This is a genomic window from Arthrobacter sp. EM1 (genome assembly GCF_029964055.1).
GTDB lineage: Bacteria > Actinomycetota > Actinomycetes > Actinomycetales > Micrococcaceae > Arthrobacter.
Genome location: NZ_CP124836.1, coordinates 3264722 through 3493450, shown reverse-complemented (window position 1 = coordinate 3493450; position 228729 = coordinate 3264722). Strand labels below are relative to the sequence as shown.

The 228729-nt window shown below is 65.2% G+C and carries 204 protein-coding genes, 1 tRNA gene, 6 rRNA genes, 7 pseudogenes and 2 riboswitches (2 of these 220 only partly in view); of the genes and pseudogenes, 131 read left to right on the top strand and 87 right to left on the bottom strand.

What is annotated here, in order from left to right; all coding sequences use genetic code 11:
• Positions 1 to 217 carry the end of a hypothetical protein gene (locus QI450_RS16215; protein ID WP_226775598.1) on the top strand. 740 nt of this gene lie to the left of the window's left edge, so the window shows 217 of its 957 coding nt (coding positions 741–957); its start codon lies beyond the left edge, outside the window; it ends in the stop codon at positions 215 to 217.
• Between the two features lie 41 nt (positions 218 to 258).
• Here the strand turns inward: QI450_RS16215 and QI450_RS16210 are convergent, their stop codons facing one another.
• The 6 genes from QI450_RS16210 to QI450_RS16185 form a co-directional block, all read right to left on the bottom strand.
• Positions 259 to 1482, bottom strand: coding sequence for a glycosyltransferase family 1 protein (locus tag QI450_RS16210; RefSeq protein WP_226775599.1), 1224 nt, complete (start codon positions 1480 to 1482; stop codon positions 259 to 261).
• A complete protein-coding gene (locus tag QI450_RS16205; protein ID WP_226775600.1) occupies positions 1482 to 2387 on the bottom strand; it encodes a DUF6492 family protein in 906 nt (301 codons plus the stop codon). The genes QI450_RS16210 and QI450_RS16205 overlap by 1 nt, the downstream gene beginning before the upstream one ends.
• On the bottom strand, positions 2387 to 3478 hold the full coding sequence (locus QI450_RS16200) for a glycosyltransferase family 2 protein (protein ID WP_226775601.1): 1092 nt from the start codon (positions 3476 to 3478) through the stop codon (positions 2387 to 2389). The genes QI450_RS16205 and QI450_RS16200 overlap by 1 nt, the downstream gene beginning before the upstream one ends.
• Entirely contained in the window at positions 3475 to 4971 is a 1497-nt protein-coding gene (locus tag QI450_RS16195) for a lipopolysaccharide biosynthesis protein (protein ID WP_226775602.1), read from the bottom strand. The genes QI450_RS16200 and QI450_RS16195 overlap by 4 nt, the downstream gene beginning before the upstream one ends.
• Positions 4968 to 6206, bottom strand: a complete 1239-nt coding sequence (locus QI450_RS16190) for a glycosyltransferase family 4 protein (RefSeq protein WP_226775603.1) — start codon at positions 6204 to 6206, stop codon at positions 4968 to 4970. The genes QI450_RS16195 and QI450_RS16190 overlap by 4 nt, the downstream gene beginning before the upstream one ends.
• Positions 6207 to 6498: 292 nt before the next feature.
• Positions 6499 to 7179 (bottom strand): DUF1345 domain-containing protein, encoded by a 681-nt coding sequence (locus QI450_RS16185; RefSeq protein WP_226775604.1) that lies wholly within the window; start codon positions 7177 to 7179, stop codon positions 6499 to 6501.
• 240 nt (positions 7180 to 7419) lie between these two features.
• Here QI450_RS16185 and rpsF point away from each other — a divergent pair, with 240 nt between their 5' ends.
• The 4 genes from rpsF (at position 7420) to rplI (ending at position 9207) form a co-directional block, all read left to right on the top strand.
• Entirely contained in the window at positions 7420 to 7725 is a 306-nt protein-coding gene (gene rpsF, locus QI450_RS16180; protein ID WP_226775605.1) for a 30S ribosomal protein S6, read from the top strand.
• 55 nt (positions 7726 to 7780) lie between these two features.
• Positions 7781 to 8371: a single-stranded DNA-binding protein gene (locus tag QI450_RS16175; protein WP_226775606.1), complete on the top strand. Its 591-nt coding sequence runs from the start codon at positions 7781 to 7783 to the stop codon at positions 8369 to 8371.
• Between the two features lie 126 nt (positions 8372 to 8497).
• Positions 8498 to 8737, top strand: coding sequence for a 30S ribosomal protein S18 (rpsR, locus tag QI450_RS16170; protein WP_003800144.1), 240 nt, complete (start codon positions 8498 to 8500; stop codon positions 8735 to 8737).
• A 17-nt stretch (positions 8738 to 8754) separates the two neighbouring features.
• Positions 8755 to 9207, top strand: coding sequence for a 50S ribosomal protein L9 (rplI, locus tag QI450_RS16165; RefSeq protein WP_226775607.1), 453 nt, complete (start codon positions 8755 to 8757; stop codon positions 9205 to 9207).
• A 261-nt stretch (positions 9208 to 9468) separates the two neighbouring features.
• On the opposite strand, the gene QI450_RS18135 is transcribed toward rplI, so the two are convergent.
• The gene (locus QI450_RS18135) at positions 9469 to 9732 is read right to left on the bottom strand and encodes a hypothetical protein (protein WP_309485700.1); all 264 of its coding nucleotides are present in this window, start codon (positions 9730 to 9732) and stop codon (positions 9469 to 9471) included.
• 36 nt (positions 9733 to 9768) lie between these two features.
• On the opposite strand from QI450_RS18135, the pseudogene QI450_RS16155 reads away from it, so the two are divergent.
• Both QI450_RS16155 and QI450_RS16150 read left to right on the top strand, forming a co-directional pair.
• Positions 9769 to 10425 (top strand): annotated as a pseudogene (locus tag QI450_RS16155) (PhzF family phenazine biosynthesis protein); the annotation flags it as partial.
• Between the two features lie 120 nt (positions 10426 to 10545).
• Entirely contained in the window at positions 10546 to 11172 is a 627-nt protein-coding gene (locus tag QI450_RS16150; RefSeq protein ID WP_226775608.1) for an FMN reductase, read from the top strand.
• A 117-nt stretch (positions 11173 to 11289) separates the two neighbouring features.
• Here the strand turns inward: QI450_RS16150 and QI450_RS16145 are convergent, their stop codons facing one another.
• Positions 11290 to 11865: a hypothetical protein gene (locus tag QI450_RS16145; protein WP_226775609.1), complete on the bottom strand. Its 576-nt coding sequence runs from the start codon at positions 11863 to 11865 to the stop codon at positions 11290 to 11292.
• Between the two features lie 4 nt (positions 11866 to 11869).
• Positions 11870 to 12337, bottom strand: a complete 468-nt coding sequence (locus QI450_RS16140; protein WP_226775610.1) for a hypothetical protein — start codon at positions 12335 to 12337, stop codon at positions 11870 to 11872.
• A gap of 625 nt (positions 12338 to 12962) precedes the next feature.
• Between QI450_RS16140 and dnaB the strand changes: the two genes are divergently transcribed.
• Positions 12963 to 14342: a replicative DNA helicase gene (gene dnaB / locus QI450_RS16135; RefSeq protein WP_226775611.1), complete on the top strand. Its 1380-nt coding sequence runs from the start codon at positions 12963 to 12965 to the stop codon at positions 14340 to 14342.
• 3 nt (positions 14343 to 14345) lie between these two features.
• Here dnaB and QI450_RS16130 read toward each other — a convergent pair whose 3' ends face one another.
• Positions 14346 to 15320 carry an acyl-CoA thioesterase gene (locus QI450_RS16130; protein WP_226775612.1) on the bottom strand — a complete coding sequence of 325 codons (975 nt, stop codon included), beginning with the start codon at positions 15318 to 15320 and terminating at the stop codon, positions 14346 to 14348.
• Positions 15321 to 15514: 194 nt separating this feature from the next.
• On the opposite strand from QI450_RS16130, the gene QI450_RS16125 reads away from it, so the two are divergent.
• The 3 genes from QI450_RS16125 (at position 15515) to QI450_RS16115 (ending at position 17927) form a co-directional block, all read left to right on the top strand.
• Positions 15515 to 16873, top strand: coding sequence for an MATE family efflux transporter (locus QI450_RS16125; RefSeq protein ID WP_226775613.1), 1359 nt, complete (start codon positions 15515 to 15517; stop codon positions 16871 to 16873).
• 9 nt (positions 16874 to 16882) lie between these two features.
• Entirely contained in the window at positions 16883 to 17476 is a 594-nt protein-coding gene (locus tag QI450_RS16120) for a hypothetical protein (protein WP_226775614.1), read from the top strand.
• Between the two features lie 85 nt (positions 17477 to 17561).
• Positions 17562 to 17927, top strand: a complete 366-nt coding sequence (locus QI450_RS16115) for a hypothetical protein (RefSeq protein ID WP_226775615.1) — start codon at positions 17562 to 17564, stop codon at positions 17925 to 17927.
• A 111-nt stretch (positions 17928 to 18038) separates the two neighbouring features.
• On the opposite strand, the gene QI450_RS16110 is transcribed toward QI450_RS16115, so the two are convergent.
• The gene (locus QI450_RS16110; RefSeq protein ID WP_226775616.1) at positions 18039 to 18581 is read right to left on the bottom strand and encodes a CGNR zinc finger domain-containing protein; all 543 of its coding nucleotides are present in this window, start codon (positions 18579 to 18581) and stop codon (positions 18039 to 18041) included.
• Between the two features lie 177 nt (positions 18582 to 18758).
• Here QI450_RS16110 and QI450_RS16105 point away from each other — a divergent pair, with 177 nt between their 5' ends.
• A complete protein-coding gene (locus QI450_RS16105) occupies positions 18759 to 19724 on the top strand; it encodes an EamA family transporter (protein WP_226775673.1) in 966 nt (321 codons plus the stop codon).
• A 67-nt stretch (positions 19725 to 19791) separates the two neighbouring features.
• On the opposite strand, the gene QI450_RS16100 is transcribed toward QI450_RS16105, so the two are convergent.
• Entirely contained in the window at positions 19792 to 20055 is a 264-nt protein-coding gene (locus QI450_RS16100) for a hypothetical protein (RefSeq protein WP_226775617.1), read from the bottom strand.
• A gap of 174 nt (positions 20056 to 20229) precedes the next feature.
• On the opposite strand from QI450_RS16100, the gene QI450_RS16095 reads away from it, so the two are divergent.
• Positions 20230 to 20502 (top strand): DUF2277 domain-containing protein, encoded by a 273-nt coding sequence (locus QI450_RS16095; protein ID WP_226775618.1) that lies wholly within the window; start codon positions 20230 to 20232, stop codon positions 20500 to 20502.
• Positions 20503 to 20522: 20 nt separating this feature from the next.
• Here QI450_RS16095 and QI450_RS16090 read toward each other — a convergent pair whose 3' ends face one another.
• From QI450_RS16090 to QI450_RS16075, 4 genes are all read right to left on the bottom strand, one after another.
• Positions 20523 to 22820: a heavy metal translocating P-type ATPase gene (locus QI450_RS16090; RefSeq protein WP_226775619.1), complete on the bottom strand. Its 2298-nt coding sequence runs from the start codon at positions 22818 to 22820 to the stop codon at positions 20523 to 20525.
• Between the two features lie 52 nt (positions 22821 to 22872).
• A complete protein-coding gene (locus tag QI450_RS16085) occupies positions 22873 to 23103 on the bottom strand; it encodes a cation transporter (RefSeq protein ID WP_226775620.1) in 231 nt (76 codons plus the stop codon).
• Between the two features lie 63 nt (positions 23104 to 23166).
• A complete protein-coding gene (locus QI450_RS16080; protein WP_226775621.1) occupies positions 23167 to 23514 on the bottom strand; it encodes a metal-sensitive transcriptional regulator in 348 nt (115 codons plus the stop codon).
• A 289-nt stretch (positions 23515 to 23803) separates the two neighbouring features.
• Positions 23804 to 24316, bottom strand: a complete 513-nt coding sequence (locus QI450_RS16075; RefSeq protein ID WP_226775622.1) for a universal stress protein — start codon at positions 24314 to 24316, stop codon at positions 23804 to 23806.
• 109 nt (positions 24317 to 24425) lie between these two features.
• Here QI450_RS16075 and QI450_RS16070 point away from each other — a divergent pair, with 109 nt between their 5' ends.
• The 4 genes from QI450_RS16070 (at position 24426) to QI450_RS16055 (ending at position 26555) form a co-directional block, all read left to right on the top strand.
• Positions 24426 to 24776 carry a metalloregulator ArsR/SmtB family transcription factor gene (locus tag QI450_RS16070; RefSeq protein ID WP_226775623.1) on the top strand — a complete coding sequence of 117 codons (351 nt, stop codon included), beginning with the start codon at positions 24426 to 24428 and terminating at the stop codon, positions 24774 to 24776.
• A 76-nt stretch (positions 24777 to 24852) separates the two neighbouring features.
• On the top strand, positions 24853 to 25053 hold the full coding sequence (locus tag QI450_RS16065; RefSeq protein WP_226775674.1) for a hypothetical protein: 201 nt from the start codon (positions 24853 to 24855) through the stop codon (positions 25051 to 25053).
• A 68-nt stretch (positions 25054 to 25121) separates the two neighbouring features.
• Positions 25122 to 26261, top strand: a complete 1140-nt coding sequence (locus tag QI450_RS16060) for an exo-alpha-sialidase (protein WP_226775624.1) — start codon at positions 25122 to 25124, stop codon at positions 26259 to 26261.
• 6 nt (positions 26262 to 26267) lie between these two features.
• The gene (locus QI450_RS16055) at positions 26268 to 26555 is read left to right on the top strand and encodes a MoaD/ThiS family protein (protein WP_226775625.1); all 288 of its coding nucleotides are present in this window, start codon (positions 26268 to 26270) and stop codon (positions 26553 to 26555) included.
• Here QI450_RS16055 and QI450_RS16050 read toward each other — a convergent pair.
• On the bottom strand, positions 26552 to 26797 hold the full coding sequence (locus QI450_RS16050; RefSeq protein ID WP_226775626.1) for a hypothetical protein: 246 nt from the start codon (positions 26795 to 26797) through the stop codon (positions 26552 to 26554). The two genes, QI450_RS16055 and QI450_RS16050, sit on opposite strands and share 4 nt — an antisense overlap.
• Positions 26798 to 26969: 172 nt before the next feature.
• On the opposite strand from QI450_RS16050, the gene QI450_RS16045 reads away from it, so the two are divergent.
• Positions 26970 to 28052: an ATP-dependent DNA ligase gene (locus tag QI450_RS16045; RefSeq protein ID WP_226775627.1), complete on the top strand. Its 1083-nt coding sequence runs from the start codon at positions 26970 to 26972 to the stop codon at positions 28050 to 28052.
• 127 nt (positions 28053 to 28179) lie between these two features.
• Here QI450_RS16045 and QI450_RS16040 read toward each other — a convergent pair.
• Positions 28180 to 28452, bottom strand: a pseudogene (locus QI450_RS16040) (MFS transporter); the annotation flags it as partial.
• Between QI450_RS16040 and QI450_RS16035 the strand changes: the two are divergent.
• A pseudogene (locus tag QI450_RS16035) lies at positions 28447 to 28611 on the top strand (IclR family transcriptional regulator); the annotation flags it as partial. The pseudogenes QI450_RS16040 and QI450_RS16035 sit on opposite strands and share 6 nt — an antisense overlap.
• Before the next feature lie 12 nt (positions 28612 to 28623).
• Here QI450_RS16035 and QI450_RS16030 read toward each other — a convergent pair.
• Positions 28624 to 28863: a hypothetical protein gene (locus QI450_RS16030; protein WP_226775628.1), complete on the bottom strand. Its 240-nt coding sequence runs from the start codon at positions 28861 to 28863 to the stop codon at positions 28624 to 28626.
• A gap of 229 nt (positions 28864 to 29092) precedes the next feature.
• Between QI450_RS16030 and QI450_RS16025 the strand changes: the two genes are divergently transcribed.
• The 9 genes from QI450_RS16025 to QI450_RS15985 all read left to right on the top strand — a co-directional run bounded on the left by QI450_RS16025 (position 29093) and on the right by QI450_RS15985 (position 40332).
• The gene (locus QI450_RS16025; RefSeq protein WP_226775629.1) at positions 29093 to 30031 is read left to right on the top strand and encodes a diacylglycerol kinase family protein; all 939 of its coding nucleotides are present in this window, start codon (positions 29093 to 29095) and stop codon (positions 30029 to 30031) included.
• Positions 30032 to 30371: 340 nt separating this feature from the next.
• Positions 30372 to 32003: a sugar transferase gene (locus QI450_RS16020; RefSeq protein ID WP_226775630.1), complete on the top strand. Its 1632-nt coding sequence runs from the start codon at positions 30372 to 30374 to the stop codon at positions 32001 to 32003.
• 17 nt (positions 32004 to 32020) lie between these two features.
• Positions 32021 to 33133 carry a Gfo/Idh/MocA family oxidoreductase gene (locus QI450_RS16015; RefSeq protein ID WP_226775631.1) on the top strand — a complete coding sequence of 371 codons (1113 nt, stop codon included), beginning with the start codon at positions 32021 to 32023 and terminating at the stop codon, positions 33131 to 33133.
• On the top strand, positions 33130 to 34125 hold the full coding sequence (locus QI450_RS16010) for an NAD-dependent epimerase/dehydratase family protein (protein ID WP_226775632.1): 996 nt from the start codon (positions 33130 to 33132) through the stop codon (positions 34123 to 34125). Before QI450_RS16015 ends, QI450_RS16010 begins: the two co-directional genes overlap by 4 nt.
• A 38-nt stretch (positions 34126 to 34163) precedes the next feature.
• Positions 34164 to 35291 carry a DegT/DnrJ/EryC1/StrS family aminotransferase gene (locus tag QI450_RS16005; protein ID WP_226775675.1) on the top strand — a complete coding sequence of 376 codons (1128 nt, stop codon included), beginning with the start codon at positions 34164 to 34166 and terminating at the stop codon, positions 35289 to 35291.
• The gene (locus QI450_RS16000) at positions 35288 to 35947 is read left to right on the top strand and encodes a NeuD/PglB/VioB family sugar acetyltransferase (protein WP_226775633.1); all 660 of its coding nucleotides are present in this window, start codon (positions 35288 to 35290) and stop codon (positions 35945 to 35947) included. Before QI450_RS16005 ends, QI450_RS16000 begins: the two co-directional genes overlap by 4 nt.
• Positions 35944 to 37077, top strand: a complete 1134-nt coding sequence (locus tag QI450_RS15995; protein ID WP_226775634.1) for a DegT/DnrJ/EryC1/StrS family aminotransferase — start codon at positions 35944 to 35946, stop codon at positions 37075 to 37077. The genes QI450_RS16000 and QI450_RS15995 overlap by 4 nt, the downstream gene beginning before the upstream one ends.
• Before the next feature lie 29 nt (positions 37078 to 37106).
• Positions 37107 to 37694, top strand: coding sequence for an acyltransferase (locus QI450_RS15990; protein ID WP_226775635.1), 588 nt, complete (start codon positions 37107 to 37109; stop codon positions 37692 to 37694).
• A gap of 16 nt (positions 37695 to 37710) precedes the next feature.
• Positions 37711 to 40332, top strand: a complete 2622-nt coding sequence (locus tag QI450_RS15985) for a WecB/TagA/CpsF family glycosyltransferase (protein WP_226775636.1) — start codon at positions 37711 to 37713, stop codon at positions 40330 to 40332.
• Positions 40333 to 40447: 115 nt separating this feature from the next.
• On the opposite strand, the gene mscL is transcribed toward QI450_RS15985, so the two are convergent.
• Entirely contained in the window at positions 40448 to 40915 is a 468-nt protein-coding gene (mscL, locus tag QI450_RS15980; protein ID WP_226775637.1) for a large conductance mechanosensitive channel protein MscL, read from the bottom strand.
• A 205-nt stretch (positions 40916 to 41120) separates the two neighbouring features.
• Here mscL and QI450_RS15975 point away from each other — a divergent pair.
• The 6 genes and pseudogenes from QI450_RS15975 to QI450_RS15950 all read left to right on the top strand — a co-directional run bounded on the left by QI450_RS15975 (position 41121) and on the right by QI450_RS15950 (position 47695).
• Positions 41121 to 42180 (top strand): annotated as a pseudogene (locus QI450_RS15975) (FUSC family protein).
• A gap of 69 nt (positions 42181 to 42249) precedes the next feature.
• Positions 42250 to 43209: an ABC transporter ATP-binding protein gene (locus QI450_RS15970; RefSeq protein WP_226775638.1), complete on the top strand. Its 960-nt coding sequence runs from the start codon at positions 42250 to 42252 to the stop codon at positions 43207 to 43209.
• Between the two features lie 19 nt (positions 43210 to 43228).
• The gene (locus QI450_RS15965; RefSeq protein WP_226775639.1) at positions 43229 to 44383 is read left to right on the top strand and encodes an ABC transporter permease; all 1155 of its coding nucleotides are present in this window, start codon (positions 43229 to 43231) and stop codon (positions 44381 to 44383) included.
• Entirely contained in the window at positions 44380 to 45543 is a 1164-nt protein-coding gene (locus QI450_RS15960; protein WP_226775640.1) for an ABC transporter permease, read from the top strand. The genes QI450_RS15965 and QI450_RS15960 overlap by 4 nt, the downstream gene beginning before the upstream one ends.
• 87 nt (positions 45544 to 45630) lie before the next feature.
• On the top strand, positions 45631 to 46410 hold the full coding sequence (locus QI450_RS15955; RefSeq protein ID WP_226775641.1) for an IclR family transcriptional regulator: 780 nt from the start codon (positions 45631 to 45633) through the stop codon (positions 46408 to 46410).
• 94 nt (positions 46411 to 46504) lie between these two features.
• Positions 46505 to 47695: a 4-hydroxybenzoate 3-monooxygenase gene (locus QI450_RS15950; protein WP_226775642.1), complete on the top strand. Its 1191-nt coding sequence runs from the start codon at positions 46505 to 46507 to the stop codon at positions 47693 to 47695.
• Positions 47696 to 47736: 41 nt separating this feature from the next.
• On the opposite strand, the gene QI450_RS15945 is transcribed toward QI450_RS15950, so the two are convergent.
• The 3 genes from QI450_RS15945 to purB form a co-directional block, all read right to left on the bottom strand.
• Entirely contained in the window at positions 47737 to 48240 is a 504-nt protein-coding gene (locus QI450_RS15945; protein ID WP_226775643.1) for a GNAT family N-acetyltransferase, read from the bottom strand.
• Positions 48241 to 48334: 94 nt separating this feature from the next.
• Positions 48335 to 49006 (bottom strand): histidine phosphatase family protein, encoded by a 672-nt coding sequence (locus QI450_RS15940; RefSeq protein ID WP_226775644.1) that lies wholly within the window; start codon positions 49004 to 49006, stop codon positions 48335 to 48337.
• A complete protein-coding gene (purB, locus tag QI450_RS15935) occupies positions 49003 to 50445 on the bottom strand; it encodes an adenylosuccinate lyase (RefSeq protein WP_226775645.1) in 1443 nt (480 codons plus the stop codon). Before purB ends, QI450_RS15940 begins: the two co-directional genes overlap by 4 nt.
• Before the next feature lie 158 nt (positions 50446 to 50603).
• Here purB and QI450_RS15930 point away from each other — a divergent pair, with 158 nt between their 5' ends.
• On the top strand, positions 50604 to 50945 hold the full coding sequence (locus QI450_RS15930) for a hypothetical protein (RefSeq protein WP_226775646.1): 342 nt from the start codon (positions 50604 to 50606) through the stop codon (positions 50943 to 50945).
• Positions 50945 to 52384, top strand: coding sequence for a hypothetical protein (locus tag QI450_RS15925; protein ID WP_282468049.1), 1440 nt, complete (start codon positions 50945 to 50947; stop codon positions 52382 to 52384). Before QI450_RS15930 ends, QI450_RS15925 begins: the two co-directional genes overlap by 1 nt.
• Before the next feature lie 37 nt (positions 52385 to 52421).
• Here the strand turns inward: QI450_RS15925 and QI450_RS15920 are convergent, their stop codons facing one another.
• Positions 52422 to 52808, bottom strand: a complete 387-nt coding sequence (locus QI450_RS15920) for a phage holin family protein (protein WP_226775647.1) — start codon at positions 52806 to 52808, stop codon at positions 52422 to 52424.
• An 83-nt stretch (positions 52809 to 52891) separates the two neighbouring features.
• On the opposite strand from QI450_RS15920, the gene QI450_RS15915 reads away from it, so the two are divergent.
• The 4 genes from QI450_RS15915 (at position 52892) to QI450_RS15900 (ending at position 57952) form a co-directional block, all read left to right on the top strand.
• Positions 52892 to 54010: a histidinol-phosphate transaminase gene (locus tag QI450_RS15915; protein ID WP_226775648.1), complete on the top strand. Its 1119-nt coding sequence runs from the start codon at positions 52892 to 52894 to the stop codon at positions 54008 to 54010.
• 147 nt (positions 54011 to 54157) lie between these two features.
• Positions 54158 to 55402, top strand: a complete 1245-nt coding sequence (pdhA, locus tag QI450_RS15910; protein WP_226775649.1) for a pyruvate dehydrogenase (acetyl-transferring) E1 component subunit alpha — start codon at positions 54158 to 54160, stop codon at positions 55400 to 55402.
• Positions 55402 to 56382, top strand: a complete 981-nt coding sequence (locus tag QI450_RS15905) for an alpha-ketoacid dehydrogenase subunit beta (protein ID WP_226775650.1) — start codon at positions 55402 to 55404, stop codon at positions 56380 to 56382. The genes pdhA and QI450_RS15905 overlap by 1 nt, the downstream gene beginning before the upstream one ends.
• A 58-nt stretch (positions 56383 to 56440) precedes the next feature.
• A complete protein-coding gene (locus QI450_RS15900) occupies positions 56441 to 57952 on the top strand; it encodes a dihydrolipoamide acetyltransferase family protein (protein WP_282468048.1) in 1512 nt (503 codons plus the stop codon).
• Positions 57953 to 57964: 12 nt separating this feature from the next.
• On the opposite strand, the gene QI450_RS15895 is transcribed toward QI450_RS15900, so the two are convergent.
• A complete protein-coding gene (locus tag QI450_RS15895; RefSeq protein WP_226775652.1) occupies positions 57965 to 58303 on the bottom strand; it encodes a hypothetical protein in 339 nt (112 codons plus the stop codon).
• Between the two features lie 217 nt (positions 58304 to 58520).
• Between QI450_RS15895 and QI450_RS15890 the strand changes: the two genes are divergently transcribed.
• Positions 58521 to 60119, top strand: coding sequence for an AMP-binding protein (locus QI450_RS15890; RefSeq protein ID WP_226775653.1), 1599 nt, complete (start codon positions 58521 to 58523; stop codon positions 60117 to 60119).
• A gap of 29 nt (positions 60120 to 60148) precedes the next feature.
• Here QI450_RS15890 and QI450_RS15885 read toward each other — a convergent pair whose 3' ends face one another.
• The 3 genes from QI450_RS15885 to QI450_RS15875 form a co-directional block, all read right to left on the bottom strand.
• Positions 60149 to 60580, bottom strand: a complete 432-nt coding sequence (locus QI450_RS15885) for a universal stress protein (RefSeq protein WP_226775654.1) — start codon at positions 60578 to 60580, stop codon at positions 60149 to 60151.
• A 53-nt stretch (positions 60581 to 60633) separates the two neighbouring features.
• Entirely contained in the window at positions 60634 to 61923 is a 1290-nt protein-coding gene (locus QI450_RS15880) for a PLP-dependent aminotransferase family protein (RefSeq protein ID WP_226775655.1), read from the bottom strand.
• Between the two features lie 140 nt (positions 61924 to 62063).
• Positions 62064 to 62627, bottom strand: a complete 564-nt coding sequence (locus QI450_RS15875) for an NADPH-dependent FMN reductase (protein ID WP_226775656.1) — start codon at positions 62625 to 62627, stop codon at positions 62064 to 62066.
• 126 nt (positions 62628 to 62753) lie between these two features.
• Between QI450_RS15875 and QI450_RS15870 the strand changes: the two genes are divergently transcribed.
• From QI450_RS15870 to QI450_RS15845, 6 genes are all read left to right on the top strand, one after another.
• Positions 62754 to 63410 (top strand): TetR/AcrR family transcriptional regulator, encoded by a 657-nt coding sequence (locus tag QI450_RS15870; RefSeq protein WP_226775657.1) that lies wholly within the window; start codon positions 62754 to 62756, stop codon positions 63408 to 63410.
• Between the two features lie 303 nt (positions 63411 to 63713).
• Entirely contained in the window at positions 63714 to 64700 is a 987-nt protein-coding gene (locus QI450_RS15865; protein WP_226775658.1) for an ABC transporter permease, read from the top strand.
• 2 nt (positions 64701 to 64702) lie between these two features.
• Positions 64703 to 65665 (top strand): ABC transporter permease, encoded by a 963-nt coding sequence (locus QI450_RS15860; protein WP_226775659.1) that lies wholly within the window; start codon positions 64703 to 64705, stop codon positions 65663 to 65665.
• On the top strand, positions 65662 to 67923 hold the full coding sequence (locus tag QI450_RS15855; protein WP_226775660.1) for an ABC transporter ATP-binding protein: 2262 nt from the start codon (positions 65662 to 65664) through the stop codon (positions 67921 to 67923). The genes QI450_RS15860 and QI450_RS15855 overlap by 4 nt, the downstream gene beginning before the upstream one ends.
• A gap of 51 nt (positions 67924 to 67974) precedes the next feature.
• On the top strand, positions 67975 to 69684 hold the full coding sequence (locus tag QI450_RS15850) for an ABC transporter family substrate-binding protein (protein ID WP_226775661.1): 1710 nt from the start codon (positions 67975 to 67977) through the stop codon (positions 69682 to 69684).
• Positions 69685 to 69822: 138 nt separating this feature from the next.
• The gene (locus tag QI450_RS15845) at positions 69823 to 70881 is read left to right on the top strand and encodes a Gfo/Idh/MocA family oxidoreductase (protein WP_226775662.1); all 1059 of its coding nucleotides are present in this window, start codon (positions 69823 to 69825) and stop codon (positions 70879 to 70881) included.
• 56 nt (positions 70882 to 70937) lie between these two features.
• Here QI450_RS15845 and ald read toward each other — a convergent pair whose 3' ends face one another.
• Positions 70938 to 72056 carry an alanine dehydrogenase gene (gene ald, locus QI450_RS15840; protein WP_226775663.1) on the bottom strand — a complete coding sequence of 373 codons (1119 nt, stop codon included), beginning with the start codon at positions 72054 to 72056 and terminating at the stop codon, positions 70938 to 70940.
• Between the two features lie 256 nt (positions 72057 to 72312).
• Between ald and QI450_RS15835 the strand changes: the two genes are divergently transcribed.
• Positions 72313 to 73533: a helix-turn-helix domain-containing protein gene (locus QI450_RS15835; protein WP_226775664.1), complete on the top strand. Its 1221-nt coding sequence runs from the start codon at positions 72313 to 72315 to the stop codon at positions 73531 to 73533.
• Positions 73534 to 73544: 11 nt separating this feature from the next.
• Here the strand turns inward: QI450_RS15835 and QI450_RS15830 are convergent, their stop codons facing one another.
• The 3 genes from QI450_RS15830 to ptsP all read right to left on the bottom strand — a co-directional run bounded on the left by QI450_RS15830 (position 73545) and on the right by ptsP (position 76058).
• Positions 73545 to 73820: a hypothetical protein gene (locus QI450_RS15830; RefSeq protein WP_226775665.1), complete on the bottom strand. Its 276-nt coding sequence runs from the start codon at positions 73818 to 73820 to the stop codon at positions 73545 to 73547.
• Between the two features lie 74 nt (positions 73821 to 73894).
• Positions 73895 to 74317 (bottom strand): helix-turn-helix domain-containing protein, encoded by a 423-nt coding sequence (locus QI450_RS15825; RefSeq protein ID WP_226775666.1) that lies wholly within the window; start codon positions 74315 to 74317, stop codon positions 73895 to 73897.
• Positions 74318 to 74372: 55 nt separating this feature from the next.
• Positions 74373 to 76058, bottom strand: coding sequence for a phosphoenolpyruvate--protein phosphotransferase (gene ptsP / locus QI450_RS15820; protein ID WP_282468047.1), 1686 nt, complete (start codon positions 76056 to 76058; stop codon positions 74373 to 74375).
• Between the two features lie 160 nt (positions 76059 to 76218).
• On the opposite strand from ptsP, the gene QI450_RS15815 reads away from it, so the two are divergent.
• From QI450_RS15815 to QI450_RS15795, 5 genes are all read left to right on the top strand, one after another.
• Positions 76219 to 76947: a TetR/AcrR family transcriptional regulator gene (locus QI450_RS15815; protein ID WP_226775824.1), complete on the top strand. Its 729-nt coding sequence runs from the start codon at positions 76219 to 76221 to the stop codon at positions 76945 to 76947.
• Positions 76948 to 77003: 56 nt separating this feature from the next.
• Positions 77004 to 78992 carry a PTS mannitol transporter subunit IICBA gene (locus QI450_RS15810; RefSeq protein WP_226775823.1) on the top strand — a complete coding sequence of 663 codons (1989 nt, stop codon included), beginning with the start codon at positions 77004 to 77006 and terminating at the stop codon, positions 78990 to 78992.
• A complete protein-coding gene (locus QI450_RS15805) occupies positions 78992 to 80152 on the top strand; it encodes a mannitol-1-phosphate 5-dehydrogenase (protein WP_226775822.1) in 1161 nt (386 codons plus the stop codon). Before QI450_RS15810 ends, QI450_RS15805 begins: the two co-directional genes overlap by 1 nt.
• A 205-nt stretch (positions 80153 to 80357) precedes the next feature.
• Positions 80358 to 80828, top strand: coding sequence for a MarR family transcriptional regulator (locus tag QI450_RS15800; protein ID WP_226775821.1), 471 nt, complete (start codon positions 80358 to 80360; stop codon positions 80826 to 80828).
• A 40-nt stretch (positions 80829 to 80868) separates the two neighbouring features.
• The gene (locus QI450_RS15795; protein ID WP_226775820.1) at positions 80869 to 82095 is read left to right on the top strand and encodes an MFS transporter; all 1227 of its coding nucleotides are present in this window, start codon (positions 80869 to 80871) and stop codon (positions 82093 to 82095) included.
• Positions 82096 to 82154: 59 nt separating this feature from the next.
• On the opposite strand, the gene QI450_RS15790 is transcribed toward QI450_RS15795, so the two are convergent.
• From QI450_RS15790 to rraA, 3 genes are all read right to left on the bottom strand, one after another.
• Complete coding sequence (locus QI450_RS15790; protein ID WP_226775819.1) at positions 82155 to 83606, bottom strand: sugar porter family MFS transporter; 1452 nt, start codon at positions 83604 to 83606, stop codon at positions 82155 to 82157.
• 147 nt (positions 83607 to 83753) lie between these two features.
• Complete coding sequence (locus QI450_RS15785; RefSeq protein ID WP_226775818.1) at positions 83754 to 85409, bottom strand: MDR family MFS transporter; 1656 nt, start codon at positions 85407 to 85409, stop codon at positions 83754 to 83756.
• Between the two features lie 102 nt (positions 85410 to 85511).
• Positions 85512 to 85988 carry a ribonuclease E activity regulator RraA gene (rraA, locus tag QI450_RS15780; protein WP_226775817.1) on the bottom strand — a complete coding sequence of 159 codons (477 nt, stop codon included), beginning with the start codon at positions 85986 to 85988 and terminating at the stop codon, positions 85512 to 85514.
• Between the two features lie 112 nt (positions 85989 to 86100).
• Here rraA and QI450_RS15775 point away from each other — a divergent pair, with 112 nt between their 5' ends.
• From QI450_RS15775 to QI450_RS15755, 5 genes are all read left to right on the top strand, one after another.
• A complete protein-coding gene (locus tag QI450_RS15775; RefSeq protein ID WP_226775816.1) occupies positions 86101 to 87414 on the top strand; it encodes an MFS transporter in 1314 nt (437 codons plus the stop codon).
• Between the two features lie 137 nt (positions 87415 to 87551).
• Positions 87552 to 88145, top strand: coding sequence for a TetR/AcrR family transcriptional regulator (locus QI450_RS15770; protein WP_282468046.1), 594 nt, complete (start codon positions 87552 to 87554; stop codon positions 88143 to 88145).
• A 300-nt stretch (positions 88146 to 88445) separates the two neighbouring features.
• Entirely contained in the window at positions 88446 to 89657 is a 1212-nt protein-coding gene (locus QI450_RS15765) for an NADP-dependent malic enzyme (protein WP_226775814.1), read from the top strand.
• 23 nt (positions 89658 to 89680) lie between these two features.
• Positions 89681 to 90181: a DUF456 domain-containing protein gene (locus QI450_RS15760; RefSeq protein WP_226775813.1), complete on the top strand. Its 501-nt coding sequence runs from the start codon at positions 89681 to 89683 to the stop codon at positions 90179 to 90181.
• A 46-nt stretch (positions 90182 to 90227) separates the two neighbouring features.
• Positions 90228 to 90584, top strand: coding sequence for a nuclear transport factor 2 family protein (locus tag QI450_RS15755; protein ID WP_226775812.1), 357 nt, complete (start codon positions 90228 to 90230; stop codon positions 90582 to 90584).
• Between the two features lie 182 nt (positions 90585 to 90766).
• Here QI450_RS15755 and QI450_RS15750 read toward each other — a convergent pair whose 3' ends face one another.
• The gene (locus QI450_RS15750) at positions 90767 to 91225 is read right to left on the bottom strand and encodes an Lrp/AsnC family transcriptional regulator (RefSeq protein ID WP_226775829.1); all 459 of its coding nucleotides are present in this window, start codon (positions 91223 to 91225) and stop codon (positions 90767 to 90769) included.
• A gap of 415 nt (positions 91226 to 91640) precedes the next feature.
• On the opposite strand from QI450_RS15750, the gene gluQRS reads away from it, so the two are divergent.
• Genes gluQRS through QI450_RS15735 form a run of 3 tightly spaced genes read left to right on the top strand, consistent with a single transcriptional unit; the run spans position 91641 to position 94233 of the window.
• On the top strand, positions 91641 to 92522 hold the full coding sequence (gene gluQRS, locus QI450_RS15745) for a tRNA glutamyl-Q(34) synthetase GluQRS (protein ID WP_226775811.1): 882 nt from the start codon (positions 91641 to 91643) through the stop codon (positions 92520 to 92522).
• Positions 92523 to 92557: 35 nt separating this feature from the next.
• Positions 92558 to 93226, top strand: a complete 669-nt coding sequence (locus tag QI450_RS15740; protein WP_226775810.1) for an HD domain-containing protein — start codon at positions 92558 to 92560, stop codon at positions 93224 to 93226.
• A gap of 2 nt (positions 93227 to 93228) precedes the next feature.
• On the top strand, positions 93229 to 94233 hold the full coding sequence (locus QI450_RS15735; RefSeq protein ID WP_226775828.1) for an NADP-dependent oxidoreductase: 1005 nt from the start codon (positions 93229 to 93231) through the stop codon (positions 94231 to 94233).
• Positions 94234 to 94254: 21 nt separating this feature from the next.
• Here QI450_RS15735 and QI450_RS15730 read toward each other — a convergent pair whose 3' ends face one another.
• From QI450_RS15730 to QI450_RS15715, 4 genes are all read right to left on the bottom strand, one after another.
• Positions 94255 to 95571: a GNAT family N-acetyltransferase gene (locus QI450_RS15730; RefSeq protein ID WP_226775809.1), complete on the bottom strand. Its 1317-nt coding sequence runs from the start codon at positions 95569 to 95571 to the stop codon at positions 94255 to 94257.
• Between the two features lie 203 nt (positions 95572 to 95774).
• A complete protein-coding gene (locus tag QI450_RS15725) occupies positions 95775 to 96731 on the bottom strand; it encodes an L-lactate dehydrogenase (protein ID WP_226775808.1) in 957 nt (318 codons plus the stop codon).
• Between the two features lie 16 nt (positions 96732 to 96747).
• A complete protein-coding gene (locus tag QI450_RS15720) occupies positions 96748 to 97491 on the bottom strand; it encodes a glucose 1-dehydrogenase (protein WP_226775807.1) in 744 nt (247 codons plus the stop codon).
• Positions 97492 to 97673: 182 nt separating this feature from the next.
• Positions 97674 to 98291, bottom strand: coding sequence for a uracil-DNA glycosylase (locus QI450_RS15715; protein WP_226775806.1), 618 nt, complete (start codon positions 98289 to 98291; stop codon positions 97674 to 97676).
• Between the two features lie 471 nt (positions 98292 to 98762).
• Between QI450_RS15715 and QI450_RS15710 the strand changes: the two genes are divergently transcribed.
• Positions 98763 to 100895 carry a beta-glucosidase gene (locus tag QI450_RS15710; RefSeq protein ID WP_226775805.1) on the top strand — a complete coding sequence of 711 codons (2133 nt, stop codon included), beginning with the start codon at positions 98763 to 98765 and terminating at the stop codon, positions 100893 to 100895.
• Between the two features lie 252 nt (positions 100896 to 101147).
• Here QI450_RS15710 and QI450_RS15705 read toward each other — a convergent pair whose 3' ends face one another.
• Positions 101148 to 101618, bottom strand: coding sequence for a GrpB family protein (locus tag QI450_RS15705; RefSeq protein WP_226775827.1), 471 nt, complete (start codon positions 101616 to 101618; stop codon positions 101148 to 101150).
• A gap of 88 nt (positions 101619 to 101706) precedes the next feature.
• Here QI450_RS15705 and QI450_RS15700 point away from each other — a divergent pair, with 88 nt between their 5' ends.
• Positions 101707 to 102003, top strand: a complete 297-nt coding sequence (locus QI450_RS15700; RefSeq protein ID WP_226775804.1) for a DUF4190 domain-containing protein — start codon at positions 101707 to 101709, stop codon at positions 102001 to 102003.
• A 232-nt stretch (positions 102004 to 102235) separates the two neighbouring features.
• Positions 102236 to 102712, top strand: a complete 477-nt coding sequence (locus QI450_RS15695) for a hypothetical protein (protein ID WP_226775803.1) — start codon at positions 102236 to 102238, stop codon at positions 102710 to 102712.
• 315 nt (positions 102713 to 103027) lie between these two features.
• Here QI450_RS15695 and QI450_RS15690 read toward each other — a convergent pair whose 3' ends face one another.
• From QI450_RS15690 to QI450_RS15680, 3 genes are all read right to left on the bottom strand, one after another.
• Positions 103028 to 103285, bottom strand: coding sequence for a GNAT family N-acetyltransferase (locus tag QI450_RS15690; protein ID WP_226775826.1), 258 nt, complete (start codon positions 103283 to 103285; stop codon positions 103028 to 103030).
• Between the two features lie 140 nt (positions 103286 to 103425).
• Complete coding sequence (locus QI450_RS15685) at positions 103426 to 104142, bottom strand: hypothetical protein (protein WP_226775802.1); 717 nt, start codon at positions 104140 to 104142, stop codon at positions 103426 to 103428.
• A complete protein-coding gene (locus tag QI450_RS15680) occupies positions 104139 to 104525 on the bottom strand; it encodes a PadR family transcriptional regulator (RefSeq protein ID WP_226775801.1) in 387 nt (128 codons plus the stop codon). Before QI450_RS15680 ends, QI450_RS15685 begins: the two co-directional genes overlap by 4 nt.
• Before the next feature lie 212 nt (positions 104526 to 104737).
• Here QI450_RS15680 and QI450_RS15675 point away from each other — a divergent pair, with 212 nt between their 5' ends.
• A complete protein-coding gene (locus tag QI450_RS15675; RefSeq protein WP_226775800.1) occupies positions 104738 to 104941 on the top strand; it encodes a tautomerase family protein in 204 nt (67 codons plus the stop codon).
• Positions 104942 to 105223: 282 nt separating this feature from the next.
• On the opposite strand, the gene QI450_RS15670 is transcribed toward QI450_RS15675, so the two are convergent.
• Positions 105224 to 106063, bottom strand: a complete 840-nt coding sequence (locus QI450_RS15670; protein ID WP_226775799.1) for an alpha/beta hydrolase — start codon at positions 106061 to 106063, stop codon at positions 105224 to 105226.
• 55 nt (positions 106064 to 106118) lie between these two features.
• On the opposite strand from QI450_RS15670, the gene QI450_RS15665 reads away from it, so the two are divergent.
• Positions 106119 to 106544: a helix-turn-helix domain-containing protein gene (locus tag QI450_RS15665; protein WP_226775798.1), complete on the top strand. Its 426-nt coding sequence runs from the start codon at positions 106119 to 106121 to the stop codon at positions 106542 to 106544.
• Positions 106545 to 106892: 348 nt separating this feature from the next.
• Positions 106893 to 107852, top strand: a complete 960-nt coding sequence (locus QI450_RS15660) for an IS481 family transposase (RefSeq protein ID WP_226775797.1) — start codon at positions 106893 to 106895, stop codon at positions 107850 to 107852.
• A gap of 5 nt (positions 107853 to 107857) precedes the next feature.
• Here the strand turns inward: QI450_RS15660 and QI450_RS15655 are convergent, their stop codons facing one another.
• Entirely contained in the window at positions 107858 to 108730 is an 873-nt protein-coding gene (locus QI450_RS15655; RefSeq protein ID WP_282468045.1) for an oxidoreductase, read from the bottom strand.
• Positions 108731 to 108840: 110 nt separating this feature from the next.
• Here QI450_RS15655 and QI450_RS15650 point away from each other — a divergent pair, with 110 nt between their 5' ends.
• Positions 108841 to 109263: a helix-turn-helix domain-containing protein gene (locus tag QI450_RS15650; protein ID WP_226775796.1), complete on the top strand. Its 423-nt coding sequence runs from the start codon at positions 108841 to 108843 to the stop codon at positions 109261 to 109263.
• A gap of 21 nt (positions 109264 to 109284) precedes the next feature.
• Here QI450_RS15650 and QI450_RS15645 read toward each other — a convergent pair.
• A pseudogene (locus QI450_RS15645) lies at positions 109285 to 109734 on the bottom strand (IS30 family transposase); the annotation flags it as partial.
• A gap of 238 nt (positions 109735 to 109972) precedes the next feature.
• Between QI450_RS15645 and QI450_RS15640 the strand changes: the two are divergent.
• Both QI450_RS15640 and QI450_RS15635 read left to right on the top strand, forming a co-directional pair.
• On the top strand, positions 109973 to 111145 hold the full coding sequence (locus tag QI450_RS15640; RefSeq protein ID WP_226774816.1) for an IS110 family transposase: 1173 nt from the start codon (positions 109973 to 109975) through the stop codon (positions 111143 to 111145).
• Positions 111146 to 111932: 787 nt separating this feature from the next.
• Positions 111933 to 113080, top strand: a protein-coding gene (locus tag QI450_RS15635; RefSeq protein ID WP_226776049.1) for an IS3 family transposase whose coding sequence is annotated in 2 segments (ribosomal slippage) — positions 111933 to 112197 and positions 112197 to 113080 — 1149 coding nt in all. Because the reading frame shifts where the segments join, the coding sequence is not laid out codon by codon here.
• Between the two features lie 437 nt (positions 113081 to 113517).
• On the opposite strand, the gene QI450_RS15630 is transcribed toward QI450_RS15635, so the two are convergent.
• Complete coding sequence (locus QI450_RS15630) at positions 113518 to 113760, bottom strand: hypothetical protein (protein WP_226775193.1); 243 nt, start codon at positions 113758 to 113760, stop codon at positions 113518 to 113520.
• A 502-nt stretch (positions 113761 to 114262) separates the two neighbouring features.
• A complete protein-coding gene (locus tag QI450_RS15625; protein WP_226773369.1) occupies positions 114263 to 114778 on the bottom strand; it encodes a DinB family protein in 516 nt (171 codons plus the stop codon).
• A gap of 168 nt (positions 114779 to 114946) precedes the next feature.
• On the opposite strand from QI450_RS15625, the gene QI450_RS15620 reads away from it, so the two are divergent.
• The 3 genes from QI450_RS15620 to QI450_RS15610 all read left to right on the top strand — a co-directional run bounded on the left by QI450_RS15620 (position 114947) and on the right by QI450_RS15610 (position 116570).
• Positions 114947 to 115531: a class I SAM-dependent methyltransferase gene (locus QI450_RS15620; protein WP_282468044.1), complete on the top strand. Its 585-nt coding sequence runs from the start codon at positions 114947 to 114949 to the stop codon at positions 115529 to 115531.
• Entirely contained in the window at positions 115528 to 115788 is a 261-nt protein-coding gene (locus QI450_RS15615) for a suppressor of fused domain protein (RefSeq protein WP_226774169.1), read from the top strand. Before QI450_RS15620 ends, QI450_RS15615 begins: the two co-directional genes overlap by 4 nt.
• A gap of 122 nt (positions 115789 to 115910) precedes the next feature.
• A complete protein-coding gene (locus tag QI450_RS15610) occupies positions 115911 to 116570 on the top strand; it encodes a uridine kinase (RefSeq protein WP_226774168.1) in 660 nt (219 codons plus the stop codon).
• 322 nt (positions 116571 to 116892) lie between these two features.
• Here the strand turns inward: QI450_RS15610 and QI450_RS15605 are convergent, their stop codons facing one another.
• The gene (locus QI450_RS15605) at positions 116893 to 117165 is read right to left on the bottom strand and encodes a DNA gyrase subunit A (protein WP_226774167.1); all 273 of its coding nucleotides are present in this window, start codon (positions 117163 to 117165) and stop codon (positions 116893 to 116895) included.
• Positions 117166 to 117437: 272 nt separating this feature from the next.
• Between QI450_RS15605 and QI450_RS15600 the strand changes: the two genes are divergently transcribed.
• The 4 genes from QI450_RS15600 (at position 117438) to QI450_RS15585 (ending at position 122329) form a co-directional block, all read left to right on the top strand.
• Positions 117438 to 117965: a PadR family transcriptional regulator gene (locus QI450_RS15600; RefSeq protein WP_226774166.1), complete on the top strand. Its 528-nt coding sequence runs from the start codon at positions 117438 to 117440 to the stop codon at positions 117963 to 117965.
• The gene (locus QI450_RS15595; protein WP_226774165.1) at positions 117962 to 118675 is read left to right on the top strand and encodes an ABC transporter ATP-binding protein; all 714 of its coding nucleotides are present in this window, start codon (positions 117962 to 117964) and stop codon (positions 118673 to 118675) included. The genes QI450_RS15600 and QI450_RS15595 overlap by 4 nt, the downstream gene beginning before the upstream one ends.
• Entirely contained in the window at positions 118672 to 120903 is a 2232-nt protein-coding gene (locus QI450_RS15590; protein ID WP_226774164.1) for an FtsX-like permease family protein, read from the top strand. Before QI450_RS15595 ends, QI450_RS15590 begins: the two co-directional genes overlap by 4 nt.
• A 943-nt stretch (positions 120904 to 121846) precedes the next feature.
• Positions 121847 to 122329 carry a DUF2306 domain-containing protein gene (locus QI450_RS15585; protein ID WP_226774163.1) on the top strand — a complete coding sequence of 161 codons (483 nt, stop codon included), beginning with the start codon at positions 121847 to 121849 and terminating at the stop codon, positions 122327 to 122329.
• A gap of 144 nt (positions 122330 to 122473) precedes the next feature.
• Here the strand turns inward: QI450_RS15585 and QI450_RS15580 are convergent, their stop codons facing one another.
• Positions 122474 to 123040 carry a DUF2975 domain-containing protein gene (locus QI450_RS15580; RefSeq protein ID WP_226774162.1) on the bottom strand — a complete coding sequence of 189 codons (567 nt, stop codon included), beginning with the start codon at positions 123038 to 123040 and terminating at the stop codon, positions 122474 to 122476.
• A 245-nt stretch (positions 123041 to 123285) separates the two neighbouring features.
• On the opposite strand from QI450_RS15580, the pseudogene QI450_RS15575 reads away from it, so the two are divergent.
• Positions 123286 to 123503: pseudogene (locus QI450_RS15575) on the top strand (helix-turn-helix domain-containing protein); the annotation flags it as partial.
• Between the two features lie 339 nt (positions 123504 to 123842).
• The gene (locus tag QI450_RS15570; protein WP_226774161.1) at positions 123843 to 124352 is read left to right on the top strand and encodes a hypothetical protein; all 510 of its coding nucleotides are present in this window, start codon (positions 123843 to 123845) and stop codon (positions 124350 to 124352) included.
• Here the strand turns inward: QI450_RS15570 and QI450_RS15565 are convergent.
• Positions 124349 to 125845: an amidohydrolase gene (locus QI450_RS15565; protein ID WP_226774160.1), complete on the bottom strand. Its 1497-nt coding sequence runs from the start codon at positions 125843 to 125845 to the stop codon at positions 124349 to 124351. The genes QI450_RS15570 and QI450_RS15565 overlap by 4 nt on opposite strands.
• Positions 125846 to 126216: 371 nt before the next feature.
• Here QI450_RS15565 and QI450_RS15560 point away from each other — a divergent pair, with 371 nt between their 5' ends.
• From QI450_RS15560 to QI450_RS15535, 6 genes are all read left to right on the top strand, one after another.
• Positions 126217 to 127272: a zinc-dependent alcohol dehydrogenase family protein gene (locus tag QI450_RS15560; RefSeq protein WP_226774159.1), complete on the top strand. Its 1056-nt coding sequence runs from the start codon at positions 126217 to 126219 to the stop codon at positions 127270 to 127272.
• Between the two features lie 53 nt (positions 127273 to 127325).
• Positions 127326 to 129005 carry a DUF4389 domain-containing protein gene (locus QI450_RS15555; RefSeq protein ID WP_282360816.1) on the top strand — a complete coding sequence of 560 codons (1680 nt, stop codon included), beginning with the start codon at positions 127326 to 127328 and terminating at the stop codon, positions 129003 to 129005.
• A gap of 236 nt (positions 129006 to 129241) precedes the next feature.
• The gene (locus tag QI450_RS15550; RefSeq protein WP_226774157.1) at positions 129242 to 130078 is read left to right on the top strand and encodes a DUF4397 domain-containing protein; all 837 of its coding nucleotides are present in this window, start codon (positions 129242 to 129244) and stop codon (positions 130076 to 130078) included.
• Positions 130079 to 130157: 79 nt separating this feature from the next.
• Complete coding sequence (locus QI450_RS15545; RefSeq protein WP_226774156.1) at positions 130158 to 130931, top strand: sortase; 774 nt, start codon at positions 130158 to 130160, stop codon at positions 130929 to 130931.
• Positions 130928 to 131557: a sigma-70 family RNA polymerase sigma factor gene (locus QI450_RS15540; RefSeq protein WP_226774155.1), complete on the top strand. Its 630-nt coding sequence runs from the start codon at positions 130928 to 130930 to the stop codon at positions 131555 to 131557. Before QI450_RS15545 ends, QI450_RS15540 begins: the two co-directional genes overlap by 4 nt.
• Positions 131544 to 132347: an anti-sigma factor gene (locus QI450_RS15535; protein ID WP_226774154.1), complete on the top strand. Its 804-nt coding sequence runs from the start codon at positions 131544 to 131546 to the stop codon at positions 132345 to 132347. The genes QI450_RS15540 and QI450_RS15535 overlap by 14 nt, the downstream gene beginning before the upstream one ends.
• Before the next feature lie 25 nt (positions 132348 to 132372).
• On the opposite strand, the gene QI450_RS15530 is transcribed toward QI450_RS15535, so the two are convergent.
• The 5 genes and pseudogenes from QI450_RS15530 to QI450_RS15510 form a co-directional block, all read right to left on the bottom strand.
• The gene (locus QI450_RS15530; protein ID WP_226774153.1) at positions 132373 to 132795 is read right to left on the bottom strand and encodes a DUF4282 domain-containing protein; all 423 of its coding nucleotides are present in this window, start codon (positions 132793 to 132795) and stop codon (positions 132373 to 132375) included.
• A 376-nt stretch (positions 132796 to 133171) separates the two neighbouring features.
• A pseudogene (locus QI450_RS15525) lies at positions 133172 to 133282 on the bottom strand (hypothetical protein); the annotation flags it as partial.
• A gap of 36 nt (positions 133283 to 133318) precedes the next feature.
• The gene (locus tag QI450_RS15520; protein WP_226774152.1) at positions 133319 to 134173 is read right to left on the bottom strand and encodes an SDR family oxidoreductase; all 855 of its coding nucleotides are present in this window, start codon (positions 134171 to 134173) and stop codon (positions 133319 to 133321) included.
• A gap of 4 nt (positions 134174 to 134177) precedes the next feature.
• The gene (locus QI450_RS15515) at positions 134178 to 135182 is read right to left on the bottom strand and encodes an aldo/keto reductase family protein (RefSeq protein WP_226774151.1); all 1005 of its coding nucleotides are present in this window, start codon (positions 135180 to 135182) and stop codon (positions 134178 to 134180) included.
• A 40-nt stretch (positions 135183 to 135222) separates the two neighbouring features.
• Complete coding sequence (locus tag QI450_RS15510; protein ID WP_226774150.1) at positions 135223 to 135888, bottom strand: hypothetical protein; 666 nt, start codon at positions 135886 to 135888, stop codon at positions 135223 to 135225.
• Positions 135889 to 136114: 226 nt separating this feature from the next.
• Between QI450_RS15510 and QI450_RS15505 the strand changes: the two genes are divergently transcribed.
• On the top strand, positions 136115 to 136552 hold the full coding sequence (locus tag QI450_RS15505; protein ID WP_226774149.1) for a YchJ family protein: 438 nt from the start codon (positions 136115 to 136117) through the stop codon (positions 136550 to 136552).
• A gap of 35 nt (positions 136553 to 136587) precedes the next feature.
• Here the strand turns inward: QI450_RS15505 and QI450_RS15500 are convergent, their stop codons facing one another.
• The 3 genes from QI450_RS15500 to QI450_RS15490 form a co-directional block, all read right to left on the bottom strand.
• Complete coding sequence (locus QI450_RS15500; protein WP_226774148.1) at positions 136588 to 137400, bottom strand: TIGR04086 family membrane protein; 813 nt, start codon at positions 137398 to 137400, stop codon at positions 136588 to 136590.
• Positions 137401 to 137553: 153 nt separating this feature from the next.
• The gene (locus QI450_RS15495) at positions 137554 to 139566 is read right to left on the bottom strand and encodes an acyl-CoA dehydrogenase family protein (RefSeq protein ID WP_226774147.1); all 2013 of its coding nucleotides are present in this window, start codon (positions 139564 to 139566) and stop codon (positions 137554 to 137556) included.
• A 63-nt stretch (positions 139567 to 139629) separates the two neighbouring features.
• Positions 139630 to 139956, bottom strand: a complete 327-nt coding sequence (locus QI450_RS15490; RefSeq protein WP_226774146.1) for a hypothetical protein — start codon at positions 139954 to 139956, stop codon at positions 139630 to 139632.
• A 314-nt stretch (positions 139957 to 140270) separates the two neighbouring features.
• On the opposite strand from QI450_RS15490, the gene QI450_RS15485 reads away from it, so the two are divergent.
• From QI450_RS15485 to QI450_RS15475, 3 genes are read left to right on the top strand one after another with little or no spacing between them, the layout of a single operon-like run.
• Positions 140271 to 141719: a DUF3375 family protein gene (locus QI450_RS15485; protein ID WP_226774145.1), complete on the top strand. Its 1449-nt coding sequence runs from the start codon at positions 140271 to 140273 to the stop codon at positions 141717 to 141719.
• A 2-nt stretch (positions 141720 to 141721) separates the two neighbouring features.
• Positions 141722 to 142690, top strand: a complete 969-nt coding sequence (locus QI450_RS15480) for a DUF4194 domain-containing protein (protein WP_226774144.1) — start codon at positions 141722 to 141724, stop codon at positions 142688 to 142690.
• Positions 142687 to 146172 carry an ATP-binding protein gene (locus QI450_RS15475; RefSeq protein WP_226774143.1) on the top strand — a complete coding sequence of 1162 codons (3486 nt, stop codon included), beginning with the start codon at positions 142687 to 142689 and terminating at the stop codon, positions 146170 to 146172. The genes QI450_RS15480 and QI450_RS15475 overlap by 4 nt, the downstream gene beginning before the upstream one ends.
• Positions 146173 to 146194: 22 nt before the next feature.
• Here QI450_RS15475 and QI450_RS15470 read toward each other — a convergent pair whose 3' ends face one another.
• Complete coding sequence (locus QI450_RS15470) at positions 146195 to 146689, bottom strand: FBP domain-containing protein (protein ID WP_226774142.1); 495 nt, start codon at positions 146687 to 146689, stop codon at positions 146195 to 146197.
• Positions 146690 to 147158: 469 nt separating this feature from the next.
• Here QI450_RS15470 and QI450_RS15465 point away from each other — a divergent pair, with 469 nt between their 5' ends.
• From QI450_RS15465 to QI450_RS15440, 6 genes are all read left to right on the top strand, one after another.
• Positions 147159 to 148226: an iron-siderophore ABC transporter substrate-binding protein gene (locus QI450_RS15465; protein ID WP_226774171.1), complete on the top strand. Its 1068-nt coding sequence runs from the start codon at positions 147159 to 147161 to the stop codon at positions 148224 to 148226.
• A gap of 10 nt (positions 148227 to 148236) precedes the next feature.
• Complete coding sequence (locus QI450_RS15460) at positions 148237 to 149310, top strand: iron chelate uptake ABC transporter family permease subunit (RefSeq protein WP_226774141.1); 1074 nt, start codon at positions 148237 to 148239, stop codon at positions 149308 to 149310.
• Positions 149307 to 150410, top strand: coding sequence for an iron ABC transporter permease (locus QI450_RS15455; protein ID WP_226774140.1), 1104 nt, complete (start codon positions 149307 to 149309; stop codon positions 150408 to 150410). Before QI450_RS15460 ends, QI450_RS15455 begins: the two co-directional genes overlap by 4 nt.
• Position 150411: 1 nt before the next feature.
• On the top strand, positions 150412 to 151248 hold the full coding sequence (locus QI450_RS15450) for an ABC transporter ATP-binding protein (protein ID WP_226774139.1): 837 nt from the start codon (positions 150412 to 150414) through the stop codon (positions 151246 to 151248).
• Positions 151249 to 151253: 5 nt separating this feature from the next.
• Complete coding sequence (locus tag QI450_RS15445; RefSeq protein ID WP_226774170.1) at positions 151254 to 152324, top strand: siderophore-interacting protein; 1071 nt, start codon at positions 151254 to 151256, stop codon at positions 152322 to 152324.
• Between the two features lie 67 nt (positions 152325 to 152391).
• Positions 152392 to 153228 carry an SGNH/GDSL hydrolase family protein gene (locus QI450_RS15440; protein WP_226774138.1) on the top strand — a complete coding sequence of 279 codons (837 nt, stop codon included), beginning with the start codon at positions 152392 to 152394 and terminating at the stop codon, positions 153226 to 153228.
• Positions 153229 to 153256: 28 nt separating this feature from the next.
• Here the strand turns inward: QI450_RS15440 and QI450_RS15435 are convergent, their stop codons facing one another.
• A complete protein-coding gene (locus QI450_RS15435; RefSeq protein ID WP_226774137.1) occupies positions 153257 to 153544 on the bottom strand; it encodes a YciI family protein in 288 nt (95 codons plus the stop codon).
• A gap of 102 nt (positions 153545 to 153646) precedes the next feature.
• On the opposite strand from QI450_RS15435, the gene QI450_RS15430 reads away from it, so the two are divergent.
• From QI450_RS15430 to QI450_RS15420, 3 genes are all read left to right on the top strand, one after another.
• Positions 153647 to 154153, top strand: a complete 507-nt coding sequence (locus QI450_RS15430; RefSeq protein ID WP_226774136.1) for a MarR family transcriptional regulator — start codon at positions 153647 to 153649, stop codon at positions 154151 to 154153.
• Positions 154154 to 154163: 10 nt separating this feature from the next.
• Positions 154164 to 155981 (top strand): glutaminase A, encoded by a 1818-nt coding sequence (glsA, locus tag QI450_RS15425; protein WP_226774135.1) that lies wholly within the window; start codon positions 154164 to 154166, stop codon positions 155979 to 155981.
• Positions 155982 to 156046: 65 nt separating this feature from the next.
• Positions 156047 to 156808: an SGNH/GDSL hydrolase family protein gene (locus QI450_RS15420; RefSeq protein WP_226774134.1), complete on the top strand. Its 762-nt coding sequence runs from the start codon at positions 156047 to 156049 to the stop codon at positions 156806 to 156808.
• Here the strand turns inward: QI450_RS15420 and QI450_RS15415 are convergent.
• From QI450_RS15415 to QI450_RS15405, 3 genes are all read right to left on the bottom strand, one after another.
• Positions 156805 to 157566, bottom strand: coding sequence for an FAD:protein FMN transferase (locus QI450_RS15415; protein WP_226774133.1), 762 nt, complete (start codon positions 157564 to 157566; stop codon positions 156805 to 156807). The genes QI450_RS15420 and QI450_RS15415 overlap by 4 nt on opposite strands.
• A gap of 70 nt (positions 157567 to 157636) precedes the next feature.
• Positions 157637 to 158197, bottom strand: a complete 561-nt coding sequence (locus QI450_RS15410) for an FMN-binding protein (RefSeq protein ID WP_226774132.1) — start codon at positions 158195 to 158197, stop codon at positions 157637 to 157639.
• Positions 158194 to 159630 carry a ferredoxin reductase family protein gene (locus QI450_RS15405; protein WP_226774131.1) on the bottom strand — a complete coding sequence of 479 codons (1437 nt, stop codon included), beginning with the start codon at positions 159628 to 159630 and terminating at the stop codon, positions 158194 to 158196. Before QI450_RS15405 ends, QI450_RS15410 begins: the two co-directional genes overlap by 4 nt.
• 484 nt (positions 159631 to 160114) lie before the next feature.
• Between QI450_RS15405 and rpmB the strand changes: the two genes are divergently transcribed.
• From rpmB to rrf (QI450_RS15375), 6 genes are all read left to right on the top strand, one after another.
• Entirely contained in the window at positions 160115 to 160351 is a 237-nt protein-coding gene (gene rpmB / locus QI450_RS15400; RefSeq protein ID WP_056342125.1) for a 50S ribosomal protein L28, read from the top strand.
• Positions 160351 to 160518, top strand: a complete 168-nt coding sequence (gene rpmG / locus QI450_RS15395) for a 50S ribosomal protein L33 (protein ID WP_011693743.1) — start codon at positions 160351 to 160353, stop codon at positions 160516 to 160518. Before rpmB ends, rpmG begins: the two co-directional genes overlap by 1 nt.
• A 4-nt stretch (positions 160519 to 160522) precedes the next feature.
• Entirely contained in the window at positions 160523 to 160828 is a 306-nt protein-coding gene (gene rpsN / locus QI450_RS15390) for a 30S ribosomal protein S14 (RefSeq protein WP_011693742.1), read from the top strand.
• Positions 160829 to 161499: 671 nt separating this feature from the next.
• Positions 161500 to 163023, top strand: a 16S ribosomal RNA gene (locus tag QI450_RS15385).
• Between the two features lie 513 nt (positions 163024 to 163536).
• Positions 163537 to 166671, top strand: a 23S ribosomal RNA gene (locus QI450_RS15380).
• 207 nt (positions 166672 to 166878) lie between these two features.
• Positions 166879 to 166995 (top strand): 5S ribosomal RNA (gene rrf, locus QI450_RS15375).
• The 16S, 23S and 5S rRNA genes sit together here, the layout of an rRNA operon.
• A 95-nt stretch (positions 166996 to 167090) precedes the next feature.
• Here rrf (QI450_RS15375) and QI450_RS15370 read toward each other — a convergent pair.
• The gene (locus tag QI450_RS15370; protein ID WP_226775006.1) at positions 167091 to 169514 is read right to left on the bottom strand and encodes an HAD-IC family P-type ATPase; all 2424 of its coding nucleotides are present in this window, start codon (positions 169512 to 169514) and stop codon (positions 167091 to 167093) included.
• A gap of 617 nt (positions 169515 to 170131) precedes the next feature.
• On the opposite strand from QI450_RS15370, the gene QI450_RS15365 reads away from it, so the two are divergent.
• From QI450_RS15365 to QI450_RS15340, 6 genes are all read left to right on the top strand, one after another.
• A 16S ribosomal RNA gene (locus QI450_RS15365) occupies positions 170132 to 171655 on the top strand.
• 513 nt (positions 171656 to 172168) lie between these two features.
• A 23S ribosomal RNA gene (locus QI450_RS15360) occupies positions 172169 to 175303 on the top strand.
• Positions 175304 to 175511: 208 nt separating this feature from the next.
• A 5S ribosomal RNA gene (gene rrf / locus QI450_RS15355) occupies positions 175512 to 175628 on the top strand.
• Positions 175629 to 175954: 326 nt separating this feature from the next.
• Positions 175955 to 176242 carry an HU family DNA-binding protein gene (locus tag QI450_RS15350; protein ID WP_024367639.1) on the top strand — a complete coding sequence of 96 codons (288 nt, stop codon included), beginning with the start codon at positions 175955 to 175957 and terminating at the stop codon, positions 176240 to 176242.
• Between the two features lie 245 nt (positions 176243 to 176487).
• Entirely contained in the window at positions 176488 to 178548 is a 2061-nt protein-coding gene (locus QI450_RS15345; RefSeq protein ID WP_226775494.1) for a cytochrome c oxidase assembly protein, read from the top strand.
• Positions 178545 to 180506 carry an NHL domain-containing thioredoxin family protein gene (locus tag QI450_RS15340; RefSeq protein WP_226775195.1) on the top strand — a complete coding sequence of 654 codons (1962 nt, stop codon included), beginning with the start codon at positions 178545 to 178547 and terminating at the stop codon, positions 180504 to 180506. The genes QI450_RS15345 and QI450_RS15340 overlap by 4 nt, the downstream gene beginning before the upstream one ends.
• Before the next feature lie 99 nt (positions 180507 to 180605).
• Here the strand turns inward: QI450_RS15340 and QI450_RS15335 are convergent, their stop codons facing one another.
• From QI450_RS15335 to QI450_RS15320, 4 genes are all read right to left on the bottom strand, one after another.
• Positions 180606 to 181598, bottom strand: coding sequence for a hypothetical protein (locus QI450_RS15335; protein WP_226775196.1), 993 nt, complete (start codon positions 181596 to 181598; stop codon positions 180606 to 180608).
• Positions 181599 to 181704: 106 nt separating this feature from the next.
• Positions 181705 to 183384, bottom strand: a complete 1680-nt coding sequence (locus QI450_RS15330) for a helicase HerA-like domain-containing protein (protein ID WP_226775197.1) — start codon at positions 183382 to 183384, stop codon at positions 181705 to 181707.
• 63 nt (positions 183385 to 183447) lie between these two features.
• Positions 183448 to 184149, bottom strand: a complete 702-nt coding sequence (locus tag QI450_RS15325) for a type 1 glutamine amidotransferase domain-containing protein (RefSeq protein ID WP_226775198.1) — start codon at positions 184147 to 184149, stop codon at positions 183448 to 183450.
• 49 nt (positions 184150 to 184198) lie between these two features.
• Entirely contained in the window at positions 184199 to 185068 is an 870-nt protein-coding gene (locus QI450_RS15320) for an aldo/keto reductase (RefSeq protein ID WP_226775199.1), read from the bottom strand.
• A gap of 239 nt (positions 185069 to 185307) precedes the next feature.
• Here QI450_RS15320 and QI450_RS15315 point away from each other — a divergent pair, with 239 nt between their 5' ends.
• Complete coding sequence (locus QI450_RS15315; protein WP_226775200.1) at positions 185308 to 186297, top strand: LLM class flavin-dependent oxidoreductase; 990 nt, start codon at positions 185308 to 185310, stop codon at positions 186295 to 186297.
• Between the two features lie 173 nt (positions 186298 to 186470).
• Positions 186471 to 189098, top strand: coding sequence for a trehalase-like domain-containing protein (locus tag QI450_RS15310; protein ID WP_226775201.1), 2628 nt, complete (start codon positions 186471 to 186473; stop codon positions 189096 to 189098).
• Positions 189099 to 189117: 19 nt separating this feature from the next.
• Here QI450_RS15310 and QI450_RS15305 read toward each other — a convergent pair whose 3' ends face one another.
• The 4 genes from QI450_RS15305 to QI450_RS15290 all read right to left on the bottom strand — a co-directional run bounded on the left by QI450_RS15305 (position 189118) and on the right by QI450_RS15290 (position 192663).
• Entirely contained in the window at positions 189118 to 190113 is a 996-nt protein-coding gene (locus QI450_RS15305) for a DUF1524 domain-containing protein (protein WP_226775202.1), read from the bottom strand.
• Between the two features lie 102 nt (positions 190114 to 190215).
• Complete coding sequence (locus QI450_RS15300; protein WP_226775495.1) at positions 190216 to 191142, bottom strand: AEC family transporter; 927 nt, start codon at positions 191140 to 191142, stop codon at positions 190216 to 190218.
• A 115-nt stretch (positions 191143 to 191257) separates the two neighbouring features.
• On the bottom strand, positions 191258 to 191686 hold the full coding sequence (gene panD / locus QI450_RS15295) for an aspartate 1-decarboxylase (protein ID WP_226775203.1): 429 nt from the start codon (positions 191684 to 191686) through the stop codon (positions 191258 to 191260).
• A gap of 65 nt (positions 191687 to 191751) precedes the next feature.
• Positions 191752 to 192663 (bottom strand): LysR substrate-binding domain-containing protein, encoded by a 912-nt coding sequence (locus QI450_RS15290; protein ID WP_226775204.1) that lies wholly within the window; start codon positions 192661 to 192663, stop codon positions 191752 to 191754.
• Positions 192664 to 192807: 144 nt separating this feature from the next.
• Between QI450_RS15290 and QI450_RS15285 the strand changes: the two genes are divergently transcribed.
• Together QI450_RS15285 and QI450_RS15280 are read left to right on the top strand one after the other, a co-directional pair.
• The gene (locus QI450_RS15285; RefSeq protein ID WP_226775205.1) at positions 192808 to 194271 is read left to right on the top strand and encodes an amino acid permease; all 1464 of its coding nucleotides are present in this window, start codon (positions 192808 to 192810) and stop codon (positions 194269 to 194271) included.
• A gap of 293 nt (positions 194272 to 194564) precedes the next feature.
• The gene (locus QI450_RS15280; RefSeq protein WP_226775206.1) at positions 194565 to 198071 is read left to right on the top strand and encodes a proline dehydrogenase family protein; all 3507 of its coding nucleotides are present in this window, start codon (positions 194565 to 194567) and stop codon (positions 198069 to 198071) included.
• Positions 198072 to 198174: 103 nt separating this feature from the next.
• On the opposite strand, the gene QI450_RS15275 is transcribed toward QI450_RS15280, so the two are convergent.
• Positions 198175 to 198540 carry a hypothetical protein gene (locus QI450_RS15275; protein WP_226775207.1) on the bottom strand — a complete coding sequence of 122 codons (366 nt, stop codon included), beginning with the start codon at positions 198538 to 198540 and terminating at the stop codon, positions 198175 to 198177.
• Positions 198541 to 198807: 267 nt separating this feature from the next.
• Positions 198808 to 199662, bottom strand: a complete 855-nt coding sequence (locus QI450_RS15270; protein ID WP_226775208.1) for a LysR substrate-binding domain-containing protein — start codon at positions 199660 to 199662, stop codon at positions 198808 to 198810.
• 143 nt (positions 199663 to 199805) lie between these two features.
• On the opposite strand from QI450_RS15270, the gene QI450_RS15265 reads away from it, so the two are divergent.
• Positions 199806 to 201206 carry an MFS transporter gene (locus QI450_RS15265; RefSeq protein WP_226775209.1) on the top strand — a complete coding sequence of 467 codons (1401 nt, stop codon included), beginning with the start codon at positions 199806 to 199808 and terminating at the stop codon, positions 201204 to 201206.
• Between the two features lie 79 nt (positions 201207 to 201285).
• Here the strand turns inward: QI450_RS15265 and QI450_RS15260 are convergent, their stop codons facing one another.
• On the bottom strand, positions 201286 to 202446 hold the full coding sequence (locus QI450_RS15260) for a N(5)-(carboxyethyl)ornithine synthase (RefSeq protein ID WP_226775210.1): 1161 nt from the start codon (positions 202444 to 202446) through the stop codon (positions 201286 to 201288).
• Positions 202447 to 202694: 248 nt separating this feature from the next.
• Positions 202695 to 202768: transfer RNA gene (locus tag QI450_RS15255), tRNA-Gly, on the bottom strand.
• A gap of 351 nt (positions 202769 to 203119) precedes the next feature.
• Between QI450_RS15255 and QI450_RS15250 the strand changes: the two genes are divergently transcribed.
• A complete protein-coding gene (locus QI450_RS15250) occupies positions 203120 to 203563 on the top strand; it encodes an SRPBCC family protein (RefSeq protein ID WP_226775211.1) in 444 nt (147 codons plus the stop codon).
• Positions 203564 to 203613: 50 nt separating this feature from the next.
• Positions 203614 to 204189: a dCTP deaminase gene (gene dcd, locus QI450_RS15245; protein WP_226775212.1), complete on the top strand. Its 576-nt coding sequence runs from the start codon at positions 203614 to 203616 to the stop codon at positions 204187 to 204189.
• A gap of 42 nt (positions 204190 to 204231) precedes the next feature.
• Here the strand turns inward: dcd and QI450_RS15240 are convergent, their stop codons facing one another.
• From QI450_RS15240 to QI450_RS15230, 3 genes are read right to left on the bottom strand one after another with little or no spacing between them, the layout of a single operon-like run.
• Positions 204232 to 205428 (bottom strand): cation:proton antiporter, encoded by a 1197-nt coding sequence (locus tag QI450_RS15240; protein ID WP_226775213.1) that lies wholly within the window; start codon positions 205426 to 205428, stop codon positions 204232 to 204234.
• Between the two features lie 4 nt (positions 205429 to 205432).
• On the bottom strand, positions 205433 to 205915 hold the full coding sequence (locus QI450_RS15235) for a cation:proton antiporter regulatory subunit (protein ID WP_226775214.1): 483 nt from the start codon (positions 205913 to 205915) through the stop codon (positions 205433 to 205435).
• A gap of 39 nt (positions 205916 to 205954) precedes the next feature.
• The gene (locus QI450_RS15230; RefSeq protein ID WP_226775215.1) at positions 205955 to 207358 is read right to left on the bottom strand and encodes an MFS transporter; all 1404 of its coding nucleotides are present in this window, start codon (positions 207356 to 207358) and stop codon (positions 205955 to 205957) included.
• 152 nt (positions 207359 to 207510) lie between these two features.
• On the opposite strand from QI450_RS15230, the gene QI450_RS15225 reads away from it, so the two are divergent.
• The 6 genes from QI450_RS15225 to mnhG are packed head-to-tail and all read left to right on the top strand — an operon-like array spanning position 207511 to position 213954.
• Positions 207511 to 210549: a Na+/H+ antiporter subunit A gene (locus QI450_RS15225; RefSeq protein ID WP_226775216.1), complete on the top strand. Its 3039-nt coding sequence runs from the start codon at positions 207511 to 207513 to the stop codon at positions 210547 to 210549.
• On the top strand, positions 210546 to 211124 hold the full coding sequence (locus QI450_RS15220; protein ID WP_226775217.1) for a Na(+)/H(+) antiporter subunit C: 579 nt from the start codon (positions 210546 to 210548) through the stop codon (positions 211122 to 211124). The genes QI450_RS15225 and QI450_RS15220 overlap by 4 nt, the downstream gene beginning before the upstream one ends.
• Entirely contained in the window at positions 211121 to 212734 is a 1614-nt protein-coding gene (locus QI450_RS15215; protein ID WP_282468043.1) for a Na+/H+ antiporter subunit D, read from the top strand. Before QI450_RS15220 ends, QI450_RS15215 begins: the two co-directional genes overlap by 4 nt.
• On the top strand, positions 212731 to 213276 hold the full coding sequence (locus tag QI450_RS15210) for a Na+/H+ antiporter subunit E (RefSeq protein ID WP_226775219.1): 546 nt from the start codon (positions 212731 to 212733) through the stop codon (positions 213274 to 213276). Before QI450_RS15215 ends, QI450_RS15210 begins: the two co-directional genes overlap by 4 nt.
• Positions 213276 to 213551: a monovalent cation/H+ antiporter complex subunit F gene (locus tag QI450_RS15205; RefSeq protein ID WP_226775496.1), complete on the top strand. Its 276-nt coding sequence runs from the start codon at positions 213276 to 213278 to the stop codon at positions 213549 to 213551. The genes QI450_RS15210 and QI450_RS15205 overlap by 1 nt, the downstream gene beginning before the upstream one ends.
• Positions 213541 to 213954, top strand: a complete 414-nt coding sequence (gene mnhG, locus QI450_RS15200; RefSeq protein WP_226775220.1) for a monovalent cation/H(+) antiporter subunit G — start codon at positions 213541 to 213543, stop codon at positions 213952 to 213954. The genes QI450_RS15205 and mnhG overlap by 11 nt, the downstream gene beginning before the upstream one ends.
• Before the next feature lie 16 nt (positions 213955 to 213970).
• On the opposite strand, the gene QI450_RS15195 is transcribed toward mnhG, so the two are convergent.
• Positions 213971 to 214234: a DUF4235 domain-containing protein gene (locus QI450_RS15195; protein WP_226775221.1), complete on the bottom strand. Its 264-nt coding sequence runs from the start codon at positions 214232 to 214234 to the stop codon at positions 213971 to 213973.
• A 195-nt stretch (positions 214235 to 214429) separates the two neighbouring features.
• Positions 214430 to 214573: riboswitch (TPP riboswitch) on the top strand.
• Between the two features lie 65 nt (positions 214574 to 214638).
• On the opposite strand from QI450_RS15195, the gene QI450_RS15190 reads away from it, so the two are divergent.
• The 5 genes from QI450_RS15190 to QI450_RS15170 all read left to right on the top strand — a co-directional run bounded on the left by QI450_RS15190 (position 214639) and on the right by QI450_RS15170 (position 220711).
• Positions 214639 to 215325 carry an ECF transporter S component gene (locus QI450_RS15190; RefSeq protein ID WP_226775222.1) on the top strand — a complete coding sequence of 229 codons (687 nt, stop codon included), beginning with the start codon at positions 214639 to 214641 and terminating at the stop codon, positions 215323 to 215325.
• Between the two features lie 16 nt (positions 215326 to 215341).
• On the top strand, positions 215342 to 217042 hold the full coding sequence (locus QI450_RS15185) for an ABC transporter ATP-binding protein (RefSeq protein ID WP_226775223.1): 1701 nt from the start codon (positions 215342 to 215344) through the stop codon (positions 217040 to 217042).
• 7 nt (positions 217043 to 217049) lie between these two features.
• Positions 217050 to 217853, top strand: a complete 804-nt coding sequence (locus tag QI450_RS15180; RefSeq protein ID WP_226775224.1) for an energy-coupling factor transporter transmembrane component T — start codon at positions 217050 to 217052, stop codon at positions 217851 to 217853.
• Between the two features lie 95 nt (positions 217854 to 217948).
• A complete protein-coding gene (locus QI450_RS15175; RefSeq protein ID WP_226775225.1) occupies positions 217949 to 219472 on the top strand; it encodes a UDP-N-acetylglucosamine 1-carboxyvinyltransferase in 1524 nt (507 codons plus the stop codon).
• 54 nt (positions 219473 to 219526) lie between these two features.
• Positions 219527 to 220711 (top strand): glutamate--cysteine ligase, encoded by a 1185-nt coding sequence (locus tag QI450_RS15170; RefSeq protein WP_282358994.1) that lies wholly within the window; start codon positions 219527 to 219529, stop codon positions 220709 to 220711.
• 70 nt (positions 220712 to 220781) lie between these two features.
• Here the strand turns inward: QI450_RS15170 and QI450_RS15165 are convergent, their stop codons facing one another.
• Genes QI450_RS15165 through QI450_RS15155 form a run of 3 tightly spaced genes read right to left on the bottom strand, consistent with a single transcriptional unit; the run spans position 220782 to position 222718 of the window.
• Complete coding sequence (locus QI450_RS15165; RefSeq protein WP_226775227.1) at positions 220782 to 221990, bottom strand: O-succinylhomoserine sulfhydrylase; 1209 nt, start codon at positions 221988 to 221990, stop codon at positions 220782 to 220784.
• Entirely contained in the window at positions 221991 to 222401 is a 411-nt protein-coding gene (locus QI450_RS15160; RefSeq protein WP_226775228.1) for a rhodanese-like domain-containing protein, read from the bottom strand.
• Positions 222398 to 222718: a DUF1737 domain-containing protein gene (locus QI450_RS15155; RefSeq protein WP_226775229.1), complete on the bottom strand. Its 321-nt coding sequence runs from the start codon at positions 222716 to 222718 to the stop codon at positions 222398 to 222400. The genes QI450_RS15160 and QI450_RS15155 overlap by 4 nt, the downstream gene beginning before the upstream one ends.
• A gap of 13 nt (positions 222719 to 222731) precedes the next feature.
• Positions 222732 to 222846: riboswitch (SAM riboswitch) on the bottom strand.
• A 543-nt stretch (positions 222847 to 223389) separates the two neighbouring features.
• Here QI450_RS15155 and QI450_RS15150 point away from each other — a divergent pair.
• Both QI450_RS15150 and QI450_RS15145 read left to right on the top strand, forming a co-directional pair.
• Complete coding sequence (locus QI450_RS15150; RefSeq protein ID WP_226775230.1) at positions 223390 to 224334, top strand: ATP-grasp domain-containing protein; 945 nt, start codon at positions 223390 to 223392, stop codon at positions 224332 to 224334.
• A gap of 1 nt (position 224335) precedes the next feature.
• Positions 224336 to 225616: a glycosyltransferase family 2 protein gene (locus QI450_RS15145; RefSeq protein WP_226775231.1), complete on the top strand. Its 1281-nt coding sequence runs from the start codon at positions 224336 to 224338 to the stop codon at positions 225614 to 225616.
• Positions 225617 to 225637: 21 nt separating this feature from the next.
• Here QI450_RS15145 and QI450_RS15140 read toward each other — a convergent pair whose 3' ends face one another.
• Entirely contained in the window at positions 225638 to 226600 is a 963-nt protein-coding gene (locus tag QI450_RS15140) for an aminodeoxychorismate lyase (protein ID WP_226775232.1), read from the bottom strand.
• 135 nt (positions 226601 to 226735) lie between these two features.
• On the opposite strand from QI450_RS15140, the gene cls reads away from it, so the two are divergent.
• Positions 226736 to 228169 (top strand): cardiolipin synthase, encoded by a 1434-nt coding sequence (cls, locus tag QI450_RS15135; protein WP_226775497.1) that lies wholly within the window; start codon positions 226736 to 226738, stop codon positions 228167 to 228169.
• Between the two features lie 16 nt (positions 228170 to 228185).
• Here the strand turns inward: cls and pabB are convergent, their stop codons facing one another.
• Positions 228186 to 228729, bottom strand: the final stretch of a protein-coding gene (gene pabB / locus QI450_RS15130; RefSeq protein WP_282468042.1) for an aminodeoxychorismate synthase component I. 1517 nt of this gene lie beyond the right edge of the window; 544 of the gene's 2061 nt are visible here — the last part of the coding sequence; the start codon falls outside the window, past its right edge — the gene reads right to left on this strand; the stop codon is at positions 228186 to 228188.

The window sequence follows — 228729 nt, the reverse complement described above, 5'->3', positions numbered from 1 at the left end:
GGCCTCAAGGGGCCCGGAGAGCACACGAGTACCAGGGCAGGGCCGCGGCCAGGCACCCGCCACCCGCGGCCAGGCGCCCGCCACCCGCGGCCAGGCGCCCGCCACTCGCGGCGGCAGGAGACGTTCAGCCGGCAGCCCGGAAGGGAGCACTGAACCGTACGCGACGTCAACGTCCGCGAGCCAGAGTAGCGTGGGCGGGCCCCACAGCGCTCCTTAGCGGCGGCCGGCGAGGGCCCCGGCAGGACCAGTGCGGCCGGCTTATGTGGCGTTCAGGTCTCCCCTGCACGCCGATTCAAGACTGTCCGCCACCATCGCCTGGGTGTGGTCCCAGCCCTGCCGGACCCCGGGCGCAGCTTTCCACTCCGGACCTGCGACCAGCAAAGAGAGTGCGCCGGCCAGGGCCGCCGGGGTTGGCCGGGCCCAGACGGCACCGGCGCCGGGAAGATCGGCTTGTGCCATGGCGGAGTCATTCAGGACGGGCCTGCAGCCTGCAGCCAGGAGTTCTTCGGCAGCCAAGGAGATATTCGTAAACGACATCACCAGACCGGCTTTGGTGCGGTTGTAGAGTTCATTCAGTTCAACTGGCAGAAGATTCCCATGACTCGTGACAGGAATACGCCAGTTCGCCACGCGGTCGCCATAGACATGGATCTCCACCTCCGGGTGCATATGGTGGAAGAGTTCCAGCGCCAACTTGCCGAGAACGTATCCCCTGCGGTCGGTGTTCCGCTTGGCGTAAAAAACCACGCCGCTTCGCGGCCGGCCGCGGGCATCCTCCAGGATCCGGTACACCCCGGTATCGCAGCCAAACGGGACCGTCAACGCCGGCACGATGCCTGATTCGTGCTGAAGCTGCGCTGCTACCATGTCGCCGAGCGCAATCAACTCGAGGCCCAGGTGGTATGACATTTCTGCGAGGGTGTACAGCGAACCGCGAGGATAAAAATAGGGTTCGTAGTCCTGTACAAGGTAGAAGAGGCGAATCGGGCCCCGCACCCGGGACGCCACCACATGAGCCGTCTGCCAGGAACTGGCCACAACCGCGTCGACCCCGTCGATGCTGGGTGTAGCTGACCTGATGGCTGCTTTCATCCCGGGCCAGCACCGCCGAATAACTTCCTCATGGCGAGCGACGTCGTCGGCGTTAACGTCGTAAAGGAACAGGGTGCAGCTGTGTCCGCGGCGCTCCAATCCTTCAACCATGCGGAACAGGGTTGTGTGCCCGCCGGATCCGGCCCCGGGCGGTGTGCAGACCCAGCCGATTTCAAGGGCGCCGTCCCGGACGGGATAGTGGGAAGGAACCCGGCGGGTTTCCGGATCCGTAATGTCCTCTGTCCGGAGGGGGAAATCCAGCTCGGCCCACCCCAGCCGGTCGCCGGCCTTCTGGGCGATCTTCCGTGTTCCGCGGCGAAAAACTTCGCCGGGGCCGTCCCGCTTCAGCCTGGTGGCCAGCTGGGCCAGCCGCCCTGTGGGCCGCATCATCAGCCCTGCTCCCGTTCGCCGGCCAGTGTCCCCCGGACGTTTGCAACGGCTTGGCGGCGGTGGTGGAGCCTGGTTCCCGACTTGGCCGAAATCATGATGGCAAGATCGTCGGAGCTGACCGCTGCCAGCAATTCAGCCAGTCCGGCAGGATTCAAGGGGCGCTCTTCCGAGTAGACGACGCTTTTCATCCGCGAGGTCGTTGACTCCGCACCTCCGAGCACCTCGTCCACATACACTCCGTAGAGGATCATTTCGGAGAAGCGGAGTTGACTGCCGATTGCAGTGGTCCAGTTCAGACCCGTGTTTTCTTCCACTGCGGACAACAGGTCCCGGACGATTGCGGGGTTCCAGAGGCACGGCCAGCTGATGTAATCCGGAAGGTTTTCGGCCGGCGGCGGTGCCAGTCCCAAGAGTGACCGGGAAGTTTCGTGCCAGGTGCGGTGCAGGGGCAGCCCGGCGTGGACCGCCCCGGGGTTGCGGTACATTGCAGGCCTCCCGTTCACCATAAAGGACTCCAGGGACGTCCTGCGGATGAGCACCATGTCGGAATCCACCAGTAGCACTCCCCGGGTGGTGAAGGAGGCGGCAGCGGACAATTTGACCAGTTGCTGGGCGATCCAGCCGCGCACTGGTGGCCAGGGGCGCAGGGCGTTCACCCAGGCGTTGGCGCCCGGTATCTTGACCAGGCGGCGCGGCAGGAACTCACCGACATCGTGGACAAACGTCCGGCCCCCTTCCATGCTGCTGAAGTGTTTCCGGTCCCCGCACGGGACAACGATGTGGTGTTCGACGTCGTCGGTCAACTCCATCACGGACCGGTTCAGGTCAGCGCACAACTCCGCGTCGGGTCCGTAGCTCGGGGTCAGGACGGTCAGCTCGGCTCTGGCGGCATCCTCAACAGTCATCAGTACACTCCAGTCCTGTGCCAGCGCCGCCATTGGAGCTCGGATCTCAATCGCGCCGCTATGCGCCGGGCCAGTGCGGCAGCGGTGAATCGCGCGGACCGGGAAGTCTGGCCCGGGCGCAGCGCCAGACGAGTCCATGCGGTGGTGCCAACCACTCCGGGGGCCAGTTCCCGGGCGAGCTCACGGCTGGACCGGAACAGATCTGTCTGTCCGGCGCCTCGGTCGAGTTCGCGTCGAGCGGTCTTCAGGGCTTCCTCGACCAGCGCCCGGGTGGCGCACCGCCGCAGCTCGCCGGCTTCGGCGATCGAGCCGGCAGGGCCGGCAAAAAGTACGTCGAAAGCTTCCCGTCGCTCCTGCAGATCCACGAAGACGTTGACCTCGCGGGCGGAGAGGCTTTCGCTGTGCTCGCGATGCCAGGCCTGATCGGCCCCGTGGATGTAGGCGACGTCAGCGAAGGCGGAGAGGCGGAACCAGAGCTCCATGTCATGGGTGTGCCGGAGCTGTGCCTGGTAGCCGATTTCTTCCAGTACCGACCTGCGCATCAGGACCTCGGGCGAGGTGATGACGTTGATGCCGCTGCGGCAGCGGTCAGTCAGCCACTCCCGGCCCGGCCAGATGGTCCAGGCGGATGCGAGTAGCCGGGGCGGCGGGAGTACATTGGCGGAGAAGTGGATGGGGTGTCCGTAGACCAGCCCTACCGAGGGGTAAGCGCGGGCCACCCGAGTGGAACGGCCAAGTGAGCCAGGGGTCAGCATGTCGTCAGCATCGAGCCGCACGAGGAACTCGCCTCGTGCGGCTTTGGCACCATGGTTGAATGTTTCGACGACGCCACGGTTGGTGTTGTGGGTCAACACCCGGACGTTGCCATGTTCGGCGGACAGCAGTTCCGCCACGTCCCGGCTGTCATCCGTCGAAGCGTCATCGACGATGATCACGTCAACGGTGACGTCGTCCTGGCTGACGGCGCTGAGCACCGCGGCACGAAGGAATCGGCCGTAGTTGTAGCAGGAAATGACCACTGTGACAGTAGCCGGGCCGTCGGCCCCCGGCGAGGGGCGGGTTCTGATCTTCTTGCTGATCGTTGCCGTCACAGTGGTCCCGCAGCCGTCGTCGTCTCCGGTGCGGGCGCCGGAGACGGGGCCGCGCCGGCGTCGGCCGGCATCCAGCCCCTGAGGTCGCGGATCTGCTGCCGAAACCAGCGGCCCAGCAGAAGTGAGTAGACGGCCGTGCCGGTCAACCCCCCGGCGAGTAGTCCCGTGAGTGGTGTGGGGGCCCAGCCGAGGGCTGCCATAGCGGCACCACCCGCCGGAACAGCAGCCGCCAGGGGTGGCCACAGGCGGGCGGCCACGGCCCGGAGATCGGCCCCGCTGCGGCGAAGGGCCACGGCATAGGCGGGACACACCACGACGGCGGCCGTCGCCAGGTGCGCGATCGCCACGCCGGGGGTTCCTCCGGCCTGAATGCCGAACAGGACAGCAGGGATAAGGGCAGCGATCCAAAGGATTTGCACAACGAGCACCGGTCTTGAGGCGCCTCTGGCCAGTAGATACGACGCGGCCAGGTCGAACAGGGTGCGCAGGGCTCCGAAGAGCCCGAGCCAGGCAAGGATAGGGACAGCGGACAGCCAGACGGTCCCGTAGACCAGTTCAATGACCGGTTGCGCCAGTACCGCCAGCATAAGCCCGGCCAGCAGGGACACTGCCCAGGTTGGACCCAGGACCGCCGCGAAACTCTTGTCGGTATTCCCTCGGGCCAATCTGGCAAACGCAGGTATGGAGATGGAGCGCACAACTTGGCCCAGCGCACTCATCGGCCAGTTGGAGACGTTGAATGCCAGGAAGTAGAAGCCAAGTGCCACGGGGCCGGCAAGACGGGAGATTGCTACGTTGTCGACGTTCAAAAGCACCCAGGAGAGCATGTTGGCACCGGCAACGGGGAGCCCAAACGCCAGCACTTCCGGTGCTACGGACCGGTCGAATCCGAACCGGACCTTTTCTCCGGCGAGGATGAACTGCAAAACCAAGGCGACACTTTGGGAGACAAGCCGCCCGACAGCAAGACCCATTACGCCCCAGCCGGCCAGAATCAGGATGATCGTTAAAGCGGTGCCGACAACGAAGTCCGAGACCGCAATTCCGAACAATTCTTTCTGCGCGAACCGGCGTTGCAGTGCCGCGTAGGGCACCACTCCGGCCCCTGCCAGCAACAACGAGACCGCCATGACCGAGATCACCGGACCGGTGTCCGGGCTGCCAAGCAATTCGGCTACACCCTGGCCCGAAAGAGCCATGGTCACGGCCAGCAATGCTCCCGAAGCAATTCCGAGGCTGGCTACCGTTGGCGCTTTCCGTGCGGGCTCCGCCGAGCGGATCAGATCCGCGCTCATGCCTAAATCGGCGAGGGTCATAAGGATGGCCTGTACGGTTAATGCGATGGCAAACGCGCCGAACTGTTCAGGTGCCAGCAACCGAGCCAACACGATTCCAACGGCAAAACTGCCCAGCCGCAGCACGAGGCTGTTGATGCTGCTCCACGCGAGCCCGCGGCCGATTTGCGGCCCAAGTCCGGGCTGGGCGGCCCTCATGCCGGTGACTTGCGGGGGCTGAGTGGCGGTTTGGGCTGCCTGAAATTCATCACGGCACGGAATTTCGCCACCCCATAGCCGGTCCGGACCACGGAGCTGTTGAGCCGGGCCCCCGGCGGTGCCAGCAGCAGGCGACGGTAGGTGGCTTCAAGCTTCCGTGCCGCTTGATCGAGGCCGAATCTTTGTTCAACCAGTTCGCGACCGAAGGCTCCGAGCTCCGAACGCAACTGCTCGTTGTCCAAGAGGAGGGCGAGAATCTGCGTCAAGTCCGCCCCGCCGCCACCGCCGTGGCCGAACCATCCGTCCTGCAGGAACCGGGGTGCCGTCTCCGGGCTGGCGAGTTTCCAGAAACCCCTTGTCCCCTGCACGATAAGGGGTTTGGCATACGCCATTCCGCGCAACGCTGAGCTTCCCATCCCAAGAACCACATCCGCCGCGTCGTAGAGCGGCCGGGGGTCGCCGACGTTGCCCAAAACCCGAACCACTTCCCGGCCGCGCCGGCGGTTGACCGCCCGGGCCGCCGCAGCTACGTCAGCCAGGCCTTCGCCGTCGCCGGCGATCAGCAAGGTCACCGGCCGGCTTTCGGACAAATTGTCCATAACCCGGATGGCCGCCTCAACGCCCTGCAATTTTTCCAGGTCCGTTGTCAGCCGGCCAACTACGCTGACGACCAGCTGATCCGGCGGGATATGGAGCTGGCGCCGGGCATTAGGGACGACGGACGGCTTGTTCTGGGCAGTGTCGACCGGAGGCTCCATGACCTGAACGTGGGAGCGCCGGAGATTCTGCTGGACGGCGAGGGCATGCGTGCCGACAATCAGGGGAAAATGCCGCGGCAGGAAGTCCGGGACGTCCATCGAGAGCACTGTCATAACTGCCGGGGTTCCGAAGCGCAGGCCGGGCCCGAACGCTGTATCGATACTGGGTGCCCACTCATAGGGGTGGACAACGTCAATACCCCGCGACCGCACTGTGGTTGTCAGTTTTCGGATGGTCGCGGGATCCACGGCGAATCTGCGCCGCGGCGCTTCGACGTACTCGAGGTTCAGCATCCTCACCTTCTCGACCAGTACTCCGGAGGTGGCGAAGACCGTCACGTTGTGTCCCAGATCGCGCACTGCGCCCGCAAGCTCAAGTGCGTTGATCTGGCTGCCTCCCATGGCCAGCTCATGGGGGTAGACAAGAATACGCATGGCGGGGGTGAGGTCCTGCTCGCTGCGGCACACTTCAGGCATGCGGTCCCCGTCTGTCAAAAATGCGGCCGTTCGCTGGCACTCACACGCTCGGCACTCGCACTACAGCCCCACCGGAATTGCCCGCGGCAAATTCGGGGCTGCAGCTAGCCACCTAGCTACCCTGTCGTGGAGGGATCGTCCCGATGGTGATACTCACAGCCAATATATCCGTCGCCCTGCCGGGGGACTAGGCCGTCCGGATAGTCGAGTAGGGCATCGCCCGAAGTCGAGTAGTCTCGACGTCCTGTACTCGTTTTTCTACCCTGCAGGACCAGCCTCCGGGCCGCCACCCTCAGGCCAGGCTGATCACGAGGTTGATGGTCGTGGCCAGGATGACGGTGCCAAAGACGTAGGAAAGCAGGCTGTGCTTGAGCGCTTCGGTCCGGATGCGGTGGTTCTTCAGGGCAGTGTCCGAGACCTGGTAAGTCATTCCCAGGCTTGTGGCGAGGTACGCGAAGTCGGTGTATTGCGGGTTGCGTTCCTGATTGAAGTCGATACCGCCAACGGCCGCCCCGGCCTTCCCGTCCGGGTGGTAATACAGCTCGGCGTACCGCAGCGTGAACAGCGTCTGCACCAAGAGCCAGGAGAGGGCCACCGACGCCAGCGCCAGAAGCCCGCCGGCGAAGCGGGATCCGCCGCCGCTGGTATGGGAATCAACGACGACGGCGGCCACCGCCCCGAGGCTGGCGACGTTAGCGGCCAGGATCAGCAGGTCAGTGGTGCTCCGGGCGGGATCCTCCGCGGTCGCGTGCGCGCGCGTTTCGTCCGGGTCGAAACGGCCGATCACCAGCCAGACCCACACAACATAGGTTAGTGAGGCGCTGCCCCAGCCGACCGCCGGGGCCTCCACCCAGTACCCGGACAGTCCGGTCGCCGTGGCCCCGAGTACTCCGGCGAGCAGCATCACCGCCAGCCGCAGCCGGCCGCGCCGGACCGGACGGGAGTGGCCGCGGATAAGGGAACCGGTGTTCATTCCCCGATCATGGCACAGGGTTGTCCACATAGCTTCCGGACCGATCTCCGGGCCTTGCCGGTTGGGCCTACGTTGGACAGGGATGGAATCGCGGAATCCGGTCCCGATGCACTAAGCTATTGAAGTCTGTGCTGCGCCCTGCCCCCGTCCCCGGGGGTGTTGCACGCACACGGCACCGCAAATGAACCTCCTGTTACGGAAATGCCGTAACCGCTTAGCCCAAAGGAGGTGGGTTCACATATGCGTCCTTACGAATTGATGGTAATCATCGACCCCGAGGTCGAAGAGCGTACCGTTGAGCCAACGCTTCAGAAGTTCCTGAACGTCATCACGACCGATGGTGGAACCATCGAAAAGGTTGACATCTGGGGCCGTCGTCGCCTGGCTTATGAAATCCAGAAGAAGTCTGAAGGTATCTACGCCGTGGTGAACTTCACCGCTGAGCCGGGTACCGCCAAGGAACTTGATCGCCAGCTGAGCCTCAACGAGACCATCATGCGCACCAAGATCACCCGCCCCGAAGTGCAGAAGGTTGTTGCTGAGTAATTTCAGCGTCCACTTTTCACTCTTCATCCCGCAGGAACGAACAAGGAGGCAGTAGATGGCAGGCGAAACCACTATTACGGTCATCGGTAATCTCACCAGTGACCCCGAGCTGAGGTTCACACCGTCAGGTTCGGCCGTAGCGAATTTCACCATCGCTTCTACTCCCCGCACCTTCGACCGCCAGTCCAATGAGTGGAAGGACGGGGAAACCCTGTTCCTGCGCGCATCGGTATGGCGTGAAGCAGCCGAAAATGTCGCCGAATCCCTGACCAAGGGGATGCGCGTCATCGTTTCCGGTCGTCTGAAGAGCCGTTCCTACGAAACCAAAGAAGGCGAGAAGCGCACCGTTATCGAGCTTGAGGTCGATGAAATCGGCCCCAGCCTGCGCTACGCCAACGCCAAGGTCAACCGTACCCAGCGCTCCGGCGGTGGTGGTGCCGGCAACGGTGCCCAGGGTGGTTTTGGCGCCGGCAACAGCGGCGGCGGCTTCGGTGGCGGCTCTGGTGGAAACCAGGGCGGCGGCAACGCAGGCGGAACCTGGGGCGGCAACCAGCCCGCACAGCAGGATGACCCCTGGGCTACGCCCGGGGTCAGCAATGCAGGCGGCGGCTGGGGCAACGGCCCGGACTCCGAACCTCCCTTCTAAACAACATCTAAGGTTCGAGGACGGACACTGCCGGGATGCCGCAAGGCGAACCGGTGCTGTTCAACGTCGGATCACCACCATCCCGTGGATCAATATCCACGGGCTCCATCGAATAGGAGCTCCACGATGGCTAAGGCTGAACTCCGTAAGCCCAAACCAAAGTCCAACCCCTTGAAGGCCGCTGACATCACTGTCATCGACTACAAGGACGTAGCATTGCTGCGCAAGTTCATCTCCGACCGCGGAAAGATCCGCGCCCGTCGCGTCACCGGCGTCACGGTGCAGGAACAGCGCAAGATCGCCCAGGCAATCAAGAACGCCCGCGAAGTTGCTCTGCTGCCTTACTCCGGCGCTGGCCGCGGCTAAGGAAGGGATTAACTAACATGGCAAAGCTCATTCTGACCCACGAAGTAACCGGTCTCGGTGCTGCAGGCGATGTTGTCGAGGTCAAGGACGGTTACGCACGTAACTACCTGCTGCCCCGCAACTTCGCTCTGACCTGGTCCAAGGGCGGCGAGAAGCAGGTTGAGTCAATCAAGACTGCCCGCGCCGCCCGCGAGCACGCTTCCCTGGAAGACGCTCAGAAGCAGGCCGCAGCACTCTCCGCCAAGCCGGTCAAGCTCGTTGTCAAGGCTGGCGAGACCGGACGACTGTTCGGCACCGTCAAGCAAGGCGACGTGGCCGACGCTGTTGAGGCCGCTGGCCTTGGCCGCATCGACAAGCGCAAGGTTGAACTGCCGACCCACATCAAGTCGGTCGGTTCCTACCAGGCCAACGTCCGTCTGCACAACGACGTTGCCGCTGTGATCGACCTCGACGTAGTCGCAGGCAAGTAGCCCTCAACGGCTCTGCACTCCCGAACTACTGGAAGGCCTCCGCCTTCGGATTCCTTGTCGGAACCGGATGCGGGGGCCTTCTGCGTTAAGATTCAGTCCCGGTGCAATACGGTCGTGACGTAACGGTAACCGTCCCGAACCAGCCCGGTCAGCACTGCCTCGTCAACGTCTCGAGCATAGTGATGTAGAGACAGCCAGCCCCGGTTTTGTGCTTCCCCAGCTGGGCCCGCAGGCTGGCCGGCTCCGGCCCGCAGCTCGGCCCTAAAGCGACAGGCTGGCCTTTCGCGGCGAGAAGCCTACTGCGGGTGCGTCCCCTGCGCGGCCGGTCTCGTATTTGTAGTGGTACCGTCCGAAGCCCACAATCGCGGGACCCCACATCTGGGCAGCCTGACCTGTCGCTTCAGCCATCGCCGAGAGCAAGCGGAGCCCGTCCCGGCGCCTGACAGGATGTTCGATGGCGACCAGGAACTCCTCGACGGACGCGCCGGTGGCTGTGGTTTTGTTTGCGGGCTTATTCGCGGCCATGCGTGCAGTCTCGCAGGCCCCGTCCGCGTTGTCAGCTACCGGATCAGGATCTTCAGCGGCAGCGAAGAGTTCCCTTTTGCCGGGCACCCGACGCTCGGCTCGGCGGACGCCTGGCTCGCGGCTGGCGGTGAACCCCGGTAAGACGGGACGGTGGTCCAGGAGTGCGGGGCCGGACTGGTCAGGGTGAAGCGCGAGGGCGGGAGGCTGGCTTTTGCGGTGCCGCCGCTGACCCGATCGGGTCCGGTGGCCGAGGTGGTCCTCAGCCGTATTGCCGCCGGGCTGAGGCTGGAGCGGGAGGCGCTGCTTGACGCATCCTGGCTGGTCGATGGCCCTGAGTGGATCGGTGTGCTGCTGGATTCGGCGGATCTGGTGCTCGGCCTCAGGCCTGACTACTTGGCCCTGGCGGGACTGAAAGTCGGTGTGATCGGTCCCCACCCGGCCGGCTCCGAGGTTGGCTTTGAGGTGCGGACCTTTATCCCGGGGGACGCCTCGCCGGAAGACCCGGTCACCGGCAGCTTCAACGCAGGTGCCGCCCGGTGGCTGATCGGCAGCGGCCGGGCCCCGGTGTCCTACCTGGTGGCGCAGGGGACGGTGCTGGGCCGGGCCGGGCGGGTCCACATCGACGCGGTGGGGGACGACATCTGGATTGGCGGGAACACGGTGAGCTGCATTGAGGGGATGGTCCTGCTCTGAGGGGGCCGACCGGATGGCCAGGAGCGGCGGGGAATAAACGAGCAGGCACACGGCTTGACTAAGTAGATGCAAACGCATGAATTGGCGTTTGGTCCGGATATCAACTTGAGGAGTATTCGCGTGGAATCCCGCCGCATTACAGTTCTCTCTGCCGGACTCGGCGTCCCGTCGTCGAGCCGCCTGCTCGCGGACCAGCTGGCCGCCGCCGTCGAGCGCCAGCTCGCCGCCGCAGGATACGCAGTCGATATCGAGGTGCTGGAACTCAGGGACCTCGCCGTGGACATTGCCAACAATTTTGTGACCGGCTACGCCGCGCCAAAGCTGGCCGAAGTGATTGCCGGCGTCCGGGCCTCGGAGGGTATCATCGCCGTCAGCCCGGTCTTCAGCGCCTCCTACAGCGGCCTCTTTAAGTCCTTCATAGACGTCCTCGATCCCACGTCGCTTGAGGGCAAGGCCGTTCTGCTGGGCGCGACTGCCGGAACCGACCGGCACCAGATGGTGCTGGACTTTGCCATGCGGCCCCTGTTCACCTACCTCCGTACCCGGATCGCCGGCACGGCTGTCTTCGCCGGGCCCCAGGACTGGGGAAAAGACGGCGACGGCGAATCGCCGCTATCCGTCCGGATCGACCGGGCGGCCGGGGAGTTCGCCCGCCTCCTGGAAGTCCCACAGACGCTCCAGAAGCCGGATGCCCTGGCGACGCTGCCATTTGAGCAGCTGCTCGCCGGTATCTCGGCCCGCCGGTAGAGCGTTCCAGCCGGTAGAGGGTTCCGGCCGCTGCCGGAAACGTTCGGGCAGCTCCAAGCAGCGGCGCGTCCGGTAGTTGCTCACGCGTGAGTGCGCGGGGCGGCGCCGGACCGTTCGTCAGTCCTCCAGGAGTTCGATGAACTCGCGGGCCTGCTTGATGGAGATATCGGAGTGGCGGGTCAGGGCTTCCGCTGCGGCTTCGGGGTCGCCGCTTCTGGCCATGGTGCGGATTCGGCCGTAGATCTCGTCGTTGAGCATGTTGCTGCTGACCTCGCGGGTGACATCGCCCTTGCTGGCGATCGCACGGTAGCGGTACGCGAAACGCTGAGGCGCGTCGTCGTCGTCGTCCTCGCTGGGCTGCTGTCCCGGCACCTCCGGCCGGAAGGGCTGTGGGTGGGACGCAAGCGCCCCTACGGCGTCCCGGGAGGCCCGCAGGCCGTCCCCGGTAGCTTCGAGGTAGAGCTTGATGGCTCCCATTGCCTGACCCTGGGCGATCAGCGCGTAGAGGCGGCGGTGCTGCTCCTGGTTGAGCTTGGCCGCGGAGCTACGGGCCAGTTCCAGCGGATCACGCCCGGGCCGCGGGGCGGTTTCCGCCCGGGACCCGCTGGTCTTCCGGCCGACGGCGCGGGCGGCCAACAGGACGCCGGCGACGACGAGCGCCAGGATCAACAGGGGGATAAGCATGGATTCCATCAAGCTATAGCCGATCTACGTAATTCTTGGCGGTCAAAAGGTCTGACTGGGTTGCTTGCCGCAGCAACTTAATGGCCTGGATCTTTTTGCCGTTCCGGGCCAGGGACTGCAGCTGCAGGGCAAACTGGGGATTCAGCTGGCCGCCGGGCAGGACCGGCCCCTGGTAGCCGGGCTGCCCGACGGCCGGGGCAGATCCGGTCTGGGCCCGCAATGCCATGCGGGCATGATCGGCCTGCTGGGACTGCTGCTGTTCGTTTTGACTCGGACGCGTGGCCGCGTCCACCCGGGCCCGGGCGGCAGTAGCGGCCTGCACCTGGGCGGCGTAGTGGGCCTGTGAACGGACAGCGAGCTCCTGCTGGTAGCGATCCGCGTCGGACAAGCCAAAATCACGTGGTCGCAGGGCCGTCGTAAACGCCCAAAGTACAGCTGCCACGATGAGGGCAGGCAGTATAACTAGCAATACATCGCCCATGTGAAGAGCTTATGCCAGATCGCAGTTATCCACAGCACATTCTGCGGCCGGCATACCATCAGTGCCGGGAGGCACCCATCCAGCCCGCCAGGTGAGGAACATCACCAAATGCGCATATTTCCGCCGGAGTGTGGCCTCATGTGCCGATCGCTATCCCCAGCCGCACCTAGCGCACTGTGGATGAACGCCGGCCGTATTTCTTTTACGTCCACACGGCCTTTTTGCGTTTACGCAGGTCAGGGGCTGATTATGCGACAAAGAAATTTTCTATCCACAGCTGTTCCCACAGGCTGTGCACAAGCAGGGGGTGGTAGTGCACAGGTTATCCACAAGGGTGGAGACTCTTCGGGTTGGTGCCTGCCCGGACGGGGGATAACGTTGCTGGATATCGCGCCTAGGATCCTGGATTCCGATGCTGCCTTTCTTTCGATTCCGCCCGGCCGGGCTGGATCCGGCCTGTGGAAAACCGGCAGTACGGGAGGCGGACAAAATGTCGGAGCCGGTTGATAGGACTTAACCCGTCGGATAACGGCCGGGCCGAGGCCAACCCGCAGCACAGACCAAAAGGCATACACGCCGCCGGCGAACGAAGGTCCGCCGCGGCACCCAATGGAGGACGGCAGTTTTGTCAGTTACGCATCTGGACTCAGTCGAGGGGACCCGCGGAGCCGAAGGCAGCCGCAAGCCGCCGCAGGACATTCCCGCCGAGCAGTCCGTCCTGGGCGGCATGATGCTGTCAAAGGACGCCATTGCCGACGTCGTCGAGATCCTTCGTGGTGTGGACTTCTACCGCCCGGCACACGAGACGATCTACGAGGCCATCATCGACCTCTACGGCCGGGGCGAGCCCGCTGACGCCGTCACCGTTTCGGATGAACTGACCAAGCGGGGCGAGATCAACCGAATCGGCGGCCCCGCCTACCTGCACGAGCTCATCCAGACGGTTCCCACCGCTGCCAACGCGGGCTACTACGCAGAAATCGTCGGTGAACGCGCCGTCCTGCGGCGTCTGGTCAATGCGGGCACTAAAATCGTCCAGCTTGGCTACGGCCAGGACGGCGAGGTCGAAGACCTGGTAAACCAGGCCCAGGCCGAGATCTACGCCGTCGCCGAACGGCGCACTGCAGAGGACTACGTGGTCCTCAAGGACGTGATGGAGTCCACGGTGGACGAGATCGAAGCATCCGGCCACCGCGAAGAGGGAATGACCGGCGTTCCGACCGGCTTCTACGAACTTGATGAGCTCACCCACGGCCTGCACCCCGGTCAGATGATTGTCATTGCGGCCCGCCCCGCCGTCGGTAAGTCGACGTTCGCGCTGGACTTCGCCCGCTCCGCTGCCATCAAGAACAATCTGGCAACGGTGATGTTTTCGCTGGAAATGGGCCGGAACGAGATCGCCATGCGCCTGCTGTCAGCGGAGGCCACAATCGGCCTGCAGGATCTGCGCAAGGGCACGATCAAGGACGAGCAGTGGTCCAAGATCGCCACCACGATGGGCCGGATGAATGACGCTCCGCTCTTCATCGATGACAGCCCCAACATGTCATTGATGGAAATCCGGGCCAAGTGCCGCCGGCTGAAACAGCAGCACGATCTCAAGCTCGTTATCCTCGACTACCTGCAGCTGATGAGCTCCGGCAAGAAGGTGGAGTCCCGCCAGCAGGAAGTTTCCGAGTTCTCCCGCGCGCTGAAGCTGCTGGCCAAGGAACTGCAGGTGCCGGTCATTGCGCTCTCGCAGCTGAACCGTGGTTCGGAGCAGCGCCAGGACAAGCGGCCGATGGTCTCGGATCTGCGCGAATCCGGCTCCATTGAGCAGGATGCCGACATGGTCATCCTGCTGCACCGCGAAGACGTCTATGACAAGGAATCGCCGCGTGCCGGCGAAGCAGACATCCTCATTGCCAAGCACCGTAACGGCCCCACAAAAGACATTGTGGTCGCCTTCCAGGGCCACTATTCAAGGTTCGCGAACATGGCGGCGGATGCCGGTGGCGGCTTCTAGGAGCTAGCTGCCGCCACTGGGCAGCAGATGGTTGGGCAGCCGATTCCCGGGTGCCCGGCCGCGGATCTCCAGCAGTGCCAGGGCGTGGGCGTACAGCCGTTTGTCCTCCTCGGACACCGGCACCCATTGCGGGACCGGGACGGATGTGCCGTGTTCGTCGCGGGCCACCATCACGGTCAGGCAGTACGTTGTGAGGTGAAGCTCGCGTCCCTTGGGGTCTCCGGAGCGGACGTGCACCGCGATATGCATGCCCTTCGTTCCGGTGTAGACCAGCCGGGCCTCCACCTCCACCACATGGCCGATGAGCAGCGGACGATAAAACCTCACGCCGCCGGAGAAGACGGCTACCGTGTCCATGCCGCAGTAGCGTGAGGCACAGACGTAGGCCGCCTCATCGATCCATTTCATAACGATGCCACCATGGACCTTGCCGCCCCAGTTCACATCCGTGGGGGCGGCCACAAAACGGAGGACAACGCTCTCGGCCGTGCCGGCGTCGGTGTATTCCTGTCCGCTCATCGCCTGCACGATCTCCTCGCGGACCTTGATCCGGGCCACTGCGTGGTCGCGCTGTTCGATCCCGTCCGGTGCGGTCGGTTCAAACTGCGGCACCGGGACGGGCTTGCCGTCCGCGCCCACCGCCACGAAAATCACCAGACACTGGCTGCGCATCGTTGCCGGACCGCCTTTTACATCGCCCGAGGACACCACTGTGCGGATGTGCATGGAGGACCGGCCGGTGTAGACGATCGTGGCAGTGACCTCAACCATGTCCCCGCTGTTGACCGGGTTCGCGAAGTGGATGTTGCCCACGTAGGCGGTTACGCAGTAGGACTGTGCCCAGCCGACCGCGGCGGCGTAAGCCGCCTTGTCCACCCACTCGAGCACCGTGCCGGCGTCGACCGAACCGCTGTGCCCGACGTCGGTCGGAGCTGCAAGGAAGCGCAGGGTTACGGCGTTGGCGGCAGTCTCACTCATGCACAGAGTGTACTAACGGGCTGCGGAAGCGCCGCCGGATCCCGACACAAATGCTATCCGGGACGCCACACACCGCAAGCCGGACCGGGGTGGCGGGCAAATCATGCCGGAACTGAATTGACGCTGTTTCGGTCCGGGTGGACGCGTTGTGCTGCGAAGCGGTGCGACGCCAGGGGTGCCGTTAGTGTGGTTGCGTGCCAGCCTCCGCCCCGCCTCCTGCAGTGCTCCCGTCCCCGGCCAGCCGACGGCGCGAAATCCTGCGCCTTGCACTCCCGGCGTTCGGGGCGCTCATCGCCGAACCAGTGTTCCTCCTCGCCGATGCCGCCATCGTCGGCCACCTCGGAGTGGCCCAGCTTGCCGGCGTCGGGTTGGCCTCCGCGGTGCTGCATACAGTGGTGGGACTTATGGTCTTCCTGGCCTATTCGACCACTCCGGCCGTGGCGCGGGCGGTCGGCAATGGGCAGCTGTCCACGGCTCTCGCTGCCGGACGTGACGGCGTCTGGCTGGCGTTAATGCTGGGGGCATTCCTTGCCGTGGCGGGCTTCGTTGCCGCCGGGCCGCTGCTGGACCTGATGGGTGCCCGTGATCAGGTGCGGACCTTTGCTGTGGACTACCTGCGCTGGTCAATGCCCGGGCTCGCCGCGATGCTGCTTATCTTCGCCGGGACAGGCGTGTTGCGGGGGCTGCAGGACACGCGGACCCCGCTCTTTGTCGCGGCCGCCGGCTTTACCTTGAACATCGTGCTCAACCTCTTCCTGGTTTACGGCTTGCAGCTGTCAGTCACCGGCTCCGCCATCGGCACCAGCATCGCGCAGTGGGCCATGGCGGTTGTTTATGTGGTGATTGTCCGGCGGAACGCCCGCAACCACGGGGTCTCCCTGCGCCCCGAGTGGCGCGGCATCCGGGCGCTGACCAGGGTGGGCTCGTGGCTAATGCTGCGGACGCTGAGCCTGCGGGTGGCAATCCTCGCCACGGTCCTGGTGGCCACTGCCCAGGGGCCCGTGAACCTGGCAGCCCACCAGCTCGCCATGACGGTCTTTACTTTCCTCGCCTTCGCCCTCGATGCCCTCGCCATTGCCGCGCAGGCGCTGATCGGCAAGGAACTCGGTGCTGCCCGCCCGGCTGCCGCACGGGAGCTCACGGGCACTATGGTCCGCTGGGGCATCGGGTTCGGTGTGCTCACGGGAATCCTGCTGGCAGCTGCGGCGCCCTGGGCGGGGCTGCTGTTTAGCTCCGACGCCGAAGTCCGTGCCGCACTCGCGGTGGCGCTGTGGGTACTGGCGGCCGGCCAGCCGATCGCCGGATTTGTTTTCGTTCTCGACGGCGTGCTGATCGGGGCCGGCGACGCAAAGTATTTGGCGATTGCCGGCGTCGTGAATCTCGCGGTGTATCTGCCGCTACTTCTGCTTGTCGGGCACACGGGCGCTGGCGGCAGCGCTGGACTGCTCTGGCTGTGGGCGGCGTTTTCGCTGGGGTATATGGCGGCGAGGGCCGTGACGCTGGGCGCCCGGGCGCGAACGGACCGGTGGATGGTGCTCGGTGCTTCGCACTAAACTGGACGTGTGACTCTCCCCGCAGCCCCTGACGCGTCCACCGCCCTGCCCGCCGCGGCGGTTCTCTGGAAGCCCGTGCTAATCCGGGCGGCAATCGCCCTGGGATTTGGTGCCGTGACCGTCTTCTGGGCTGCACCAACCGCCATGGGCATGGGATGGGCCGGTGGCGCCTACCTGCTGGCAACCGGACTGGTGCTGCTGCGCAGCATCCACCAGACCGGGCTCCGTCCCGGGTCCGCCGCCGGAAAGGTGCTGTCGGCAGCCGGCGCCGTGCTGACCGGGACAGGGGCCGCCGTCGGGCTCATCTCCGGGAGCCTGGTCTTCGGTGTCCTTGCAGCGCTGGGGCTTGGCCTTGCCGGCGCCGCAGAACTCTACCTCGGCATCACCCTCCGGGGACGCTCACTCCTGGCGCGCGACTGGATCGCCTCCGGTGTGATCGGACTGGGCACGGCGGCGCTGCTGCCCTTTTTCATCGATCTGGGTCCGCATGCGCTGCTCGGCATCGCCGGCGGCGGCGGCATTATCAGTGGCGTGCTCTGGGTGCTGGCCGGACTGACGCTGCGGCACGATGCGCAGGCAGATTCGGCGGAGGCCGTAAACTAGGAAGCGAACAGGTTCTACCTGGTGTAGAACGATTGCGCTACCACAATTGCCACGCCCATTGCGTCGGCTGCAGGAGGAAAGCACCTTGGCACAGCAGAAATCAGGAGCCCCGCGCAAGCTGCGGACCTCGGTCAAGGGACCGCTAATGTTCTCCGCGTTCTGGGCTGTGCTGGCCTTCGTCACCACCTTGATTTTTGCCTCCGGCGGCAGCGCAAAGACGGCCCGCTTCGATCTGGCGTTCACGGCCGGCGGGAGTGCGTTCATTGTGATTCTGGTGGTGCTCGCCATGCTGTCAATGGGCCACAAGCCCAATGCCGAACACCTCGGCAAGGGATCCGGGGTCAACCTCAGCTCCCGGAACGCCGGCCAAGGCGGCCAGTCGGCGCAGCCTGAACCAGGGTCCGGCGCGCCAGGGTCCGGCGGCGACCAGGCACCCGGCGGCGACCGCTAGCTGTCCGACCGCCGCCGACCGCCGCCCCTCCGGCGCCGACCGATGGCCGGGGCTGCTGCTGGATCCGGCCGCCAGCGCCCGTGATGCCCTGCCCCTCCGCTCTGACGTGGCCTAGGAGGCTGCCTTGCGGGCCCGGTACGCCGCCACGTGGGCGCGGTTGGCGCAGTTCCCGGTGTCGCAATAGCGCTTCGACCGGTTTCGGCTCAGGTCCAGCACCACGGCGTTGCAGTCCTCGGCGGCGCAGACCAGCATCCGGTCCATTTCTTTGTTCCGGATGACGTCAACCAGGGCCATGGCGGCCTCCGTGCTCATCCTGTGCGCCAGTGGCGCGTCCGGGGTGGTGGCGTGCAGGTGCCAGTCCCAATCACCATGCCGGACGAGTTGGGGCAGTGCCCGCGCCTCCCGCAGCAGCCTGTTAACGGTGTCCACCGCAGCGGATTCGTCAGCGAACCACAAGGCCGCGAGTTCGCCGCGGAGGCGGTGCACTCCGGCAAGTTCGGCCTCGTCCCGGGTCCGCGAGCCGGTGAACCCCTCCGCCTCCAGAAACCGATCCAGGTCCGGCACTGTGGAAAGGTGCTCCGCACCGTTGGCCGCGGAATTGACCAGGCTGACAACCGACCGCAATGCCACCTCAGTGTCAGGGGCAAAAAGCATCTTGACTCCTTACGTAGGCGTGGCGTACTGTCATGACCATAACATCACTTTACTCCTGACAGGAGGCAGCCCTTGCCTGCCGATCGCTACCCGGCCGAAACGCCCGCCATGGCCGATTCCGGGTCACGATCCCCCGAAACGCCCGGCGCCCGCCGCCCCGGCGCGGCGGCAGGGTTCATGGCATCCGGGCTGGGTGTGGCCCTGTTTTCCTCGGCGGTGTTCGGCCTCTCCGGCTCCTTTGCCAAGGCGTTGCTGGAGACCGGCTGGAGCCCCGGGGCAGCAGTCACGGCCCGCCTCACCGGGGCCGCGCTCATCCTGGCCGTTCCCGCAGTCCCGGCACTGCGCGGGCGCTGGCACCAGCTGAGGGACAACTGGCTTACCGTCCTGCTTTTCGGGCTTATTGGGGTCGCGGCCTGCCAGTTGTTCTATTTCAACGCAGTGGCACGGCTTTCGGTCGGGGTTGCCCTCCTGCTGGAGTACCTGGCCCCCGTGATTATCGTGCTGTGGCTCTGGGCCGCCAGCCGCAAACGGCCCCGCCCGCTGACAGTCGGTGGAACGCTGCTGTCCCTCGCCGGGCTGGTCCTGGTCCTGGACCTCACCGGAGCCGTCAAGATCGACATCGTCGGAGTCCTGTGGGGGATAGCAGCGGCCGTTTGCCTCGCGATCTATTTTTTCATCACGGCCAAGGAAAACGACACCCTGCCGCCGATCGTACTGGCCTCGGGCGGGCTTATGGTGGGCGCAGTGACGATGTGGCTTGCTGCGGCAACCGGCCTGCTGCCGATGGCGTTCAGCACTGCCGATACCCGGCTGGGCCCTTGGGTGGCGCCTTGGTGGGTGGCTCTGAGCGGGCTTGTGGTCCTGGCCACGGTGCTTGCGTATGTCTCCGGCATTGTGGCGGCACGCGCCCTCGGCTCCAAAGTGGCGTCCTTTGTGTCGCTGACCGAAGTGCTCTTTGCCGTCATCTGGGCGTGGCTTTTGCTCGGCGAGCTGCCCGGCCCCATCCAGCTCCTCGGCGGGCTGCTGATTGTCGGCGGCGTGATCCTGGTCCGGCTGGATGAACTCCGGGCGCCGTCCCGCGCCGGCGAAGCCGGGTCGCCGGCACCGCTGGACCACGCGAACGACGTCGAACCGGTGCCGTAGGCACGAACTGACTAAGCCGGCCCGGACGCTGCTGCGTCCGGGCCGGCTTAGTGTCTGGAGTTTTTGCCTAGCGGGAAGCGCTTTCCTGCTCGGTGGCGTTGCGGCTCGCCTGCTTGCCGGCCTCCTGCAGTGCCTGGGAAACCTTGGCCAGTGCCGCCACGTGCTGGCCGTTCCATTCGCTGCGGAACTTATCGGCGTCCGGGCCCTTCCAGTCGGTGCCCTCGAGCACCTTGGTGAGCATCGACTTCTGCTTGTCGATCTCCGACGAACCGGCCTGCAGCTTCGTCCCAAGAGTCTTGAGCTGAGCAATATCTGCGCCCCAAATAGCCATTCGAAAATCTCCTCAAAGCTTAGAAACGGATCCGGCCCTGCCGGGTTCCGCTGCGGCTTCCGGCTGTTCCGGAAGATCCAATGCCCCCAAACTATCCTGCCGGCCAAAATAGTGTCGATGGGCAGCCCTCCCCATGCCCTCGATCCCAGGTTGATTGGGGCCTAGCATGGAGGCATGTGCCGAAACATCCGCACCCTCCACAATTTTGAACCCCAGGCCACTGACGCGGAGGTGGAAGCCGCCGCGCTGCAGTATGTGCGCAAGATCAGTGGGAGCACCAAGCCGTCGAAGGTCAATGAAGAGGCTTTCAACCGGGCTGTCCACGAGATTGCACATGCTACCGAGCACCTGCTGGCCGCCCTGGTCACCCAGGCTCCAGCCAAGGACCGCGGCGAGGAAGCTGCCAAAGCGAAGGCCAGGGCCGCAGTCCGCTTCGGCGCGGCCTGAGGCGGCGGGCGGACGGCGGCTTACTTGCCGAAGCCGCGGAGCCGCAAAGAGTTGGCCACAACCAGGACGGAACTGGCCGCCATGGCAGCGCCGGCAATCATCGGGTTAAGCAGGCCCAGGGCTGCTACCGGGATCCCGATGGCATTGTAGAAGAACGCCCAGAAGAGGTTTGTCTTGATCGTCGCGAGGGTCCGGCGGGACAATTCGATGGCCTGGGCCACCTGCCCCAGGTCGTTGCCCATGACCGTCAGGTCTGCGGCCTCGATCGCGACGTCAGTGCCTGAACCCATAGCGATGCCGAGGTCTGCCTGGGCCAGTGCCGCGGCGTCGTTCACGCCGTCGCCAGCCATGGCGACAATGGCGCCGGCGTCCTGCAGCTTCCTGACGGCCTGGACCTTGCCCGCCGGCAGCACCCCGGCGAAAACGTCTTCGGGAGCGATGCCGACGTCGGCGGCCACCTGGGCGGCGACGGCCGCATTGTCCCCGGTCAGGAGGATCGGCCGGAGGCCGAGCTCACGGAGCCGGCGGATTGCGGGGGCTGAGCCCGGCTTGAGCGTGTCCCGCAGGCTGATGATGCCTGCCGGCTGCCCATCCACGGCGAGCCAGATGGCTGTGGCCCCGGAATGTTCGGCGGCGCTGAATGCCTGAAGCTGTGTGGCGGTCGGGGAGATGCGGTTTTCGGCAAGCCAGCCCGTCCGGCCAGCCGTTACGACCTTTCCTGCAACCTTTCCCTCGACCCCGCCGCCCGGGGCCGACCGGAACCCGGTGACGGCAGGAAGGGTCCCGGCGTCGTTGGTGCGGCGTTCGGCGGAGAGCGCGGCCGCAGCGATGGCACGCGCGATCGGGTGCTCAGATGCGGCTTCGACCGAACCGGCCAGGCGCAGGACCTCGTTTGTGCTGAAGGCTCCGAAGGCCTCGCTGCCGTCGACAGCCAGGTGGCCGCTGGTCACGGTACCGGTTTTATCCAGCAGGATGGTGTCAACGGTCCGGGTGTCCTCAAGGACTTGTGGTCCCTTGATCAGGATCCCCAGCTGCGCGCCGCGGCCGGTTCCGGTGAGCAGACCTACAGGGGTGGCGAGGCCAAGGGCGCAGGGGCAGGCGATGACAAGTACAGCGACGGCGGCCGTGAAAGCCGCGCGCAGTTCGGCGTCGCTGATGGCCGGGCCGGCCGCGAGCAGCCAGGCGCCGAAAGTGAGGGCAGCGATGAGGAGGACCACCGGCACGAACACCGCGCTGATCCGGTCGGCAAGGCGGGCGATCGGCGCCTTGCCGGTCTGCGCCTGGGCGACCAGACGGCCCATCTGGGCCAAAGTCGTTTCGGCTCCGACGCGGGTGGTGCGGACCAGCAGCCGGCCGGAGGTGTTGATGGTGGCGCCCGTGACCGGAGTGCCAGGGCCGACTTCCACCGGTACCGATTCGCCGGTTACCAGCGAGGCGTCCACCGCGGAGTTCCCTTCGACGACGACGCCGTCGCTCGCGATTTTCTCGCCGGGGCGGACAACAATGAGATCCCCTACCCCAAGCTGATCGGCCGGGATCTGCTGTTCCCGGCCGTCCCGGAAGACTGTGGCATCCTTGGCTCCCAGATTCAGCAGGGCCTTGAGCGCGTCGCCGGCCTTTTCCTTGGCGTTGGCCTCCAGGTAGCGGCCCAACAGCAGGAATGTGGTGACCACCGAGGCAACCTCGAAGTAGAGTCCGCCCGAACCCATCGCCATGCTTTCCCCGCCCGCGTGCCCGGTCATCTGCGGGTCTGCGAATAGCTGCCAGGCCGAGAAGACGTAAGCGGCCGTCACCCCGATGGAGACAAGAGTGTCCATCGTGGAGGCCAGGTGCCGGGCATTAATGGCAGCGGCGCGGTGGAACGGCCAGGCGGCCCAGGTAACCACCGGCAGGGCCAGGGCCCCTGCTGCCCAGCCCCAGTTGGCGAACTGGAAAACGGGGAACATCGAAATCAGGAAGACCGGGATGGTGAGGACGGCAGCGGTCACCAGGCGCGGGCGGAGCTTGGCTGCCGGGTGGGCCGGTAGGTGGTCGCCGCGGGTGGCGCCACCAGCCGGCGTTTCGACGGTGAACCGGGGAGGCCGGACTGTCGCCTTGTACCCTGCTGCCGCTACGGTGGCGGTGATTTGGGCGTCCGTGATGGCCGCCGGCACTGTGACCTGTGCCGACTCCAACGGCAGGTTGACGCTGGCTGTCACGCCGTCAAGTTTGCCGAGCTTGCGTTCAACACGGCCGACACAGGAGGCACAGGTCATGCCCTCGATGTCGAGCTCGATCACCCGGTTTCCGGGCTGGCCGAATAACTGCTCTGTACTCACTGTGGTCCTGTCCAGATGGTGTGCGCGGCGTGGAATGACGGGCGGGTGGCGCTCAGGTCTCGTTGGCCACCACCAGGTAGCCCGATTCCGCAACGGCCTCGCTGATCTCGGCGGCGGACAAGGCCCCGCCGGAAGTGATGGTGACCGTGGAGACGCCCCCGGCGTTGAGGTCGACGTCGACCTTCTCGACACCCGCCAGGGACTCCAGTTCCTCGCTGACCGATGACACGCAGTGCGCGCACGTCATCCCGGACACGTTGACGATGGTGGATACGGTGCTCATGGCTCTCTCCTCTGGGGACGGGCTGTTGTGGTCCACGGCCCGGTGTTGTTGTAGATGGTGCCGCTACCGCAACAGGCGGCCGATAGCGTCAGTGGCTTCTTTGACCTTAAAATCAATCGCTGCGGCCCGCAGCGAGGGGTCCGGTTCTGCGGCGGCGCCGACGACGCAGTGCCCGATATGTTCCTCCACCAGCCCCAGGCTGACGGCGTGCAGGGCCTTGGTGGCGGCGGCGACCTGGGTGAGGATGTCGATGCAGTACTTGTCTTCCTCGACCATCCTCGCGATGCCACGAACCTGGCCTTCAATCCGCTTCAGCCGCCGCAGGTAAGCGTCTTTGTTCGCGGAATAGCCGTGCTGTTGGGGAGGTTCGGTGTCCGCGCCTGATGCGACAGCGATTTCGTGCTCGTCCATAACCCAAACATATACCCCCCAGGGGTATGGTGCAAGCGCGGTGCGGGCGCATGGTGCAAGCGCGGTGCGGGCGCACGGTCGGGCCCTGCGAAAGCGCCCGGGGACAAAAAAGCTCCGGAGTGCGTTATTGGGGGATACGCACTCCGGAGCAGTCTTTGGGGGCCGTCTCTGGCCCACGGATTCAACCATACTCGGCGGTAAGTGGAGAAAGCCAGCACCCCGAATAAGTACTTTCACTTTACTTACGGGAGGTTCGGTTGAACCCTTAGACAACGCGCAAACCATTAGCTCACGAGTCATGTTTTGTCTGGTGATGGACTGCGGGCCGGACCGGAACCACCAGGATCGGATGGTCCTGGTGGTGGCTGAGCCAAGCGGCCACCGAACCGTTGAGGGCCGCGGAGACGCGGTGCCCCAGCCCGGGTTCCGGCGTACCCACGATAATCATGGGGGCGCCGACCTCAGCCGCAAGCCTGCCAAGCGCCCGGGCCGGGTCCCCCGCCAGCGTCCGCAGGGTCCACGGAATACCCAACGGGTCGCAGGCGGCGTTGATCATGCTCCGCAGTTCCCGGGCCACTGCCCTGATCTCGGCGTTGTCCGTGTCCGGGTGCAGCGAGAGCCGGTGCGCGGACCGCGTCGGGTCCCACTCCACCAGATAGCTTTCTTCATCCACGTGGGCGCAGATCAGCTCGGTACCGAGGCCAGCCGCCAGTGCGGCTGCGGTCTGGAGCACCCCGGGGCTCTGCCCCGGGAGCACGCCGACAACAAGCGGGGGCTGGGCAATCTGGCGCTCGGCGGACATACTCCATTCTTTCCCCTGCCCCGCGGCGCGAACAGGGGCTTATTCCCCGGTCCGGGTTTCAACCCTGCCCACCATATCGACCACTGTCAATATGGTGCATAATGGAGCGATGACGACGCTGCAGATTGTTAAGCCCGCGGCCGCGGAAATATCCGGCACCTCGTCCGGGATGCCATTTTTGGCTGCGGATCAGGCGCAGGGCAAGGCCCAATTCTTCAAGGCCCTTGCCGACCCGAACCGGCTGCGGCTGTTGTCCATCATCAAGGCGTCCGACGGCGGCGAGGCTTGCGTCTGCGACCTTACTGCACCCCTTGAGCTCGGCCAGCCGACGGTTTCCCATCACCTTAGGATCCTCGTGGACGCAGGCCTGCTGCACCGCGAAAAGCGTGGCACCTGGGCCTACTACTCGATCGTCCCGGGCGCACTCGAACGGCCCGCCGTCGTGCTCGAGGACCTGTAGCCGCCAGGGTCAACCGGCTCTTGAACACCCCTGGGACGCGGCCTAACGTTGAGAAACTGAGGAAAGGGTGACCGCTGTGGAAATCTTTATGTGGTGGCTGGATCTGGATCTGGCGAGCAAGGAGTGGCTGCGGGAAAACCTTCGCGCCGCCGAGTTCCCGCTGCCGGTACTCCAGGGAATTGCCGAGGCCGGCGGCCCCCACCCGGCGGATGTTTCCGGGGTGCTTACCGGCGCCGATTGGGACTTCATCGCCACTCAGTCCGAATACGTGGACTGACAAAGCCGAACAAAAGCGCACGGGAAGACACCATTGCGGCCAGCAGCAGGTAGTGGTTGCATGGGGGCATGGCTACCGAAGAGAGTTATGTCCTGGCGATCGGCACCAAAAAAGGTCTCTGGCTCGCTACCAGCCCCGACCGCAAGGACTGGTCCCTTTCCGGCCCGCATTTCCTGATGAGCGAAGTCCCCAGTATCGGCATCGACAGCAGGGATGGCCGGACCCGGATCCTGGCCGGCGTCCGCTCGGAGCATTGGGGTCCCACGGTCTTCCACTCCGATGACCTGGGCGAGACCTGGAGCGAGCCCGAGCAGGGTGCCATCCGCTTTCCGGCGGGCACGGATGCTGCGCTCGAACGCATCTGGCAGATCTACCCCGATGCCGAGTCCCGCCCCGGCGTCGTCTGGGCCGGCTGTGAGCCGATCTCGGTCTGGAAATCGATCGATGGCGGTGAACACTTCGAACTTAACCGCGGGCTCTGGGACCACCCGCACCGCAGTGAATGGGGTGCCGGCTACGGTGGCGCTGCGGCGCACTCCATCGTTGTGGACCGCACCGGTGAGAAGGTTCACGTCGCGATGAGCACCGGCGGCGTCTACCGCTCGCTCGACGGCGGGAGCTCCTGGGAGCCGCGCAACCAGGGAATTTCGGCCTACTTTATGCCCGATCCCAACCCGGAGTTCGGTCAGTGTGTGCACAAGATTGCCGCCGACGCCTCGGTCGAAGGCCGGCTCTATGCCCAGAACCACCACGGTGTTTACCGCAGCGACGACAATGCCGAGAGCTGGACCTCGATCGCTGACGGTCTGCCCGCGGACTTCGGATTCGTGATGCTCACGCATCCGCGGCGGGCCGGGACCGCCTGGGTCATCCCGCTCAAGGCCGACGGCGAACGAATCCCGCCCGAGGGTAAGTTGGCGGTCCACCGCACAGTCGACGCCGGCGCGAGCTGGGAGCGCCTGGACGACGGGCTCCCAGAGGCTGAGTTCAACGCCGTGCTGCGGGACGCAGCCTGCGTCGACGCTGCGGAACCTGCCGGGGTGTACTTCGGTACGCGAGGCGGCAGCGTTTACGCCAGCGCCGACGAAGGCGCCCACTTCACCGAGCTGGCTTCGCACCTGCCCGACGTGCTGTGCGTGCGGGCCGCAGCTGTAAGCCCGGCGCTGGTGTCCGGCACGGCCACGCCCGGCATCCCGGCGAATGCCTGAGTCGCCGTGGCCGGGATCAGCGTGGTGTTGCCGAGTGTGCTCCATCCCCTTGCCGGCGGGCAGTCCTTCCTGACTGCACCCGTAGCCGCGGAGGTGACGGTGGCGGCTTTGCTTGACCTGGTCGCCGACGAATACCCGGCCCTGGCAAGGCGGCTCCGGGACGAAACCGGGACGGTCCGGCGTCACGTGAATATATACGTCAACGGGAATGAAATCCGGCGGCTGCAAGGCCTGGGCACCAGGGTGTCACCGGGTGAGGAGCTCCTGATCATCCAGTCCGTCGCGGGCGGCTAGCTGCTTGCAGCGACCCGCCAGAGGCTGCACTCGTCGGTGTTAATCGCCTTCCGGCTGCCCGATTGCCGGTCCATAATCCACACGACGCTGATTCCGGGGGCGGTTTCCTGGACGCATCCGCGGCGGATCACCACGTCGTCGTAATTAGGGCCGACCTTCAGCCGCGCCTCGATCTCGTCGCCGCGGTGCAACTGATCCAAGGCGCGGATGCGGGTCACGTGGGCTGTGGCTTCCTTCAACATGGCGGGACCTCCTGGACTGGAGCGTGATGCCTGCTCTTGCCGGCGCTTCCAGTGTGGCGCCCCAATGTTGCCACCTCGTTTCGATCCGGTAAGACATGGGTAAGCGTCCGGCGCCGGGGTTGTTGCCGTGCGGCAGCTGGCGGTCGCCGGGGTCCGGGCGGACAATAGGGCCATGCAACTGCCGCTGATGCCGCCGATCGCGCCGATGCTGGCAAAGGCCGTGCGGGCCCTGCCGGAGGGCCCGGTGATGTTCGAACCGAAGTGGGACGGTTTCAGGTCCCTCATCTTCCGTGACGGGGCCGAGGTGGAGATCGGCAGCCGCAACGCTAAGCCCCTAACGCGTTACTTCCCGGAGCTGGTTGAGGCGCTGAAAATGAATCTTCCGCGGCGCTGTGTGATTGACGGGGAGATCATTATGGTCGGCGCCTCGGGCGACCGGCTCGACTTTGATCTGCTGCAGCAGCGGATCCATCCTGCCGCAAGCAGGGTGCGGCTACTGGCCGAAGCTACACCGGCGAGTTTTGTCGCGTTTGACCTGCTTGCCCTCGACGACGAGGACCTGACCGACCGTCCGTTCGCCGAGCGGCGTGCCGCCTTGGAGCGTGTGCTCGCCGGCAGTGCCCCGCCAATCCACCTCACCGCCGCGACCCGGGACCGGGGAACAGCAAAGGAATGGTTTCACCGGTTCGAGGGAGCCGGTCTCGACGGGATCGTGGCCAAACCCCTCGACGGGAAGTATCTGCCGGACAAACGCTCGATGTTCAAGGTCAAGCACGAACGCACCGCGGACTGCGTTCTCGCCGGGTACCGGGTGCACACTTCCGGGCCGGACCGCGTCGGGTCGCTCCTGCTGGGACTTTATGACGCTGCCGGCAGACTCGCCAACGTCGGAGTTGTGGGGGCTTTCCCGATGCAGCGGCGCAAGGACCTCTACGGTGAACTCCAGCCGCTGGTGGCCGGCGGTGAGGGCCACCCTTGGGCCCGGACCCACCAGGATGAAGGGACCCGGACACCCCGCAACGCCGAGGGCAGCCGGTGGAGCGGTGGCAAGGACCTCTCGTTTACCCCGCTTCGGCCGGACCGGGTGTTGGAGGTGAAATACGACCACATGGAGGGTCAAAGGTTCCGCCACACAACGCAGTTTGTCCGCTGGCGCCCGGACCGGGAGCCGCGCTCCTGCACCTATGACCAGCTCGAGGTGCCGGCGGGCTTCGATCTGGCCGCGGTCCTGGGGAACGGAAAGGCGCCATCCTGACACCCTGACCGGACCGGCCCGGACCGGCCCGGACCGGCCCTGACCGGACCTGACCGGACCGGCCCGGACCGGCCCGGACCGGCCCTGACCGGACCTGACCGGACCGGCCCTGCCCGCAGCGGCCGGGTTACTTGAGGCCGAGCTCCTTGGTGGGAATTTTGAAGGATTCCTTGGCGGTCAGGGCCGAGACGGCCGCGGTGACACAGATGGCGCCGGTGAAGATGCTGATCTGGACCCAGCCGCCGGGCTTGATGCCGCCCATGGCCGCGACGATCGCCGGGGCGAAGCCTGCCATCAGGAAGCCGAGCTGGGTGCCGATGGCCAGGCCGGAGAAGCGGACCCTGGTGCTGAACATCTCGGCGTAAAAGGACGGCCAGACAGCGTTGGAGGCGGCGTAGCCGCGCCGGTCCATGACGGCCTCAAGGTGGTCGCTGCCATTAACGTGTCCCTGCACGCCCAATCGTTTGCCGGCCAGCCCGACCCGGCGGCCTACTTGGGCTCGGTGCGCGAGGCGACGGTTGCTACCGCCGAACTCATCTCCGCCGACCTGTCGTCCTGACGCTCGCTGCACTCAGTTGACGGAGTCCGGCGAAGGGGCGGTCGAGACCGTAATAGTGACCCCCGCGGCGTCGTCACGGATCTTAAGGTGGAGGTTCCTGCCCACCAGCGAGGCATGGATGTCCTCGCTGTCCGTCGGGGCGATCTGTTCTGCCAGCCGCGTGACGGCCAGCGCCATGGCCCGGCCCCAATCATGGGGATCCATGCTGGACGCCTCGGCCTCGGCCGAGAAATTCTCCTGTGCTTCCGACATGTGCTCCCGCTTCCCGCCCCTGGAACGCGTCCCGCCAGGCCGATCCTGGCGGGCGGCCTTCCCGGCAGGATTCCCATCCCGGAAGGCTCCAGTACTTGAGCATGGCCAGTCTAGTGACCGTGACACGCGGACGTCCACGGTTCGCGGCCCAGCCGCCGAAGTTAAGCACGGAATCCCGCTAGGATTTCAATCCGGGACACCCCACGCCCGCTATGTCTTGAAGGACGTTATGCCAGAGAACGATTCCGAGCCTGAACGCACTACACCACCCCGGCGCGCCGCCGTCGTTATCAACCCCGCCAAATCCGGTGGACCGGAGCTCCAGCGCGAGATCTTGCGGCTTTGCGAAACACAAGGCTGGGCTGAACCGCTGTGGCTCGAAACCAGCATCGAGGACCCGGGCACCGGCCAGGCCCGCCAGGCACTGGAGGCCGGGGTCGACGTTGTAATCGCGGCCGGCGGCGACGGGACCGTGCGCTGCGTCGCGGAGGTGCTCGCAGGCACCAAAACGCCCATGGGTCTGGTGCCGCTGGGGACCGGGAACCTCCTGGCCCGCAACCTCGGCGTGGACATCAGCGATCCGGTTGCAGCCTGCCGGGGCGTCCTCACCGGCAGCGAACGGACCATCGATGTCGTCAAGGCAACACTCGACCACTCCGATGAGCAGCAGTTGTTCCTGGTCATGGCCGGTCTCGGCTACGATGCGGCAATTATGGCCGACACCGTGGACGTGCTGAAGGACCGGATGGGCTGGGTGGCCTACGTGGAAGCGGGCATCCGTAAGCTTCCGGGCAAACCGGTTAAGGCGAAGATCAGCGTCGACGGCGGGAAAACCGTCCAACGCAGGATCCGCAGCGTTATGATCGGCAATTGCGGCCGGATCATGGGCGGAGTCGAGATTTTTCCCGATGCCAAGTTCGACGACGGTGTGCTGGACCTGTTGGTCCTGGCGCCCCGCGGCCGGTTTGGCTGGCTGGGCGTTGTCGCCGGGATCTTCGGCCGGAACAAGCGCGAGACCGAGTCAGTCGAGTACTTCCAGGGCAAGGCCGCCGAGATCACCTTGGAGCGCGAGCAGGAGTTCCAGCTGGACGGTGACCATCTCGGTGCCGGAACGCATTTGGCTGTGGCCATCGATCGAGGTGCTTTGACGATCCGGATGGCCGGCTGAAGTATCGGCGGGCGGTCCTCGGCGATACTTGACTTCGCATTTCCGGCACAAGCCGGGGTGGCTGGGCCCCGGCCATGAGTACTACCCGGGTAAGTCTCCGGAGTGTGGTTCGCAAAGGCGAGTACGAATCACTCGTGACTGCCGTATTCCTCCCAACCTAGATTGACTCAGGGATCACCCGATGCAGCCAATGCATTCTGGACGGAGTCACTATGACGCGCTGGTTGGCGTTCACACGGGATGTTTTTTCGACGGAACGATCTTCCCTGCGCCGGGCTCCCTTCCGCTGTGTGGATGAAAGTGTTCCCAAAGCTGCGGGCCACGGGTTTGAGGAACGCCGGTGACAGCGCGTCCGGAGTGGATGGCCCCGGGGCTGACCCCAGCGGCCCCGGGACACGGTGCCAGCCGCGCCGGCGGGACTATGGCCGACCTCGCATACGCCCCGCACCAACGCCACGCCGAACACGACGCACGCATCCCACCGGTAATTTTTCGACCCCAGCCGTTGCCCGCCGCAGTCCCGGCAGTCCGGGCCCCTGACCGGCTCTCGGGCCGGGAGTGGGCACGGTTCTTGCGGCGGGTACTGCGCGGCACGGACGCCCTGCTGGTCGCCGCCTGTGTCTTTGCCGGATTCCTGGTCCGCTTCGAGGGTGGCCAGCCTCTCACAGGAAGCCTCGCTGATCTCAACGCGGCTGTGATCGGCGCGGTCCTGGGCATCCTGTGGGTCGCCGCACTCGGTCTCTACCGGACCAGGGACACAAAGATCCTCGGTGCCGGGACCAGTGAATACAAGCGCGTGGCCGCGGCAAGTGGCGCGGTCTTCGGATTGCTCGCCGTGGGTCTTGTTGCTTTTCGTGTCCAGCCGGCATCGGCGTTCCATTTGGTCTCGCTCCCGCTGGGACTCGTCCTGTTGCCCGGTGGCCGCTGGACGGCGCGCCGATGGTACAACTCCCGTCAGGCCCTGGGGCAGTTCCTCGTGCGGGCGATTGTGATCGGCGAGCCCGAGGACGTGCGCTACGTGCTCAAGCGGATCTCCAAGAAGTCCGGGGCCGTCTACGAAATCCTCGGTGTGGCGTTGCCGGGCGGGCGGCGGGGGACAACCTTCGACGTCGACGGCCGCCGGGTGCCCGTGCTGTCCTCCACCGATGACGTTGTCCGGACCGTCGGCCGCTGCGGGGCGGAAGCGGTGATCGTGGCCGGACCGGTACCCGGCGGTAACCAATACATCCGTGAGCTGGGCTGGGGGCTGGAGGAGCACAAGGCGGAGCTGGTCCTCGCTTCGTCCCTGACCAATGTTGCCGGGCCGCGGATCCACTGGCGGCCGGTGGAGGGGTTGCCGCTGATGCACGTGGATGTGCCCCGGTACAGCGGCGCCAAACATGCCTTCAAGCGACTGCTGGACATCGTTGTGGCCTCGGCCGCCCTGGCCTTGCTGGCCCCGCTTTTTCTCGTCCTCGCGATCATCGTCAAACACGACAGCCCCGGGCCCGTTCTCTTCAGGCAGGAGCGCGTCGGGAAAGCCGGAAAGCCGTTCCGGATGCTCAAGATCAGATCCATGGTCACCGATGCCGACGCCGCGCTGGCAGTTCTTTCCGGCCAAAACGACGGCGCCGGGGTTCTCTTCAAGATGCACAACGACCCCCGGGTGACCCGCTGCGGGCGGTGGATGCGCCGGTACTCGCTGGACGAGCTGCCGCAGTTCTGGAATGTCCTCTCAGGAGCAATGAGCCTGGTCGGGCCCCGGCCGCCGCTGCAGCGCGAGGTGGTCGGCTACGAGAGGCACACGCACCGACGGCTGCTGATCAAGCCCGGGATTACCGGCCTGTGGCAAGTCAACGGCCGTTCGGATCTGCCGTGGGACGAAGCGGTGCGCCTGGATCTCTACTACGTGGAGAACTGGTCGATCATGGGCGACGTCATCATCATCTGGCGCACCTTCAGGGCAATGTGCGTGCCTGCGGGCGCGTACTAACGGAGCAAGGAAACTCAATGAATGATTCACGTTCAGATTACCTCCGTGGCCGGGATCTGGCGGCCACCGGCGGGCCGTTGAAGGCGGCCGTCATCGGTGCCGGCTACTGGGGACCCAACCTGGCGCGGAACTTCACCGTCAGTCCGGACTGGGAGCTGGCCGGCATCGTGGACCTGGACCAAGACCGTGCCGCCAAGCTCGCCGCTGCCCAGGGCGGGGTTCCGGTCTTTAAGTCCATCGATGAACTGCTGGACCTGGCCGACGTCGACGCCGTAGCGATTGCAACGCCCGCCCACACGCACCACGGCATCGCCCTGACGGCGTTGAAAGCCGGGAAACACGTGCTGGTCGAGAAGCCCCTGGCCGACAGCCGGCTGAGGGGACTGGAGATGGTTGAAGTAGCGGATGAGCGGGGGCTGGTCCTGATGGCCGACCACACCTACTGCTACACCCCGGCAGTGCTGAAGATCCGGGAGCTGATCGCCGACGGGTCGCTCGGGGACATTCTGTTCATCGATTCGGTCCGGATCAACCTGGGCCTGCTGCAACCGGATGTGGATGTGTTCTGGGACCTTGCGCCCCACGACCTGTCCATTCTCGACTTCATTCTCCCGGGTGGGCTGCGTCCGGTCGAGGTTGCTGCGCACGGCGCTGATCCGCTCGGTACCGGTCACGCCTGTGTTGGGCACCTGACGTTCGCGTTGCCCAACGATGCAATGGCCCACGTGCACGTGAACTGGTTGAGTCCGACCAAAATCCGCCAGCTTGTGGTCGGAGGCTCCCGGCGGACCCTGGTGTGGGATGACTTGAACCCCCAGCAGCGGCTCAGTATCTACGACCGCGGAGTCAGCCTGGACCGCAAGTCACCGTCAGCGGCAGCCAGAACCGCCTCGGCCATCTCGTACCGGCTGGGCGATACCTGGTCACCGGCCCTCCCCGAGTATGAGGCGCTCGGGGAGATGGTGGCGGAATTCGCCAACAGTATCCGGCAGCGGCGCCCTTCCCGAACCAGCGGCGCTTCCGGTCTCCGGGTGCTCTGTGTGCTGGAGGCAGTCAGCGACAGCCTCCGTGCCGACGGGAAGGCCAGCGTTGTGGTCGGCAACGAACCGAAACTTGAGGTCAGCAGATGAGCACACTCCAAGGAGCACACGTCCTGGTCACCGGCGGAGCGGGAACCATCGGGTCCACGGTCGTGGACCAACTGCTGGACGCCGGCGCCGGCAGGATCGATGTGCTGGACAACTTGGTCCGCGGCCGCCGGGCCAACCTCGATCCGGCCCGCTCCAGCGGACGGGTGCACCTGATCGAAGGGGACATCCGCGACCGGGACCTGGTCCATGACTTGTGCCGCGGCAAGGACATTGTCTTCCACCAGGCAGCCATTCGCATCACCCAATGCGCCGAAGAGCCTCGTCTTGCCCTTGAGGTGCTGGTGGACGGGACGTTTAATGTGCTCGAAGCAGTGTCCGCCCAGCGGGTCGGCAAGCTCGTGGCGGCGTCCAGCGCCTCTGTCTACGGCCTGGCGGAGACCTTTCCGACCGCCGAACGCCATCACCACCACAACAACGACACATTTTACGGCGCAGCCAAGTCCTTCAACGAGGCCATGGCCCGTAGTTTCCGCGCGATGCACGGCCTGGACTACGTGCTGTTGCGCTACTTCAACGTGTACGGTCCGCGGATGGACGTCCACGGCCTCTACACCGAGGTGCTGGTTCGCTGGATGGAACGAATCGACGACGGGCTGCCGCCCCTGATCTTCGGCGACGGACAGCAGACCATGGATTTTGTGCACACGAGGGATGTGGCACGGGCCAATATCCTGGCCGCTGGCAGCCCGGTGGACGCGGGCGTCTACAACGTCGCCAGCGGGGTCGAAACCAGCCTGCTGGAACTGGCTGAAGCACTATTGCGGGCCATGGGTTCGGAACTGGCCGTAGAGCACGGCCCCGACCGTGCTGTGAACGGGGTCGTCCGACGCCAGGCGGACACGGGCGCGGCCACACGCGAGCTTGGTTTCAGTGCCGAAACCGGGCTAGCGGACGGACTGCGCGAATTGGTGGACTGGTGGCGGCCGCTGCGCGCCGAGATTGCGGACGCCAGGGTCGGGGGCGCGCGGTGACGGCCGGCAAGAACCCTGTCCTGAGCCGGATCAACGTGATGAAGCCGTGGCTCGGAGCCGAGGAAGCCGAAGCGGTAGCCGAAGTGATCGCCTCGGGCTGGGTGGCGCAGGGACCACGCGTGAAGCGCTTCGAAGAAGCCTTCGCGGAGACGCAGCAGGCCGGCTGCGCCGTCGCCGTGTCCAGTTGCACAGCTGCCCTGCATCTGGCACTGAAGGTGGCCGGCATTGGGCCGCGTGATGACGTTGTAGTGCCGTCCTTCTCATTCATCGCCACCGCAAATTCTGTCACCTATGTCGGTGCCCGTCCCGTTTTCGCCGATGTTGAGCCGGACACGGGGAATGTGTCGGTGTCGACACTTGAGGCTGCCCTGACCCCCGCCACGCGCGCTGTGATCGTCGTGGACCAGGGAGGTATGCCGGTTGATCTGGATCCGATCCGTGGCCTGTGCGACCCACTGGGCATCACCGTCATCGAGGACGCAGCCTGCGCGGCGGGCTCAACGTACCGGGGCCGGCCAGTGGGGGCGGGAGCCGAGCTCGCGGCCTGGTCCTTCCACCCCCGCAAAATACTGACCACCGGGGAAGGCGGGATGCTGACCACCGACAACGCGGCCTGGGCCAACCGGGCGCGGACGTTGCGGGAGCACGCCATGAGCGTCTCGGCGAACGAGCGGCACTCCACGGTCCTGGCGCCAGCGGAATCGTATGGCGAGATCGGTTTTAACTACCGGATGACGGATCTGCAGGCGGCCGTCGGGCTCGTGCAGCTGGAACGCCTGGGTGAGGCGGTGTCCCGGCGCCGGGCAATCGCCAATACGTACCGCAGGGCACTCGCCGGGGTTGAGGGCCTGCGCTTCAGCCAGGACCCCTTGTACGGGACCAGCAATTTCCAGTCCTTCTGGCTCGAAGTACTGCCGGGCTTTGCCCTCGGGCGGGAGGAACTCCTGGCGCGACTGGCCCAGGACGGAATTTCCGCCCGTCGGGGAATTATGGCCGCGCACCGGCAGCCTGCCTACGCCGGGATGGACACCGGGAAAGCTGACCTCTCGGTGACGGAGCGGCTCACGGACAGCACCTTAATCCTGCCCGTATACCACCAGCTGACACCGGACGAGCAGTCCAGGGTGATCGATTCGATAGCCAGGTCTGCCGAGGAAAAGCCATGACAGAGCTCCTTGTGATCGGCGCCAGCGGCCTCGCCCGCGAGGTGCTTTCCTGCGTCCGCGAGAACGGACAATTCGACGTTGTCGGCGTCCTCGACGACGACGACGCCAAGGTAGGTTCTGCCCTTGATGGTGCCCCCATCCTGGGACCCGTCAGCTATGCCCTGCGTTATCCCGCAGCACGGGTCGTCGTTTGCATCGGCGCCGGGCGGGCGCGGGAGCGTGTTGTGGCGCGACTGGCCGGTTTGGGTGTACCGGCCTACCGCTTCGCAACCGTTGTTGATCCTTCGGTGCGGGTCCCTTCCTGCTGCGAGGTCGGCCCCGGAAGCATCCTGCTGGGAAATATCACCCTGACCGCCGCGATCATGGTCGGAAGCCATGTGGTGCTGATGCCTGGTGTGACGTTGACCCATGACGACGTAGTGGAGGACTTCGCCACCTTGGCTGCCGGCGTTTGTTTGGGCGGCGGGGTCAGGATCGGCCGTGCGGCTTACCTTGGCATGAACTCATCGGTCCGTGAAGGCACCACCGTGGGGTCGGGTTCTGTGATTGGCATGGGGGCCGCAGTCTTGGCCGATGTGCCGCCGGACGAGACCTGGGCCGGAGTGCCGGCCCGGGTGCTCAAACCCTCGGCTGCCGCGGCGGGCGCCCGGGGATGACGTTGCCGTTGGAAGCCAGAGTCTGCGTCCCCTTCGTTGACCTGGGCGCTCAGCAGGACGAGATCGCCGAGGAAGTCGACATTGGCCTGAAAGAGGTTTTCGCCCGGACTTCGTTCATTGGCGGCCCCGCCGTGGCGGAATTTGAGCAGGCCTACGCCCGTTTCCTCGACACCGGACACTGCGTCGGGGTGGCCAACGGCACGGATGCACTGGAACTGGCCCTGCGCGCGTGCGGGGTCGGTGCGGGCGGGGAAGTCATTCTCCCCGCCAACACGTTTATCGCTACCGCCGAGGCGGTGAGCCGGACCGGTGCCGTGCCGGTCCTCGTCGACGTCGACCCGGAGTACCTGCTGATCGACCCGGACCAGGTGGGGCAGGCTGTCACGCGGCGGACCCAAGCGATCGTGCCCGTTCACTTGTTCGGCCAAACGGCATTCGTTGAGCGCCTGGAACCGATCGCGGCCGCGTGCGGCGCAGTGATCATCGAAGACGCCGCCCAGGCCCAGGGCGCCTCCCGCTACGGCCGGTGCGCCGGCACACTGGGATTGGCTGCCGGAACAAGCTTCTATCCGGGCAAGAACCTCGGGGCGGCCGGTGATGCCGGCGCCGTACTGACCGCCGACGGGGACGTCGCCGCCCGAGTCCGGATGCTTGGCGCGCACGGGAGCGCACGCAAATACGAGCACGACGCGGTGGGTATGAATTCACGTCTCGACACCGTCCAGGCAGTGGTACTGAACGCCAAGCTGCGGAGGCTGGCGGGCTGGAACGAACGGCGCCGGCAGGCCGCGTCACGTTACCGGGAGCTGCTGGCGGACGTGCCCGGCGTCGAGCTCCCCCGCAGCGCCCCCGGCAACCTCGATGTCTGGCATCTGTACGTGGTCCGCGTCCCCGATCGGGACCGGGTCCGCGCCGAGCTGAACGCCGCGGGGATCGGCGCCGGCATCCACTACCCGGTCCCGGTCCATCTGAGCGGGGCTTATCGCGGGATGGAGCTCGGCCCCGGGAGTTTTCCGGTCGCAGAACGGGCCGCTCGCGGGATTCTGTCGTTGCCCGTCTATCCGCACATCACCGAGGCTCAGCAGCAGTATGTCGCGGAACGGCTGCAGGCAGCCCTGAGCGGCTCATGACAACGCCGCCGCACACCTGGAGGAACGCCGTGACATCCATCGCCGAAACTGCCGACGTGGCTCAGAGCGCCGTGGTGGGGGAAGGAACGCGAATCTGGCATCTGGCGCAGATCCGGGAGGACGCCATCCTCGGCAGTAACTGCAACATCGGCCGCGGGGCCTACGTGGGCCCCGGCGTTGTGCTGGGGAACAACTGCAAACTGCAAAACTATGCCCTCGTCTATGAGCCGGCCCGCCTGGCGGACGGCGTCTTCGTCGGACCCGCGGCCGTTCTTACCAATGACCTGCACCCGCGGGCCATCACGCCGGACGGAACGCTGAAGGACCCGGATGACTGGGTCGCCGTCGGCGTCACGGTCGGCCGGGGTGCTTCCATCGGAGCCGGTGCCATCTGTATCGGCCCCGCCTCGATCGGGGAGTGGGCGACCGTAGCTGCCGGCGCGGTGGTCACCAGGGACGTGCCGCCCTACGCCGTTGTGATCGGTGTCCCCGCCCGGCAGTCAGGCTGGGTGGGCGAGGCAGGACATCCGCTTAAACAGGCCGGCGCCTGCTGGCTCTGCCCGGCCACCGGCCGCAGTTACATCGAACGCAACGGGCGCTTAACACCGGTGGACTAGGGAGCAAGGAGGCAGCATGGAAAAGCTGGAAATATGCCAGGTCATTCTGGGCGGGACACCGGTAGACCTGATGGAATCCGAAGCAGCGGTAGAGCGGATACTCGCGAGGGTGCGGGAGGGCGGCGGAAATCCTCCGCTGGGGGTGGCGTCGGTCAACCTCGATCATGTGCACCATTTTGGTACCGGCGGCCGGTGGTCGGGCACCTTGCATGCCAATCCGGCAAGCAGGGTGGATTGGCTCTATTTCCTGGACGGGGCACCCCTGGTTTCCCAATCCCAACGTATTACCGGGCGCCGGTGGCCCCGGCTGGCCGGGAGCGACCTGGCAGCCCCGATCCTGGCACGGGCAGAGCAGCTTGGGCTGAGGGTAGGATTTCTCGGCGGCTCGCCACCGAATCAGCGGCTGTTGGCGCGGAAGATCGCGCAGGAGCACCCCGCGCTGCAGCTCGGCGGCATGTGGTCCCCGAGCCGGGAGGACTTGGCCTCCGTGCAGGAGTCCGGGCGTATTGCCCGTGAGATTGCCGATTCGGGCACCCAGATCCTCTACGTCGGACTGGGAAAGCCGCGCCAGGAACTCTGGATAGACGAGTATGGGCCGTCTACCGGGGCAACCGTTCTGCTGGCCTTCGGCGCGGCGGTGGACTTCCTCGCCGACCGGGTTCAGCGCGCGCCTGAATGGTTTAGCCAACACGGACTGGAATGGGGATACCGGCTGGCCCGTGAACCAAGGCGGCTGGCGGGCCGTTACCTTGTTGACGGGCCACCTGCTTACCTGACATTGCGGACAGGGTCCAGCGCCGTTCCCGCCGTCCGCACGGATTCGCTGTCCCATGCGGCCCCTGCGCCGCGGACTCCGGGCCGCTTCACCGGAGCGGAGGGTGCCGCGGACGCCGTCGTTGTTATTGTGACCTTCAACAGCGCAGGGTGCGTTGAGGGCCTGCTGGAAACCCTGCGGGAAGAAACGGCGGACCTGAGGCTGAGGGTTCTTGTGGCTGACAACTCGTCCAGCGATGGCACCTTGGATGTGGTGCGCCGCTGCCATCCTGACGTCCAGGCCTTCAGCACGGGCGGCAACCTGGGCTATTCCGGCGGCATCAACGCCGCCATGTTGCGGGCCGGTGATGCCGCCACCGTGGTGGTGCTCAACCCCGATTTAACGGTGGCACCTGGCAGTATCCGGACCCTGATGCACCGACTGAATGCTTCGCAGGCCGGGGCCGTGGTTCCACGGCTGGTGAACGAATGGGGGGTGGCCAGCCGCTCGCTCTTCCGGGAGCCGAGCATTGCCACTGCCGTGGGCGACGCGCTGCTGGGCCGCCGCGCGCCCAACCGGCCCGGCTGGCTCGCCGGAACTGACTACTCGCCGGAAAGCTACGCCCATCCCCATCCCGTGGATTGGGCTACCGGTGCCGCGCTGATGGTCCGGCGTTCGCTGGCGGATGCCCTGCCGTGGGATGAGTCCTATTTTCTCTACAGCGAGGAGACTGACTTTTTTCGGAGCCTGCGCACGATGGGTGAAACCGTCTGGTACGAGCCCGAGGCTGTTATGCGCCACACCGGCGGGGCCTCCGGCAGTTCACCGGAGCTGAACGCGCTCTTGTCCGTCAACCGTGTCCGCTACATCCGCAAATACCATTCCGGCGCCTACGCCGCCGTGTTCCGCGGCGCCGTTGTGCTCTCTGAAGTCCTGCGCCTATGGAAGCCCGATCGCCGCGGCGTGCTGCGGACGGTACTCAACGAGGGCAGTTGGACTGCCCTGCCGGGACCGGGAAAAAGCGCGGGCGAGGACGCGGACGCCGGGGCTTTCCCGCACGGTTCGGTGATCATTCCGGCGCACAATGAAGCGGCCGTGATCGCGCGGACCTTAGCGCCGCTGGCCCGGCTGGCTGCGAAAGACCAGCTGGAGGTCATCGTGGCCTGCAACGGTTGTGGCGATGAGACCGCAGCCATCGCCGGACGATTCGAGGGCGTGAAGGTACTGGAATTGGAGCAGCCGTCCAAGACGGCCGCTCTGAATGCCGGGGACGCCATCGCCTCGCACTGGCCGCGGCTGTACCTCGATGCGGATGTGCAGATCAGCGCCGGCACCGTGCGGGCCGTCCTCAATACGCTGCTCTCCGGGCGCATTCTGGCCGCCCGTCCCGCCGCCCGCCTCGACCTTCAGGACGCGCACCCGCTCATCCACTCGTACTACTGCACACGGCTGAATCTGCCCGCGACCCAGACGGGGCTCTGGGGCGGGGGTGTTTACGGACTGTCCAAAGAAGGGCGGGGGCGGTTCCTGAAATTCCCTGAACTCACCGCAGATGATCTATTCGTGGACCGTCTCTTTGAGCCGGCGGAAAAGGCCGTTCTGGACGTGGAACCGGTAGTTATTTGTCCGCCGAAAACGCCCAAGGATCAAGTGGCCGTGCTGCACCGCATATACCGGGGCAACGCCGAACAGGGCAGAAGCCACAGTACGGCGGCCCAAACACTGGCCCAGGTAGTTCGTACCATCCGTGGCCCGTTCTCCGCCGTCAACGCCTCGGTCTATCTGGGATTTGCCTTGGCGGGCCGCCGCCTCGCCGCGCACCCGGCAGTGTGGGAACGTGACGCCAGTAGCCGCCAAGCGGGTGCCGCCGGGGCGGCGGGCTGACCGGGGGCACGGGAACAGCCCAGCCGTTACGGGCGGCTGGGCGCAGACACCGCCGCTGAGCCCGGAAACGGCTGTTTTCGGGCCGGGCGCCTGCCGGTGGCAATTTCCCGCCGCCTCATTTCACGTGTCCCGGTTCGCCGATCCGTGCCGGACCGTGGCCGGACGGCAGACCCTGCGCCGGGCCGGCGAGTTGCGCCAGCAGGTCACGGATTTCGGCGAGCAGGGCGGTGTCCGCCGGGAGCGCTTTCTCTTCCGGCTCCGCGGTTGCGAGGCGCTTCTTGACCAGGCGGTTGATCCGGTTCATCGGAGCCACAAAGAGGAAGTAGACGACCCCCGCGGTGATCATAAACGTGACGAACGCCGTGATGACCCCGCCAAAGTTAACAAAGGTCTTCTCGTTTCCCGGCCAGATGTGGAATCCGAGCCCGTCTGTTTCGACTCCGCCGACCGCAGCAATGATGGGGTTCACGATGTTTGAGGTGAACGCGCCGACGAGGGCTGTAAATGCAGTGCCAACAACGACGGCGATGGACAGTTCGATCACGTTGCCGCGCAGGATGAAGTCCTTGAATCCTCTGAGCATGGGTCCTCCGGTGTGCTGTGAGATAAAAAAATCTGTGCGCCGTCCCGCGGGCGCGGGGGATCAACCGGTAGACGTTATCACTTCCCGGCGAGGTTCCATTGAACGGCTGGCAAAGCCGGTTCCAGGACCGTCCGGCGTAGCATCGCTCCTGGCTGCCAGCGCCGCCGTCGTAACCAATGGACTGCTGGAAAGGTGCCGCCAACCCGTGAAAATGCTTGCCGAGCTGTTCAGCATTGCGCCCGGCAACAAGGACCACCAGACCGCCGTGCGTTGCGCCATCGGTGTTTTTGTCCCGCTGATCACGCTGGTGTTCCTGGACCGCCTGGATCTGGCGATCTTCGCGTCCTTCGGCGCTTTCACCGGGATTTACGGCCGTAATGAACCGCACGCCAGGCGCTGCGGGCTGCAGCTGAAGGCCGGTGCACTGATGCTGGCAGTTATGCTGCTTGCTGCCCGGCCCGCCCGGGCCGGGGTCGCCTCTGCATTCACGGCTTCGGAGGCCCTCTGGCGCCAGGTGACCGCCACTGCCTTGGTGGCCGGAAGCTGCTCGCTGATCGTCGCCAGGTGGCGGCTTCGCCCCGCAGGCTCCTTGTTCCACATCTTCGCGTTCGCAGCGATCGCGGCGATTCCGCACCAGCCGCGGCTCTGGCAGGGCCTGCCGGCGGCCGTGGCGGCCGTCGCGTTCTCCGTCCTGGTTGGTATGTCCTCCCGCCTGGTCCGGAGCCGCCGGACACCGTGGGTGGCGCCCGCCACCGGCTCCCTTGTGGCGGCGGGCCTGGCCGGAACCCTCGCAACGCTGGTTGGACAGCTTCTGGGCGTTGGCCACAACTACTGGGCAATGGTGGCCGCCGTAGTCCCGCTCGTGGGCCACACCACCCGGCACCGGGTAAGCCGCGGGCTGCAAAGAATCGTTGGCACCGCGATCGGGCTGGTACTCCTGGCCGGGATCCTGCTCCTGCAGCCCGCACCCTGGCAGACCGTTCTGGTGATCGCCGCCTGCCAGTTCGGCGCGGAGATGTTCATCGCCCGCCACTACGGGCTGGCCCAGATCTTCGTGACCCCGCTGGCCCTGCTTTCGACCCTCCTGGCGGCTCCCTCGGCACCGGGCATACTGTTGCGCGACCGGATCATCGAAAACCGTCATTGGAGCCGCCGTCGGGGTCGCCGTTGTGCTGGCCCCGACGGTGCGGCTCCGTCTTCGACTCCGGCAGCCCCGCTGGCCGGGTACTGTCGGTGCCCCGGGCCGGACAAGGCTCCGGGTCTAAGGTCTCTGTCCGGTGCCTTGTGCAACCGGGAGGCTAGTCTGGAGGAGAACTAGGCTACGGGGGTTGCTGGTGGAAGCCGCACAGGCGCAAATCCGGGACGTGCTTGACGTCAGCGGACTGGTCAAACGCTATGGGGAGCTCACCGCCGTCGGCGGCGTCTCCTTCCACATCGGTGCCGGCGAAACCTTCGGGCTGCTGGGACCCAATGGCGCCGGGAAAACGACAATCATCTCGATGGTCGCGGGCCTGATCGCCGCCAACGAAGGAACCGTCCGGGTGGCCGGCCAGGAGATGGATCCGGCCCGGACGGAGGCCAAGCGGAACATTGGCCTGGTCCCACAGGAACTGGCCATCTACCCGGACCTGACGGCCCGGGAAAACCTGAAATTCTTCGGCCGGCTGCAGGGTCTCACCGGCAGCCGCCTCACCCAGCGCAGCAACGAAGTGCTGGAGCTGATAGGTCTCGCCGACAGGGCCGGCGACCAGACCAAGAAGTATTCCGGCGGTATGAAGCGCCGGCTGAACATCGGCATCGGACTGCTCCACCGTCCCACCCTGCTGATCCTGGATGAGCCGACCGTCGGGGTGGATCCGCAGTCCCGCAACGCCATTCTCGAGTCCGTGGAGAAACTCTCGGTCGACGGCATGGCGGTCCTCTACACAACCCACTACATGGAGGAAGCCGAGCGGCTCTGTGACCGGATCGCGATCATTGACGAAGGCCGGATTCAGGCAGAGGGCACGCGGGAGCAACTGATCACGCTCACCGGCGGCGTGGACCGGATTAATCTTCGCGGCGACGGCAGCATGGCGCGGGCGGCGGAGGTCCTCCGGGAATTGCCCGCCGTGCAGCATGTCGATAACGACGGGGCCGGACTGATGCTGACTGTCAGCGACGGCCCCACAGCGCTCGCGGGAATCGTCACCGGCGCCGCCAGCGCCGGGATGTCGGTAACATCCGTGGAAATCGTCCGGCCGGACCTCGAGTCCGTCTTCCTGCACCTGACCGGCAAAGCGCTGAGGGACTGAGATGCGGGGTCTGTGGGCCATGGTCGCGAACGACCTCCGCCAGCGAGTCCGGGACAAGAGCGTATTCATCTTTTCCCTCATCGTCCCGCTCGCACTGATGGGAGTGCTGAGCCTGGTCTTTGGTGGCCTCGGCGAGGACACCGTTGACCTGAAGCCGGCTACCGTGGTCGCCAGCGCGGACGACGCCGACCAGTTGGGGTCCGTTTTGCTCGGCGCCGTCGATGCACTCGAGATCATGGACGTGACCATCAAACGGGTCCCGGCGGCAGATGTCCGCAGCGAAACGAAGGCCACCGGCGCCGACCTCGGCATCATCATTCCCGAGGGCTTCAGCAATGCGGTGCTCACCGGGCAGGCCGCGCCGGTCCAGCTGGTCGAGGGCAACAACGGGTCGCTGGAAACCTCAGTGCTGATCACCGCCGTCAAGGGGGTTCTGGACCAGTTCGCCGCCGGAACGGTGACAGCGGCCGCCGGCGGCCTGTCCGGGCTGCCGGACCAGGATCTCGCAGCGCTTGCCCGGCAGGCCGTGGACGGACCGCAGTTACTCACCCTGACCGAAGGGAAAGCCGCCGCGGAGCAACTCTCGCTGCGCGGCACACTGGTGGGGGGGCAGGCCGGGCTCTTCCTGATGTTCACCGTCGGGTTCGGCGTGCTGGGGCTGCTGGCGGAACGGGAGCAAGGGACACTGGCCCGGCTGCGGTCGATGCCGGTCTCCGGCTTGATGATCATCACGGCGAAGGCCTGCACCGGCTTTATCCTGGGCGTGCTTGCCACAACTGTCCTGCTCACTGCCGGTTCCCTGCTGTTCGGCGTCTCCTTCGGCTCGCCGCTGGTGGTGGCCGCCCTGATCCTCAGCGTCGTGACCGCCGCGACCAGCCTGACGTTTGTTGTCGCGCGGGTGGTCCGGACGGCTGAACAGGCCAACGCGGCGCAGTCCGTCCTTGCCATGGTGCTGGGAATCGCCGGTGGAGCGTTTTTCCCGGTCCAGGGCACCGGGTTCGCCGCAACGCTGCTGGACCTCAACCCGATCGGCGCGTTTATCCGGGGGCTCGGGATCTCCGCCGGCGGCGGGAGCCTCGGTGACGTGACGGGGCCGATCGCCGTTATGCTTGCTTTCGCCGCTGCGGGGCTGCTGCTCTCAAGGGTTTTGCCGGACCGGGGGGCGCAGGCATGAGCGCCGTGATCGCGATCGCCACTGTGGAACTCCGGCGCTTCCTGCGCGACAAGTCGAACATCTTTTTTGTCTTCGTTTTCCCCCTTATGCTGATCCTGCTGCTTGGTTCGCAATTCGGGGCCGGCAGCGGCCAGGCCAGGGTGGCTATCTCAGGTCCGGCCAGCGAACTTTCCCGGGCCCTGACCGCGGAGCTCCAGTCAGCGGGCGTGGCGGTCTCAACAACGGGGGCTGACGCGGCGAGGTCGGACCTCAGCCGCGGACGCACCGACGTCGGGGTGTTCCTGGATAACTCCGACGCGGCGGCGTTCGACGCCGGACGGCCAACGGAGCTCGACGTCGTGATGGCCTCGCAGTCCTCCGCGCTGACCGTTATGCAGCAGGTCCGCACCGCCGTGCTGGCAGCCGGCCTGGAGCGCAGCCAGCTCGCCGCCCTGACCGGCGCCGGCATCCCGGCCGAGCGGGCCCGGACGGCCCTGGACCAGGCCGCCGTGCAGATAGCGGCGCCGACCGTGGAGATCGTTAATACCAACGACGTTGCGCAGGAGTTCCGCGGGCTGGGCAGGTTCGATCTCGGCGCCTCGCAGCAGTTGCTGCTTTTTGTGTTCCTCAGCTCCCTGACCGGTGCGGCCACCCTCATCCAGGCACGCCGGTTCGGGGTGGTGGGCCGGGTGATGTCCGCCCCGGTTTCCAGTGGCCAGATCGTCGCCGGGCAGGCCCTGGGGCGGTTTGCCATCGCCTCCGTCCAAGGCGGTTTTATCATGGCCGGCACCGCGCTGCTGTTCGGCGTCGACTGGGGCAATCTATGGCTGTCGGCGCTGGTACTGGTGATCTTTTGCGCCGTGTCCGCAGCAGCTGCGATGACGGTGGGCTCGGTGATGGACAACGACACCGCGGCCGCCGGCGTGGGGGTGGGCGGCGGACTGGTCCTCGGCGGACTGGGGGGCTGTATGGTTCCGCCGGAGTTCTTCCCGGAAGCGCTGGCCGCGGTCTCCTTCGCCACGCCGCACCGCTGGGCCTATGAGGCGTTCGCGGCCATCCAGCGCCGTGACGGCACCCTGGCGGATATCCTGCCGCAGCTGGGGGTCCTCGCGGGAATGGCCGCGGTACTGCTCCTGTTGGGCACCTGGCTGCTGCGGCGAAGCCTCAACCGGGCCTTGTAGGGGCGGTTCCGGGTGTCCCGGCCCCGGACGGCACCGGGGCCTGCGGCGTAGAGTGGAAGCAGAATCCATTCAGCGGAAGAGGAGTCCATGGCTAACTCCGGCACCGGGGACTCCGTGGTGGACCGTGTGGTGCGGCTGATAGCAGCCTTCCCCGCCGGCGTCACAGTTCTCCCGCTCTCCGAGCTGGCGCAGCGGGCCAGCCTGCCGCCGAGCACCGCCCACCGGCTGGTGAGGCAGCTCGCCGGACATGGACTCCTGGATGTGGGCAGCGGCGGTTCCGTCCGGCTGGGCTTGCGCCTGTGGGAGCTGGTGAACCGGAATTCGCCCACCGTGGCCCTCCGCCAGGCGGCCATGCCGTTTATGGAGGACATTCAGCAGGTGCTTAACCAGAACGTGAACCTGGCCGTGCTGGAGGGCTGGGAAGCGCTGTTCGTCGAGCGGCTCTCCCGCCGCGGCTCCGTCGCGAACCGGGCGCAGATCGCAGGCCGTATGCCGGTGCACGTTTCCTCTGCCGGGATGGCACTGATGGCAAACCAGCCGGCCGAGGTCCAGGCCGGGTATCTTGAGCAGTTCAACGATCCTGCCGGCAGGGTCCGGCGGGAGGAACTCCGGAGCCTGCTTGAGGAGACGGCCGGCCACGGTTTTGCGCAGCTGGCCGGAGTTGTGGACCCGGACACGTGGGGGATTGCAGTCCCCGTGCGTGATGCGAGGAACCGCACTGTCGCGGCGCTCGGCGTGGTTGTGCCGCTGCGTGAAATGCGTCTGCAGGCGCTGGTTCCTGCCCTTCAGACGGCCGCCCGCGGGATCGGACGGCAGCTTTCGCCGGCAGGGACGACGTCTCAATTCCATTCAGCGGAATTTCTGTAACGCCGGTCACGTGTCCGGGCGCACACTGTAGCCAGAGAGAACATCCGGCCCCGGACGCCCAGCAGCCCGGGCCCCGCAACGAAGCGAGGACAACATGGCACAGCGCAGAGTCATCACCACCCAGGTCGCGATCATGGGCGCCGGCCCGGCAGGGCTGATGCTCTCGCACCTGCTGGCCAAACAGGGAATCGAATCCACCGTGATAGAGATCCGCAGCCACCAGGAAATCTCGGAAACCGTCCGTGCGGGCATCCTGGAACACGGTTCCGTGAATATGCTCGTGGACAGCGGCGTCTCGGACCGCGTCCTGCGCGACGGCGACCGGCATGACGGGATCGAACTGCGCTTCAACGGCGAGAGCCACCGCATCGACTTCCAGGACCTCGTTGGGGAGTCGGTCTGGCTCTATCCCCAGACCGATGTTTTCCTCGATCTCGCCGCCCGTCGCCAGAGCGACGGCGGCGATGTCCGCTACGGCGTCACCGACAGCACCATCCACGACCTGGAGAGCAAGCCGAGGGTCTGGTTCACCGATGCCGAGGGAGTGGACTGGGAGCTGCAGGCGGACTTCATCGTAGGCGCGGACGGCTCGCGCAGCCACAGCCGCTTCCAGATTCCGGAGGCGCAGCGCACGTGGTATTTCCACGAGTATCCCTTCGCCTGGTTCGGGATCCTGGCCGAGGCTCCGCGCAGTTCCGATGAACTGATTTACGCCAACTCCGAGAACGGCTTTGCCCTAATCAGCCAGCGGACCGAAACTGTCCAGCGGATGTATTTCCAGTGCGATCCGAACGAGGACGTCAACAACTGGAGCGACGACCGGATCTGGGACGCCTTCCGCAGCCGGGTCAACGGCAACGGCTTTGAGCTTAAGGAGGGCCCGGTCATCGACAAGATGGTCCTGAAGTTCCGCAGCTTTGTGCACGCACCGATGCGGCACGGCAAGCTCTTCCTCGCCGGCGACGCCGCCCACACGGTCCCGCCGACCGGCGCCAAGGGCCTGAACCTGGCGCTGCATGACGTCAAGGTGCTGTTCGAGGGCCTCGACAGCTTCTATACCTCAGGTAACTCCGTGCTCCTGGATGCTTACAGCGACCGGGCCCTGGACCGGGTCTGGAAGGCCCAGCAGTTCTCCTACTGGATGACGTCCATGCTGCACACCCCCGTGGGGGCCGACGATTTCGCCCGCGCCCGGCAGCTCGGCGAACTCAACTCGCTGGTGGCATCGCGCCACGGGCGTGCCTACCTCGCCGAGGCGTACACCGGCTGGCCGGGCGCGCATTAGCCGTCCTGTCCGACGCGCCCTGCTTCGGCGCGGGACGCGGCTCAGGCCATGGCGGTGTGCGCGGCGGTGTGCGAGTCGATGCCCTTCGCATAACAATACGAGTGCTCCACGCCGACGTACGGGCCGAAGTTCGGCACCGGGACGAAGCCGGAGTTTTCGTAGAATTGCCGGCCGTCGGTCTGGACCGAGCCTGCCTCCGCGGTGATGGAAATGATGCCCAGGGAATGGGCCTGCGCTTCCAGTGCCGCAAGGATGGAGCTGGCCACCCCGGAGCCGCGGGTGTATGGGAGTACATAGAGCCGTTTGATCTCGGCGGTGTGCGCATCGAGGATGCGCAGGCCGCCGCAGCCCACCGGCTGGCCGGAGGCCTTGTCGTGGGCGACCAGGAACACGGCCGTGTCCGCCTCGGACGGCGGCGGGCCGGGTTCGTGGTCATCCCGGCCGAAGCGGGCATCGAGTTCGGCCTGCTGGGCGGCGCGGAGATCCGCACCCACCGGGTTGGCCCAAGTGACCTGCCGGATGTTGAGCCGCGGGTTGGTCTGCATGGCTTCCTCGCTTCGCCGAAGGGTTATGCAGATCAAGGCTAGGCAGTGCCGGTTTCGGCAGTGTTTCCTGCGCGTTAGGGTTCGAAGAATTTCGTTAGCGGGGGCGGCCGGTGGGGTCTTCCGCCGTCGGATCCGCCAGGGCCAGGCCGCCCACGGGACTGTCGTCCCAATGGATGAGCCGCCAGCCGGCGTCGGGGTCCCCTTCCAGCGCCACGATCCCGGTGTTGGCGAGGACATGGCGTGCGGCGAAGTCCGGCGCCACGTTCGCGGCCCGGCGCCCTGCCCAAGCCCGGATCGCGGCGCCGTGGCTGACCACGGCCACCGCCCCGGCGCCGCCGCTCGCCGCGGCCGCGTCGGCGATCCGTGCGATCGAGGCGTCATAGCGCTCGAAGAACTCGTGCCCGCTGGGTCCGGCCGGCATCCTGCGGTCCAGTTCCCCGGCCGCCCACTCAAACACAGTAGTGAGGTAACGCAGGTGAGATTCCTTGTCGGTGAGCTTCTCCAACGCCCCTGCCTCGATCTCCTGCAGCCCCGCCAGCACCTCGATCTCCAGGCCGCGGACGGTCGACAGCGGCGCAGCCGTGATCTGGGTGCGGATCAGGGTCGAGGCGAACAGCAGCTCGATCTGCTCATGCGCCAGCGACCGCGCCAGGGCGGCTGCCTGCCGCTCGCCGAGCTTGGTCAGCCCTGGACCCGGGTGGGCGGTGTCCAGTTGTCCCAGGACGTTCCCGGGGGTCTGGCCGTGGCGGATGAGCAGGAGCCTCATGCCAGGTGGTCCACCAGCTGGTCCGCGATTCCGGTGTACTTGCCGGGGGTCAGCGCGAGCAGCCGGGCTTCGGCGTCGGGGGACAGGCCCAGGCTCTGCACAAACTCCTGCATCCGGGCCGCGTCGACTCGCTGCCCGCGGGTCAGGTCCTTGAGCCGCTCGTAGGGGTTTTCCATCCCTTCCACGCCGGCGATCGCTTCCGCCCGCATCACCATCTGGATGGCCTCACCCAGGACTTCCCAGTTGGTGTCGAGGTCCGCGGCCAGCGTCTCTTCGGCGACCTTGAGCCGGTCCAAGCCCTTCGCGACGTTGGAGATGGCCAGCAGCGAATGGCCGAACGCCACACCAATGTTGCGCTGCGAAGAGGAATCCGTGAGGTCCCGCTGCCAGCGGGAAGTGACCAGGGTGGATCCCAGGACGTCCAGCAGCCCGGCGGAGATCTCCAGGTTGGCCTCGGCGTTTTCGAAGCGGATCGGGTTGACTTTGTGCGGCATGGTGGAGGATCCGGTGGCTCCCGCGACCGGAATCTGCACGAAGTAGCCAATTGAGATGTAGCTCCAGATGTCTGTGCAAACGTTGTGCAGGATCCGGTTAAACCGCGCGACGTCGGCGTACAGCTCCGCCTGCCAGTCGTGGCTTTCAATCTGGGTGGTCAGCGGGTTCCAGCTCAGGCCCAGGCCCTCAACAAAGCTCTTGGCAACGTGCTGCCAGTCGGCACCGGGTACGGAGGCGACATGGGCGGCGTAGGTGCCGGTCGCGCCGTTGATTTTTCCGAGGTATTCGGTCCGGGCGATGCGGTCCAGCTGCCGGGTCAGGCGGTGCGCGATAACGGCAAGTTCCTTGCCGAGCGTGGTGGGAGTTGCCGGCTGGCCGTGCGTGCGCGAGAGCATCGGCACGGACCGGTTCTCCTCGGCCATGGCGCTGATCTGCGCAACGAGCTTGCGGGCGGCGGGCAGCCAGACGTCCTCGACGGCGCCCTTGATGCCGAGGGCGTAGGAGAGGTTGTTGATGTCCTCGGAGGTGCAGCCAAAGTGCACCATGGCCGTCAGGTCCTCGATGCCGATCCCGGGCAGGCGGCGGCCGATGTAGTACTCCACGGCCTTGACGTCGTGCACCGTGACGGCTTCGATGTCCGCCAGTTCCGTGATTGAACCGGCGTCGAATTCGGTGACGATAGCGCGCAGCTTCTCCTGCTGCGCCGCGCTCAGGGGGCCGGCGCCCGGCAGCACGTTGTTGCCGGTCAAGTGAATCAGCCATTCAACCTCGACGGCGACCCGGTCACGGTTCAGGGCGGCCTCGGACAGGTAGTCGACCAGCGGCGCGACGGCGGACTGGTACCGGCCGTCCAGCGGGCCGAGCGCGATCTGTTGTGGGGAGTCGGCGAGGGCCAGGCGTCCGGACGGCGTGCGGGTATCGGCTGTGGCGGCAGTTTCAGGCATGCTCCGATTCTTTCACGAAGTCGTGCCGGGCTTTAAGTGTGCTGAACCATGTGACTTCCGGCAGCTTCCCCCTCCCCGGCGCCGCCTTCACCGGCGGTTGTCCACATGGCGCCGCGGGGGGCTTTCGGGTGCTCACCGGGGTCCCTAGCGTCGGTGTTATGGACAGCGGGACAGCCGGAATCAGCGTTGGTGCGGGCGGCACATCCTCCGGGGCCTTGTTGGCCGCGGAGGCCGAGGCGTGCGCATCACGCAGTTATGAGGTTCAGCAGCTTGCTGCCCGGCTGGCTGGCTGCGCCGACCGCGCCGACGCCGCGCTCGCGGATCTGGTCAGGCTGGAACTGCAAAGCTGGCAGTCCCCGGCCGGCCGGGCCTACCGGACGGCGCTGTCCGTGCAGGCCGCGTCCCTGCGCCACGGCCGGATTGCATTGCACGATGCCGTGGCCGCAGTGCTTCGGCATGCCGGGAGCGTGGCGGTGGCCCAGGGACGGCCAGGCTACTGATGGCCGGGGCCCCGCCGCACGGTTCCGGGGCAGCGCCTGTCCCGGCTGCCCCGGTGGATGGAACGCTGCAGATCCGTGGCGGCGTGGGCGGGCTCAGTTTCCAGTTTGAGGAGTTACTGGCGGGAGCATCGGCACTCGAGAGGATCGCCGGGGAGCTGGCGGAGGCGGAAGCGGAAACAGGCAGGGTACGCCGCGCGCTGCTGCCGTACCAGCCCGACCCGCACGCCTACGGCAGCCAGCCAATCCTCGCGGTCGGGGAAGGTGCCCGGGCCGTGGGCCAAGTCCGGATCGGATTGGAACGGCTTTGCCGCGAGGTCCGGGCGAGCCACCGTGAGTATGAGTTCGCCGAAGCCCGGAACGCCTTGCTGCTGCGGATCGGCCGAAGCGGCCCGGGCTACCTCCCGCTGTGGGGGCTGGCCGGTCTGCCTCCCATCACCCTCCGCGACACGGTGGAGGACGAGGTGGCTATGGCCCCCGGGAGGCTGGCGCTGCTGCTTGGGCTACCGGCGGGCCCCGCCGTTGCAGGCGGTTCCGGCGACGGGGCCGGTGTCCGCTCTGCCATCCGCGGTTTGGCGGCCGTCCCGGGCCTGGAGTTCCTGCGGCCCCGACCCGTGCACATCGCGGCCAGCGAAACGTGGACGGAGGATGTCGACGTCTCACCGGCCGGACTGCTGCTGCGGGCCGGGGCAATCGGCCGCAACAGCGGTGATATCGAGATCCTCCGCATGCAGGACAACGGCCACCCGGCATGGGTGGTGATCATCCCCGGAACACAGGTGGATGGGCCCCAGCAGGGGACCAACCCGTTTGACACGGCAGGCATCGCTGAGGCCTTGGGGTACGACTCGGCCGGGACTGCAGCGGCCATCCGGCAGGCACTGGCAGCGGCGGGCGCCGGGGCAGGAGACCAGGTGGCCGCCGTCGGCTACAGCCAGGGTGGTATCCACGCCATGAACCTCGGCCGGGACAAGGCATTCCTGGCCGACTACGAGCTGAAATTTGTGCTCACGGCGGGTTCCCCGGTGGGCGGGATTGAACTTGCCGGCGGTGCCAGCAGTCTGCACCTGGAACATGTTCAGGATTGGGTCCCCGGGGCGGACGGAGTGCCCAACCCCGACACGAAGGAACGGGTGACCGTCACGCTAACCAGCCCGATTCCCGCGCCTGAATGGCTGGGTTCAGGCCTGGGGCCGGGCCACGACCTGGGACGTTATGCCGAGGGTGCCCGGGACATCGCGGTCAGCCGGGATCCCTCGCTGCAGGCTTCCACGGCCGCGCTCGCGTCAGTGGTTGGCGCGGGCGGACCCGCCGCGGTGACTCGGTTCTCCCTCCGGCGCGAGGCTATGCCATCGCCTCGGCGCTCGACGCCGATGGCTCCGGGGCCGCGGCGCAACCCCGGGGAAGGCTCGGGACCGGCAACCGAACGGCCAGCGGCCTAGCCTGCGCAGGCCCGGCCGATGGGTTCGCGCAGACTTCCTAGCGGTCGAGCGCGGGGAGGGCGCTCGCAAGGAGCGAAACTGCGCTGATGACAAGGGCGGCCAAAACCGCTGTCCAGAAGAAGGTATCAATCGTGAAATGCACAGCGGTGTAGCTGCTGATCCAGGACGTCAGGTAGAGCATTCCGGCGTTGATAACCACGGTGAAAAGGCCCAGGGTGAGGATGGTGATCGGCAATGACAGGAGGCTGACGATCGGCTTGACGACCGCGTTGACAACGCCGAAGATCAGGCCGATGAACAGGTAGCCCAGGACGATGCTGAGGGTGTCGTCGCCTGCGGTGGAAATGTTCAGGCCGGTGAGGATCCAACAAGCGATTCCAAGGGCCAGGGCATTGATGATGACGCGTACGATGAATGAGCGCATGGCCCCATGCTGTCATAAGCCCGGCGGCACGGGCAGGGGCCATATCTCCCATCCGCGGCAAAGACCCGACGTAGGCTGTTGGTATGACTTCATCAGATAACCCGGCTGGGGGCATCAAGCCACGTCCGGTGGTAGACCTCCTTCCCCGCTACGCGGCCGGCAAGCCGCCAGTCCCCGTCGAAGGCCTGGTCAGCTACAAGCTTTCCTCCAATGAAAACCCGCTGCCACCGATTCCTGCAGTGCAGCAGGCCATCGCAGCGCAGACCGATTTCAACCGGTACCCGGATCCTTTGAGCAGCAAGCTGCGCAGCGCCCTCGCTGCCTTCCTTGGCGTCCCAGCGGAGGATATCGTCACCGGAGCCGGCAGCCTCGGCGCGCTGAACCAGCTCCTGACGACCTTCGCGGGGCAGAACGACGACGGCAAGCCCGACGAGGTCATCTACGCCTGGCGCTCCTTCGAGGCCTATCCGATCTGCGTCGGCCTGGCTGGCGCAGACAGCGTCAGGATCCCGCTGACCGGTGAGGGCCGCCACGATCTCGACGCCATGGCCGCAGCGGTGACGGCCCGGACCCGGATGATCCTGCTCTGCACACCGAACAACCCCACCGGGCCGATCCTGACCACCGCGGACACAGAACGTTTCATCAAGCGGATACCCTCGGATGTCCTGGTGGTCATCGATGAGGCTTACCAGGAGTTCGTCCGCGACGAGCACGCCGTCGACGGCATCGAAATGTACCGGAAGTACCCCAACGTTGTTGTCCTGCGGACGTTTTCAAAGGCCCACGGCCTCGCCGGGCTGCGCGTTGGCTACAGCGTGTCCCACCCCGAGCTCACGCAGCACCTGCGCGTAGCCGCCACCCCCTTCGCGGTCTCCCAGATCGCTGAAACAGCCGCCGTGGCATCGCTGCAGCACTTCGGTGATGTTGTAGAAAGGGTACAAAGCATTGTGGACGAACGTGACCGGGTCACGGCCGGGCTGCGGTCACTGGGCTGGTTTGTGCCGGAGGCGCAGGGCAACTTCGTGTGGCTCGACCTCGGTCCCGACAGCACCGAATTTGCCGCCCTGGCAGGGGAGCGGGCCCTCTCCGTCCGGGCGTTCGCCAACGAGGGTGTGCGGGTCAGCATCGGCGAAGCCGACGCCAATACCCGGTTCCTTGAGCTCTGTGCGATCTATACAAAACCGCCACGGCGTTCCTAGCGCTTAACATGTCGGCCGAGACTCGCCGGCTGAGGATAAAGTTAGGACCAGTAAGCCAAAATATATACCGGCCCGGGAATGCATAACCGGCAGGGCATATATCCCAGCGATTGCGACGCATTCGGATGCGGCAAGCAAGGAGACGGTATGGGCGCCACACATCTGCCCTCTACCGAGTTCGACGGAACCGACATTGAGGATCAGCTCGAGGCTGAAGCCGAAGCCCACGTGGGGGACCCGGATGAGCCGATGGTGCAGCTCCTCGCCCCTGACGGCACGCTCGGCTTGGATCCCGTCTACTCGGAATACGCCGGGCGGCTCGACCCGGAAAAACTGCGCGGCTTCTACGCCGATATGGCGAAAATCCGCCGCTTCGACGTCGAGGCGACTGCGCTGCAACGCCAGGGCCAGCTGGCCCTCTGGGTTCCCCTCACCGGTCAGGAAGCCGCCCAGATCGGCTCCGGCAGGGCCAGCCAGCCACAGGACTACATCTTCCCCACCTACCGCGAACACGGCGTCGCCCTGACCCGCAACGTGGATCTTGCCGAGCTGCTGCGACAGTTCCGCGGGGTGTCCAACGGTGGCTGGAACCCCAAGGACACCAACTTTCATCTCTACACACTTGTCCTCGCCGCGCAGACTCCGCACGCGGTCGGCTACGCAATGGGAATCCAGCGCGACCAGAAGTTCGCGGCGGCCGCCGCAGCAGCGAACGGGGCAACGTCGCCGGTTCCGGAGCCCAAGGCGGCCGTTATGGTCTATTTCGGCGACGGCGCCAGCTCCGAAGGCGACGTCCATGAATCCATGGTCTTCGCATCCTCATACAAGGCACCCGTCGTTTTTTTCTGCCAGAACAATCACTGGGCGATCTCCGTCCCCAGTTCCGTGCAGACCCGAGTCCCGCTGGCCGACCGGGCCAAAGGCTACGGGTTCCCGGGCATCCGGGTGGACGGAAACGACGTGATCGCCGTCCATGCCGTGACCGAGTGGGCGCTGGAACGTGCCCGCCAGGGCGAAGGCCCGGTGTTGATCGAGGCGTTTACCTACCGTGTCGGCGCGCACACCACGGCTGACGATCCCACGAAGTACCGGGAATCAGCCGAGGAAAGCCGTTGGCGGGCCAAGGATCCGCTGGAGCGGCTGGAGAAGTATCTGCGCGCCGAAGGCTTCGCCGACGACGCATTCTTCGCTCAGGTCAAGGCCGACGGCGACGATCTCGCCGCGTATGTCCGCAAGACCACCCACGACCTGGAAACCCCTGACATCCGGACCGCCTTCGCCAACACCTACGTGGAAGCCCACCCGCTGGTGGCCGAGGAACTGGCCTGGTTCGAGGAGTACAGCGCAGGCTTCGCCGACGATTCGGCGGCCCCGGCAGAAGGTGCCAACTGATGACCACCATGACCATTGCCAAGGCCATCAATGAAGGCCTCCGAGCGACGCTGACGGACCACCCCCGGTCCCTGCTGATGGGCGAGGACATTGGGCCCCTGGGCGGCGTATACCGTGTCACCGACGGCCTGATCGCCGAATTCGGTGCCGACCGCGTGGTGGACACCCCGCTGGCGGAGTCCGGCATCGTTGGTACCGCGATCGGGTTGTCCCTGCGCGGGTACCTGCCGATCTGTGAAATCCAGTTCGACGGGTTTGTTTTTCCGGGCTTCAACCAGATCACCACGCAGCTGGCCAAAATGCGTGCCCGCAGCAACGGCAACCTGACGGTACCCGTTGTCATCAGGATCCCTTATGGCGGCGGCATCGGCTCGATCGAACACCACTCGGAGTCCCCGGAGGCATTGTTCGCCCATACCGCCGGACTGCGCATCATCACCCCGTCGAACCCGCACGACGCTTACTGGATGATCCAGCAGGCAGTCGAGTGCCAGGACCCTGTGATTGTTTTCGAACCCAAACGCCGATACTGGCTCAAGGGCGAGGTCGACACCGGTTCCCCCGGCGCCTCCGCAGACCCGTTTAAGGCCCATGTCCTCCGCGAGGGCACGGACGCCACAGTGGTTGTTTACGGCCCGCTGGTGCCGGTGGCCCTCGCGGCTGCCAATGCCGCCGCCGAGGACGGTCACAGCGTCGAGGTGATCGACCTCCGTTCCATTTCGCCAATCGACTTCGACACCGTCACGGACTCCGTTAAGAAGACCGGCCGGCTGATCGTGGCCCACGAGGCTCCCACCTTCGGCGGCATCGGCGGCGAAATCGCGGCCCGGGTCAGTGAACGCGCTTTCCACTCCCTCGAGGCGCCGGTGATCCGCGTCGGCGGCTTCCACATGCCCTACCCGGTGGCCAAGGTGGAGGAAGACTACCTGCCGGACATCGACCGGATCCTTGAGGCACTGGACCGTGCCCTCTCCTACTGACTGAGCCCTTCCCTCCCGGCCGCTTCCCGCTGAGGCGCCTTCTCCCAACAAGGACAACATGACTCTCCACAAGTTCAACCTCCCCGATGTGGGCGAAGGACTGACCGAGGCCGAGATCGTCGCCTGGAAGGTTAAGCCCGGCGACACGGTGGCCATCAACGATGTCCTCTGCGAAATCGAGACGGCAAAATCGCTGGTCGAGCTGCCCTCGCCGTTCGCTGGTACCGTGACCGAACTCCTCGTCGCGGAGGGACTGACGGTAGACGTCGGAACCGCGATCATCAGCGTGACCGACGCCCAGGCTGCTGCCGGCGCGCCGGCCCCCAAACCGACGGCTCCAGAACCGACGGCTCCCGATGCGCCGCTTTACGGCACGCTGGCGGAGGACACGCTCGACGCCGTCGAATCGGACGGCCGCCCGGCCGCCGGTCCCCTGGTGGGCTCCGGTCCCAAGGCCGACGCCGTCAAGCGCCGCCGGCGGGTTGCCCCGCCGGCAGCCAGGCAGGCGGTGTCCGCGGCCCCGGCCGCAGAACCGGCAGCGCTGGCTGAGCCGGTCGAGAGCCACGACATCTGGATCAGTCCGGAAGCCGTCGCGCACGCCGAACGCCCGGCCGCGGCTGCCGCGCCGGATCAGCGTCCCACCCTCGGCGGGGCCATCACAGGCCTGGTCAGCCGGGTTCTGGCCAAGCCTCCGGTGCGAAAGATTGCCCGCGACCTTGGCATCGATCTGGCCGACGTCGTCCCCACCGGGGCCCGCGGCGAAGTGACCCGCGAAGACCTGGTCAGTTACCAGTCCCAGCGCGACGCGGAACTGGATAAGGCGGACACTTTCTGGGGCAGGACGGGCAGCCCGCAGGAACGGCGGATCGAGCGGATTCCGGTCAAGGGCGTCCGCAAGGCCACCGCGCGGGCCATGGTCGAGTCGGCCTTTGCGGCCCCGCACGTCAGCATCTTTGTCGACGTCGACGCCAGCCGGACCATGGAGTTCGTCAAACGGCTCAAGGCCTCCCGTGATTTTGAAGGCATCAAGGTTTCCCCGCTCCTGATCCTGGCCAAGGCGGTCATCTGGGCGGCGGCAAGGAACCCGAGCGTCAACGCAACCTGGGTGGACAACCAGGACGGCAGCGACTCCGCCGAGATCCATGTCAAGCACTTTATGAATTTGGGAATTGCGGCGGCAACGCCCCGTGGCCTGATGGTCCCGAACATCAAGAACGCCCAGGACCTGTCGCTAAAAGAGCTGGCCCTGGCCCTGAATGACCTTGCGACCACTGCCCGGGCCGGAAAGACCCAGCCCGCCCAGATGCAAGGTGGGACCTTGACGGTCACCAACATCGGGGCCCTCGGCATCGACACGGGCACACCGATCATCAACCCGGGCGAGGTGGCGATCGTGGCTTTTGGCACCATTAAGCAGAAGCCCTGGGTCCTCGACGGCGAAGTGATTCCGCGCTGGATTACAACGCTCGGCGGCTCGTTCGACCACCGGGTGGTCGACGGCGACCTCTCGGCGCGGTTTATGGCCGACGTGGCGGCGATCCTGGAAGAGCCCGCCCTCCTGCTCGACTGAGCCCCGTGGGTGCTAGGTGCCCGAGTAGCTCGACAGCATCGCGGCCAGGCCCGGATCCCCGCTGATCCCGGCCAGGGCGGCGGCGGCCGCCATCATCATCGCGGCGAAGCCGGAGGTGCACGCGGTGACCACAGCGAAGAACTTCCAGTCCTCGCGCAGGACGCTCCGGATGGTGTCCGGCATCCGGAGCCCGGGGGAGATGACGTTGGGTGCACTGTCGGTGGAGCCGTCGTCCAAAAAAGCGATAACCCGGCCGGCCCCGCGGTCCACCCGCATGGTGCTGATGTGGTTGCCGTGACGGGCCAGGAGTATGTCGTGGCCAACGAGCTGGCGGCGCTGAAGAGTGGGCATTGTGGTCCCCCAAGTGAGAAAGTTGGATGTCCACGCCGGTGGGGGCAGCTCCAATTTTACCGCCGTGCCGATGCTGCGCCCGGCCGGAATCAGCGTGAGGCTAGCCACGGAGGGCAGTGACGCGGCTCAACACAGTTCCTGTCCAGGGCCGGCCGGCGGCATTAGAGTTGCACCAGCCGCCGCCAACCGTGCGGACGCGGATCAAAGGAGATATTGCGTGTTTTCGAGCCCGTTCCCCGATGTGGAAATTCCCGACGTAAGCCTTTATGAGTACCTCTTCGGCGGCCTGGAGGAGGCCGACCTGGAACGGATCGCCCTTGTCGACGGCGTGAGCGGCGCGGAAATGAGTTACCGGAGCCTCGTCGCGCAGATCGACGCCGTGGCCGGAGCCGTCGCGGCCCAAGGACTGGGCGTCCACGGTGTCGCGGCCATCCTGTGCCCCAACGTCCCGGCGTTCGCCGTCGTTTTCCACGGGCTGTTGCGGGCCGGCGCGACGGTAACCACAGTCAACTCGCTCTACACGGCGGACGAAATCGCGCTCCAGTTGGCCGACGCCGGCGCGGAGTGGCTGTTCACCGTCTCCGCTTTGCTCCCGGCAGCCCGGGAAGCTGCCGCCCGCGCCGGTATCCCGGCAGAGCGCCTCGTCGTCCTCGACGGCGCCCCCGGACATCCCTCGCTGCAGGATCTGCTCAGCTCCGGCGCGCCGGCTCCGCAAGTCACCTTCGATTCCGCCACCCACGTGGCCGTTATGCCGTACTCCTCCGGCACCACCGGCCGGCCCAAGGGTGTGATGCTCAGCCACCGGAACTTGATTGCCAACGCTGCGCAGTCCCGCGGACTGCTGAAGGTCGCTCCGGAGGACCGCTTGCTGGCGCTGCTGCCGTTCTTCCACATTTACGGGCTGACCGTGCTGCTGAACTTGGCGTTGTTGCAGCGGGCATGCCTGGTGACAATGCCGAAGTTTGAACTGACCGAGTTCCTGCGCATCATTCAGGACCAGAAATGCAGTTACCTGTTCATCGCCCCGCCCGTGGCTGTGGCCTTGTCCAAACACCCGCTGGTGGCTGATTACGATCTGAGTTCCGTCCACACCACGCTTTCCGGAGCCGCGCCGCTGGATGGCGATCTCGGCGTGAAACTGGGCGAACGACTAGGCTGCCGTGTGCTGCAGGGCTACGGCATGACCGAGATGAGCCCCGTGTCCCACTTGATCCCGGTGGACGCCGCCGACGTCCCCGTCAGCTCGGTGGGCTTTACGGTCCCGAACATGGACTGCCGGCTGCTGGACCCGGCCACAGGGGAGGAGATCGAGGTGCCCAACGAGGGCGTCAGCGCCCCCGGTCACTTGTTGTGCCGCGGACCGAACGTGATGCTCGGCTACCTTAACCGGCCGGAGGAAACGGCGGACACTCTCGACCCGGACGGCTTCCTGCATACCGGGGACATTGCCACCGTCCGTGCCGACGGAGTGGTCACCATCGTGGACCGGCTCAAGGAGCTGATCAAGTACAAGGGCTATCAGATCGCGCCGGCGGAACTGGAGGCGCTGCTCCTCACCCACCCCGGCATCGCGGACGCCGCCGTGATCGGCACGTCCGACGCCGACGGCCAGGAAGTGCCGATGGCGTTTGTCGTGCGCCAGCCCGGGGACGACGGTGCGCGGCTCGACGAGGCCGCAGTCATGGAGTTCGTGGCGGCCAAAGTGGCGCCGTTCAAGAAGATCCGGCGGGTCGAGTTCATCGATGCCGTCCCGAAGTCGTCTTCCGGCAAAATCCTGCGCCGGATCCTCAAGACCTCCGGGACGGCGGCCGGGTAGCCCGGCCCGACGCCACTGGCCGGCGCTTCCTAGTCGGAAGCGTCGGTCTTGGCGATGTAGACATCGCAGGGGGCGTTGTGCGCCACGGAGTTGGCGACGCTGCCGAGCACGCGTCCCAGTCCCTTCATCCGCCGGTTGCCGACCACGATCATCTGCGCACCGGAGCGGCCAGCCTCGGCGATCAGGGCTTCGGCCGGTTTGCCGCGGGCGGCCGCGTAGGTAACGTTCAGTGCCGGCGTCCGGAGGCTGTCGGCGACCCGTCGGGCGACCTTCTCGGCTTCACCCGCATCGGAGACAATGAATTTGTCGCTGCCGCTGCCGAAGACTTCGGTCCGGTCGCTGTCGAACGCACTGACCACGTGAAGGGTGGCCCCTTGAATGGCGGCCAGGTCACGGGCAGTGTGCGCGGCTTTCAGGGCAGTCTCGCTGCCATCGACGCCGACAACAATAATTCCGGTCATGAATGCTCCTTTGAGGTCAACAAACTTCTGTGGCCATGGGCCGATGATTCAGGCTACCCCGCAACGATCGCTTCGCGCAGGACCGGCGCCAGCCGCCGGACGCCTTCGCGGATGGATTCCGGCGGGACCGCACTAAAGGCGAGTCGAATCTTGTGGGATGGCTCATCGGAATGGGTGAAGGCAGCCCCAGGAATAAAGACCACCCCGGCGTTAATCGCTTTTGCCAGCAGGGGATAGGTGTCTACGCCCTCGGGCAGGGTCACCCAAACGAAGAAGCCGCCCTCCGGCCGGGTCCAGCTCACGCCCGGCGGCATGAACTCATCCAAGGCGGCCAGCATTGCGGTGCAGCGCTCCTGGTAGAGGCCCCGGTAGGTCTCGATCTGGCCGCGCCAGTCGTAGTCCCGGAGATAGGCGGAGACGAGCATCTGGTTCAGGGTCGGCGGGCATAGTGTGACAGCCTCTGAAGCCAGGTAATAGCGGCGCTGTAGGTGCGCCGGGACGAGCGCCCAACCGATCCGGAGCCCCGGTGCAAAGATTTTCGAGAACGACCCCATGTAGATTACGTCGTCCGGGTTGGCGGCCCGCAGCGGGATGAGGGGCTTGCCGTCGAACCGGAGCAGCCCGTAAGGGTTGTCCTCAAGCACCAAAATATTCGCATTGCGGCATATATCCACGACCTGTTGCCGCCGCTCCGCGGACAGTGTTACCCCGGAGGGGTTGTTGAAGCTTGGGATGGTGTACAAAAACTTGATGCTCTTGCCCGCCGTCTGCAGAGCGGCGATCTTGGCCTCCAGCAGGTCTGGGACGATGCCATCACCGTCCATGGGTACGGTGGCGACCTCGACCTGGTAGGCCTCGAAGGTGTTGAGGGCGCCGACGTAGGTGGGATCCTCAACGAGAACAACGTCGCCGGGGTTGCAGAAGACCTTGGTCGCAACGTCCTGCGCTGACTGCGAGCCGGCGGTGATCACCACGTTTTCGGGTCTGGCGTCCAGGATTCCCTCCGCGGCCATCACTTCGCAGATCTGGCTGCGGAGTTCCTCGGTGCCTTGCCCGCCGCCGTATTGCAGTGCGGTCATACCCTGTTCCGCGATGATCTTCGCGGCGGTCTCGCCGAGCCGTGCCAGGGGCAGCGACTGCAGGTACGGGCTGCCGCCGGCCAGCGAGACGAGGCCGGGGCGCATCGAGATGTCGAAGACATCCCGGACTGCCGATTGCTTGATATTTGCTGCGCGCTCCGAGAACAGATCCTCGTGGCGGTGGGCGGACGATGCCGCACGTTCGATTGCGTCAATGGCCTCGGCCGGAAGTGCTTCTGCGGTGTCAAGTGTTTCGTGGGTCACAGTCCCAGCGTACAACCCGTGTTGTCTTGGAGGCAACGATTGTTCACAAGGTCGCCCGAAGCCGCAGTATTCCCGGCCGGACGCAGAATGTCCCCGGCAGGGCCTGCCGGGGACGTCAAGGATGAAGGGCGGGGCTGGAGCTATGCTGCGGAGACCGCGCGGGATTCGTCCAGCGCATCGAAGACGGCCTTGATCTGCTCGACAACCTCGGCGTCATCCTTCGGGTGGATCTCGGCGAAACGGACCATGGAGCCCGGCACGGCCAGCTTGACGGTGTCGAGGATCCGGGCGCCGGCGATTCCGGCGGCCTTGCGGGCCTCGTCCTGGGCCCAGACTCCGCCGAACTGGCCGAAGGCGGTTCCGACGACGGCGGTCGGCTTGCCGCTCAGGGCGCCTGCGCCGAAGGGGCGGGACAGCCAGTCGATGGCGTTTTTGAGCGAGGCGGGAACCGTGCCGTTGTGCTCCGGCGTTACCAGCAGCAGGGTGTCGGCGGCGTTGGCAGCGGCACGCAGGGCGGCCGCGGCGGCGGGAACCTGGCCTTCAACGTCGATGTCCTCGTTGTAGAAGGGTATGTTGCCCAGGCTGTCGTGGATCAGAACTTCAACATTTTCCGGGGCGTTCAGCTGGATTGCTTCAGCCAGCTGCTGGTTCGTGGATCCGGCGCGCAAGCTGCCGACCAGGGTGAGGACGGTGTTCTTGGACATGTGGACTCCTAGATGTCGCGCCGCGGACCATCCTGCGGCTGGCTGAACAGATGAGGCCGGTTCCGGCCCTTACGATTGAAAACGGACTGCGGTCCGCTTATATTCCCCGGGGCTAGGATGTGGGGTGTGAGCCTGATCCCTATCCGTCCCGGCGTGGAGTCCGAACGCCGCGATGCCGCCCGGAACCGCGGGCTGCTGTTGCGGGCCGCCCGCGAGCTCGTCGACGAGTGTGGGGCGGACGGCTTGACCATGGGCGCCCTGGCCCAGCGGGCCGGTGTGGGGAAGGGGACCGTGTTCCGGCGGTTCGGCAGCCGGGCAGGGCTCATGATGACCCTGCTCAGTGATGCGGAGGCCGCGTTCCAGCAGCGCTTTATGTTTGGCCCGCCACCGCTGGGACCCGGGGCTCCGCCGCTGGAGCGGCTGATCGCCTGTGGCGGGGAGCGCATTGCCTGGGTATTGGAATTCGGCGAGCTGGCAAGGGCTGCGGACATCTCGGCACCCAACCGGTTCGACGTCCCCGCGGCGGCGCTCTGGCATCGGCACCTGGAGGTGCTCCTGCGGGACGCGGGCGTTACGGCTGACCCTTGGCTGATGGCCACCTCATTGAGTGCCGTCCTGGAACCCGAGCGTCTCCTTCATGCCGTCCGTGTGAACGGGATTTCCCCCGCGCGACTCGCCGATTCCTGGCGGGATCTCGTTTCGCGCATCGTGCGCGGGGCCCAACCCCAACCGGAACCCCACCCCGGCGGGAAACCCAAATCAATTCCCGGGAGTTATTCATAACGATCTGATACCTGCCCCGGGGAACTGCGGGGCAGGTCGTCCGGGGGAGGAGTCCATGTGATAGTTTCCTCTGGAATGTGATCCGCAACATAGTCCACACGGACTTGCCTCACGGCCTGCGGATGGCCAGATACCCACTGGCCCGGATCCCGGATCAGCAGCGGTAATCCCCTGCCGGATAGGGACTAGGGAAGGATCTAGTTGTGACTACTTTTCATATTCCTGCACGCGGCGAGGCTGCTGCTGCCGGCCCCGCCCCGGCACGCGCCGCGCAGGCAACGGCGATCCAGAACTAGTCGTCCCATGCTCCGATACCTCGCCAAACGTGCTCTCACATACGTCTTTATGATCTTCCTGACCACCACGGCAGGATATTTCCTGGCCGTAAATACCTTGAAGCCGGCACTGCTGGAGCAGGAGCGGATCCCAAGGCCCACCCCCGAGCAGGTGGCCAACTCCTTCCGCCTCAAGGGCCTGGACCCGGCGCTCAGCGCCTGGGACCGCTACGTTGAGTGGCTCACCGCGATCGTCACCCGCTGGGACTGGGGACGCAGCCCCAACGGCGCCTTTATCAACGCAGAATTCGGCGATCGGGTCTGGATCTCGACCCGGCTCTTCCTGGCCTCCATCATCCTGACCCTGATCATCGGCGTCGCACTGGGTGTGTACACGGCAGCACGGCAATACAAAGCCTCGGACCGGGTCATTACCTCTTACAGCTACCTCGTGTACATCGTGCCCGCACCGATCGCTTACTTCCTGGTGCAGCTCGGTGCCATCAACATCAACGAGACGGTGGGCGAACGCATTTTCTTCGTCACCGGCATCTCCACGCCCGGGCTGGACGGCAGCGGCTGGGCCCAATTCATCGACATGCTGGCCCACTACGCGGTGCCCACCTTCGCTATCACCATCGTGGGTTGGGGCACTTACCAGATCGCGCAGCGCCAGTACCTCCTGGACAATGTCAACGCCGACTTTGTCCGGACTGCACGCGCCAAGGGGCTGACCCGCAACCAGGCCATCAGCCGGCATGCCCTGCGGGTTTCCTTCATCCCTGTGGCGCAGAGCATTGCCTTCACCATCCCTGCCATCTTCGCCGGCGGTTTCTTCGCCGAGAAGATCTTCGCCTGGCACGGCGTCGGCTCCTGGAGCATCGACGCGATTGCCTTGCAGGATGTCAACGCCGCGACGGCCACGCTCGCCTACGGCTCCGTGATCTTCGCGATCGGCGCGATCCTCGCGGACTTCGCCACCACGCTTGTCGACCCGAGAGTGCGGGTGCAGTAAACATGACAAACCTCAATACGACCGACCCGGCCGCCGTTGCCAGCGAGGCGAAGATCGAAAACAGCGATGTTGTCATCGCGAAGTCCTCGATCATCCTTCGCCGCTTCCTGCGGAACAAAACAGCCGTCGTTGGCCTGGTCGTCTTCTTGGTCCTGACGCTGTTCTCCTTCATTGGCGGCTTCTTCACCAGCTGGGACAAGGAGACTATCGATGCGTTCAACATTGGAATGCCGCCGTCGTCCGAACACCTGCTTGGTACCTCCCAGGCCGGGATCGACCTCTACGCCCTGACCGTGGAGGGCACCCGGATCTCCATCCTGATCGGCCTCGTCGTTGGCCTCGTCTCCGTGCTGATCGCCGCCGTGTACGGCTGCACCATGGCCTATTTCGGCGGGAAGGTGGACAAGGTGATGCTGTTCATCCTCGAAGCCCTGATCATGATGCCGGCGCTGCTGGTCGTCGCCGTGGCCACGAGCGGTGGCGGCAACGGACTGCAGCAGTCCTTGCCGAGTTGGCTGCTGCTGATTATCGTCCTGCTGGTCTTCAGCTGGATGGGAACCGCCCGCCTCATCCGCTCGCTCTCGATGTCCCTGATGTCACGCGACTTCGTCAAGGCCGCCCAGTACATGGGGATCCCGCCTCGGCGGATCGTTTGGCGGCACCTGGTCCCGAACATCGGCTCGCTGCTGGTCCTGGACATCACCCGCGGCATCACCGGGGCGATCCTGGCCGAGGTTGCCTTCTCCTTCATCGGTATCGGCATCAAGGTCCCGGATGTCAGCCTGGGTGTGCTGATCGGGCAGGCCACCTCCCAGGTCTCCACCTTCCCGTGGATGTTCTGGGTCCCGCTGACCGTGATGTTCCTGCTGACCGGTTCGCTTGCCATGATGAACGACGGCTTGCGCGACGCATTCGATCCCAGCTCCAGCTCCGTTGGCAATGCCAAGAAGAAGAAGACCACATGAGCCACGAAATGACCGCCAGCCCCGAATCGGCCGACCTCTCCGCCGTCGAGCGTCTGCATGTTGCCGGGCTGCACGGGCCCGCGGACGCGGTGCTCTCCGTCCGGGACCTGAAGGTGCGCTTCAACACGGAGAACGGGGTGGTGCACGCCGTCCGTGGCATCGACTTTGACCTCAGGGCCGGCAAGACGCTGGGCATCGTGGGCGAGTCCGGCTCCGGAAAGTCCGTCACCTCCATGGCAATCATGGGCCTGCTGCCCCCGACGGCCGAGATCACCGGTTCGGTCCGGCTCCAGGGCACCGAACTGCTGGGTCTCAGTGACAAGGCCATGTGCCAGTACCGCGGCAACGAAATCGCCATGGTCTTCCAGGACCCGTTGTCCTCCCTGACGCCGGTCTACTCGGTGGGCAACCAGATCGTCGAAGCGCTGACCGTCCACAACCCCACCATGAGCCGGCAGGCCAAGGAAGCGCGCGCCGTCGAACTGCTGGGCATGGTGGGTATTCCCAGCCCGAAGGACCGGCTCAAGGCCTTCCCGCATGAGTTCTCCGGCGGTATGCGCCAGCGTGTGATGATCGCCATCGCCATCGCGAACAACCCCCGCGTGCTGATCGCCGATGAACCGACGACGGCGCTCGACGTCACCATCCAGGCACAGGTCCTTGAAGTCCTCCACACCGCGCAGGAGGAAACCGGCGCCGCCGTTGTGATGATCACACACGACCTCGGCGTGGTCGCCGGCATGGCGGACGACATCATGGTGATGTATGCCGGCAAACCCGTGGAAACCGGCAGCGTTGACGAGATCTACTACAACCCGCGAATGCCCTACACAATGGGCTTGCTGGGCGCAGTGCCACGCGTCGACACGGCCGAGAAGTCCTCGCTGGTGCCGATCGAGGGAATCCCGCCGAACCTCATCCACACCCCCACGGGTTGTTCTTTCGCGCCGCGCTGCCCACTAGCCAGCGATGCCTGCCTGCAGGGCGAGCCGGAGCTGTGGCCGGTCGGCGGGGACAACCAGACCGGCGGCCTGCCTCACCTGGCCGCCTGTATCAAGACCGACTCTTTGGGCCTCGAAGTGGACGTCCATGAGATCTTCCGGGCTCCGGCGGTGCCGGTCTCCCGCTTCGACGCGATCCCGCGCGAACAGCGCCGGACCGTGCTGGAGCTCAGGGACGTCAAGAAGCACTTCCCGCTGATGAAAGGGGCCTTGCTCAAGCGCCGGATCGGCACTGTCAAGGCCGTCGACGGGTTGAGCTTCGACATCCGCGAGGGGGAGTGCTTCTCGATCGTCGGCGAGTCCGGCTGCGGAAAGACCACGACGCTGCTGGAAATCATGGAATTCCACAAGGACCAGGACGGCGAGGTGGTCATCGGCGGCCTCAGCAACAAGGAAGCCTCCAACGCCAAAACCAAAAGCGCCATGCGCAAGGAACTGCAGATGGTGTTCCAGGACCCAACCGGCGCCCTCGACCCCCGCTTCACCGTCTTTGAGGTATTGTCCGAACCGCTTGAAAATGCCGGCATGGCCAAGCCCCGGATCCGGGAGCGGATCATGGAGCTGATGGAACTCGTGGGCCTCCAGCCCGACCACGTCAACCGCTTCCCCAACCAGTTCTCCGGCGGCCAGCGGCAGCGGATCGGCATCGCGCGGGCCCTTGCCGTGAATCCCAAACTGGTAGTCCTGGACGAGCCGGTATCCGCTCTCGACGTGTCAGTCCAGGCCGGTGTTATCAACCTCCTGGACCAGCTCCGCGCCGAACTCGGACTGAGCTACCTGATGGTGGCCCACGACCTGTCCGTGGTGCGGCACATCTCCAACCGTGTGGCCGTGATGTATCTGGGCAAGATCGTGGAAATCGGGGACGTGGACAGCGTGTTCGACAACCCGCGACACCCGTACACCCGGGCCCTGCTCTCCGCGATTCCGGTCCCGGACCCCGGCGTGGAACGCACCCGGGAACGTATCATCCTGCGGGGGGACCTGCCCTCGCCGCTCGAAGCTCCTGCAGGGTGCAACTTCGCCACCCGCTGCCCGGTGTTTGCGGCACTGCCACCGGCCAGGCAGGAGATATGCCTGACGCTGGAACCGGTGCTGGCCACCGTTGTGCCGGCGGCGGACGCCGGACGGCACGGGACGCCGGCGGCAACAGCAACACCGGCCGCCGCTGCGGCCCCCACAGACCAGCAATTCGCCTGCTTCTATCCGGACGGCGACCTGGACGCGGACATGCTTGTTGTCCACGAAACCACCTGAGTTACCAGTCTCACTCAGCAGAACTCGCACCAAATGAATGAAGGGGAACACATGAAGAATCTGACCAAGATCGGCGGCATTACCGCCGTCGTCGCAGCGCTTGCGCTGACCGCTTGCGGCGGGGGCGGTGCCGCCAAGGGCCCGGACGCAGCCAAAGGCCAGGAATCGGGAAGTGACCTGGCCAAATTGGTCAGCATCAATGCCAAGGATGCCAAGGACCTGCAGCCGGGTGGCACGGTCACCCTGCCGCTGGGCAACATCGGCCCGGACTTCAACGGCTTCTCCAACAACGGCAACAGCGCGGACAACACCGCCCTGCACCGCCCGATCGACGAGGCCGGCACGTGGGGTTGCTGGAACTTTGACTTCGACGGCACCGCCACGCCGAACAAGAACTTCTGCGAAGACGTCAAGAGTGAGGTCAAGGACGGCAAGCAGACCATCACCATCAAGGTCAACGAAAAGGCCAGCTACAACGACGGCACCCCCATCGACGTAAAGACCTTCGAGAACACCTGGAACATGCTCAAGGGCGAAAACAAGGACATCGACGTCGTCAGCTCCGGCGCCTACGAGTTCGTGGACTCCGTCAAGGCCGGTTCCAGCCCCAAGGAAGTTGTTGTTACCACCACCCAGCCGGTGTACCCGCTGGATGCGCTCTTCACCGGTTTTGTCCACCCGGCTGTGAACACCCCGGCACTCTTCAACGAGGGCTTCACCGGGGAGATGCACCCGGAATGGATGGCCGGGCCGTTCAAGCTGGACCAGTACGACAGCGCCGCAAAGACGGTCACGCTCGCCCAGAACGAAAAGTGGTGGGGCACCAAGCCGGTCCTGGACAAAGTCGTCTTCCGCCAGCTTGAGACCAGCGCCCAGATTGCCGCCTTCAAGAACGGCGAAATCGACGGTGTTTCCGCAAACACCGTCACCCCGTACAAGCAGCTCGACGGTACCAAGGACTCCGAGGTCCGCCGTGGCCAGCGCCTCTTCGCTGGCGGCTTGAACCTGAACGCGCAGAAGGCGCCGATGACCGACGTCGCGATCCGCAAGGCGATCTTCACCGCCGTTGACCGCGAAGCCCTCCGTAAGGTCCGCTTTAATGGCCTGAACTGGGAAGAGCAAAGCTCAGGATCGATGATGCTGCTGCCGTTCTCCAAGTACTACCAGGACAACTACCCCGTCAAGGAAACCGGCCCTGACGCCGCCAAGAAGGTCCTGACCGACGCCGGCTACACGGCCAACGCAGCGGGTGTGATGGAAAAGGACGGCGTCCCCGCCGCCTTCAAGATCAGCAACTTCGGTGATGACCCCACCACCTTGGCCTTCGCACAGACCCTGCAGAAGCAGCTTAAGGACGGCGGCATGGATGTCGGCATCGACCAGCGCGCTTCGGCCGACTTCGGCAAGGTCCTGGGCAGCCGCGACTTCTATATGAGCGTCTCCGGCTACACCGTCGGCGCGGATACGACCGACGCCGTCAAGCAGTTCTACGATTCCAAAACGAACGAAAATGAACTCGGCGACGCTGAACTGGACGCCGAGATCAAGAAGCTCTCCTCCATTGAAGACAACGCCGAGCGCAACAAGGCGGCAATGGAGGTTGAAAAGAAGCACATGGAGAAATACTTCTCCATGGGTGTTGTGATGAACGGGCCGCAGATCTCCTTCGTGCGTACCGGCCTGGCCAACTACGGTCCGTCCCTGTTCAAGAGCCTGTCCCAGGTTCCGGACTGGACCACCCTGGGCTGGGAAAAGAAGTAACCTCACCTCCCCTTCAGACGCTCCCTCACCTGTAGCAGCTTTTTGGGCGACGCTCCCTCACCTTTCGAGGGGGCGTCGCCTGAATTTCTGCGAAATCTGAGGGAGCGTCGGGTGAGTGGGCAAAGGTAACGTGGAGCCATGTCCACCGACTCGACAGGTCCTATCCGCACCGCCGTTGCCGGCTTCGGCCTCTCCGGCAGTATCTTCCACGCACCGCTGCTCGCGGCAGACCCGGCCTTCTCCGTCGCTGTGATCGCCACCTCCGACGCCGGCAGGCAGTCCGCTGCCGCCACCCGGTACCCCGGCGCCCGGATTGTCGACACCCCGGCGGACATCCTCGGGCTGGCCGGCGAACTGGATCTGCTGGTCCTGGGCACCCCGCCGGCCACCCATTATCCGCTCGCGAGGGCCGCACTGGAGGCCGGGCTCGACGTCGTCGTGGACAAACCGTTTACGGTGCGCAGCGCCGAAGGCCGGGAGCTTATCCAGCTGGCCGCGCGACTGGGACGGGTGCTCACCGTTTTCCAAAACCGGCGCTGGGACGGCGACTACCTGACCGTCCGCGGCCTGCTGGACAGTGCTGCCCTCGGAACCGTGACGCGGTTCGAATCCCGCTTCGAACGCTGGTCCCCGCTCGTGTCGAAAGCCTGGAAAGCGGCCGCGACGGCGGACGAGGGCGGAGGGGTGCTGTTCGACTTGGGCACGCACCTGCTGGACCAGGCCGTGCAGTTGTTCGGTCCCGCCGAGGTCACCCACGCCGAACTGGCGGCGCGGCGGCCAGCGGAGAAGACCGACGATGATGTGTTCCTCGCCCTGCAGCACGAATCCGGGGTGACGAGCCACCTGTGGATGAATATGCTCTGCGCCCAGCAGGGGCCACGTTTCCGGATCCTGGGCAGTGGCGGCGGCTTCACCAAACACGGAGTGGACCCGCAGGAGCCGTTTATTGTGGCCGGCGGCAGCCCGCTGGACCCGGACTACGGCGTTGAGGACCGGGACTGGGCCGGGCTGTTCGGGCGGGACGGCCACGTGGATCGGCTGCCCACCAAGCGTGGCGCCTACCCGGAGTTTTACCGGATCCTGGCGGCGAAGATCAACGACGGCGGGGCCGCCTCCGTGCTGCCCCTCCCCGTGGATCCGGCGGGGCCGGTTGAGGTGCTGCGGCTGATCGAGCAGGCCCGGGCGCTGGCGGATTAAACGGACAACGGCAGCCATCCACGGGAAGGATGGCTGCCGTTGTCCGGAAGCGGATGCTACGCGGAGACCAGCTGGTGCCAGTCGGTGACGAGGGGCAGGTTGTGCGCCTCGGAGACCGAGCGGTGCGCCACCTTGCCTCCTGCGATGTTCAGGCCGGCGGCAAGGGCGCCGTCGCGCTCAAACGCGGCCTTGACGCCCAGGTTGGCAAGCGAGACGGCGTAGCGCAGGGTGACGTTGGTCAGCGCGTACGTGGACGTGTTCGGGACGGCGCCGGGCATGTTGGCGACGCAGTAGAAGATGGTGTTGTGCACCTTGTACGTCGGTTCCTGGTGCGTGGTGGGGTGCGTGTCCTCGAAGCAGCCGCCCTGGTCCACCGCGATGTCGACCAGCACGGAGCCGGGCTTCATCCGGGAGACGAGCTCGTTGGTGACCAGCTTGGGGGCCTTGGCGCCCGGGATCAGCACCGAGCCGATCACGAGGTCGGCGTCGACGACGGACTTCTCAATCTCGTAGGCGTTGGAGGCCACGGTCTTCAGGCGGCCCTGGTACTGGGCGTCCAGTTCACGCAAGCGGTTGATGTTGATATCCAGGATGGTGACGTCGGCGCCGAGGCCCAGGGCCATCGCGGCGGCATTGGTGCCGGCAACACCGGCGCCCAGGACAACAACCTTGGCCGGGCGGACGCCCGGAACGCCGCCGAGCAGCACACCCTTGCCGCCGGCCGGTGCCATCAGCGAAGTGGCGCCCACCTGGACGGACAGGCGGCCGGCAACCTCGGACATCGGGGCGAGCAGCGGCAGCGTGCGGCCCTCCTGGACGGTCTCATAGGCGATGGCGGTGACGCCGGTGTTGATGAGTTCCTGGGTCAGCTCGGGCTCGGCCGCGAGGTGCAGGTAGGTGAAGAGGATCAGGTCCTTGCGGAAACGGTGATATTCAGCCTTGACCGGTTCCTTCACCTTCATGACCATGTCCGCGCGGGCCCAGACGTCATCGGCGTCGGCGACGATCTCGGCACCGGCGATCGCGTATTCCTCGTCCGTGATGCCCGAGCCCAGGCCTGCGCCGCGTTCCACCAGGACCGAATGGCCGTGGGTGCGGAACTCGTGGACGCCGGCAGCGGTAATGGCGACGCGGAATTCGTTGTTTTTGATTTCTTTCGGGACACCGATGATCATGTGTGGGCTCCAGTGCTGGGGGCCGTATGGGCCCGGGTGAATGCGGGGAAGTAGTACTTCCAGAATAAATCCCGCTGTGAGGCAAGCGACAGGAGCCGTCGGGCAGCAGCGGCGGCTGCCCCCGGGAATCCGGGTCTTTTCAATTTGGCGGCTGGACATTTGTCGAACGGCAAAGCGTCAGGTGTCGCCTGCTGTCCGTTGGCACGGGTGGTCCCCGGGTTCTCCGGAGGCGAGGTGCCGGCAGTAGTCTGGCAGGATGCAGCAGCAGGATGTCGAACAGCTCGTGGAGCATGTGGCACTGAAACTGGGCCGCGGCCTCTCACTCGAGGATCTGGACGGCCTGCTGCTTGCCTACAGCTCCAACCAGTCCCACGCTGACCGGGTCCGGGTGAACTTCCTGCTCAGCAAACGCGTCCCGCTGGACGTCAGTGCCTGGCAGCTCTCGCACGGGATCGCGACGGCGGTGCGCCCTGTGGTGGTCGCGGCCAACGAAGAGCTCGGCATGCTGGGCCGTGTCTGCGTGCCCCTCCTGGTGCGGGGCTTCCGGGTTGGCTACCTCTGGGTCCAGCTGGACTCGGCGGAGCCGAACGCGGTGTCGGTTCTTGGCCAGCTGCCGGATGTGGCCCGTGAGCTGGAGGAGCTCTCGGCGCTGCTGTTGGACTCCAATACCGCCGAATCCGAGTTCCGCCGCCGCCGCGAACAGGAGTTCCTGGCCGCCTGCCGGGGCGAGTCCAACGCCGTCGCGGCAGTGGCGGGCTGGAAGGAAGTACAGGGCCGTGGCCCCTGGCAACTCGTGACGGTGCTTGACTCTGACGGCTGGGCGGAAGGCTCGGATCCGATCGCCGCCACGCTGATTCACCGCTCCGCTGCCCTGCAGGCCACTATCGGTGTGGATTCGGCCCTGTTCAGCGCCGGCACCGAGACCCACGCCGTTGTGTTGTTCAGGGCATCAACCGGCCGGGCAGACCACGCCCAGGTGCTGGTCCACTACCAGTTGGAGCTGGCCAAGCGAGCGGGCCGGCCGGTGCGCAGGATTATCCTGGGGACTTCCGAGAGCTTCGCGCGGCCGCGCGAACTCGCTGACGCATACCGCCAGTCCCGGCAGGCCGCGCAGGCGGCGTCGGTGGATCCCCAACTGGGTGAGCTCGTGGACTGCCGGGCCACCGGCATTTACCAGCTGCTGGCCTCTGCCGGCGGAGGAGCGGGGGCGTGGGCGGACGCGGGCTCGGTCTACTTCCGGCTCCTGGAAGACCATGACCGGAACCATGAGCTGCTGCCGGTGCTGGAACTCTTTTATGACAATGACGGTTCAGTCCAGGGCGTCGCGGACAAGCTCCACCTGCACCGGAGCAGCATCTATAACCGGCTCGGCCGGATTCGGCAGCTGCTCGGTGTCGACCCGCTCAAGGGAATGGTGCGGCTCGAACTGCACTCGGCACTCAAGGCCCGGCGCTGGGCCGGCCGCCCCAGGATCTAGCCGGCGGAGTCCTAGCTGCCGCGGCCCTCGCGTTCGGGCCGCTCGGCCTCGGCCGGATGCTCCGATTCGGGGCCGGGACCACCGTCGGCGGCAGCAGCTGATGCCCGTGCGGCCCTGCCCCTGCGGCGGGAGATCCGACTGTCCATCCACATGGAAACGGCGACAAACGCCACGCAGCTGGCCATAAAATCGGCCGTGTAGTTCAGTCCCATGGCGTTTCCGAGGATGCCGGTAAGCACCATGGCGGCAATGCCAGCCACGATGTGCCACCCTCTGAACTTAGCCACAATCCAAGCGTAACCCCGGTGTTATCCGCGTTTCCGCGCGAAGGCGGGATCGTTGTTTGATCCTTATCACCGCGTCACGAACCTTCCGAGGCGTCGTCACGTCCGTGGTGCGCAACGCCGTCGGCGGTACTGTTGTTCTTCTGCTTGTCCAACCAGGCCATAATGTCGGCGAGCCGGATCCGCCGGTGCGTGCCGCGGTACTCCACCGGGATTTCGCCGCGGTCCGTCAGGTTCCGCAGGTAGGTGTGCGAGATTCCGGCCAGCTCGGCTGCCCGGGAGGTTGTCAGCATTTCCGCCACGCTGCCCACCGTGACGGCTTCGCCCCGGCTGAAGCGCGCCAGTAAGTCCACAACGGCGTCCCGCGCCTGGTCCGGCAGCCGGTGCACGGTGCCGTCAACAAAGACCGTAATGTCGTCGCTGCCGTTGAGGGCGTACCGGAGTTTCTGCGCGTCCTCAGCGAGAAGGGGGGCGGCCACCCGGGGGGCAATCAGTGTCATGGACTGCATCCTAGCGCCCCGGACCGGCCTTGCATTGCCTTGCCCTGCTGCGGCGCTACAGCCCCAGTTCTTCCAGGACGGGCAGCTTCGCCCGGACCCAGGCCCGGGCCTCGGTGGCGCTCGGCGCGGAGAGGGCAAGTTTGGCGAGTTCCTGTGCCTCGGCCAGGGTGACAGTCTTCAGCACCGCGGCCACTGCTGCCAGGGACCGGGCCGTCATGGACAAGGTCGAGACGCCAAGCCCGGTCAGGACGACGGCGAGGGCAGGGTCCGCTGCGGCCTCGCCGCAAACGCCGACCGGCTTGCGGTGGCCCTCCGCGACGGAACCTTCAACGGTTAGGCCCACCAGTCGAAGCACGGCAGGCTGCCAGGGTGTGTTGAGCCCTGCGAGCGGCCCCAGCTGGCGGTCGGCCGCCATCGCGTACTGCGTGAGGTCGTTGGTCCCCAGGCTCGCGAAGGCCACCTCGCGAAGGATGGCCTCGGCGGTGAGCGCCGCGGACGGGACCTCGACCATGACCCCGGGGGTTTTGATTCCGGCCTCGGCGCACAGGGTGGCGAAGCGGGCGGCCTCCTCGGCGGTGGAAATCATCGGCGCCATGACCCACACGTCCGCCTGGGATTCCTGTTCGGCCCTGGCAATGGCCTGCAACTGCCGTTCCAGTACACCCGGTGTGGTGAAATCGGTGCGGTAGCCGCGGACACCGAGGGCAGGGTTCGGTTCGGTGGCGTCGGTAAGGAAAGGCAGCGGCTTGTCAGCGCCGGCGTCGAGGGTTCGGAGCACAACCTTCTTGCCGGGGAAAGCAGCAAAGACGCCCTGGTACGCGGCGGCCTGTTCGTCAACTGTCGGTTCGGTGTCGCGTTCCAGGAAGCAAAATTCGGTCCGGAACAGTCCCACACCCTGTGCATTGAGCTTCGCGGCGGCCACGGCATCCTTGGCCCCGCCGACGTTGGCGAGCAGCGGCACCAGGTGGCCGTCCGCCGTCGCGCCCGTTCCGTCGAAGTCCGCCAGCAGCGACGCGGTGGCCGCCCAGTGTTCGGCGGCGGCCCGCTGGGAGTCGTCCGGGTCCACGGTGATCAGGCCGGCGGCGCCGTCCACGTAGACCTCGGTGCCGTCCGAAATCCGGTCGACGCCGGCGGCTGCAACGATGGCGGGCAGGCCCAGCGAGCGGGCGATGATCGCCGTGTGGGACTGCGGCCCGCCGCCGGCCGTGAGCAGGGCCAGAATCTTATCCGGATCCAGGGTCGCGGTGTCCGCAGGGGCGAGGTCTTCGGCGATCAGGATAAACGGGGTGGGGGAGTTTGGGATGCCCGGGGCGGGGACGCCGCGCAGCTCGGCGACGATGCGGGCGCGGACGTCCAGGACGTCAGTGGCGCGTTCGGCCATGTAGCCGCCCAGGTTATGCAGCATTTCCGAGACGGAAGCGCCTGCTTCCCAGATGGCCCGTTGGCCGGAGGTGCCGCGGCCGATCAGCTTGGCGGCGGATTTCAGAAGCATGGTGTCCGTCGCCATCAGTGCTGTTGCTTCCAGGACTGCCTTACCGTCGCCGCTGACTGTCCCGGCGCGGGCCTTCAGCACATCGTGCACGGCCCTGGCGGCAGTCTTCAGGGCCGCTGTCGCCTCCTCGGCCGTGACCCCGGCCGGGAGCTGCTCCCCTGCGGGTGGTTCGCTGACTGGTTTGGGCATTTGGCGAACGGGTCCGATGATGCGGCCGGGGCTGACGCCTACTCCTGGGAAGTTCTGCACTGAAGGTCCTCATTCTCTGACGGCAGCCGTGCCCGTCGGAACACCTGCGGGCCGGGGCAGCAGCTGCCTAGCGCTGTTGTTGCTGCCGTAAATCTGCGTTCTTGAAAAGTGTATGTGATGCACTTCATATAGCGTTGCTATAGATGCTAGGCTAGCGCGTATGAGTGTGAATGGCGAGTTGCCGCCGAAGACGCGGCTGCTGCAGGCGGCCGCCGAATTGCTCGCCACGTCGGCTGGCGGATCGATCTCGACGCGCCAGATCACGCAGGCTGCACGCGTGACTGCACCGACGCTGTATCACCACTTCGGTGACAAAGAAGGGCTCTTTGACGCCGTTATTACGGAGGGTTTCAGAGCCTATGTTGCGGGCGAACGTGATTTCGCCCCGTCCGGACAGCCGATGGAGGATATCCGGCGCATGTGGGACAACCATGTGCACTTTGGGCTCGCTAACCCCGAGCTCTACCTGGTGATGTTCGGCAACATCCGCCCGGAAAGCCGCCCCGCGGTCATTGCTGATGCCGAGGCGCTGATGGAGGAGCTGCTCACCACTGCCGCTGTGATGGGTCACCTTAACGTTCCCCCGCGGGAGGCTGCCAGAAGCATTCTGGCCGCAACCGTGGGGGTTACGCTGATGCTGATCTCCGAGCGTGCTGCCGACCGAAACCTTGAGCTGTCCGCGATGACGCGGGATGCCATGGTCTTTGCCGTGTCCACGGACAAGGCCAAGGCCTCCGGGCCCGGTTCCTCCGGGGAGTCCTCCGTGGTGGTGGCTGCGATCGCCCTGAACGCGGCACTCCAGTCCTCGGATCCGGCGCAGCTCTCCAGCTCAGAACTCAAGCTCTTCCTCGAATGGCTCCACCGGATCTCCACCAGCGCCAAAGGCTGATCCGCGCCACATTCACCCATCCTGCGCTGTCGCAGGAGTGACGTTTAGGAAACCACATGGCAACAGACACAGTTGCAAAACCCCGCACCAGCGCACGCGTGCACGTGCAGAAATTCGGGACATTCCTGTCCGGGATGATTATGCCCAATATCGGTGCGTTCATTGCGTGGGGCATCATCACGGCCCTCTTCATTGAGAAGGGCTGGCTTCCCGTGCCGGCGTTGGGTGGCTTCGGCACCAACGCCGACGGGGACCCGAATGTGGGCCTCGTTGGCCCGATGATCACCTATCTGCTGCCCCTGCTGATTGGATACACCGGCGGAAAGATGGTCTACGACGTCCGCGGCGGCGTTGTTGGCGCCATCGGCACCATGGGGGTGATTGTCGGCGCCGGTATCCCGATGTTCATCGGCGCCATGATCATGGGCCCGCTTGGCGGCTGGACCATAAAAAAGATCGACGCCCTCTGGGACGGCAAGATCCGCCCCGGTTTTGAAATGCTGGTGAACAACTTCGCCGCCGGCATCTGGGGCGCCCTGCTGGCCCTGCTGGGCTTCTACGGCATTTCACCGCTGGTGTCCGCCTTCAGCGCCGGTGCCGGGAACGTTGTGCAGTTCCTCGTCAACAACGGACTCCTGCCGCTGACCAGCATCTTTATCGAACCGGCCAAGGTGCTCTTTTTGAACAACGCCATCAACCACGGCGTGCTCACTCCGCTGGGCGTCCAGCAGTCCCTGGAGCAGGGCAAATCCATCCTGTTCCTGCTCGAGGCCAATCCCGGCCCGGGCCTGGGCATCCTGCTGGCCTACATGTTCTTCGGCCGGGGCCTCGCCAAGGGGTCAGCACCGGGCGCTGCGATCATCCACTTCTTCGGCGGCATCCACGAAATCTACTTCCCGTACGTCCTGATGCGTCCGCTGCTGATCCTTGCCGCGATCGCCGGCGGCATGACGGGAATTGCCACCCTTGCCGTGACCAACGCCGGTCTTGTGGCGCCGGCGGCTCCGGGGTCCATCATTGCCGTCCTCGCCCAGACCAGCCGGGACAGTTACTTCGGCGTGATCCTTTCGGTCCTGTTGGCAGCAGCCGTCTCCTTCCTGGTCGCAGCGGTCATTCTCAAAACGGGCAAAGTCTCTGACGAGGACGAACTGGCCGAAGCAACGTCGCGGATGGAAGAAATGAAGGGCAAAAAGAGCTCTGTTTCCGCCGCGCTGATCGGCGGCGGCGGGGTGGCGGTGATGGCAGGTCCAATCCAAAGCATTGTGTTCGCCTGCGACGCCGGCATGGGCTCCAGCGCCATGGGTGCTTCGGTGCTGCGTAACAAAATCAGGGCGGCTGGCTTCCCGGACGTCAAGGTCACCAACTCCGCCATTGCCAACCTCACGGACAGCTACGACGTAGTTATCACCCACCAGGACCTCACCGAACGGGCCAGGCCGCTGACGGGCAAAGCGCTGCACTACTCTGTCGACAACTTTATGAGCAGCCCGCGGTATGACGAAGTGGTGGAACTCGTCTCGCACAGCAACACCGCCGGGACCGCGGAGGCGGCGCCGGCAACGGGCGGTGCGCACGCCGCTACGGCTCCGGAAGGCGGATCCGCCGGCGGCACCGCCGGCATCCTGGTGGCCGAGAGCGTCCTGCTCAGCGGCACCGCAACTACGCGGGACCAGGCGATCGACGAGGCCGGCAAGCTCCTGCTGGACCGCGGCGCCGTCGACACCGGTTACTTGGATGCCATGCACGAGCGCGAGGAATCCGTCTCGACGTACATGGGCAGCTTCCTGGCCATACCGCACGGTACCAACGCCGCCAAGGACCACATCATCAAGTCGGCGGTCTCCGTGATCCGCTACCCCGAGGGCATCGACTGGAACGGGAAGGAAGTGAAGTTCGTCGTCGGCGTCGCCGGAATCAACAACGAGCACCTGCACATCCTGTCCTCGATCGCCAAGGTCTTTACCAACAAGGCCCAAGTGGCACAGCTTGAGGCTGCCACCACTGTCGAGGAAATCCTGGACCTGTTCGGAAAGGTTAATTCATAGTGAAGGCTGTTCATTTCGGAGCCGGAAACATCGGGCGCGGCTTTGTGGGCTTGCTGCTGCACGAGGCGGGTTACGAGGTGGTGTTCGCGGACGTTGCGGAGGACCTCATCACCGACCTCGCGGCAGCCGACAGCTACCGGGTCCACGAGGTAGGCGAACACCCCACCGTCCGCACCGTGGAGAATTTCCGCGCGCTGAACTCCACCCGCCAGGAGGCGGAGGTCATCGCGGAAATCTCGACGGCGGACGTGGTCACCACGGCGGTGGGGCCGCATATCCTCAAGTTCGTGGCTCCAGTGATCGCCAAGGGGATCGCCGCTCGGGCAGCCGGCCTCGCTCCGCTGCAGGTGATGGCGTGCGAGAACGCGATCAACGCAACCGACATTTTGAAGTCCGAGGTCTCCGCCCGGTGGGACGGCGCCGCCGGTTCGCTCGATGGCAAGCTCGATGAAAAGGCAGTGTTCGCGAACACTGCCGTGGACCGGATCGTACCCAACCAGGAGGCGGGGCAGGGCCTGGACGTCACTGTCGAGACGTTCTACGAATGGGTTATTGACCGGACCCCGTTTGCAGGCAAGGAGCCGGAAATTCCGGGTGCGACCTTCGTGGATGAACTGGAGCCCTACATCGAGCGGAAACTGTTCACCGTGAACACCGGGCACGCCGCGGCGGCATACTTCGGTTTCCAGGGCGGCCTGGAAAAGATTTCCGAGGCCATGGCCGATCAGGACGTCGCCGCCGACGTGCGTGCCGTCCTGGATGAAACCAAAGAGCTCCTGGTGGCCAAGCATGGCTTCAACCGGGTTGAGCAGGAGAGCTACGTCCAAAAGATCCTGGGCCGGTTTTCCAACCCGCACCTGCCGGACACTGTGAACCGCGTGGGCCGGGCGCCGTTGCGCAAGCTCAGCCGGCACGAGCGCTTCATCGGTCCGGCGGCGGAGCTGGCCGAGCGCGGGATCGTCCCGGAGGCACTGCTCGGCGCCATCGCAGCAGCCCTGCGCTTTAACGACCCGGCCGACGCCGAAGCCGTGGAGCTGGGGCAGATCCTGGCGTCTTTGGGCGCCGATGAGGCAACGGCGAAAATCACCGGACTAGACCCGGAGCACCCGCTGTTCCAGGCGGTCTCGGCCCTGGTTGCGGAGGCCAAAGCCGCCGGCTAAGGCGATGGATTCGTTCGACGCAGCACTCCCGACGCCGGAACTCAGCCGAGTTCCGGCGTCGTGGCGTTTAAGCCCACGCCGGCCGTGACCCGCGGTGCGCTATCACAGTGGGTCCTTATCCGACGGCTCCGGCGGGCCCCCGGAAGGGTCAAGGTGCGGCGGACAAGTTGACTGTTAGGGTGCCTAACAGTTAGGCTACCTAATTATGGAAGACAGCCAACCGACGACATCCGCTTTGGTCCGCCTCGCCCAGGACTTTCGCGAGGCACTGCGGCACAGCGTCTACCTGGTTCGCCGGCTGGACTCCGGCGGTGAGCTTAGTGCCGCACAGCTCAGCACCCTCAAAATGTTGCTGGAGGGCCCGGCTCCTGCTGAAAACACCGGTGCCAGGGTTGGTGAAATTGCGCGGAACCTCGGCGTCAAGGTGCCCAGTGCGACCGAACAGATCATCAAGCTCGAACGCGCCGGCCTGGCCCGCCGCGAGCCGGACCCTGACGACTCCCGGGCGGTCCGGGTGCGGCTCACCCCGGCGGGACGCGCCGCCGTCGACTCCGGGGATCACCGCCGGAACACCGCCATGGCCGGAATCCTCGCCTCGCTTTCCGACGCCGACCGCGCTGCCCTTGCCGCCGCGCTGCCAGTTATCGGCAAGATCAACGCGATGCTTCAGGACTGACTTTCAACCCGATTTCCCGACATTTTTTAGGAGCAACCCCATGCACGGCCAGCCCGCTGACACCCTGCCGGTAGCGGAAGATACCCTCAAAGCCGAAAAGGCCTCATTACTCAAACAGCCCAAGGCGGTATGGGCGACAGCCCTTGCCGCCGTGTTCGCCTTTATGGGTATCGGCCTGGTGGATCCCATCCTGCCGGCGATCGCCAAAAACCTCGATGCCTCGCAAAGCGAAGTCTCCCTGCTTTTCACCAGCTACTTCCTTGTCACGGCCGTCGCGATGCTGATTACCGGCTTCGTCTCGTCCCGCATCGGCGGGAAGCGCACACTGCTGATTGGGCTCGCCGTGATCGTTGTCTTCGCGTCGTTGTCCGGTACTTCGGAAAGCGTCGGGGAGCTCATTGGCTTCCGGGCCGGCTGGGGACTGGGCAATGCCTTGTTCGTAGCCACGGCCCTGGCGGTTATTGTTGGGGTCGCCAGCGGCGGCGCCGGTACGGCGATTATCCTCTACGAAGCGGCCCTGGGCCTGGGTATTTCGCTCGGCCCGCTGCTCGGGGCACTTCTTGGCGGCTGGCAGTGGCGGGCGCCGTTCTTTGGTACGGCCGTGCTGATGGCCGCCGCGTTCATCGCCCTGCTGGCCTTGTTGCCCAAGACCGCGCTGCCGGCGCGGAAAGTCAGGCTTCGGGATCCGCTGCTGGCTCTTGGCCACAAGGGCCTGCGGACGACGGCGGCGAGCGGCTTGTTCTACAACTACGGCTTTTTCACCGTCCTTGCTTTCACGCCGTTTATCCTCGGGATGGACGCTTATGGGATCGGCGGGGTTTTCTTCGGCTGGGGCGTCGCCGTCGCTGTTTTCTCGGTTTTCGCGGCCCCCGTGCTGCAGAACCGCTTCGGGGCCGTCCGGGTCCTCACCGGCACGCTCGCCTTCTTGCTGCTGGACCTGGTGGGTTTGGGGCTGGCCGCCGGCCACTCGGTGCCCGCCGTCGTGGTGCTTGTGGTGATCTCCGGCGCACTGCTGGGCATCAACAACACCATCTACACCGAACTGGCGATGGGGGTATCGGATTCGCCCCGGCCGGTCGCGTCCGCGGGCTACAACTTCGTCCGTTGGATGGGCGGCGCCCTGGCGCCGTTCGCGGCTGCCCAGCTCGGCGAGAACTTCGGGCCGCAGGTGCCGTTCTTCGCTGCTGCGGTGGCCATGGCAGCGGCGATTGCCGTAGTCCTTGGCGGCCGCAGCTATTTGACGGCGCACGAACCGCACGCCATTTAACCGCCCGCCCGGCCTTCTGCCTCCCGGGGCAGATCTGCCCGGACCGCGCGATCTGCGGCTCAGGCCTTTCCGGCAGCCTTCGCCGAGCCCTTCGGAACAAAAAGGGTCTCGGCGTGCTCCAGGGACATGCCGTTGGTCTCCGGGACCTTGAACTTCACGAAGAAGAACGACGCCGCGGCGAAGATCGCGTACATGGCGTAGGTCAGGGGCAGCGAGGCTGCCGCCATGACCGGAAAGCTCAGGGTGATGGCAAAGTTGGCTATCCACTGGGCGGCCGCGGCGAGGCCCAGGGCGCGGGCACGGATCCGGGACGGGAAGATTTCCCCCAGCAGTACCCAGACCAGCGGGCCCCAGGAGGCACCGAAGCTGATCACAAAAACGTTGGCGGCAACCAGGGCGGCGGGCCCCCAGGCGCCCGGCAGCGAAATGGCGTCTCCGGTTCCGGTGGCGGAACCGAAGGCCAGGGCCATGGTGCCCAGCGAGACCGCCATCCCGATGGAACCCGCTAGCATAATGGGCCGCCGGCCGATCCGGTCCACCAGGGCTATCGCCACGAGCGTCACCAGGATGTTCGTGACCGCGGTGGCCACGGAGATGGTCAGGGAGTCCTTTTCCTGGAAACCAACGGCCTTCCACAGGGTTGTGGAGTAGTAGAAGATAACGTTGATGCCGACGAATTGCTGCAGGACGGACAGAATGATGCCGATCCACACCACGGGCTGCAGCCCGAAGGCCTTGCCGCGCAGGGAGCCCTTCTGGCCCGCGATCTGGTCCTCCTCGACGGATTTTTTGATGTCCCGCAGCTGGCGGTCAGTGTCTTCGCTCGGGGCGATGGAGCGGAAGATCCTGAGGGCTTCTTCGTCCTTCCCCTGAACCACCAGGAACCGCGGCGACTCGGGCAGGGTGAAGGCGATCCAGCCGTAGACGACGGCGGGCACGGCGGCCGCGAGGAACATCCAGCGCCAGGCCTCGATGCCGAACCAGAGGATTTCAGCGGCGCCGCCGGCGAAGTTCGCGAACAGTGCGTCTGAGAGCAGAGCAGCGAAAATACCCGTGGTGATGGCGAGTTGCTGCAGTGAAGCCAGCCTGCCGCGGACGTGGCGCGGGGAGATTTCGGAAATGTACGCCGGGGCGATCACCGAAGCCAGGCCGATGCCCAGGCCGCCGACCAGCCGCCAGAAGATGAGGTCCCACACGCTGAAGGCGAAACCGGTCCCGATCGCGCTGACCAGGAATAGCAGCGCACCGAGCTTCATGGCGGGGATGCGCCCGTAGCGGTCGGCGATCTTGCCGGCCAGGTAAGCACCGGCGGCACAGCCCAGAAGCGCCACGGCCACCGCGAAGCCGGTCACGGCCTCGCTGAGGGCAAACTCGTTCTTGATGGCGTCGACGGCGCCGTTGACCACGGAGGAATCGAAGCCGAAGAGGAATCCGCCCACCGCCCCCGCGACTGCCAGCCAAATAACCCGCTGGGGGATCTTGGCTGGGGTCTGTTCTGCGCTGCTTGTCATCCTGGCTCCCTCGGCTTTTTTACGTTCCACGGACTGCGCCGCAACTTCCCAGTCTTACACCGGACGCAGTGGAGCGCCTGTCACAAGACCAGAAAGTGAGAGCAAACTTACACTCTGGCGGACAGGCGCCCCACGGTGCTGCGGACCCTAGTGGGCGGCGGCTGAACTTTCCCGGGCGATCGCCTTGGGGTCCGTCAGTTTTTTGTTCGGCAGGGCGAAGGTGATCAGGAATGCGATGCCGGTCAGCACGGCAGCCGTGAGCATCACGGCGTCGATTGACTGCGCGAAGCCCTCGGTGATCGGGCGTGTCAGCGTGGAATTCGCGGTGTGCAGCCAGCTGGTGTCGTTCAGCGAGTCGTTGCTGGCCCCGCCCTTGAAGAATTCATACAGCTTGGCGTTGGCGGGGTCCGCTGCGATTGCCGGATCCTTGAGCACTTTGAGGTAGTCCGCGTTCTGCGCGGCGTCCTTCATGCCGGTGGCGATCTTGACTGCTGCGAGGCTGAAAAGCATGGAGATGAATACGGCGGTTCCGACGGCGCCGCCCATCGAGCGGAAGAACGCGGCTGCGGAGGTGCCCACGCCCATGTCCTTCGACGGCACAGAGACCTGCATGGCCAGCGTCAGCGGCTGCATGCAGAAGCCCAGGCCCAGGCCGAAGAACACGGCGATGGCACCCGGGACCCACAGCGGAGTATCGACGCCCAGCGAGAGGCCCATAACGACGGCGGCCGCCGTCAGGACGGCGGTGCCCAGGATCGGGAAGACCCGGTAGGTGCCCGACGCCGAGATGGTCCGGCCGGCCGTGATGGAACCGGTGAGGATGCCGACTGTGAAGGTGATCATCATTAGGCCGGCTTCGGTGGGGGTCAGGCCCTTGACCAGCTGCAGGTACATGGGAAGCATTGCGATCGCGCCAAACATGCCGATGCCGATGATGAAGTTCAGCAGTGAAGACAGCCCGAACGTGATGTTCTGGAACAGCCGCAGCGGGATCAGTGCGTAGTCGCCGGCGCGCTTTTCGGCCAGCAGGAACGCGACGATGCCCACAACGCCCAGTCCGTAGCAGAGATAGGAGTTGGCCGAGCTCCAGCCCCAACTGCGGCCCTGTTCGGCCACGAGCAGGAGCGGGACGATCGCCAGCGTAATGGCCGCGGCACCCCAGTAGTCGATCTTCTGCTTCACGTGCTTGGCCGGCAGGTGCAGGTACATAAAGACCACCGTGAGGGCGGCAAGTCCGATCGGCAGGTTGATCAGGAATACCCAGCGCCAGCCGTCGATGCCGAGGATGGTCGCCGAACCGGCGAAGGCGCCGCCGATCACCGGACCCAGGACGGAGGAGACACCGAAGACCGACATAAAGTAGCCCTGGTACTTGGCGCGGTCCTTGAGTGCCACGATGTCGCCGATGATGGTCAAGGCGAGTGCCAGGAGGCCGCCGGCGCCCATACCCTGGATGCCGCGGGCGATGGCGAGCTCGGTCATGGAGTGGACCGAGCCGGCGTAGAGCGAGCCGGCGAGGAAGATCAGGATCGCGATGAGGTACAGCGGGCGTCGCCCGAAGATGTCGCTGAGCTTGCCGTAGAGCGGCGTGCTCACTGTGGAGGTGATGAGGTACGCCGTGGTGGCCCAGGCCTGCAGGGACAATCCGTCGAGGTCGTTGGCGATGGTGTAGATCGAGGTGGACACGATCGTCTGGTCGAGCGAGGACAGGAACATGCCGAGCATGAGTCCCACCATGACGGTGATGGTCTGACGATGGGTCAGGACCTCTCCCGCAGCGGGCGCGGAGGTGGTTTTGGACATGACTGCTCCAAGAGGAAGAGTGGGAATAAGCCGATAGTTGCTTTCAGTAACTATGTTACCGGCTGATTTGTTCCCGCCTCCAACTGCCGGCGAACAAAGTCGTCAGCGTTCCACCAGTATCCCGTCGGGATCGCACCAGATCATTGCGCCCGGCCGGAGAACAACGCCGTCGATCTCCAACTCCACGCCGCTCGCACCGGCGCCCGCCTTCGCGCTTTTACGCGGGTTGCTGCCGAGCGCCTTGACTCCCAGCGGCAGCCCGGCGATGGCCGTCCGGTCGCGGATCGCGCCGTAAACAACAACGCCGGCCCAGCCGTTCGCGACGGCGCTGGCCGCGATCAGGTCGCCCATCAGGGCGGTGCGCAGCGAGCCGCCGCCGTCCACCACCAGGACGGCGCCACCGCCGGGTGTGGCGAGGGTGGACTTGACCAGGGCATTGTCCTCGAAGCAGCGGATGGTCCGGATCGGTCCGCCGAAGTGCGATAGTCCGCCCAGCGACTGGAACTGCAGGGCAATCGAGTCGAGCTCCTCGCCCCGTTCGTCGTAAAGGTCGGCGGTATTCACTGCAGATGCGGCCATCGGTTCTCCTGGGCTGGAAATAGGGGGGCGGATCGTCATCCCCACGATAGTCTGGCTGCTCATCGATCTTCAGTGTGCGTCATCCGTTTCCGGGGGGGGGGAACCGAATTACATGAGCCTGTCCGATCTACCCGGAGCAGCTCCGGACCCAGCCCATGGCCCCGCCGCGGGACAATTGAGGGCCGGAGCGCTCGCCGAGCCTGAACGGGCGGTACGCCCCGTCTGGATCGCCGGGGTGGTGCTCGTCAACCTCGGCATCAACGCGGCATTTTTCGCCCCGCTCCAAGTACTTCTCGGCCAGCAGGCGGCAACCTTCAGCGAAGCCGACAAGGAGGCCATCCTCGCCCTCGTCACCGGGGCCGGCGCAGCAGTCTCGCTGGTCGCCAATCCCTTGTTCGGCGCGTTCAGCGACCGCACCTCCGCGCGGATGGGCCGTCGGGTGCCCTGGGTACTCTTCGGGGCCATCCTCGGCGCCGTGGCCTTGATCGCGCTCGCCGGGGCGCCGAACGTTGCCAGTATGACGCTGATCTGGTGCCTTGTGCAGGCCGGCTGCAACGGGGCGTATGCCGCGATTACCGCAGCCATCCCCGACCGCGTGCCGGTGGCCCAGCGCGGCACGGTCGGGGGCCTTGCCGCGATGGGGCAGACGGTCGGCATCCTGGCCGGCGCGGTGATAGCTGCCGCGGTGACCGGCAACTTCGCGATGGGGTATCTGGTCTGCGCCGTGGCCCTGCTCGCCGGCGTTGTGCTGTATTTCTTCAGGAGCGACGACGTCCCGCTCCCGGCCGAGGTCCGGCCGCCGTTCCGTTTGGCCGACTTCGCCACGGGTTTCTGGATTTCGCCGGTGCTCTACCCGGACTTCGGCTGGGCCTGGCTGACCAGGCTCCTGGTGAACATAGGAAACCACATGATCACCCTGTACCTGCTCTTTTTCCTCACGGACGCAGTCCAGCTTGAGCAGACGCAGGGCATCCCGCCGGAACTCGGTGTGCTCGTCCTGACCGGCCTGTATGCGGTAATGGTGATCATCAGCAGTGTGATCGGCGGCAGAATCAGTGACCGGATGGGGAAGCGGAAGCCGCTCGTGATCATTTCCTCACTCATCATCGCGGCGGCCGCGCTGATTCTGGCGTTTGCCCCCAGCTGGACCGGGGCACTGCTGGGCGCCTCCGTGCTGGGCCTCGGCTTCGGTTGCTACCTTGCGGTCGACTTCGCCCTGATCACGCAGGTGCTGCCGGCGGCACGGAGCCGCGGCAGGGACCTGGGTGTCCTCAATATCGCCAATTCCCTGCCCCAGGTGCTTGCGCCGCTCATCGCCTTCCCGTTCGTGACGATGTGGGGAGGCTACGTTTCGCTGTTTGTGGCGGCAGCAGTCATCGGCCTGCTGGGGGCCGTCTTTGTGGTCAAGATCAAGGGCGTCGACTAGCCCGGGTTGGGCCCGGGGGCGTCACGTATAGTGGACGGGAAGTGCCGCGGCAGTGCTGGGGGGAATCCCTCCAGGCTGCCGAGAAAACTGACCACGGAACGCTGCTGATGCCTGAATTCCCCGTACAACTTCCACCGATGGCCCCTCCCCCCACCCTGCCCAGGCAGCGGATTCGCTATACCCGGATCCTCGAGGTAGCCACCGGGTTCGCGCGCAAGGGGCTGGACTCCGTGGTCCTCTCCGAAGTCGCCGCCCGAGCCGGCGTTCCGCTGGGCACCCTGTACCGGTATTTTCCCTCCGCCGCGCAACTGGTGCTCGCGCTTTACCGCAAGCAGCTCACGGAACTGCACGCCCCGGCGGGGACAGCCGCGGGACGCTGCGCCAAGCATCCCGCAGCCTCGGCCCAGGGTGAGGTTCCGGCACTGGCGCTGGCCGGCGTCGTGATGGAGATCTTGCACATGCGCCTGATGCAGCCTGCCGTGGAGCAGAGCCTGAACAAGGCGGTGTACACCACGGACACGGACACCACCAAGCTGCTCCGCGAAATTGACGACGCGGCGCAGAAGGCGGTCACGGCCGTCAGCGGCGACGCCGCCAGCGCCCGAGTGCTGCTGCTCGCCGTAACGGGGCTGGTCCAGTCCGTGCGCTGCCGGCGGCTGTCCCTCTTCGAAGCCGAGGAAGACCTCAAAAAGGCCTGTTTCCTGCTGGCCCGCAGCCGTCCGGCGGCGTAACTGGTCTAGTCCAGGTGGCCCTTCTTCTGCAAAATAGCGGCGATTTCCTGTGACCGGGCTCACTAGGCATGGAGGATAAACGTTTCACCCTGTCCGGTGTCCGTCCTGCGGCGCGTTACGCCGGAGCCGGGCTGTTTACCATTACAGAACCGGAGCGGCCCGCCGCCTGCACGACCGGAGCTAAGCCGCAGATCCGCCAACCTCGGGTCGGAGCCGATGTTCCCCCAGATTATCTTGAGCATCCCTGTGCTTGAGCTTCCATAAGCCGTGCGCCCACGGTGAGCCTTAGGAGACAACGACGTGTCCACAGAAACAACGATTCCCGCCGACGCCACTTCCCCCACAGAGCCCCTCACGGTGCTCAGCGACGAGGAAATTTTCGCTTCCCACCAGGGCGGCAAGCTTTCCGTTTCCAGCACCGTGCCGCTCGCCACCAAGCGCGAGCTGTCCATCGCCTATACGCCCGGCGTTGCCCAGGTCAGCCGTGCAATCGCCGCCAACCCGGAGCTTGCGAAGACGCTCACCTGGGCCCAACGCCTGGTTGTCGTTGTCAGCGACGGCACCGCCGTCCTGGGCCTCGGCGACATCGGGCCCAGCGCATCGCTGCCGGTGATGGAGGGCAAGTCCGCCCTGTTCAAGGCTTTCGGCGAACTTGACTCCATCCCGCTGGTGCTCAACACCACCAACGTCGACGAGATCGTGGAGACCCTCGTCCGCCTGCGTCCGAGCTACGGCGCCGTCAATCTTGAAGACGTCTCTGCGCCGCGCTGCTTCGAACTCGAGGAGAAGCTCATTGCGGCCCTTGACTGCCCAGTGATGCACGATGACCAGCACGGCACCGCCGTCGTCGTTCTCGCCGCACTTACCGGCGCCGCCAAGGTGACCGGAAGGGGCCTTGAGAAATTGCGTGTTGTCGTCTCGGGCGCCGGCGCTGCCGGGATCGCCGTCGCACAGATGCTCCTGGCCGCCGGGATCACCGACGTTGTGCTGCTGGATTCGAAGGGTGTTCTCAACAGCGGGCGTGCGGATATCGCCGCCGACCCGGCCGGCAAGAAGGCCACTTTGGCCGCCAGCGGCAACCCCCGCGGCGTCTCCGGCGGCCCCGCCGAGGCGCTCCTGGACGCGGACGTCTTTATCGGCGTCTCCTCATCGAAGCTGGCCGAGGAACACCTCAAGCTCATGAGCCGGGATTCGATCGTATTCGCGCTGTCCAACCCGGACCCCGAAGTCCTGCCGGAGGTCGCACGCAAGTATGCGGCCGTGGTCGCCACCGGCCGCAGCGACTTCCCGAACCAGATCAACAATGTCCTCGCGTTCCCCGGCATCTTCCGCGGAGCCCTCGACGCTGGCGCCCGACGCATCACGCCGGCCATGAAGCTGGCCGCGGCCCGGGCCATCGCCGCACTCGCCGACGAGGACCTTTCCGCGGACTACATCGTCCCCAGCCCGCTGGATCCCCGGGTGGCCCCGGCGGTTTCGGCCGCCGTCGCCGCGGCGGTGGAAGCCGAGTAGCCGCAGGTGAATAGGCTGGGGAGATGAACCCTGAGCCTGTGGTGACAATCCTGTGCGGCATCGCCATTCTGGTCGGCGTCGCCGGCACCGTGATCCCGGTCCTTCCCGGCAGCATCCTGATCGGACTGAGCCTGCTGGCCTGGGCCATCTGGGGCGGCGCCGGAACCACCGGCTGGGTGGTGTTCGGGATCGGACTGGTCTTTGTCCTGTCGGGAATGGCGGCCAGTGCGGTCCTGACCGGGCGGAAACTCAAAGAGCACAGCATTCCCGGCCGGTCGGTGGTGGCAGGGCTGGTCCTTGGGGTGGCGGGGATGTTGATCATCCCCGTCGTGGGACTTTTTGTTGGGTTCGCCGCCGGCCTGCTGCTCAGCGAGCTGCACCGCACACGCGTTTTCGGCACGGCCCTGGCGTCCAGCTGGGCGGCGTTGAAAGCAACCGGGCTGGGCATGATTGTTGAGTTCGGCCTCGCCTGCCTCGCCGCCAGCACCTGGGTGATCGGCCTGTGGATCACGGCCGCAGCTTAGTCGAGGACGCTTGCGGGCGCCCGGAAGCAGGGAGTACAAACGAGGCATGAGAGATAATGTAGCGCGCTGGATCCAGCACTACATCACAGCCTGGACGTCGAACGCACCGGAGGACATCAGGGCACTCTTCACCGAGGACGCCCAGTACTTCACCCGTCCTGATGATCCCGAGCCTTGGAGCGGGCGTGAGCAAATTGTGGACCGCTGGATCGCCAGGCTGGACGAGCCGGGGGACTGGACCTTTGAGTGGAATCTCCTCGGGGTCGACGGCGGCAGGGCCTTCGTGCAGGGCCGCACCGAATACCGCGGTGACAGCCCAAGCTATAACAACCTCTGGGTCATCCAGCTCACGGGGGACGGCCGCGCCACGGCATTCACCGAATGGTTTATGCCCCGGCAGTGACTTTGGGGACGCTCCGGGCCGCCCTGGCTGCTGCGGCCGCCGTTGTTCCCGTGCCGAGGCCTGATGCTGATGGTGCCGCTGAGCTTGTGTCCGAGCTGGTTGGGCCGCTGGTTGGGCCGCTGCGCGCTTGCGGCCCGGTCCCTGGCCAGCCGGCCCGGCGCGGCGACGTCCGCTCCGTAGGTTCAGGAAGCCAGCAGTCCCGTTGTCCGGTACGGGATGACCTCGCGCAGGAACATGCTGGTGGAGGTCCGCACAATTCCGGGACAAAGCCGGATTTCCTCGGAGACGCGGTACAGATCGTCCGGGCTTGTGGCCACCACCCTGATCAACAAGTCCGTCTCGCCGGCCGGAGCGTGGCACTCAAGAACCTCCGGGATGTTCCGCAGCGCGGCGATCGCCTCGTTCAGATGGCTCTGGTCCAGTTCCGCGCTCACGGACGCCGCCACTCCCCGGCCCAGCGCGGAGGGCAGCACCCGACTGCTGTTGGGACGCAGCGCGCCCGATGCTGTCATCCGCTCAAGACGCGACTGTACGGTCCCGCGGGCCAGGCCCAGTTTCTGGGCCAGCACCATAATGGGCATCCGGGGGTCATCGTCCAGGGCGACGAGGATCCGCCGGTCGGTGGCGTCGAGTTGCTGCAAAGTGACCACTACTTGCCCATCCCTTCGGCTTATGTTGATCAGATTGACCAATATAAGCGATGTCCGTTGCACTAACTGTAGGGCGTCTGTTCAAATGGTGACAACAAAGGGATGCGAGCTACCGCCGGATCCCGAAGGCTACAGGTACCCCGGTACACCACCCGGACCCTCGATGAGGCTTCCCGCAAGGAACCCGCCGCTGATTGACACTTGTTCACGCATTGTCTTTCCACAGTCACGGTTACCCGACCCGCTGTCCTTACGATTTGATTCGCTGTTCGTAGGATTTACGGTGCCAGGGCCCGGAGCAACAGTCCGGGTCCGGCACGGCAAGGGCCCCTGAGCTACCGGCGCCGGTATTCCGTTGTCATCGGTAGCTGAGGGGCCCTTGTGTTTCCCCGCATAGGGTGGTGCCATGACATCTGCCGGCCGCTTCGCCCCCAGCCCCTCCGGCGAACTGCACGTGGGCAACCTCCGGACCGCCGTCCTTGCCTGGCTCTTCGCCCGCTCCACCGGCCGGCGCTTTTTGCTCCGGGTCGAAGACCTGGACCGCGCACGGACCGGGGCCGAGGCCGCGCAGCTGCGGGACCTGGTGGCCATCGGCGTGAGCTGGGACGGCGGCGTCGTGCGCCAGACGGAACGCGAACCGCTGTACACGGCGGCGATTTCGCGGCTGGAATCCGCCGGCCTGAGCTACGAGTGCTTCTGCACCCGCCGCGAAATCCAGGAAGCCCCGTCCGCCCCGCACGCGCCGCAGGGGGCCTACCCGGGCACCTGCAGGAACCTGTCCGCGGCTGAGCGGGACGCCAAGCGCGCCGTCCGGCCTGCCGCGATCCGGCTCCGCGCCGACGTCGCCGAAGCAACAGTGGACGATGTGCTGCACGGCAGCTACACCGGGGTGGTGGACGACTTTGTGCTCAGGCGAAATGACGGTGTGGCCGCCTACAACCTGGCAGTGGTGGTCGACGACGCGGCCCAAGGGGTCGACCAGGTGGTGCGGGGCGATGATCTGCTGCCTTCCACACCCCGCCAGGCCTACCTGGCTTCCCTCCTGAATATTCCCGTACCGGAATATGCCCATGTCCCGCTTATCCTCAATGCCGACGGGATCCGGCTTGCCAAGCGGGACGGGGCCGTGACCTTGGCAGACCTGGGCCGTGCGGGGGTATCGGGCGAGGACGTGAGGGACATACTGCTGTCCTCCGTCGGTCTGCCGGCGGGGTCCTTGGACCAAGCCCTTGCGGCATTCCGGCCTGCGATGCTGCCGCTTCAGCCCTGGGTGTGGCCCGGGGTGTAACCTGAGCCGCCGGCCCGGACGCGTAGGCTTGAACCATGTCAGAACCAGCACACCCCCGATTCACTGTTGAGACCGCGAAGGTCCTCGCCGAGGTGGCTCACAACCGCCAAAAGGACAAGCTCAAGAAGCCCTACCGCGAGCACGTTATCGCCGTCGGGGATGCCTTGGCGGACTTCGACGACGACATCCGGATCGCCGGCTACCTGCACGATATCGCGGAGGATACCCCGATGACCCGGCAGGCACTGCTGGACATGGGTGTCTCGGGGCGGGCGGCGGACATTGTTGAGCGGGTCACGAAGCGCCTGCACGAGAACCCGGATGACTACCAGGCCGGAATCCGCTATATCGCCGGGGACCACGACGCCACCTTGGTGAAGATCGCCGACAACGCGCATAACTCCTTGCCCTCCAGGGTCAAGGCGCTGGCCGAAAAGTGGCCCGACAAGCCGCCCGTCACCCGGTACGATGAGGCCCGCCCGGTGCTCTACGCAGCTGTTCCGGTCGAGGAGACCCGGAAGATCCTCGCCCGGATCAACCCGTGGCTGCTCCAGGAGCTTGATGACTTGCTGGACGAAGCCGATGACACCGATTATGAAAATCTCTCGTACGCAGATGCGCCGTCGGCCGTCCCTGCGGACGCAGAACCGCTGGTGGGGGCCGTAGGGGACACGGCTGCCGGGCAAGGCGCCGACCAGAAGTGAGCATGCGGGCGTTTGTGCTCACACGCTACGGCGGGGCCGAGGCAATGGAGCTCCAGGACGTCCCCGAACCCCTACCGGGGGTCGGCGAGGTGCGGATCAGAGTTGAAGCGGCAGGCCTGAACCCGGTCGACTTCCGAATCCGCGATGGTGATTTGCGCCCTCTCAATCGGCTTCGCTTGCCCATCATCGCCGGCTGCGAAGCCGCCGGGACCGTGGACGCCGTCGGGCCCGGGCCGAGCCGCTTCGCCGTCGGCGACAACGTGTATGCGCGCGTGGACAAAAAACGGCTCGGTGCGTTCGCAGAGTACGTCTGCGTCCGGGAGGAACTGGTGGCCGCGATGCCTGCCTCGCTCGATTTCGCCGCAGCCGCAGGACTGCCGCTGGCGGGGCTGACGGCACTGCAGGCGCTGCGCGATGTACTCGGCGTCGGCCCCGGGACCCGGCTTTTCATCTCCGGCGGCTCGGGAGGTGTTGGCACATTGGCAATCCAGTTGGCCAAACACTTCGGGGCAGACGTCACGACGACCGCATCCCCGGCCGGCTTGGCCCTGGTGCGCAGGCTTGGCGCCGACCATGTCATCGACTACACCCGGGAGGAATTCCCGGCGCTGCTGAGCAACTTCGACGCCGTACTGGATCTGGTCGGTGGAGAGACACTAAAAAAATCCTTCGGCATCCTCCGGCCTGGCGGCAAAGTGGTCTCCATTGCGGGGGTGCCGGAGCCCCGCACCGCGACGGTGGACCTGAAGGCGCCACCGTGGATCACCGTCGTGTTCGCGCTGATGAGCCTGGGAATCCGACGGCGCGCCCGCAAGGTCAAGGCAAGCTACCGGTACCTCTTTATGCACCCCAGCGGTGATGATCTCCGCGTTCTGGCTACCCTCGTCGACGGCGGGCAACTGCAGCCGGTGATGGACAGCAGTTACCCGTTTGCACGGATCGGTGAGGCTTTCGCCGCCCTTGAGCTGGGCCACGCCAAGGGCAAGATCGTCGTCACTATCCGCTAGGACCATGCCGCCAGGCGGTGGCTACACCCGGCCGAGGGCGTCGATGTCCTCGAGGAACAGCTGGTGGACTTCGTCGCTGACAGTGGTCCGGGTGTCCGCAATCGCATCGAGATAGTCCCGGGTTGCGGGGCCCTTCCGGACTGCGTCGCGGCTGGGGCCGGTGCCGCTGGACGCCAGCCCGCCGTCGTCGTACACGGCCTTCTCCAGCGCCCGCTGGGACGCGCTCCGGGCCGCATATTCGATGTCCGCCGGGGAGAAGCCCTCGGTCCGGTCCACCAGCAGTTCGACGTCGACATCGTCCACGACGGTGGCCGGGATAAAGCGCTCCCACATGGCTTCGCGGGCCTGGCGGTCGGGGAGGCCGATGGGGATGACATAGTCGAAGCGGCCATGTCGCAGGAACGCATTGTCCAGGGCGCGGATGAAGTTGGTGGCGCAGACCAGCAGGCGGCCGGGCTGTTCGCGGAAGGCCGGGATGATCTTGAGCAGTTCGTTCGTGACACCTTGGAGCGGCGACGGCGGTTCGCCGGAGCGCTGGGAGGCGATCTCTTCCACCTCGTCGATGAAGACGACGGCATGCTCCAGTTCGGCGATCTCCAGGAATGTCTCGCGCAGCGCGCCGGCGAGGCCCTTGGGATCGGAAGCCAGCCGGGAGGGGAAAACCTCGACGAACGGCCATTCGAGGCGGGACGCGATGGCCTTGGCGAAGGTTGTTTTGCCGGTTCCGGGAGGCCCGAAGAGGACGACGGCGCGTGGCGGCACCACGCCGTATTCGTCGGCAAGGTCGGCCTCCGCGAGCGGCAGGACAAGGCGGCGCTCCAGCAGTTCCTTCTCCTTGCGCATTCCGGCGACGTTTTCCCACAGGTCGCGGGCCAGGATCCGGCCGCCAAGCTGGCTGAGGGGCTCAAGTTCCTGCCGCTGCACCGGGATCTTCCGCTCGAAGTAGCGCAGGTTCTTCTTCAGCACAAAGCCGCGGCTCACAAATGCCTCCACCCGGGTCTCCGATTCCGGCATCAGGGCGGAGAGCTTGTTCAGGCCATGGGGCGCCATCCGGTTCTCGACGGCGGCCAGCAGCGATGTGCCGATCCCGCGGCCGCGGTACTCGGGGAGGGTGGCCAGGAAGACCACCCAGCCCTGGTCGTGGGCGGCCCGGCCGACGGCGGCGCCCACCACCTGATCACCTTGCACCGCCACGACGGCGTGGTCCTTCTCGCAGGATGCCAGCACTTCGGAGAGCGCGTATACCGGCTCGACATTGGTGGCCTTGAGGGACTCCCAGAGGTTCAGGATGCCGTCAAGGTCGGTCGAATGGAAATCCCTGATTCGCCAGTTGGTCATAAGGTGTCTCCCGGGTGGTTCGTCGATGAGCCAGCGTGAATCTGTCTGCTGAGCATATGCGACGCGCCGATACTAAGGGTTGCGGGGAAGTTGCGTTACGGCGTCGCCACAGTCTGGTCCCGCCGGCGGCGCCCCCGTCTGGTCCCGCCGGCGGCGCCCCCGTCTGGTCCCGCCGGCGGCGCCCCCGGGACGGCGCAGCCCTGTTAGATCCCGAGCGTCGCCAGTGTCTGTTGCAGGGTTTCGGCCGAATGATGCAGGGAGGCGAGTTCGCCGTCGTTCATTGGGGTATCCAGGACCGCGCGAACCCCGCCGTTCCCGACAATGCTGGGCAGGGACAGTGCCACTCCGGAGATCCCGTACTGGCCATCGAGCACCGTGGAGACAGGCAGAACCGCGTTTTCCGAGCGCAGCAGGGCTTCCACGATCCGGGCGCCGGACAGACCGATCGCGTAGTTGGTAGCGCCCTTCCCGGCGATTACTTTGTAGGCGGCCTGCATCACCTCCCGCGCGGTCTCGGCGAGGTATTCCGGCGAGAAGATACGGGCGCCATCGACCATCCACTGGCGGATCGGTACGGGGCCGATTGTGGCGCCTGACCAGACGGGGAACTCGGTGTCGCCGTGTTCGCCCACCATGCTGGCGTGGACGCTGGTAACTGATACGCCGGCCTGCCGCGCCAGCAGCCAGCGCAGCCGGGACGTGTCCAGCACCGTGCCGGAGGAGAAGATGCGCGCGGGCGCCAGCCCTGAGATCTGCCGCGCCGCGACCGTCAGCACATCGCAGGGGTTGGTCACCAGCACATAGACGGCATCCGGGGCGTGGGCCAGCAACTGCGGCATAAGCTTTTCGAGGATGCGGACGTTGGTGCCGGCCAGGTCCAGCCGGGTCTGCCCCGGCGCCTGTTTCGCCCCGGCGGTGATAACGACGACGTCGGCCCCGTCGATCGCAGCAATGTCCCCGCCGCCGGCGACAGTTGCCGCAGCGGCGGTGAACTGGGTGCCGTGTGCAAGGTCGAGGACCTCGGCCTCAGCCTTGGCGGCGTTGACGTCAAAGAGGGCGACGGTGCTGGCGGAGCCGCGGATCAACGCGGCGTAGGCCAGGGACGTGCCAACGCTGCCGGCGCCAACGATCGCGAGTTTGGATCCAGGATTCTGGGTCATGGGTTGCTGCCGGTACTCAGGGGGCCGGAGGTGCGACGGTGCCGGCCGTCTCGCCGCCGTCAATCACGAACTCGGCGCCAGTGACAAATGAGGACTCGTCAGCCGCCAGGTACACCGCAAGAGCCGCGATCTCCGGCGGTTGTCCGGTCCGGTGCAGCGGGACATGTCCAGTGTCGAACGTCATGCCAGCGGTCATGGGGGTCTCGATGACGCCGGGATGGACGGAGTTGACCCGGATGCCGGAGCTGCCGAGATCCAGCGCGGCACTCTTGGTTAGGCCGCGAACACCGTACTTTGACGCCGTGTATCCGGAGAGCTGCTCGTAGCCGCGCAGCCCGGCGATCGAGGAGACGTTGATGATGGAGCCGCCCCCGGCCCGCGTCAGCGCCGGCGCGGCGGCCTTGATTCCGTTGAAAACACCCGTGAGGTTAACGTCGATGATCCGGGCCCACTGTTCCTGCGGATACTCGTCGATTCGGCCGAACGTTACGATGCCGGCGTTGTTGACCAGGATACTGAGGCTGCCGAAGTTGGTTTCGGCCGCCGCCACTGCCGCGTCCCAGTCCGCCGGCTTCGTGACGTCCAGATGTACATAGCGAAAGCCGGCACCGAGAGTCCCGGCCAACTGCCGGCCATCCTCATCCAGGACGTCGCCGGCTACCACTTTCGCCCCCTCGGCAAGGAAGCGCTCCGCAATGGCTGCACCGATGCCGCGGGCTCCGCCGCTGACCAGGGCCACTTTGCCGTCCAACCGTCCCATAACCGAGTCCTCTTCGGGAGTGAGCCTTCCCAGGGACGCAGCCGTCCGGGCTCGTCCATAAGCTCACCAAGGACGGCCGGGCTTGGGCAGGGCCGTTGGACCCTACGCGGCGGGAACGACGGCGGCGGGGGCGGCCGCCGTCGTACCGCCCCCCGCGGTGTCAGCTCGAGTGCGGTGTCAGCTCACAGGTGCTGGATGCCTGCCCGCTGCATGGCGTCCTTGTAGACCTCGACGTTTTTGCTCAGGAGTTCATCCTGCTTGGCTGCCGAGACGGCAAAGGCGCGGCCGCCCAGCGCGGTGGCCTTGTAGATCTTCACGCCCCGGTTCTTCAGGGAGGAGTGGTAGGTCTTCTCGAAGAGCGTCAGGAAAGCGTGCGCGTCGGCACCGTGGGCGATGACGGCGGAGACGCGCTTGTTAATCTTGAGGAACTGGCGGAACGGCCGCAGGCCGTCGGTCTTCTCCTGTACGTTCAGCGCCGAGGGGAGCTCGGGATCGCGGACCCAAGGGTAGGCGTTCCACGGCATAACGTAGCGGGCTTCGAGTTCAACGGCTTCGTAGATGGACGTGGCGCGGCGGGCGGTCTCGTCATCGTTGAAATGGGAAACGAAGCCCGACTCGGTGCCCTTGCCCGGAGCGATGTGGAGGCTGACGATCCGGCACTCATCCTCGTCGTGGACGGGGTCAATGTACGGGACAACCGACCCCGGCTTCTTTTCCATGAGTTCGTCGCAAAGCTGTGTAACGGCGGCGATATTCGGTTCTTGCAGCAGGGTCTTCTTTTCGTCCCAGTCAATCGTCACGATTTCTCCCTCAGCGCTCGGCGTCCAGAATCAGGCGTCTTGTTCCACTCTACGCTTTTGGGCGCGGGGGCGTCGGTTGGCCTCGGATCGCGGCACGCACGGTCAGGGCAATGGTCCGGGAAGTCGGGACCTTTGCCCTACCCGTGCCCGCGGCCCGGGCGTACGCTTAAAACACCTGCAGGTAACCATCTGATTCAGCCGGGTCGTTCTGGACATAAAAATGTCCGAGCCAGCTCATAGCGAGATCGCGAAGGTACCTGCAGGCCTTGCATTTAAGCAGGCGGCGCCGGGCTCCGCGACAGTTGCGACAGTGGCAGTGGCAGTGGCAGTGGCAGTGGCTGCGTGGCATCGGCGTCCATCCGAGCCCCTGGTTTCATCCACCAGCCGCGGGCAAGATGGAAGCCATCCTCAGGTCCCCAATCCGCCGCGGCCCGCAGTTCCATGCCGGGGCTGACCCGAAAGCAGGCCAGCGTGAACTCAGAAGCGATGGAACGGGCCCGGGAAGCCGAGGCGCAACTGACGGATGACGAGCGCTTCTCGCTCCTGATCAGCGTTATGGGTACCAATGCAGTGCTCACGGACAAAGATCCGCGCATCCCGGACGGCGTCCCGATGAGCGCCGGTTACACGCCCGGGATTCCGAGGCTGGGCATCCCGGGCCTGCTGATGACCGACGCGAGCCTGGGAGTGACAAACCCGGGCTACCGGGAAGGGGACACCGCGACGGCGCTCCCGGCGTCAATCGCCCTGGGCGCCAGCTTCAACCCCGTGCTCGCGCGCAGATCCGGGCAGCTGATTGGCAGGGAGGCCAGGAGCAGAGGGCTCAACGTCCTGCTCGCCGGCGGACTGAACCTGCACCGCGACCCGCGCAACGGCCGGAACTTTGAGTACCTCTCCGAGGACCCCTGGCTCACCGGAGTCCTTGGCGCGGAGTCGGTCGAGGGCATCCAGGGCGAGCAGGTGATCTCCACTGTGAAGCACTTTTCGCTGAACTGCAACGAAACCAACCGGCACTGGCTGGACGCGGTCATCGACCCGGCAGCGCACCGGGAATCCGACCTGCTCGCGTTTGAGATCGCCATCGAACGCGCCCGGCCCGGATCGGTCATGACCGGTTACAACAAAATCAACGGCACCTATGCGGGCGGCAACGAGGGGCTGCTGCAGGGCATCCTGAAAGGCGCCTGGAGCTTTCCCGGCTGGGTCATGTCCGACTGGGGCGCTACGCCCAGCTGGGACTTTGCGCTGCAGGGCCAGGACCAGGAATCCGGCGTTCAAATTGACGTCATGATGTGGGGGCAAGAGAGCTTCGCCGCACCGCTGCGTGCGGCCTTCGAGTCGGGCGAATTTCCCAAGCAGCGCCTGTCCGGGATGGTGCAGCGCATCCTCTACGCCATTTTCGACGTCGGCATCGACCACTGGGAGGGAACGCCCGACGTCGACCCGGCCGCCCATGCCGCCGTTGCCCTGGAGACGGCACGGCAGGGGATTGTCCTACTCAAGAACGACGGTGTGCTCCCGCTGGAGGCGCCGTCCACCGCCGTTGGACGGTTCAAAATTGCCGTCATCGGGGGACATGCCCAACTGGGCGTCCCCGCCGGATGCGGCTCCAGCGCCGTCACCCCGCCCGGCGGATACGCCGAAATCCACTCGATCGGCGGCCCCGGCATTATGGGCAGCATGCGGAACCTGTACCTGCTGCCGTCCTCGCCGCTGGCAGAACTGCAGAAGCTGCTGCCGGACGCCGAGATCGAGTACGACCCCGGCATGAACCCCGGGGAGGCGGCGCTGCTGGCACGTCGTTCCGATGTCGCCATCGTTTTTGGAATCCGGGTCGAGGGCGAAGGCTACGACAACGCTGACCTGTCCCTGCCGTGGGGGCAGGACACCGTAATCGACGCTGTTGCGGGTGCGAACTCGAACACCGTCGTCGTCCTCGAGACCGGCAACCCCGTGGCGATGCCGTGGCTCCCGAAGGTCAGGGCCGTCCTGGCGGCCTGGTACCCCGGCCAGTGCGGTGGCCAGGCGATCGCCGAAATCCTCGCCGGTGTCACCAACCCGTCCGGAAAACTCCCGCTGACCTTTCCGAAAGATCTGGACCAGACACCGCGGCCGGTACTGCCGGGCCTCGGTACACCGTGGGGTACCCCAACGACGGTCATCTACAACGAGGGATCCGACGTCGGGTACCGCTGGTTCGCGAAGGCCGGGAAGAAACCCCTGTTCCCTTTCGGCCACGGGCTCAGCTACACCCGCTTCGGCTATGGAAACCTGACAGTGCAGGACCGTGGCGGGGTGCGGGCCGAAGTTACAGTCACCAATGAAGGGCCGCGCTCCGGGGCCGATGTGCCCCAGCTTTACCTCCTTGAGGACCCTGCGGGACCCCGGATGCGTCTGCTCGGCTTCGAGCGTGTGGACCTCGAGCCCGGCGAATCACGGACCGTCGAGCTAACTGCTGATCCGCGGCTGCTGGCCAGCTATAACACCGGGCGCGGGCAGTGGCATATCGCCGCAGGCAACTACCGGCTGGCGCTCGGTCCCTCGGCCGGCGACTGCAGCCTGGAAGCTGACGTGTACCTGGCCGAGTCGTGGTTCGGGCGCTAGCGGGGGCCGTTGACGGGTAGCTGTGGCCGGCCGGCGTCTTGGGTTGGAGAGTATGCCGGGGCCCGTGTTTCCGCCGCGGAAGCTGCATTCCGTGAGCTTGAATGAACGCCCCGCGCCCAGTTTCCGAACTCGACTGCCCAAAGCCGTCTGCACAGCCCGCCCGCTCGGGGATCCTTGGGTTCTCGCGGTGATTGCAACACTTAGCGGATGGTTGTTGTTATTGGCGGGGTCGTTCTCGTTCACGCACAGCGTCTACGACTTCAATAACCCTGTGGCAACGAACGCTCGATGGTAAATCTCCTGGATGACCTTTTCCTTGCGTACGTTGTATTGCATGGAGTGTTCACCAGCGGATTGAGCCTTGGCTGCCGCTTCACGCTTCGCATGTTCGTAGAGATCGCGATCGCTCGGATTGGCGCGCAACCAGTCGCGAAATATCCGATGCTTCGCGACTTCTGGGCTGTCGTAGCCGAAAACGTGCAGATTGCAGGCGGGTTCAACGTGCCGGAGGACGCGATGACCGAACCGCCAAGGTTCACGAATTTTGAGTTCAAATCCGACTCCTTCGAAGGCCGGGACGTAGGACGGCTCGTCATTTGGATCAGCGACGATCAGGTCGATATCGATGATGGCTATAGCTGGAAGCCCCCGAACCGCCGTTGAACCAACATGCTCGATCTCCAATGCACGCCATCCCAATGCTCCCCGGATCCTGTCGACCAGTTGCTGGGCGCCCGCGCGCTTCGGACCCGTTCGAGCTACTGGATAAGCCAGCTAGACTCGCGTGAACAACCAGGTTGGGGGAACCGAGATGAGTGAGCCAGTAGTGCAGGCCAGAACGTCGACTAACGGACTGAACAGGCTGTCGGTCGCAGCCATCATCTTCGCCGTAATCGCAGCCGCCGGCGTCTGGTTTTTTGGGTCCGCAGTCGTTGCTGTCTTTGCGGTGGGGGCCGGGCACATGGCGCTCAGCCAGATTAGGTTGAAGGGAGAACGCGGCCGTGGTCTGGCTATTGGAGCCCTGGCCATCGGTTACGGCATCGGCACGTTCGCGTTGATCAGTACGTTGATGTTCATTCCCGGTGCGGTCCAGCAACTCGTCAACTAGCGTCTACGTCGGTCGGCTCTGGTCTCCACTGCTGACTCGGACTTCACTTCAGATCTTCAACGGGGCTGTGCCCTGAATGACTGTGTTAACCGGTTTGGAGCCCACCAGGACGGCTAGAACGGTACCCGTCGACGGGTTGCTGGGTGCTGCAGGTGTCAGGTCGTATCATCGCAACCAGGACAGGATCGACAAACAGCCCCGGCTCTCGTTTGGTTACTCGTTAGGAGCTCACATGCCCAGGAGACCGTACAACTGGCAACCGGGCTTTTTGGCCGGCAGGGGCTCCGTTCTTCTGAGCGGAGCTGGTTGCAGCCTGGTCTTCGCTGAGGTTTACCCCTTTGGTTTATGGGTTCAGATGAGTGTCAGGTTCAAGGGCCCGTTGACACTCGAGCAGCAGCGGGACATCGATCGCCAGGTCGGCGCCTATCTGCGGAATTCTCCGGCCGACGGCCCTCAACTAGCCGTCGATCAACTCAACTCCGGGCCTTCCACTGCTGAAATTGTCACGCATGAGGGGCACAACAACTTCTGGACCATCTCATTTTGGGTTGATCTTGACGTCGCCGCAGGAGCGATGTCGGTGGTGTTCACGTGGGCGGATCAGGATATTGAAACGACGTTCTCAGTCACGGGCGAAGACGTCGATTCCGCACTTAGTGATGCGACAGAGCTCTGGAAGACATCATCCGTGGAGTACACCACCTTCTGAGCAGATGGCATTAGAGCCGCTAGGACTGCTGCTTTTTGGTGCGGGCGAGGCGGCCCACACTGTCGCCCAACTAACCGCAGGTTAGCCGGATGGTACTGATTCAAGACGGCACAAACGGTCTGAACCAAATTCCCTATCTCGTGGTTGTGGCGGAAACGCCCGTGTAGCGTTGTCGCTCCTCCTGGTGGGGCCAGATCCACCTCGTCCAGCCGGAGCCAAGAATGGTTGACATAGCCAAGTGGCCAAGGCGAGGCACGGATTTGTACATGTGAGGCCACAGGCCATCGGGGTCTTGGACGTCCGGTAAAGGGGCCTTCACCGGGCACTTGCTGACCTACGACCGGATGGGCCGTATTCAGCCAGTGCCTTCTCGAAAATGTTGTCTGTTTCAGTGGCCCACTGCATCCGTCCGTAGTTGTCCACGTACTGATATGTCGTTGTGGTCGTCGGCCCCGCAGAGGTGAAGCCAAGGCGTTGATAGAGCCGGCGGGCTCCATGATGTTCGACGGCGACCCCGAGGTAGAGCTTGTCGAATCCCGCCCGCGTCGCGTGACGTTCCGTCCAGGCGCACAGCGCCGTACTCCGGAGTCATACGTTCCCCCCGCGCGCTGTACTTCGTGAAGCGTACCGAGCACGGCACTACCGGATAGCCCCATCCACGTCCGATTCAGGATCCCTCACCGTGACAGGATGTTTGCAGGCATCCCGCTGATCTAGCGCATTGCCAGCGCGAGGCCGAGCATGGCGACGGCGAGTATAGGGAACAGCCAGTTAGTTACCTGAACCGCTGCCTTCGCGCCTCGTCCGGTACTGTCCGTCATCCCGGAGAGCGGGTCGGTGATGTCGTTGTCGGCCTCCGAGCGGGATGACCGGATGGTATTCATGATTGAAAGTGCCACCATGACGAGAGCGCTTCCTATGAGCCATGGCAGCGGGTCGATCGCTAGCCATGCTTCGGCCTGGCTCTTAGGGGTCGCGAAGGCTGAGAGGAGGCCCGCCATGACGCAAGCAGCGGTGATTCCGATACAGGCCCAGATGCGCCGTATGAGGGCGTCGAGGTAGAGCGGCAGGAGGGCCAGGAGAACGACTGGTGTAGCGAGGAGAGCTAGCTGCGCAGGTGAAACCAGCAGCAGTTCCGACCGCGCCCAGGACACGACTGCCTGATTGAAGAGCAGGAAGGCGAGGAGCCCGAGCAGTGCCGGCCCCATCGCTTTTCGCACCCAGTCGTGCTTCGGCTCGGACGGGAGTTCAAGCGCCGCAGCGTAGTCTCGGGCTGGCCCGAACGCTTCCTCGGCCGGTTGGCCGGTATCACCGAGGAGCTCCCTGGCGCTTGCGATGGTGTCACCGATCGCGCTCCCGTGCACCTGGCGCACACGCAACTCCATGACGAGCTGGTCGAACCATTTCTTATCGTTGGTCTGCTGCGTCATGCGGGGATCTCCTCCGTGAGCCGCTTTGGGTCGAGGTAATGGGTGCTGGTGACGGCAAATCGGAGCCAGTCAGCACTTAGGCGGGTGAGTTCGGCGCGGCCCTGATCTGTCAGTGCGAAGTACTTGCGGCCGGGACCGCCGTCGCCGGCCCGCCATTCCGTGGTGACTAGGCCGGCGGTCTCGTACCGGGTGAGGAGCGGGTACAGGGTGCCGCCCTTTATGGAGCCGAACCCGTGGCGCTCGAGTTCGCTGATGATTGCGTATCCGTAAGAAGGCCCGGCGGATAGTGCGCGGAGGGCAAGGAACCCAAGCGTGGCCCGGAGCCAGTCACTTGGCCAGTCCGAGCTTCCCGGGGCTTGAGGAGCAGGGGCAGGAACATTCATGACTAGATTGTCTATCTAAGTAGTTGGCCTGTCAAGGCCGCTTTCAACTGGGCGTGGGTGGGCACCAAGCGCGACACGAGCACCCGCCCGTTCGAGGATCCTTGACCTGGCGGGCCCAAGATGGCCAGCGTCAAGCGGTTTGCTCACTTTGAGACACATCAGGCCGATCCGGCGTCCACCCGTTCCTCTGAAGCAGATGCCACAATCTGTGCATGCCCCTCATTCAGGTTCTCAATGCGTCCCCTTCCTCCACGGAAAAGAAGCGTCAGCTGCTGGCTGCGCTAACGGCCACCTACGCTGAGGTCATGGAAATCCGTCCCGACACGATCCGGGTGATCTTGCACGAGCTCCCCCGCGAGAACTGGTCTGTCGCCGGCATCACCCTGGCGGAGTCAGGCCAAAACGAATCCGTCTGAACTGGCCCAATAGCCCTTGGAAATGCGCTGCGCCGAATCAATTTTGGATCACTGCAAGAACCCAAGGATCCCCTTGTGAAACACCGCGCGTGTGCTCGCGTAGAAATTCGCCGTCTTGCGCGGAATCGGCGTTCAGTATCGCCGCCTAGTGCCGTGGAATCCCGTCGATCTCCGTCATCTCGGACTGAACGTACAGGTGTTGTTCCGGGCATTCCTCGAGATGGATGCGAAGTCCGCCAGGCTGGTTGTTGCAGAGGGCAAAGGGTCTGGTGCCCAACGCCTTCAGCTGATGAGAGCTGGGGCGAGGATGTTCAGCAGCGCCTCTGGCGCGTCGAGCGGGATGATGTGCCCGACGTCCGGCAGGAGATTGCTGCGGAGGTCATCGGTCACGGCTTCGAGCTGTCCTGCGAGTGCCGGCCCGACGACTCCGCCGCCGATCGCGATGGTCGGGACCCTCAGCCGCGCGCTGCTGATCGCCTTGGCGATCTGGTCAGCGTTGATTGGCATCACGCGATAGTGTTCGAACGCGGCGCGCAGCGCCTCCCGCCCGGTGTACGCGGCGACGAATTCGTCGCGGAGTGAGTCTCCTACTCCACGGCCCCCTGCCGTCCCGCTGTGGAGGAAAAAGTCGATGTAGCTGGGTTCGTGACCGAGCAGGACCTCCTCGGCCAGACCGGGGACGGCGTGGAATCCGAACCACCACGGGGCGCCAGCGCGGAAGAAGCCCTCGGCTCCGGGGAGCCGGCCGATCGTGCCTTCCATCAGTGCCAGCCGGGTCACGCGGTGCGGGTGCTCGAGGCCGAGCATGAAGGCGGGCGGCACGGCCGCGTCCAGGGCGACCACCGTTGCAGCGCCTTCGTCGAGTGCGTCGAGCAGCCCGCGGATGTCAGAGGCGATGTTCCGTGCGTCGTATCCGGAAGTTGGACGGTCGCTCGCGCCGAGTCCCCGGAGGTCGGGCGCGATGACGCGGTGCTTCTCGGCGAGGGTCGGGATCATCTTGGACCAGACCTTCCAGGTGTGCGGGAAGCCGTGCAGCAGGACGATCGGCGCCCCTTCTCCGGAGATCGCCACGTTGAGGCGCGTTCCGTTCGTGGCGATCATCGTTTCGGTCAATTCGGGCATGAGGGACTCCATTCGCGGTTACTATGAGGTACTACCAAACGGTAGGAGACTGGACGTGAGCTTGGAAGACGGCACTTTGACCGCACCTGGTCACCTGGCGGTAACCGCCGTCGGGCGACGTGGCGATCTTTTCGACCCGCGGTGCCCGACTCGCCAGCTTCTCGACCGGATCGGTGGCAAATGGGTCGCAATGGCGATCACGGTGCTGGGCGCTGAGTGGCCGACGGAGGTGCGCTTCGCGGAGCTGAAGCGGCGGATGCCCGGGGTGTCGCAGAAGATGCTCGCCCAGACTCTCCGAAGCCTCGAGCGGGACTCCTTGGTCGCCCGTCGTGTGGAAGCGACGACGCCGCCGCGCGTGCACTATGCCTTGACGGAGCTTGGTATCACGTTGTGCGATCCCATTGCGGCGCTGCGGGAGTGGTCCGAATTGAACATGGCCGCCATCGATGACGCAGCCACTGCCTGGGATGCGGCCCATTAGCGCGAGCTGCGCGACTCGACCGGTGCCATTTGTTCAGACGAGCGCGGCCTCCACGGGTTGAGCCGCCAGCTGGTCGTCGACGAAGCGGCTGACGGGCTCGAGCGCGGCGTCGCTGGGACGGCCCCGGTCGGCGGAGGGCTCCCCCTCGCGCGTTCTGTAAGGGATCCTCTCACGGAGCCTGTGTAGGCGTACGGAGGGCACTGCCGTTGCGCCCCGCCATGCGCCGTGCTCGGGCTAGCTGTAATAACCACGGACGTTGGTGACAGGCGGCGTGGATAGGTGACAAAAAGAAGACCTCCGGGTGGAGTGGGGCTTGTCTAGAGTCCAGTTCCACAAACGGAGGTCTTCATGTCCCACCCTAATGCCTTTCTCGCGCCCAAGGGCCGGCTGCTACTGGCCAGATGCGTAGTCGATGACGGGTGGCCGTTGCGTCGGGCCGCAGAGCGGTTCCAGGTCTCCGTACCGACAGCGGCACGCTGGGCAGAGCGTTACCGCGAACACGGCGAGGACGGGATGGAAGACCGCTCCAGCAGGCCCCTTGTGTCGCCCTCGAGGACCCCGCAACGGCGGGCGCGGCGGATCATCGCGCTGCGCGTGAACCGTCGGTGGGGGCCGGCCCGGATCGGGTATCTGCTGGGCCTCCACCCATCAACCGTGCACAAGGTCCTTTCCCGGTTCGGGCTGGCGAAACTCTCGTGGCTGGACCGTGCCACGGGCCGGGTGATCCGCCGCTACGAGCACGAGAAGCCCGGGGACATGATCCACGTCGACATCAAGAAACTCGGACGCATCCCCGACGGTGGCGGGCACCGCGTCATGGACCGGGCAGCGGGCAAGAAAAACAAGACAGGGACCGCGGCGAACCGGCGCCCCGGCTACGCCTACCTGCACAACGCCGTGGATGACCACTCACGCTTCGCCTACACCGAGATCCTCGACGACGAGAAGAAAGAGACCGCCGCCGGCTTCTGGGAACGCGCCAACCAGGCCCTCAACGCCGCCGGCATCACCGTGAAGCGCGTCCTCACAGACAACGGCTCCTGCTACCGCTCCCACGCCTTCCAAGACGCCCTGGGCCCGGACATCACACACAAACGAACCCGGCCCTACCGGCCCCAGACCAACGGCAAAGTAGAGCGCTACAACCGCACCATGCTCGAGGAATGGGCCTACGCCCGCCCCTACAACTCAGAGGCCGAGCGCGTGGCTGCTTTCCCAGCCTGGCTCCATGACTACAATCATCACCGAGGCCACACCTCACTCAAGGGTCAGCCACCAGCAAGCCGCGTCACTAACCTCCGTGGTTAATACAGCTAGCCGGCGATCTGGTCGAGTTCGGCGAGGTCGTCGTTGGACAGAGTGAGTGCTGCGCCGGAAATGTTCTCGCGCAGGTGCGACACGGACGACGTTCCCGGGATCAACAGGATGTTCGGGGAACGGTGCAGCAGCCATGCCAGAGCGACAGACATAGGCGTCGCGTCGAGTCGCCCAGCGACGGATGAGAGTGCGTCGGACTGGAGTGGGGTGAAGCCGCCGAGAGGGAAGAACGGGATGTAGGCGATCCCTTCTAAGGCGAGGCGGTCGATGAGGGCGTCGTCCCACCGGTTGGCGAGGTTGTACATGTTCTGCACGGATACGATCGGCGCGATCGATTGCGCTTCCTTAACCTGCGCATCGGTGGCGTTGCTGATCCCAAGGTGCCGGATGATGCCCTGCTGCTGCAGGTTCACGAGCGTCTCGAACGCCTCGCTGATCTGCTCGGAGACCGGCCCGTTGGCATCGCCGAGGCGGAGGTGTACCAGGTCGAGAACGTCGAGGCCGAGGGTTTCGAGGTTGTCGTCTATCTGCGCACGGAGCTCGTCGGGCTTCCGCGCGGACGGCCAGCCGCCCCGCGTATCCCGGCGTCCGCCGGCCTTGGTCGCGATGAAAAGGTCTTCGGCATAGGGGTGCAGGGCTTCGCGGATGAGTTCGTTGACGACGCGGGGGCCGTAGGTTTCTGCGGTGTCGATGTGGGTGATGCCGTGTGCGACCGCGTCGCGGAGCACGGCGAGGGCTGCGTCGCGGTCTCTTGGCGGGCCGACGACCCACGGGCCGGCGAGCTGCATGCCGCCGTACCCGAATCGGGAAACGCTGGTGTCGCCGAGGTTCCAGGTACCGCCGGGCAGGTCAGTGGTGTTGGTGCTCATGGATGTGCCTTTCGGTGCTTGCGGAATAACGTGCTGCCCTCCATCCTGAATGAGTTGCTACCCGCTGGGAAGTAGTTACCTGGAAGTGCGTTGATACCCGAGGAGGGCCCATGCCGACAATGACAGCGGCGAAGAAGAAGGCGGAGGCGAAGACGCAGTACAACGCGTTCCTCGCCGCGTGCCCGAGCCAGCAATTGCTTGCTCAGGTATCCGGCAAGTGGGTGACCCTGGTGTTGTCCGCGCTGGGGAGCGGGCCGGACTGTGACGGTGAGCCGCGACCCATGCGGTATTCCGAGCTGGCTCGAGTCCTGGCAGGAGTGAGTCCGAAGATGCTGTCGCAGACACTAAAGTCTCTCGAACGCGACGGACTGATCGGGCGGACCGCGACCGCGACCGTCCCCGTGACGGTGACCTACGAACTCACCAACCTCGGGCTCTCCCTGCACCAAACGGTCCGAAAGCTCAAACTCTGGTCCGAAACCCACCGCGACGACGTCTTAGCAAATCAAACACAGTTCGACGGTGCCCGATAGCCGGTGGGCGGATTCAGGCGGTCATTGCAACAGGAGGTTTTCGATCAGTTCGATCGGTTTCTTGAACTCTAGTCTTTTGCGCGGTCGGTCGTTGAGTTCCTGGGCAACCCAGTCGAGGTCTGCGGGGCTGTGGATGCTCAGGTCGGTGCCCTTGGGGAAATATTGGCGCAGCAGGCCGTTGGTGTTTTCGTTGATGCCGCGCTGCCAGGGCGAGTGTGGGTCGCAGAAGTAGATGTCGAGGCCGGTGTCGATCTTCGCGGTTTTCCAGTCCTGCATCTCGATGCCTTGGTCCCAGGTCAGGGAATGCCGCAGCGACTCGGGGAGTGTCTTGATTTTCGCGGTCAGTGCATCACGCATCTGCTCGGCCTTGTACCCGTCCGGCAGGTGTACGAGCATCGTGTAATTAGTGGTCCGCTCGACCAGCGTTCCAATCGCGGACTGATTCCCTTTGCCGATGATGAGATCGCCCTCCTTACGATTTTGTTGTGGGTGATTTCGGAGCTGTCGTAGTGTTTGGATCACCCTCGGGTGGCGGGTATGGCCCAGATCTCCCTGCCGCTTGGACGGCTCACTGGGAATGGCCGCCCGCTGCCCGCCGATGACTCGACCGCTGATTGAGACTTACGACATTGATCGTTGGGTAAGGACGTGCCGGCGTGGTTATCGACAGGGACCAACAAATTGGAGCTGATCGAAGGGACCGAAAGACATGCCGGACGTGTGGGCAGGAATCGACTCGGGCAAGAGCGCCCATCATTGCGTTGTGATCGATCAGTCCGGGACGGTGCTGCTGTCGAGACGGGTTGAGAATGACGAAACCGCGCTGCTCGAGCTCATCGCCGCGGTCGCGGAGAGCGCGGCCGGTGGTGAGATCTGCTGGGCTACGGATCTAAACGCCGGCGGCGCAGCGCTCCTGATAGAGCTGCTGGCAGCACACGCTCAGCACCTGCTCTATATCCCTGGGCGGATCGTGCATCACGCCGCAGCGACGTATCGTGGGGATGGAAAGACCGACGCGAAAGATGCCAGGATCATCGCGGATCAGGCACGCATGCGCACCGACCTGCAACCCGTTCGCAGTGCGGACCAGATCAGTGTGGACCTGCGGATGCTCACTGCCCGCCGCACCGATTTGGTCTGTGACCGTGTCCGGGCGATCAACCGGCTCCGGGCCACCTTGTTGGAATACTTCCCCGCACTCGAGCGGGCCTTCGACTACTCCAAGAAGGCTCCTCTGACCCTTCTGAGCGGCTACCAGACCCCTGAGGGTATCCGCCGGATGGGACTGGCCCGACTCGCCGGATGGCTCAGGAAACGCGGCTGTCGGAATAGCGCCAAGATGGCTGAAAAAGCCGTAGCCGCCGCGAATGCCCAGTCCACCGTCCTGCGAGCCCAGTCCATGGGCTCGGCCCTCGTGGTCCGGCTGGCCGAGCAGATCCACGCAACCGATGTAGAGATCGCCGATGTTGATGCCCAGATCACGGATCTCTTCGGGCAGCACGACAGCGCCGATGTTTTGCTGAGTATGCCAGGATTCGGACCCGTACTCGCCGCAACCTTTCTCGCGAACATCGGCGGCAACCTGGACGGATTCGACTCTGTAGACCGGCTCGCCAGCGTCGCCGGCCTGGCTCCGGTCCCACGTGATTCGGGACGGATCAGCGGAAACTTGCACCGGCCGCGCCGCTTCAACCGCAGACTCCTCCGAACCTGTTACCTCGCCGCGCTCTCAAGCCTGAAAAACAGCCCCGCCTCCAGAACCTACTACGACCGGAAACGCGACGAGGGAAAGTCCCACAAACAGGCGCTCATCGCACTCGCCCGACGCCGCATCAACGTCATCTGGGCCATGCTCCGCGACCACACCGAATACCGTGAGTGAGACGGCCCCCACCATTTGCGTCCAGGCTGCTTGACAACAGCATTGAGATTCCCAATGCCCGGGCACGGCCCGGTCCTGAATTTCGGGGGGACGTTCGGAAATGTTGATCATTCCGGGGATCCGGTTCTTCCGCTGGCCGGCCTTGCGGCAGGGCTGCATGACCGCCCGCCCGGTGCGCAGGCACGCGGTCAGATCGCGCTTCAGCGCCCCGCGGGACTGGAGGTAAAGGGACTGGTAGATCGTCTCGGGTGACACCCTCATCTCCGGCTCATCGGGGAACTCAACCCGGAGTCGTCCTGCGATCTGCTCGGGTGAGTACTTCTTTTTCAGGTCATCTTCCACCTTCGCACGCAGCACGGTGTTCGTGTGCAGTTTCGCTGGTTTCGGACGCGAGGCCCGCTCATAGGCCAGTGCGTGCGCTGAGGTCCCCCGGTAGGGCATTCCTGCCACCGAGTTGCGCCGCAACTCCCTGGAAACCGTGGAGGCCGCTCTGCCGACCACGGCTCCGATCTGCCGCAGAGATTGTCCCTGGGCGCGCAGTATTGCGATCTCCTCGCGCTGGGCGAAGGTCAGGCAACGGCCCTTCAGATCACGGCCCCGCCGGGGCCTGACACCACCGGCCTCGGCCAAGACCCTACGCCCGGTACGCCGGCTCGTATTGATCGGAACCACGGCATCGGTGATGAAATCACCCGCCTGCATCCCGGTGGTTGGGTCCCCAGATAGAAGTCCAGTGTCTGTGTGAGTTTCGTGTCCGAGAATGGACACAGGAGGAAATTCACGAATCATGGCACGCAGACATACCCCCGAGCAGGTCATCGCTAAGGTCCGGCAGGGACAGAAGATGCTCAACGACGGACGCCCGATGGTCGAGGTCATCAAGGAACTTCAGGTCACCGAGGCGACCTGGTATCGCTGGCTGAACCTGTACGGGTCCGAGAAGAACGCCGAGTCATCCAAACGGACCAAGGAGCTGGAGAAGGAAAACGCCCGGCTCAAGCGGCTGCTGGCGGAGAAGGAACTCGCCATCGACATCCTGAACGAGGTCGCGCGGGGAAAATTCTGAGCCCCGGACCCCGCCGCCGTGCCGTGCGCATGGCGGTGGAGAAGTTCGGGGCGTCCGAACGCTTCGCCTGCGCGCTTCTGGGCCAGAACCGGTCAGCGTTCCGCAAGAAGAAACCCGACATGGGTTTCGAGGAAATCCAGCTCCGCGCAGCCTTGCGCGCCGTGGCGGTGAAGCATCCAGCGTGGGGCTGGCGGAAGGCCCGCTGGCACCTGCTGGCACAGCCCGAGTGGGACGGCGTGGCACTGAACAGGAAGCGGGTGCGCCGGCTCTGGCGCGACGAGGGGCTGACCTGCAAACCCAGGGCGCGGAAGAAGCGCCGCACCGGGCCCGGCGCCGGGGAGCAGAAACGGCTCACAGCCGAGTACCCGATGCACGTGGTCAGCTTCGACTTCCAGTCCGACGTGACCTCCTGCGGCCGGCACATCCGGTTCTTCAACGTCATCGACGAATACACCCGCACCGCGCTGGCCATCATCCCCCGCCGGTCATTCAAAGCCGCCGACGTGGTCGCGGTGCTGGAGAACATCATCGCCGAAACCGGCACCGCCCCGGCCTACGTCCGGTGCGACAACGGGCCCGAGTTCACTGCTGAGGCACTGGTCAGCTGGTGCGACACCGCCGGGGTCGACACCGCATTCATCGACCCGGGATCACCCTGGCAGAACGGCTTCATCGAATCCTTCAACGCCCAATTCAGAAGGGAACAACTCTCCGGAGAAATCATGGACAGCATGGCCGAAGCCAAGTATTTGGCGGAGGAATGGAAAGCTATCTACAATCATGAACGGCCCCACGGATCCCTGGACGGCATGACGCCGAAGCGCTACTGGGAAACCTGGACGCAAGAAAACCAATTAGCTATCGCATAGACGCTGGACTGCTAACGGGGGCCCAACCACCGGCCCAAAAAACCTGCAAGAGATCAGGCCTCAAATGAATTGAATACCCCGCCATAACAACACCCATCCGCTAAGTGCTGCAATCACCGCGAGAACCCAAGGGTGGTTCAGCGGGACGCACTCCCACTCTTGGGGTGCGCAGCAGTCAGGACAGATTTCCAAACTTGTGGAGCAGCGTATCCGAACCGCCGTTACATCCGACTTTGGAGAAGCCCATCCGCTCGTAGAGTAACCTTGCTCGATTCCCGTCCTCGACGCTGAGGCTGACGGCCGGTACACCGTGCGACCGTCCGACCTCGATAGGGCCTGCCATGAGAGCCGTACCGGCTCCGTTCCCACGGTAGTCCGGCAGAACGCCAATGGTGAGTTCCGGGATATCCTCCGCTACAAAGCCGTATCCGGCATTGTCAGGGGTGAAGTTCCGACACCATGCTCCCGATGGGAGTACCGTCATCTGTCTCGGCTACGACGCCGAAGTCACCGACCTGGGGCCAACCGGCAAGGTAGCGCGACAGACTGGGGTTAGTCTTGAACCCTTCTTGCGTGAAGCGGGCGGTTCCGTTCCCGTTCATAGCCTGGAAGGCCGCTGCAGCCAGGATCGATTTGTCGTCGACCGTCGCCGCCCGGACCCTGATTGCTCCTTTTGTCATGACCGCTACCCTAACGGACGGTTCGTGGCGGCATTCTGTGATCGCCCGGTGTCGCACCAGCGCCCGCAAGCCGATCCCTTTATGAGGTTGCAACATGCAAGGAATAGCGCTTGTCGGTGTCGGTCGAAAACGCCGAACCCCATTGCTGAGAGTCACAATCAAAGACAGGGCTAAAACAGCCGCTGGTACCGTTCAACGATGGGGACCAAGAACAGAGTTGTCAGATCCATCATCGTTTTCGTCGCAGGCTTTGTGCCTTGGGCGCTCCTGTGGGAGTCCATCGGAGCCGTACAGGCCTTCCTCACAGGGGTCGTCGTCGCGGCGGCGGCGGGCTTTGCCTTGAGCCGCTCTGCACGGCAGACTCACCGGTGAGTTTCTGTGACGGGCCCAAATTGGGTTTGCCGGGGCGGGCAACCGCGCGCCCGATTGTGGATCGGTTTCCGGACAATGGTCTGACTCACCGCAGTGCTAAGAATCATGTGAGCGAATGTGGAACGACCGGTTACTCTCCTACACTTCCATCGATTGCTTCGCGCAGGAGATCAGCATGACCGTTGTGCCGGGCGGTTTCTTCCAGAATGTGCGTAAGAACCCATCGCAGGTTCCACTGGCTTCCGTCCCGGTCAGTACCCACGGACAAATCATCGAGGGAACAGTTGAGCAATGCGGTGCGACTTCGCGCGCAAGCATCCCTGTATAGGTCCCGCAGCTCCTGCGGGTCATCATTGGCAGCGCTGTGAAATTCCCAGTCCCGGTCTCCATCCCACGGAGCACTCCCCCAAGGCTCAAGTTCCTTTTCATCCTTGCCCAAGAATCTAACTTGAATCCAGTCGTCTTCAACGAGAGCCAGATGCTTGAGCAGACCCCCAAGAGTCAACGTCGAGGTTGTCAGTCGACGGTTCAGATCAGCGCGTCCCAGGTCCTGGGTCTTGAGGAGAAGTGTCGCTCGCTGGTAATCCAGAAACTGCTGAAGATTCGAGCTTTCATCTCGACATGACTGCGGATCCACTCGTTCCATGAAGGAAGTCTTACACGACTTCACTGCTGGTGGGCGATACGTCCCGTATGCCGTTCCTTAAACCGGACATGTAGTGGGCCGCGACTTAGTCATCGGGCGAGTCTCGCAGATTCCCGCAGAGGGATCGGCGACCAGGCACGTGTCCGTAGCTTGCCTACACTCGAATGCATGATCAACGTTGTCAGCGAAGCGTATTCGCGTCGGGCCGTGGAATACGTCGAACGCTTCGCTTCACTCGGTGCTGCGCACCCTTCAGATCGTCAACTGGTGGCGACGTGGGCGGATGGCATCGAGGGTGCAGTCATCGACGCCGGCTGCGGTCCGGGGCATTGGACCAACTTCCTCAGGGAAGCGGGGGTCCCTGCAGTCGGCGTGGATCTGGTTCCGGAGTTCATTGCGCACGCCCGCGGTGCTTATCCCGGCATCCCGTTTCGGACAGGCAGCCTCGACGCCCTCGACGTCGGCACAGGGTCAATGGGTGGAGTGCTCGCCTGGTACTCACTGATTCACTATGAGCCAGGCACGATCCGCACTCCTCTCCTTGAGTTCAGTCGGGTCCTTAAACCTGGTGGCGCCCTGCTGATCGGCTTCTTCGATGGTCACGTCGTCGAGAGGTTCGAACACGCGGTCGTCCCGGCATACCAGTGGCCGGTAGGGGATCTCTGCGACGAACTGGTGGCTGCGGGCTTTAATGTGGTCGAGACGCACGCACGGACAACCACCGGGCAGCGATCGCACGGAGCCATCTGGTGACTCCAAGCAACGGCTATATCGTTGAGGGCCTACCCTTCAGGTCGTGGCTCATGCTGGAACGATTTGACGGCTTCATGCCGCCGCTGCAACTCGATAACGGGCACCACGTAGTCTTCCTGGATGCCACGCCGGTCTTCGCCGAAGAAGCCCAGCGCGTGAAAGAACACGACGTTGAAGGTTTGTTTGATGTCTGGGATGAGGACCCACCCAGACTTTCTGACCTAAACCGGAGCCTTCCGGGCCCACTAAGTGCATAGCGCAGTGGGTGTCTGACCTGCCATGCATGCTGAGGCGGGCAGCGATAAAGGAACAGGATTGCCACCGTAAGCGGATCCTCTTGCGGACGCTGGTTAGGGGCCGCTTCTGGGAATATGGCGAAATGAAGAAGTTCATGCGATCACTGGCAACCGACATTCTCAGCGCCATCGGTCCAGGGCGCCGGTTCGTTGCAATCGATGGCGTGGATGGCAGTGGCAAGACATCGTTCGCCGCAAACCTGGCCTTCGAGATCCAGAATCGACCCGTGATTGTCGTCCACGCCGATGACTTTCTGAACCCCTCGCCTGTCAGGCATGCCAAGGGACGTGCCTCACCCGAAGGGTTCTGGCAGGATACCTACAACTACGCTGCCCTGCAGGATCAGTTGCTTACGCCACTGGGCCCAAAGGGGGACGGCTGGTACTCGCCGGCTTCCTATGACTCAGTGACCGACCGAATGGCACTAGTGGAGGTCGTTCGCGCTCCATCAGATGCACTGGTCGTTGTCGAAGGCATGTTCCTGCACCGGGATGAACTCGCCTCCTACTGGGATGCTTCGGTGTTTCTGGACGTTCCGTTCACTGAAACCGCGGCACGAATGGCAGTTCGGAACGGGAGCAACCCCGACCCTGAGCACCCAACGATGCGCCGGTACGTCGGTGAACAGCGCCTCTACTTCGACGCTGCACGCCCCTGGGAACTTGCCACGTTCGTCGTAGATAACTCTGATTTCACTTCCCCAAAAGTCATCCGTCCCGACATGGTTTCAACTGTCCGGTGAAGGTTCGACCAACGGCCACGGACCAGGGAGCGGCTCCTGCCGCCCAATACGCTGGACCAAAGAGATGATCGCGCCGAGCAACGACCGAGTCGTTTTCGTGGCCGTCACCGTAGGCGAGGTCGTGGGCGCAGCCAAGACGCATTTCCACCCAGACCCCGCGGGCAGCGCCCCCGCAGGCCACTTTCTAGGGGGCGTAGTCGTCGCTCCGGTGTCGCTGAACGATGGCAGCGAACTTTTGCGTCCGGTGAGGGATCGGCTTATGGGAAGCCCGCCACGCGAGCCGCGACGAGGGAGACAGCAATTGATGGACGGCGCCGAGTCCTCAGCGCCGATCAGGCAAGCGTGATCTGAGTTCTTCTGCGAAGGACGCGATGGCCTGACGCCGGTCTCGGGTGAATGTTCTAGCCTGCATGTCCAAGACTGCCCGGCTGCCGTGCTCGTCCAAGCCCAACAGCTGACCCACCCGACGGATCGCTTCGTCCATGTCCTGTGAATCCTCGATCTCGTGGAAGACCTCGTCCCGCCGATCCATTGCCTGCACTAGAGCCTCGTGGAGCATCAACTGCTGCCTGATCTGTCGCTCGTCCTCATCCATGCGGCGATTCTCGCACGACGAAGCTCATGGCATGGAGTACCGGTGGAGGATCGGTTTACGGGCCACTGCTGCGACACCGCGCGATCACGAATGCCGTCAAGAAGCGATCAAATCCATATCTAGAATTCGTGTGCACTCGTGTTTGCCAACTCATCCGCTGTGCTCCGCCGGTCGAGCTGCAATGCCTTCTCCTTGCGCCCGGGCCGCGACACGGCCCCGTCCACTGATGCAAAGCTGGCATCGCACTATTCACTCAGTGTATAGATGGGGGTGTGAACAACTCTCTCACTCTGTTGGGCCTCTTGAGCCGCGAGCCGAGCTACGGCTACGACCTCAAGCACTCTTATGACCGCTACTTCGGAGCCGGAAAGGCCTTGGCCTTCGGGCAGGTGTATTCGACCCTGGCCCGAATGGTCCGTGATGAGCTGATCCGGGCCCTGGGTGAGGAGACCGGAGGCGGACCGGACCGCAAGAAGTACGAGATCACCGTGGCCGGCCAAGACAGGGTGCGCGAGTGGCTATTCACTCCCGACGTTCCCTCCGAGTCCCTGCAGAGCGAGCTCTTTGCCAAGACCGTGATCGCCTTGTTGCTCGACGACGATGCCGACCGGCTGCTCGACGTGCAGCGCGGCGAGCACATGGCCCGGATGCGGGAACTGACCCGGCTGAAGAAGGACGCGGACCTGCTCCGGGTCCTGATGTGCGACCACGGCCTGTTCCACATCGAAGCTGACCTGCGCTGGATCGACCTCACCAGCGCCCGCCTAACCCAACTCAAGAAGGAGCTCCAGAGCGCATGAGCACCCATGACACCGTTGAACCCATCCTCAGTGCCCACGGTCTGCACCACTCCTTCGGGCAAACGGAGGCATTGCGGGGCGTCGACCTCGACGTCCACGCAGGGGAAGTATTAGCCGTCATGGGCCCGTCCGGATCGGGCAAATCCACGCTGCTGCACTGCCTGGCCGGTGTGCTTGTCCCCGACGCCGGGTCGGTTGCCTACCGCCCCGCCGGGCGGCCGCCGATGGAGACCAGCGCCCTCGGAGAGCCGGAACGGGCCCGGCTGCGTCTGACCGATTTCGGCTTCGTCTTTCAGTTCGGCCAGCTGCTGCCGGAGCTCACCGCGGCTGACAACGTGAGCATCCCGCTGCTGCTCGCCGGCACTCGGCGGCCGGACGCGCTGCGCCGATCCACGGAAATACTGGAACGCCTTGGCCTGGAGGGGCTTGGCGCCAGGCTGCCCGGCGAACTGTCGGGAGGCCAGGCACAGCGCGTCGCCGTCGCCCGGGCTCTGGTGACGTCCCCTGCCGTGTTGTTCGCCGATGAGCCCACGGGTTCGCTGGATTCTCTCGCATCAGAAAACGTGCTGACGCTGATGCTCGAGTTGGTCCGTGAAGAGGGCACCACGGTGGTGATGATCACCCACGACGCGCGCACCGCCGCGTATGCGGACAGGGAAGTCATAGTGCGCGACGGAGCCATTGGTGCCGGCTACCGGGTGTCCGCGTGAATCCGGGGTTGCTCAAGCTGGCAGTCGTCGGCAGCAGGTCCGCCTACGGCAGGCTCGCCGGCATCGCCGGAGGGGTCGCCGTCGGAGTATGCCTGTTGGTGCTGCTGTGGGGCGGCGCCAACGGCCTGAGTGCACGTGATGACCGCGGTGCCTGGCTGCGCGAAACCGGACGCCCGTCCGTCGCCGCCCCGCCAACGGAAGATCCGACCACTTCGGGACCGGGGACACCGGTTCCGCTGACCCCCGCCACGGTGCTCATGGAAGCCAACCCGGTGGAGGTCTTCCGTGACCAGCTGATTAACCGCCGCGACGTCGCGGCTCTGGATTCGGCCACCGTCAGGATGCCCGGGATCGGCAAACCTCCGGAGCCGGGCCATTACTACGCGTCCCCGGCGCTGAAGCGTCTGATCGAATCAACACCGAGCGATGAGCTTCGTGACCGTTTCGGGACGTTTGCCGGCACGATTGATGATGCTGCCTTGCCCGGGCCGGATTCCCTGATCGTCGTCACAGGAGCAACGGAGGCCGAGCTCCGCCAGAACGGCAGGGCCGTCCTGGTGTCAGACTCCACTAGCGGCCCCTACGGTGGCAGCGCGGCCGCCTACAACACGGTGGTGTCCATCGGGGCCATTGCGGTGTTCTTCCCCGTTCTGCTGCTGATCAGCATTGTCACCGGTCTGGGCGCCGCCCAGCGCCGGGAACGCTTCGCGACCCTGCGCCTCATCGGCGCATCCCCACAGGTCATCTCCCGGATCGCCGCCGTCGAAACCGCCGTTCCCAGCCTGATCGGGGCGCTGCTGGGCGTCGCGCTGGCGATCGTGCTGAGGCCGGCTGCCGCGCAAATACCGGTCAACGGCACCAGGATGTTCGCCGCCGACCTAACCACCGGATGGGCGGCCGTCGCCGGCGTCGTCGCCCTGGTGGTCGCGGCCTCGACACTTGTGGCCGCGCACCGCACGGCCCGTGCCGGCATTGGCCCCTTGGGTGTGACGAGGGCCGTGCACGAAAAAACACCCACCATGTGGCGGACCGCGCCCGTGCTGGCCGGACTCGCCGCCATGATCACGGCTGTCCTCGCGATCCGGACCGGCGACGCGGGGCTACTGTGGCTGGCATCACCGCTCCTTATCCTCGGCTTTCTGCTCATCCTCGTCGGCATCGTGGTCATCGGTCCCTGGCTGACCCGCCTGGTGAGCCGGATCGGACTGCGCCAGGCGCGAAGCGCGGCCGGAGTCATTGCCGCCAGTCGGATCCAAAAGACACCGGTCGCGACCTTCCGGTCCGTATCAGGACTGGTCATCGCCGTGTTCGTGGTCTCCGTCTTCGCCGGAGGATCCAGCATCGTCGAATCCACGGAGGTGCGCCCGGCCCGGCCCGGCCTGCTCCAGCCCACCAGCCTCCACGCCACCATAAGCAGCGGACACACCCCGGCCCAGGTAGCGGAGGCCGCCCGCCAGGCCAGGGACCTGGCCGGAATCCGCAGCGCCACCGTCGGCTACGGCCCGGCAGCTCTCTCCGAAAGGGGTGCCGGTTCTGAAATCTACTTTCGCGCCGCGGACGCCCCCGACCTCGGATTCCAGGACATCCCGGCCGCAGAGACTGTCGCCGTCGATATGTCGTTCCTCCACTACTGGACCACGCAACCACTGGCACTGACCCCGGCGCCCGCCACCAACCTGGACGGACTGGTTCCTGTCGTGATGGTGCTCGGCACCGACGGGACCCCGGAAGCTATGGACCGTGCCCGGACAGCATTAAACAGTTCAGGCATCACGGCCATCCCTGCCACCTCCCCGCTGGACCTCAAACTGCAGTCCACCGGCCGCCTGATTCAGGGCCTGGCCGTCCTTGCCTACCTCGGCATGTTCGTCGCGATCGCCATCGCCGGCCTCTCGCTGGCCGTCGCCACCGCCTCCGCCGTTCTGGACCGGAAGAGAGTTCTCGGCCTGATGCGGCTGATGGGAATGCCGGTTTCCGTCCTGCGCCGCATCATCACCCGTGAAGCAGCAGTCCCGCTCCTGGCCGTGCTGCTACTCTCGGTCGGCCTCGGATTCCTTGTCGCCTGGCTGATGGTGACCTTCATTGACGACAGCTACCGGGTGACCTGGCCGGCACCCGACTACTTCATGGCCCTGGGTCTCAGCTTGCTCCTGGCCCTCGGAGCAGTCACCGCGACCTTCGGCCTCATTCGGAGCAATACGGCAATGACGGCTACCCGCTTCGAGTGAAACGCCCTTGAGACGAGCCGATGAAACGTCCGGTGAAGGATCGTTGATCGGGACGCTCCGGCGGTGTTACCGTGAGGGCGATTGGGGAGGCATAGTGCTATTGCTCGGGTGGGTCTTGTTAGAGCGCTTTGTCCACGCCGACGTTGCGATCCGCACGACGTTCAGCGCGGGTGCTCCCCCCGTCACCGCTCTCCTTCTCGTTGCTCTGGCCGTGGCCCTGACGGTCCTCATGGCGTGCGCCTTGCAAGCGCTACTCTGCACCCTTCTGGTTACAAGGGGCTACTCTGAGGCCCCGGGCCTGGAGGGCCAGCACGGCCTACTCTCCTTGTCTTTGGTTCGGTCCGCACCCGTCGGAGGGACAGGCCCTCGCGCTCCAGGCAGACCTCGCCGCCGCCCCGGGAGCTTCCTCACAGCCCTCTAGAATCCAACCTTTGCCGGCAATCCAGCCGCCCACACCTGGAACATGCCAACGCGCTGTGTGCGCTACTCCTCCCGGGCGACCTCAGAACACTTCTCTGACTGCCGCCACAAGGAGCTCATCGCCATGTCCCCCAATACCCTCTTGTCCTCACCCTGCAACAAGCCCCCGCGATACCGCTCAGCGGCTCACCGTCGCCTTGGACTGCTGTGGCAGCTCGCCCGTCGAGCGTTCCGCCAGGTGACTATGCGAGCCACCCTGTTCGGTGGATGGGTCTGGTTCGCGGCCGGATCACTGATTGGATTCGAAGCGTTCGACATCGTCTTCGGCACGTTCGCCTTGGCCCCCGAGCTGCTCCCGCTCGTAATCCTCGGCCTCGCACTCACGTGGTATTTCCGCGGTCAAATTCGACGAGTTTCAACACGTGCCCGCGCGTACCGGCGCCTCAGGCGCATATACCGCGGTCTCAGCTGACTGTGCCCGCACGCCCAATGGTCTGCGGCACGGGCCGCTAGGCTCCGGACTATGCCTTCCTCCTGGACCGTTCTGATCTCGCTTCACGCAATCGCCGCCAGCTACTCACTGATTTTCGGAGCCGTGAACCTGCTGCGCCGTACCAAAGGCGGCAGCGTTCACCGGATCGTGGGCAGGATCTGGGCTGTTGCTACGTATGTCGTGGTGCTGACGTCGTTCGGAATCAGAACCATCGACGGAGGGTTCAATTGGCTCCACGCACTCTCAGTGCTGACGTTCTGCACACTGACAGCGGGACTGTGGGCCATCTGGAAGAGAAACATCAGGGCCCACCGCAGTTTCATGACCGGTAGTTACTTCGGTCTGGTCGGCGCTTTTGTGGGCGTTCTGGCAGTGCCATCGCGCCGCATTCCGCAGCTCGCCATCCACCAGCTCCCGCTGCTGGCGCTGTTGATCCTGGCCCTGCTGGGCACAGCCACACTCACCGTCACCGGCATTGCCCAGCTCCGCAAGACAAGGGTCCCCATCACCTAGCCCGGCCGTGCACCCACGGCAGGGACCCAGGGCAGGAGCAGAACATTGCTGTATAGCGGGGATGTCAGGGGATCCCTGGCGCCTCGAAGTCCCGTTAGCCGATCCTTTTTCGGGCGCTCCGATTACTGCCCCGGCGTCGCCCGTCTAATTCTGCGAGTACATGCTCAATGAGGGGCTGCTGCCAAGAAAGACGGCTAGAGCTCCCGCTGAGATCAGAGCGATAAGCCCTCCCGCGAAAAGCCCGAGCATCACCCCTGGCGGCGTGTAGCCTCTTTCGTTCAGCGCGGTGAAAGCAACCGTGACGATCGCGGCGAATGCGAGCAGGCAGCCGATCACCGCGCCAATCCACCTGCGAGTTGATGAGTCAGCTCTATTTCCGAGGGCGCGGCGGACCAGCTCCAGCCCAATCACGGCAATGACTTGCCAACACAGGACCGCGCAGACACCCCAGAGGATTGCCTGGGCAGCGAGAGGACCCACTTCAGGGAAAAGGAAGACCGTCCGCTCCACCGCCGCCGGCCACACCCACACCTGCACCACGACGGACAAGAGAAACAAGGCCACCAGCGCGACAGACAGTGCGAATAAGGTTCTCCGGCTAAAAAACAGGCTCGGCTGAACTGTGCGTTCTTTTACGTTCCCCATGGCCAAAGCGTAACCCTCCCCTCCGAGACGGCCCAGCGACTTGGGAATGGAATGAAACGATGCCACGCAGCTTTCCTCAACCGTCCCGATAGCCGGTCCTCCACCGGCCGCCCCGACGCTGCCCGTCGGCCTTCTCCACATCCGCGTGTTTCCCCCATTCCCGCATTCCCGTATACCGTGCCCGAATTAGTGCCCGGTGGAGGTGCCTTATACGCTACGGTCCGAAGTATGCTCATCGGCTAAGTCCGCTGCTCGACCAGCAGCCAAGACCTCACCGCCTAACACCATGGTCTCCACGCCCTCGGTGGCGTGACCTCATCCGCGCCCGGACCCGCGAAGGCATGGCGTTGGCGGAGGCCAAAGGCAAGCTTCGAGGCCGACAGCCCAAACTCTCCAAAAAGCGGGAAGCGCACCTCGTAAGCCTCCATCGGGGCGGCACACACACACCACAACGGAGATCGCCTAACTCTTTGGCGTCGCCCGCTCCACCGTCTACCGGGCCATCCAGCGCGCCGCGCCGGCCACGTGATCTTCTCCAGCCAGCGAGCCAGCGAGCCAGCGAGCCGGCACATCGTGAACATCGGTTCGGCGCGGCATGGGCGCTCAATTTCCCGCCGCATACCAGGACCTGCACCGACACCCTCGTTCAACGCCTCGCTAGACCCTGACGCAGGGACTCCGGAGAAGGCCTACGCGGGCCGCGCGGTACCCTGACGTTTTGGGCAGGCGACTCCTGACCAAAGTGACGCTTTGTGCAGGGGACTTCGGACACCAGATGTCCATACCCGGCTGCAAACCCCCGTGCTTTCGGGGAAGCTTGTGCAGACGACTTCGTAAAACCACACCCTCGCCCCGATCCAAGGAACCCATGCCGATCAACAGACAAACACTGAAACAGGACGGGTTCACCGGTTTCCGCCCGCTCGGAGACCTTGATATCAACCGGATCCCGCAGAAACCCGGGATTTTCGCCGTGCTGCAGCCGGAGGGCTTCCGACATCAGTTCCTGGCCAAGAGCACGGCCGGCATCTTCAAGAAGAAGGACCCCACCCTGACGGCGAAAGCGCTCGCTGCCGAATGGGTCGACGGCGCCGACGTCCTCTACGTGGGGAAGGCCGGCCCCGGCAGCAAGGGCAACCGCGGACTGCGCCGGCAGATCCAGGAATTCGTCGACTTCGGCATCGGCAAACCACCCGGTCACTGGGACGGCCGGCTGATCTGGCAGCTCGCCGCCGCCGGGTCGCTTGTCGTCGCGTGGAAAGAGCTGCCTGTTGAGCAGCTCCATGCGGCCGAGGCCGGACACCACGCCGCGTTTGTTGATCAGTACGGGCGGCTGCCCTACGCCAACCTGGTCCAGGCCCGGGTCAAGGGCAGCTAGCTCCAGGCTGCCCCGCCGTGCGTAAAGCGCCCCGCCACGAGCGTTGCAGCCACCGGCATCGACGCGAAGACAGCATCGGATACCGCCAGCGGGTCGCCGTCGAGTACCGCGAGATCCGCCGGATCCCCCACCCGGATCCTGCCCCGCCCTCGTGTTGACGCCGTCAGGGCATCCTGCCGTGTGAGTGCCTGCTCCGGGTGCCAAGGGTCTCGACCGTCCTGCCGCGCCCGTGTGGTGGCCGCCGACATTGCGGTCCACGGTTCCAGCGGAGCCACTGGCGCGTCGGAGCCCAGCGCCAGCGTCGCACCGGCGGACAGCAGCGACCGGAGCGGGAATGCCCGGTCGGTGCGCCCCGCCCAGTTGGAATCGGCGGCATCGCGATCGTCCAGGGCATGGGCGGGCTGGACACTCGCCGTCAGGCCGAGTTGGCCGAAGCGGGCGAAGTCCTGGCCGCGGACGAACTGGGCGTGCTCGATCCGCCCGGCGATCCCGGCCGCGGCGAAGGCATTCAAAGCCACCTCGTTGGCGCCGTCGCCGATTGCGTGCACGGCCGGGACAAAGCCGGACTCTTTGGCCCGGACCAGCAGTTCCAGCAGTTCGGCCTCGCTCACCGTGAGCAGCCCGCGGCCGCCGTGCGGGTAAGGGTCCACACAGAAGGCGGTGCGGGTGTTCAGCGAGCCGTCGATCAGCACCTTCAGCGGGCCCACCCGCAGCAGGCCCGCCCCGCCGTCGAGTTCCTGCCCGGTCCGCATCCCCTCCGCAATGGCGCGGGCCAGATCCCGCGGATAGACGCCGGCCTCCACCCGGAACGAATCAAAGCCGGCCGCAACGCGACGCCGCCAGACGCCGGCATTCCACGTCATTTCGAAATCAACAATCCCCACGATCCCGCGCGCGGCCGCAGCCTGCGCCGACCCCCGCACCCAGGCATCCACCACGGCATCGGGCAGGTTGCCCAGCTCACGGGTCAGTTCGAAGGCCGGCTCCTCGCGCAGCAGCCCTGAGGCGTCCACTGTCAGGCCATAACGGCGAGCCGCCGCACTGTTGAGCCAGACGCAGTGCAGATCGTGGCTCAGCAGCGCCACCGGCACGCCCCCGGTGGCGCCGTCGAGCAGCTCCAGGCTGGGCACATCCGCCCAGAGAGCGTCGCGGAAGCCGACGCCCACCACCGTCATGCCGTCAGCGCTATGGCTGGCGAGACGGGAACTGACGACGTCGGCTGCCGCATGCGCCGAGGCGGCGCCGGCGAGATCGATCCGGTTGGCGGCGAGGGCCCACTGGGTCATATGGACATGTTCATCCCACAACCCCGGGATAAGGTAGCGGCCGCCCAGATCCGCCACCCGGGATGCATCGACAGCCGGCAGTCCGGCGCGTGCGATCCGCGACACCACCCCGCCGCTTAGGTGCAGGTCATACAGCGTCGTCCCGCCGGGGAAGCGCGCCGAGGCGAGAACGAGGTCATTGCGGGGAACGTCAGCAGTCTCGGGCATAGGACACAGGGTATGGGCCGGAGCGCAATGCGCCAATCCGGCCCTCCGCCGCCGCTGGCTGCCAGGGGTCGGGCCGGACACGGGACTTTCGCCCCTTACCCGGGAACCGGGTACCGGCGAGGCTGGATTCGTAGCGGTTCCTGCGCGGGCATTGGGGGATGAACCGCTTGCATATGGGTGGTTCGGGTCCCGCTCGAGCCTTGGGAAGGAATAGCGTCCTGCTCACGGACTGCGCGGGAGGTATGCATCTCCGTGCCCCACGGGCAGCAGGTAAGCCGTGGCGGCACTTTCGACGTCCAAGACGCTTCGTTCACACCGTGCCGGCACCGCGTGGCCAATCCACCGGCCGTCACCACAATCAAGGAGAACGCATGAAAGCCCTCGTTTATGGCGGTCCAGGAGAGAAGTCCTGGACCGACGTCCCCGATCCCAAGATCCAGAATCCCAGCGATGTGATTGTCAAAGTGGACACTACAACGATCTGCGGGACAGACCTCCATATCCTCAAAGGTGATGTCCCTGCCGTCACCAAAGGCCGGATTCTGGGCCACGAGGGCGTGGGGACCATCACCGAAACCGGCTCGTCGGTCACCAGCCTGAAGGTGGGCGACCGCGTTATCATCTCGTGCATTAAGTCCTGCGGCCACTGCGCCAACTGCAAGACCGGCCTCTACTCGCACTGTATGGGCGGGGAGGGTGCAGCCGGCATCGGCTGGGTTTTTGGGCACTTGATCGACGGCACCCAGGCCGAATACGTCAGGGTCCCCTACGCCGAAAACTCCCTTCATTTGCTCCCGGAGGGCGTCACCGATGAACAGGCAGTGATGCTTTCCGACATCCTTCCTACCGGCTTCGAGATCGGGGTGCAGTACGGCCGCGTCAAGCCCGGCGATACGGTCGCCGTCGTCGGCGCGGGCCCGGTAGGCCTCGCCGCCATCGCCACCGCCGGTCTCTACGGAGCTGCCACCGTCATCGCCGTCGACCTTGACGCCAACCGGTTGGAAAAGTCCCGGGAGTTCGGCGCCACCGACGTTGTCCTCTCCAGCGACCCGGACTGGAAGGATCAGGTGCTCGCGCTGACCGATGGTCAGGGTGTTGACGTGGCGATCGAGGCGGTCGGCATCCCGGCGACTTTCAGCATGTGTACTGAAATCGTGCGCCCCGGTGGCAACGTGGCCAACGTCGGTGTGCACGGCAAGTCTGTGGAGCTGCACGTGGAAAGCCTCTGGATCCAGAACATCAATATCAGCATGGGCCTGGTCAACGCCAACACCACCCCGATGCTCCTCAAACTCGTGGCTCAAAAGAAGGTTCCGGCGGAAAAGTTCGCCACCCACCACTTCACGTTCGACCAGTTCCTGGAGGCCTACGACACGTTTGCCCGTGCCGCAGAGACGAAGGCGCTCAAAGTAGTCATCACGGCATAAAAGCCCTGGTTGTCTGAGCAGGGTTATCCGAGTGATCTGAAAGGATGGCGGCCATGCGACCAGGCCGGATCGTCATGCTGGTGCTGGGTACGCTCAGCGCCCTCCTCGGGCTGGGGCTGCTGGCCGGAGCAGGCGCCGCGGGCTTTGGCAACTATGTCCAGCGCGACAACGGGTACTTCACCACGCCTTCGGAACGGTACGCCACGAGCGGCTACGCCTTGACCACACCCCGCCTGGACATCATGACGGAGCGTGGAGTGCCCGATGCCGTTCCGGTCGGCGTGGTCGGAAGCCTTATGCTTAGCGGTTCGGGGGAGTCCGGCAAGGACATCTTCATCGGGGTCGGGCCGCGGAGCGACGTGGCGGCCTACCTGGACGGTGTCAGCCATGCGGAGATCACCGATGTCCGATTCAACCCTTTCCGGGTGGAGTACCGGAGTGTGGCCGGGGCCAACGTTCCGGCGCGGCCGGCGGACCAAAGCTTTTGGGCCGCCTCTGCTACCGGTGCGGGGGAGCAGCAGCTGGAATGGGACCTGCGCTCCGGTAGCTGGGCTGTGGTGATTATGAACGCGGACGCCAGCCCTCCGACGGCCGTTGAGCTAAAGGCCGGAGCCCGCTCCGAGCTGTTGTGGCCAGTCTTCGTCGGTCTCCTGATCGGCGGGGTTGTATTTCTGCTGATCGGGATTCCGCTGATAGTGCTTGGCGCCGCCGGTTTGGGTCGGGGTGGTCCGCCGCCGATGCCCGGGCAGAGCTGGGCGGTGGCCGGAGCGGCAGCCCCCCAGTTCCCTGCGGCCGGTGCGGCGGCGGGTGCCCCGCCGGGATCTGCCGCCGTCTATCCGGCCCGGCTCAGCGGCTATCTGGACCCCAAGCTGTCCCGGTGGTTGTGGCTGTTCAAATGGTTCCTGGCGATCCCGCACTTCATTGTGCTCTTTTTCCTTTGGTTTGCCTTTGGCGTGGTCACGATCGTGGCGTGGTTCGCGATCCTCTTTACCGGCCGCTACCCGCGCTCGCTGTTCAACTTCAACGTCGGCGTTCTCCGCTGGAGCTGGCGGGTGGCCTTCTACTCCTACGCGGCGCTCGGCACGGATATCTATCCGCCGTTCACCTTGGAGCGCACGGACTACCCGGCGGACTTCGACGTCGATTATCCCGAGAAATTGTCCCGCGGCCTGGTGCTCGTGAAGTCCTGGCTCCTGGCCATCCCGCACCTGCTGATCGTGGCTCTGCTGACCGGAACTGCCCAGACGTGGGTCTACCGGGACGGTCGCTGGGCGCAGGTGGGCGTAGGGGTGTCGCTGCTTGGGCTGCTGGTTCTCATCGCCGGAGTGGTCCTGTTGTTCACAGGGGCGTACGCGAGGGGGCTCTTCGATTTCCTGCTGGGGCTCAACCGCTGGATTTACCGCGTCTGGGCCTATGTTTCCCTGATGCGGGATGAATACCCGCCTTTCCATTTGGATTCGGGGCCGCGTGATCCGGGTGACACCGCCGCGATACCCCCGGCATGGTCTCCCGCCGGGCCCGGTGCACCCGGTGGCGATCCCGCCGGGCCCGGTGCACCCGGTGGCGATCCCGCCGGGCCGACAAATGCCCGGCCGACAAATGGCGGGCAGGGCTTCTACGGCATCGGTGGGCCGGCAGCCCGCGGCCCGGAAAAACGCGAGACTCCAGCCGGACCGGAGGCCGCGGCGGGCCCGACCGTCCCAGCGAGCCAAGACAACCGGCCGAGCCACTAGTCCATTCCGGGACCCCAGTCCGTTTCGGGACACTCGACGCAGCGGCCGGGAAGTCCACCGGAGTGCCCGGCCGCTATGCCGAAACCGCCGCCATAGTGTTGGCCGTGCTTCGACGCTGCCTTCGACCTCCTTCAAAAAAATTGTTTACATGCATGTGCATCCAAACGGCCCCGTGCGCCGGTAGTAGGTGTGTAAGCAAAAATCGCCCGCCCGGCGGGCCGTTGAAGGAGATGTAGATGCGTACCAGGATTTTCGCAGCGGGCGCCGTAGTAATTGCGGCAGCTCTCACCCTTGCCGGCCCCGCCCAGGCCGCCGAGTCCGACGCCCAGCTTTCCGTCCTCCATGGCGTTCCCGGACTTACTGTTGACGTCTGGGTGAACGGCGAACGGACCCTTGACAACTTCGCTCCGGGCACCCTGGCCGGTCCGCTGGCCCTTCCGGCCGGCGACTATGACCTCGCCATCACCGCCGCAGACGCCGCGGATGCCTCCGCCCCTGTGATCGGACCCGTGAAGGTTACCCTCGCTGCCAGCGGCAACTACACGGCCGTCGCAAACCTTGACGCAGGGGGGAAACCGACGGCTAACTTCTTCACGAATGACGTTTCACGGCTGGAGCCCGGTAAGGGAAAGCTCACTGTCCGCCACACCGCAGCGGCGCCGGCCGTGGACATCCTCGCCGGTGGTGCCTCCGTGATCTCCGGCCTGGCCAACCCCAATGAGAAGACCCTCACGCTGGATCCCGGCACCCTGTCCGTTGCGGTTGCTGCCGCCGGGACCACGGCTCCGGTGATTGGTCCGGCCGATGTGACGGTTGCGGAGGGCACCCACACGATCGTGTACGCCTGGGGCAGCCTCGCGGACAAGAACCTGATGCTGGCCGTGCAGAACATTGAAGGACTGCATTCCGCCCCCGCCGGCGTTCCCGGCGGACGCTCCGGTGCCGTTGACGCGGGAACCGCATCAAGCGGTCAGCCGGCCGCGATGGCAGGCATTGGTGTTGTGATCCTCCTGCTGCTGGGAGGCGGCGTCGCTTTGTCCCGCAGGCAGCCGGTGTTCCACAGCACCCGCTAAGCCGCAACCACAAACCCCGGCCGCCCGGCTACCCGCCGGGCGGCCGGGGCCCGGGTCTCACCACGTCAGGAGGACGGTCATGAAGCGCACGACAACGGCGGAGGGCGCCGGGGGATCGTCGGCTCCTTGGCAGCGGACAGCCGAAAGGAGCCCAGCCGCGCGACACGCGGCCGCCGCCCTCACGATGGCCCTGCTGATTGCGGGGTGCGCCGCTCCGCAGGACGTTGTGGCGCCGTTAACCCCGGCAACGGGGAGCCCGGCAACGGAGAGCGCCGCAATGGAGGCGTCCGTCCCCGACGCGGGCCGACCCAGCCTGGAGCCCCCGCCGCCGGTACAGGCTGCGACTCCTGCAGTCCCCACCTCAGCTATTCCGGTCCGGCCGGCAACCCCACTGGTCCGGGCGCCCAAGGACCCGGCCCCCCGATTCCTTACGGTGGAGGGAACCACCATCAACATGCCCATCGTGCAGGTGGGTGTCAGCCCCGACGGGGCCATGGAGATCCCGGATCCGTTCGACGAGGCTGGCTGGTACCGCTACGGCCCGGCTCCCGGGGCCGCGGCCGGATCCGCGGTGCTTGCGGCACACGTCGACACGACCTCCGATTCGGCGCCCTTTTCCCAACTAAAGTCCCTCGCGCCCGGCACCATTGTGACGGTCCAGCGCGAAGGGTCGGCAGCCCTAACGTTCCGGGTGACCGGGGTCGAACTTATGGCCAAAGACGCGTTCGACGGCGTCTCCATCTTCCGGCGTGACGGTCCGCCCCAGTTGAAACTGGTGACTTGCGGGGGCCGATGGCTGGACGAACAGCAGGACTACGGTGACAATGTGATTGTCACGGCGGCTCCGGCATGATTCAAGGCGCAGGGCTCATCGTCGCCACCAACAGCGGGAAGGAGCCGGGATTGGCACCTCGCGAGGACTCTTCCGGCTGGGACCCGGAACTCACCGAATCTTTCGCCGCCGGTGACGAAACTGTGCTGGCAGAGGCGTACCGGCAGTTCTCTCCCCTGGTGCACACGCTGGCGCTTCGCTCGCTGCGCGACAACTCCGCGGCCGATGACGTTACCCAGGAGGTGTTTATCCGGGTGTGGCGGTCGCGGTCTGCGTTCGACCCGAAGAAAGCGCGGCTGCCGGCGTGGATCGTGGGCATCACCCGGAACGTGATCACGGACGCGCAAGCGGCCTCGATGCGGGAAGCCCGGAAGGTACTGGCCGCCGTCGAACGCTCCCCGGACCCGGAACAGGCGGCCGGGCACGCGGCTGCGGAGGTTCTGGCCGACCGACTGCTGCTGGACGGGGAACTGGAGAGACTGGGCGAGCCGCAAGGATCAATCCTTAGGCTTGCCTTCTACGATGACCTGACGCATTCGCAGATTTCACAGAAACTGGACCTGCCGCTTGGTACGGTCAAGAGCCACATCCGCCGCAGCTTGTCCCAGCTCAGAAGCCGATTGGAGGTAGACCGTGCAACATCTTGATCCGGAGTCCCTGAGCCTGCTAGCCCTCGGCGAAGCGATCGGGGACGACGCTGCGGACCACCTCCGGGCCTGCGCTGGTTGTGCAGCAGAATTTTCTGGCCTCCGCCGCGCTGTGCTGGCGGCCAAGCCCGGACCGGCCATCGTCGCCTTGGAACCGCCGGGGCCGCAGGTGTGGGCAGGGATTCACGGCGTCCTGGGGCTTTCCGACGCTGTGGCTGCCGACCCGCTGTGGTCCGCGCCGACGCCGGGTTCCCGCGCGGTGGCAGCGACTGAGCCACCGCCGGCGCATGGGTCCGTGACGCCGTTCCCGTCCCGGGCGGAAAGCACCGGCGAGCAGCAGAAGGGCGGATGGCGCTTCGGCCGGATCCGCCGGTCCGGGATGTGGCTGGCTGCGGCCGCGGCCACAGCGCTGCTGGCCGGCGGGGCCTTCTGGTCCGTACAGCAGAACCAGTCGGCGGTGACCCCACTGGCACGGGCCGAACTCACTCCGGTGGACCGGCATTCCGCGACCGGATCGGCCCGCGTCGTCGAGGCCAAGGACGGGCAGCGCACCCTGGAGGTACAGGTCGACAAAAACGAGGCCCGCGGCTACCAGGAGGTCTGGCTGATCGCGCCGGATCTCTCGCGGCTGGTGAGCCTGGGGGTCATGACCGCCGGCTCCGGCACATTTTCCGTGCCGGAGGGCCTGGATCTGGCCGAATACCCGATCGTGGACGTGTCCGACGAACCGGTTGACGGGAATCCCGCGCACTCCAGCGTCAGCATTGTCCGCGGGACCCTTGCCTTGTGAGCTGACCGATCCCCAGATGCCGGCCCTACTGCCCTGGCGGCTGTTCCGGCGTCCGGTATCCGGCGGGGTACTGCTGCGTTCCGGGTGACTGGGAGGTCGGCGCATTCCACACCGGCGGCGAGTTGGGCCCGGCAGGGAGCCCGCCGTGGGTTCCTGCGGCGGGCGTTCCGCCCTGGAGCCGGACCAGCTCTGCGGTGTTTTCCGCGGTGCGGATACCGGCTACGAGGGATTCGAGGCCGATTCTTGCCAGCGCGAGGTAAATGATGACGAACAGGGGCCCGATCACCAAGAGAACGAGCAGACCCAAAACGGGGCTGCGGCTGCTAAACGCTGCGATAACAAAAACCAGGTACATCACGCCTAAGGCGATCATGATCAGGATGTAGACGATCTTGGCGATGGATGGCGAGATAAAACGAGTAAATGACAGGTCAAACAAGTTCTTCACAATTTCCCCCAAAGTAGCGCCGTTGACAGCGACGATTTATGTTTGTCACGCTGAGCATAACCGCAGCTGCGGCGGTTTCCTGCGGTTTTGCTGTTGTGCTGCGTCGAGTGTTCAGCGAACCGTCGAAACGGCCGGGCCCAGGGCCTTCCGGGACGCCGGCGGGCCTGCTGAATAACGAGGTGCCGCAAGGGGGCTGCTGCGGGGTAGGACCGCCCACCTGAACCGCACCGCAACGCCTGCCGACGTCGGAAACCTTGCCTGCTTTATGGCCCCAAATAAGGCGGTGGTCGTCTCCGGGGACACTGTCAGCATTTCAGCAGTCGCGATCGAAGACTATTGGGGCAGTGCCACGTGGGACTAAACCGGGGACGGCCTGCTACTGGACCGTCACCTTGATCCGTTGCACCACGTTATTGCCCATCCCCTGGTAGTTCCAGGACTGTTCCAGTGGCTGGATTGCGCCGGAGGCGTCAGTGGCGCGGCAGGACCGGGTGCGGCGTCAACACCGGCCCAGTCCCGCAGCTTAGATCGCGTGCGACTCGGCCAGGAACTGCGCCAGGCCCAAAGGTTCGCGGCCGGTGAGTTCGTGGACGGCCGACGTCGGCCCGGCCAGTTCACCGGTGACGATTGCCGTGTAGGTGCTCACCCAGGCGTCCACCTGCCACGCCGGAGCCCCGTAGGAGGCGCGCGAGGCGTACGCCTCATCCAGGCTCTCGTTGTGGAACGTGATGGTCCGGCCGGTCCCGGCGGTGAGAAGTGCCGCGGCCGAGGCCAAGGAGAGGTCCTCAGGTCCGGTGAGGTCGTAGGTTCTGCTGATGTGCAGGGACGGGTCCCGGAGCACGGTCACGGCGGAGCGGGCAATATCCGCCCGGGCAACGGCCGCCATGGAACCGTCCCCGGCGGGTCCGCGGATCACGCCGTCCTCGCCCGCCAGCAAGGGCAGGAAATCGAGGTAGAAGTTGTCCCGCAGGAAGGTGTAGTCCATCCCGGAAGCCCTGATGTGTTCCTCAGTGGCGAAATGGTCCCGGCCGAGAGTGAAGGCGCAATCAGCCGCCGCGCCGAAGAACGAGGTGTAGACGATGTGCTGCACACCGGCTGCGGCAGCCGCGTCCACGAAGGTGAAGTGCTGCTGCATCCGGTCTTCGGCCTCGGCGGCGGAGACCATAAAAAGCGTCTCCACCCCCGCAAGTGCCGCTTTTGCCAGCGCCGGGTTGGCGTAGGTCACGACGGCGGCGTCGGCGCGTTCCAGCTGCGGGGCCCTGCTGGGGTCACGGACGAGCAGTCGTTGCGGGGTGCCGGCGTCGGCCAGGTGGCGGGCCACCATGCCGCCGAGGTGCCCGGTGGAACCAGTGACGGCGAGCGTGGGCGTACACGTCACGGGCCTAGGCCTCCCGGGACGCCGGCGACTTGGTCTGCGCCGGGTCGCGCTCGGCGAGAGAGCCGATCGCGGCGTCAATCTTGGCCATGATCCCGGCATCCAGCTGCACGCCCGCGGCCGCGACGTTCTTCTCGATCTGCTCCGGCCGGGATGCGCCCATAATGGCCGAGGCCACGTTTTTGTTCTGCAGGACCCAGGCAATACTCAGTTGGGCCATGGTCAGGCCGGCCTCGTCAGCGATTGGTTTGAGTTGCTGCACGCCGGTGAGGACCTCGTTGGACATCCAGCGCTCGATCATCTTCGAGCCGCCCTTGGAATCCGTCGCCCGGCTGCCCTCCGGCGCGGGTTTGCCCGGGTGGTATTTCCCGCTCAGCACACCCTGCGCCATCGGTGACCAAACGATCTGCGAGAGACCAAGTTCCTCGGACGTCGGAACCACCTCGGCCTCGATGACCCGCCACAGCATGGAGTATTGCGGCTGGTTGGAAATCAGCTGGAAACCCAGTTCCTGGGCGAGGGCATGGCCGTCGCGGATCTGGTTGGCGGTCCATTCGCTGACGCCGATGTAGAGGGCCTTGCCTTGCCGCACGATATCCGCGAACGCCTGCATCGTCTCTTCCAGCGGGGTTTCGTAGTCGAAGCGGTGTGCCTGGTAGAGGTCCACGTAGTCCGTCTGCAGCCGCGAAAGGGAGCCGTTGATGCCCTCCATAATGTGCTTGCGGGACAAGCCAAGATCGTTGTGGCCCTTGGGGCCGGTTGGGCCGAAGACTTTGGTGAAGATTTCCAGCGACTCGCGCCGCTCGCCTTGGAGGGCCTTGCCCAGCACGGTCTCCGCGGCGGTATTGGCGTAGACATCTGCCGTGTCGAAGGTGCTGATGCCGGCGTCGAGTGCGGCCCGTACGCACTGGGTTGCGACCTCGTTCTCTACCTGCGAACCGTGGGTAAGCCAGTTGCCAAAGGTGATTTCCGAAATCTTGAAGCCGCTGTTCCCGAGGTATCTGAATTCCATGGGTTCCAACGTAGCCGACTTAGCTTCCGGGGGTAAGGCCCTAGCTTGCCTTGCGCTTCTGGGACTGGGTCCCGGATGGTCGGGCGTTCGGCTGCCGGGAAACGGACGCGCGCAACGGCTTCAGCGGAGGCCGCCCGGAAACGGAAGCGAGCGAACCAGTGTCCAGCAGCGACTGAGGCGCAGGCAGTGGGATCTTTTTGAACGCGGCCGGGACGCTCCCAAGCTGGCCGTTCCGGTCGGTGGCGGACTCTACCAGCGGAGCTACGGCAAGCACGTCACATGCCGGGACCGCCGGGTCCGGCAGTTCGCGGACCGTGACCTTAACGGCCGGCGCGATCTTCGCCTTGGCGCGGGCAGCTGCGCTGGCGTCGGCCTGCGCGACGGCGTCAGCCCAGCCCGCTGATAGGGCAGGTTCCGTCCTTACCGGCCCGGCCGCTTGGGCGGGCTCGGAAGGGTGGGCCGGACGATGCTGGATGGTTACGGCGGCGCGAACCGGACCGGTGTGCTCGACCGGTTCGGCGGTTCTGCCTGCTGCACTGAAGAGCGCGCGTCCCAAGGCCATAACGGTCACGGCGATCAGCCGGCCGAGGCCTGCAATCACCAGCGTGGCAACAAAGGCCAGGAAGAGACCGAAGGTCATCACAAAGGCAACGGCCAAGGTCCCGAAGAACGTCAGATTGAGGGCGATGGTTGTCGGATCTCCCATTTCACCTCTCCTTGCTGGCCTTGCGGCGGCGCGTCCCGCTCTGCGCTGCGGGCAACGGCACCCCTTAACCATACGTACTTTCTCTGCCGGACACGCAGGCAGGCGGTGTCTTCGCCAAGACGTGTCGAAGCTGTTACGGACCCGGCCCGGCCAGCACCATCGGGCCTGCGTCTATAGTCGGAAGGAGCCTCGCCGGCGTCGTCCGGCAACCTGGAAAGGACAAACTGTGACGCCCCCAGACACCGCCCCTCCCGGATCCGGCCAACCCGGTCCGGCCCCGTTCACGGACAACTGCCCGTGCCTCTCGGGGGAGCAGTACGGTCTCTGTTGCGGCAGGTTCCACAGCGGCGCGGCGCAGGCATCGACGGCCGAACAGCTGATGCGCTCCCGGTATAGCGCTTTTGTGCTGCTGGATGCGGGCTATCTGCTGCGGACTTGGCACCCGGACAGCAGGCCGGCCGCATTGGACCTGGATCATGGATTGCAGTGGCGGCGGCTGGACATCGTCGCCACCCGGCGCGGTGGCCCGCTGGACTCCGAGGGCATCGTGGAGTTCAAGGCCCATTTCCGTCACCACGGCGGACGCGGCGTTCACCATGAGACCAGCCGCTTCGTCCGGGTCGACCGCCGCTGGTATTACGTTGACGCCGTCGAGTTCGGCTGAATGACCGGCTTGCAGGTGCCGGCGAAATTGCCTGCCTAGCGTTCCTCGACCGGTTCCACCGGGGTGAACCCGGCGCGATCCACTTTGCGGTGGAAGTGCATGCCGGCGGTTCCGCCCAGGACGGCGCCGACAAGGGCCACGGCGGCCACCACAACTGCGGCGATGGCGCTGGTGGCGGTCAGTTCGCCCTCGTTGACCGGGATGCGCGGGAAGCTGTTGAGCTGGGCCAGGATGTTGTACCGCTGTCCCGCCACGATGCCGAGAATGGCGACGACAACCGCGGCGATGAGGGCCCAGACCCACACCATAAATCCTTGTTTTGCGCCGCTAAAACGTGCCATCCGGCCAGCGACGTAGCCGCCGGAGAAATACGACACAAACAAGATGACCAGCACGGCGATGATGCCGACAAGCCCCATCGTTTCGTTGCCCGCGGTGACTGCAGCGTTGACGTCCGTATTAGTGGCGAGGCCAACGGCGGTGCCGGCAGCCGCGACCAGTGCCGTCAGCAGGACGGCCATTCCGGTGGCGGCCAGCCAGCCGAAGAATGCTGAACCAATCTTGATGCCGCCGAACTGCTCCTTTTCGCGGGCCACCACGGTTTCGCGGGTGGGGACATCGTCGAGCACAGTCTCATGCCCCGTCGCGTCGTGGCGCACGGCAGTGACGGGCCGGCTGCGGGCTGGTTCGGTGCCGGTCGGGATGGCCTGGGTGTCGTTGGTGCGGACGGTGTTGTGGCGGTCGGCATCCTGGCGGGCGTCGTGGATCCCGGCGTTCTGGCTGCCGGGCGTGTCCTCGTCACGGGCGCGTCGGGGAGTGCGATCATCGGGGCCTGCTGGGTTGCTCATGAGGACTGCTCACTTTCACTGAATGACCCGGACTCATTTTTTGAGCCGGGCACCGCCAGGCGGAGGCCGGCGTGCAGGCCTCACCACCAGCTAATCACGGCCAGAACATGGTAGCAAGGATGCTTACTATTGCTCGTTGGGTGACGTCTCCTGTCAGCGGTACTTTCGGTGCAGATTCGGTTTCACCGACGCGCGCGCACTGGCGTCGGCAATCCACGGTCCGGTCCCTTCGGACTGGTCAAGGACGCCGGCCTCCAACCATTGGTGATCGCCGGCCAGAACCGTGCGGGAAAGCGCGTGGTCGGTCTCGTCGGTGTTCCGCCAAAGCTGGTCGAAGTATTCATCAACCCGCACCCGGGCCTGCTCACAGAATGCCTCGGCAAGATCGTAAGCGGACGCGCCCTTCTCCGGGGAGGTCCGCAGCAGCATTTCCGCCCGGGAGCAGGCCGCGGCCATAGCGAACAGTTCAGCCCCGATGTCCACAATCCGGCCCAGGAAAGCCTGTTTGTGTTCAAGCTTGGCCTGCCACCGGCCCATCCCGTAGAAGGTTTGCCGGGCCAGCCGCCGCGATGTCCGCTCGATGAAGCGAAGTTGCTTCGCGAGCCTGCCGAAGTCGCTGTAGGACCGCGGGTCCATGCCGGCCCCGGCGACCAGTTTGGGCAGCCATTTCGCGTAAAAGCCGGAGGCCCCGACGGCGGCCCGGGCCTTGTCGGAGAGGCTGGCTTCCGCGGAGGCGAGATCTCCGGCCGCGGTCAGGTGCGCGTCGACGGCTTCGCGGGCGATCAGCAGTTTCATGATCTCTGAGGATCCCTCGAAAATGCGGTTGATGCGCAGATCCCGGAGCTGCTGTTCGGCAGGTACGGCGCGTTCGCCGCGGGCCTCGAGCGAGTCCGCTGTTTCGAAACCGCGGCCGCCGCGGATTTGCACCAGTTCATCGGCGATCCGGCAGCTGATCTCGGTGGACCACAGTTTGGCCAGGGCCGCCTCGATCCGGACGTCCTTCTGCCCGGCGTCGGCCATTTCGGCGGAAAGCTCAAAAACCGCGTCGAGGGCAAAGGCGCTGGCTGCAATGAAGGCGATCTTTTTGCCCACGGCCTCGTGCTGGCCCACCGGGCGACCCCACTGGGTGCGGGCGTTGGACCACTCGCGGGCGATTTTCAAGCTCCACCGCCCGGAGGCGACGCAGAGCGCTGGAAGTGCGAGCCGGCCGGTGTTGAGCGTGGTGAGGGCGATCTTGAGGCCCTGTCCTTCGCGGCCGAGCCGGTTGGCTGCCGGCACCCGGACCCGGTGGAAGCGGGTGACGCCGTTCTCAATTCCGCGCAACCCCATAAAGGCATTGCGGTTTTCCACTGTGATGCCGGGGGAATCCATCTCAACAACGAAGGCGCTGATTCCGCCGTTGTGCACCGTGCCGTCAGCACCGGTCCGTGAGGGAACCACCGCCATGACCACCACGAGTTCGGCGATCACCCCGTTGGTAGTCCAGAGCTTGACGCCGTCCAGGAGGTAGGACTCGCCGTCGTCGGAAGGGACTGCGGTGCTGCCCATCCGGGCGGGGTCGCTGCCAACATCGGGCTCGGTCAGCAAGAAGGCGGTCACGGCGCCGGCGGCGCAGCGCGGCAGATACTCCTGTTTCTGTGCCGGCGTGCCGAATACCTTCACCGGCTCGGGGACGCCAATCGACTGGTGCGCCGAGAGCAGGGCGCCGAGGCTGGGGTGGACGGAACCCAGCAGCGCCAGTGCCCGTCCGTAGTAGACCAGGGAGAGGCCAAGCCCGCCGTAGTCGCGGGGAATTTTCATGCCGAAAACACCGAGGTCGGCGAGGCCCTTCAGGTACGCATCCGGAATCAGCGCGTCGCGCTCGATGGTGCGCCCGGACATCGTGCGGCAGTACTCGGTTAGGCGGGCCAGGAACTCTTCGCCGCGTTCGACGTCGTCCGCGGGGGCTTCCGGCCACGGGTGGATCAGGCTGAGGTCAAAGCTGCCGAGGTACAGGCCCTTGGCGAAACTGGGCCGGTCCCAACTGGACTCACGGGCAGCCTCGCTGATGGCCCGCGCGTCGGCCGCAGTAGCGTCCGGACCGAGCGCCGCAGGTGGAGCTGTGGCTTCCGAGGCGGGCGTGGCGGCTGGTTTGCCAGTGGCTGGATTTTCAACGGCGGAGCTCATCGGGCATCTCCTCTAACCGGGGTACCGGCTTGAGCCCTGGATCCGCCGTGGGTGGAGGACCCTTCAGCTGTCACGCAATACTACCCGCGGGTAGGTCCCGGTACTAGGGGCCGGTTGGCCCATCATTTCTGCGGCAATGTCTGAGGCGAAGTCGCCCGGCAGCTCTACCCGGGAGGCATGATGAACCAGCAGGTCCCAGGCATGGTTGATGCCTCGCACAAGACCCAGCAGGAGAGTCCCTGCGATGAACCAGGCGAGCCGGCCGACCCCCACCAGCACCAGGGCCGCGAATGACGCCATCATCATAAACACCGTGATTACCAGGGCAAATACGAGCGTTCCGATGAACACCAGCGTTGCCGTTTCCACTGCGTTGAGGTCGAACTGCATGTTTCCCCCTGCACCCTTGCATCGGCTGAATCAGTAGCCCGAGCGTAGGGTTCGGGCGGGAGACCCGCCAGAGTCCGGCGCGCGTGCCGGAGTTCTTGATACGGGATCGAAATGCTACCGGGGCGTAGGTCACGGAGCGGTTGCGGTCACCGCACGGTTTGCTCCGGCCCGCCCGTCCGGACGTGCAGATCTACTGCCCCCAGACGATCCCGCATCACGATGGATGCAATCCGGGGCCTGCGTTAACCTTGTAGCTGGCAGTTTTTCCGTATCCGCTGCCCGATCCAGGTCCCGCGGCAGCTGAAGGAGAGTGCATGACCCGCTCAGCACTGTCCTCCGCCGACGCAATAAGCGCCAGGTTGCGGGACCTCGAACTGCTTACCAAAGGGCCAGCCTGGGCCTTGACCCGTTCGGCACCGTGGGTGATCGCCGTGCTGCAGGCCTCCTTTACCCGCACCAGGCCGCAGCTCCCGCTGGAACAGTTCCACGCCGACGTCGACGCTTTCCTCGAGCAGCTCCGCCGCCAGGATCCGGGGCTCGGCGGTACCGCAAACGGCAAGACGTTCGGCGATGAGTGGACCCGCAAGAACTTCCTGACCCGGCGGAACCAGTCAGGGCAGATCGTGTATGAGGTCACCGAACCCGCGGCCCGCGTCCTCGCCTTCCTTGACAGCCTCTCAAGCGAACGCTCCACGCTCAACGGTTCCCGCCTCGGTACGCTGCTGGGCGACGTCGAAAAGCTCGCCAACGAGACGAACCCGGATCAGAGCGCCCGGCTGGAGTCCCTCGAGGACGAGATCGGCGAGCGGCGCCAGCTCATCGAGGACATCAGCTCGGGCGGCTTCGATGGACTGCTGGACGACGAGGAGGCAGTGGAAGCCGCGGGAAACATCCTGGACCTCGCAGCCAGCCTGCCCGCGGACTACAAGAAGATGCGTGACCGTATTGAGGAGCTGGTGGGCGAGCTCCGCAACCAGATCATTGAGGAGTCCCTCAGCAAGGGCGCCACGATGGCGCAGGTGCTGGCGGCGGACAAGCGCCTTCGGCAGAGCCCGGAGGGCAGGACGTTCCGGTCCTTCACGGCGTTCCTGGAGGACCCGCAGCAACAACTGCGGTTCCGTTCGGCGATCGGGGAGGTGCTTAGCCGTCAGTTCGCAGACGACCTCAGCCAGGACGAGCGCGAGACGCTGAAGAACCTGGTGGCCGAACTGCGCAGCCAGCACAGCCAGATCCAGCGGATCTACGGCAAGCTCAGCGAAAGCCTTAACACCTATGTCCAGAGTGACGATTTCCGCCAGTCCGTCCGGCTCCGCAAGGTCCTCCGGGAGGCCGAGCAGGCCATCCGCTCGCTGCCGTACGAACGTGAACGCCCCGGCCTGGTCCCCGGCCCGGCGCTGTTCAACGCCGGCTTCGAATCCCTCGCCATGATCAAGCTCTTTGACCCGGACGAGTTCGCGGCCCCGCCAAAGTTGGCGGACCCGATCGCCTTCAGCGACTCGGACCGTGTGCGCTCGCCGCGGACTTCGAAAGCGAGCCCCGGGGCTATCCGCGCCGCGTTCAACGGCGCTTCCACCCTGGCCGAGGCCTGGGAGCAGCTCCCGGCTGCGGAACGCCACATCAACTCCATCCGTGCCCTGCTCTCCCACGCCCTGCACGTGGGCGCCGGCTTTGACCGCGGGGCCTGGGACACTCTCGACTTCGAACAGATCGACGGCTCCACGCGCACCGCGTACCTGCCGGTCGTCACGCTCAAGAAGGATTGAAGATGACTGAAGAAAACACGACGGCGGAACCGGCGAGGCCGGCGGAACCGGCGGAACCGGCGGGGCAGGCGGGGCAGCCCGCCCGGCACGTGTCCGCAGATCCCTTCGCCGTCACCCCGCGTGACACCTTCGTCGACGGCGCTGCGCTCTTTCCGGGGGACACCGGAGTGCTTCCGATGAAGGTCCGCCAGGCGCTGGTGAAACTCCTTAAGGGCCCGTACATCGACGGCGGCCGGGACGAGAAGCTCTGGACCACACTGCTGGACAACCAGCTGATCCTGCGCAGCCGGCTCTCCGAACTGTTCCTGACGCTTCAGCTGGACCACGAACGAAAAGTGGCCGTGCTGCGGCCGGTGGACCCCGAAGCGATCGGCGGCAGCACCCGCTCCAGTATCCTGCGCCAGCAGCGGGCCCTCAGCCGCATCGAAACCATCGTCCTGCTGCGCCTGCGCCTGCTCCTGGACCGCCATGTCACGGCCCAGACCGACCCTACTATCACGCGCGAGGAAATCGCCGACCTGGTGGCCCACTACCAGCCCGCCGGCCAGCAGGACGCGCTGCGCGATTCCGACGTCGTCACCCGCGCCATCACCAAACTCCTGGCCCGCCAGCTCCTCCTGGCCACCGGCCTGGACGAGGTTTACACGATCTCCAACGCCCTCCCGCTGGCCCTCCCGTTCGAGAACATCGGCGACATCCCGGCCCAAATCGACGCCCTGGTCGCCGCCAGCACCGACCCGTCCGGCACGGAGCCGCTGCTGGAGTTCGACGGCGACGCGGTAGGCCCGGGGGAGGATGACTCGGACGACGGCGATGCCGTCGATCCGGTTACTGACAGCAGCGGTGGCGCCGGGGACATGCGGCAGCATGCGTCTAAGCGAGGAACGAGCGAGCATGCAGAGCATGTGTCCGGTGGCGCCGCGGAAGGCGACCACAAGGGCATGACCAAAGACTCGGAGGAAGCCAAGTGAGCATCGCGACCATGCTGCCGATGGGGGACCTCACCAACCCGGGCCAGATGCGCCTCGCCCTCGTCCAGGTGGTGAACTGGGGCACCTTCCATGGCGCCCACACCATGCATGTTGACCGCAACGGCACGCTGCTGACCGGCAATTCCGGCGTCGGCAAGTCCACGCTGTTCGATGCGATGCTCAGGGTCTTTGATGCCAGGCCGCGCTCCAACGAAGCCGCTGCCCAGCGGGCGGGGGGCGCCGTCGAAGACAAGCGCACCACGTTCACGTACATGCGCGGCAAGGTGGGTGACAAAGCTGTCGGGGAGGGCTCGGCCAGTGCTTTCCAGCGACCCGGTGCCACCTGGTCCGCCGTCGCCCTGACATTCGACAACGCAGCGGGCACCCGGGTGACGGTGTCGGCGCTGTTCGACCTGCCCCAAAACGGCACGGAGTCCAGCGTCGGCAGGTTCTACTTGATCGACAACAGACCGTTGGACCTGACGGCCATCGAGGGTATCGCGGAGAAACGCTTCACCAAGTCGGCGCTGGATGTGATCTTCCCCGACGCCCAGGTTTTCGATGTGCACAAGGCCTTTGCGGAACGCTTCCGGCGCCTGCTTGGGATCAATTCGGACCAGGCCCTGCCCCTGCTGCGCGTCATCCAGGCCGGCAAGGGCCTCGGCGGCAGCGTTAACACTTTTTTCCGTGACCAGGTCTTGGACGCACCCGCTACCCTCGCCGCGTCGGATGACGTGGTGGAGGAATTCAGCAACCTGATGTCCATCCGGCAGCGGCTTGAGGATGTCCGGCAACAGCGCGACCAGCTGGCCCCGGTCCCCGGCCTCAATAAGGAGTATGCCCAGTCCCTGCTCGACGCCCACCGGCTGCGGGAGCTCGCCGGCGAAGAATTCGAGTCGTACCGGCAGCAGTTGGCCGTCACCGTGCACGAGAAGACCCTCGTCCGGTTCAAGGACCTGGCCCAGGCGAAAGCCAGGGATCTCGGCGCCGAACGCGGCATCCGGGACGGCCTGGCCAAAGAGTTGCGCCAGCTTGAAGTGGATTACAACAACCAGGGCGGCAACGCAATCTCCGCGATTGAGCAGTCGCTCGACAACGCCCGGGTGGGGCTCAAACTGCGCCAGCAGGTGGAGGAATCAGCCCGCAAGACGCTGTCCGAGGCCGGACTGGAACTTCAGTGGACTGCGGCCGGCTGGGAGCAGGCCCACCAACACGCCGCCGCGCGTTCCGCCGAGCTGACGGGGGACGCCGAAATACTGAAGGAACTGCGCTTCGAGGCGTTCGACGGCCACGCCGCCAGGAAGCGGGAACTCGCCGCGGCCCAGCAGGAACTGGTGTCACTCAAGACTCGCAAGTCCCTGCTGCCGCCGTCGAGCATTGAAAACCGCAGCGCGATCGCGGCCGCCACGGGCGTTCCCGAGGAGCAGATGCCGTTCGGCGGCGAACTGATCGACCTCACCGAGGGACAGGAACGGTGGCGCCCGGCCGCCGAACGCGCGCTGCGCAGTCTGGCCACAACGCTGCTGGTTCCCGGTGAGCACTTCGCCGCCGTCACCCGCTACCTCAACGACCATGCCGTCCGCGGTGCGGTGCGCGCGGTCGACGTCTCCAAGCCCCTTGCCGGCGGCGCGCTGGCCGTCGAGGACGCGGCCGACGGCGATCTGCTCACCAAGCTGGACATCCTGGCCGTGGGTGCGGCAGCGGACGCGGGCGAGTGGATCCGGGAACGGATCGCCCTCGATTTCGCCTACCCGTGTGTTGAGGACCCGGACGAACTTGCCCGCCTGGACAAGGGCCTGAGCCTGGGCGGGGTGGTAAAGCGCAACCGCCACACCGTGGAAAAGGACGACCGCTTCGCATCCCGGCAGGACTATGTCCTCGGCTTCGACAACGCCGCCAAACTGGAGCTCGTGGCCGCACAGGTCCAGGACCTGCAGCAGGAACTGGCCAAGGCCGCAGAGCTCGCGCAAAGCCGGGAAGAATCGCACCAGGGGATGAACCGGCAGCTCGAGGCCCTGCGCCGCGTCACCGAGGACCACCGCCCCTGGGAGCAGGTCTCGGCAGTTGTCGCGGCGGACGAACTTGCCCGGATCGAGCAGCGGCTCAAGGACGCCCTCGCCGCGCAGGCGGACCTGGAACCGCTGCGCGCCAACATCGAGGCGGCCCGGCACAAGCACCAGTCCAGCACCGAGGCCGCGGCCGTGCTGCAAAGCGAATACAAGGCTGTCGACGCGCAACTTTCCCGCGCCGATTCGCTGCTGGATGCCGCGCGGGAGCGGCTGGCTCAGTCGCCGCCGTCGGAGGCCACTGTCACGGCGCTGGAACCGTACTTCACCGATGCCGGCGATGTCCTGGAGATGCATGAGCTGGACCACCTTGCCAACCAGGTCCGGACCCGCTTGCTCGGAGAGCTCCACGCTGCCGAATCCCGGGGGCAGGGGACCTCGGAGCGGCTCACCCGGATCTTCGAGGGCTTTGTCCGCGAATGGGGAACCGCGATCTCCGTGGACCACGGCACCGCGATCGGGGCCGCGGGGGAGTTCGAGGCCCGCTATCACGCTATTGTCAGCGACGGACTGCCCGCGCAGGAAGCCGAGTTCCGGCAGTTCTTCAACCAGCGCACGCATGAGTCCTTCAGCACCCTGCTGCACCTGCTGGATGAGGAGCGCCGCTCCATCACGAGCCGGATCCTGCCGCTGAACGGCATCCTCTCCGAGGTGAACTTCCACGAAGGCAGCTTCCTGGAACTCGATATCAAGCAGACCCTGCCGGCCACGGCGAAGCAGTTCAAAGACGCGATCCAGAACGCGCTCAAGGTCCGGCACAGCCGCCCGGGCAAGGCAGCCGCGCCTGCCGCCGGCACGCCCGGCGAGCCGGACGACGACGTTGAGCTCACCAGCCGCTACAAGTCGCTCGAAACGCTTGTGAAGCGGCTGGGTTCGCAGACCCCCGAGGACCGGCGCTGGCGTGCCGAGGTGCTGGACGTCAGGGGCCACCTTTTTATCCAGTGCAAGGAGCACCGCGAGATCCAAGGCCCGCGTGCGGCGAAGGGCAGCGGTAAGAACCGCGCAGTGAAGACCGAGGTCTTTATGCACGCGGACACCGGCTCGATGTCCGGCGGCGAGCGGCAACGCTTCACCGCGTTCATTATGGCAGCGGCGCTGAGTTACCAGCTGGGCATCGCCGAGCAGGGCTTCACCACCTACGGCACGGTGATGATGGACGAAGCCTTTGTGCTCGCCTCGGAGGAATTTGCGGGCGCCGGCATCAAGGCGCTACATGAATTCGGCTTCCAGCTGCTCCTGGCCGCCCCGGAAAACGTGATCGACCTGTCCCGGCACCTCGGCTCGGTCACCGAGATCCTGCGGGACAAACGCACTAACCGTTCCGGTGTGCTGACGGCGCCGGTGATTGCCCCGGGCCCTGGTTCCGAGGGTAAGTGGCGCTCCGAGGCAAACCCTGTGGACATCGTCCTGCGCTGACGGCACAGTGCCCGTGCCGGTGCTACGCTTCCTGGACCCGCTCCAGGAACTGGGCGGTGCGTGCCGCCAGCCCGCCTATCTGCCGCAGCACGACGGCGGCCGGGTCCGGGTTGATTTCATTGGCCGGAGGTTCAACCCGCACGTTGCGGCAGCATCCGAATTCGGCGCAGATCAGCGTGCCCACGGTGTTTCCGTTGCGGCCGGACTGCCCGGCCCGCTTGGCCACCCACAGCAGGACATCGTCCTTGGAGAAGATGTCGCGGCACAGCTCGCACAGCACTGATCGGTTCTTCTTGGGCCCGCCTTCGGGGGCGCGAAACATGATTCCGGCGGGACCCTGAGGGCCGGGCAGCACCAGATAGCCACGCAGCGGCATCTTCCCGTCGCGCCAGCCCAGAAAGTCGAGGCTCTCCCAGTCGAGGGCATCGAAGTTCCGGGGCAGATTGAGTTTCGAGGCTTCCGACCGGCTTGCGTTGATAAAGGACGAGCGGATCTGCTGCGCAGTGATTTTTTGCATGTTGGAAACTTTCGGAGTCGGGTGGTCCGGTCCGGCCAAGGTGCGCCGGGACGGAAGGCAGGCAGGCGTTTGCCAGCCTGCGACTCCGGTTTGAACCGGGGCTGCCGCGGTATCAGACCGCAGCGGTACCCGATTGTCGGGGAAGGGCTGGCGACTGTGCGGGCGCGTAGCAGGCCAGAGCGGCCACCCCGCCAACCGTGGCAACAGTCATCATGTGGATGCCCATGCTCACTTCCCTGATAGATCGCAGCCAATAGTTTTGGCACCGGTGCCGATTCACCCGTGCGGCCCATCCTCGCAAACACCCGGATTCCTGTCCAGTTTTCGAGCCCCGCTCCAGCCGGAACCCACATCAGGGTAATTAAGTTATGCAAACCTTGCGTAATTAATTTAAAGATAGGCTAGCCTTACTTAGGTTCACTTCACTTACCTAAGGAGTTCCGTGGCTTTCGCAGTCTTCCCGGCTACCATCAGCCGTACCATCGGCCGCCCCCTCCGCGCGACAGCCGTGCTCCTGGCCGCCGTCGGCTTGGTCCTGACCGGGTGCTCCACCGGACCAGCCGCCACAACAGCGGAGGCCCCCGCACAGTCGGCCGGCGCCGCTTTCCCGTTGACCATCAAGCACGCCTTCGGCGAGACCACCATCAAGGAACAGCCGCAGCGCGTCGTCACGGTTTCCTGGGTCAACGACGACGTCGCCCTGGCCCTCGGCGTAGTCCCGGCAGGAGTGCCCAAGAACGAATGGGGCGGCAACGCCCAGGGGTCCACGCCGTGGAAGGACGCGGCGCTGAACAAGCTCGGCGCCGGGTTCGGCTCGGCGAAGGCTCCCGCGCAGTACTCCGAGGCGGACGGCATCAACTTCACCGAGATCGCCAAGCTCAACCCGGACGTTATCCTCGGCGCCTACTCGGGCCTGACCGCGGAGGACTACAAGAAGCTCAGCGAGATAGCGCCCGTCGTGGCCCAGCCGGAGGTCGCTTACGGCACCTCGTGGCAGGATTCCACGGCCATCATCGGCAAGGCGCTCGGCAAGGAGGCGGAAGCCGCTGAGCTCATCGCCGACACCGAGGCCACCATCCAGGCCAAGGCCGCCCAATACCCGCAGCTGGCCGGCAAGAGCTTCATCTACGGCAACCTGGAGCCGGCCAATGGCGACGGCGTCAACGTCTACACCGCCAACGACAACCGCCCCCGATTCCTCAGCGAGATCGGCATGAAGCTGGCCCCCGTGGTGGCGGACAATACCCAGGGTTCCAAGGAGTTCTTCATCCCGTGGTCCGCGGAGAAAGCCAACGAACTCACGTCCGACCTTTTTGTGACCTGGGTCCCGGACGCGCAAACCGCCGAATCGATCAAAACTGACCCGTTGCTCGGCCAGATCCCGGCCATCAAGAGCGGTGCCCTGGTCGCGGACTCGGATAACACGCTAACGCTGTCCATCTCCGCGTCATCTCCGCTGAGCCTGCCCTGGGCCCTCGACACCTTCCTGCCGCAGCTGGCGACGGCAGCCGGCAAAGCCGCTGCCCCGGTGAAGTAGGCAGCGTTCCATGAGCCCACTTACGACGACGGCGGCCAGCACCGCCGCCCGGCCCGCCCCGGAGATACTTACGGCTCCGGACCGGACCGTCCGGGGCCCGCAGGCGCTCTGGTTGCTGGCCGCCGTCGGCGTGCTGGTGCTCGTGGCCGCGGCGTCGCTCGGCATCGGGGCCCGCGGCCTGACCCTTGAGACCGTCTGGCAGGCAATGACCCAATCCGATCCGGCCAGCGGTGACCACGCAGTGGTGCTCGCCCGGGTTCCGCGGACCGCACTCGGGTTGCTGGCCGGCAGCGCCCTCGGACTCGCCGGGGCGGCAATGCAGGGAGTGGCCCGCAACCCGCTGGCGGACCCGGGGATCCTCGGCATCAATGCCGGCGCTGCGTTGGCCGTCGTCACGGGAATCTACGTCTTCGGTGTCTCCTCTCTGGCTGGATATATCTGGTTCGCGTTCCTTGGCGCGGCGGGTGCCGCCGTGATGGTCTATCTGATCGCCGCACTCGGCAGGGGCGGCGCGACGCCGGTGAAGCTCGCCCTTGCCGGCGCGGCCCTGAGCGCGGGACTTTTCTCGCTCATGAACGTCATCCTGGTCTCCAGCCGGGACACCCTGGACCGCTTCAGGTTCTGGCAGGTTGGCGGGATCGCCGGGCGCGACTGGTCCCTTGTCCTCACGGCCCTGCCGTTCCTGCTGCTGGGTGCCGCGATTGTGCTCTCCGCGGGCCGGATCCTCAACAATCTGGCCCTCGGCGACGACCTCGCCCGCGGCCTGGGCCAGCGTGTTGGGCTGACCCGCGGCATCACGGCCCTCGGCATCGTCCTGCTCTGCGGCGCTGCCACGGCACTGGCCGGCCCGATTGGCTTCGTGGGTCTTGTCATTCCGCACGCTGTCCGCTTCCTCACCGGTCCCGACTACCGTTGGATCCTGCCCTTTTCCCTGGTCCTGGCCCCGGCGCTGCTGCTGGTCGCCGACGTGATCGGCCGCGTGATCCTGCTTCCGGGCGAAGTCCCCGCAGGGATCATGACCGCGCTCGTCGGCGCGCCGGTGTTCGTCTGGCTGGTAAGACGCGGCAAAGGGGCGGGACTATGAGGGAATCCGCCGCCGAGTTGGCACTTCGCGGCAATGATCCGCACAAACATTGGCCATATCTGCCAACTCGCGGGAGTGTGCCCGGCCGGACCACCGGCCTGGCCTTGGCCGTCGCGGTGCTCTTCGCAGCCAACGTGCTGCTTGGCAGCTACACCGTCACCATCCCCGACTTCGTCAGGATCCTGGGCGCGCACCTCATTGGCGGCGAGAAGATCCCCGGCGCCAGTTTCATCGTGATGGAGCACAAGCTGCCGCGGGCCGTTGTGGGGACGCTGGTCGGCGCGGCCTTCGGACTCTCCGGCGCGCTGTTCCAGACCATGCTCCGCAATCCCCTGGCCAGCCCTGACGTTATTGGCATCAGCTACGGAGCCAGCGCCGCGGCTGTGGCGGCCATTGTGGTCTTCGGCGCATCCGGTGCCGCCGTCTCGGGCGCCGCATTCGCCGGGGCGCTGGGTGTGGCCGTCCTTATCTACGCCATCTCCCGCAGCGGATCCCTCGGTTCCGGCGGACGCCGGGGGGACGCCGCGGGGGGCCGGCTGATCCTGGCGGGAGCGGGTATCGCCGCAGCCCTTCACGCCATGGTCAGTTTCCTCATGACCAGAGCGGACATCCGCACCGCCGCCGACGTCCTGATTTGGCTCAACGGCTCCCTCAACTCCGCGAACTGGGACCGGGCCGGAGTCCTCGGCCTCGCACTGATCGTCCTGGTTCCTGGCGTCGGGTTCCTCGCCGGTCCGCTGCGCATCCTCGAACTGGGCGAGGATTCCGCCGCCGGCCTCGGTGTCCGGGTGGGGGCGGTCCGGCTGGCGGTTGTAGTGGTCGCCGTCGCACTCGCGGCAGCGGCCACTGCAGCCGCCGGGCCGGTGGCGTTCGTCGCCTTCCTCGCCGGACCAATCTCGCGCCGGTTCGTCCGCGCGGCGAGCCTGCCGGCCTCGGCCCTGACCGGTGTGGTGATCGTCCTGGCCGCTGACTACTTCGCCACCAACATGGCACCGCTGCTGCTGGGCGGCACCGTCCTGCCCGTCGGGGTGGTGACCGGTGCCCTGGGTGCCCCGTTCCTGCTCTGGCTGCTTGTCACCTCCAACCGAAAGGATGCCTGAGATGGCAACTCTTCAGACCTCCGGCCTGACGCTGAAATACGATCATCGGACCGTGATCGAGGGACTCAGCACGGAAATCCCCGAGGGCAGGGTGACCATGATTGTCGGCGCCAACGCCTGCGGAAAATCCACCCTGCTCCGCGGCCTGGCCCGGCTGCTCAAACCCGCGGCCGGAACGGTCACCCTGGACGGGCGGGACATCCACCGCCGCCGCGCCCGCGAGGTGGCGCGCACCTTGGGGCTGCTTCCACAGCACCCGACAGCACCGGCGGGCATCACCGTCCGGGACCTCGTGGGCCGCGGCCGCTATCCGCACCAGGGATTCTTCCGGTCCGGGGCGACCGCGGGCTCGGTGGATGACAAGCGCGCCGTGCAACAGGCGATGGCCGCCACTGAAACGCTGGAACTCGCCGGGCGCAACGTGGACGAACTTTCCGGCGGGCAGCGGCAGCGGGTGTGGATCGCGATGGCCCTGGCCCAGGAAACCGAAGTGCTCTTGCTGGATGAGCCCACCACGTACCTGGACCTCACCCACCAGCTGGAGGTCCTGGACCTCATCACGGACCTCAACCGCCGGCGCGGAACAACCGTGGCGATCGTGCTGCACGACCTCAACCTCGCCGCACGGTACGCGGACCACATCATCGCCATGAAGGACGGACGGATCGTGGCCGAAGGCGCCGCCCGGGCGGTGGTCACCGAGGAACTGGTGCGCGAGGTGTTCGGCCTGGCGTCCAGGGTGCTCCCGGACCCGGTGTCCGGCGCTCCCCTGATCATCCCGCTGGGCCGCCACCATGCCAGTTTCCCGCACACTACAACCCCGGAGCTGGTCCCGTGACTGCAATGAACCCCACCCCGGCCCGCAACCGGGCCGACCTCAAGACCCCACGCGCCACCGAACCCATAGCCCTTGCCTTCGAAGTCCAGGTCACGGCGGTCCAGCAACTCGGGCCCAACTTCCGGCGGGTCACGTTGGGCGGCTATTCGCTGCGGGACTTTGGCGTCCATGGCAGCACACTGGACCTGCGCGTCAAACTTATGATTCCGTCGTTTGACGCGGATGGCACCGCGTTGCCGCTGCCGGAGTTCCGGATGGAGCAGGCCGGCTGGTACCGCGCGTGGCTGGCCATGGATCCTGCGACCCGCGGCTCCATGCGCACCTACACCGTCCGGAAAGAACGCTTGGATGCCGTCTATCCGGAAATCGACGTCGACTTTGTCCTGCACTTTGACGACGCCGGGCACGGAGGACCGGCGGCCAACTGGGCGCTGAACGCCAAGCCGGGGGACACCCTGACCGTGATCGGACCAAACAACCGGGCTGCGCACTGCGTCACCGCGGAAACCTACTCCGGGATCGAATGGCGGCCGGGCCTGGCCCAGCGGGTCCTGCTGGCAGGAGACGAGACGGCAGTGCCTGCCATCAGCGCCATTCTGGAGAGCCTGCCGCCGGACGTTAGCGGGCACGCGATTCTCGAGGTTCCGGAGGCCGGGGACTTCCAGGTCATCACGACAGCCGCCGACGTCGAGATCACCTGGCTTGCGCGCGGGGCGGCGATCGGCCGCTCGCGTCCGCGCGGCGAATTGCTGCAGGAGGCGGTCCGGGCCGCCGTCACCCTCCCCGGCTGGGTCTGGCTTGAGTCCTCCCGTGAGCCTGCTGCCGGCCCCGAGCCCGAGGATGTCAACGTGGACCGGGACATTCTGTGGGAAACGCCCGCACGGATGGATGCCGCGGCGATCAGCGCCAGCAGGAACCCGGCCAAGCCCGCGGGGGCGATGCCGTTCTATGCCTGGATCGCCGGTGAAGCCGGGACAGTCAAGGAGCTGCGCCGGTACCTGGTGCGGGACGTCGGGATCGACCGGAAGCAGGTGTCGTTTATGGGGTACTGGCGGCAGGGCAAGGCCGAGCTCTAATCCGGAGAGCCCCTGCCGTTTACCTTGTTGTCCCCTGCCGGCCCGTTGGGTTGGCTACCGTGGCGCCATGGCCGAAAACCTTCTATCCCCCGACGCCGGTGGGCGGCGGGTCTATGTTGCCCTGGGGGATTCCTTCACCGAGGGGGTAGGGGACTATAACCCCCGGCTGCCCAACGGGGTTCGCGGCTGGGCGGACCGGGTGGCGGAGCAGCTGGCCAGGGCGGATCCGGGGTGGGAGTACGCCAACCTTGCCATCCGCAGCAAAAGGCTGCGGCACATCATCACGGAGCAGCTGGACGCCGCGCTTGGCATGGAACCGACGCTGATTACCTTGTACGGCGGCGGGAACGACGTGCTGGATATCGGAACGGATATCAACGCACTGATGAAGGACTACGAGTTCCTGGTCGCCAAACTGGCAGCCAGCGGGGCCACTGTGGTGCTGTTCACCGGTTTCGATGTTCGCGTCTCGGCCCTGCTGGAACCGTTCAAGAGGCGCAACGCGGTCTATAACCAGCGGGTCCGCGAGGTGGCGGCGCGATACGAGGCCGTTTTGGTCGATTACTGGTGCTTTGAGGCGTTTTACGATCCGCGGATGTGGGATTCAGACCGGCTGCACATGTCCAAGGCGGGCCACAAGTACCTCGCCGGCCAGGTCCTGGACCACCTTGGAGTTCCGCACCAGGTCAAGCCCAAGGAGTGGGCTCCGCCGGCGAAGCTCGGTCTCCGGGACTGGGAACGCCGCCAGCGCCGCTGGGTCCATGACTGGGTCCTGCCGCTGTTCAGGCGCAAACTGCGGGGAGTCACGCTCGGCGATGAACTCAGGCCGCGCTGGCCTGCGCCGGTGAGGGTCCCGCCAAAGGCCGGCCTGAAAAAGCTGACCGCCAAGATCCCCGGGGGCTGAACGACCGTCCTTGGCCGGGCCGCGGGTGTCAGCTGTCCAGCAGGTTCTCGTAGCCCGGCGCCACCCGGCTGGCGTGGAACTCCTCGACGTCGAATTCAGCGACTCCGTTGACGTAGAACGGGTCCCTCGCCAGCGAGGCATCGAGGGCGCCGCGGTCCGCAGCGGAGAGCAACAGGGCGCCCGTGCGCGGAATCTTCCGCCCCGCGACCAGGAAAATGCCCTCGTCGAAGGCATCCTGCAGCCACATAACGTGCGCCGGAAGATGGAAGTCAACGATCTCTTCGGGGACCTTATAGGTCAGCGAGACTACATACATAGCGTCAGCCTACCGTCTCGTGTGCGCGCCGAAGCGTGATCCTGCCGGCCCGGAATCCTACGAAGTTGAACCGTCAAGCTTCCTTGCTCCTACACTGTATCCATGACTGAACCGCGCTGGCTGAATGCCGACGAACGACGGGCCTGGCTGGCCCAAGTGAGCATCAACACACTGCTTCCGGCAGCCTTGGACACGCAGCTTCACCACGCGCGCAAGATTTCCCTCTTTGACTACCACGTCCTCGCGATGCTCTCCGAGGCTGACGGCCGGTTTCTTCCCATGAGTGAACTCGCCGCGCGCACCAGCGCATCACTGTCGCGGCTCTCGCATGTGGTCACCAAACTGCAAAGCCGTGGCTGGGTGGAGCGCCGTCCACACCCCGGTGACGCCCGGGTGACGACTGCGCATCTCACTGAGGCAGGAATGGGTACCATCCAAGAGCTCGCTCCGGCGCATGTCCAAGCCGTCCGTTCGCTGTTCCTGGACGCCCTGACCGAGGAAGACGTTGCCGACCTCGCACGGATCGGCGAGAAGATCGTCGGCGGCCTGGACCGGCACCACTGGATCCTGCGTGAGGGGAAGCAAGCCGGGGACCCCCGCAACACCTAAAGTTGGCCTTATGGAATCGCCTGTCGACAGCTACTTACGCCAGATCCACGCCGAGATCGCGCTGCTCAAGGACGGCAAGCCCTACAGCACCATTCCCGCCATGGCCAACGTGGACCCGGACAACTTCGGCATTGCCCTCGCCACAGTGGACGGCACGGTGTACGAAATTGGGGACACCCGCGAGGAATTCACCATCCAGTCCATCTCCAAGCCCTTCACCTACGGCCTGGCGCTGGAAGACCTCGGCAACGAGGCTGTGGACGCCAAAGTGGACGTGGAGCCTTCTGGCGACTCGTTCAATGAGATCTCCCTCGCCGAGGGGACGGGCCGGCCAGCCAACGCCATGATCAATGCCGGCGCCCTCACCGCCACGTCGCTGATCAGGGGCTCTGGCGGGCAATCCGGTTTCAAGCGGATCCTGAGCACCTACTCCGCCTTCGCCGGCCGCCCGCTCTCGGTCAGCGAAAAGGTCTTCGAATCCGAGCTCAAGCACGGCCACCGGAACACGGCCCTTGCGTACCTGTTGCGCTCCTTCAACATTATTGAGGATGACCCGGCGCCCGTGCTGGAAGACTATTTCCGCCAGTGCTCCGTCCTGGTGAACTGCTTCGATCTCTCGATCATGGCCGCCACGCTCGCCAACGGCGGCCGGAACCCGCTCAGCGGAAAGCAGGTGCTGGAGATCGGCCCGGTGGAACGCGTGCTGTCGGTCATGATGACCTCCGGCATGTACGACGACGCCGGCGCGTGGATCAGCAGCGTGGGGATGCCGGGAAAGAGCGGGGTGGCCGGCGGGATCATCGCAGTGCTTCCAGGTCAGGTGGGTCTCGCGGTCTACTCGCCGCCGCTGGATGAGCATGGCAGCAGCGTCCGGGGCCTGGCCACCGCCCAGCGCCTCTCCCGGGACATGGAACTGCATTTTGTCCGAGCGGCCCGAACGGGCCGGTCAGCCATCCTCGCCGCGTACGACGTGACCGAAACGCCCTCGGGCATCCGCCGAAACGACGAGGCTGCCGACGTCCTCCGGGAGCACGGCTACCGCGCGCGTGTGATCGAAGTCAACGGCGACCTTCTTTTTGCCGGAACTGAGTCCACAGCCCGGGAGCTCAGCAGCCTGCCGGACGAGGTGGACCTGGTGGTTCTGGATGTCCGCCGCACCGACCAGATCAGCGAGGTCGCCGTTCGGATGCTGGCCAGGATCCGGCAAGGGATGGCCGACGCCGGCCGGGAACTGGTACTGATCGAGTCAGACGGCTCCCTCGCCGAGGCTCTGGGGCCATTGGACCAGCAACTGTTGCCGTCTTTCGCGACCCGAAGCGCCGCCGTCGAATACTCCGAAAACCGCCTGCTCGAGCGACACGGAAGCCACCTGCTGCTGCCGGACCACGTTCCGGTCACCGCATCGCCGGCTTTGGCCCCGCTGGACGAGGCGGACGCCGCGGCGCTGGAAGCCCTAATGACGCCGAAAGCCTTCGAAGACGGTGACGTGATTCGCCGCGTTGGACTGCGCTTCGGCGGGGTCTACTTCATCACTTCCGGACGGGTCAGCAGCACGTCTCCGGGGCCCACGGCGGAGCGGGTCAAACTCAATACCCTCAGCGCCGGCATGACCTTCGGCGAACTGGCGCTGGGCAGCGGCAACCGGCAGGAAACCACTGTCCGCGCGGTCGGGCCGGTGACCGTGATGGTGCTCAGCGCGGAAGCGATCGCCGAGCTGGAATCCGCCGACCCGCGCCTGGCGATCGCCCTCTGGAAAGCCTTGACCCGCGACGCTTACACCCGGGTCGAGCAGTACCTGCGCGAATCGGCTGTCCGGATCCGCGAATAACGGCTTCTTCGGCCGGCGTAGTCCCGGCTTTGTTTGCTTGGGGCAACTGCTGGCAGACTGGATCCATGGATCTTACGCACCGCTACGTAGCCCTTGGCGACTCCTTCACGGAGGGCGTCGGTGACGAGGACCCCGGCCGTCCCAACGGCGTCCGGGGCTGGGCAGACAGGGTGGCCGAGCAGCTCGGCGCCGCAGATCCGGGCTTCGGGTACGCGAACCTCGCCATCCGTGGCCGGAAGCTCCGCGGGATCATGACCGAACAAATCGACGCCGCCGTGGCACTCAAGCCCACCCTTGTGAGCATTTACGCCGGCGCCAATGACATCTTCCGGCCCAAGGTCGATATCGACAACCTGCTGGTCGACTACGACGCCGGTATCCGCAAGCTCACGGCGACCGGAGCGACAGTGGTGATGTTCACCGGGTTCGATTCCCGCGGCTCAAAGATCTTCGGCACCACCCGCGGCCGCACCGCCATCTACAACGAACTGGTCCGCGGAATCGCCGGGGACCACGGTGCCCTCCTGGTGGATTACTGGCGCTTCAGCGAGTATTACGACTGGGGAATGTGGGCGACGGACCGGATGCATATGTCCCCCGCCGGCCACGCGAACATGGCCAAGCGCTTCCTCGGCGTCCTGGAGCACGACCACTCCATTGAGGTCCCGCCGATGACCCCGGTTCCTGAGCTGAGCCCGGCCGAAGCGGTCCGCGCCAATGCCCGCTGGGTCCGGGAATTCGCCGGGCCGTGGGTGGTGCGCCGGATCACCGGCAGGTCCTCGGGTGACGGACTGGCACCGCGCTACCCCCAGCTCACGCACCTCTAGGCGCGGAAGCCGGGCGTCGCGAGCAGTTCCCCGCCGCCGAGGACTGCCAGCACCTCGACATCCCAGCCGTCCGTCGCCCGGTCCAGCATCTGCTTGCCGCCGGCGACGACCGCCGTTGCCAGCACGTCGGCGGTAAGAATGTCCGGCGCCGCCACCGACACCTGGCGGAATTCGAGGGCGCCGAAGCCGGTGCGGCCGGCACCGGCCCGCCAGATGTGGTTTCCGCGCTCCGCAGTGCCGGATGTCGCGAGTGCGGAGAAACGGCCGGTGCTGCCCAGGGGAAAGCCCGAGAGCAGCATTCCGCGGTTTTGCGGGTCCACGACGCCGGCCTGCCAGGGTATTCCGGTACCCGGCGCTGGTGATCCGCTCACCAGAACGTCGCCGCCGGCGTTCAGGCACCAATCCGTGAGGCCGGCCGCTCCCAGTGCGGCGCCAGCCTGGTCGATGGCGTAGCCCTTGATGATTCCGGAGAGGTCGAGGACACCGTCGGGCCGCTCGGCGGTGAAAAACCCGGCGGTCAGCAGCCGCCAGCCGGCGGCGTCCGCAAAGCGGGCGCGGAAGGCCGCCGAGGTGTCCCGGAGTGTGAGTGCGCCGCGGGCCAGCCGGCTCGCTTCGGAGCCGGGGCGGTACAGGCTGAACGTCTCGTCCAGACCGGTAAAAACGCGTTCGACGGCGGCCGCGGCGCCTGCCAGCGCGGTGGCGCTGTCCGCCGTCCCGGGACCATTCGCCGGCAGGGCGAGGCTGATGACAGTCCCCATGGACCGGAAGTTCGTACTCCTCAGTGCCGGGCCGGTGGCGCCCTGCGCCGGGCTCCCGGCGGGTGAAGGCTTAGAGGTTCGCTGCATCGAGGGCTCCCTGAAGCGACGTCAAATAGGCGTCACTGGTCACGGTTGCGCCGCTGACGGTCTGCACCTGGGCCGACTGGGCCTTGAGCACCGCGGCACGCAGCAGCGGCGCGGCCCGGTTGCTGATCTGCACCGACCTGCGGTCGTCGTCGGTCAGCTGGAGGGCAGTGACATCGGTGATCGCGCCGGCCTTGACGGTGATCTGCACCTGGACGCTGCCGTAGCGGGTTTGGACTGCTTTTCCGGCGAAGGTCCCCGCCGTCGGTGCCGCGGTTCCGGAGCTTCCCGAGGAACCCGGCGAGCCGCTGGCACCGCTGGCACCGGTGGAAGCGCTGGAACCGGTGGAACCGGTTGAGCCGCCCGCGGGGCTGAACCCGGAAGCATCGTTGGTGGGCCCGCCGCTGGTGCCGGTCCCGGACAGCGCAGGCGCCGCGGTGGCTGCCGCGGTGCTCCCCGTATCTGCCACGTGGGCGCCTGACTGCCAGCCGGCCAGGAGGATCCCGGCGGAAGCCAGTGCTGCTGAAACTGCTGCGCGTATTCTCACCAGTCGAACCTTTCGTAGTGGAGCTGGGGTTCGCGGACGCCTGCCGCGCGGGCTTCGCTGATGACACTGCGCGCCCAGGCGGACGGGCCGCAAATGTAAACGTCCGCGTCGGCGATGTCCGGGGCATAGCTGGCCAGCCGGTGTCCGGACCGGAAGGACGACTCGGGCAGCCAGCCCTGCTTCCCGGTGGTACGGGGGCCGGTGAGATGGAACAACGTCGCACCGCGGCGGCGGCAGAGTTCCAGGATTTCCTCGCCGAGATAAAGTCCCGCCTTGTTGTGACCGCGGAGGATCACTGTGGCGTTTCCCGGTTCAAAGGGGGTGCCCTCCAGCAGTGCCCGGATAGGGGTGATTCCAATGCCTGACCCGATCATTACAACGCGGTTCCGGCTGCGGGCCGCTGTACTGAAGAGCCCGTACGGTCCTTCGATGGCTACCCTGGTCCCGGACTTCAAACGTGCCAGCTGCGCGGACCCCCGGCCGAGGTTGCGGACAGTAATCCGCAACCGGCCCCGGCCGGAGGCATCGAACAGCACGGGTTCCGCGGAGAGGCTGAAGGGATGCGGGTGCCACCACGCACCCGGGGAGAGGAACCGCCAAATGAAAAACCGGCCGCCGCTGCCGGCCAGTTCGTCGAGATGGCGGCCGCTCAGTTCGATACTTACGACGCCGGGACCCTCCGTCACCACGCGGCTCACCGTCAGTTGGTGCCGGACGGTCGCCACGATTGGCTCCAGCACGCGGTAGTGGACCAGGGCGGCGCCGGTGGCGATAATCATGGCCAGCCAGTACCAGCGCTGCCAGGTGCCCTCGGCGAAGAGAGCCCCGGTGCTGAACTGATGGGGGATTGCGGTCAGCACCGCCGCGTAGGTCAGCAGGTGAATGGCGTACCAGTATTCGTACGGGAACCGGCGGCGGACCGCCACAAGCGAGGTGACCACAACGGCGATGAACAGTCCGATTGACACGATGGCGAGCCACATGTCCGGGACCAGCACCCAGAGGGACACAAGCTCACTGACCGGATTGAGTCCTTCCGCCATCCCGTAGCCGATGGCGATCAGGATTCCGTGTGCGAGCAGCAAATACAGCGAGGGTTTCCCGAGTTTGCGGTGGAACTCCAGCGCCCGGTCGTGCCCCACGGCGCCGTCGATCAGGGGAGTGCGTGCCGCCAGCAGCAACATCAGCAGCACAAGGTCCATGCCGGCCAGACCGGCGACAATTCCGATGGCCGTGAAGGAGCCGGCCAGGGTCGAGAACCCCGCTGCCCCGCCGTCGGCGAGCCAGAGCGCGATGGACCCGGCCACCGAAGCCCACGCGAGCACGGTCAGTAGGTCCGCCCGGAGCAGCCGGCGCCGTGACTGGCCGCGGAACCGCTCCACTGGAGTGCGGCGGGCCGTGGCCGGCGCGGCGGCCTGGAGTGAGGAGTTCATGGTTCCACCGTCCGTCCGTCGCCTATCAATCTGCTGTGAAAGCCCTAGGGTCCCGATGTGACTTCGCGCCGATCCGGCTGGCGCCCCCTTATACACCTCCGGCTGCCGGATTGGTCTTTAATTCATCAAGCTCGTAGACTTGGTAGGCGCTAGGTGGCGCGGAGCGTGTGCAATTGCTCCGGTTGACGGGATTTGTCTGCAATATCGACAGTCCTGAGGGCCGGTAGTTAGGGGCTCAAGTTGCGTGCACTCCTGTATTCGCCCGGCATCCTGGTACTTCGCGGTGGCTTCCCACAAGGTTTCCTCCGCCCGGTGACCGTGGCCCACAATTTTCGCCGTAGTGAGCAAAGCAGTCGGTTTACGCCCTCTGCCTGAATGCTGCGGAACTACCGAAACCCTGTGGGAGCTGGATGCGGACGCTGCCTGCCGCACGGTTTCGCGGGAACTCCGCAGCCGTTTCATATATTTTTTGAGGAGAGTCGTCATGGCAGCACATTGCCAGGTGACCGGAGCCGAGCCGGGCTTTGGACACAGCATTTCGCACTCGCACCGTCGCAACAAGCGCCGGTTCGACCCGAACATCCAGAAGAAGCGCTACTGGGTTCCGTCCCTGCGCCGTAATGTCACTCTGCAGCTGTCTGCAAAGGGCATCAAGACCATCGACGTGCGTGGCATCGACGTAGTCGTAGCCGCCATCCTGGCACGAGGAGTGAAGCTCTAGTGGCTAAGGACAAGGACGTACGTCCGATCATCAAGCTCAAGTCGACCGCGGGCACGGGTTACACCTACGTGACGCGCAAGAACCGTCGTAACGACCCGGACCGTATGGTTCTGAAGAAGTACGATCCCCGCATCCGCAAGCACGTCGAATTCCGAGAGGAGCGCTAAACACATGGCTAAGAAGTCAATGATCGCTAAGAACGAACAGCGTAAAGTCATCGTCGAGCGTTATGCTGCAAAGCGCCTCGAACTGAAGAAGGCTCTGGTTGACCCCGCGTCGACCGACGAGGCCCGCGAAGCTGCACGCCTCGGCCTGCAGAAGCTGCCCCGCAACGCTTCACCGGTGCGTCTGCGTAACCGCGACATCATCGATGGCCGCCCGCGCGGTACCTTCCAGAAGTTCGGCATCTCCCGTGTTCGCTTCCGCGACATGGCTCACCGCGGTGAGCTCCCGGGCATCACGAAGTCTTCCTGGTAATTCAGCACAGCTGTTGCCAGTAGCTTGAAGTAGGGCCGGCGCCTCTTGGCGCCGGCCCTTCTTGCGTTTAAGCGCTCGACGACGGGTGCCTGGTGTAAGTGGAGCGCGCTGCGGCGTGGTGTGACCCGGTACACAGGGGTGGATTTCCGGGCTGTGGGTGCTGGACGCGGCCGCAGGGGGGCTTGGGTTGCCCGCCGTGGCGGGGTTTTTGGGGGTGTGGGGGTGGTGTGGGGGGTGGATTTGTGTGGGGGTCTGGTGGCGTGTAGAGTAATTCGAGTCGCCGCCGCTGTTGCGGAGAGTTTGCGACCGACCCCCTGATAAACGGCCTGTGAATATGGCGCTCTTTTGAGTGCGTGTTGCGGGTGGGGACCTTCCGGAGTGTTTGTGGATCGCAGGATTGCTGATTTGCAAAGGGTTCCGGGTTCGGGTAAGTTTGAAAAGTTGCTCCGGAGCGATCCATGGCTGTTTTGGTTGTGGTGGTGCCGGGTGTGTCTGTTGTTTGAGAACTCAATAGTGTGCCAAGTTTGTTGATACCAATTTATTGTATTGAATTGGTTGAATTGATCAGGTCCGCCACCCCGTGGTGGGGTCTGGTTTTTACAGCTGGTTTCAAATTTTGTGCAGCTGATGCGTCCCGTTTTCCCGGGGGTGTTGGTTGTGTCTGTTTTACTTCAACGGAGAGTTTGATCCTGGCTCAGGATGAACGCTGGCGGCGTGCTTAACACATGCAAGTCGAACGATGATCCCAGCTTGCTGGGGGATTAGTGGCGAACGGGTGAGTAACACGTGAGTAACCTGCCCTTAACTCTGGGATAAGCCTGGGAAACTGGGTCTAATACCGGATATGACTCCTCATCGCATGGTGGGGGGTGGAAAGCTTTATTGTGGTTTTGGATGGACTCGCGGCCTATCAGCTTGTTGGTGAGGTAATGGCTCACCAAGGCGACGACGGGTAGCCGGCCTGAGAGGGTGACCGGCCACACTGGGACTGAGACACGGCCCAGACTCCTACGGGAGGCAGCAGTGGGGAATATTGCACAATGGGCGAAAGCCTGATGCAGCGACGCCGCGTGAGGGATGACGGCCTTCGGGTTGTAAACCTCTTTCAGTAGGGAAGAAGCGAAAGTGACGGTACCTGCAGAAGAAGCGCCGGCTAACTACGTGCCAGCAGCCGCGGTAATACGTAGGGCGCAAGCGTTATCCGGAATTATTGGGCGTAAAGAGCTCGTAGGCGGTTTGTCGCGTCTGCCGTGAAAGTCCGGGGCTCAACTCCGGATCTGCGGTGGGTACGGGCAGACTAGAGTGATGTAGGGGAGACTGGAATTCCTGGTGTAGCGGTGAAATGCGCAGATATCAGGAGGAACACCGATGGCGAAGGCAGGTCTCTGGGCATTAACTGACGCTGAGGAGCGAAAGCATGGGGAGCGAACAGGATTAGATACCCTGGTAGTCCATGCCGTAAACGTTGGGCACTAGGTGTGGGGGACATTCCACGTTTTCCGCGCCGTAGCTAACGCATTAAGTGCCCCGCCTGGGGAGTACGGCCGCAAGGCTAAAACTCAAAGGAATTGACGGGGGCCCGCACAAGCGGCGGAGCATGCGGATTAATTCGATGCAACGCGAAGAACCTTACCAAGGCTTGACATGAACCGGTAATACCTGGAAACAGGTGCCCCGCTTGCGGTCGGTTTACAGGTGGTGCATGGTTGTCGTCAGCTCGTGTCGTGAGATGTTGGGTTAAGTCCCGCAACGAGCGCAACCCTCGTTCTATGTTGCCAGCGCGTGATGGCGGGGACTCATAGGAGACTGCCGGGGTCAACTCGGAGGAAGGTGGGGACGACGTCAAATCATCATGCCCCTTATGTCTTGGGCTTCACGCATGCTACAATGGCCGGTACAAAGGGTTGCGATACTGTGAGGTGGAGCTAATCCCAAAAAGCCGGTCTCAGTTCGGATTGGGGTCTGCAACTCGACCCCATGAAGTCGGAGTCGCTAGTAATCGCAGATCAGCAACGCTGCGGTGAATACGTTCCCGGGCCTTGTACACACCGCCCGTCAAGTCACGAAAGTTGGTAACACCCGAAGCCGGTGGCCTAACCCCTTGTGGGAGGGAGCTGTCGAAGGTGGGACTGGCGATTGGGACTAAGTCGTAACAAGGTAGCCGTACCGGAAGGTGCGGCTGGATCACCTCCTTTCTAAGGAGCACCTACAGTCACCTTGCCTCATGTATGTGAGTGTGGAGGGGTTGTCAGGAGTACGCCCGTTGCGCAGACGCTAGTTCTGCGGCGGGTGCTCACGGGTGGAATATCAACAAGTAGCGGCCGCTGGTTTTTCCTGCGGCACTTAGTACGGTTCTGCACTTGTGTGGTTCCTGGAACGGTGTGCGGGGGGTGCTGGTGGTTTAGTGTTTGGCACACTGTTGGGTCCTGAGGCAACAGGGGCCGGGTTCCGCGGTTTTCGCTGTGGTGTCCGGTGCTGGTGTTTCTGGTTGTTCCTGGCTGCATCGATCGCACGGTTTGGTCCCTTTGTGGGGGTTGCGTGTGGGGTGTGTGGTACGGGGTTGTTGTTTGAGAACTACATAGTGGACGCGAGCATCTTTTATAAGAAGCAATTTCCAAGAATATGAACCTGGATCTGACCTGGGCGCCTTTGGGTGTGTGGGTTGGTTTTCGTGGTTCTCTCGAAAATTAGCGTTTTTGATCTTTTGTGGTCAAGTTTTTAAGAGCACACGGTGGATGCCTTGGCATTAGGAGCCGAAGAAGGACGTAGGAATCTGCGATAAGCCTGGGGGAGTCGATAACCGGACTGTGATCCCAGGGTGTCCGAATGGGGAAACCCCGCCAGGGGCGCGAGTTGCCTGGTGACCCGCATCTGAACACATAGGGTGCGTGGAGGGAACGCGGGGAAGTGAAACATCTCAGTACCCGCAGGAAGAGAAAACAATAGTGATTCCGTCAGTAGTGGCGAGCGAACGCGGATCAGGCTAAACCGTTCCATGTGTGATAGCCGGCGGGCGTTGCATGGTCGGGGTTGTGGGACTTCCCATTCTGTCTCTGCCGGGACAGTGGGGTGTGTAGTGCAGGCATAGGTGAACGGTCTTGAAAGGCCGGCCAGAGAGGGTGTGAGCCCCGTAACCGAAATGTTGTGCACCGCCCGGGGAGTATCCCAAGTAGCACGGGGCCCGAGAAATCCCGTGTGAATCTGTCAGGACCACCTGATAAGCCTAAATACTCCCTAATGACCGATAGCGGACCAGTACCGTGAGGGAAAGGTGAAAAGTACCCCGGGAGGGGAGTGAAACAGTACCTGAAACCGTGTGCTTACAATCCGTCGGAGCCAGTCTGATTCTGGTGACGGCGTGCCTTTTGAAGAATGAGCCTGCGAGTTAGTGTTACGTCGCGAGGTTAACCCGTGTGGGGAAGCCGTAGCGAAAGCGAGTCTGAATAGGGCGTTGCAGTGGCGTGATCTAGACCCGAAGCGAAGTGATCTACCCATGGCCAGGTTGAAGCGACGGTAAGACGTCGTGGAGGACCGAACCCACTTCAGTTGAAAATGGAGGGGATGAGCTGTGGGTAGGGGTGAAAGGCCAATCAAACTTCGTGATAGCTGGTTCTCCCCGAAATGCATTTAGGTGCAGCGTTGCGTGTTTCTTACCGGAGGTAGAGCTACTGGATGGCTAATGGGCCCTACAAGGTTACTGACGTCAGCCAAACTCCGAATGCCGGTAAGTGAGAGCGCAGCAGTGAGACTGTGGGGGATAAGCTTCATAGTCGAGAGGGAAACAGCCCAGACCACCAACTAAGGCCCCTAAGCGTGTGCTAAGTGGGAAAGGATGTGGAGTTGCGAAGACAACCAGGAGGTTGGCTTAGAAGCAGCCATCCTTAAAAGAGTGCGTAATAGCTCACTGGTCAAGTGATTCCGCGCCGACAATGTAGCGGGGCTCAAGTACACCGCCGAAGTTGTGGATTTCAGATATTAGCTAAGCCGCCCCTTGTGGGTTGGTTCAGGCGTCTGGAGTGGTAGGGGAGCGTCGTGTGGGCAGTGAAGTCGCGGTGTAAACCAGCGGTGGAGCCTACACGAGTGAGAATGCAGGCATGAGTAGCGAAAGACGGGTGAGAAACCCGTCCGCCGAATGATCAAGGGTTCCAGGGTCAAGCTAATCTGCCCTGGGTAAGTCGGGACCTAAGGCGAGGCCGACAGGCGTAGTCGATGGACAACGGGTTGATATTCCCGTACCGGCGAAAAACCGTCCATGTTGAACAGGGGATACTAACTGCCCAATACCTGCCTGACACCCCTTGTGGGTGAAGGGTTTTGGTGGAGCGCGGGACCTGATCCTGGGAGGCAAGCGTATTAACAGGTGTGACGCAGGAAGGTAGCCGAGCCGGGCGATGGTTGTCCCGGTCTAAGGATGTAGGGCGAACGGTAGGCAAATCCGCCGTTCATGATGCCTGAGATCCGATGGGACTCCCGTAAGGGGGGATTCGGTGATCCTATGCTGCCTAGAAAAGCATCGACGCGAGGTTTTAGCCGCCCGTACCCCAAACCGACACAGGTGATCAGGTAGAGAATACTAAGGCGATCGAGAGAATTATGGTTAAGGAACTCGGCAAAATGCCCCCGTAACTTCGGGAGAAGGGGGGCCCCCATCGTGATGGACACAAGCTGTCCGGAGCGTGCAGGGGCCGCAGAGACCAGGGGGAAGCGACTGTTTACTAAAAACACAGGTCCGTGCGAAGTCGCAAGACGATGTATACGGACTGACTCCTGCCCGGTGCTGGAAGGTTAAGAGGACCGGTTAGCCGCAAGGCGAAGCTGAGAATTCAAGCCCCAGTAAACGGCGGTGGTAACTATAACCATCCTAAGGTAGCGAAATTCCTTGTCGGGTAAGTTCCGACCTGCACGAATGGAGTAACGACTTCCCCGCTGTCTCAACCATAAACTCGGCGAAATTGCAGTACGAGTAAAGATGCTCGTTACGCGCAGCAGGACGGAAAGACCCCGAGACCTTTACTATAGTTTGGTATTGGTGTTCGGAGTGGCTTGTGTAGGATAGGTGGGAGACGTTGAAGCCCGGACGCCAGTTCGGGTGGAGTCATCGTTGAAATACCACTCTGGTCACTTTGGACATCTAACTTCGGCCCGTAATCCGGGTCAGGGACAGTGCCTGATGGGTAGTTTAACTGGGGCGGTTGCCTCCTAAAAAGTAACGGAGGCGCCCAAAGGTTCCCTCAGCCTGGTTGGCAATCAGGTGTCGAGTGTAAGTGCACAAGGGAGCTTGACTGTGAGAGAGACATCTCGAGCAGGGACGAAAGTCGGGACTAGTGATCCGGCGGTACATTGTGGAATGGCCGTCGCTCAACGGATAAAAGGTACCTCGGGGATAACAGGCTGATCTTGCCCAAGAGTCCATATCGACGGCATGGTTTGGCACCTCGATGTCGGCTCGTCGCATCCTGGGGCTGGAGTAGGTCCCAAGGGTTGGGCTGTTCGCCCATTAAAGCGGTACGCGAGCTGGGTTTAGAACGTCGTGAGACAGTTCGGTCCCTATCCGCTGCGCGCGCAGGAAATTTGAGAAGGGCTGTCCTTAGTACGAGAGGACCGGGACGGACGAACCTCTGGTGTGTCAGTTGTACTGCCAAGTGCACCGCTGATTAGCTACGTTCGGATGGGATAACCGCTGAAAGCATCTAAGCGGGAAGCTCGCTTCGAGATGAGATTTCCATACACCTTGTGTGTGAGAGGCCCCCAGCCAGACCACTGGGTTGATAGGCCGGATGTGGAAGCGAGGACTAACGACTCGTGAAGCTGACCGGTACTAATAGGCCGATAACTTACACCACACACCACCTGGACAAACCAATCCTTCAAAAGAGGTTTGCCCATCAAGGGTGGTACAAAGATAACAAGACTGCTTGCGTCCACTATGTGGTTCCCAACCAACAAACCCGTTGCGTGAGGAACAAAACACAACAACACAACAACACCACAGTTGTAACCACAGATTTCCCACCACCACGCCCAGGCGCGGAACGGTGCGGACACAAAGTTACGGCGGTCATAGCGTGGGGGAAACGCCCGGTCCCATTCCGAACCCGGAAGCTAAGACCCACAGCGCCGATGGTACTGCACCCGGGAGGGTGTGGGAGAGTAGGTCACCGCCGGAACATCATTAAACGGTCGAGGACCCCCAACCACGTTGGGGGTCCTCCCGCATTTAACACCCCACCCAAAAACACCCCCACCGGGAACCCCACCCGGCTCAGCGGGGAAACCGCCGCCCATCAATCCACGCCAGGAGCTCGACGGCCAGCCCGCCGCCAACCGCGGCTATGACGGCTGCCCACAACATGTCGGCCGGAGGCAAGGCCAGGTGGAAGAAGTCCTGGGCCAGTGGCACGTTGAGCAGGAGCACTAGGCCGGCACACATCCCCAGTAGCACTGCCAGCTTCCTGGCATCGAGCGGGCGGGAGACCACCGCGAGAATCCACAACCCGATCACCGCGAGGGTAAGGACCGACGCCGACTGCAGCGACTCCGGAGCGGCCCCGGCAGCCCCGAGGGAACCCGCGTACAGGTTCAAGCCCAGCAGCGAGGCGGCGACGACGAGTCCGGCGGGGATGGAGAACGACAAAGACCTTCGAAGGAACCCCGGCCGGTAGCGGCGGCGATTGGCCATCAGCGCTAGAAAGAATGAGGGGATCCCGATCGTGAGGCCGTCGGTGAAAGACAGTTGTCGCGGCAGGAAGGGAAACTGCAGATTAAGGAGGCCGAAGCCGACCGCGATCGCGATCGAATAGGCCGTCTTGCTGAGGAACAACTTCGACACACGCTCAACGTTGGCGATCACCCGGCGGCCCTCGGCCACCACACCGGGCAGCCGGTCGAAGCGTCCGTCCAGCAGCACCAGCCGGGCCACGGCCTTTGTGGCAGGCGCGGCGGAGTTCATTGCTATGCCAAGGTCTGCCTCTTTTAGCGCCAGCACGTCGTTGACACCGTCGCCGGTCATCGCGACTGTATGGCCGCGGCGCTGAAGTGCTGCCACCATATCCTTTTTCTGCTTCGGACTGACCCGGCCGAAGACGTTATTGCCCTCCATGACCTCTTCCAGCAGCGCCGGGTGGTCGGGGAGCTGCCGGGCATCGTAGCCCTCCCCGACGTCCAGGCCCACGGAGCGCGCAATCGCAGCGACCGTCCGGGGATCGTCCCCCGAGATGATCTTCAGTTCAACACCCTCGTTGCGGAAGTAGTCCAGCGTCTGTCGGGCATCGGCGCGGATCTGTTCCCGAAACGTGAGCACAACGACGGGTTTCACCCGTGCCGGCAGTGTTGCGTCCTTGGCAGTCATGGCGGTGCCGTCCGCGTAAGCCAGGACGACGGTCCGCAACCCGGAAGCGGCGAGCCGTCCGGCCTTGCCCAGGGCGTCCTCGGTCGACGGCGCCGCGCTGCCGCCGCCGGAGCTGTCGGCCAGCACAATTTCCGGGGCGCCCAGGATCCAGGAGCACGGGCTTGTCCCTCCGCCGTCGAACGTCACGGAACTCCACTTCCGTGCGGAAGAGAACGGGACCGACGAGACCGCCGGCGTTCCGCCGTTGTGCTCAAAATCCGACTCCAGGCAGCGCGACGTCGCGTTTGCCTCCGGATCCGCAGCGAACCAGCCCAGGGCGTGCTCCCACCCGGGTTCAGCGGATCCGGCCAGCTCGTGAACGCCGTCGAAGATGATGCTGCCTTCGGTGAGTGTCCCGGTCTTGTCCAGGCAGAGGACATCAACGCGCGCCAGGCCCTCGACCGCGGCCAGTTCCTGGATAAGAACCTTGTTGCCCGCCATCCGGACGCCGCCGACGGCGAAAGCAACGCTCGAGAGCAGCACCAGTCCCAGCGGAACCATGGCGATGACACTCGCGATCACCCCCACCAGGGCGGAGGTCCAGGCCCCACTGGCGATGGCGGCTTCCCAGCCGCCCCTCGACTGCATTTCACCGTTGGCAACGATGAGGGCAACCGGCAGCAGCGCCCAGGTCAGCCAGCGCAGGATCCGGTTGAGGCTGTTGCGGATCTCAGAGTTGACCAGCGAGAACCGCTTCGCATCGGCGGCGAGCCTGCTGGAAAAGGACTCAGCGCCCACCCGGACCACCCGCGCCGTGCCGCGTCCGGCGACAATGATCGAGCCGGAGAGTACTTCAGTCCCCGCATCCTTGTCCACGGGGTCCGACTCCCCGGTGAGAAGGGATTCATCGGACTCCAGCCCCCCGCTCTCAAGGACTGACGCATCGGCTGTGACCTGGTCGCCGGCCCGCAGGACCAGGACATCGTCAAGTACGACGTCGGCAGTCGGGATCTCCTGCACCGTACCGTCGCGCAGTACCCGGGCCAGGGGGGCCTCGAGGACGGCAAGGCGGTCCAGGGACCGTTTGGCGCGATACTCCTGCACAACACCGATGACGGCGTTGCCGGCAGCAGCCAGCCCAAAAAGAGCGTCCTGCCAGCTCCCCAGCAGGAGCAGGAGAATAAAGCTTGTGCCCACGATCGCATTGAAAAGGGTCAGCACGTTTGCGCGGACGATTTCCCAGAGGCTGCGGCTGGTTGCGTCCGGCAGACGGTTGTCGAGGCCGCTGCTCATCCGGGAGGCTACGTCGCCACGGGAGAGGCCACTGGCGGCCGGTCCGGACACACGACGATGGAGCATGCCTGGTCCTTGGCGCCGGTGTTCTGCCATCATCTCCTGATCGTAACTGCAGGTGCCCCGGTTTGAGGTGACGGAGCACACAGGTAGCGGGTTTGGCCGAGGTGGGCTGTTGGCCCCTGGCGGGGCGTCTGTTTTTGGTGTGGTGGCGGGGTTTTTGGGGGTGTGGGGGTGGTGTGGGGGGTGGATTTGTGTGGGGGTCTGGTGGCGTGTAAAGTAATTCGAGTCGCCGCCGCTGTTGCGGAGAGTTTGCGACCGACCCCCTGATAAACGGCCTGTGAATATGGCGCTCTTTTGAGTGCGTGTTGCGGGTGGGGACCTTCCGGAGTGTTTGTGGATCGCAGGATTGCTGATTTGCAAAGGGTTCCGGGTTCGGGTAAGTTTGAAAAGTTGCTCCGGAGCGATCCATGGCTGTTTTGGTTGTGGTGGTGCCGGGTGTGTCTGTTGTTTGAGAACTCAATAGTGTGCCAAGTTTGTTGATACCAATTTATTGTATTGAATTGGTTGAATTGATCAGGTCCGCCACCCCGTGGTGGGGTCTGGTTTTTACAGCTGGTTTCAAATTTTGTGCAGCTGATGCGTCCCGTTTTCCCGGGGGTGTTGGTTGTGTCTGTTTTACTTCAACGGAGAGTTTGATCCTGGCTCAGGATGAACGCTGGCGGCGTGCTTAACACATGCAAGTCGAACGATGATCCCAGCTTGCTGGGGGATTAGTGGCGAACGGGTGAGTAACACGTGAGTAACCTGCCCTTAACTCTGGGATAAGCCTGGGAAACTGGGTCTAATACCGGATATGACTCCTCATCGCATGGTGGGGGGTGGAAAGCTTTATTGTGGTTTTGGATGGACTCGCGGCCTATCAGCTTGTTGGTGAGGTAATGGCTCACCAAGGCGACGACGGGTAGCCGGCCTGAGAGGGTGACCGGCCACACTGGGACTGAGACACGGCCCAGACTCCTACGGGAGGCAGCAGTGGGGAATATTGCACAATGGGCGAAAGCCTGATGCAGCGACGCCGCGTGAGGGATGACGGCCTTCGGGTTGTAAACCTCTTTCAGTAGGGAAGAAGCGAAAGTGACGGTACCTGCAGAAGAAGCGCCGGCTAACTACGTGCCAGCAGCCGCGGTAATACGTAGGGCGCAAGCGTTATCCGGAATTATTGGGCGTAAAGAGCTCGTAGGCGGTTTGTCGCGTCTGCCGTGAAAGTCCGGGGCTCAACTCCGGATCTGCGGTGGGTACGGGCAGACTAGAGTGATGTAGGGGAGACTGGAATTCCTGGTGTAGCGGTGAAATGCGCAGATATCAGGAGGAACACCGATGGCGAAGGCAGGTCTCTGGGCATTAACTGACGCTGAGGAGCGAAAGCATGGGGAGCGAACAGGATTAGATACCCTGGTAGTCCATGCCGTAAACGTTGGGCACTAGGTGTGGGGGACATTCCACGTTTTCCGCGCCGTAGCTAACGCATTAAGTGCCCCGCCTGGGGAGTACGGCCGCAAGGCTAAAACTCAAAGGAATTGACGGGGGCCCGCACAAGCGGCGGAGCATGCGGATTAATTCGATGCAACGCGAAGAACCTTACCAAGGCTTGACATGAACCGGTAATACCTGGAAACAGGTGCCCCGCTTGCGGTCGGTTTACAGGTGGTGCATGGTTGTCGTCAGCTCGTGTCGTGAGATGTTGGGTTAAGTCCCGCAACGAGCGCAACCCTCGTTCTATGTTGCCAGCGCGTGATGGCGGGGACTCATAGGAGACTGCCGGGGTCAACTCGGAGGAAGGTGGGGACGACGTCAAATCATCATGCCCCTTATGTCTTGGGCTTCACGCATGCTACAATGGCCGGTACAAAGGGTTGCGATACTGTGAGGTGGAGCTAATCCCAAAAAGCCGGTCTCAGTTCGGATTGGGGTCTGCAACTCGACCCCATGAAGTCGGAGTCGCTAGTAATCGCAGATCAGCAACGCTGCGGTGAATACGTTCCCGGGCCTTGTACACACCGCCCGTCAAGTCACGAAAGTTGGTAACACCCGAAGCCGGTGGCCTAACCCCTTGTGGGAGGGAGCTGTCGAAGGTGGGACTGGCGATTGGGACTAAGTCGTAACAAGGTAGCCGTACCGGAAGGTGCGGCTGGATCACCTCCTTTCTAAGGAGCACCTACAGTCACCTTGCCTCATGTATGTGAGTGTGGAGGGGTTGTCAGGAGTACGCCCGTTGCGCAGACGCTAGTTCTGCGGCGGGTGCTCACGGGTGGAATATCAACAAGTAGCGGCCGCTGGTTTTTCCTGCGGCACTTAGTACGGTTCTGCACTTGTGTGGTTCCTGGAACGGTGTGCGGGGGGTGCTGGTGGTTTAGTGTTTGGCACACTGTTGGGTCCTGAGGCAACAGGGGCCGGGTTCCGCGGTTTTCGCTGTGGTGTCCGGTGCTGGTGTTTCTGGTTGTTCCTGGCTGCATCGATCGCACGGTTTGGTCCCTTTGTGGGGGTTGCGTGTGGGGTGTGTGGTACGGGGTTGTTGTTTGAGAACTACATAGTGGACGCGAGCATCTTTTATAAGAAGCAATTTCCAAGAATATGAACCTGGATCTGACCTGGGCGCCTTTGGGTGTGTGGGTTGGTTTTCGTGGTTCTCTCGAAAATTAGCGTTTTTGATCTTTTGTGGTCAAGTTTTTAAGAGCACACGGTGGATGCCTTGGCATTAGGAGCCGAAGAAGGACGTAGGAATCTGCGATAAGCCTGGGGGAGTCGATAACCGGACTGTGATCCCAGGGTGTCCGAATGGGGAAACCCCGCCAGGGGCGCGAGTTGCCTGGTGACCCGCATCTGAACACATAGGGTGCGTGGAGGGAACGCGGGGAAGTGAAACATCTCAGTACCCGCAGGAAGAGAAAACAATAGTGATTCCGTCAGTAGTGGCGAGCGAACGCGGATCAGGCTAAACCGTTCCATGTGTGATAGCCGGCGGGCGTTGCATGGTCGGGGTTGTGGGACTTCCCATTCTGTCTCTGCCGGGACAGTGGGGTGTGTAGTGCAGGCATAGGTGAACGGTCTTGAAAGGCCGGCCAGAGAGGGTGTGAGCCCCGTAACCGAAATGTTGTGCACCGCCCGGGGAGTATCCCAAGTAGCACGGGGCCCGAGAAATCCCGTGTGAATCTGTCAGGACCACCTGATAAGCCTAAATACTCCCTAATGACCGATAGCGGACCAGTACCGTGAGGGAAAGGTGAAAAGTACCCCGGGAGGGGAGTGAAACAGTACCTGAAACCGTGTGCTTACAATCCGTCGGAGCCAGTCTGATTCTGGTGACGGCGTGCCTTTTGAAGAATGAGCCTGCGAGTTAGTGTTACGTCGCGAGGTTAACCCGTGTGGGGAAGCCGTAGCGAAAGCGAGTCTGAATAGGGCGTTGCAGTGGCGTGATCTAGACCCGAAGCGAAGTGATCTACCCATGGCCAGGTTGAAGCGACGGTAAGACGTCGTGGAGGACCGAACCCACTTCAGTTGAAAATGGAGGGGATGAGCTGTGGGTAGGGGTGAAAGGCCAATCAAACTTCGTGATAGCTGGTTCTCCCCGAAATGCATTTAGGTGCAGCGTTGCGTGTTTCTTACCGGAGGTAGAGCTACTGGATGGCTAATGGGCCCTACAAGGTTACTGACGTCAGCCAAACTCCGAATGCCGGTAAGTGAGAGCGCAGCAGTGAGACTGTGGGGGATAAGCTTCATAGTCGAGAGGGAAACAGCCCAGACCACCAACTAAGGCCCCTAAGCGTGTGCTAAGTGGGAAAGGATGTGGAGTTGCGAAGACAACCAGGAGGTTGGCTTAGAAGCAGCCATCCTTAAAAGAGTGCGTAATAGCTCACTGGTCAAGTGATTCCGCGCCGACAATGTAGCGGGGCTCAAGTACACCGCCGAAGTTGTGGATTTCAGATATTAGCTAAGCCGCCCCTTGTGGGTTGGTTCAGGCGTCTGGAGTGGTAGGGGAGCGTCGTGTGGGCAGTGAAGTCGCGGTGTAAACCAGCGGTGGAGCCTACACGAGTGAGAATGCAGGCATGAGTAGCGAAAGACGGGTGAGAAACCCGTCCGCCGAATGATCAAGGGTTCCAGGGTCAAGCTAATCTGCCCTGGGTAAGTCGGGACCTAAGGCGAGGCCGACAGGCGTAGTCGATGGACAACGGGTTGATATTCCCGTACCGGCGAAAAACCGTCCATGTTGAACAGGGGATACTAACTGCCCGAGACCTGCCTGACACCCCTTGTGGGTGAAGGGTTTTGGTGGAGCGCGGGACCTGATCCTGGGAGGCAAGCGTATTAACAGGTGTGACGCAGGAAGGTAGCCGAGCCGGGCGATGGTTGTCCCGGTCTAAGGATGTAGGGCGAACGGTAGGCAAATCCGCCGTTCATGATGCCTGAGATCCGATGGGACTCCCGTAAGGGGGGATTCGGTGATCCTATGCTGCCTAGAAAAGCATCGACGCGAGGTTTTAGCCGCCCGTACCCCAAACCGACACAGGTGATCAGGTAGAGAATACTAAGGCGATCGAGAGAATTATGGTTAAGGAACTCGGCAAAATGCCCCCGTAACTTCGGGAGAAGGGGGGCCCCCATCGTGATGGACACAAGCTGTCCGGAGCGTGCAGGGGCCGCAGAGACCAGGGGGAAGCGACTGTTTACTAAAAACACAGGTCCGTGCGAAGTCGCAAGACGATGTATACGGACTGACTCCTGCCCGGTGCTGGAAGGTTAAGAGGACCGGTTAGCCGCAAGGCGAAGCTGAGAATTCAAGCCCCAGTAAACGGCGGTGGTAACTATAACCATCCTAAGGTAGCGAAATTCCTTGTCGGGTAAGTTCCGACCTGCACGAATGGAGTAACGACTTCCCCGCTGTCTCAACCATAAACTCGGCGAAATTGCAGTACGAGTAAAGATGCTCGTTACGCGCAGCAGGACGGAAAGACCCCGAGACCTTTACTATAGTTTGGTATTGGTGTTCGGAGTGGCTTGTGTAGGATAGGTGGGAGACGTTGAAGCCCGGACGCCAGTTCGGGTGGAGTCATCGTTGAAATACCACTCTGGTCACTTTGGACATCTAACTTCGGCCCGTAATCCGGGTCAGGGACAGTGCCTGATGGGTAGTTTAACTGGGGCGGTTGCCTCCTAAAAAGTAACGGAGGCGCCCAAAGGTTCCCTCAGCCTGGTTGGCAATCAGGTGTCGAGTGTAAGTGCACAAGGGAGCTTGACTGTGAGAGAGACATCTCGAGCAGGGACGAAAGTCGGGACTAGTGATCCGGCGGTACATTGTGGAATGGCCGTCGCTCAACGGATAAAAGGTACCTCGGGGATAACAGGCTGATCTTGCCCAAGAGTCCATATCGACGGCATGGTTTGGCACCTCGATGTCGGCTCGTCGCATCCTGGGGCTGGAGTAGGTCCCAAGGGTTGGGCTGTTCGCCCATTAAAGCGGTACGCGAGCTGGGTTTAGAACGTCGTGAGACAGTTCGGTCCCTATCCGCTGCGCGCGCAGGAAATTTGAGAAGGGCTGTCCTTAGTACGAGAGGACCGGGACGGACGAACCTCTGGTGTGTCAGTTGTACTGCCAAGTGCACCGCTGATTAGCTACGTTCGGATGGGATAACCGCTGAAAGCATCTAAGCGGGAAGCTCGCTTCGAGATGAGATTTCCATACACCTTGTGTGTGAGAGGCCCCCAGCCAGACCACTGGGTTGATAGGCCGGATGTGGAAGCGAGGACTAACGACTCGTGAAGCTGACCGGTACTAATAGGCCGATAACTTACACCACACACCACCTGGACAAACCAATCCTTCAAAAGAGGTTTGCCCATCAAGGGTGGTACAAAGATAACAAGACTGCTTGCGTCCACTATGTGGTTCCCAACCAACAAACCCGTTGCGTGAGGAACAAAAACACAACAACACAACAACACCACAGTTGTAACCACAGATTTCCCACCACCACGCCCAGGCGCGGAACGGTGCGGACACAAAGTTACGGCGGTCATAGCGTGGGGGAAACGCCCGGTCCCATTCCGAACCCGGAAGCTAAGACCCACAGCGCCGATGGTACTGCACCCGGGAGGGTGTGGGAGAGTAGGTCACCGCCGGAACATCATTACACGGTCGAGGACCCCCAACCACGTTGGGGGTCCTCCCGCATTTAACACCCCACCCAAAAACACCCCCACCGGGAACCCCACCCGGCTCAGCGGGGAAACCGCCGCCCATCAATCCACGCCAGGAGCTCGACGGCGTGGGCCGTTGTTGGCGAAATCGGGGTCGGAAAGGCCCTGATTCCGGGTTTTTTCCTCAAAAAAGGCCGAAAACACGCGGAATTTGCCGCCTCGACCGCGGCAAGCTGGTAAGTTTTCGAACAGTGGCTTGTGCGCATGCCGTGTGCAGGCTCCAAAAATCATGACCGTCCAGGAGGACATAAATGGCTAAGAACCGTAGTGAACTTGTTGCAGAGGTAGCAGGCAAGGCCGGCACCAGCCAGGCAGCCGTCAACTCCGTGCTGGATGCATTGTTCGAGGTCTTCGAGACCTCTGTCGCCGCCGGCGAGAAGATCACCATCCCGGGCTGGCTTGCAGTTGAGCGCACCGACCGTGCCGCTCGCACCGGCCGCAACCCGCAGACGGGCGAGACCATCCAGATCGCCGCGGGCCACAGCGTCAAGCTGACCGCCGGCTCCAAGCTGAAGGCTGCGGTTTCCAAGAAGAAGTAGCTTTCCATAAAGGCTTAAAAGGAGCGGCGACCCATTGGGTCGCCGCTCCTTTTTCCTTGGGGCCCGGCTCCGGCGGCCATACCGAGGCGGCTGGGACGGCGCTCGATTCGGTGAGCAGGCGGGGCGTAGCGGACAATGGAGCTGTGCCTTCCGCAGCAAAACCCCGCCCCGCCGCCGCCGCTCCTGCCCCTACGGGGGGAGCGCGAAGTGCTGTTGCGGGCCCTGCAGCTGTCTCCAGGGGTTGGCTGTACGCCGGACTCGCCGCGTTGTTCCTCGGCCTTGTGGCGGCCCTGCTGTTCTCCGGCGCCGCTGCAGCGCGGTCGGTCTCCGACCCGGGCGCCATGGTGCGCTGGGGCCTGCCGGTCAGCAAGGCAGTGCATAACGTCTCGCTTGCCACCGTGATCGGCGGATTGCTGTTCGCCGTCGGCGTCCTGCCGCGGTCCTTCGCCGGGTCCCGTTCCAAGGCACCGGACGCCCCGGAGCATCCTGCCTTCAGCCGCGCGCTGGCTGTCGCCGCCGCCGCGGGGGCCCTCTGGACATTGTCAGCGGTTGCCGTGCTCGTAATGAGCTACTCGGACATCGCCGGCCAACCGATCTCCGGTGATCCGGAATTCACCCGCTCTTTGGTCTACTTTATGACGGACATCGAAACCGGCCGCGCCTGGCTGGCCGTTGTCATCATCGCAGCCGTGGTCACCACTGCGCTCTTCGGCGTCCGCTCGATGGGAGGACTGGCGGCAACCCTGGTTCTCTCGCTGGTCGGGCTCGTCCCATCGGCGCTGATCGGCCACTCCGCCAGTTCGGCTGATCATGAAGGTGCCATTAACTCGCTCGGGCTGCATCTGGTTGGGGTCTCGGCCTGGGTGGGGGGCATCATCACCCTGGCCTTGCTCTCCGGCGTGCTGGGCGGCACAACGGCGGAGCGGGCGGCCGGTGGCCGCCGGGACATCACCGAGCCGACGCTCAGGCGCTTCTCCGCACTGGCGGGCTTCGCCTTCATCATGGTCTTCGCCTCCGGGGTGATCAACGCCAGCATCCGCCTCACGTCCTGGAACAATCTCCTCGGTTCTTCCTATGGGCAGTTGATCCTGGCCAAGGCAGCGGCCACCCTGGTCCTTGGCGGCATCGGACTAATGCACCGGCGGTGGGTGATCCCGCAGCTCGGTAGCCACGCCGGCGGCCTGTCCGCCCGTCGTGTGCTCTGGCAGCTTGTGGTGGCTGAGCTGCTGATCATGGGCGCGACATCGGGCATCGCCGTCGCGCTTGGCCGATCGGCACCGCCGCAAGATCCGGCCCTGTTGCCGGCCGCCTCGCCGGCCTTCATTCTGTCCGGCTACGAACTGCCACCGGAGCTCACCCCGGAGCGCTGGCTGACAGAGTGGCGTCCTGACTGGCTGTGGCTCACTGCGGCGGCCTTTGGCCTCGCCGCCTACATCCTGGGCCTGCGGAAAATCCGCCGGCGTGGGGATTCCTGGTCCTGGTTCCGGGCAGTCAATTGGGTGATCGGGCTTGTGCTCTTGAGCTATGTGACTTCCGGCCCGCCAGCCGTCTACGGCCGGGTGATGTTCTCCGCGCACATGGTGGACCACATGGCACTGACCATGGTGGTTCCCATCTTCCTGGTCCTCGGGGCCCCCATAACGTTGGCACTGCGTGCGCTGACGCCGCGACGGGACAGCTCCCGCGGCCCGCGCGAGTGGCTGCTTATCTTCATCCATTCGAAGTTCTCCCAGCTCGTGACGCATCCGCTGTTCGCCGCCGCCAACTTTGCCGGTTCGATCGTGTTGTTCTACTACTCGGATGCGTTTGGTTACGCGATGCGCGACCACGTGGGTCACGAGCTGATGAACCTGCATTTCGCCCTCACCGGCTACATCTTTGTGCTGACCATGCTCGGAACCGACCCGTTGCCCCGGCGTGCGCCCTACCCGATGCGGCTGCTGCTGCTGCTGGCCACGATGGGTTTTCACGCTTTCTTCGGTGTAGCGATCATGGGCGGTACCGGGCTGCTGGCCGCGGACTACTTCGGCAACCTGGGCCGGGCCTGGGGCCCTTCAGCGCTGCTGGACCAGCAGATGGGCGGCGCGGTGGCCTGGGGCATCGGCGAGGTGCCCACCTTGCTGGTGGCGATCGGCGTCGCCGTGATGTGGTCCCGTTCCGACGCGCGCGAGTCGAAGCGCACCGACCGGGCGGCGGACCGGAATAACAACGCCGATCTCACTGCTTACAACGATATGTTTGCCAAGTTGGCCGAGCGCGATGCCCGGCTGGACGAACGCAGCTCAAAGCTGGAAGGACGCTCATGACCGAAACTGTACGCACCCACCTCCGGGTCCGGGCCTCCGAACTGGTGGGCCGCAACTGGCTCAACACCGGCGGCAAGTCACTGGACCTGGAATCCCTGCGCGGCAAAATCGTGCTGCTGGACTTCTGGACCTTCTGCTGCATCAACTGCCTGCACGTACTTGACGAACTCCGCCCGCTGGAACAGCGGTACTCCGATGTACTCGTCACCGTCGGGGTGCATTCTCCCAAGTTCGAGCACGAGGCGGATCCGGTGGCCTTGGCGGCTGCCGTCGAACGTTATGAGATCAGCCACCCGGTCCTCGATGATCCAGAGTTGGACACTTGGAAGGCCTACACGGCCCGGGCCTGGCCCACCCTGGTGGTCATTGACCCAGAGGGCTACATCGTGGCGCACCTCTCCGGTGAAGGCCACGCGGATGGTCTCGCCGTTCTGATTCCGGAGCTGATTGCCGAGCACGAAGCCAAGGGCACGCTGCACCGGGGCGACGGCCCCTATGTGGCGCCGGAGCCGACGTCGGACACCCTGAGGTTTCCGGGCAAGGCCCTGTACCTTCCCGCTGGCCGTGGCGCCGGAGATGCTTCGGAAGCAGGTTCCTGGCTCGTCACCGACACCGGGCACCACCGCCTGGTAGAACTCTCCACTGACTTCCAGACTGTGCTTGCCACCTACGGGTCCGGCGAGAAGGGCCATGCCGACGGTAACGCCGCTGCGGCCCGCTTCAACGAACCGCAGGGTCTGGTGCTGCTCCCGGCGGATGCCGCGGCGGCGGCAGGGTACGACGTCGTTATCGCCGATTCCGTGAACCACCGCCTGCGCGGGCTGTCCCTGGCCGACGGAGCCGTCAGCACCTTGGCCGGCAACGGCGTGCAGCGGCTGCTGGAGACCGGACCGGCCCGGGTGGATGAGGAAGGCGCCGCCTATGGCGCCCGGCTCGAGGCGGATCCGCTGCGCGTTTCGCTCAGCTCGCCCTGGGACGTTGTCTGGTCCAGCAAACTCAACGCCGTGGTGGTCGCCATGGCCGGGGTGCACCAGATCTTCAGCTTCGACCCGCGCTCCGGCGCCGTGTCCATCATCGCCGGAAATGGCCTCGAGGGACTCCTTGACGGCCCGGCGGCGGAAGCATGGTTCGCCCAGTCCTCAGGCCTCGCCGAGGACACCGAGGGCAACATCTGGGTGGCGGACTCGGAAACCTCAGCGCTGCGTAAGCTCATAGTCGGCGACGGCGGCGCCATCACCGTCGAGTCGGCCATCGGCAAGGGCCTGTTCGACTTCGGCTTCCGCGACGGGCAGGCCGCCGAGGCCCGGCTGCAGCACCCGCTGGGTGTGACGGTACTGCCGGACGGCTCGGTAGCCATCGCAGACACCTACAACGGTGCGGTCCGCCGCTATGACCCGGTCGCGGGCACCGTCTCCACCCTGGCGCGTGGGCTCTCGGAACCCTCTGACGTGATTGTGGACCACACCCAGGTGGCCGGCGCCGAGCCGCTCCTGGTAGTGGTGGAAGCGAACAAGCACCAACTGGTTTATGTTCCCATCCCCAAGGAAGCGCAACAGGTGGACGAGGGCGCAGCCCAGACCCAGCGGCCCAAGAGCCCGGTGGCGCCCGGGCAGCTTGAGCTCACCGTCCGCTTCACAGCCCCCACCGGCCAGAAACTGGACCACCGCTGGGGCGACCCCACCCAGTTGAAGATCTCCTCCACCCCGCCGGAACTGCTGGTGGCCGGCGGGGGGACTTCGGTGGGCCTGATGCGCACCCTGGAACTAGCCTCCGACGTTCCGGAAGGTGTCCTGCATATTACCGCCCGCGCCGCTGCCTGCGACGGACCCGAGGAAGCTGACGGGGAGATCCCGGACCACGCCGCCTGCCACCTTTACCAGCAGGACTGGGGCATCCCGGTGCTGCTGCGGGCCGACGGCGACACCGAACTGGTGCTGGACCTGCGCGGGGTGGACTGAAGTGCTGGCTGGTGCCGCCGGACGGAATGTGCCCGGCCCTCCGTGCAGGGTGCGGGCGTCCGGGACCAGGATGCGGCGGTCTTCGCGGTCTGACCCGTGCTAGTAGCTCAGCAGCGGTGTGACCTTGACCGAGTCGGCGTCCACGTCCAGGCGGGTGGTGAAGCTGAAGTCGTGGACGGCGTTCAGTTCGGTGGTTGCCCCGCTAAACAGGTCCACCTGCCGGGCCGTGATCCGCGCCGTGCCGTTCAGTGGGGCAACCACCCAGCGTCCGCCGAACGGTTCGATGCTGATGGTGGGGTATTCGGTGATACTCCAGTCGATCGTGCCGGGAACCACCTGGTTGAAGGTGGTGTGGTAGAACGGACAGTCCGGCTGGAGCTTCTGCTCTTTGTCCGCAGTGTCGGCGCACGTGTCCAGGAACTCCTTTACCTTGGCGTCCACCGCCTGCTTCAGCCCGTCGGTGGCTTCGGTCAGCAGATTCAGCGGAGCGGCGGGGACATCGCGGCCGGAGAGTGTGGCTTTGGTCGGTGCGGCGGAGAAGTACTCACCGGAGAGGGACGCCTCGTACTCGCCCGGGTAAAAAGCCGCGAAGGAATTCCTGCCGCTGGGCATGTTCACCGGAACCCCGTTGAGGATCGCCTCGCTGGAGTTGACCACTGTGACGTTCAAGACCGGCAGCGCAGCGGGAAAAATAGCCCACTTGTGGAAGAACAACCACTCGGTTCCCGAGCGTTCCAGCAGGAATTCGGTCCGCAGTTGGCTGCCGTCAATCGTGTAGTCAATCGGGACCATCACCTGGTTGCCGCCGCGGTCCTCGGCCGCGCCGTACTTCACGCCGCTGATCCGGGCCGCGGCCGTTTGGAGCGCGGTGCCGTCCAGCATGGCCGCGTTGCTCTGCGGAACGGAAGCATGCAGTAAGCCGAGGGCCTTCCCGCCCTCGCCGTTCTGCAGGGCAGCCAGATACTCCCGGACAGGTTGCTGCGGGCTTGCCAGGGATCCGTTGACCAGATTGACCGTCACGATGCCCCCGGCCACGGCAAGCATCAGGCCCAGCAGCCACCCGGCTGCGATCCTGACCAACGCCTGACTCATTTGCACTTACCATACGTTACCTGCACCCTGCAGGAATTCCCTTGTCGTTAGGGACGCGCCCGGCCCGCACGGATCGCGTGAGCTGGGGACGCCGTCCCGCCGGACCTTAGCGGCGGCGCTTCGGGGCGGTACCGAAGACGCCGCGCAGCAGTTCGCGGCCGAGCTGGGTTCCCAGCGAGCGTGCCATGCTTTTCAGCCCGCCGCCAAGGGCGCCACCCAGGACACCGGAAAGGTCGCCGGCTCTGCCGCCGTCCGCCGCCGGGCTGCGCTGGGACTGCCGGGGCGACTCGCGGGGTTCGCGTGGTTCGGGCGCCGCGGCGGGCCGGCTGCTGGGACGGCCCAGGATTTCCTCCTCGATCCGCCGGGCTTCGGCGTCGACGTCGGTGGTGGCGGCACCGGCGGGAGCCGGGGCGGCGGGTCCCGTATCCGGCGAGGCTTTCCCGGAGATCTTTTCATAGGCGGAGACATTGTCGACGGCGGTGCCGTACTTGGCCAGCAATGCGGAGCCGGCCACGGTGCTGGCGATCAACGCGTCGGCGCTGGGACCCATCACCGATTCCGGCGCGCGCAGCCGGGTGAGTGCGACCGGCGTCGGGGCACCATTCTCGTTCATCACGGTAACGACCGCCTCGCCGATCCCGGCGGAAGTAAGGGTTTCCGCCAGATCGTAATCGCTCACCGGGAAGGTGGAGACGGTGGCTTTGAGCGCCTTCGCGTCCTCGGGCGTATAGGCCCGGAGGGCATGCTGCACCCGGTTCGCGAGCTGCCCCAGGACGTCGGCGGGAACATCCTTGGGAGTCTGGGTCACGAAGAAGATGCCAACACCCTTGGACCGGATCAGTCGTACGGTGGTGGTGATCGCAGCCAGGAACGCCTTCGAGGCGCCGTTGAAGAGCAGGTGGGCTTCGTCCAGGAAGAACACAAGCTTGGGCTTGTCCAGGTCGCCGGCCTCGGGCAGGTCCTCAAACAGATCGGCCAGCAGCCACATCAGGAACGTCGAGAACAGCATCGGTTTGGTCTGCAGGGTGGGCAGCTCCAGACAGGTGATCACGCCGCGCCCGTCCGGGGCGGTGCGCAAAAGTTCTGCGGTGTCGAACTCGGGTTCGCCGAAGAACTTCTCCATACCCTGCGCCTCAAGGGTGATCAGCTCGCGCAGGATAACGCCGGCGGTCGACTTCGAAAGCCCGCCGAGTTCCTCAAGTTCGTCCTTGCCCTCCGCGGACGTGAGGAACTGGATGACCGCGCGAAGGTCCTTGAGGTCGATCAGTTCGAGCTGGTTCTTGTCCGCGAAGTGAAAGACCAGCTGCAGGCTCGATTCCTGCGTTTCGTTGAGCTCCATAACGCGGGAAAGCAGGACGGGCCCAAAGGAGGTGATAGTGGCGCGGACCGGGATCCCGGTGCCGTCCCCGCCCAGGGCCAGGAACTCCACCGGGAACGTTTTGCCGGACCAGGGCTGCCCGATCCCCGCCGTGCGCGTGATGAGTTTCTCACTGCCGGTGGCGGCTGTAGCCAGCCCGGAGAGATCCCCCTTGATGTCCGCCAGGAACACCGGGACCCCGGCGGTGGAAAGCTGTTCCGCCATCATGTGCAAGGTCACGGTCTTACCCGTGCCCGTTGCCCCGGCCACCAGTCCGTGGCGGTTCATCATGGACAACGGGAGCCGGACAGGAGCGTCCTTGTGGACCTCGCCGTCGACGATCGCGGCACCCAGCTCAATTGTGGGCCCCTGAAGGGTGTAGCCCTGCTGGATGGTGGCGACTTTGTCTGCGGTGGATTTGATGGCCATGCGGACAGCTTAGCCGGGTCCGGCGGCCCGGACCCGGCTTCAGCGGATGTTGTTTTTATGCTGCTATTCGGCGAGGGCCTTGAGAACTTCCTTCGCCACAGCCTCGCTGGACTGCGGGTTCTGGCCGCTGATCAGGTTGCCGTCGCGCACAACGTGGGAGCTCCAGGCAGCCGCCGTTTCGACGATGGCGCCTTTGTCCTTCAGCTCGTCCTCCACGAACCACGGCGTGTTGGGGCCGGTGCCGCCGTTGAGTTCCTCTTCGTTCGTGAACACGGTGAGGCGGCGGCCGGCGAAAGCAAACGCCCCGGCGTCGTCCGTGGCGCTCAACAGGCCGGCCGGGCCGTGGCAGAACGGTGCGATGACTTTGCCGTCGGCGTTCGCCGCAACCAGGAGCTTGCCAAGGTCCTTGTCCTCGTAAAGGTCGGTCATCGGGCCATGGCCGCCGGGCATAATGACCGCGTCGTAGCCGGCGATGCTGACGTCGGCAAGCACCAGCGGCGCGGACAGCTCAGCGTCGATCGTGGCGATGTAGTCGCGGAATCCGTTCGCCCGTTCCTCGCCGCCGGCGGCCTCGGGTGCGAGGCTGACCTGGTCAACAGTGGGCTTGGCGCCGCCCGGGGTGGCGAGGTGGACGGTGTGCCCGGCGTCGAGCAGGGTCTGATGCGAAACGACCAGTTCCTCAGCCCAATAGCCGGTGGGGTGTTCGCTCCCGTCGCGCATGGTGAGGGAATCGGCGGCGGATACGACCATCAGGATGTTAGCCATGTCAGGCTCCTGTTCTGCCGGCCACGGGGCCGGCGTTGATATTGGGGACTTAGTGGGCGGCTTGGAGCTCGGCGTAGGCGGCGTCGTCCAGGACAACGCCGGCAGCGGCCAGGTTCTCTTCGAGGTGTTTGACCGAACCGGTTCCGGGGATCGGCATCATCACTGAGGAGCGGCGCAGCAGCCAGGCGAGGGCCACCTGCGAAGTGGTGGCGCCCAGCCGCTTGGCAGCCGCATCCAGCGGGCCGCCGGGCTGAGCAAGTTCGCCCGCGGAGATCGGCGCCCAGGGGATGAATCCGATCCCGTTCTCCTCGGCGTAGTTCAGCACGTCCTCGGAGCTGCGGTCGGTCAGGTTGTAGCGGTTCTGCACGGTGGAAACGGTGAAGTACTTACCGGCTGCTTCGAGCTCTGCGACGCTGACCTGGGACAGGCCCAAGGCCTTCACCTTGCCCTCGTTTTGCAGGTCACGAAGCACAGCGAACTGCTCCTCCGGGTCTACCTTGGGGTCGATCCGGTGCAGCTGGAGCAGATCCAGGGCGTCGACCTTCAGTTTTCTCAGGCTCAGTTCGGTCTGCTGGCGCAGGTATTCGGCCCGGCCCAGCGGCACCCACTCGTGCGGGCCGGTACGGGTGAACCCGACCTTGGTGGCGATCCTCAACCCCGCCTTGTACGGGTGCAGTGCCTCGGCCAGGATTTCCTCGCTGATATTGGGCCCGTACGAATCAGCGGTGTCAATGAAGTCGACACCGAGCTCAACCGCACGGCGGACGACGGCGATGGCGGCGTTGCGGTCGGCTGGCTCGCCCCAGACGCCGTCCCCAACAATCCTCATGGCGCCGAATCCCAGCCGATGGACGGTGCCCAGGTCCTTGAGTGCGATCGTGGCGGATGTTTGCGGATGCTGTGAGTTGTTATGGCTCATAGGGGCGGCAACTCCCTGAGCCAGCTGAGTATTCCGGACGCGTCGCAGTGCCGGAGTTCGGCTCCGGCGGACGGGGCTGCAACTATCCCCCTCCTTGAGCCTCAGCCCGGAAAGAGCATGGGGGACGCCACAGCTGGCACAGAAATATCCCGGGGCCCGGCGTCGTTGTCTACAGTGTGCCCGCACCGGGATCCGGTGCGGCTACTGAGAATTCCCCGCTACGAAAGGCCGGCTTTTCCGTGACTGTTCCGCTTTCCATCCTTGACCTGGCAACCATCGGTAAGGGCCAGACGGCGGCCGAGAGCCTGGCGGGAAGCGTGGCCATGGCGCAACTCGCCGAGAAGCTGGGGTACCGGCGCGTCTGGTACGCCGAGCACCACAACATGTCGGCCATCGCCTCGTCGGCCACCAGTGTGCTGATCGCCCACGTTGCCGCGCACACCGAAAGTATCCGCCTCGGCGCCGGCGGGGTGATGTTGCCAAACCACTCACCGCTGACTATCGCCGAGCAGTTCGGCACCCTCGAGACCCTGCACCCTGGACGGATCGACCTTGGCTTGGGCCGTGCGCCCGGCAGCGACCAGAATACGCTTCGTGCCCTGCGCCGCGACCCGATGTCTTCGGACAGCTTCCCGCAGGACGTGCTGGAACTCCAGGGCTACCTGACCGGCCCCACCCGCATCCAGGGCGTGGAAGCCACCCCGGGCAAGGGCACCAACGTCCCCCTGTACATCCTGGGATCCTCCCTGTTCGGCGCCAAGCTCGCTGCGCAGCTGGGCCTGCCCTACGCCTTCGCCTCGCATTTTGCGCCGAACGCGCTGCGGGACGCCGTAGCCATCTACCGCCGCGACTTCCAGCCCTCCGCGCAGCTGGACGCCCCGCACGTGATTGCCGGCGTCAACGTGATCGCGGCGGATTCCGCAGCCGAGGCGCAGCAGAACTTCCAAGCGACCAAACGCGCCAGGGTCTCACTGTTCTTCGGCAACGGCCGCGAATTCAGCGACGACGAGGCGGACATGGTCCTGGAGTCGCCGCAGGGCCAGCACATCGCCCAGATGATGAAGTACTCGGCCGTGGGCACCCCCGACGCCGTGTTGGAATACCTGGACGGATTCGCCGCGCATGCTGACGCCGACGAGCTGATCGTCGCGCACCAGAGCAATGCCACCGATTCCCGGCTGCGTTCGGTACAGCTTCTGGCCGACGTCGCAGGACTCGTGCGGGTCTAGGCTCCGGCGTCCAGCCACCGTCGACGTCCGATGCGGTACCGGCGGTTGCGGAATTTACATAACTGCAACCGCCGGGACACCCGAGGGAAACGGGGTGCAGCGAATACTGGGAGTACGCCCGGCAGCGGGCGCACTCAAGGCAGGCATGGGGGACTAACCAAAGGACTCCGCACATGCCCACTCCGCTCAACCAGTCCCTGGCGGACTCTGCCCTCCTGACGAAGTCCCTGCCGCTGGGCCTGCTCCGGGCCTTCGTCCAGACCAACGCCGCCGACGACGGGCTGACGCCACAACTCCTGGCGGAACTTAAAATCCTGGCCCGCACCCCGGCGCTGCTGGTGGCGTGCAACTACGGCGGGACCCTGTGCGCGGCGGAAGGCATTTCCACCGAGACCCTGCCGCTGGGCAGCGCGGCGATTGCCCTCCGTGCGCTGGCGGCGCTCCCCAACACCCATGCCGCCGTCATCTCGGGGCGTTCCCTGCGCGACCTGGCCGCAGTCTCCCGGCTCCCGGCCGAGGTCCACCTGGTCGGCTCGCACGGTGCCGAGTTCGACATGGGTTATGCCCACGGCCTGTCCCTGGCCACCGAATCCGTGTTGCAGCAAGCCAGCCAGGCCCTTGCCGAAACTGTGGGCGCCTACCGGGGAATCACCATCGAACGGAAACCCGTCGCAGTGTCGGTGCACACCCGCCCGGCCGCTGCCGACGTCGTTGCGCTCGCCACCGCGCAAGCGCAGGTGATAGCCCGCGCGCATGGGCTGGCCCTGATTGTGGACGGTTCGGTGCTGGACCTTTCCGTGGTGGAACCGGCCAAGGCAGCCGCCCTGGAACAGTTGCGCTCCATGCTCGGCGTCAGCGCAGCCCTCTACGCGGGAGACGCTGCGAGCGATGAGCTGGCAATGGCGACGTTGCGCGGGCCGGACATGGCGCTGCGGGTGGGGGCGGGACCCACCCTGGCGCCGCATCGGCTTCCGGACCCCGAGTCCTTCGCCCGGGTGCTGGCCATCCTCTTTGAACTGCGGCGGGCCTGGCTCTTCGGAGAGGACGCCGTCGGACTGGAGCGGCACTCCATGATCGGCAACGGCTCGTCCACTGCCCTTATCACCCCGGATGCCAAAATCTGCTGGATGACCCACCCGCTGCCGGATTCCGGATCGCTCTTTGCGCATCTGCTCGGCGGTGACGCTGCCGGCCACTTTTCGGTCGAACCGGTCAAGGCCTCGCAGGTCCTGGGGCAGCGCTATGTGGACAGCACGATGATCGTGGAAACCCGCTGGGCCGACGTGACAGTCACCGACTACCTGGAACCGGCGCCGGAGGGTGTCACCAGCCTGGTCCGGGTGCTCTCCGGAACGGGGACTGCGCGGATTGTCTTTGCGCCCCGTCCGGACTACGCCAACGCGCACTTCAGCATGGAGGCCCGTGGATCAGAGCTGCACGTGGTGGGGACCGCCGACCCGATGATCCTGCTTGCCCCAGGTGCCAGCTTCAGGATCACCTCCGACGGCCGCCACGCCACCGCGACTGCAGAGGTTGAGTTGCGGCACGGTCCGGTGGTGCTGAACCTGCGCTGCGGCGACACGGAACTCCACCGCGCGGCGCCGCCCGAGGAAAACTCCCGCCGTGCCGCCGTCGCGCATCATTCCCGGCGTTGGGTGCAGGCGCTGCAGTTGCCCGCGGTGAAACCGTCCCTGGTCCGCAGGTCCGCCCTGGTGCTCCGGGCCCTGGTGCACGAGCCCACCGGTGCGGTGCTGGCGGCGCCCACCACCTCCCTGCCGGAGGGGATCGGCGGCACGCGGAACTGGGACTACCGGTACTGCTGGCTGCGGGACGGCTCGATGACTGTTAATGCGCTGGTGGACCTCGGCTCGACGTCGGAGGCTGAGGGGTTCCTCGCCTGGCTGGGCCGGATCCTTGCCCACTCTCCGGGCCCGGAGTGGCTGCACCCGCTGTATTCGGTTACCGGGGCTCCGCTGTCAACCGAGGCTATTATCGAGAGCCTGCCCGGTTACGCGGGCTCCCGGCCGGTGCGGATCGGCAATGCCGCCGACCATCAGGTGCAGCTTGACGTCTTCGGGCCGATCGCCGAGCTCATCGATGCCCTGAGCGCGCGGCAGGGGGAACTGGCCGAGGCCCATTGGGAGCTGATGGTCCAGATGGCGGCTGCCGTCCTAACCCGCTGGCAGGAGGCGGACCACGGAATCTGGGAAGCCCGGCGGGCGCCCCGGCACCACATATATACCAAGGTGATGTGCTGGGTGGCTCTGGACCGGGCGCTGCGCACCGCCGCCCGGCACGGACGGACGCCGCTGCCGCAGTGGGCGCCCACTGCGGCTCTCATTCGGGACGAAGTCCTGCGCGAGGGCTGGGATGAGAGCGCCGCGTCCTACACGGTGGCCTATGACAGCCCGGATCTGGACGCTGCGGTGCTGCACATTGGGCTCTCCGGCCTCCTGGACGTCGCCGACCAGCGCTTCCTGGACACCGTCACAGCGGTGGAACGGGAGCTGCGGGTGGGCCCCACGGTGTTCCGCTACCGCTACGACGACGGGCTGCCCGGACTGGAGGGCGGCTTCCACATCTGCACCACCTGGCTCATTGAGGCGTACGTGGCGGTGGGGCGCATCGAGGAGGCATGGGACCTGTTCGACCAGCTGGTCAATCTGTTTGGGCCGACCGGGCTGCTGCCGGAGGAGTACGACCCGGGCACCGAAACGCACTTGGGAAACCATCCGCAGGCGTACTCGCACCTGGGTTTCATCCGGTGCGCCCGTCTGCTGGACGCGCTGCCGAAGAACTAGGTTCCGGACCCCGACATCCCTATTCGCAGGCGACCCCGTCGCGGTCGCCGTCCATCTGCTCGCGGTAGCCTGGCTGGCCGGATCGCAGCGGCGCGGCCCCGGCCGCCCGGGCAGCGGCGCAGTTCGCGTAGAACACGGCCGCAGGGGCCGGCGCTGCGGGGCCCGGGGCTGCGGGAACTGGCGCCGCCGGGGACGGCGTGTTGGGGGTGGCCGTACCTGTGCCGGCAGGGATTGTTGCGTCCGGGCAGCCGCCGAGGATCCGTGCCATCGCATCATGCTCGGCTTGGGTGATCCACAGGCCGTAGCCGGACTTGACGGAGATCTGCCGGGCAACATAGTCGCAGCGGAAGGCTTTGTTTGGCGGCAGCCAGGTCGCGGCGTCGCCGTCGCTCTTTTGCTGGTTGTTGGGGCCGTCCACCGCGAGCAGGTTCAGCGGGTCGTTGGCCAGGGACAGCCGCTGGGCCGCGGTGAGTTGCTGGGCGCCCTTTTGCCAGGCGTCGCTGAGGGCCACCACATGGTCAATCTGTACGGCGGCGCTGGTGGTGCTGCCGCGGAGGAAATTGATCAGGGTCCCCGTGTACGGGTCGTTCAGGACGCCGGAGAGGACCACACACTCCCCGGTGCCGGGCTTGAGGGCGAGGGCTGTCAGGTCCCGGCGCAGCACATCGTTGCGGGTGTCGCACCCGTTGCGGTCGACGTCGGCCCAGGCCTGGCCAAACTCTTCGCGTGAGTAACCCGTCTTGGGTGCCCGGCCCTTGACCGGAATCGTGGCCAATTCGTCCAGGGCGTTGCCGGCGCGCGGGCCGGCGGTGATGTCCGCGGGCGAGGTGGCCGGCGCCGGCGTCCCTGGCTCCGCCGGTGCTGTAGCGCCTGCGGTGGCCGCCGGGGCGGCGGCCGGACCCGTCCCGGGTGCGGCGCAGGCCGTGGCTGAGACCAGCAGCAGTCCCGCCAGCCCGGAAACGATCCAGTCGACGGCGCCGGGTGCGCCGCTGCTGCGCGTTCTGAGTGTGTGCATTTTGTCCCCATATTGTGCTGGTGCCCCGGATCTCCGCGGGCCGGCTAAAGCCGGTCCCAGCCTACCGGCGCGGGAAACAACCCGGGCACGGCCTGGCCGGTATCAGGCGAGGAGCAGTGCCACGCAGATCATGGCGGGCACTGCGACGACTGTGGTGACGAGCACGGTGTCCTTCGCGACCGTGAGCCCGGTCTGGTAGCGGCTTGCGGCAACGAACACGTTCTGCGCCGTGGGCAACGCCGACGTGACCACCACCGCAAATAGCTCTTGCTCTTCCATGCCAAGGAGGAAGCGCGCGAAAACGTAAGCCAGCGCGGGATGCACAACGAGCTTGAACCCGCTTGCCAGCAGGGTGTCGAGACGCCGGCCCGCAGAGGCCTGCAGGGGCCGGGACCCATTGAGGCTCATGCCAAAGGCGATCAGCATGGCCGGAATCGCGGCGCCGCCGATCAGGTGGATTGGCTGCATCACGAGATCGGGGACCCGCCAGCCGGTCCCCGCCACGAGCAGGCCGAGTCCGGAGCCCACGATCATCGGATTTCGCAGGATCATCAGCCCGAAACCCAGCGGTGTGGTCCGGTGGTTGCTTGTCGTGGCGTCGAGGGCCATCAGGAACAGCGGCGTGAAGAAGGCCAGCTGGAAGATCAGCAGGGGAGCCACGTAGCTGGCGTCGCCAAGGACGAAGGCGGCGATCGGGATGCCTAGGTTGGCGGAATTGGCCAGCGAGGCGCCCATCGAGGACATCAGCGATTCCGGCACGGAACGCTTCAGGAGGACGCGGACAATGACGAAGAAAAGCGCCGCAGTGGTGATGGCACCGGCTGCTGTGACCAGCAGGGGCGCCGCGAAGACGTCGTCCAGACGAGCCTTGCCGAGCGTTTCGAAAAGCAGTGCGGGGCTGGCAACAAAGAAGGTCAACGCACTGAGCACGGAGCGGGCGTTCGTACCCAGGATCCCGCGCCGGCCGACGAACATGCCCACCAGGATGATGCACCACACCACAAAGAATCCGGCGAGAACGCCTAGCATGTGGTGGCCGTCGGCGTCAGGCATAGGGTGGCAGTCACCTGCCAAGAGTAATCAGCTTTATTTACTCCTGGTGCCCGTTACGGCGTGGACACTCCGCCGGCGCGGCGGCTCGGCGTCAGCTAAGTGTTGCGTTATCCAGCGCGAACGGCGGACGCATGGTCCCCGGCGTATGAGCCTCCGCGGGGTCGGAGCCGATCTGGACGATGTTGTTGTCCTTATCCACATGGACCACCCTGGGACGATAGGCCTTGGCCTCGTCCGTGGTCATTTGGGCGTAGGTGATCAGAATGATGATGTCGTTCTCGTGCATCAGGTGTGCGGCGGCACCGTTGATGCCAATGACCCCGGAACCGCGCTCGCCGGCGATTGTGTACGTCTCAAGCCGGGCACCGTTGGTGACGTCGACGATGGATACCAGCTCGCCGGGAAGGATGTCGGCGGCGTCCAGCAGATCCAGGTCCACGGTGACCGATCCGACGTAGTGGAGGTCCGCGTGCGTGACCGTGGCGCGGTGGATTTTGGACTTGAATATTGTGCGGTTCATAACGCCACCAGTCTAGCGCCGGTCCGCCGGCGGCGCTGTGCGCCAGGGGGCGCCGACCCGCCATATTACGGGCCCGCGGGCGGGATGGACGCGGCGGTCTCGGCCAGGATCTCTCGCGCGGCCAGGATTGCCGGGCGCTTGACGCTGGAACGCCGCACCGAAGTGAAGATGGTCCGGTGCGGATCACCCGGCAGGGTGATCAGATCCGCCGTCGTGCCTCTTCCGGTCCAGACGAGGTCAGGCATAAGGGCCACGGCGTTGCCGGATTCGATCAGCCGGATCTGCGCCTGCAGGTCAGCCGTTTCGAACCGGACGTCGGGCTCAAAGCCGGCGCTGCGGCAAGCCTGCTCTGCCCAATGCCGCGACGCGGCCCCGCGGGGTTCCATCACCCACGCCATCCCGGCGGTCTCCGCGAGGGACGTTATTGCCGCGCGGTCGGCGGCGGCGGGCGGAACCGCGAGGCGGATCGCATCGCCTGTGAGCCGGACGCGGTCGAGCTCGGCATACCGGGGTGCTGCGTGTCCGGGGTACTGCTCGGCAATCACCAGGTCGAAATCGCGGGCCCACGTTTCGTGGAGTGCCGTTTCGGGTTCCTGCTGGGTCATTTCAACCCTCACCTCGGGATAGCGTGAGGACATACGGGTGAGCGCGTCAGGCATCAGTGCCAGCGCCGCGGACTGGAAAACGGCCATCCGAACGGTGCCGGTCACTGTCGTGAGGGAGGCTGCCAGGTCCGCCTCGGCCTGTTCCAGCGTTTCCAGCAAATGGGCCGTGTGGGCTACCAGGACTTCGGCCTGCGGGGTGAGCTGAACCCGGCGACCGGTTTTGCGAAGCAGTTCGACGCCGGCCTCCTTTTCCAGCAGTGCCAGCTGCTGCGACACCGACGACGGGCTGTACTGCAGCGCTTCCGCTACCGCGACCAGGGTGCCGCGGATTTTCAGTTCGCGCAACAGGCGCAATCGCCGGACATCCAGCATCGCTATTCCTTTGTGAAATCTAATGGTTATTGATTAGGAGAATTCACTTTATCTAATGCAATCCGGCTTGCATACTGTTGTCGTTGAGTTACCCCCATCACAGGGTGGGTTGATGGGTGCCACACCAAACGGGAGACCCTGAAAATGAACGCACAAGACATGACCAGGTCGATCTTGCGGCGCAAGCCAATCGACGACATCGAGGAAGAAAGCCTTCATAGCGGGCTTTTCAAGAGCCTTGGGCTATGGCAGCTGACGGCCATCGGCGTCGGCGGTATCATCGGCGTCGGCATCTTTTCCCTGGCGGGCCTGGTGGCCCATGGCAGCGAGTCCGAACCCGGCGTCGGACCGGCCGTACTGTTTTCCTTCCTGATCGCGGGCCTCGCCTCCGCGGCTGCCGCGCTGTCCTACGCGGAATTCGCCGGAATGATCCCCCGGGCCGGCTCGGCATACACGTACGGCTACGTGGCCCTCGGGGAAATCATCGGCTGGTTCATCGGCTGGGACCTGCTGCTGGAGTACATTGCGATCGTGGCTGTTGTGGCCATCGGCATTTCCGGGTATTTCGATGCGTTCCTGACCGGCATCGGCGTGCACATGCCCGCCTGGATGACCGCGACGCCGGACGAGGGCACCGGGGGAATCATCAACCTCCCGGCGATCGCCGTCTGCCTGCTCGTGACCTGGATCCTGTCCCGCGGCACCAAGACTTTTGGCCGCTTCGAACTTGTAGCCGTAGGGATCAAGGTGGTCCTGATCCTGTTCATCATCGGCCTGGGCATCTTCTACATCGACACGGGGAACTACAACCCGTTTATGCCCAGCGGCTTCGGTCCGGTGGTGGCAGGCGCGGCCACCGTGTTCTTCGCAGTGTTCGGATACGACGCCATGAGTACCGCAGCGGAAGAGGCGACCGACGGCAAGAAGCACATGCCGAAGGCCATCATTATGTCCCTGATCATCGCGATGCTCCTGTACGTTGCCGCCACCCTGGTGCTCACCGGCATGCAGAATTTCAAGGACATCGACCCCAAGGCCGGCTTCGCCTCCGCGTTCAACGGTGTCGGCCTGCCGGTCATCGCCACGATTATCTCGGTCTTTGCCGTGCTGTCGATCCTGACCGTGATGCTCACCTTCCTGCTCGGCGTCACCCGCGTCTGGTTCTCGATGAGCCGCGACGGCCTGCTCCCCGGCTGGTTCGCCAAGACCGACCGCCACGGCACCCCGCAGCGCGTGACCTGGATTGCCGGCGTCGCTTCGGCACTGCTGGCCGGGGTATTCCCGATCAAGGCAGTCGCCGACCTGACCAACATCGGCATCCTGGCCGCGTTCGTCGTCGTCTGCTTCTCGGTGATCGTGTTCCGCTACAAAAAACCCGACGCCCCGCGCACGTTCCGGCTGCCGCTGATGCCCCTCGTTCCGGCCTTCGGTGTACTGGCTTCCGGGTTCCTGATGTTTCAACTGCACTGGGAGACCTGGCTGCGATTCGGCGTCTGGCTCGTCGTTGGTCTTGTCATCTACTTCGGCTACGGCCGAAAGCACTCACTGATGAATCCCGACAGCCCCCGGCACGAAGAAGCCGTGGAGATGCACCGCCACATCGGCTAGCCCCGACGCTCCCTCAGCTCCGGTCGTGTTTCCCCCGACGCTCCCTCAACTCCGGTCCACGATCGGCGAACCCTCTCTCATCTTGTGGGAGAGGGTTTCGTGGTTTCCCGACGGAAGTGAGGGAGGGCCGTGCGAATCAGCGCCGGAGGTGAGGGAGGGTCGTTTGGCGTGGCGGGCAAAACGTTCGATTTTCTGACCAGTATTGCTCGAAAAACATCGCTTTATCTTATGAAAATCCGGTCGCATACTGAAACAAGAACGGTCCACATTTTTGAGAAAGAACGAGTGCAGCCATGACCAACGTTTCAACGGAGTCCGGTGTGAAGGCCGGCAACGCGGCCGAGCAGACAACCTTTTCGGACGACTCTGCGGTCCTTGAGGCCACCGCCCTGTCGGAAGAGACGATCGGGTTGGTGCGTCGCTGGCTGTCCGCGGCGGCAAGCGTTCCGGTTGATGCCTCGGCCGCCCAGCTCGCCGGGGTGTTGAAGGACCCGAACGGCCTCGACTTCACCGTCGGATTCGTCGACGGCGTCGTCCGTCCCGAGGACCTGGGAGTTGCAGCGCGGAACCTCGCGGCGCTGGCACCCAAGGTGCCCGCTTTCCTGCCCTGGTACATGCGCGGCGCCGTCCGGCTCGGCGGCACCATGGCCCCGTTGCTGCCGCGCTTGGTTATCCCGATCGCACGCCGGGTGCTGCGTGAGATGGTGGGGCACCTGATCGTTGACGCGACCCACGCCAAGCTCGGTCCCGCCATCGCGAAGATCCGCAAGGACGGCATCAAGCTCAACGTCAATCTCCTGGGCGAGGCAGTGCTCGGTGAGCACGAGGCCTCCCGCCGGCTTGAGGGCACCCATACGCTCCTTGCCCGTCCGGACGTTGACTACGTCTCGATCAAGGTTTCCTCGACGGTCGCCCCGCACTCGCCGTGGGCGTTTGATGAGGCCGTGGAGCATGTGGTGGAGAAGCTGACCCCGCTGTTCGCCCGGGCGGCGTCCTTCCCGGTGGCGAAGTTCATCAATCTGGACATGGAGGAATACAAGGATCTGGATCTGACCATCGCGGTCTTCACCCGGATCCTTGATAAGCCCGAGTTCAAGAACCTGGCGGCCGGCATTGTGCTCCAGGCCTACCTCCCGGACGCGCTGTCCGCGATGGTCAGGCTGCAGGACTGGGCTGCCGCGCGCCGCGCCGGCGGGGGCGCCGCGGTCAAGGTCCGTGTGGTGAAGGGCGCGAACCTGCCGATGGAGCAGGTCGAAGCGTCATTGCATGACTGGCCGCTCGCCACCTGGGGAACGAAGCAGGATTCGGATACCAACTACAAGCGCGTCATCAATTACGCGCTGCACCCGGACCGGATCGGGAACATCCGGATCGGTGTGGCCGGTCATAATCTCTTCGATATTGCGTTCGCCTGGTTGCTGGCCAAACAGCGCGGTGTGGAGTCCGGGATCGAGTTCGAGATGCTGTTGGGGATGGCCCAGGGCCAGGCGGAAGCGGTCAGGAAGGACGTCGGTTCGCTGCTGCTCTACACACCAGTGGTGCACCCGGCCGAGTTCGACGTCGCGATCGCGTACCTGATCCGCCGCCTCGAGGAAGGCGCCAGCCAGGAAAACTTCATGTCCGCCGTGTTCGAACTCGGGGGGAACTCCCCAGAAAGCCGCTCCCTCTTCGAGCGAGAGAAGGAGCGCTTCCTCGCCTCCCTCGCCGACTTGGACGGCACGGTGCCCGGCCCGAACAGGCGGCAGAACCGCGCACTCCCGGCCATGCCGATGCCGCGCGACGCCTTTGCGAACACCCCGGACACCGATCCGTCGCTGCCGGCGAACCGCGATTGGGGCCGGGCCATCCTGGAGCGGGTTCCGCACTCGACTCTGGGCAACGCGGCCGTGGAAGCGGCCACCATCCATGACGAGGCTAGCCTTGAGACCGTCATCGCGACCGCCGTGGCGAAGGGCAAGGCCTGGGGCGCACTGTCCGGAGCCGAGCGGGCCGAAATCCTGCACCGCGCCGGCGACGTCCTGGAATCCCGCCGCGCTGAGCTGCTTGAGGTCATGGCGAGCGAGACCGGCAAGACCATCGACCAGGGTGACCCCGAGGTCAGCGAGGCGGTTGACTTCGCGCACTACTACGCCGAATCGGCCCGCAAACTCGACGACGTCGACGGCGCCACCTTCGTGCCGGCCACACTCACGGTCGTGACGCCGCCGTGGAACTTCCCGGTAGCCATCCCGGCCGGCTCTACCCTCGCGGCCCTGGCCGCAGGCTCCGCCGTTGTCATCAAACCCGCCAGGCAGGCTTGCCGCAGCGGCGCCGTGATGGTCGAGGCCCTGTGGGAAGCCGGCGTCCCGAGAGACGTCCTGACCATGGTTCAGCTCGGCGAGCGGGAGCTGGGCCGGCAGCTGATCGGCCACCCCGCGGTGGACCGGGTGATCCTCACCGGCGGCTACGAAACGGCCGAATTATTCCGTTCGTTCCGCCCGGACCTGCCCCTGCTCGCCGAGACCAGCGGTAAGAATGCCATTATTGTGACCCCGAGCGCGGACCTCGACCTCGCCGCCAAAGACGTCGCGTACTCCGCGTTTGGCCACGCCGGGCAGAAGTGCTCTGCGGCCTCGCTGGTGATCCTCGTCGGCTCGGTGGCGAAATCCAGGCGCTTCCACCACCAGTTGGTCGACGCCGTGACGTCCTTGAAGGTGGGGTACCCGGAGGATCCGGCCAGCCAGATGGGCCCGATCATCGAACCCGCCAACGGCAAGCTGCTCAGCGCCCTCACCACACTCGGCGAAGGCGAGTCCTGGGCAGTGGAGCCCCGGAAACTTGATGACACCGGCAGGCTCTGGAGCCCGGGCGTGCGCAACGGCGTGCGCCGCGGCTCATATTTCCACCTCACCGAATTCTTCGGCCCCGTGCTCGGGGTTATGACCGCGGACACCCTGGACGAGGCAATCGCGATCCAGAACCAGATCGACTACGGCCTCACGTCCGGTCTGCACTCCCTGGATCCGGAGGAAGTCGGCTTGTGGCTTGACACCGTCCAGGCGGGCAACCTGTACGTCAACCGCGGTATCACCGGCGCCATTGTGCAGCGCCAGCCCTTCGGCGGCTGGAAGAAATCCGCCGTCGGCGCCGGCACCAAGGCCGGCGGTCCAAACTACCTGACCGGACTCGGCACCTGGACCAGCAAGCCCAGCTCCGCGGCCCAAAGCACCGAACCAGGGCACCCTGGCGTCCAGCGGATCCTGCAGGCTGCCCGGAGCGAGATGGCCGCCGTCGAATTCGAATCATTGCAGCGTGCACTGGGCTCGGACGCCCGCGCCTGGGCGGACGAGTTTGGCACCGCCAGGGACGCCACCGGGCTGGCCGCCGAGCGGAACATCTTCCGCTACCGGCCCCTGCCCGTGACCATCCGCCGCTCCGACGCTGAACCCCTCACCCACCTTGTCCGGACCGTCGCGGCCGGAGTCCTCGCCGGCTCAACCCTGACGGTGTCCAGCGGCGAGGCGCTGCCCGCCAAGCTGCACACGGTCTTCTCCGGCCTCGGCATCGACACCACAGTGCAGAACGACGCCGACTGGCTCGCCGCCGCGAAGACAACAACAACCACACGGATCAGGCTCCTTGGCGGCAACCACACAGTCCTGGCCCAGGCCACCGGCGGACGCCCCGATCTCGCCATCTACCACCAGCCGGCTACCGAATCCGGACATGTTGACCTGTTGCCCTTCCTGCACGAGCAAGCCATCAGCATCACCGCCCACCGGTTCGGCACCCCCAACCACATCACCGACGCACTGATCTAAGGCATTGCCTCCCGGGAGGCGGATTAAACAAGCCGGGCGACCACCCTCCAATAGTGGTCGCCCGGCTCATTGATTTTGGGGCGCGGCGTGCCCCGGACCGGACTCAGCCGAAGTACCAGCCTGGCGGAACCCACGAGGCAGGCACCGCATGGGCGGAGAAGTCGTCGCATCCGGAGCAGAAGTAGGTGACTTCGCCCAGCTTGTTGATGGAGCCGTCCCTCCGGTGCGTGGCAGGAACAAATGTCTCAAGGTAGATGAACTCGTCGTTCCCGCAGCGTTCGCAGAACGGGCTGCCCACATAGTCGGCCTCAACAAGGGTGGGCAAGTGAGGGTTCAGCTGGCCCCCGCGGGGGTGGTGGGCGGATGAGCCGCGGTGCACGGCTTGGGAGAGCGGGCTCGCAGTCTTCAGGCCACCGCCTGACGATACTGCGGTGAGCGGACTGTGGTGGGGGTTATTGGCTGGCGTCATTGTCGGCCTATCCCGAACGCCTCCGGAAGTCGCCGTGCGGCAGACCCAGATACAGCATCCGTTTGTTGAATCGGTGTAGTTGGCCGCTGCTTGACCGTTAACGTACTCAGGATATGCCACGAATCCGGGTGGATCAATGGTATGCGTAAGTATGCAATCCAAGTAGGTACAGCGCCGGGTCGCGTAGGCCGCAACGGATCGGCGCAGGCGCTGGGCAGGTATCCCCGGCTGCGCCGCTGCTTCCGGCCCCGACGCCGGCGGGTCCGTTCAAGCGGAGCGCTTCAGCGGCCGGCCGGCGATCGTCTGGGTCAAGGCCTCAATCACCTCGGTGTTGGCCAGCGGATTTCGGATCAGGGTGAAGTCCACGTCGCCCACCGGGGGCAGGTCAAAGCGCCGGGTGATGATCTTGAGGTCCTCCGGCACCAGCGAGGACGGCATGACCGCCACCCCGATCCCGGCCCGGACCGCGGCCAGCACCCCGCTGATCTGCCGGGTTGCGCAGGTGATCCGCCAAGTCCTGCCAGCGGACTCCAACGCGTCGATGGCCAGCTTCCGGCTGAGGCTGGGGGCGGGGTAGGCAATCAGCGGCACCGGCTCGGTCGGATCCAGCGAGGTCTGCTCCAAGCCGACCCAGGCGAACGAGTCCTGCTGCACCACCGTGCCGTCCTTGGCCCCGGCAACCCATTTGACGAAGACCAGGTCCAGTTGGCCGGCATTGAGCCGCTTGTAGAGCTGGTCGCTTTGGCCCACTGTCAGTTCCAGGTTGATCTGCGGGTAGACCTGCCGAAACTCCCGCAGGATCCGCGGGAGCCCGGTGATGGCCAGGTCGTCGGCGGTACCGAAGCGCAGCCGTCCGCGCATGGCCGATCCGGAGAAATAGCGTGCCGCCGCATCATGGGCGGAGAGGATGCTCCGGGCGAAACCTGCCATCGCGTCCCCGTTGTCGGTGAGGCGCACGTCCCGGGTGTCCCGCGCCACGAGGACCCGTTTTGCGGCGGTTTCCAGCTTGCGGACATGCTGGCTGACCGTCGGCTGTGCCAGGCCCAGCCGTTCCGCGGCCTTGGTAAAGCTCAGAGTCTCAGCCACGGCCAGGAAGGACCGCAGCTGGGCAGGTTCAAACATGAGGCCTCCCTGGCCGTGCGCGCGTTCCCGCACCACATTGCGTTACGTAATGCGAGTTATGCGGTGAATAAGCTTCCGCAATCTATTGCGGCCAGCTTAGCGTTAAGGCATCCCCATTCACCCCGCTCCCTTGAGGACACTCCGTGGCACCCCCACCGCCGTCAGAGGCCACCGTCACCGCACTGCCGGACGCCGTTACCCAGCCTGTCGCCGTCGTAAGCCAAAGGCTGCCGTGGCGCCACACCTTCATATCGTTGAAGGTCCGCAATTTCCGCATCTTCGCGATCGGCCATTTCATCGCCGTCATCGCCCTCTGGATGCAGCGGATTGCGCAGGACTGGCTGGTCCTCCAACTCTCCGGTTCCGTCACCGCCGTCGGGATCACCGTGGCCCTGCAGTTCCTGCCGTCGTTGTTTCTGGGGCCGTGGGCAGGGATGATGGCGGATCGGTTCGCGAAGCGCAGGATTCTGATGCTGTGCCAGTCGGTGGCGGCGGCGCTGGCGGCCGTTCTTGCCGTGCTGGCACTCAGCCAGCAGATTGAGGTGTGGCACGTCTACGTGATCGCCCTGGCGTTGGGCCTGGTGACAGTGCTGGACCAGCCCGCGCGGCAGGTCTTTGTCAACGAACTCGTGGGCCCGGCCTATCTCCGGAACGCCATCAGCGTGAATTCCACAACGTTCCAGCTCGGCGGGCTGATCGGACCCGCGCTCGCAGGCCTGCTGATCACCGCGGTGGGCGCCGGCTGGGCATTCGCCGCGAACGCCATCGCGTGCTGCTCGACAGTTGCCATGCTGCTCACGTTGCGGAAGGACCAGCTGCACACCAGCGCACCCGTGCCCAAGCGCAAGGGAATGCTGCGTGAAGGGCTGAACTATGCGCTGAGCAAACCAACCATCTACTGGCCGTGGCTGATGGCGGCCTTCGTCGCCGTGTTCGCGATGAGCCTGCCGGTGTTGCTTGCCGCTTTCGCGGACCGGGTGTACGACGTCGGCGCCGGCGGCTACGGGGTGCTCAACGGGACGGTGGCCCTCGGGGCGCTGGCCGGGGCCATCACCTCCGCCCGCCGGCGTGAGCTGCGGCTGCGTTCGGTGATGCTCGCCGCCGGAATGTACGGGCTTATGCTTTGCCTGGCGGCGCTGGCGCCTTCCATCGTATGGTTCGCGGCGGCGATGGTGCTGGCCGGGTTCTGGTGCCTGATGTTCCTGACCGCCGCCAACCAGTTGGTCCAGATCAGCTCAAACATGGCAATCCGCGGACGCGTGATGAGCCTGTACATTATGGTTCTGATCGGCGGGCAGGCCATTGGCGGGCCCATGCTCGGCTGGCTGGCAGAGCACGTGGATCCGCACACGGCCATCCTGGTTTCCGGCGCGGTACCGGCCCTGGCAGCGGCGACCGTCGCCGTTGTGCTGGCCCGCCGCGACCAGCTGATGCTCCGGGTGGACCTGCGGGACCGGCGCAGACTTGTCAAGATCGTCCGCAGGGCTGCGGCTCCGGCGACAGGGCAGTACCCGGGCGGGCGGCCGGCTGCCGCCACACCCTAACGTTGCGCACGGCAGATCGAGAGCCGCTGCGTGGATCCGCGCAGCGGCCCCCGGTTTTTGTAGCGGAAACCCCGGCCGGTCAGCCTGCCAGCGGGCCGTGCGGGTACGCCGGATGCCGTTGCTGGAACTGAAGTACGTCCGGGTTGAGGACGACGCCGTCGCGGACCTCGATGGCGCGCCGGATGGTCTCGTTCGCGGCCCACTCCTCGGGTCCGCTGATCACGGTTTCCAGGAAGGGCAGCAGCGCCTCGCTGATTTCCCAACTGGCGGAATTCCACAGGTAGGACGGGCTGTGGTCCACGCCGTAGTAGGCGATATGGTCCCCGACGGTGAACATCGGCTCGGCAAACGTGGTGCTTTTCGCCCAGCTGAAGCCCATACCCTCATCGCAGGACACGTCCACGATCAGGCTCCCGGGCCGGAACTTGTCAAGATCCTCCGTGCGCAGATACGTCAGTGGTGCGTTCGGATCCTGGAGTGTGCAGTTGACGACGATGTCCGTCCCGGCGAGGAACGGTGCGAGCGGCACACGGCCGCGCTCGGTGATGACTTCGCTCAGAAACGGCGCCTTGTCGCTGTGGTCGAACTGCGCGATCCGCACCGAATGGATGGGGGAGCCAACCGCGGCGACCCCGCGGTTGGTCAGGACCTGGACGTCGTGTACGCCATGGGCGTTCAGCGCCGTGACCGCACCGCGCGCCGTGGCCCCGAAGCCGATCACCACTGCGCTCAGCCGGCGGCCGTAGTCTCCGGTGGAACCAGTTAGCCCCAAGGCGTGCAGGACCGAACAGTAACCGGCCAGTTCGTTGTTCTTGTGGAACACGTGCAAGCCGAAGCCGCCGTCGCTGGCCCAGTGGTTCATCGCCTCGAACGCTATCAGCGTGAGCTTTTTGTCGATCGCCAGTTGGGTGATGGCCCGGTCCTGGACGCAGTGCGGCCAGCCCCAGAGGACCTGGCCGTCCCGGAGCTCGGCAAGGTCTTCGGGCTGCGGTTTGGGCAACAGGACGACATCGGCCTCGGCGAGAAGCTGGGCGCGTGGGACGATACGCCCCACCAGTGGTGCCAGATGGGCATCCGAGACGCCGAAGCGCTCGCCGTAGCCTTCCTCCAGAATGAGCTGCCGCTGGAGTTCCGGGGCTATGCGGTCCAAGTGGAGAGGGTGGATCGGGAGGCGCTGCTCGTCAGGTTTCCGGGTGCTGGCAAGCACCCCGAGGGTAAGGCGGTTCGTCGGACCGCTCACTTTTTCTTCGGACTGGCCGGCTTCGAGCCGGTCGCCTTGTCCAGGGAGCTTGGCGGCAAAGCGGCGGTCCTTTTGTCGGCACGCTTTTCCTTCAGGGATTTCCCGGATTTCTTGGATGCTGCTTGACGGGGGGACTTATCAGCCATGATCGCTCCTGTAGCGGAACCGAAGAGGTTCCTGACTTCGAACCATACAGGCACGGACCTAACGGCCCCGGAGGAGTCCAAGGCGCAGAAACCCTGGCGACGTGGAGCGGCTGACGGGAATCGAACCCGCGTATCAAGCTTGGGAAGCTAGCGCTCTACCATTGAGCTACAGCCGCAGTGGGAACGGCCGAAATGCTGAAGCCGGTCCCGGGGAACAACGAGATTTACCTTACCCCAGCCACGCGCGTTCGCCGAACACGTCGCCCCTGCGACATCGTGGCCCGGCGCTCCCAGGCTGGCCACACCTGGTCGCTACACCGGCGGCAGAACGGCGAGTCGCGTCAGATGGCCGGGAAGGCCTGAGGAGCCACTGAGCACTAAACAGCCGGGGGATTCCCATAACTGTTCGATAAAGGCCCGTTACAGGAACCGTGCGGGCGGGGCCTTGCTGATTATCCTGAAGGGGTTAGCTGCAGTTCCGGGGAAGCGGGCTACGCCCATCAGCCGTCAGCGCAGCGAGGATTTCAGTGGCAATTGCAGAGTACGACGTCGTGATCCACCGGGACGCAATGTCCGTGTACGACTTCCTGCTCGATGCCCGCAATCTGCCGAGCTGGCGTGACGGAGTCCGCGGCGTTGAACTCGTATCGGGCGCGGCCGGGGCCAAGGGTGCCGTTTACCGGCAGAGCCTCGCTGCACCCGCCGGACGGACGGAATGCTGCGACGTCGAGATCACCGAGGCGCGGCCGGGGGCAGAGATCCGGTTCACCGTACTTGCCGGGCCGGAGCGGACCCGCGGCGGCTACTACCTGAGCACCGAAGGCACCAGTACCCGCGTCCGGTTTGCCTTGGAGGGCGAAGCGCGGGGGCTCCTGGCCCGGTTGAGTTCCCGGTTCCGGCGTCGGATGAGGGCGGAAGTCGGCCAGCTGGACCAGCTCAAGGCAGTGCTGGAGCAGGAACCGGAACTGTAACACCGGGACGGCACACCACTGTTCCCGGTGAGTGCTGTAATTTTGACACTGTGCTGATCTCTGACCGCGACATTCGTGCCGAAATAGCTTCCCACCGGATAGTTCTTGAGCCGTTCGACCCTGCCATGGTTCAGCCGTCCTCGGTTGACGTGCGGATCGATAAGTTTTTCCGACTCTTCGACAACCACAAGTACGCCCACATCGATCCGGCGGAGGAACAACCCGAGCTGACCCGACTGGTGGAGGTCGATTCCGGCGAACCCTTTATTCTGCATCCCGGGGAATTCGTGCTGGGCTCCACCTACGAGACAGTGACGCTCCCGGACGACATCGCCGCCCGGCTGGAAGGCAAGTCATCGCTGGGCCGGCTCGGCCTGCTCACCCACTCCACGGCAGGATTCATCGACCCGGGCTTTTCCGGACACGTGACCCTTGAGCTGTCGAATATGGCGACGCTGCCCATCAAGCTCTGGCCGGGTATGAAGATTGGGCAACTGTGCTTCTTCCGGCTGACCTCGGCCGCCGAGCACCCCTACGGCTCCGGCGAGTACGGTAACCGCTATCAGGGCCAGCGCGGCCCGACGGCGAGCCGGAGCCATTTGAATTTCCACCGCACGGTCATCTGACCCGGCCCGCTGCGCGGACGCCCTGCGGCAGCGGCGTCCAGCCTAGATGCCGTCCGCAGTCCGAACCCTGGACGGCTTGGCCGGGCGGCGCAGCATCGCCACAACCGGTTCCACAAACTTTGCTATCAGCGGGCCAGTGACTGCCATGATCAGCACGTAGGCGGTGGCCAAGGCCGCGAGTTCCTGGGGTACGACGCCGGAGGCGACGGCGAGCCCGGCGATAACGATTGAGAATTCGCCGCGCGCGATTAATGCTGCTCCGGCGCGGAAGCGCCCCGGCACGCCGATCCCGGCACGCTTCGCCGCCCAGATCCCGGTGAGCATCTTGGTGGCAGCGGTGACGATGGCCAGGAGCAACGCCCAGCCAAGCACGGGCGGGATGCTCGTTGGGTCCGTGTTGAGCCCGAAGACCACAAAGAATATGGCTGCGAAGAGATCCCGCAGCGGCTCAAGGATCCGGGTGGCGCTGTGCGCGGTGGCCCCGGAAATGGCGATCCCGAGCATAAAGGCACCCACCGCGGCCGAGACCTGCATGGCCGCTGCCAGTCCGGCCACCAGCAGGGCGGCGCCGAGCAGGTTCAGCAGGAACACCTCGGAGTTCTCGCTGTGCACGGCTTTGGACACGTGGTGCCCGTGTCGTAACGCCACAATCAGGACGATGGTCACGACGGCGAGCGAGATCCCGACCGTCTGCAGTCCGGCCACGAAACTCACGCCGGCCAGGGTTGCCGTCAGCACCGGCAGATACACCGCCATGGCCAGGTCTTCGAAGACCAGGATCGAGAGCACCACCGGAGTCTCGCGGTTACCGATTCGACCAAGGTCGGTGATCACCTTGGCAGCGATCCCGGAGGACGAAATGTAGGTGACGCCACCCATCACCATCGCCCCTACAACGCCCCAGCCCAGCAGTGCCGCCAGCACGGCGCCCGGCAGGAAGTTCAGCACGAGGTCCAGGACACCGGCCTGCCAGGAACGCCGCAGCCCGGTGACCAGCTCAGCCGCCGTATATTCCAATCCGAGCATAAGCAGGAGCAGGATAACGCCGATCTCGCTGGAGAGGTGCGCGAATTCGTGCATACCCTCGAGTTTGACCAGCCCGCCTGCACCGAAGAACAGGCCGCCGACCAAGTACAGCGGAATAGGGGACATCCCGATCCGCCCGGCCAGCCTCGCCAGCAGGCCGAGGCAAAAGACGACGGCCCCGAGTTCGATCAGCGTCAGTGCGAGCGGGTCCATGCTGTCAGCCGTTGCGCAGGATGCTGGCCGCTGTGTCCAGGCCTTCTTGCGTTCCGACTGCTACGAGGAGGTCTCCGGGGTGCAGGACGACGTCGGGCCCGGGGGAGGGAAGAACTTCGCCTTCGCGCATGATCGCGACGATCGAGGCGCCGCTTCGGGTCCGGATGCAGGCTTTGCCCATTGGCTGTTTGTGGAACGGGGAGTCGGCCGCGATGGAGAACTGCCGGGTGACGATTCCCGGGACCTCGCGGTGTGCCTCGGAAAGCTGCATTGCCAGCCGCTGGCCTCCCAGCAGGTTTCCGAGGGCGGCGGCTTCATCGACTGTCAGCGGAATGGACGCCTGGCAGGTGTCCGGATCGTCCCAGGTCGAGACGATGAGTTCAGTCTGGCCTTCGCGGTGTTCCACAACGCCGATCCGCCGTCCCGAGGCGGTCATAAAGTCCTTGCGCCGGCCCAGTCCCGGAAGGTCTGTTTCATCCACATTCATCCCTCCAGCCTAGTGCGCCGCAGGGGATTCCGGGGAGGTTCAGGCTGCCGGGACGACGGCGATCTCGGTCCGGTCCGGTGCCTTGACCGGAAGAAGGAGCAACAGCCCTGCCAGGAGCACTGCCATGATGCCAAGAATGCCCCAGCGCTGCGCCCCGCCGGGTTCCACCAGCGGGGCCGCGACGGCGATGCACAGCGTAAACAGTGCGGGCGCGAGAAAGCTGACGGCCCGGCCCGTCGTGGCGTAGAGGCCAAACAGCTCACCGGATTCCCCGTGCGGGGCAAGCCGGGCCAGGTAGGCCCGGGAGGAGGATTGTGCCGGTCCCACAAAGAGGCACAGGAACAGTCCGAAGATCCAGAACGTGGTGGTGCCGGCCCACTGTATGCCGAAGAGGGAATAGTTTCCGTTGCCGAGGACCAGGATCATCGAGCCGGCGACCAGAAGCCCTGCCAGCGAACCGGTGATGACCGATTTAGGACCGATCCGGTCATCGAGGAAGCCGCCCACGATGGCACCCGCCGCGGCAACAACGTTTCCGAAAATCGCGAAAAAGATGACCTCCGTGAGTTCGAACCCGAACGTACCCGCGGCGATGATGCCGCCGAAGGTAAACACCGCTGCCAGCCCGTCCCTGAAAACGGCACTGGCAAGAAGGAAATAGATGGTGTGCGGGCTGGTTCGGTAGATCGCCTTGATCCGCCGCAGCAACAGGCCGTAGGAGGCAAGGAATCCCAGCGCGGCGCCCTGCCTTGTTTTGGGCAGTTCCGGAACGGCGAACAGAACGGGCAACGCGAAAATGAAGAACCACAAGGCGGAGAACACCGCGACCAGCCGGATGTTCAGGCCGTCCGCCGTCGAGCCGCCGAACCACTCGAAGCCGGGCTGGACAAAAAGCTGGAGCACAATCAGCAGGGCCACGATGCCGCCGAGGTATCCCATGCCCCAGCCGAAGCCGCTGACCTTGCCGATGTTCTTAGGGGTGGAGATCTGGGCGAGCATGGCGTTGTAGTTCACGCCGGCAAACTCAAAGAACACGTTCGCCAGCGCAATCAGTGCCACCCCTGGCAGCAAGAACTCAGGGCGCGGGAAAACAAAAAAGCACAGGGCTGTCAGGACCGCGACAGCGGCCGTGTTGACCCCAAGCCACAGCCGGCGCCGGCCACCGTTGTCCGATCGCTGCCCGGTGACTGGTGCCAGCAGCGCGATGGCGGCACCGGCGATCGCCAACCCGCCGCCCAGGACCGCGGAGGCATGGTCCTCGCCGCCGAAGGCTTTGGATGTCAGGTACACGGTGAAGACAAAGGTAGTCATCACCGCATTGAAGGCGGCCGAGCCCCAGTCCCAGGCCGCCCACGCGAGGATGCGCCCCTTGTGGGACGCCTGGTGCCCGGATTCAAGTTCCGATTCTGGGCGCATGGCCTCAGGGACGGCAGCGGAGTTCATAGCGTGAATAATATCCGCAGTCCGCCCAGGACCCGGCCTACCGTGGGAAAAGAATTTGTCAACGCTTGGTAAACTGTCCGGACTGAACCGAACGAATACACCGCCTGCTCCAACTTGTTGATAAATGAAATCCTGACGTTGCGGAGATACCAGTGATCACAGTCCTTGCCGCGCACTTTGCGGCGGCCGCTGTGGCGCCATGGCTCTTCCGAAAGTTCGGCCGGAACTCCTTCTACGCCCTCGCGGCAGTGCCGGCCGGTTCGTTCCTCTGGCTGGTCCTGCAGCACGGCGCCGTTTATGCCAACGCAGCTGCGGCCCAGGGCGGAGTTGCAGGAAACGGAACCGCCGAGGTCCTGCCATGGATCCCCGAGCTGAAGCTTGAGCTCGCCTTCCGGATGGATGCCCTGGCCTGGGTGATGTCCCTGCTGGTCCTCGGGGTCGGCGCGCTGGTCCTCGTCTACTGTGCCCGGTACTTCAAGGACAAAGACGAGTACCTCGGTGGATTTGGCGCCCAGTTGGTAGCCTTCGCCGGGGTGATGTTCGGACTCGTGACGGCAGATGACCTGCTCTTGATGTTCATCTTCTGGGAACTGACCACGGTCCTGTCCTACCTGCTGATTGGCTACGCCCGGGCCCGGCTGTCCGCTCGGCGCTCCGCCCTGCAGGCCTTGATCGTCACCACCGCCGGCGGCTTGGCCATGCTCGTGGGGCTGATCATCCTCGGTTTCAACGCCGGGACCTACCGGATCTCTGCCATTCTGGGCCTGGCGCCTGAGCTCGTCACCGGTCCCGCCGCGGGCGCCGTTGCTGCCGCCGTCCTCCTCATCCTGGTGGGCGCGATCACCAAATCGGCGCTGGTTCCGTTCCACTTCTGGCTTCCCGGCGCGATGGCTGCTCCCACCCCGGTGAGCGCCTACTTGCATGCCGCGGCCATGGTGAAGGCCGGCATCTACCTCGTGGCGCGGCTGGCGCCCGGGTTCACGGAAACCCCGTTCTGGTTGCCGGTGGTGCTTGGCCTTGGTCTGGCCACCATGCTGGTCGGCGGCTACCGGGCGCTGCGGCAAACGGACATAAAGCTCATCCTCGCCTACGGTACGGTCAGCCAACTCGGCTTCCTGACCATGGTCGTGGGACTCGGCACGCCCGAGGCGGCCCTTGCCGGGCTCGCACTTCTCCTCGCCCACGGATTGTTCAAGGCCACGCTCTTCCTGGTGGTGGGCATCATTGACCACCAGGCCGGAACCCGCGATATGCGCAAGCTCTCGGGCGTTTACCGTTCCTCCCGGGCGCTGGCCATTGTGGCCGCCGTCGGGGCCGCCTCAATGGCCGGAATCCCGCCGCTGGCCGGCTTTGTCGCGAAAGAATCAGTCTTTGAAGCCTTCGTCCACTACAGCGCCGACGCGGCGGCCGGTCCGTGGGCTCTGGTGCTCCTGGCCGGCCTGGTGCTGGGTTCCATCCTGACCTTCGCCTACAGCGCACGGTTTATGTGGGGCGCGTTCGCCGTCAAGTCCGGCGTCAGGACAACGCCTTTCAAACCGATCAGACCCGCCTTCCTGGCCGCCCCCGCCATCCTGAGCCTACTGACCGTCGCCTACGGGTTGTGGCCTGCGCCGGTAGACGGCTGGATCCAGCCGTACGCTGCACTGTTTGTGCCCGACGGCGAGGATGCAGCGGCCGCTGCCGGCCATCTGGCGCTGTGGCACGGACTTACCCCCAGCCTGGGCCTGACCGCCATCACCTTCGCCCTGGGCCTGGCCATGTTTTACGGCCGGAACACCGTCTCCCGGCTCCAGGCATTGGTCCCCGGCTGGATTGACGGTGACCGCAGCTATCAGCTGGCCATCGGCGCGCTCGACGACGCCGCAGTGTGGATTACCGGCCGGACCCAGCGCGGCTCGCTGTTCTTCTACCTCTCCGTCATCCTGACCGTGGCATTCGTCCTTCCGCTGACGGCCCTTGTGCTGGCGAACAAGCCAGTGCCCCCGAACCTCTACTTCATTGACCCCAATTCCCCGCTGCAGATTGTGGCGGGCGCAGGAATTGTGATCGGGGCGTTGGCCGCGGTGCGGGCCAACAAACGCTTTCTGGCCGTCCTGATGGTGTCCGTTACCGGCTACGGAATCGCCCTGATGTTCGCGCTGCAGGGCGCTCCTGACCTGGCGCTGACCCAGATGCTGGTGGAATCGATCATCCTCGTGGCCTTTGTTCTGGCCATGCGCAGCCTCCCGGCGGAACTGCGCGACAGGACCGGCGGCAAATACCGGGTGGTCCGGGTGATTATCGGAGCGGCGTTTGGCATCACCATGGTCTTTGTCGCCATCTACGCCCTCGGCGCCCGGGTGGCTGCACCCGTCTCGCTCGATTTCCCCAAACTGGCCTACGAGGGCGGCGGCGGGCTGAACATCGTCAACGTGACCCTCGTGGACATCCGGGCCTGGGACACCTTCGGGGAAATCTCCGTGCTGGCGCTGGCGGCCACAGGCGTTGCCAGCCTGATCTTCGTCCACAACCGCGGCGAGGGGATCCGGGCCTCCGCCACAGTGGCCGAGGGGTCCGTCGGCCGCCGCAATTCCGGAGGCGAACGCGGCAATACCCGTGACGAGGCGGCTTTGGCGATCAGCCGACGTTTCGCCGCCTCGAGCCGTGATGCATGGCTTGTGGCCGGCCGGACCCTGGCCCCGGAACGCCGCTCTATCATCTTCGAAGTCGTCACGCGGCTGGTTTTCCACTCCATAATCGTCTTCTCGATCTACCTGCTGCTTGCGGGCCACAACTTTCCCGGCGGCGGCTTCGCCGGTGGCCTCACCGCCGGGCTGGCCCTCACAGTCCGGTACCTCGCCGGCGGTCGTTTCGAGCTGCGCGAGGCGTCGCCCGTCAGTGCCGGCACCCTGCTCGGTATTGGCCTGGCCACCGCGGCGGCATCCGGCCTGGTACCGCTGCTGCTGGGCGGCCAGGTGTTCCAAAGCGCCATCATCGAGTTCTGGCTGCCGGTTTTCGGCGACGTCAAGTTCGTCACCTCCACAATCTTCGATATCGGCGTCTACACGGTCGTCGTCGGCCTGGCCCTGGACGTGCTGCGCAGCCTGGGCGCCGAAATCGACGAACATTTCGAGGAACAGTCACACGAACCGGCCGACGACCAGGAGCCCGGCGGAGTACCGGCCGAAACCACAGCCAAGGGGAAAGCATGAGCGTCAACCTGACCCTGCTGACGGTCATGGGAGCCTTGTACGCCTGCGGCATCTACCTGATCCTCGAACGCAGCCTTACCCGGGTCCTGCTGGGCCTGATGTTGCTCACGAACGCCACAAACCTGCTTATTTTGACCACCGGCGGTTACGCCGGCCTGGCGCCGATGTTCAGCAAGGACACCGCGGCCGGGGACTACAACGATCCGCTGCCTCAGGCCCTCATCCTCACCTCGATCGTGATCTCCTTTGCCGTCACGGCCTTTATGCTCGGCATCATCTACCGGACCTGGGTGCTGGCCCGCGAGGATGAAATCCAGGACGACGCCGAGGACCGCCGCGTGGCGCGGACTCCCAGCTTCGACGTCGAGGACGACTCCGTGATCCCGGTGGAAACCTCCGAGTTTCCCTTGACCATGATCGGTTCGAACGGCCACGGGGTCTCCAATGTCCCAGCCGGCGCCGAAGCCACGGTCCAGGTGGCAGACCGTAAGCTGAACGCCGAGCAGGCGGCGGCGGAGGAGCAACCGGGTTCCTTGAATGTCCAACTACCCGATCCGGAAGGAGGCGGACAGTGAACATTGCCAGTTTCGCCCCGCTCGCCGTCCTCCTTCCCATCCTCGGGGCGGCCCTCACCTTCCTGCTGATCCGACATTCGCGTGCGCAACGGACGGTGAGCATCGCGCTGCTGTCCGTGACGCTGCTGCTGGAGTGTCTGCTGCTGGCCTCCGTCTGGGAGGGCGGAACGTCGGCGGTCAACCTGGGCGGCTGGCTCCCGCCATGGGGCATCGTGATGGTGGTGGACCAGTTTTCTTCGCTGATGCTGGTGGTCTCCTCATCGGTGAGCCTCGCCGTGCTGATTTACGCCACCGGTCAGGGCATGGCCGACGGCGATCGGGATGCGCCGGTCTCGATCTTCCACCCCACCTATCTGATCCTGGTAGCGGGGGTGTCCAATGCGTTCCTCTCCGGTGACCTGTTCAACCTGTATGTGGGCTTCGAGATCCTCCTGACCGCCAGCTATGTGCTGATGACCCTCGGCGGGACGGGCCCGCGGATCCGGGCAGGCGTGACCTACCTGGTGGTCTCGGTGGTGTCCTCGGTGCTCTTCCTGATGGCGATCGCGATGATCTATGGCGCTACCGGCACCATCAACATGGCTGATCTCGCCATCAAGCTGGCGCAATTGGACCAGGGCACCCAAAACCTGCTGCACGTAATGCTCCTGGTGGCGTTTGGCATCAAGGCGGCGGTGTTCCCGCTGTCCTTTTGGCTCCCGGACTCCTACCCCACGGCGCCGGCTCCAGTCACCGCGGTGTTCGCAGGACTGCTCACCAAGGTGGGTGTCTACGCCATTGTCCGTACCGAAACGTTGCTCTTCCCGGGCGACACTTTTAATGCACCGTTGATGGTGGCCGCCTTGCTGACAATGGTTGTCGGAATCCTGGGTGCACTGGCCCAGAACGACATTAAGCGGCTGTTGTCCTTCACCCTGGTCAGCCACATCGGCTACATGGTGTTCGGGCTGGCGATGTCCTCGGTGGCAGGGCTGGGCGCCGCCGTCTTTTACGTCGCCCACCACATCACCATCCAGACCAGCCTGTTCCTGGTGACGGGCTTAATTGAGCGCCGTGGCGGAAGTTCCTCGGTGGACCGCCTGGCCGGGTTGGCCAAGTTGTCGCCCCTGCTGGCGGTGCTGTTTTTTGTCCCGGCAATGAACCTGGCCGGGATCCCGCCGTTCTCCGGCTTCCTGGGCAAGGTGGGCCTGCTTCAGGCCGGGGTGCAACTGGGAACACCACTGGCTTTCGCCCTGGTGGCCGGGGGAGTGCTGACCAGCCTGCTGACGCTGCTTGCCATCGCCAGGGTCTGGAACCGTGCGTTCTGGCGCAAACCGGAGGACGCGGAACACCCGGATCCGGTGCTGCTGGCTGCCCCGGAAGATTCGGCAACGGGGGACCGGGCGGGCAAGACCAACGTCACGCTGCTGCCGCGGACCATGGTGGGTTCCACGCTAGGCCTGGTGCTTTTCGGCGTCGGGCTGACCATCTTCGCCGGCCCGCTGTTCAAGGTCGCGGACCAGTCTGCCTTCGACATGCTGGACCGGACCTCGTACATCCAGGCGGTCCTGGGCGAAAACGCGCCGGTTCCGCCGAGGCCCGGGCCACAGCCGCAGGAGGCCTCCAAATGAGCCGGAAACGGATCTCGTTGCGGCAGGAACTGCCGCTGCTCGTATGGCTCGTAGTGGTTTGGGGCGCCCTCTGGCGGGACTTCAGCCCCGGTAACCTGCTCTTCGGAGCCCTGATTTCGGTCGTTGTCGCCCGGCTGTTCTACCTGCCGCCGGTGGAACTCGGCGGGCGCTTCAACCTGCTTCGTGCAGTGCCGTTTGTACTCGTGTTCCTGGCCAAAGTGGTGGCAGCGAGCTGCCAGGTCCTGTACCTGGCAGCGGCCAAGGGACCCAAGGTGGTCAGTGCCGTTGTGGCCGTCCCGCTCCGGAGCCACTCTGACCTGCTGGTCACGGCGACCGGTCACGTCACCGCGCTGATCCCCGGCTCCATGGTGGTGGAAGTGGATCGCTCCACATCCACGCTCTATGTGCACGGGATCAACGTCCGCAATGCAGCCGGCGCCGCGCAACTGCGCAAGGACGTCCGCGACACGGAGGCCGGGCTGATCCGGATCATGGGTACCAAAGCCGAAGTGTCCGCACTCAACCAGGAGGTGGGGCCGTGATGGCGCTAGTCCTGACCGTAACCGCGGTGGTGCTCTCGTTGGCCGCCGGCGGGGCGATCATCCGGATCGCGCGGGGCCCGTCGCTGCTGGACCGGGTGCTTGCCGCGGACGTGCTCCTGGCCATCGTGGGGGCGGCCATCTGCATCGACATGGCCGTGAACCGGCACCTGAACAACCTTATGCTGCTGGTGGCGGTATCCCTTATCGGGTTCGTCGGCTCCGTCACGGTAGCCCGCTTCGTTGCCGACCGGAGGGAGAAAAGCAGTGCCTCCTGAGACATTTACCGCCGACACCGTGATCGACGCCGTCTCGGCTGTCTTTATGGTGGTCGGTGCCCTGATGTCCCTCGCTGCGGCGGTGGGATTGCTCCGCTTTCCCGACCTGATGACCCGGATGCACGCAGCCACCAAACCCCAGGTGCTGGGACTGTTCCTGTTGCTGTTCGCGCTGGGCCTTCAAATGCGCACCTGGTGGGTCTGGCCGGTGCTGGTGGTGGCATGGATCTTCCAGCTGCTCACAGTTCCGGTTTCCGCGCATATGGTCGGCCGCGCCGGGTACCGGACCAAGCACCTCCACCCGGAGCTGCTCAGCACCGACGACCTGGAGGCCGTGGTGCAGCAGGCAGCCGGCACCCGGGGATTCACTCACGACGACGCCGGGGACGCCGGCAAACGGTGAAGCTAGAGGATGCGCCCTAGACCAGGTCCTGGGTTTTGGCGAAGCGGGCAACCGCTCGCTGGGTGCCGCGATTGGCGAGTACTTGGATGATGGCGCTGACGGACGCGGAGATCAGCGCAAAAGTCAGGGCCGAGCGCAGGGTGGTGGGGACATCGTCCTCGTGGCCCTTGGGTGGCTTATTGCCGGTGGACTTCTCCCAGACGGTGTCCACGAGCTTGGTGCCGACGTAGCCGGCAAGCAGGCTGACGCCGGCGCCGAGCAGTTTGATGAAAATATTCATTCTTCGCAACTCCTTGCGGGAGGGAAACAGGGCTTCCCCTAGCCTAGCGTTCCTCGCCCGACGGTCCAGTTGGGGACCTGCGGGCGGGGCCAACACCCCTGCCGTCGTCGGAGTCTTGGGTTTAACCTCGGCGTAACCCGGGGGTGGCCGGCGCTCCACGGGTGTAAAGTGGGTCACGCCCACAAGGGCGATTTTTAGATACGACAGGGGAGCGCCGCCGTCGGGCATCACCGGGGAAATCCGGGGAGACCACAGGTGGGCGCTGAGAGTGCGGACAGCCGCAGACCCTCGAACCTGATCCGGTTAGTACCGGCGCAAGGGAGTCGAGTTCTCAGAGTGGCCGGAGCGGCAGCGGAAGCTGCAGGCCCGGGCCACTCTCCCCTCCTGTTCCTCAGGAGGACGATATGACTGATACATCTGCCAAGCCCGGATCCGTACAACCCGGATCAGCCGGCGCGCCCGTCCGGTACAGCCACAACTGGCGTGTGGTGGACATTGTGGTGGCGGCGCTCATTGCGGTTGCCGGCGGCGTGATCTTCTGGGCCTGGTCCCAGGGTGCCAACCTGGTTTCTGCCCCCGTTAATGCGTTCTATCCGCCGCTCACCGGGCTCTACGCCGGAGGCTGGATGCTCCCGGCCGTGCTGGGCATGCTGATCATCCGCAAGCCGGGTGCTGCACTGTTCTGCGAATCGGTGGCCGCCACCGGCGAGCTGATCATGGGCTCGCAGTACGGCACCACAGTGCTGATCTCAGGCATCCTGCAGGGCCTCGGCGCCGAGCTGGTTTTTGCCGCGGTGCTCTACAAGAAGTTCAATGTGCCGTCCTTTCACGGGAAATTCAACCTGCCGGTGGCACTGCTGGCCGGCGCCGGGGCGGGCCTGTTCTGCGGCTTGAATGACTCGTTCCTGCCCTGGGGCTGGAACATCGCTTACGCCTCCGGTGACAAGCTGGCCTACATCGTTTTCACTGTGGTCTCCGGCGCCGTGATCGCCGGCGGCCTGTCCTGGCTCGCCACCCGGGCCCTGGCCAGGACCGGGGTGCTGGGCTCTTTCGCCTCCCGCAAGGCGGCCGCGGAGCCGGTCTTTTCCTGACCCGCGCACACGGCTGATGACATCCTCCGACCGGGTCCGCCCGGCTGCGATCACCGCGCGCGGCTGGGGCTGGTGGCACGCGGGCCGGACCCGGCCCGCAGTCCGCGGCCTTGACCTGGACATTCAGGCAGGGGAACGTGTGCTGCTGCTGGGACCATCCGGTGCCGGCAAATCCACGCTCCTCCACGCCCTGGCCGGTGTCCTCGGCGACTCGCCCGGCGGGGACGCCGGGCGAGCCGCCGAGCGTGCCGCTGGCCGCGGGCCGGCGGACGACGGGGATGCCGAGGAGACCGGCAGCTTGCTGATCGACGGGGCATCACCCCGGGAGCGGCGCGGCCGGGCCGGGCTGATGCAGCAGGACCCGGAGACGCAGGTGGTGCTCTCGCGCCTGGGCGACGACGTCGCCTTCGGGGCGGAAAACCTTTCAGTGCCCCCGGCCGACATCTGGACCCGGGCAGCGGAAGCGCTCGACGACGTCGGACTCGGCCGCCTGCCGCTGGACCACCCGACGTCGGCGCTGTCCGGCGGCCAGAAGCAGCGCCTGGCCCTCGCCGGCATCCTGGCGATGCGCCCCGGACTGATTCTCCTCGACGAGCCCACCGCCAACCTGGACCCGGCCGGAGTGCTGGAGCTTCGTGATGCCGTCGGCCGTTGCCTGGACAAGACCGGCGCTACCCTGGTGGTCGTGGAGCACAGGGTTGCCGTCTGGAAAGACCTCGTGAACCGGATTGTGGTGCTGCAGCCGGGCTCGGCGACGGACACCGCGGTGCTGATCGACGGACCGCCGGACCAGGTCCTGGACCAGGCGCGGGACATGCTCACCGCGGCGGGTGTTTGGGTGCCCGGTTACGTGCCGCAGACCCGGACGCGTCACCGGCCGCGGCCCGCCGGCCCGGCATCGGCCGCCGCCTCGGCCGCCGGCAGGGCCGCCGCCGGGGCGCCCGGTGGCCAGATTGCCCGCACCCCGACAGCGGGACTGCTGCTTGCCGCTGAGGACCTGGCCGTGTCCCGCGAACGGCCGCGCCGGGCGGGCCTCCGGGGCGGTTTTCGACCCATTCCGCCGGCGCCCGTCCAGTCCGGCATTGTTGCCCGGGTCCGCGCCGGGGAGGCCTTGACCATTACCGGCCCCAACGGATCGGGAAAGTCCACCTTCGCCCTGACGCTCGCGGGCCTGCTCGCGCCGGTCTCCGGCACGGTCTCGGCCACCCCGGAACTCAGCTCCGGTGCCGGGAGCGATCCGTACAAGTGGAAGGCCCGGCAGCTGATCTCAAGGATCGGCACAGTGTTCCAGGAACCTGAGCACCAGTTCGTCACGGGGCGGGTACTTGATGAGCTGATGTTCGGCCCCCGGCACCTGGGCCGCGGCGAGGAACGCGTCGACGAACTGCTCGAGCGGCTCCGGCTGGCGGAGCTCGTGGACGCGAACCCGTACACACTCTCCGGGGGCGAGAAACGTCGCCTGTCGGTGGCCACCGTCCTGGCAGCCCATCCGGACGTCCTCATCCTCGACGAACCAACCTTCGGCCAGGATGCCAACACCTGGGCCGAACTGGCCTCGTTCCTTTCCGAACTCCTCGACGCCGGCACCGCCGTCGTCTCGGTGACGCACGACGCCGAATTCAGCCACGTCCTCGGAGGGACCGAACTCAGCCTCCAGGTCCCCGATCAAGCGGAGCCCGATGAGCTGGCCCCCGTGCGCCGCGGGCCGGGACGTTGAGCACACCATGAGACAGGAACTGACGCTGCGCGGCAATCATGCCCTGCTGACCCGGGCCAACCCGCTCTCGAAGTTCGCCGCCGTTGTGTTCATTACCCTTGCCCTGGCGCTGTCGATCGACTGGGTGTCGGCCTCGGTGGCATTGGCCCTGGTTCTGGCACTTCTTCCGCTGGCCGGGCTGCGACCCGGGTTACTCTGGCTCCGTGGCTGGCCCTTGATCCTGGCCGCGGCGCTAGGCGGCTGGAGTACCACCATCCTGGCGCCGGACAGCGGCCGTATTCTGCTTGATGCCAGGATTTGGTCCATCAGCGACGGTTCCCTGGAGCTAGGGGTCGGCTTTATGGTCCGCGGGCTGGCCATCGCGCTGCCGGCGGTGCTGCTGATGAGTTGTACGGATCCCACGGACCTGGCGGACGCCCTCGCGCAGAACGCGAAACTCCCGCACCGCTTTGTCCTCGGAACGCTTGCCGCGATGCGTCTTGTGGGATTGATGGCCGAAGAGTGGCACACCATTGGGATGGCCCGCCGTGCCCGCGGTGTGGGTTCCCACGGGAACCCCCTGCAGCGGCTCCGCGCCACCTTGGGGCAGAGCTTCGGGCTGCTGGTGCAGGCCGTCCGGCGCGCCTCCCGCCTCGCTGTCACTATGGAGGCCCGCGGCTTCGGCGATGCGCCGCGGACCTGGGCACGGAAATCCACCTTCAGCGCCCTGGACGTCTGGGTGGTTCTCGGCGGACTCCTGATCGCCGGTTCCGCCGTCGCGGCGTCGTTGGCGGCAGGCACCTGGAACATGGTCTTCCTTGCCCGGCAATAGCGATAATTATCGCACGGAACGGGTATCGCAGCGATTTTTCCGGCGTCTTATCTGAAATGACCGGAGGAATACGTCACCCATGATATTTTTGCGGGATGACTCAACAGACTGCTGAACACGTTGGTGCGTTACTCCGCGATGCCCGCGGGCAAAAAGGCTGGACCCAGGGCCAGCTGGCCGCCGAGCTGGGAACCAGCCAGAGCGCCATCGCCCGAATGGAACAAGGCAAGCAGAATCTGAGCCTGAAAATGATCCAGCGTCTTGAGGTTATTTTTGACCGGAGCATCGTTAAGGTGGGGCGGCCCGCCATGACGCATCTGCGGGTGGAAGGCGGCCGGACCCTGTCCGGTTCGGTGGACGTCAACAGCAGCAAAAACGCAGGTGTCGCCCTGCTGTGCGCCAGCCTGATCAACCGCGGCACCACCACCCTGCGCCGGCTCGCACGCATCGAAGAAGTGAACAGGATCGTCGAGGTGCTGACGAGTATCGGCGTCGAATGCGTTTGGCTCAACGCCAGTGATCTTCAGATCCGGCGCCCCGCGGCCCTGGACCTTGACGCGATGGACATCGAGGCGGCCCGCCGGACCCGCAGCGTCATTATGTTGCTGGGCCCGCTCCTGGACGAATCCGCCGAATACCGGCTGCCCTATGCCGGCGGCTGCGACCTTGGCACCCGCACGGTGCAGCCGCACATGCAGGCGCTGCGCCAGTTCGGCCTCAGCGTGGACGCCAAGTCCGGCTACTACGCCGTGCAGGCGCCGCCCGCGGACGCGGCGGACCGGTCCTTTGTGCTCAGCGAACGCGGCGACACCGTTACCGAAAACGCCATCATGGCAGCCGCCCACCGCGGCGGGACCACAGTCATCCGCAACGCCAGCCCCAACTACATGGTGCAGGACCTTTGCTTCTACCTGGAGATGCTCGGGGTCCGGATCGACGGCGTAGGAACCACCACGCTGAAGATCACCGGCCGCCCCTCCGTCGACGTCGATGTTGAATATTTCCCGTCCGAAGATCCGATCGAGGCGATGAGCCTGATCACCGCCGGCATCGTCACAAACTCGGAAGTGACCGTCCGGCGCGTCCCGATCGAATTTATGGAAATCGAGCTCGCGACGCTGGAACAGATGGGTCAGCAGCTGGAAGTGTCCGGGGAGTATCTGGCCCGCAACGCGCGCACCCGGCTGGTGGATGTCACCACCCGGCCCTCGGTACTGCGGGCACCCGAGGACAAGATCCACCCCATGCCGTTCCCCGGGCTGAACATCGACAACCTGCCCTTCTTCGCGGTCATCGCCGCGAATGCCCAGGGCCAGACGATGATCCACGACTGGGTTTATGACAACCGGGCGATCTACCTGACGGAGCTGAACAAACTCGGCGCGCAGGTGCAGCTGCTGGACCCGCACCGGATCTACGTCAACGGCCCCACCAAATGGCGTGCGGCAGAGGTGGGCTGCCCGCCGGCCCTCCGACCCGCTGCCTGCCTGCTGTTGGCGATGCTCGCCGCCCGCGGCGTATCGGAACTGCGCAATATCTATGTGATCGAACGAGGCTACGAGGACTTGGCCGAGCGGCTCAACACCCTCGGCGCAAAAATCGAGTACTTCCAGGACTGAGCGACCCCGTAGCGAGGCGGCGCGCTTCACGGAGACCTGGCGCACAATGGAATCATGCGCACCTTCGGTGTGGAGGAGGAACTGCTCATCGTGGACCCCGAAACCGGGATGCCGCTTCCCCTCGCCGACGCCATTTTGCCCCGGCTGGAACCCCCGAAGCGGGCCTCCGGCCGGGCCGGTTCCGCGCAGCCGCCGGTCTATGAGGAACCGAACTTCAGCTATGAGCTCAAGCTGGAACAGCTTGAATCCCGGACCCGGCCGTGCCTGGAGTACGCCGAGTTGCTCCGGCAGCTCAGGCAGGGCCGTGCCCTCGCGGACCGCGCCGCCAGGGTGCATGGCGGCCGGATCGCCGCCCTCGGCACGTCGCCGCTCGGCTCGGCAACCCACCTGACGCCGAAGCAGCGGTACCTGACCATGCAGCAGCGTTTTGGGCGCACCGTCCGGAACCAGCTCACCTGCGGCCTGCACGTCCACACCCTTGTGGAGTCTCCGGAAGAGGGTGTGGCAGTGATGGACCGGATCCGCGACAAACTTGCTGTGCTGATTGCCCTGAGCGCAAATTCGCCCTACTGGAACGGTGCTGAGACAGGATTCGAAAGCTACCGCACCCAGGCTTGGAACCGCTGGCCGGGATCGGGCCCCACCATGATCTTCGGCAGCCTTCCGGTCTACCGCCGCGTCGTAAACCGTCTGGTGGAAAGCGGCGTCCTGATGGATGAAGGAATGGTCTACTTCGACTCGAGGCTGTGCCGGCACTATCCCACATTGGAGGTCCGGGTCGCAGACGTTTGCCTGCGGGCCGAGGACGCCGCGCTGATCGCCGTGCTGGTGCGTGCGCTTGTGGAGTCCGCGTCCCGGGAATGGCACGACGGAGTTGATCCCGCCCCGGTGCCGACGCTGCTGCTGCGGATGGCCGCCTGGCAGGCCAGCAACTGCGGACTGCGCGGGCAGCTGCTGGACTTCGGGACCTTCGTCCCAGCCCCGGCTGCCGAAGTGGTCCATGCCCTGGTGGACTTCGTAGCGCCCGTGCTGGTGGATCAGGGCGAGCTGGACTTGGTGCGCCATGGTGTTAGCCGGATGCTCGCCGAGGGCACCGGGTCGCAGCTGCAAAGGGAACCGTTCGACGCCGGCGGCCTGTCCGCCGTCGTTGAACGCGCCGTCGCGGCGACCGTGCCGGGACCGGACACCGGGGAACCCGCCGACGGGAGCACAACGCTGGGCCCGGTCCGGCGGCGCTGAGTGTGCAGTTCACGGCAGTTCTCCGCCAAGGCATCGCCGCTATCTGCCAACTCAAGCACCGCAAACGGCGCTAGCAAGATTTGAGCGCCTGCCCGAGGTCGCGGATCAGGTCCGCAATATCCTCGAGTCCCACCGAGAGGCGCACCACGCCGTCACTGAGCCCGATCGACGCACGGCCCTCCGGCCCCATAGCGCGGTGCGTCGTGGTGGCGGGATGGGTGATCAGCGACTTCGAATCGCCGAGGTTGTTGGAGATATCGATGATCCGCAACCCGTCCAGCAGCGCGAACGCAGCCTCCTTCGCCGAATGCCCGGCGGACGCGGCGAGCTCGAAGGTCAGCACGGTGCCGCCGGCTTTCATCTGCCGGGCGGCCAGCTGATGCTGCGGGTGGGACTGCAGCAGCGGGTACTTGACCCAGCTGACCGCGGGTTGCTCCTCAAGCCACTCGGCCAGCCGCAGCGCGGAGGCACAGGAGTGGTTCACCCGCAGGGCCATCGTCTCCAGGCCCTTGGTCAGCACCCATGCGTTGAAGGCCGAGAGCGCCGGGCCGGTATGGCGCATCAGCTGCTTGACCGGGCCCTCGATGAAATCCTTGGTGCCCAGGATCGCGCCGCCAAGGACGCGGCCCTGGCCGTCGATGTGCTTGGTGCCGGAGTAGACGATCACGTCCGCGCCGAGCTCCCCGCAGCGCTGCAGCAGGGGAGTGGCAAAGACATTATCGACGACGACCGTCGCCCCGGCCGCGTGCGCCAGTTCGCTCACGGCCGCGATATCCACGATTTCCTGCATTGGGTTCGAGGGCGACTCGAAGAAGACAGCAGTGGTGGGTTTGGCGAGCGCCTCGCGCCACTGCACCAGGTCCGGGCCGTCAACGAAGACCGTCTCGACGCCCCAGCGGGGCAGGATCTCGTTCAGGATCACGAAGCATGAGCCGAACAGCGATCGGGCCGCCACCACCCTGTCGCCGGCGGCCAACAGGGCACCCAGGGCAGTAAAGACAGCGGACATGCCCGACGCCGTGGCAAAGCAGGCCTCGGTGCCTTCGAGCAGCCGGAGCCGCTCCTGGAACGTCGCCACAGAGGGATTGCCGTAGCGGGAGTAGACGAAACGCTCGTCGTGGCCGGCGAAGGCGCGTTCCGCGGCGGCCGCCGATTCGTAGACGAAGCCGGAGTTCAGGAAGATCGGTTCTGACGTCTCCTGAAATCCGGTGCGGTCGAGTCCGCCGCGGACGGCCTGGGTGTCGGCGCTCCAGCCGGCGGCAGCAGGGTTGAATGTCACTTAGTGTCTTCCGAGGTTGGTGGGGAGGCCGCGGTTTTTCCAGCCGTTGACAGTGCGTTGGCCCTCGCCGTCCGGTTCGCCCTCAAAGCCCTCAAGGATGTTAAAGGACGTAAAACCGGCCTCGGTGGCCACGATTGCGGCCGCGACGGAGCGCGCGCCCGAGCGGCAAAGGAACAACAATTCGGTGCCGCCGGCTTCGGGGGCCTGTTGTCTCAGTTGCGCCAAAAACTGTGAATTGGGGATACCGCCGGCGAGGCTCCACTGGATGAAGAGCGGATCATTCTCCGTCGCCTTGGTGTCCGGAATTCCGGCGCTGGCCCATTCACCCTCGGTGCGGACGTCCACCAGGATGGCGCCGTCCCCGAGCTTGGACCAGGCCTCCTGCGGGCTGAGGTCCCCGGCGTAGCTCACGCGTGGCCCCCGCCGTCGAAGTCGAGATGGTCCACGGCGCTGGCGACGGCCGCATCGGCGTTGGCGATCGCCGCCGGCAGCACAAGGGCCTGGGCCACGACGACGTTGCTGCCGTTGAACGTGACAGCCGGGCCGCCGTGGAGAACGTAGCCCTCGGTGAGGGCGGCCGATACACGCTCGCAGAAGGCGCGGTCATCGGCTCCGGTGAACAGACGGTACAGCAGTTTCTGCTCGGCGGCACCGGCGACTGCGGGGGACGGGGCCGGGGCTTTGTTCGCTGCTGTCCGGGGGACAGCAGCGGTGGACGCGTCAGGCATGACGGATCTCCTTCTTTCACGCTTGCAGCTCGAATGGTCGATATGCCGAGTACTCACCTGAGGCACCCCGCCGCGAAAGGGAGGGTTGCCGACCGGCCAGTCAGGGCTTGGCGCCGGTTCTCATTACTCCCAAAGAACGTAACACCTGCGACGCCGGACCGCACGGCGGCGGCCGTCATGTTAAGGAGCGGGGTGGAAACGGAGGTTTGTTCAAAAGCCATTCGCCAGCGTTCATGCCAGCGTCCCCATCCACGTACTCGGGGGATTGCACACAGGTACAAACCCCCGGGGCCTCGAATTCGAACCGGGGAGGCTTTCGGGTAGTTCCTACTCGGGACTTTTGGTAGTCGGCGCGACTTTACTGAAGGACCAGCTGCAAGGACGTCACCAGGCCCTAAAACGCCATCCGAGGATCGCTCAGTTTTGCGGCCGGCTCTGATGATCCAGCCAGTTAGGCCGGTGCGGCGCCGTCGACTGCCGGGCCTTTAACAAGGGAAGGGGATTGCCATGGCCGCGATATATGTTCTACTCATTATTCTCCTGAGCACGGCCTTCGCCGCTGTTATCAGCACGCCCGGTCGCCAGGTAACGGAAGGGTTGATTCCGAACCGGCCCTCCGGTCCGGATGCCCGCGGCGATGGCCGGGGCCGGGCTGCCAGGACGGCACAGCGGTGAGGCCGCGCGTATTGGTCACCGGCGCCTGCGGCCCTGCGGGCAAGGCCATCGCGGCCCAACTGAAAGCGCGCGGCATTCCTGTCTTCGGGACGGATATCCGCGAGCTGCCGGACGGGGCAGGATTCACGGTGCTCCCCGTCCCGCACGCGACGGACGCGGAACGGGTATCAACACTTCGGCGACTGGTTAGCCAGGAAGGCATCAATCTGGTCATTCCCACGGTCAGCGAGGAACTGCCGCAGCTCGCCGCGTTCCGGGCGGCGTTCGGAGCGGACGTGCGTGTGATGATCGGCGATCCGGGCCCGGTGGCGCTGGCCCATGACAAGCTCTTTACGGCCTGGCAACTACATGCAGCGGGCGTTCCCGTGCCCCGGTTCGGTGTGCCCAGCGACTTCGCCGATGCGGACGCTGCAATGGCCGCCCTGGGCGGACCGGTCGTCGTCACACCCCGGGCGTCCCGAGGCGGCCGGGGCGTGACAGTCGTCGATGGCGGCACGGAAATGGACTGGCAGCGCCTGCCGGACAGCCACATCGTCCAGGAATTCATCCCCGGAAACGAGTACCGGCCCATGGTTTTCGGCACACCGGCGCACAACGGTGCCGCGCCGTTTGTGGTTGTTGTGGCGAAGGTTGGGCCGGCGGACCGCATCCTTGGCAACGCCGTGACCACTCGCCGGGCCGAGGCGGGCGAAGCGATCGACGTGGGCAACGTGGCGATGGCTGCGGTCCGCGCGCTGGGCCTCACGGGGCCTGTGGAGGTGGACGTTCGTCGACGCGCCGACGGGACACCCGTGGTCCTGACGGTGAACGCCCGCTTCGGATCGAACAGCGGACTCGCGCCGGAGCTGCTCGATGCCGTGCTGGCATCCTTTATCCTGCCCTCCTTCAACCCGGCGTCCTTCCGGCACTGCATGGGGCCGTTCGCCGATGCCATGGGTTGAAATGAACGTCACCGCAGCGCTCCCGGCGGCCCAGCTCCCGCTCGTACTCCTCGGGCTGCCGGTCCTGGTGTTCGGGCTGGTGAAACTGCTCGTTGTGCCGCTTGCCGTCTGGTTCGAACTTCGGAGCGCCCATCGCCGACGCCGCGAAGTCCCCACGTTGTTCGATGCGTGGCCCCGTGTGTCGATAATTGTCCCGGCATTCAACGAGGCAGCCGCTATTGAGAACTGCGTCCGATCGATTCAGCGCACCCGCTACGACCGGTACGAGCTGATCCTGGTGGATGACGGTTCAACGGACTGCACCGCCACGATTATGTCGGCTCTCGCTGCCAGGGATCCCCGGATTAAGGTTCTGGCGCAGGCCAACGCCGGCAAGGCGGCAGCCTTGAACTTCGGGATCCGCAACGCCGCCGGCGAGGTCCTGATGTTTATCGATGCGGACGTCATTCTTTCCCGGCACACCGTCGAGATGATGCTCCGCGGCTTTGACGACGAGCGAACCGGCGCGGTCTGTGGTGATGGCCGGCCGGTGAAGGTCAAAGGGGTCCAGGGCCGGGTGCTGGCTTTCACCGGCCACATCGGCGGCGGCCTGGTCCGGCGCGCCCTGGCGATACTCGGCTGTATACCCACCGACGTGGGTGCCATCGGCGCCTTCCCGCGCAGTGTGCTCGAACACGTGGGACTGTTCCGGCAGGACACGGTGGGCGAAGACCTGGAACTGGCCTGGCGGGTTCACAAGGCAGGCTACCGGGTGGTATTCGCCCCGAGGGCTGTTGTCCTGGCGGAGTCTCCCTTGACCGTTGGCGGCCTCTGGCGCCGACGGGTCCGCAGCTACCGCGGCCTGTTGCAGACCATGGCCTTGCACAAAGATCTGATCGGCAATCTCCGGTACGGCCCGTTCGGAACGCAGCTGGTGTTCCACGCCATTACCATGGTTGTCCTTCCGGCGGTTCAGATCCTGTTGCTCCTCGGCGTGGCCGTCCTCCTTGCGGCCGGCTACCGCCCGCCGGCCGGCGTCGACTGGGTGGTCCTGGCCTGGTTGGGCCTGCTTGTGTCGTTGGTCCTGCCGGTGTGCGCGCTGGGCGCCAACCGGGCGTGGAAAGACTTGCGGCATGTATGGGCGCTGCCGCTGATGCCGTTGTATTCGTTGTTTATGAGCCTGGCCGGGATCGCCGCACTGGTCCAGGAAATCCGGGAGAGGGTACTCCGCCGGAACAATCCCGTCCGAACGGGATCAGGTACCGCCGGCGCCCAGCGGCCACGCGCGCAACTCGGGGCCTGAAAGCTGCCCCGATCACTGTGCCTACCCGATGGTGGCGTACAGCGCGTTGAGCTCCGCGGTGAGTTGCTTGCGCTGTTCCGGGGTGCCGATTTCCCTGCTGTCGATGTGGTTGACGGGCGCCAGCAGCCGGATGCTCGAGATGAGCCACACGGCGTCGGCGTCGTAGAGGTCGCGGGGCTCAAGCGGTCCGTAGCCCAGCTCCCAGCCGGCGGCCTTCGCCGCGGTAAACAGGGCACCCTGCGAGGTGCCGGGCAGGATCCCGCTGTCGAGCTGCGGGGTTATGAGCCGCCGGAGGGTCCGCACGCCGCCGGCACCGTCGTCGACGGTTTCCAGATGGGCAAGCAGGACAGTCGACGTCGGGCCCTCCAGGACCTTGCCGTCCGCGGAGGTGAAGATAACGTCGTCGGCACCCTGGGCATGCGCGTAGCGCAGCGCGGCCATGTTGACGGCGTAGGAGAGCGTCTTGGCGCCCATGAGCAGCCAGGGCGCCCGTTCAGCGACTTCACTGTCATAGCCGCGGTCCAGCAGGATGACGTCGATCCCGGTCTCGCGTTGGCGCCGGCCGATGGCGCCGGGGACGGAGGCCTGGACCCAGCAGGTTGGCCCGGCGGCGCCTTCAACGCCCCGGGTCACGAGCAGTTTAACAACGAGTTCGTCGTCCGCTGAGTCTCCGGCGCCGGGTACGTGCCGGCCCCGGTACTCGCTGATGGCCGTCGTGATCGCCCGGCGCCAGCGATCCTCCGCCGGGAGGTCAAGCTCCAGCAACCCGGCGGAACCGGCCAGCCGATTCAGGTGCGCCTGAAGCTTCCGGGGCTGCCCGCCAACAGCCAGCAGCGACTCGAAAACACCGTCGCCGCGAGTGGCCCCTTGGTCCGTCGCCATCAATTGCGGCTTCGTGGCATCGGCCACCCGGCCGCCGTCGAACGCGGTATCCAGGAAGACCAGCACCGGGGCCGGGCCGGGAACACCGGCAGGAGAATTCATGACTTCAGCTTAGTGCCGCGGACCACGGGATAGGATTTGACGGTTGCCCGTTCCGGAAAGGTTCCGCGGGTCTGGAACTTGAGGGGTTCGCCTGTGCTGTGGCCATTTTCGCTGGCGGAGACACTCCCGCCCTGGATGCTGCTGATCCTGTCCGTGGTGGACCTGGGGATCCGGGTGCTGGCACTGGGCATCATCCCCGGAAACCGACGCCCCACCACGGCCATGGCCTGGCTCCTGATCATCTTTTTTGTCCCCGCATTGGGCCTGGTCCTGTTCCTGCTTTTTGGCAACTTCAGGCTGTCCCGCAGGCGCCGTGCGCAGCAGGACGCTGTGAATACCCGGGTACGGGCCGGCACCTCCGATCTGGCGATGCAGGAAAGCCGGTACAGCGGCCCGGAATGGGTGGCCTCCGCAGCGGAGCTGAACCAAACCCTCGGTTCACTGCCGATGGTGGACGGCAACCAGGTGGAGCTCCTGCCCGGCTACCCGGACTCGATCAAGGCGATGGCAGCGGCCGTCCGTCAAGCAGAGTCATTTGTCAACGCCGAGTTCTATATCCTGAGCTCCGACCACGTCACCGACGATCTGCTGACCGCGATGGAAGAGGCGGCCGAGCGCGGCGTCGAAGTCCGGCTCCTGTTTGACCACCTCGGCACCTTGCGCATCAAGGGTTACAGCAAGCTGATCGCCCGGCTCAAGGCCAGCAAAATCCGCTGGCGGCCGATGTTGCCGCTGCGGCCTGTGCACGGTCAATGGCGCCGGCCGGACCTGCGCAACCACCGCAAGATCATGGTGATCGACGGCGAGCTTGCCTTCACCGGGTCGCAGAACCTGATCGAGCCCTCCTACAACAACCCCAGGCACCGCAAAGTCGGCCGCGAATGGGTCGAACTGATGGCGAGCCTGCGCGGGCCGATTGTCACCACCCTCAACGTCGTCTTCGCCACGGACTGGCTCAGTGAAACGGACGAGTCCCTCGAGGATCAGCTCGCGCACCGGCCCGAAACACACGCAGGCGACGTGACGGCGCAGGTGGTTCCCAGCGGCCCCGGCTTCATCACGGAAAACAACCTGCGGCTTTTCAACACATTGATTTACTCGGCCCAGCACAATATTTCGATCTGCAGCCCCTATTTCGTCCCGGACGATTCACTGCTGTACGCCGTGACGACGGCAGCCCAGCGCGGCGTGGAGGTCGAGCTGTTCGTCTCGGAAAAGGGCGACCAGTTCCTCGTCCACCACGCCCAGCAGTCCTACTATGAGGCGCTCCTAGAAGCCGGGGTGCGCATCTACCTGTACAAGGCGCCGTTTGTGCTGCACGCCAAGCACTTCACCATCGATAACGAGGTCGCCGTGCTGGGCTCCAGCAACATGGACATGCGCTCCTTCTCGCTGAACCTCGAGGTTTCAGTGATGCTCCTGGGCGCGGACGTGGTGCGACGCGTCAGCGCCGTGGCCGACACCTACCGGGGGCTCTCGCGCGAACTGACGCTCGAGGACTGGATGCGGCGGCCCGTGGGGGTTAAGTATGTGGACAATGTGGCCCGCCTGACGGCCACGTTGCAGTAGCGCCGCAGCGAACGAGTCAGCCGGCCGGGAACTGCGCGCCCAGCGCAGTGAGAACGCCGAAGGCCTTGGTCCGGATCTCTTCGTACTCCGCCTGGGGTGAGGAGTCTGCCGTAATGGCACCGCCGACGCCGAGGCTGAGCCCGGTGCGGCCGCCGGGCAGCTGAGTGAGAACGAGGGCCCGGATGGCGACGGCCAGGTCGGTCGCGCCGTTGAGCGAGAAATAGCCGATCGCGCCGGAGTACACGCCGCGGGGTGCTCCCTCAAGCCGGTCGAGGATGGCCATGGTGCTGACCTTGGGGGCGCCCGTCATGGAGCCGGCGGGGAAACACGCCGCAACGGCCTCGGCCCGGGGCATCCCCGGTTTGAGGCGGGCATCGATGGTGCTGACCAGCTGGTGCACTGTGGCGTAGCTTTCGATCGCGCAGAGCCTGCTGACCGATACGGAGCCCGGCACGGCGAAGTGGCTGAGGTCGTTGCGGAGCAGGTCTACGATCATGATGTTCTCGGCGCGGTCCTTCGGGGAGGACTCGAGCTCGTGCCGCAGCAACGCGTCCCGTGCC

Excerpts from the sequence above, each read along its gene's own strand:
- QI450_RS15185 (WP_226775223.1), top strand. The coding sequence starts at position 215,342 with ATGACATCCTCCGACCGGGTCCGCCCGGCTGCGATCACCGCGCGCGGC.
- QI450_RS15415 (WP_226774133.1), bottom strand. The coding sequence starts at position 157,566 with ATGGGGACTGTCATCAGCCTCGCCCTGCCGGCGAATGGTCCCGGGACG.
- QI450_RS15960 (WP_226775640.1), top strand. The coding sequence starts at position 44,380 with ATGAGCGCCGTGATCGCGATCGCCACTGTGGAACTCCGGCGCTTCCTG.
- QI450_RS15240 (WP_226775213.1), bottom strand. The coding sequence starts at position 205,428 with ATGGACCCGCTCGCACTGACGCTGATCGAACTCGGGGCCGTCGTCTTT.
- QI450_RS15320 (WP_226775199.1), bottom strand. The coding sequence starts at position 185,068 with ATGAGCCATAACAACTCACAGCATCCGCAAACATCCGCCACGATCGCA.
- QI450_RS16190 (WP_226775603.1), bottom strand. The coding sequence starts at position 6,206 with ATGCCTGAAGTGTGCCGCAGCGAGCAGGACCTCACCCCCGCCATGCGT.
- QI450_RS15950 (WP_226775642.1), top strand. The coding sequence starts at position 46,505 with ATGGCACAGCGCAGAGTCATCACCACCCAGGTCGCGATCATGGGCGCC.
- QI450_RS15430 (WP_226774136.1), top strand. The coding sequence starts at position 153,647 with ATGACTGAACCGCGCTGGCTGAATGCCGACGAACGACGGGCCTGGCTG.
- QI450_RS16075 (WP_226775622.1), bottom strand. The coding sequence starts at position 24,316 with ATGTCCGCCGAGCGCCAGATTGCCCAGCCCCCGCTTGTTGTCGGCGTG.
- QI450_RS15435 (WP_226774137.1), bottom strand. The coding sequence starts at position 153,544 with ATGTATGTAGTCTCGCTGACCTATAAGGTCCCCGAAGAGATCGTTGAC.
- ald (WP_226775663.1), bottom strand. The coding sequence starts at position 72,056 with ATGATCATCGGTGTCCCGAAAGAAATCAAAAACAACGAATTCCGCGTC.
- QI450_RS15285 (WP_226775205.1), top strand. The coding sequence starts at position 192,808 with ATGAACGCACAAGACATGACCAGGTCGATCTTGCGGCGCAAGCCAATC.
- QI450_RS15325 (WP_226775198.1), bottom strand. The coding sequence starts at position 184,149 with ATGGCTAACATCCTGATGGTCGTATCCGCCGCCGATTCCCTCACCATG.
- QI450_RS15875 (WP_226775656.1), bottom strand. The coding sequence starts at position 62,627 with ATGTCCAAGAACACCGTCCTCACCCTGGTCGGCAGCTTGCGCGCCGGA.
- QI450_RS15720 (WP_226775807.1), bottom strand. The coding sequence starts at position 97,491 with ATGGGACGGTTGGACGGCAAAGTGGCCCTGGTCAGCGGCGGAGCCCGC.
- purB (WP_226775645.1), bottom strand. The coding sequence starts at position 50,445 with ATGCCTGAAACTGCCGCCACAGCCGATACCCGCACGCCGTCCGGACGC.
- QI450_RS15845 (WP_226775662.1), top strand. The coding sequence starts at position 69,823 with ATGTCCACCGACTCGACAGGTCCTATCCGCACCGCCGTTGCCGGCTTC.
- QI450_RS15760 (WP_226775813.1), top strand. The coding sequence starts at position 89,681 with ATGAACCCTGAGCCTGTGGTGACAATCCTGTGCGGCATCGCCATTCTG.
- QI450_RS15930 (WP_226775646.1), top strand. The coding sequence starts at position 50,604 with ATGGACAGCGGGACAGCCGGAATCAGCGTTGGTGCGGGCGGCACATCC.
- QI450_RS15485 (WP_226774145.1), top strand. The coding sequence starts at position 140,271 with ATGACCCGCTCAGCACTGTCCTCCGCCGACGCAATAAGCGCCAGGTTG.
- QI450_RS15310 (WP_226775201.1), top strand. The coding sequence starts at position 186,471 with ATGCCCACTCCGCTCAACCAGTCCCTGGCGGACTCTGCCCTCCTGACG.
- QI450_RS15205 (WP_226775496.1), top strand. The coding sequence starts at position 213,276 with ATGGCGCTAGTCCTGACCGTAACCGCGGTGGTGCTCTCGTTGGCCGCC.
- mscL (WP_226775637.1), bottom strand. The coding sequence starts at position 40,915 with ATGCTCAGAGGATTCAAGGACTTCATCCTGCGCGGCAACGTGATCGAA.
- QI450_RS15900 (WP_282468048.1), top strand. The coding sequence starts at position 56,441 with ATGACTCTCCACAAGTTCAACCTCCCCGATGTGGGCGAAGGACTGACC.
- QI450_RS15190 (WP_226775222.1), top strand. The coding sequence starts at position 214,639 with ATGACTGATACATCTGCCAAGCCCGGATCCGTACAACCCGGATCAGCC.
- QI450_RS16005 (WP_226775675.1), top strand. The coding sequence starts at position 34,164 with ATGAAGCCGTGGCTCGGAGCCGAGGAAGCCGAAGCGGTAGCCGAAGTG.
- QI450_RS15825 (WP_226775666.1), bottom strand. The coding sequence starts at position 74,317 with ATGACACTGATTGCCCCCCGGGTGGCCGCCCCCCTTCTCGCTGAGGAC.
- QI450_RS15850 (WP_226775661.1), top strand. The coding sequence starts at position 67,975 with ATGAAGAATCTGACCAAGATCGGCGGCATTACCGCCGTCGTCGCAGCG.
- QI450_RS15370 (WP_226775006.1), bottom strand. The coding sequence starts at position 169,514 with ATGCTCCATCGTCGTGTGTCCGGACCGGCCGCCAGTGGCCTCTCCCGT.
- QI450_RS15640 (WP_226774816.1), top strand. The coding sequence starts at position 109,973 with ATGCCGGACGTGTGGGCAGGAATCGACTCGGGCAAGAGCGCCCATCAT.
- QI450_RS15570 (WP_226774161.1), top strand. The coding sequence starts at position 123,843 with ATGCCGATCAACAGACAAACACTGAAACAGGACGGGTTCACCGGTTTC.
- QI450_RS15270 (WP_226775208.1), bottom strand. The coding sequence starts at position 199,662 with ATGTTTGAACCTGCCCAGCTGCGGTCCTTCCTGGCCGTGGCTGAGACT.
- QI450_RS15180 (WP_226775224.1), top strand. The coding sequence starts at position 217,050 with ATGAGACAGGAACTGACGCTGCGCGGCAATCATGCCCTGCTGACCCGG.
- QI450_RS15985 (WP_226775636.1), top strand. The coding sequence starts at position 37,711 with ATGGAAAAGCTGGAAATATGCCAGGTCATTCTGGGCGGGACACCGGTA.
- QI450_RS15655 (WP_282468045.1), bottom strand. The coding sequence starts at position 108,730 with ATGAGCACCAACACCACTGACCTGCCCGGCGGTACCTGGAACCTCGGC.
- QI450_RS16130 (WP_226775612.1), bottom strand. The coding sequence starts at position 15,320 with ATGAGTGAGACTGCCGCCAACGCCGTAACCCTGCGCTTCCTTGCAGCT.
- QI450_RS15230 (WP_226775215.1), bottom strand. The coding sequence starts at position 207,358 with ATGAACTCCGCTGCCGTCCCTGAGGCCATGCGCCCAGAATCGGAACTT.
- QI450_RS16025 (WP_226775629.1), top strand. The coding sequence starts at position 29,093 with ATGCCAGAGAACGATTCCGAGCCTGAACGCACTACACCACCCCGGCGC.
- QI450_RS15860 (WP_226775659.1), top strand. The coding sequence starts at position 64,703 with ATGACAAACCTCAATACGACCGACCCGGCCGCCGTTGCCAGCGAGGCG.
- QI450_RS15885 (WP_226775654.1), bottom strand. The coding sequence starts at position 60,580 with ATGACCGGAATTATTGTTGTCGGCGTCGATGGCAGCGAGACTGCCCTG.
- QI450_RS15810 (WP_226775823.1), top strand. The coding sequence starts at position 77,004 with ATGGCAACAGACACAGTTGCAAAACCCCGCACCAGCGCACGCGTGCAC.
- QI450_RS15955 (WP_226775641.1), top strand. The coding sequence starts at position 45,631 with ATGGCTAACTCCGGCACCGGGGACTCCGTGGTGGACCGTGTGGTGCGG.
- rpmB (WP_056342125.1), top strand. The coding sequence starts at position 160,115 with ATGGCAGCACATTGCCAGGTGACCGGAGCCGAGCCGGGCTTTGGACAC.
- QI450_RS15440 (WP_226774138.1), top strand. The coding sequence starts at position 152,392 with ATGGCCGAAAACCTTCTATCCCCCGACGCCGGTGGGCGGCGGGTCTAT.
- QI450_RS16100 (WP_226775617.1), bottom strand. The coding sequence starts at position 20,055 with ATGGCTATTTGGGGCGCAGATATTGCTCAGCTCAAGACTCTTGGGACG.
- QI450_RS15210 (WP_226775219.1), top strand. The coding sequence starts at position 212,731 with ATGAGCCGGAAACGGATCTCGTTGCGGCAGGAACTGCCGCTGCTCGTA.
- QI450_RS16000 (WP_226775633.1), top strand. The coding sequence starts at position 35,288 with ATGACAGAGCTCCTTGTGATCGGCGCCAGCGGCCTCGCCCGCGAGGTG.
- QI450_RS15565 (WP_226774160.1), bottom strand. The coding sequence starts at position 125,845 with ATGCCCGAGACTGCTGACGTTCCCCGCAATGACCTCGTTCTCGCCTCG.
- QI450_RS15790 (WP_226775819.1), bottom strand. The coding sequence starts at position 83,606 with ATGACAAGCAGCGCAGAACAGACCCCAGCCAAGATCCCCCAGCGGGTT.
- QI450_RS15555 (WP_282360816.1), top strand. The coding sequence starts at position 127,326 with ATGCGACCAGGCCGGATCGTCATGCTGGTGCTGGGTACGCTCAGCGCC.
- QI450_RS15300 (WP_226775495.1), bottom strand. The coding sequence starts at position 191,142 with ATGCTAGGCGTTCTCGCCGGATTCTTTGTGGTGTGGTGCATCATCCTG.
- QI450_RS15305 (WP_226775202.1), bottom strand. The coding sequence starts at position 190,113 with ATGCACACACTCAGAACGCGCAGCAGCGGCGCACCCGGCGCCGTCGAC.
- QI450_RS16050 (WP_226775626.1), bottom strand. The coding sequence starts at position 26,797 with ATGTTGAAGGAAGCCACAGCCCACGTGACCCGCATCCGCGCCTTGGAT.
- QI450_RS15905 (WP_226775650.1), top strand. The coding sequence starts at position 55,402 with ATGACCACCATGACCATTGCCAAGGCCATCAATGAAGGCCTCCGAGCG.
- QI450_RS16070 (WP_226775623.1), top strand. The coding sequence starts at position 24,426 with ATGACGACGCTGCAGATTGTTAAGCCCGCGGCCGCGGAAATATCCGGC.
- QI450_RS18135 (WP_309485700.1), bottom strand. The coding sequence starts at position 9,732 with ATGGCCGCGAATAAGCCCGCAAACAAAACCACAGCCACCGGCGCGTCC.
- QI450_RS15335 (WP_226775196.1), bottom strand. The coding sequence starts at position 181,598 with ATGAGTCAGGCGTTGGTCAGGATCGCAGCCGGGTGGCTGCTGGGCCTG.
- QI450_RS15630 (WP_226775193.1), bottom strand. The coding sequence starts at position 113,760 with ATGACAAAAGGAGCAATCAGGGTCCGGGCGGCGACGGTCGACGACAAA.
- QI450_RS15895 (WP_226775652.1), bottom strand. The coding sequence starts at position 58,303 with ATGCCCACTCTTCAGCGCCGCCAGCTCGTTGGCCACGACATACTCCTG.
- QI450_RS15865 (WP_226775658.1), top strand. The coding sequence starts at position 63,714 with ATGCTCCGATACCTCGCCAAACGTGCTCTCACATACGTCTTTATGATC.
- QI450_RS15800 (WP_226775821.1), top strand. The coding sequence starts at position 80,358 with ATGGAAGACAGCCAACCGACGACATCCGCTTTGGTCCGCCTCGCCCAG.
- QI450_RS15700 (WP_226775804.1), top strand. The coding sequence starts at position 101,707 with ATGAGTGAGCCAGTAGTGCAGGCCAGAACGTCGACTAACGGACTGAAC.
- QI450_RS15940 (WP_226775644.1), bottom strand. The coding sequence starts at position 49,006 with ATGAGGCTCCTGCTCATCCGCCACGGCCAGACCCCCGGGAACGTCCTG.
- QI450_RS15650 (WP_226775796.1), top strand. The coding sequence starts at position 108,841 with ATGCCGACAATGACAGCGGCGAAGAAGAAGGCGGAGGCGAAGACGCAG.
- QI450_RS15405 (WP_226774131.1), bottom strand. The coding sequence starts at position 159,630 with ATGAACTCCTCACTCCAGGCCGCCGCGCCGGCCACGGCCCGCCGCACT.
- QI450_RS16210 (WP_226775599.1), bottom strand. The coding sequence starts at position 1,482 with ATGATGCGGCCCACAGGGCGGCTGGCCCAGCTGGCCACCAGGCTGAAG.
- QI450_RS15350 (WP_024367639.1), top strand. The coding sequence starts at position 175,955 with ATGGCTAAGAACCGTAGTGAACTTGTTGCAGAGGTAGCAGGCAAGGCC.
- QI450_RS15595 (WP_226774165.1), top strand. The coding sequence starts at position 117,962 with ATGAGCACCCATGACACCGTTGAACCCATCCTCAGTGCCCACGGTCTG.
- QI450_RS15545 (WP_226774156.1), top strand. The coding sequence starts at position 130,158 with ATGAAGCGCACGACAACGGCGGAGGGCGCCGGGGGATCGTCGGCTCCT.
- QI450_RS15660 (WP_226775797.1), top strand. The coding sequence starts at position 106,893 with ATGTCCCACCCTAATGCCTTTCTCGCGCCCAAGGGCCGGCTGCTACTG.
- QI450_RS16105 (WP_226775673.1), top strand. The coding sequence starts at position 18,759 with ATGGCATCCGGGCTGGGTGTGGCCCTGTTTTCCTCGGCGGTGTTCGGC.
- panD (WP_226775203.1), bottom strand. The coding sequence starts at position 191,686 with ATGAACCGCACAATATTCAAGTCCAAAATCCACCGCGCCACGGTCACG.
- QI450_RS15735 (WP_226775828.1), top strand. The coding sequence starts at position 93,229 with ATGCGGGCGTTTGTGCTCACACGCTACGGCGGGGCCGAGGCAATGGAG.
- QI450_RS15560 (WP_226774159.1), top strand. The coding sequence starts at position 126,217 with ATGAAAGCCCTCGTTTATGGCGGTCCAGGAGAGAAGTCCTGGACCGAC.
- QI450_RS16085 (WP_226775620.1), bottom strand. The coding sequence starts at position 23,103 with ATGAGCACCGTATCCACCATCGTCAACGTGTCCGGGATGACGTGCGCG.
- QI450_RS16110 (WP_226775616.1), bottom strand. The coding sequence starts at position 18,581 with ATGCTTTTTGCCCCTGACACTGAGGTGGCATTGCGGTCGGTTGTCAGC.
- QI450_RS15450 (WP_226774139.1), top strand. The coding sequence starts at position 150,412 with ATGGCAACTCTTCAGACCTCCGGCCTGACGCTGAAATACGATCATCGG.
- QI450_RS15925 (WP_282468049.1), top strand. The coding sequence starts at position 50,945 with ATGGCCGGGGCCCCGCCGCACGGTTCCGGGGCAGCGCCTGTCCCGGCT.
- QI450_RS15725 (WP_226775808.1), bottom strand. The coding sequence starts at position 96,731 with ATGACCCAGAATCCTGGATCCAAACTCGCGATCGTTGGCGCCGGCAGC.
- QI450_RS15330 (WP_226775197.1), bottom strand. The coding sequence starts at position 183,384 with ATGGCCATCAAATCCACCGCAGACAAAGTCGCCACCATCCAGCAGGGC.
- QI450_RS16195 (WP_226775602.1), bottom strand. The coding sequence starts at position 4,971 with ATGAGGGCCGCCCAGCCCGGACTTGGGCCGCAAATCGGCCGCGGGCTC.
- QI450_RS16060 (WP_226775624.1), top strand. The coding sequence starts at position 25,122 with ATGGCTACCGAAGAGAGTTATGTCCTGGCGATCGGCACCAAAAAAGGT.
- QI450_RS15155 (WP_226775229.1), bottom strand. The coding sequence starts at position 222,718 with ATGCCTGACGCGTCCACCGCTGCTGTCCCCCGGACAGCAGCGAACAAA.
- QI450_RS15815 (WP_226775824.1), top strand. The coding sequence starts at position 76,219 with ATGAGTGTGAATGGCGAGTTGCCGCCGAAGACGCGGCTGCTGCAGGCG.
- QI450_RS15605 (WP_226774167.1), bottom strand. The coding sequence starts at position 117,165 with ATGGATGAGGACGAGCGACAGATCAGGCAGCAGTTGATGCTCCACGAG.
- QI450_RS15275 (WP_226775207.1), bottom strand. The coding sequence starts at position 198,540 with ATGACGCCAGCCAATAACCCCCACCACAGTCCGCTCACCGCAGTATCG.
- QI450_RS15290 (WP_226775204.1), bottom strand. The coding sequence starts at position 192,663 with ATGCTGGATGTCCGGCGATTGCGCCTGTTGCGCGAACTGAAAATCCGC.
- QI450_RS15755 (WP_226775812.1), top strand. The coding sequence starts at position 90,228 with ATGAGAGATAATGTAGCGCGCTGGATCCAGCACTACATCACAGCCTGG.
- QI450_RS15675 (WP_226775800.1), top strand. The coding sequence starts at position 104,738 with ATGCCCCTCATTCAGGTTCTCAATGCGTCCCCTTCCTCCACGGAAAAG.
- QI450_RS16010 (WP_226775632.1), top strand. The coding sequence starts at position 33,130 with ATGAGCACACTCCAAGGAGCACACGTCCTGGTCACCGGCGGAGCGGGA.
- QI450_RS15495 (WP_226774147.1), bottom strand. The coding sequence starts at position 139,566 with ATGAGCTCCGCCGTTGAAAATCCAGCCACTGGCAAACCAGCCGCCACG.
- glsA (WP_226774135.1), top strand. The coding sequence starts at position 154,164 with ATGGAATCGCCTGTCGACAGCTACTTACGCCAGATCCACGCCGAGATC.
- QI450_RS16030 (WP_226775628.1), bottom strand. The coding sequence starts at position 28,863 with ATGTCGGAAGCACAGGAGAATTTCTCGGCCGAGGCCGAGGCGTCCAGC.
- QI450_RS15585 (WP_226774163.1), top strand. The coding sequence starts at position 121,847 with ATGCCTTCCTCCTGGACCGTTCTGATCTCGCTTCACGCAATCGCCGCC.
- QI450_RS15995 (WP_226775634.1), top strand. The coding sequence starts at position 35,944 with ATGACGTTGCCGTTGGAAGCCAGAGTCTGCGTCCCCTTCGTTGACCTG.
- QI450_RS15730 (WP_226775809.1), bottom strand. The coding sequence starts at position 95,571 with ATGACCAACTGGCGAATCAGGGATTTCCATTCGACCGACCTTGACGGC.
- QI450_RS15550 (WP_226774157.1), top strand. The coding sequence starts at position 129,242 with ATGCGTACCAGGATTTTCGCAGCGGGCGCCGTAGTAATTGCGGCAGCT.
- QI450_RS15145 (WP_226775231.1), top strand. The coding sequence starts at position 224,336 with ATGAACGTCACCGCAGCGCTCCCGGCGGCCCAGCTCCCGCTCGTACTC.
- QI450_RS15620 (WP_282468044.1), top strand. The coding sequence starts at position 114,947 with ATGATCAACGTTGTCAGCGAAGCGTATTCGCGTCGGGCCGTGGAATAC.
- QI450_RS16185 (WP_226775604.1), bottom strand. The coding sequence starts at position 7,179 with ATGAACACCGGTTCCCTTATCCGCGGCCACTCCCGTCCGGTCCGGCGC.
- QI450_RS16045 (WP_226775627.1), top strand. The coding sequence starts at position 26,970 with ATGCAACTGCCGCTGATGCCGCCGATCGCGCCGATGCTGGCAAAGGCC.
- QI450_RS15540 (WP_226774155.1), top strand. The coding sequence starts at position 130,928 with ATGATTCAAGGCGCAGGGCTCATCGTCGCCACCAACAGCGGGAAGGAG.
- QI450_RS15340 (WP_226775195.1), top strand. The coding sequence starts at position 178,545 with ATGACCGAAACTGTACGCACCCACCTCCGGGTCCGGGCCTCCGAACTG.
- QI450_RS15500 (WP_226774148.1), bottom strand. The coding sequence starts at position 137,400 with ATGAGCAACCCAGCAGGCCCCGATGATCGCACTCCCCGACGCGCCCGT.
- QI450_RS15140 (WP_226775232.1), bottom strand. The coding sequence starts at position 226,600 with ATGAATTCTCCTGCCGGTGTTCCCGGCCCGGCCCCGGTGCTGGTCTTC.
- QI450_RS16095 (WP_226775618.1), top strand. The coding sequence starts at position 20,230 with ATGTGCCGAAACATCCGCACCCTCCACAATTTTGAACCCCAGGCCACT.
- QI450_RS15515 (WP_226774151.1), bottom strand. The coding sequence starts at position 135,182 with ATGGAATTCAGATACCTCGGGAACAGCGGCTTCAAGATTTCGGAAATC.
- QI450_RS16015 (WP_226775631.1), top strand. The coding sequence starts at position 32,021 with ATGAATGATTCACGTTCAGATTACCTCCGTGGCCGGGATCTGGCGGCC.
- QI450_RS15670 (WP_226775799.1), bottom strand. The coding sequence starts at position 106,063 with ATGCCCGAATTGACCGAAACGATGATCGCCACGAACGGAACGCGCCTC.
- QI450_RS15420 (WP_226774134.1), top strand. The coding sequence starts at position 156,047 with ATGGATCTTACGCACCGCTACGTAGCCCTTGGCGACTCCTTCACGGAG.
- QI450_RS15920 (WP_226775647.1), bottom strand. The coding sequence starts at position 52,808 with ATGCGCTCATTCATCGTACGCGTCATCATCAATGCCCTGGCCCTTGGA.
- QI450_RS15460 (WP_226774141.1), top strand. The coding sequence starts at position 148,237 with ATGAGCCCACTTACGACGACGGCGGCCAGCACCGCCGCCCGGCCCGCC.
- QI450_RS15685 (WP_226775802.1), bottom strand. The coding sequence starts at position 104,142 with ATGACGCAGCAGACCAACGATAAGAAATGGTTCGACCAGCTCGTCATG.
- gluQRS (WP_226775811.1), top strand. The coding sequence starts at position 91,641 with ATGACATCTGCCGGCCGCTTCGCCCCCAGCCCCTCCGGCGAACTGCAC.
- QI450_RS15280 (WP_226775206.1), top strand. The coding sequence starts at position 194,565 with ATGACCAACGTTTCAACGGAGTCCGGTGTGAAGGCCGGCAACGCGGCC.
- pdhA (WP_226775649.1), top strand. The coding sequence starts at position 54,158 with ATGGGCGCCACACATCTGCCCTCTACCGAGTTCGACGGAACCGACATT.
- rpsN (WP_011693742.1), top strand. The coding sequence starts at position 160,523 with ATGGCTAAGAAGTCAATGATCGCTAAGAACGAACAGCGTAAAGTCATC.
- QI450_RS15835 (WP_226775664.1), top strand. The coding sequence starts at position 72,313 with ATGCAGCAGCAGGATGTCGAACAGCTCGTGGAGCATGTGGCACTGAAA.
- rpsF (WP_226775605.1), top strand. The coding sequence starts at position 7,420 with ATGCGTCCTTACGAATTGATGGTAATCATCGACCCCGAGGTCGAAGAG.
- QI450_RS15220 (WP_226775217.1), top strand. The coding sequence starts at position 210,546 with ATGAGCGTCAACCTGACCCTGCTGACGGTCATGGGAGCCTTGTACGCC.
- QI450_RS15445 (WP_226774170.1), top strand. The coding sequence starts at position 151,254 with ATGAACCCCACCCCGGCCCGCAACCGGGCCGACCTCAAGACCCCACGC.
- QI450_RS15775 (WP_226775816.1), top strand. The coding sequence starts at position 86,101 with ATGAGCCTGTCCGATCTACCCGGAGCAGCTCCGGACCCAGCCCATGGC.
- rplI (WP_226775607.1), top strand. The coding sequence starts at position 8,755 with ATGGCAAAGCTCATTCTGACCCACGAAGTAACCGGTCTCGGTGCTGCA.
- QI450_RS15170 (WP_282358994.1), top strand. The coding sequence starts at position 219,527 with ATGCGCACCTTCGGTGTGGAGGAGGAACTGCTCATCGTGGACCCCGAA.
- QI450_RS15740 (WP_226775810.1), top strand. The coding sequence starts at position 92,558 with ATGTCAGAACCAGCACACCCCCGATTCACTGTTGAGACCGCGAAGGTC.
- QI450_RS15945 (WP_226775643.1), bottom strand. The coding sequence starts at position 48,240 with ATGCAGACCAACCCGCGGCTCAACATCCGGCAGGTCACTTGGGCCAAC.
- QI450_RS15695 (WP_226775803.1), top strand. The coding sequence starts at position 102,236 with ATGCCCAGGAGACCGTACAACTGGCAACCGGGCTTTTTGGCCGGCAGG.
- rpsR (WP_003800144.1), top strand. The coding sequence starts at position 8,498 with ATGGCTAAGGCTGAACTCCGTAAGCCCAAACCAAAGTCCAACCCCTTG.
- rraA (WP_226775817.1), bottom strand. The coding sequence starts at position 85,988 with ATGGCCGCATCTGCAGTGAATACCGCCGACCTTTACGACGAACGGGGC.
- QI450_RS15795 (WP_226775820.1), top strand. The coding sequence starts at position 80,869 with ATGCACGGCCAGCCCGCTGACACCCTGCCGGTAGCGGAAGATACCCTC.
- QI450_RS16080 (WP_226775621.1), bottom strand. The coding sequence starts at position 23,514 with ATGGACGAGCACGAAATCGCTGTCGCATCAGGCGCGGACACCGAACCT.
- QI450_RS15915 (WP_226775648.1), top strand. The coding sequence starts at position 52,892 with ATGACTTCATCAGATAACCCGGCTGGGGGCATCAAGCCACGTCCGGTG.
- QI450_RS15625 (WP_226773369.1), bottom strand. The coding sequence starts at position 114,778 with ATGGAACGAGTGGATCCGCAGTCATGTCGAGATGAAAGCTCGAATCTT.
- QI450_RS15965 (WP_226775639.1), top strand. The coding sequence starts at position 43,229 with ATGGTCGCGAACGACCTCCGCCAGCGAGTCCGGGACAAGAGCGTATTC.
- cls (WP_226775497.1), top strand. The coding sequence starts at position 226,736 with ATGCTGCTGATCCTGTCCGTGGTGGACCTGGGGATCCGGGTGCTGGCA.
- QI450_RS15480 (WP_226774144.1), top strand. The coding sequence starts at position 141,722 with ATGACTGAAGAAAACACGACGGCGGAACCGGCGAGGCCGGCGGAACCG.
- QI450_RS15680 (WP_226775801.1), bottom strand. The coding sequence starts at position 104,525 with ATGAATGTTCCTGCCCCTGCTCCTCAAGCCCCGGGAAGCTCGGACTGG.
- QI450_RS15455 (WP_226774140.1), top strand. The coding sequence starts at position 149,307 with ATGAGGGAATCCGCCGCCGAGTTGGCACTTCGCGGCAATGATCCGCAC.
- QI450_RS15770 (WP_282468046.1), top strand. The coding sequence starts at position 87,552 with ATGGCCCCTCCCCCCACCCTGCCCAGGCAGCGGATTCGCTATACCCGG.
- QI450_RS15490 (WP_226774146.1), bottom strand. The coding sequence starts at position 139,956 with ATGCAGTTCGACCTCAACGCAGTGGAAACGGCAACGCTGGTGTTCATC.
- QI450_RS15510 (WP_226774150.1), bottom strand. The coding sequence starts at position 135,888 with ATGGGAGATCCGACAACCATCGCCCTCAATCTGACGTTCTTCGGGACC.
- QI450_RS16140 (WP_226775610.1), bottom strand. The coding sequence starts at position 12,337 with ATGGGCGATGTATTGCTAGTTATACTGCCTGCCCTCATCGTGGCAGCT.
- QI450_RS16145 (WP_226775609.1), bottom strand. The coding sequence starts at position 11,865 with ATGGAATCCATGCTTATCCCCCTGTTGATCCTGGCGCTCGTCGTCGCC.
- QI450_RS15235 (WP_226775214.1), bottom strand. The coding sequence starts at position 205,915 with ATGAATGTGGATGAAACAGACCTTCCGGGACTGGGCCGGCGCAAGGAC.
- QI450_RS15175 (WP_226775225.1), top strand. The coding sequence starts at position 217,949 with ATGACTCAACAGACTGCTGAACACGTTGGTGCGTTACTCCGCGATGCC.
- QI450_RS16205 (WP_226775600.1), bottom strand. The coding sequence starts at position 2,387 with ATGACTGTTGAGGATGCCGCCAGAGCCGAGCTGACCGTCCTGACCCCG.
- QI450_RS15855 (WP_226775660.1), top strand. The coding sequence starts at position 65,662 with ATGAGCCACGAAATGACCGCCAGCCCCGAATCGGCCGACCTCTCCGCC.
- QI450_RS16175 (WP_226775606.1), top strand. The coding sequence starts at position 7,781 with ATGGCAGGCGAAACCACTATTACGGTCATCGGTAATCTCACCAGTGAC.
- QI450_RS15470 (WP_226774142.1), bottom strand. The coding sequence starts at position 146,689 with ATGCAAAAAATCACTGCGCAGCAGATCCGCTCGTCCTTTATCAACGCA.
- QI450_RS15785 (WP_226775818.1), bottom strand. The coding sequence starts at position 85,409 with ATGTCCAAAACCACCTCCGCGCCCGCTGCGGGAGAGGTCCTGACCCAT.
- QI450_RS15610 (WP_226774168.1), top strand. The coding sequence starts at position 115,911 with ATGAAGAAGTTCATGCGATCACTGGCAACCGACATTCTCAGCGCCATC.
- QI450_RS15195 (WP_226775221.1), bottom strand. The coding sequence starts at position 214,234 with ATGAATATTTTCATCAAACTGCTCGGCGCCGGCGTCAGCCTGCTTGCC.